The organism is Metabacillus halosaccharovorans (genome assembly GCF_002019635.1).
GTDB lineage: Bacteria > Bacillota > Bacilli > Bacillales > Bacillaceae > Metabacillus > Metabacillus halosaccharovorans.
Genome location: NZ_KV917372.1, coordinates 1,672,476 through 1,903,161 on the forward strand (window position 1 = coordinate 1,672,476; position 230,686 = coordinate 1,903,161).

Sequence of the window (230,686 nt, forward strand, 5' to 3'; positions counted from 1 at the left end):
AAAACTCGAAAAAACTTACCGTTCATAAAGTTCATTCTTTCACCCCATTTAGTTGGAACAGCCTTAGGTTTGAGACACTAAGGACAGTTCCACTTAATTTCTTCCAATTTAACTATTCATTTGTCATACTGACATCTTTCTTTCCCTAGTTTACCTATGATTTTTGCAACTTCAGAAGGTTTTTTTGCAGAGCTGACACATTTTTTTGCAACTTTTCTCACTTTCTTGCAAACTACCATAGCTTTTTTGCAAATTCCCATTCTATTTTTGCAGACCGCAAAAATTAGCTGCTTTTCGGATTTACCAGGACGATTCGGCCATCCTCGAGCTCAACACGTAGCTTATTCGAGTCACCTAGTTCAATCGATTCTAAGTAATCCCTCGGGATCTGAATTCTGCCTGCACGATCAATTACAGCCAATTCTTCATGAGTTTCCTCGTCTTGAACAGCTTCCTGAAATTGTTCTTCAACATACGTTTTCCGCAAGATTTCACTAGACGTTTTTCCATCTCTTATCGCAACAACACGATCAAGCTTTTTGGTTAGTTCTGTATCATGGGATACAATGACAATCGTCTTTTTAAGAGATCGATTCAATTCTCGAAAAACACCTAGGACAACATCGGCTGTTTTGCTATCTACACTACCTGTTGGTTCATCAGCCAGCAACAACTTTGGATCATTAGCAAGCGCAATGGCAATCGCAACACGCTGCTGCTCTCCACCTGAAAGCATTGTAAGTTTGTTGTTATAACGGTGCCCCATCCCAACCAATTCCAGCAATTCCTTTGCACGTTCGCGTTTATGTCGGCCTTTTAATAACATGGGCAGTTCTACATTTTCAATAGCGGTTAAGTATGGAATGATATTACGTGCATTGTTTTGCCAAACAAAACCGACTGTTTCAAGCTTATAGCTGACAAGTTCTTTCGTTTGTAAGCGCAATAGATCTTTTCCATCAACCAAGCATTTGCCAGCAGTTGGCCTGTCTAATCCACCTAGCATATTTAATAGCGTTGATTTTCCGCTGCCACTGCTTCCGATGATGCCCATTAGCTCGCCTTCTTCAACCTCTAAATCCAGGCCTTGAAGCGCCATTACTTCATTTTCTTCATCAACTTTATATATTTTGATTAAATCTTTGCACACTATCATGTTAATCCTCACCTAACTTAATCGCTTGATAGATTTTGATTTTCTTTACAAGAAGAACTAATATCGTCAAACCTGCTGATAGCATTAAAGCGACAAAAAGATAAATTTTCCTCTCATCACTTGGATCAAAAATCACTTGAAAGGGCAGCTGTTGTTCCATTGAAAGGTGAAACAAAGGAACAAACAAAACACTTGTTATACCGCCAATAATGATTCCTATGAAAGAAGCAAATCCGGATGTTAAAACCTGTTCAAACAAAAGAATGCCTATTAATTTCTTTAAAGGTATTCCCATTGCTCGGAATACACCATATTGGAGAACACGTGATTTAATGGTTAAAATCCAGAATAATAAAAACCCGATAAAGGCGATAATGATTGACACGATAAATCCTAATGATAAAGTTCCGTTTAACCCTAGTAGAAAAGCTCCATTTTTTAGCTCTACAAGGTCTGGATGAACATCACTCATCATGATAATAGGGTCCTTCGTTTCATCAAGAGATTGATATAAATCTTTTCTAGACGCATCCTTTTTTACCTTTAACCAAACTTCATAAGGCTCTAATCCCATCGCATTTTGCACATAAGGTAAATTCGCTACAATTAATGCCGGTGCTTCCTCGTCTTCTTCTTTTTTCTCAGGTAGAAAACTCGGCCAGTAATCAATGATTCCATACACAACAACCTCCATGGTGTTCGTGTAATCTCCTTCAACCTTAATGTAATCTCCTTCTTTTACTCCTAATGCTTTTGAAACTGATCTTGAGATAAGGACTGAGCTTTGTTCCTGTGATAGCAGATTCAAATATTCATACCAATGATGTGGAAGAAGATTCGGACTAAACCAAGCTGTTTGCGCAAACTCCTTTGGTTCAATTCCCATTACTTGAAAGGAGAAAAGTGCTTTCCCTTTTGCTTCTGCTCTGATTCCATCAAATTTTAATACCTTTGCGGCATGCTCGACTTCCTTCATCTTTAAAAATGGTTCAAAGGAAGGCTCGGAGTAAACAAGTTGAGTTTCTGTGACGAGCGTTTCGTTCTCCTCTGACGGTTCCCCTTCTTGTTCTGTCACCTGTTCTCCTGAAGTCACAGAAGGAGAGACTGAACTCGCTGCCACTTCATTGCTCGGCCATTTTACATCAATCGTTACATCAGCTCCGTTTTCATAACGAATTTGCTGTTCAAAATTTTCATTTAGTGTACGGGCAGCACTTGCACTGAAAATGCCAATCCCAATTGTCATCATTAAAAACAGCATGAGAAATTGATATTGATTAAACGAACGACCTACTTGGATAAAGGTACTATAAAGTGATAAATTCCAATATCTTTTCCCAAGCTTATACACCCCAGCCAGTAGAAGTGGATATAGATGTAGAATCAGCAGTCCCAAACCAATCACAAAAAGCGCCGGGATAAAAAATAAAATAGGATCAACAGAATAATCTTGGCTAACGGCTGGCTGCCTAGTATTAAATACAAACAATCCGTATATTGAGATACCTATTAAGGCAAGACCGAGTACTAATATTGACCATCTTGTTTTCGTTACAGCTTTTGTCATATTTTGCTTTTGGTGAACAATGCTTTGATTAGATCCTTGAAAAACTGGGATCATGACCATAAATACCGAAGATATAACAGCTACTGCAGCATATAGATAAGATTCATAGCCTAAACTGACAGGCAAGGCTTCTCTTTGAACAAATTGCAGAAAACCATTTGTCCCCCCCAATATTTTACAAAGTAACATTCCAAAATAAGGACCGATTAAAAATGCTAGACCTGCTAAAATGCCAAGCTCAATTAAGTAGATTTTCATAATTTGAAACCTTGTAGCACCACGGCTTGATAAGACGGCGATTTCTGTTAATTGTCTGTTCACAATTAATCTCGATACCATAAACAGGTACAAAGCAAGCATCACAAGGACAGGAACATGCAATGACCATAGCATGGTTTTTAATTGTTCCTCTTTCTTTTCATAAGAAGACAAAATATCTGAAATTGGGAATTGAACCATCACAGGTGTATCCACAACATCACTTACGTCTGCCTTCACTTTATCTTTTAATTGAAGCAAGGAAGGGATGTGCTCATTCATAATCGCATAATAATCAAACGCTGAAAAAAAACGTGCAGATGAAAGAAGCTCTTTTTTAAAAAACACCTCTCGATATGTGTCTTCTAAAACGATAAAGTCGTCTGTATAGCGTTCAGGTGGAATCGACCAATACGGATCATTCTTATTTTCTGCCTGAAACGTCCCTACTGGCTTAACTGTTAATTCAAGATCTCCCTCCACCGCAATTAAGGGGGTATTTAAAACAATTCCCCTCTTTTGTAAAGTTGTTTCCGGAACGATAACTTCAATAATTCCATCTTCACTTTTTTCAGCAGGCATGCGACCATCTGTGATCGTAATATGCTTTTCAACATCAGTTAAACCAACAAATCTCCCATGTTTATCGGTTTCCGTTTTATTTTCATTAAAAATATCAAATGGAACTGAACTTAATATGGTTTTATTCGCTAAAAGCGGAAGATCGGTGTTGCTAATAATTTGCTTATTAATGTCAGCAATCTTTTTCGTTGCTTCTACAGAATTCTGATCTTTTTCAAAAGTAGTGATATATGAAAATTCCCCGGGAAAGTGATTTTTATCAATTTGATGTTGCTCTAGTTCCTTTACTAATAGCTTGTGAAGAACACTTGAGGTATAGGTGGGTATACTTGAAACAAGCGAGACTGTGATAAATAAACCAAGAAATAAACTACAAGTCAGCCATTTATTATTCCACATTTTTTGAAAGATAATTTTTAAGAGTGCCACTTAGTCTCCCCCCTTTACTTCAAAATAACAGTGTCCCCTTCAGCCAATCCGCTGACCACCTCAACCTCAGTTGCTGAAACAAGACCACTATCAATGTCTACTTCACGCTTGGCATCACCTTCTAAAACTTGGACATACGTTCGACCGGCTAAACTTCTCAATGCACCTTTAGGAATGATCAAAACATCATTCGCTTTAGCCGTAATGACATCAAAATCGACCGAGTCACCCACATTTACTTCTTTCGGTAATTTATCAACAGTCATAAAGATACTCCGTTGATATAAATCAGGATTTTCTTCTAATTTTTCACGTGGAACTTCCGAAGGTGTTTGAACAACTTTTCCGTTGACTGTTTTACCATTTGTTTCCACCTTTACATCCATACCAATCTTCGTTTCATTTAATTCATTGGCACTTGTTGCTGTGTAAATAAGTTGAAGCTTTGATGTGTCAGCCACCTGAACCACAGGCTGAAAGGCATCAATCATATCACCAGCTTTTTTCTCTTCAATAAATGTGACAATCCCATTTAGCGGAGAAAGAATTTTCGTTTTATCAATTTCGCTTTTTAATTTTTCAATTTGAATGGTAAGACTATCAACATCTAATTCTGCTAAATCAATCGTATAAGAATCAGCACCTTGTTTTGCTTGCTTAAGTCGAATTTCTGCCTTTTTTAATTCTATTTCTGCAAGCTCCAATTCAAATGTAAGACTTCCAGAATCAAGCTCAGCGATTAGTTGATTTTCCTTTACAGCATCCCCTTTTTTCACATGTATCTTTTTTAAACGACCGCTCGATTGTGTAAACGAAAGTGGTTCATTCTCAAGTGGGGTTACCGTGGCAAGCCCTTTTACATGCTTAACTAACTCTCCTTTTTTAACCTCAACTGTATCATATTCAATTTCTGCAGGCTCAACTAATGGAGGAGCAAGAACTTGTTCTTCTTTTGGAAGAAGAGAGCATGCTGATAGCGGAACTATAAGTGCAAATGCTAGTAAAGGATGTGTCATATATCGGTTGCTTTTAAATGGTTTCAATTCTTCCATCCTCCAATGTATAGACTTTATCAAGCATTTCCATCACAGCTGGGTCATGTGTTGTCATAATCATTGTCATGTTTTTTGTTTTTACTAATCCTTTAAATGCTTGAATAATATGAAAAGCCATTGAGCTATTTAATTCTGCTGTTGGTTCATCAGCAAGAATGAGTGGTGCTTCAACAGAAATAGCACGGGCAATGGCAACACGTTGCTGCTCTCCACCAGAAAGCTCGAATGGTCGATGTTTCGCTCGATTTGTTAATCCTACTAATTCAATCGCATCTTTTACTCTTATTTTCCATTCTCCTCTTGGAACACCTGCAACTCTAAGCCCAAATTCAATATTTTCTTCAACTGTCATCAGTGGAACAAGTCCATGCGACTGAAAAATAAACCCAAGCTTTGTTCTCCGATATTCTGATTGCTGCTTTTCACTTAAGTGACTTAATGGCTGACCCTGAAAGTAGATTTCTCCGTTTGTTGGTCGATCAAGGGCACCAATTAAATTTAAAATCGTTGTTTTACCGGACCCGGATCTTCCTTTTAGGGCAATTACTTGGTTTTCGTTTATTGATAGATTAATCCCCTTTAACACTTGTACCTGACGATTTCCACTTCCATAGTATTTTTCCACTTCTTTCATATGTATAACTGCTTCGATAGCTTCCACCCCCCCTGATTAAATAGAAAAAAAGAAAGAGGAAAAGAGCTGAAGACTCTTTTCCTATTATTTGACTGATCCCTCGGTTAAACCGGCGATAAATTGCTTACTGAACATTAAGAACACGATCAAAATTGGAAGCGTCGCCATAAATGTTCCGGCTAAAATCATCGCATAGTCTTGATAATAAGCACCGTTTAATGTCCGTAAGGCAATTTGAATCGTATGAACACTTCGATCTTTTAACACAACTAACGGCCATAAGAAATCGTTCCATACATTCATGAATGTGATTAAACCTAATGTAGCGACTGCTGGTCGTACAGATGGAAGGACAACAGCGTAATATAGCTTAAAATTTGAACAACCATCAATTCTACCAGCATCTAAAAGCTCATTTGGAATCGTCGCTCCTATATACTGCCTCATCCAAAATACACCAAACGCATTAACCACTGCAGGAACAATTACAGCATTTAGACTATCAATCCAGCCTAACTTTGCCATAATCATATAGGACGGAATAATTCCTAATTGTGCAGGTACCATCATCGTGGCAATGATAAATACAAATAGCCAATTTTTCCCTTTAAACTCTAACTTTGCAAATGCAAATCCTGCTAATGAACAGAAGAATAAAACTGCCACTGTAATAACAGTAGATGTGATAACAGAGTTCATGATAGCCTTAAAGAAATCAATATTTATAAACACATTCTGAGCGTTCTGAAAGAAATTAGCACCCGGTAAAAATGCGGGTGGGAATTTATTAATTGCCGACGTATGATTTGATCCTATGACAAACATCCAATAAAAAGGAAAAATTGATAAAAATGATATGGCGATTAACATAAGATAAGTTAAGATTTTACCAGGACTATACCATTTAACTCCGACTTCATTCATTCGTTTCACATCCTTATTCTGCAGATTTAATACGGTTTGTAACAAATAGATTTACTAAAGAGAACAGAACAATAATTAAAAACAGAACCCATGCAATTGCTGATGAGTAACCAAATGAACTACGTACAAATGCTTCTTCATACAAATAAAGGGTCATGGTTAATCCTTGGTCTAATGCTCCTCCACCTGCTCCTGCAAACATTAATGGTTCTGCAAAGATTTGCATACCGCCAATTGTTGATAAAATAACCGTAAAAATCACCATCGGACGGATCATCGGAATGGTTATATAGAAGAACTGTTGCATTTTGTTTGCTCCATCAATTGTTGCCGCCTCGTATAATTCTTTAGGAATACTTTGAAGAGCTGATAGATAGATAATGGTGTTGTACCCCGTCCATCTCCACATTACCATTGCCGCAATGGCGACATGTGTCCCAAAGTATGAACCAGTCCAGTTGATAGGCTCAATCCCCAGAAAAGAGAGCATGTAATTTAACACACCATATGTTTCACCAAAAATAGCTCCAAATATGATAGCAACAGCCACAACAGAAGTTATATTTGGTAAGAAAACAGCTAATCGAAAGAATTCTTTTCCTTTAAGGAACGCAGAGTTTAAAACAAATGCAAGAATTAAAGCTATAAACAATTGAGGTAAAGTTGAGATAATCCATATACTGAATGTGTTTCCTAACGCCTTCCAAAAAAGAGGATCTGTAAAAAGGAGTTGATAATTTTTAAATCCAATAAACTCCTTCGCACCTAATATGTTCCACTTGTGAAACGATATATAGGCTGTGAAGATTATTGGAAATAAGCCAAAGATACCAAAGATGATAAAAAATGGAGAAATATATAAATAGCCGGAAATATGATCTTTAGTTGATTGTTTCAGTGTTCTCCTTGTTTTTGGTAATGCATTTATTGCTCCTTTTTTGTTTACTTCTAAATTTGAATCCACACAGCTTCCCCCTTTATGAACATAGTAAAGGTGAGAGACTGATTGTTTATCAGTCTCTCAATTTAGGTTAATCATTATTTGAAGCGCTTACAAAATTGAATTATCGTGCTAACTCGCGCTCAAGCTGTTCCATTGCTTTATCCCAACTTGCATCAGGTTTTTCCTGTCCATCCTTCACACGAGTGATGGCATCACCAATAATGGTCTCGATTTGAATCGACTCAGGGCCCTCAACAATTGGTTTAACTTGTTGTGCAGCCTCTGCGTAAATTTTACCTACTGGTGCGTTGTTGAAGTATTCACTTGTAAAGGTTTGAATTTCTTCAGAATCATAGATTCCTGGTGTAGAAGGGAAGTTCCCAGCTTCTTTAAATGTCACTAATTGCTGTTCTGGTGATAGTAACCATTTAATTAATTTATAAGCTTCTTCTGCATTTTTGGATTGCTTCGGAATTGTTAAGAAAGAGCCACCCCAGTTACCTGAACCTTCAGGAAGTAATGTCATATCCCATTTCCCAGAGGCCTCTGGAGCTGTTGCTTTCATCGATGTCATCATCCATGCTGGAGCAAGAATTGTTGCGTAATCTCCGTTGTTCATTCCAGTACCCCATTCAGTAGAAAACTGATCAAATTTAGTTGCTAATTCTTTATCAATAATCAGTGAAGCAAAGTCATATGCCTTTTTAATATCTGGGTTATCTTGAACAATAACATTCCCATCTTTATCATAGTATTTCTCATCTCCTTGACCTTCCATTACAGTGTAAGCACCATTTGGAGAATCAATAAACGCCTTTCCTGTTTTAGCTTTTATTTGCTCACCTACTTTAATAAAGTCATCCCATGTTTTCACAAGATTTGCTACTTCTTCACGATCTGTTGGTAAGCCAGCCTCTTCAAAAAGATCAATACGATAAGCCATTGCTTGTGGACCAATATCAGTTGGTAATCCTAATAACGAACTTCCATCAGGTGTTAAAGCCTGCTGCCATTTCCAATCTAGGTAGTCATCTTTCACTTCATCTGCACCTAAATCCAGAAGATTATGGAAATGCTCTGGAGTCGCTTTCATTTTATCAATACCTTTTACCTCAATAGCTGAAATATCTGGTGCACCACTCCCTGCTGCCAATGCAGTTGTTAAGTTACTATGTACATCCGCAAATTCAGCTGTTTGTATTTCAACCTCAATATTATTTTCTTCTGCGTATTGCTTAATCTGATTTTCAATCCCCATGTTTGGCCATAACCAAATTGTCAGTTTTGTTTTTCCGCCACCGCTTCCACCCTGCTCTTCATTGGAAGCCCCGTTACTACTACACGCTGTAACACCTAGTAAAAGAATTAAACTAAAAAATACCAAAACGAACTTTTGTATTCCCTGCTTTTTAAACATGTTATATCCCCCTACCCCCATTTGTTTAACCAATAAACTTACTGGTTGGTATCATTATATTCTGGTAAATTGACGTTGTAAATAACTGATGAAAGGGCTTTCATTAACACACTTCGACAATTATCCACATTTTCACTATTCGATTCTTTTCAATTCTTGCATAAAATAAGGGTTTGTATCCATATTCTTTTAAGTGAAAATTACGTAGATTTATATAACTTTTTGACGAAATTTTACGATGAATACTTTGAGCGGGACATGCAATTTTGGTATAAAAATAAACTTTTCCCATTGAAGAGTTTTGGGAAGTATTCAGACTTGAAAGCTAAATGATTCTATTCCTCCGGCGGACATAATAACTCATTTATTGTTCACAATTTCTCATTGTGGTTATTTGCTATAACAAATAGTTCGAGATGATACTCCTCAAATCTATAAAACAAAAAGGGCCACCACTACACATGTGATGACACCAATAACTGCTCTTATATATCCACTATCTTTCTTATCTAACACCTTCAATCCCTTTTACCTTTTTTACTTGAAACTTTTTCTCCTTTTTATAAAAAAAGATGAAACCAATCATACCGAGTAGAGATGAGCAGGCTAATAGGAAATAAAGTGTTGAGCCACCGTAATTTTCAAAAACGATTCCACCAAGAGATGAACCGATAATCCCAGTGATTCCAAACGAAATACCAACAAATACCATATGGCCAGTTGCTTGAAGTTCTTCTGGAACCATTTTATATAAATACTCAATCGCTCCAAGAAAAACGATCGCAAAACAAATTCCGTGCAGGACTTGAACGATTAATAGCATGGATGGATCATTGACTAGTGCTGTCAGGATCCATCTTACACAAAATAGAGCCGCTGCAATAATAATGTAAATGATTGGATTGGAGGCACGAAACCATCTTCCACTTAAGAAGAAAAGAAGCGCTTCACTTGATACGCCAATAAACCAAATCCATCCGACTAACATCTCGTTACCGCCTATTTCAAACAAATATAAGCTAATAAACGAATCATTTGTTCTATGTGTCAGCATGACAAGAGCAATCAAAAGAAAGAAAGCAACTAACGTTGGATCCTTAAAAATCAAGCCGATATCCTTGTAATTCACTTTTCTTGTTCCTGCTTTTACATCAGATAAAATCAATGACAACAAGCAGGTTGTAATTGCTAAAATTGTTATCGGGATCACTAAAAATCCAATCCCGAATATTGAAAGCAGATATCCGCTAAGTAACGCAACGAGCGCAAATCCAATTGAACCCCACATTCTGATTGAACCAAATGTTACAGAATGCAGCTGTGATTGCCTTTTTGCCAGATTATCTGCTAACGGGTTCACTGGTGAGAAAAAGAAGAAAAAGAACGCACCAGCTATAATAATCCACAAGAATGAGTTAATTTGGAATAACCAGATCACACTTACAAAAAAGCCAAGTAAACAAGCAAATAATATCTTTTTAACTGTCTTGTATTTATCACTTGCATATCCCCATAGTGGCTGAGCAATCAATCCAACTAAAGGACCTATCGCTAAAAACCAGCCAATTTGCGAACTTGAAAATCCTTTATGCTGAAAATAAATCGGTAGAAAACTAACAACCATGGAGCCGATCGCACTGACAAAAAACATAAATGTACGTAATGGAAGAAGGGGTTTTTGTGTCATCGTCATTAAGATCCTTTTATATTATTTGATTATATGTATAAGAAACCGTTTTCTTAATTGAGTAATAAATATTCCATTCACAGCATGAAGCGTTAAGAAATGTAGTTTATTTATGTTTAGAAAATTAATAAGAATTGTATTAAAATTTAAATTAATAGGATTTAACCTTTGAACAAGAATACCATAAAATCATTGTTTAAGGAATACATTTCAAATATTGATAATTATGTAAAAAAAACTAGTAACTACCTTTGAAAAACTCTTTATTCATGCACAATTAATCCAAATTTCAAGTCACAGAGATATTTCTTTTAACCTTAAAGCCATTATAAATTCTTACAGAATGAACTTTGACTGGAAGGTATAAGTGCTACAAAATTAAGTGGAATTCATAGACATAAAAAAGCCGCCAGATAATCATCTCTGACGGTTCATTTATAGTAATCTTAATAAAGCCATTTATAACGTAGCACTGAACTCTGGAAAATTTTTTACATAAAAAATTGCATCTTAATAAATTTACGTTTACCGACTTGAACGATTAATCCTTCTTTAACCGTTACAGATAATGTTGAATCCTCCACTTTATTCCCATCCAGCTTAACTCCCCTATTATCGATCATTCTTCGTGCTTCACTTTTAGAATTCAACAGCTTTAATTCAACAAGTAAATCTATTATTGATACTTCCTGATTACCTTCCCAAATGACAACCGGTATATCCTCTGGCATTGCTCCTTTTTGAAATACAGAAACAAATTGGCTTTCTGCATTTTCTGCCGAGTCATTTCCGTGGTACATTCGGACAATTGTTTTAGCAAGCAGCATTTTTGCGTCTCTTGGATGTAGAATGCCATTTTGCAGCTCTGCTTTCATTGTTGAAATTTGATTCGGTGTAAAATCGGTTACTAGTTCAAAGTATTTCATCATTAATTCATCTGGAATTGACATCGCTTTTCCGTACATTTCTTGTGGACTTTCATCAATCCCGATGTAATTTTTCTTAGATTTGGACATCTTCTCAACACCATCAAGCCCCTCTAACAAAGGCATAAGAATGGCCACTTGCTTTTCTTTCCCAAACTTTTCTTGGAAATGTCTTCCCATTAAAATATTAAAATGCTGATCTGTTCCACCTAATTCAATGTCATTTTCTAAAACAACCGAATCATATCCTTGCATTAAAGGGTAGAAGAACTCGTGCAGTGATATCGGCTTGTTAAAAGCCATTCGCTCTTCAAAATCATCTCTTTCTAAAAGTCTTGCTACCGTTATTTTACCAGCTAATTGAATGACATCTTCGAAATTCAAATTAGACAACCACTTGGAATTGTAGTGCAATTCCACCTTTTCCATATCGATAACCTTTGCAAATTGCTCAAAATATGTTTTAGCATTATGCTTTACTTCTTCATCTGTTAACTGCTTTCTAGCGATAAATTTACCTGTTGGGTCACCAATTTTCCCAGTAAAATCGCCGATAATGAGCTGAATAATATGTCCATTTTCTTGGAATTGTCTCATTTTATTTAAAACCACCGTATGACCAAGGTGAACATCAGGGGCTGATGGATCTAAGCCTAATTTAATTTTTAATGGTCGATTTTCAACAATCGACTTAGCTATTTTGACTTCTAATTCTTCAGTGGGGATAATTTCCTGTACACCCTGACTGTATAGTTCAAGCTGCCTTTTTACTTCCAATGATTGTTCTTTCGTTAACTTCAATTCATTCATTATTATGACTCCTCCTATTTTTGAATACTAAAAAACCACATCCCTAAAAAGGGACGTGGTTTTACTATTTCACGCGGTACCACCCTTGTTGAAGAATCATATTCTTCCACTCAATCGTTAACGGTTCAACCGTTCTTTGCTGCTACTTGCACCAACAAAGAAAGCTCAAGGAATGTAATTCGTGTTATCTATGCATCGATTCACACCAACCATCGACTCTCTGAAAACATTGAGATAACGACTACTTCTTTTCCTATCTTCGCCTTTACATTATTAAAATTCATTTTCCCTAACGACTCTTCTTAGTAAATTTGCCATTGATACTTGTTCTGACACACTTAAACTGGAAACAATATCAACTTCACCTGTATGGAAACGTGGATACAGCTCCTCTATCACTTTCTTCCCTTTATCAGTTAACAAGACAAACGTATTTCTACGGTCTTTGTCATCACCCTTGCGATAACACAGTTCTTTTCTCTCTAGAGTGTTTGTGATGTTACTTATTGTTGCTTTTGAAACACCTGCTGATGCAGCAAGCTTCTTCGTTTCGAGAGAGTCCCATATCCATAGATCGTAAAGTATAGAAAATGAAGTCCATGAAAGACCATATTCGGACAGTATTTCCTGCTCCATTTTATTTTTCAAACCTTGTGCTACTCTATAGATATTCGTTACAACCGCAATAGCTTCCAAATTAAGAGAATCTATTGGTAACTTTGTTAAAGAGCTGATTGTATCGACCTCATCTTGTAATAACTCTCCATCTTTATTATAGATATGAATAAAACTCACCTGCTTCCCTAACATATTCGTTAGCTATGAAACGATTTTAACGAAAAATAATTATTTATGCAAGCATAAATATTAAAAAAAGATCCCCCATACTCGTTGTATGGGGGATCTACCGCTTACGCTTATTTAACTTGAGCTTGATGTTCCGACACAACAATGGCTTGCTCTTGTGCAAGCAGGCACAATTCAGCAGCTTTAAAAGCATGAGCCTGTGTCATCGCTGATTCTGTTCTGTTCAAACAATCCAGAATTAATTGCCCGAAGAACGGATATCCAACTTTACCTGATACATTGAAATGTTGTTCTCCGTCTTTATTAACTAAATAAACATGATTACCGTTTTGTTCTCTTGCAAGATCAACATATTTGCGAATCTCAATTGTTCCTTCAGTTCCAATAATAAAAGTTCTTCCGTCTCCCCATGTACTTAATCCATCAGGTGTAAACCAATCTACACGGAAATAATTCGTAGCACCATTATCTCCAACCAGTGTCGCATCTCCATAATCATCCAGCTCAGGATATTGACTATTATGATAGTTGGCTATTTTACTATGCAAAATCTTTGCATCCTGACAGCCGGCATAAAATAAAAATTGCTCAATCTGGTGACTGCCTATATCGCATAAGATGCCGCCATATTGCTCTTTCTTAAAAAACCAATCTGGCCGGCTTGCTGCATTTAATCGGTGTGGACCAAATCCGGTAACTTGTATAACACGACCGATAGCTCCACTCTCAATTAGTTCTCCGGCAAAAACCGCTCCTTCGACATGAAGACGCTCACTGTAATACACCATATACCTCTGTCCGGTTTGCTCGACTACTTCCTTTGCTTCTTCCAATTGTTTCATTGAAGTGAACGGTGTTTTATCTGTAAAGTAATCTTTCTCGGCTTTCATCACTTGAATACCAAGATCACTGCGTTTTGAAGGAATCGCCGCTCCTGCGACAAGCTTAATATCTGGATCAGATAAAATTTCCTCTAGCGACTCAGCTGGCATTACTTCTGGAAATGCCTTAACAAACTGAGCTACTTTTTCCGAATCAGAGTCATAAACCCACTTTAATGTGGCACCTGCTTCTACTAATCCATTGCACATTCCATAAATATGACCATGATCAAGACAGGCTGCAGCAAATTGAAATTCTCCTTTTTCCACGACAGGATTTGGTTTCCCCTTTGGTGCATAGTTCATACCATCCTTTGACATCTATGATTCTCCTCTCTTAATGTGTTCCCGACACATCTAAAGTCATTTTTGTTACATTCTTTTTTTGGAAAGTAGATTGGTTTATTTTTTCCTGCAGCTTCTCATAAAAGAGATCAGCATCAATTGGCAATTCAACAGGCTCGTTTAACCATGAAGATAAATAGATCGCATTTGAAATCTCAAGACCTTTGATTCCCTCTTCACCAGGTGCCAATAACGGGGTGCCTTTCAAAATTGAATCAATCCAGTTTTGAATAATCCCTTGATGATCAGTGCTATTCCCATTTATTGGGACATCTATGGTCCAGCATTCAGGACTTCCAAATCCACCTTTATATGTCGCATTAAATTCACGTTCTGATTGAGTTAGACGATAAAAGGATAGTTTATTATTTTCGACCACCATTTTTCCGCGATCACCGACAATTTCAAAACGATTTGTGCCAGGAGCTTCACCTGTTGATGTAATGAATACACCTGTTGCACCATTTTCATATTCTACGTATGCTGTAATATCATCTTCGACTTCAATATCATGGTATTTTCCATTATGGCAAAAGGCGTGCACTCGCTTTGGCATAAGCCCTGTTGTCCACTGCCACAAATCCAGCTGATGTGGAGCTTGATTTAATAATACGCCGCCTCCCTCACCTTGCCAGGTTGCCCGCCATTCACTTGAATCATAATAACTTTGAGAGCGGTACCAATCTGTGATAATCCAATTCGTACGTTTTATCTCACCCAGTTCACCGGACAGTATAAGGCTTCGTAATTTTTGATAAATGGGATTTGTCCGTTGATTATACATGATACTATAGACTTTTCCGCTCTCTTTTGCTGCTTTGTTCATCTCTGCTACATCTTTTGTATAAACACCTGCTGGTTTTTCAATAAGCACATGCATTCCTTTGGAGAATGCCTTGATTGCTAGGTTTGGATGATCATAATGCGGTGTTGAGATAAGAATAGCATCTATACCTGATTCATTTAAAAATGCCTCCTCATCAAGATATGTTTGTACATTACCTGATGAATAGCGAGAAATCACATTGAGCTGCTCTTGGTTCGGATCACATATTGCTTTCAGGGTTGCTCCTTCAATTTTCCCATCTATTAAAAGCTTTGCGTGTGAACTCCCCATATTTCCAATACCAATAATCCCTACTTTAATTAATGTCATCTCTTACACCTCAGATTCTCTTAATTTATTTTTCTAGCAAATTCCTGTAAGTTTCTTAAGCTGATTTCCAAGCTTTCTAATGGAGAACGTTTACATATGTCCTGCTCAACTGCATACCATTCTATACCATTTGCTTTACCCCATTGCAGAATAGGGATAAAGTCAATTACACCTGTTCCTACTTCTGCAAAGGTTTGACGTGCATCATTTGTCATATCTTTCAAATGGATAATTGGCATACGATTTGCATAAGGAGTAAGATATTCCAATGGATCCTTACCAGCCTTTTTTATCCAATACACATCAATTTCTGCAAGGATATGGTTATCATTTGCGGGATTAAGCAGGTAGTGAAGTCCATCCTGCCCCTCAATTTCGATATCAAATTCAAATGCATGATTATGATAGGAAATACGTTGTTCAGGTGCATCTTTTGCGATGTGATTTAATCGTCTCTTTACTTCCTTAAATCCTTCTGCATGATGTAACTCTTTTGGAATAGATGGAAGGATAATATCTTTTGTTTCATAAAGTTTCGCTTCTTTTATTACACCATCAAGGTCATTTGTTAAACGATCTAATGATATATGCATTCCTGCTGCTTGCAAGTTATTTTCCTTTAAAGCAAAGGCTACTTCTTGTTGATCATAATTCTCTGGCAAAGCAGAAATTTGCACACCTTCCCAGCCCATCTCCTTAAGGACTTTAAATAACGGAATGATGCCTTCTTTTAACTCTTCACGTAATGTATATAATTGTGCTGCAAATTTATAAGCCATACCTTACCACTTCCTTACTGATGATTTAATCGCAATTTCCGGTATTCCTTTGCAGTTACACCCACTTTTTCGCGAAAATATCGACTAAAATGGGTGGGACTCTCAAAACCGGATTCATACCCAACATCCTTCAACGGTTTAAGCGGTTTCATTTCAAGTAAATATTTTGCCTGTGTGAGCCTGCATTCCATCACAAATTCCATCACCGTATAGCCTGTCATCATTTTAAATACTTTAGAGACATAGGATCTGCTTAAATTTAAATTATCTGCAACACTCTGTAAGGTCACCCTTCCCATATAGTGCTGTTGAAGATAGAGTGCAATGTTTTCGGCATGCAGGGTTTTATCTTCTTTTTGATCAGGAATTTCAATCGAATTCATTTGTCCAAGCCTATGTACAATGTTTAACGCATGAAGTAATAGTATTTTCATCTCAGTCTCATCTTGTAAGGTAGGTTTTTTAGCTGTTTTCTTTAATGTAGCCAAACGGCCAAAAACCCTCTCTAATTCCTTTGATTCCCCATTTTCATTCGTCCGGATTAAACAATTATGCAGTGTTTGAAAGGTATCCAGTAAATACATACTGCCCATTTCCGTAAGAAGACCTTTAATCCAAACAGGAGAAAACTGAATCACACTCCGAACATATTCGCTTGTTGGATTAACATGTGGTTTATGTAATGTTAATCCATCCATGACAATAATGTCACCAGGCTCCAAATCATAAATTTGGTTATGAATTAAATATCTGCATTCTCCACCATGGAAAAAATAAATTTCATAATCCTGATGAGAATGATAAGAAAAGCTGTACTCCCCATTCCATTTTTGTCGATAGCTTGCTGACAGCATCTCATTCAATACCTCCAATGGAACTAACCTTATTATAGTGAAATCATTCGGTTCATTCATCGTCTCATATTATCTTGTTTTCTCTTAAAATTATCTGAGAGTCTTTTGGTACTATTTATTAGTTAAACGTTTTCAAAAGAAACCCTTCAAATAAAAAAAACTTTGCCTCTTCTCACTTCAATTTTTTAACACGATTACACTATTTACTTTCCAGTAATGAATAAATATCCATATTTTTCTACTTGTTAGGAAACGTTTTCCAATGTTATTAATGTCAATTATAGGATAATCTTTTGCAGAGAAAGAGGGCTTGACAATGAAGGTTGGTGATGTGGTTTTTTATGAATCAAAACTTTACAGAATCGTCCACATTTACGATAGTGGATATTGCGAAATTAAGAAAGAGGATAGTATTTATGAGGTTATGTTGGTTAAGATGTCAGAGCTGTGTGTTCCTAATATTTGAATCAACTATTTAAAGAGAGACGGTCAAAAAACATCAGTCCCTTATTAGAAACTGATGCTTAGTTTGGATTTACAACCCGATTTGACGATTTTCTTCTTCCAAAAATTGCTGAAATGTATTTAATATTCGAGTAGGATGAGTACTGAGTAGTTCAATATAATGACGTTGGCGATGACGATCTAGTACTCTGCTTTTTTCTACTCTTTCCTTCATATATGCAATGCTAACTTTATGAATTTCCTTTGCGGAATATCTGACTTCTTTTTGAAAAGCAAATCCTAAAGCCCCTACGACAGCAAATATAAGTGTAGATATGAACATTTCTCGGCTCCAAGGAGTGAAGAAAATTAAGCTAAGTAAATTCACAATTGAGATTGGGATAATGAGAATAGCTAAAAACGAATATTTTCTCGTTTTCTTCATAATAGGTAGTGTTAATTTTTGAATTTCTTCTATTTCTCTTTCCACATATCGGGGTATATTTGTAAACATCTTCAACTGTATTCCTCCCTTTGAAAATGAAAATGGCCTATACACTTGGTATAGGCCATTTTCATGTATACAAATAGACCTATACCAAGTTGGTTGGTAAGGTCTCGCTAACAACATTTTTGTTGCCAACAAAGCCGAGAGTTTAATACTCCGTAATGACGACTTTGCTGTAAAAGCTACTCCCCTTAAAAAGGATGTATTAATTAGTTAAACTATTGAACTATATATTTATTTTATATTATTATTAGATATTGGTCAACTTTCATTTCTCTAATTTTGCTCAATTAAGATTCTTTCGATGACTCTCGAATGATGAGCTGAGTATTGATAATTTTTCCCTTTCCATTCCCTTTTCCATTAATGATACTATCGATCGTTCTCATCACTTCATTTACCAGTACCTCATAATTATGATTAACTGTTGTTAAGCTGGGATGTACGATGTCAGATGGGTAAATATCGTCAAACCCAACAAAAGAGAATGTTTCAATCGGAATTTTTTGATCTCTGCACTCCTTGAAAGCTCCGTAGATAATGAGATCATTAATACCTATAATTGCACTAGGCAATATCTCTTTTTCTAATAGCTTTTTCATCGCTTTTCTTCCAGCATCAACGGAAAAATCTGAATAAATTTGCCATTCTTCATTAAATTCTAAGCTATATTCTTTTAATACACGCTTAAAACTCGAAAGTTTATTATCAGAAGAGGATATCCCTTTCACTCCTCCTAGGAGAGCAATTTTAGTATGCCCGAGTGAAACTAAATGTTCAACAATCGAGCGAATTCCTTCTTCTTCATTTGTTCTAATATTGGCAGATTTAACACCCTTCATTTTGCCATTTATCATGATGATCGGAACTTTACTCAACACATCCTGCATTTCATGAATCTCGTCATCAGAAGGCTTCGTCTTATTAATACGCCCTCCCATGAAGACAATACAAGCTGCTCTTCTTTCCGTAAATTCACGTAGATAAGTAGATTCAACTTCACTGTTACTCATTGAGTTCCTTAGTAAAACTGTATACCCTTTTTGAAACGCTCTTTTCTCAACTTCCATATAAATTTGCGAAAAGAAAGGATTTGTTATATCTGGCAGTATAAATCCAATTAAATTTGCTTGTGGTTTTGTTAGTCTTCTGGCTGCCTCATTAGGTGAAAAATCAAGTTCTTTCATTTTTGCAAGGACCTTCTGTCTGGTACTTTCCTTTACAAGCGGATTATTCGTTAATACCCTTGAAACGGTTGTTGGTGAAACATTCGCTTCTTTTGCAATATCATAAATCGTAATATTTTTTTTATTCATTATTTTACCCCACTTTTGAAACCGATTGCATTTCAAATATAAGCCCTTTATTTTCCCTTGTCAATCAATTTCAAATTGAAGATAATGTAATGACTATATGCTAATAATTACTTATCGTTTTATTAACATCTACAACAGGCTTATCACCTTCAAAGATTATTTTACTTATACAAGTTTCCCTCAGGAGTGTTTGATCTGGGTCAATTAATCTATGATAGACCATATACCACTCATTTTCATATTGTGTCATTGAAGCATGACCGGTTCCAAAAAACTGATCTGAAGGCTGGGTCACTCGGTTATCTTCCGGATACTTATAGGGACCATAAATATGCTGACTAGTTGCAAAACAAATTTGATACCTTGGATCTCGTGTATCATAATTACTCCAAGTTAGCAGATACTTTCCGTTCACTTTCTGAAGATGAGGTCCTTCATTATATACACCACTATCAAACACTTTTGGGTCTTTCCCACAATTTTCATAAAGCTGATCCGAGAGCAAGATTGGATCTGTTTTGAACGTCACCATATCCTTCTCTAAAGGCACAATCCAGCATTTTCCTTGACCCCATAGCAGGTATGGGTGGTTATCATCATCAATAAATAAATCTGCATCAATACTTTGACAATCATATTCGTCCTTTGTAATTAACGGTCGTCCAAGAATATCAACAAACGGGCCCATCGGAGAATCAGAAACAGCGACACCAATTTGTGCTTCTGCAGAAAAGTACATATAGTATTTACCATTGTATTTCGTAATTCCCGGTGCCCACGCTTTTGTATTAGCCCATGAAACATCATTCAAATCAAGGGCTAAATATGGACCATCCCAATCAATCAAATTCTTACTATGAAAGACGTGAAACTTTTCATAAATCCAACCATCACTATCCTTGGTGGGATATAAATAATAATTCTCTCCATCCTTTAAAATAAATGGATCTGCCCACTCTCCCTTGATAATAGGAGCTTGTGTCATTATATCCATATTTCCCCTCCACTCTTTTAGCAATAGTAGAAAAATAGAAAGAGCCTAGGCTCTTTCTATATTCTACTTATCATAAACTCGAACTCCATATCCTTATTTGCTTGTATAAGATGTTCTCCATGTACGGGTGCACCCCAGCTGTCATCACCGCCAACACCCATTTGCTTACCGGCAACTGTTACCACTGTATAGTGAACATTTGGAAGCTCATAATGATGTGCAGCATTTTCAAGTTCAAATGCAGTATATGGTGAGAAAGTACATTCTAACGGCTCTGTTGACGCTGCAATTTTTATTCCTTTTCCATTGTTGTTTGTTAATTTAGCCCAGCGTACTCCTGTCCTGTTACCAGACTCCTGTGGAACAACATATCCCGTGTTGTTTATGACTTGAGATTGATATATTCCAAGTTTTGCTCCTTCAGCCCGGTCTGAATAATTCTCTCCCGGGCCCATTGCATACATTTCAACTTGGTCGAAATCTGCAGATACTTTAAAGGAAATAGCATAAATCGGCATTTGTGGAAGGTTTTCAGCTCCAGTATAAGCAGATTTTACTCTTACACTTCCATCAGAAAATACGATATAAGCGATTTTCACCTCAATATCAGCAGAGATAGAGAAGTTATAGGTAAATTCAACTTTGACCCTGTCATACTGTTGTTCAAGCTCAACCCCAATACATCTTCTTGCCATACTGGCTGTTAACCAGCATCCAGATTGAAAGCTTTGTTGATATCCTTTATCATTATCTGTTTGCGCTCTCCAGAATAAAGGTGAAGGTGGTTGTTCAATCATTTCTTTCCCAGAATATTTAATAGACGTTAAGCTTCCAACCTGTTTTGAAAACATGATTGTAAAGTCCTTGCCATGAACACCAATATTCACATCTCCATTTACTACTCGTAAGCTGTCTTTTGGTAAAGCAACCTTTTCGTTTATCGAATTTCTCTCCTGGAAAACAAATTGTCCAAAAGCAATTTCATATCCTGCTTCAGCCCAAAGGGTATTCTCTTTTAACTTCATTGAAGTTTGTATACAATACTCACCTGCAGCCTTTACAATGTCTTCTGGTAAATCAAATTCTATTTGCTGCTTACTCTGAGGTGCAACCTCTACATCAATTGTCCCTCTGAAAGTTTCCTCTCCTTCCAGTAGCAGCGTGTACTCTAATTTATAGTCTTCTGTACCAATAAATAGATTATTATTATGAATCGTAACACCATTCCTATTTGGAACTAGTTTGATATTTTGGTATAAAAATTTCACTTCCTGCATTTTGGGAGACAGCTCTCGATTTGCATATACAATTCCATTTGTGCAGAAACCATAGTCTGTCGGACGATCACCAAAATCTCCACCATATGCTAAAAACTCTTGCCCGTAACGATCTTTCTTAACTAAAGATTGATCAATAAAGTCCCAGATAAAGCCTCCTTGATACATCGGATATTTCTCTTCAAGATCGGTATACTTATACATACCTCCAAGAGAATTCCCCATAGCATGCATGTACTCACAGCTTATATATGGCTTTTCAGGGTCATCATTCAAATATTTCTCAATATCCGCAGGTTTTGCATACATACGGCTTTCCATATCACTTGTCTCATTATATGCTCGATTATGAAAAACTCCTTCATAATGGACAAGACGACTTGGATCAACAGACTTAAAGTATTTTGAAACATTTAAAATAACTTCTCCTGCATATGATTCATTTCCACATGACCAAATGAGAATGGAGGGATGATTTTTATCTCTTTCATACATAGAGATGGCTCTGTCCATCACAATGTCCTGCCACTCTGGGTTATTTCCCGGGATATTCCATGAAGGCTCAATAGCACCCATTTTCTGCCATGAACCATGTGTTTCAAGATTCATTTCATCGATTACATAGACACCATATTCATCACACAGTTCATACCAATAGCTTTGATTTGGATAATGAGATGTACGAACTGCGTTAATATTATGTTGTTTTAGTGTCATAATATCCCATAACATATCTTCCTTTGTGATGGTTCGGCCACTTCGGCAGTTAAACTCATGCCGATTCACACCTTTGAACACAATACGCTCACCATTGATACACATGATATTATCTACTAACTCAAATCTTCTGAAGCCTACCTGTTGAGGAATAACCTCTACCAGGGCGCCAGACTCATTATAGATTTCTATGAATAATCTATATAAATATGGATTCTCAGCATTCCATAAATGTGGTTTATCGAGCTCCATCCGAAATGATGGATTCATACCACTTGTTTGACAGTTTGTTGAAGCCACAACATTCTTTTCTTTATCACATAATTTCGCTATAATTGTTGCCCCTTCAGGTACTGAAGATAAAAACGTAATATCAGCTTGAACTGTTCCTTTCGTAAAAAAAGAATCCAGTTCTGCACGAACATGTATATCATAAACATGGATCTCAGGAACAGTATAAAGATATACATCCCGGAAAATTCCAGAAAATCTCCAGAAATCCTGATCCTCAAGCCAGCTTCCAGTACTTCGTTGATACACCTCAACAGCTAGTTTATTCTCCCCCTCTACCAAATAAGGTGTGAGATCAAACTCAGCAGGAGTAAATGAGTCTTCACTGTAGCCTACGAATTCACCATTTAGCCAAACATAAAAAGCTGATTCAACACCTTGAAAAGAAATATAAACCGGTCTTTTTTGCATATTTTCCGGAACATGAAAGTACTTTACATAACTTCCCACCGGATTATGATCCTGCGGAATTTCAGGTGGACGGATATCATTGTGTCCGTCCCATGGGTACATCGTATTCACGTATTGGGGCTGTCCATATCCTTGTAGTTGAATATGTCCTGGTACTTGAATATCATCCCATCCTATACAATCGAAATCCTGTTGATAAAAATGTTCAGGTCTCATTTTTGGATTTATAGAATAATGGAATTTCCAGCTTCCGTTTAAGTCATGTCTTAATTTCATTGCAGAAGAAGCTTGAGCCTCCTGTTTTGTTTCATAATAAAAATGATCTGAATGTGCTGGTAATCTATTTACTGCAAACACATTAAGGTCTGTAAGCCAGCTAATACTAGGATTCATTATTTTGTTCATACTTGTTGTTGCCATGGATATCTCCACACTCCTTTTTAAGTTACTATTTGCGATTAAAATTTGTTTTTACTAATTCACACGTAACATGAGAATATTAGGCTTATATATTTCCAAACATCAATTAGATGAAACCGGTGCCATTCTCTTTTAAATTTTTTTTATTAATTACCTATAACTATTACTTATTAAATCAAACGCTGAAGTAATCTCAGGAAAAACAAAATGAAACTGGTTTCATTTTTAAGAATAACAAACAAATCAATCATCAAAAGAAGTTTGCTTAACCCTCTGCATGAAAGCACTTTCATATTATATTCACATTTTACCTTTATTTAAAGATATGTGTCAATTATTTTATTCCGGCCTTCTAATTTTCTACTAAGTTCTTAAAATTAATTTGTGAAGTTTTAAGTTTTCCCTATATAAAATTGAAACTAATGAAGATGCTCATTAGTTTCAATTTTAAATCAATTATATTTTTCTTTCATTTATAACAATGATTCTGCACCATCAATAAATATTTTCGTGCCTGTTATATGGTTTGAAGCATCAGAGAATAAAAAATGAACCAAATCTGCGACTTGTTCAGGTTCACCGGCCTTATGCTCTAATGGTTGACCTCCTTCTGGATATTCAATCGGGATTTTTATCTTTTCCAAGTTTTCTTTTTCAGGAAATGTATTTTGCCCGATATTGGTTTCGATTGCTCCAGGGCAAATGATATTTACCCGAATATGGTATCTAGCAAGTTCTAATGCGGCCATTTTACCAAATGCCACCTGAGCTGCTTTTGAGGAGCTATATGCTGACATGCCAAACCCTTTAAAGGTACGATTTCCGTTAATAGAACTTGTAATAACCACACTTCCCCCATTTACCTTTAAATGAGGAATTGAATATTTTACGGTTAAAAAAGTACTTTTTAAATTAGTTGATAACGTCTGATCCCATTCCTCCGGGGATAGATCTTCAATTGGTGCAACTGTCCCATTAATACCTGCGTTTGCAAAAACAAAATCTAACCGATTCCATTTTTCATAAATCTCTTTTACACTTTGTTCAACTCTTTTAGGATCTGATACATCCGTATCAGTTATCATTGCTTCGCCGCCTTGTGATTCAATATCCTGTTTTACTTGTTTAAGCTTTTCCTCTTTTAAATCAACAAGACCAATTTTTACTCCTTCTTTTGCAAGACGTAAAGCAGCAGCACGGCCAATACCCGATCCTGCGCCAGTAATAAGAGCAACCTTGTTTTGAAGTGACATATTATATCTCCTTCCATTCTTACATTTTTAAAATTAATTTACCCATTTTTCGTATTAAGTATGTAAGAAAAGGAAAAAATATAAATTTTAAAGATAGACCTTCCTTAACAAGGCATAAATGAAATACCGTGATATAAGAATTCAACGGTATTTCATTCAATTTCCTTTGCTGGTTCTTCTTATTTAGCAACTAACGTTACAATTGATCGTGGAGGAATGGTAACTGCTTTTTTAGCTGGGATAAGGTTTTTTTCCTCTAAATCGGCATTTTCAGATGTAACATATGGTTTGAATTGGATCGCTTTCTTTTTCCCAGGAAGGTGATCAACATTCACTTTTACTGACTTTTCTTCATTACTGTAATTAACAAACACAGCAGATAGTTGGTCGTCTTCTTCATGATAATACGCGGAACCCATTAGTTCCTCTTGGTCGTTTGCTCCTTGAAGATCAACTCGATAGGCACCTGGTCTAACAAAGCGGCTGTAGTTCCCCATTGCCCAAAGTAATTTTGATTCAATGATCGACTCCTCATCACCAGGCTGAGAATAATCAGTATAAATCAACCCATCCTTATAATCGTAATTTGACAGAGCCAGCCACCATTGCCATGCTGAGGCTTGCGTTTCAACCATGTCAAAATGAATTAGTCTTGCAACATCAAGTGCTGTCTTCATTGTTAAATCTCTTCCAGGTCCATTACTTCCCAAAATACAATATTCCGACATCCAGAATTTTAAATCTTGACCGTATTGATTTAGATTTTCCCGGACAGATTTTCTTAATGGGACGAGACGGTCTTCACCGGAATAATGATCTGACCAATATGCATGTGCACTAATTTTATTTCCAATGATATCTTTAATTTCGGGATCCCCTAACATTTCTTTAATGTATTCACGGTATTTTCCAGGATAACTACCGTTGGCATTCCCGCTGTTGTATACACGATCACTACCAGTAAATTCCCCATACATCTCATCATCAAGCAGAGATGTATACTCTACAGCTTCAGTGGCGTCAATTTCTGTATCAAGTCCTCTTTTTTCTAGTTCCGAGTGTAACGCCAATATGACTTCCTTAATATCTTCTATGTTATATCGATTACCTTCCTGTCCAGCGTAATCCCAGTTCCAGGTAGGTTCATTAATAGGACTAATATAGTTAAATGGAACATTTTCTTCTTCAAAATGTTCCAATACATCTGCGAGGAATACCGCGAAATCATCAACTGATTCTTCTTTTAAATTCGTGCTTCCTACAGAAGGATCAGGTTGTGCGTGACCATTTTTCGTCATCCATACAGGTGGACTGTTTACAAACGCAATAAATTCCTCAACACCTCTATCCTTTGCTGCATGAAGAAACCATTGCTGTCCAGCCTGTTTGGACCAATCATATGGCTCATTTTCACCTGTTTTAAAACTCTCGGCTCTTCTCCACGGGTCTGTAATGATTTCCTTATCCGTTTCTTCACTTCCAGCGCCAATATTAAAACGCCACATAGATAAACCAATTCCTTTTTCCGTTGAAAACAGCAAGTCGGCAACCTTCTTCTTACTTTCTTCTGACCATTCAGAGCCAATTTTATCGAAGGACCAAGCACCGGATGCTCCGAAACCATCAATTTCTTGGTATTTATTTTCTACATTGATTGTGATTTCTTGGGTATTTTCCTTTTTTTTCGTAGACATATTGTTTTCCTTTGCTTTAAGATTTGTTGGAATTAATGTGAACATTAAAAGAAATATGGATAATATACAAAACCTTGAAACTACCTTTTTATTAAATAACATATTTTACCTCCATTACTAGATAAAGTGATAGAATACGATTGGTCTCCTAACTCTTTCATTGTTTGGGACGAGGGACCTGTCCCCATGGTCCAATTATGTTAAAACGATCTTCGGTTTCTTTTGCTTCATAGATTATTGCTCGGGATTCTGGGGTGCTGAAGGGATGGTGAAGGATGAGCATCCAGTTGTCTTCGAAGGTTTTGAACAGCATGCCGTGTCCGCTGTCGCCTTTAACTAATGGGTCCAGCTGTTCCCAAGGTCCTTCCAGTTTACCTGACTGAGATCTTGCAATTGTCTGGACATATCCTTCATCGTTATAACTTGACCAGAGCATGATGAGATGACCGCCTTTTGTCCGGTATAGTTGACACCCGTCAGATACATATACTTGAGGCTTGTCATCCGGTTTTCGTTCAGCATTTATCCAGGGAGCATCTGAAGCTTTAAAAAGATGTATTGGTTCACCTACGGCATCAGATAAATCCCGTTTTAATGGAATGGCTTCAAACGTACCATCTATGACCTGAATCCATTCATGACAATATACCATCCACGGTTTTCCATTCTCGTCCTCATACAGCGTTCCGTCTAATGTCATAAAATTTGCTGGTGGAACAGGACCTTCCTTTTTTATTAATTGGAACGGACCTTCCGGCGAATCTGATACTGCAATAGCAGTACCTCGAAGATGATTCGTTTTCCAAACCTCTGGTGGATCTGCTAATATACTGTCTCTATTATGGAGGGTAACAAATAAATAATATCTACCATTGTATTGGTGAACTTCCGGTGCCCATGTGCCATGTTGAGGATGTGCCCATGTCCCGTCAGGAACCTCAAATATAACAAAAGGTCCCTCCCACTCTACTAAATCTTTACTTTTGTAAACTAACACTCCATTTCTTTCTAAATCTGTTAATTCCGGAATTCCTGTTGTATATAAATAGTAGGTATTTGTTTCTTTATGTGATAAAACAAATGGGTCATGTGCAGGAATATCTGCAAGACGGTGACCTTTCCTTGGATTGCAAGTATCAGAAGCAATGTTATAGGGCATTTAAGCATCTCCTGTTAATTTTCTGAAATCTGTATTTTTAAGTAAGTTGTTTTAGCAAACTATGTTGTTATTAATGAAGTTAGAGGTGACAATTAGACCGTTTCATTGCGCTCCAGACACTCCATGCGCCGGGGAGGAAGCCGAGCATCCTCAGCTTCGCCTGCGGGGTCTCGCCCTTTCCTCTTCTCCTGCAGGAGTCGAGTGTCTTCCGCTCCATTCCACTATAGAGTTAAAATATTCCAATATCATTAATCTTAGGGAAAACAGCCTTTTAAAAACTCCGGGTACATTCATTTACTATTTATCCAGGATTTTATTATTTTACCTCTATAACAACATAGGAACTTTCCAAACCATCTGAGGATACCTTTAATGTAATTGTCCCCGGTTGGTCAGTGACTCTAACATAAATTAATAATTTCCCATGATAGGCCTTTCTGTTAGTTTCTTTATAATTTTGATGACTTGTTGGGTTACTGCATTCCAATCCAATAATTTCACCCGGACCTTCAATCTCACAGTCTATTTGATTATTAGCCTCATAGACAAGCTGATTATCTACATCAAGGATATTTACTTCTACATGTGCTATATCCTGTTTGTCAGCTTTAAGAGTAGTTGAATCAGATTGCAGGTGCAGCTTTGTAGGCATACCAGCAGTAGTTAATTCATAGGTACAACAGATGTTACCGTTACTTTTTCCTACTGCTTTTAACGTCCCCTCCTCATATGGAATATCCCAATAGATCGATCCACCTTTGAAGTCTTTTTGTTTTTTGATACCAAGTGATGTACCATTTAAAAGTAAATCTACTTCCGGGCAATTTGTACAACAAGCCACCCTTACAAGTTCGCCTTCCATTCCTTTCCAAGCACCAACTACTTCATGGTCCCAATGAATTTGATCAGGGTGTTCTTCTTTAATAGACGTTACCCCTACATAAACCATATCTTTCTCAGACCATTGACTTTGTTTAAAAAAGAATAGCGGCTTCTTGAATCCTGCTAGATCAAGCATACCTGGTGTTGCATGACGAACAGGCCATCCGCGAGCTTCTCCTAAATAATCAATTCCTGTCCAAATAAATTGCCCTGAAACGAAGTCATTATTTTTTACAGCCTTCCACTCATTATGATGTCTCCCGTTTTCACTTCCATAAATGACTCGATTAGGATATCTTTCATGATCTTTATGATAACGAAATTCCTGATAGTTATAGCCAACCACATCAAGTGCATTTGGGAAATCTGTTTCATTGGACATAATGACACTTGCCAGTGCTGCTGTTACTGGCCGTGTTGGATCATATTGCTTTACTACATTTGCCAATCTTTTCGCAATATCACCCATGCCCTTTGCTTCAGGCTTTTCCGCTTTATAGCGATCTTCAAGTACTGGATGCGAATAGGGATCATTAGGATAATCAATTTCATTTCCAATACTCCAAAAAACTATTGATGGATGGTTTCGATCCCTTAATACCATATCTCTTAAATCGGCCTCCGCCCATTCTGTAAAGTCTGATGCATACCCGTCAAGTGAAGGTTCGCCTTTATTCCAACCCTCTACCCATTTATTTTTGGGATATTCCCATTCATCGAACGCCTCATCTTGAACCAAAAAACCATACCTATCACACATATCCAATAACTCTGGTGCAGGCGGATTATGGCTCATTCTTATCGCATTTACTCCAGCTTCTTTTAATCGTTGCAAACGCCTTTGCCAAACCTTATCAGGTACAGCTGCTCCAAGACACCCTGCATCATGATGGATACATACACCTTTCATCTTGATATTTTCTCCATTTAGATAAAACCCAGAGTCCACATCAAAGTGAAAATATCGAACTCCAAGAGGAGTGGTCTCAGTATCAATCACTTGACTATTCTTTATCACCTTCGTTTCAACACTGTATACATACGGATTTTCAGGTGACCAAAGATTTGGCTTTTCCAACATAATAGAATGATGATAGTCTTGTTCACTATTTGCTTGAATGGTTTCCATAGAAGAACAAGCTATTAGTTTTTTTCCAGTAGCATCTTTTATTTGATGTTCAATTTGGATTTTACCTTTGTGATTTGTTTCATTTTTCACACTTGTTTGAATGGTAATTTCTGCTTCTGAAGTTGAAATATTCGGAGTTGTAATATATATACCATACGGCTTGATGTACACATGATCAGTCAAGTTGATAAATACGTTTCGGTAAATACCAGATCCCGGATACCAGCGAGAATCCGCAAAATCTGAGTGGTCCACCTTTACAGCAATGACATTTTTGTGTGTGTCGAAGTTTATAAAAGGAGTTAAATCATATTGAAATGAGCTGTATCCATAAGGTCTTTTACCAAGAAAGTGTTCATTAATCCAAACTTCACTATTTTTATAAATACCATCGAACTGGATAATAATCCTTTTCCCTTTCAAGCTATCAGGAACGCTGAATTCCTTTCGATACCAACCAATACCTCCGGGTAAATACCCGGTTGAACTTGCATATTCCTTCTTAAACGGACCTTCTATGCTCCAATCATGTGGTAAATCTACTGAACGCCAATCTGAATCATCAAACTGAATTTTATGTACATCAGTGTCTTCACCTTTTAAAAATTTCCAATCAAAGTTAAATTTTCTACTTTTAACAGAGGGATTCCATTGTTCAGTTATGACATTAACCATGATCAGCCCCACTCCTTTTTAAAATTGTCTTAGAGTAATAAATCGATAGATAAAGGGCTATCATGAATACTTGATAGCCCTTTTTTCACTTTTTCTACTTAACCTTCAACAAGCTTTTTATATTCATCCATTTGTTTTTGAATTTCCTTTTGTACCTTCTCATAACCGGCTGCTTCTAATCTCTTACGGAAATCTTCAACAGCTTTTTCCGGATCACCCGCTTTACCGAATGCAATTGCCGGTACCATTTGTGCAGTTACTTGTGAAAGTGCAGCTATTTCAGCTTCTACAGGTGTACTATCGAAAACAAATTGTCCATAAGGGAACGGCTTCTTAATTTTATCGTACTCTTCGTAAATCTCAGGCATTCCTTCCCATCTGTCAGAACTAGGAACTTCGAACTTATCTACACGGCCCCCCCAGAAATTAGATGCAAATGAATCTTTTGTCTCATCATATCCTTCAGGGCGTACACGCTTACCATCTACGATTTCGTATTGAACTCCTTCAATACCATAGTTAAATAATTTGTAAATTTCTTCATCATTGCGAATTAAGTCATATACCATAAGGGCACGCTCCGGATTTTTGCTATGTGCACCAACAGCCGTAGCTCCATGAGTAATAGACATTGAGATTAAGTTATTACGTGTATCAGACCAAGCAAACATATCGATTTCAGATCCTGGTTGTTTCACATCCATTTGCGGACGCAAAGTGGAGAATGTTTCAGTATGATGCTGATCAGCTCCAGTTTTTCCAGCTTGGAATAATGCGCGAGTATCACCTTTATAATTTAATACATCAGAACGCCAATATCCTTTATCTGCCCAATCCTTCATCATTTTTGCATAATCTACAAAAAGATCTTCAAACACCGGACTAACAACGGTATACGGATCATCAGCTGATTTACCCCAGTAGATTGGAAATACTCCTGTAGCAATTGGTAATTCAATTTGATCAGAATAGGAAGTTGTATATCCCCATGCTGTTGTAACGTTTGTTCCCGGTGTATCCCAAGGAATCACACCCGGCTTATTATCTACTATACCTTGGAAGTACTTACCTAATGTTTCAAAATCTTTGATAGGTTCATTAATTCCAAACTCCTTAGCCCAATCTGTGCGGTAGAAAAATCCGTGGTTAACCCATTGAGTAAAAGAGTCTTCCGGCATCATAACAATTTTCCCATTGTATTTTGTTTGCTCCCAGCTTTCATCAGAAACTTCTTCCCATGTTTTCGGTGCATAAGTTGGCAGAAGTTCAGTAATGTCCATGAATGCGCCTTTTTGAGCATTACCCCATGCATCTAACCAGTCAGTAGCGGTGATAATTAAATCCACAGGCTCACCTGAAGCTAGAGTGAGATTATATTTCGTCATATAATCAGCCCATTCGATCCATTTTATTTCAAGATGAGCATTTACTTTTTCCTCTAATTTTGCATTTACTTGCTCCATTACTTTTTCTAATTGACCGTTTGTCGGTTTATCCCCTAACGCCATCATTGTAATATTGACAAATTCTGAAGTATCAATTTCCCCATTTTCATTAACCTTTGTAGTTGGTTTCGTGTTTTCTGAGTTTGTTTGACTGGATCCATTACATGCCACAAGGCTAAAGGTTAACAGCATGACCATGACTAGTACGAAGAATTTTTTCATCTTCAACATTTCATTTCCTCCCCTTTATCTTTTTCATTCTTAATCTATGAAACAAGGAAAAATCCTTACTCATATTCATTAGCCCTTAACTGCACCAATTGTAATACCTTGAATAAAAAACCTTTGTACAAACGGATAAAACAGAATAACAGGACCGGTGGCCACGACGGCTGTTGCCATTTTCATAGATTCCAAAGGAATTTCTTGTGGTGCAACATTAGAAGCTGCCGCAGAGTTTCTTATAAAATCAGCACTAGTAATGACGTTATAAAGAAACAACTGAAGAGGCCGATATTCCATATTAGGTGAAAGGAAAAGCATGGCATTATACCATTCATTCCAATATCCCAAGGCAATGAAAAGTCCGATTGTCGCTAAGGCTGGCGTAGACATAGGTAAAATTAATTTTAAGAAGATCGTGAAATCACCTGCACCATCCATCTTTGCAGATTCTGTAATCTCATGGGGAATAGATTTTGTAAACGCCTTCATCATAATGATAAGAAAAGGACTCAGCAATCCTGGAAGCAATACGGCAAGATAATTATCTTTCAGATCCAAATACTGAGTGATCAATAGATAAAATGGAACAAGTCCACCTGAAAACAGAGTTGTAAAGTAAATATAGAATGAAATTTTATTACGATACAGGAAATCCGCACGTTGCAAGGCATAACCAGTCATGGCGACAATAAACAAACCAATAGCAGTTCCAACAATCGTAATACCCATTGTTACAACATAAGATCCAATAATAAGCCTTGGATTTCGGAAAACAATTTCATATGCAAACGTAGAAAATTCTTTCGGCCATAATGCAAATCCACTTTCCATAATCGCCTTCTCAGAAGTGAAAGATGACGATAAAATTAAGACAAAGGGCAAAAGACAACATAGAGCAAATAACCCAATACAACCATAGCCAATCACACGAACCATGATCGTAGAAAAATCCACGTTTCGTCTATATGTATTTTCCACAAGTACATCCCTCCTTTAGAATAATGAGTTTTCCGGTGAAACCTTTTTAACAATCCAGTTAGCTGTAATAACGATAAAGAATCCAAAAATTGATTGATATAAACTTACTGCACTTCCTAAAGAAAAGTTAAAATTCGTCATTAATGTCCGGAATACATAGGTTTCGATTATATCTGTGGTAGGATAAAGCATTGTATTATTAGCACCAACTAAGTTATAAAACAATCCGAAGTTCCCTTTTAATACTCCCCCTAAAGAAAACAGTAACAAGATGATAAAAGTAGGCTTTAGCCAAGGAATAATAATATAGCGAATACGTTGAAAAGCATTTGCCCCATCAATTTCTGCAGCTTCTAAAATGGATTTATCAAGTCCCATAATGGCAGCGAAATAGACGATTGATCCATAGCCTGTAGATTGCCAGAGGAAAGTAATAACAATGATATATGGCCATATTGCTGGATTCGAATAAGTTTGTACCGGATCCAAGCCAACCAATTCTAAAAATGAATTAAGTAAACCATAATCATAACTGAGTATGTTATAGGCTAAAAGACCAACTAAAACGGCGGAAATGAAATGTGGTAAAAACATAATGGTTTGTGATATTTTTTTAAACCATTTATTTCTTAATTCATTAAGCATGATCGCAACAGCTATTTGCAGGAAATTACCTAAGATGATGAAGGCGAGATTATAAGCAATCGTATTAAAGGTTAACTTCCATAAATCACCTGTCATAACCAAGAAACGAAAATTTTCCAAGCCTACAAAAGCACTTTTAAAAATACCAAGTGAATAATCATAATTAACGAAGGCGAGGTAAAGTCCCGGCATTGGAAGATAAGCAAATATAGCAAAGAAGATAATGGCAGGCATACACATAAGAAGAAGGGTTCGGTTCTTCCATATTCTTTTAAATCGAGACTCTTTCGTTTTTGTTTTAACAATAGGTGTCTGTGTTTGCACAGTAACGGTTTTCATCTAAATCCCCCCTATACTCATGATCTTAACTTCAAGGCAGCAACCATCTAACAAAAGAATGACCAGTACTACTGATAAGCACAAACAAATAGCAATCTGTGTAATTAATACTGAAAGGCATTTTAGACAACGAAGAAAAATAAAGAATCCATTAGAAATGAAACGGGTTTCATAAAAGTGCATAAAACCTTAATTGGCAGAGAAGTCACTCTAAGTATATATCTTTTGCAAAATTTAAAATGAAACGGGTTTCATAAAAATGCATACTAACTCAATGTTATTGTTATTACATGTTCTTAGTTTGTACACCAATAATGAAACGGGTTTCATTTTTAACAATAATCTTTTTATGCTTATGCCACATTAATTATTTATCACTCTATTTTTGAAAGCGGTTACTTAAGATTCATTATAGTTCCGTTCCTATTAAAAGTAAATACCATTTTTTCAAAATTAAAAATTTATTTTATTGCCTTTTCTTGGATAGTCTCAACTTCTGTTTCCTATTCTGGCCGTTCTATGTAACTTTATAGAAATGACAAAGAAAGCTTCAAATTCTATATGTAAATATAAGAATTGAAGCTTTACCATCTTTAAGGCCAGGAAAATCCCCCCCCTTTCCTGTATAATTTCTAATATGAACTATTCACAACTTGATCGGATATGATCAACTTAGGCTCTGTAGACTCAATCACATCCTGAACACTATAACCATTTGCTACTTCAATCAATTTCAATCCATTCTTCGTAACATCAATAACTGCTCGATCTGTTATTATTCGATCAACCACATTTTGGCCTGTTAATGGTAACGAGCATTTCTTAAGAATCTTTGGCTGCCCTGCCTTGTTCACATGCTCCATAATCACAATAATTTTTTTAGCACCGTGAACTAAATCCATTGCCCCACCCATCCCTTTTATCATTTTGCCCGGGATCATCCAGTTAGCAAGATCACCATTTTCTGAAACCTCCATGCCACCCAGGATAGCCAAATCAATGTGGCCGCCGCGTATCATGGCAAAGGATTCTGCATTACTAAAGAAACTCGCTCCTTCTATTGCGGTTACTGTTTCTTTTCCCGCGTTAATTAAATCCGGATCTACTTCTTCTCTCAACGGATAAGGTCCAATACCTAATAGACCATTTTCTGATTGCAAGACCACATTTTTATTTTCAGAAATATAGTTCGCAACCATTGTAGGCATTCCAATGCCTAAATTCACATAGAATCCATCTTGAATTTCCTTTTCAGCCCTTTGTGCGATTTGTACTCTGACATTTTTCGTCATCCTTTGTCCTCCTCTATTTTATGCTTGAACTGTAAGTCGTTCGATTCGCTTTTCATGTTTCCCAACGATTAACCCTTGAACATAAATACTCGGGGTATGAATGTGATCAGGATCTAATTCGCCAACTTCCACAATTTCCTCTACCTCTGCAATTGTGATTTTCCCTGCTGCCGCCATAATAGGATTGAAATTTTGCGCTGTTTTTCGATAAATGACATTTCCCATCTTGTCTGCTTTCCACGCTTTAATAAGACTAAAATCGGCAGTAAGGGATTCTTCGAGTAAATATTCCTTTCCATTAAATTGTCTTGTTTCTCGTCCTTCTGCAATAGGAGTCCCGACCCCAGCCGGAGTATAAAAGGCAGGTATTCCAGCTCCACCGGCACGTATTTTCTCAGCTAAAGAACCTTGTGGTGTCAGTTGTACCTCCAACTCCCCGCTTAATACTTGTCTTTCAAACTCCTTATTTTCACCAACATAAGATGAGATCATCTTTTTAATTTGTTTATTTTGAAGTAAAAGTCCAAGTCCCCAATCATCAACTCCACAGTTGTTTGAAATCACGGTTAAATCTTTAACATTTTTTACACATAGAGCTTTAATAAGGTTCTCTGGTATTCCAACTAATCCAAATCCCCCAACCATTAACGTCATACCGTCTTTAATGTCTTGTACGACTTCCTCAAAACTAGTAAATATCTTTTTCATCCTCATACACCTCTTGTTTCATAGTTTTCTATTATGGTTGAAACTCCTTGACCACCGCCGATACATAACGTCGCTAAACCATATTTACCATTTCTTCTTTTTAATTCATGAATTAATGTTGTCAGGATTCTTGCACCACTTGCTCCAATCGGATGACCCAGGGCAATGGCACCACCATTGACATTTACTTTATCCTTCCTGAATTGAAGCTCCTTGCCAACAGCTAAAGCTTGGGCTGCAAAAGCTTCATTTGCTTCAATTAAATCTATGTCATTGATTGTAAATCCAAGCTTATTTAACGCTTTTTTCGTAGCTGGCACTGGCCCTATTCCCATTAAACTTGGGTCAACGGCTGCGCTTGCGTTCCTACGAATTTTTGCTAACGGTTCGATCCCAAGTTCTTTTGCTTTACGTAAACTCATCATGAGTACAGCAGCTGCTCCATCATTAATTCCTGAAGCATTACCTGCGGTTACGCGTCCATCTTTTTTAAAAGCTGGCCTTAGCTTACCTAATTTCTCTACTGTTGTTCCCGCCTTTACATATTCATCCTTATCAAAATAAATAGACTCTCCTTTTCGTTGTGGTATTTCAATAGCTACAATTTCATCCTTAAATTTCCCTTCATTTATTGCTATTGCTGCTTTTTCTTGGCTCCATGCAGCGAATTCATCTTGTTCCTGTCGTGTGACTTCATATTGGTCACAAATATTTTCAGCCGTGATTCCCATATGATAATCATTAAAAGCACACCACAATCCATCATGAATCATACTATCAATGAGCTTCTGATCTCCCATTCGAAACCCTTCTCTAGCTCCCATAGATAAATAAGGTGCTTGACTCATATTTTCCATTCCACCGGCAACAACGATTTCAGCATCTCCTGTTAAAATGGCTTGAGTCGCTAAATGAACGGCTTTCAATCCTGATCCACACACTTTATTTAATGTAAAAGCAGAAACATGTTCAGGAAGCCCTGCGTGTATAGCAGATTGCCTAGCCGGGTTCTGCCCAAGACCTGCTTGAAGAACATTTCCCATGATGACTTCATCAATTTGATCTCCACTAATTCCAACTTTTTCGATCACCGCTTTAATTACATGTGAACCTAATTGGACGGCACTAATATTTTTTAAGCTTCCTCCAAATTGACCTATCGGCGTTCTTAAAGCGCTTACAATTACAACCTCATTATTTTCCATCAACCAGTTCCTCCCCATCAACAGTTTATTCGGAGTTTCCACCATATATTTACTTATTAATTTACAGCATTCCTACTTATGAGTAAAATGAATAATAGTTATATTTTTCATTCCAAAATAGAATAAGTAGGTGATAAATTTGGAATTAAAAGATCTAAAATTTTTTACCGAAGTAGCACAATACGGCAGCTTCACTAAAGCAGCTGAAAGTGCCTATATCTCACAACCAACCTTAAGTAAATCAATAAAAAAATTAGAAACAGAGCTCAGAGTGGAACTATTTGAACGGTCAACACGTTCATTAAAATTGACTGATGCAGGAGAAATTGTCTTCAAACAAGCTACTAAAATATTAGGAGCTACAGATGAGCTATCTGTCCTTTTAGATGATTTAATCAATTTGCCAACAGGGAAAATTAAGATTGGCATACCTCCATTAATTGGGACGCTTTTTTTCCCCGCAATAGCGAAAAAATTCAATAAGCACTATCCAGAGGTAGAATTAGAATTAGTTGAACTCGGTGCTAAACGAATTGAACACTTAGTAGATGAGGGTCATGTTGATGTGGGAATCATTGTGTTTCCAACAGATCATAGTAAGTTCAAAATTACTCCGTTTATAAAAGAAGAATTCATGCTTTATACAAGTACAAAGCATCGACTAGCAGAATCGAAAGAGGTTACCATCAGGCAATTAGCAGAAGAACATTTTATTCTTTTCAATCGGGAATTTGCCTTACATAAATTGATTATTAACGAGTGTCAAAAATCAGGCTTTCAACCAAATATCGCATATGAAAGCTCACAGTGGGATTTAATAACAGAATTGGTTGGAGCGGAGCTTGGTATTACGCTATTACCGAGGTCTATCTATAGAAAGATGGATCATCACAATATCAAGATGATTACATTATTGTCTCCACCTATGTGGGAGCTTGGATTTATTACGAAAAAAGACAGATATCAATCTTTTGCTGTCAGGGCTCTTTTGGAGTTTGTTTCAGAGGATTTTTAACATAAATCTTTTCCATTTCATTCATTATTTCTTCTGCTAAATAAATAAGCTCGGATTCCTTGAATACAAAGAATTCGAGCTTACTGTACATTCTATTAGTAAAAAACTAATTAACCGTCTATTAGTTGTAATAGATTTCGTTTTTGTATTTCTTCCTTTAAAACTCTAATTATTTTAGTATCCTGGCTTAAGATAACTGCTTTTTTATATAAACTAATTAATAACTCGTTACTTAATTCTTTTAACATATTAGTACTTCCCCCATTATTTATGCTTATTCCTTCTAGTTGAAAGCGTTTACTATAAGTATAATAAGATATTTACATCAGTGTTTCTATATCCTTGTTCGTTTATTTATTATCCTTATTTGCTGTTAGGAAAATTTCTTTCTAAATAAAACAAAATGTGATACACCTCGATTCACCGTTCTATCCCATATTAGGTAAGGGACACTCATTCTATTAATCTTAATTAATGGCTCTTTTCGCATACTCTGATGTTTATTAATGCAGTGTTGTAGGTGAAAATATGTTCGTTTCATTACGCTCCACTATAGAATAAATACAATATTAAGAAGCAACACTCTTTGCGAAAACAGCTAATTAATTCACCTTTTTATAAACAAAAAGGTTGACTCTCCCCTTAAGGGAGAGATTAAAATAACGTCTTGTAGTTGCAAAAAATCTTTCATGGAGATGATAAGCATGTCAAGACAGAACATTACTTTAGCAATATTATTGCTGAATCTATTTATAGCCTTTTTAGGCATAGGACTTGTTATTCCTGTTACTCCTACAATAATGAATGAGTTACATTTATCTGGCTCAATTGTAGGGTATATGGTTGCGGCATTTGCTGTTGCACAGTTAGTTGTATCCCCAATAGCAGGTCGTTGGGTAGACCAATTTGGCAGAAAAAGAATGATTGTAATAGGTTTATTTATATTTGGAATCTCAGAACTGTTATTCGGTATCGGAAATACACTGAGCGTCCTGTTTCTCTCACGTATACTTGGAGGTATTAGTGCAGCATTTATTATGCCAGCCGTAACTGCCTTTATTGCAGATACAACATCTTTAGAAACACGACCGAAAGCACTTGGCTACATGTCAGCAGCCATTTCAACAGGATTCATTATCGGTCCTGGAATTGGAGGATTTTTAGCAGAAATCGGAACTCGTATCCCCTTTTTCTTTGCTGGAATGTTAGGTGTTTTTGCTGCAGTTTTATCTTTGATTACATTAAAAGAACCCGAACGAAATATGGAATATGGAGAAAATTCAGATCAAAAAGCGGGATTAAATCGAATCTTTTCCCCTGTTTATTTCATCTCATTTATGATTATCTTAATTTCAGCATTTGGCTTATCCTCTTTTGAATCTTTGTTTGCTCTATTTGTTGATCATAAGTTTGGATTTACTCCGAAGGATATTGCAATTATGATTACTGGGGGAGCTATTGTTGGGGCCATTGCTCAAATTGCTTTATTTGATAAACTGACAAAATGGCTTGGAGAAATTCGTTTAATTCGGTACAGCCTCTTATTTTCAGCGATTCTTGTCTTATTTGTCACCATTGTCAATCAATACTTTTTGATTTTATTTACAACAATTATCGTTTTTATAGGATTTGATTTAATGAGACCTGCTGTAACCACCTATCTTTCTAAGATTGCCGGAAACGAACAAGGTTTTGTAGGTGGTATGAATTCAATGTTTACGAGTATTGGAAATGTGTTTGGTCCAATTATTGGAGGTATACTATTTGATATAAATTTAAATTATCCATTTTATTTTGCGACGGTTTTTTTAGCTATTGGCACAGGATTAACTCTCGTTTGGAAACAACAGTCTTATGCTAAAGCTTCACCAGCCAAATTAACGAGTTCAAAACAGTAATGAGGTGGATTTACTAATGGAGGATAAACTTTATTCTATAGGTGAGGTTTCAAAATTAATGAATATTTCTATCAAAGCTCTCCGCTACTATGATCATATCGATTTATTTAAACCAGCCTATGTAGATCCAAAATCAAACTATCGTTATTATAGTGATTTACAATTATATCGTTTAGACCTAATAAAATCTCTAAGCTATATCGGGACACCATTAAATCAGATCAAAAAGGTGGAAGATTTAAATAATGAGGATTATGTTTCCTTTTTAATGGAACAAGAAAAAATTGTGGAAGAAAAAATTGACTATTTATTTGAAATACAAGAAATTATCGCCAATGTAAGAGAAGAATTACAGAGACAAGAAACACCATTTGATGAGGTCGTTCTTTTAGAAAAGGAAGAAATGAAGATTATTCAAACTAAAGTAACCGGTTTAGGCCCAATTAACACCTTCAATTCGTCATTTAGCAGTCTAAGAAAATATGGACCATCTACAGAGGGTTTTAGAAAAAAAGGGTATGGCTCCATTATTCCATTTAGACACTACCATACAGTTGAAGAAATCAATTATGAATATTTGTTTACACCTGTACTATCGAATAAACATATTTCAGCTCTTCAAAGTGATACTGAATTTGCAACCTTACCAAAAGGTAAATACTTAAGCATTGTTTCAAATTCCAATTCATTTGAACATTACTTTAATACATTCCAAAAACTAATTCATTATATACAAACAAATGAAGTCAAACCGTTAAGTGATATCTATGAATTCTTTTCCGTCTCTTATCAAAATAATAAACACCAATATATAAGTGAGTTCAGGGTGAAAATTGCAGAAGATTAATATAATAGCGTTTTTCTACGAAATATTATAAACACCCCTTTTTAGAGGGGTGTTTATGATATTTCCCATTACTTATTCCCCTGAAGGTTTCTTGATAGGAGTATAGGCAGGTAAAGGTTTCCCAAAATTTGGCGTCCCATCTTGATTCCAATGAAATTTTTGGATTCTTGGATTACGAAGTTTGCCATTCCTATGGTCTCCTTCAGCCTCGGAAAAGGAAAATGCGTGATACACAATCCAATCCTCAGTTCCATCCGGAGATTGAGTAAAGCTATTATGTCCCGGTGAAAACACTCGATTTTTTATATTTTTTGAAAAAACAGGATCCGGATGCTTAACCCAAGAAGTTGGATCCATTACATCATCTGATTCATCAGCAGTTAACATTCCTAAACAATAATCATCCGACCATGTAGCGCTTGCTGAAAAGATTAAAAATAGCCTTTCATTCCTTTTTAAAAAGGTTGGCCCTTCATTAATTGCCATTCCACCTTGTTTCTCCCACTCAGCTGTTGGTGCAGAAAGTAGAATATTTTCACCTTCTAATGTCCAGGGATTTTTCATTTTTGCAATATATAAGGCTGATCCATAATCAGGAAAATATCCATAACCTGCATAAAGGAAATAAAGTTGATTATGATGCTGAAGGACTGTTCCATCCAATCCTGGAAGCTCCGTATTCACAGCACCTTTAAAGTTCCATTCTCCCTCTAGCGGATTTTCAGAAGAATTTTCTAATACATAAATTCGTCGTGTGTCATCACCACCACCGTCATTAGCAGTAAAATAAATAAACCATTTATTATGTATATAGTGGATTTCCGGTGCCCAAATATTTTTACTGTATGGCCCTTCTACAGGAGGCACCCAAATGATCTTCTTTTCAGCAGTTGATATCCCTGTAATGGTTGCACTCTTCCAAAGGGCTATATGAGTACGAGTCGTAGCTGTAAAATAGTAGTTTCCATCAAAATGTTTACATATATATGGATCAGGACCACTCTCAAGTAGAGGGTTCAAAAACATTTCTCCTAATTCTACTTCACTTTGATTTTGATTATTTTTTTCCATCGCGGATCCTCCATTCATCGTTCATGACATACCCAAAATGAACGGGTAGGTACCCTTGTTTTCTTGTACCTACCCATTTTCACTTATTTTTCTTCTATTTTTCTTATAAGTCTTAGAGAATCTCCCTCAAGTTCTTGTTTGATAGCTTCAGATATTTTCTTTTCTTTTTCTAGAGAATCTCTAAAATCATTTAGATGCTTGATTGATTCAGCGATTTTCCCTTTGTCTAAATGATGCCTAGATTGATCTAATTTATTTGTAAATTTTTTATAGGCACTTTGAACAATCTCACCAGATTCTTTCATTCTATCAAGATCATTTTTAATGGATGAATGGGTCGTTTCTAGTGGTTTTACCACAAAATTATCAAACGTTGTCTGATTATAATTTGATCGCAGCCCTACTTTTCCTTGCGTAAATACTGTACTGCTGTTGTCTGTATAATCTATTTTGGGAACATTCATATCTCCAACATAAATCTTTATATTTGTGCCTTTAGCGACAACTTTCACATGATGCCATGTATTCAATGGCTCATTTAGTTCAGCACCTTTTAAGTATTCCCAGTTATAATTAAACTTGCCTAAATGAATTCCATCTTTATTTATATAAGCTATATAACCTTGCATAAAATCAGGATTATTTTGACCAAGTTCAATACCGTTTGCCGGATTATTTACTCTGAAAAGTAAACCGCCGTCTCCTGTTCCAGCTCGGATATTAAGATCTGCTTCGACTGTATAATCCTTCCACCCACTGTCTCCTATGACAGATTTCGCAAAGGTACCTGGCGATGTGCTATACTCACCTTCAATAGCTGGTGGTTCTTGACCGTCAGCAACTGAGAATTGGATGCTTCTAAAATCAAATTCTCCTTTTACCATTTCCACCTTGATCGTATGCTTTCCAGCTGGTAATGAAACATTTTCTTTGATAACACTTTCCCAGTTATCCCATCCTCCAGTTTTTGGAACATCTATAACACCTGTTAAATCGACAGTATCATCTAGCCAAAGTCTTATTTGACTTCCTTCTATATCAGTTGCCACTCTAATGTCCAGTTCATAATCATCCGCTTCGCTTATGTCGACATTATATTTTAGCCATTCTCCAGCCTGGTTCCAGCCTACATTATATCCACCTTCCGGATTAATACGGATATCGACTGCATCTCTCCTATATTTGCCACCAATATTATCAGGAGAATTGTCGTGATACCCAATACCTTCACCACCGGTCATATAATCTGCTGCCATTATTTTTCCCGGAAGCTCCTTATGATGGTCAAAACTATGAAATAGTAGTCTGGAAATATCAAATTCTCCATTTAGGACTTCAAGCTTTAACGTATGCTTTCCAGCTGGTAAAGAAATATCCTGTAAAGAAATGTTTTCCCAGTTATTTAAATCACCTGTATTTGGTATATCAATTTCTCCTGTTAGATCAATGTTATCATCTAAAAGAAGCCTTACTTTCCCTCCAGATTTAGTAGAGGCGGCAAGAATATCTATTCCATAGCTTCCTTCTTCTTCAATATCGATATTATATGCTAGCCATTCTCCTGTTTGGTTGGAGGTAACAGCGTAACCACCTTCCGGATTTGATCGTATATCGACAGATTCCTCCCGATATTGTTCCCCACTATTCTCCAAGGTGTTATCATGATATCCAACACCTTCGCCGCCAAGATTGTAATCTTCCGCCTCTATAATTCCAGGGATTGGCTTATGGATATCAAATGATGAAAAGTCAATACTCGTGAAATCAAATTCACCTTCCACGATCTCAACCTTTAACGTGTGCTCTCCTTCAGGTAATGTAACGCCTTCTTTTATGACAGGCTGCCAATTATTCCAATCTCCTGTGTTAGGAACATCCAACACACCAGTTAAATCTATTTCATCGTCAAGCCAAATTTTCACTTTTGCTGATTGAAATGTTGTTGCCGCATTTAATTGAAGATTATATAAACCCGATTCTTTAATGGATACATTATATTTAAACCATTCACCTGTTTGGTTCCAGCCTACTGCAGTACCGCCTTTTGGGTTATCACGAATATCTACAGAATCTCCTCTTAATGCCCCGCCAATATTTTCCGCTGTTGTTTCATGATAAGCGATTCCTTCACCGCCAGTGATATAATAAGCAGCACCTATTGATCCTGGTATTGGTTTATACGTATCAAATGTACTAGGTTTATTTGTATTTACTGTCCAAAACCCTTCTATTTCCTCCCAGCCCTCACTTGTTCCATCATTGAAGTTTGACGATACTTTCGTAACTTTCTTATTTTCATGAAAATCAAGTGACGATAGATCAAAGCTTCCATTTTCTGCAATGACTTTTAATGTATGCTTTCCTTTTGGTAATTTTATCCCCTCAATCGAAAGAGTTTTCCACTCATCTGTTTGAGGTATATTGATACTTTGAGTCAATACCGTCGAATTGTCTAATACTATCTTAATTTGTGCATCTTTACTTGAGTCAGTGATTCTTAAATCCAAGTTATAAGAACCCTCTTCTGCAATAGTTAAGTTATAATTCAACCATTCTCCTTTTTTATTCAAACTTACATAATATCCACTTTCGGAATTCCCTTTAAAATCAACCGCATCTTTTCTATATTTATCACTAGTATTCTCCGTTGTTGTGTCATGGTAGCCTTTTCCTTCTCCTCCTGAATTGTAGTGGACCGCTTCAATGCTTCCTGGTACAGGTTTATTCGCATCGAATACAGAGCTTCCGTTTACTTTATTACTAAAAGCGGTAAACCCGAAAGCAGCATGAACATCATTTGTCATATATCCAATCTTTCCACCATCTAGTTTTTCTATATTGCGTGTTTGCTTTTGCATACCGTCTACAAAAATCTTAAAGGTTGAAGCAGCTTTTTCGATTCGTATTTGATGAAGTTTAGTATAATCATAGCCATTAGGTAAATCTGTTGCTTCCCATTTTTGTTCAACCCCGTTTACGATGAAGAACGTTTCTAATTGATTTTTATTAGGATTTAACACAGCTAATCCATAGTTTTTTTCATCCTTATAGGAGAAAACAGCACCAAAACGTGGATCACTGCTGGATCCTTGTTCAATTGTTTTCATATTAAATTCTGCGGTGTAGTCTGAGGATGTCCCAGCCTTTGTCAGTTGTTTAAACACTTTCGAACTACCCGTTTTTGTTTGCTGAAGCCATCCGGACAAACTTGAGTTAACGGTCCAGCTTCCTCCATTTATATTTTCCCAGTTCTTACTAAGTGAGGATTGAGAGAACCGCTCACTAAAATCAGGTAAATCCGGGTTAGGCTGTTCGGTTGTAGTTGGACCAAGAACGAGCATTTTATCTCCATTCCAAGCAATTCGATCAAGGTTCATATAGCGGCCTGGATTTGCATGACTATGATAAACCATATAATCAGAATCAAGGTCCGGTCCGCGAACAACAGAATTATGTCCTACACCTGCATTTACTCCTTCTGCATTTAGTAAGATCGGGTTTTGTTCCAACTTAGGTGCGTAATCAGCTATCGGGGAATCGCTCGATGCATAATCAACACGGTAAGCTTTATTCCAAACGTGATTTCCTGTGTACGTCATATAATATTTGTTATTTCTTTTTATAATCGTTGGCCCCTCTGTCCAACCATTCATTTCTGCACCAGTGTGTGAAACTTGTCCAAATGTATATGGATCAGACATTGGCCGTGCATCAATTCTTTGGTCACCGGTACTGTAGAAATACCATTTTCCATCATCGTCTATAAACACATGTCCATCAATTCCCATACCGAGGTTTTCTGTTTGCTTTTTGAAAGGCCCTAAAGGATTTGAACTTTTATATACATAATGTCCATTACCTCCAGGTGATGTGTACATATAAAAACTACCATTCCAATAGACAACTTCAGGTGCATAGGCAGCCTTTGTTGCGGGTTCCTCCGTCACTAGTCCACCGTACTCCCAATTCACCAGATCTTCTGACTTCCAGGCTTTTACTCCACTCTTATCATCAACTGTACTGACATAAAGATAATAAATACCGTTATGTTTTAAAATATAAGGATCTCCTTCTCCATAAAACACACCTGTATCCCATTCCCAAGAATTCGGTAACTTTATAGGGTTACTGAAAGCAAAGGTTGCTAGCGGGAGAGACAGTATAAAGCTAACCAAAATGGCCATTGTCATCATCTTTTTCAGGAAAATCTCCTCCTATTTTTAGATTTCCAAAAGTACATAGACTACTTGCTAATACTCTATTACTCAATAAATTTCAAAGGAAAAACCAAAGGAAAAAAAAGTTGGTCTTTCCTTTGGTTTTATATTATTGATTTTGCAAATGATAATTTTCTATCTTTACTATTGATTTATTTTTAGCAAAAGCTAAAATTCCTCCTGATAAAAACATGAGTGATGCTAAAATGTCCATTACAAAATAAGAGGCTAAGCCTATGACAATAAACCAGACCGGCTTTTTCGTTTCTGCTTTATCATCCTTTAATCCCCTAGCTAAAATGAAGTTTATCACTCCTAATAAGACAAATAACATCCCAAACGAGACTGAAAATATATACAAACTTCCAAATATCGACTGTGCTGCTTCCAGCTTAGCAAAGGTATCAAAGGAAGAGTTCAATCCTTCATTTTTGATAAATGAAGCATAAACAAAAATGGTTAAGAGCCCTGTAGTCATTTGCCAAATGGACCCGATTATGATTAATCTTCGCTCGAGTTTTCTATTCACTGTGAAACCTCCTTTTCGTGTCTATCCTTTAACACCTGACGATAAAGAAAGCGATTCCATAAAATATTTTTGTGTAAATAAATAGAGAATAAATGTTGGAACAATCGCAATTAGCGCCCCTGTTAAAGCATGAGCTATATCAAGTGCATACATGCCCTGAAGCAATTGCAGCCCTGGTGTAATTGGCATTTTTTCAATATCATTAAACACGATCGACGGCCATAAGAAGTCATTCCAGGAACCTGTAAAAGTAAACAACGCAACAACCGTTAAAACTGGTCTTATTAACGGTAATATTAACTTAGTGAAAATTTGAAATTCAGACGCGCCGTCCACTCTGGCAGATTCATCAAAGTCCTTAGGAATTCCCTGCATAAATTGTCTAACTAGAAAGATATTAAATACTCCGGCAGCCCCCGGAACGATTGCTGCAAAATAGCTATTAACCCATCCTAATGTATCAATAATTTTATATAGTGGGATAAGGTTTACAACAGCAGGGAACATCATCGTTGCCATTAAAAAAATAAAGATGGCATCTCTCCCTTTAAATTTCATTCTTGAATAACCGTAACCGGCTAATGAGACAATCACTAGTACTAATACTGTTTGTGATACCGAAATAATGAGCGAGTTCATAAACCACTTTGCAACAGGTGCACTAGTGTTTTCGAACAGAACATCCTGATAGTTACCAATCACCCAATTTATCGGCAGTATGGTAAATGGATTTGATTGAATATCCGATTCACTTTTGAATGTAGTTAAAAATGTGTAAAGTAATGGAACAAGCCATATAAACGCCATGAATAATAAAAAGATGAATGAAATCATTTTCGATACTGTTATTTTCTTCAAGGAAAGCACCTCCTAATCACGTTGTCTTAAAAAGAAGAATTGGATTGCAGAAACAACCATAATACATAATCCTAAAATGACAGCCATTGCTGCCCCAATACCTGCAATAGAAATTCCTGAACCGAATGCATTCTCTTGAATGTACATTAATAGAACTGTCGTCGAGCTAGTTGGTCCACCTTTTGTTAACATGAGCGGTTGCCCGTAAACATTAAATTGTGCAATTGTCGTGATAACGACTGTATAGAGTATTTGAGCTCTTATGCTTGGTAGTGTAATTTTAAAGAATTTTTGAACATTATTAGCGCCATCTATTGATGCAGCTTCATATAAATCTTTTGAAATCCCATTAAGAGCAGCTTGATAGATAATCATATTTGCTCCAATTGTCCACCAAACAGTTACGATAACCAACGTAACCCATGCGTACGGCTGTGTAGATAACCAGTTCGTATCAACATTCAAATAATGGTTGATTGGTCCAAATGAAACACTAAATAGCATAGCAAATATGATCATGACAGCAGATACAGAAAATAAAGATGGCATATAAAACAGTGCTTGGAAAAACTTCATTCCTTTTGGTTTCGTATTTAGTCCAGCAGCTAAGAACAATGGAACAATAATACAAAATGGGACTGTAAATATTACAAATTTAAATGTATTTCCCAAACCAACACGGAGTTGTTCGTAGAAAGTAGAATCCTGATTAAGTAAAATTTCTGTATAGTTTGCCAGTCCTACGAATTCAGGATCACCAATTAGATCCCAATTGGTAAAAGAAATATAAACACCATATAAAGTAGGAAATAGAAAAAATACGGCAAATAGAATGAGATGTGGTCCAATGTATAGATAAGGAGATAGATTCAACCTTTTTTTATTTGATTTTCCTACCAGTACTGAGGACATATTTACTTCCTTATTCTCTCCAGTATTTATCATCATTTTAAGCTCCTATTCTTTCGTTATCGAATAGAGAGAGGACAACTCAACCAAAGGGTTTGACCCTTTGGTTGAATCATTCTCAATAATTTTAGCAACGATTATTTTTTATTTGTTGCTATTTTATCTTCAATGGCTTTTTGTGCTTTTTCCAGTCCTTCATCAATATCTAATTTTCCAAACGCCGCATCTCCAACTAATTTATCAATCTCTTCAACTACAAAGCCATTATATTTATAATCAAAGATTTTTAATGTTTTTTGTAATTCAGGATCTTCTATTAAGAATGATTGTGGCATTTCTTTGTATTCAGAATCGTCTAATGTTTCTAATGCAGCAGGGTTTTGTCCCGCCTTTGCCCACGGAAGTGAATGTTGTCTTACGTAGTCAAGGAAATCCATCATTCCTTTTGTTTTCTCTTCAGACCGATTTTCATCTTTAAACATGACGAATTGATGAGAAGACGTCCAGTTTACAATATTATCTGGTGAAATTTGCGGGAAATTCGTTAAGCCCCAATTTAAATTTTTCGCTTCATTTAAGCCGTTTTGCATCCAAATACCTTCAGGATAGAAGATTGCTTTACCAGATTGAAACAATTGACCTGGATCTTCTCCATCTTTGTTGGCAATTTTGTCATCAACTAACCCCTTAATTAATTCCAACGCTTCTTTCGCTTCCGGCGTATTAAGAGTTGGTGTTTCTCCATCACTAGTAATATCTCCACCTAGTTGATTGTAAATAGATAAAAAGATCGGTCGAGTCCAAGTTAAGCCGAAACCAGTAATACCGTCTTTTTTAGATAGTTCTCCAGCCTCTCGGATTTCATCAAAAGTAATAACGTTATCATCAAGTGCATTTGGTGCATATTTTTCAAGTAATTCTTTATTGTAATACATAACAAAGCTGTGAACATCTAATGGAACACTATATCTACTGCCATTAATATCTCCAATATTCCATCCTGCGGGAACATAGTTTTCTGCTTTAATCTCAGGATAATCACCCAATAAATCATCGTATGGTGTTAACATATCATTATCAACAAATTGTTTAATTCTCTCTGCATGTACAATGGTTAAATCAGGAATCCCTTTTCCGGAATTTACTACCGTCGGGATTTTTGTATACATATCTCCCTCAGTAATAGATAAATTTTTAACCTTGAATTCCGGATTTGTCTTATTATACTCATCAACGATTTGTTTCATATTTTCCCCATCCGGACCTGTAAATGGATTCCAAAATAGAATCTCATTTTTAGATGACCCTGAACTACTGGATGAACCGCTACAACCTGATAAAGCCATGGCAAACACAAAAAGTATCGTGAACATTAATACCGCTTTTTTCTTCATATATTTCCCCCCTGATTTTTGTTAAGAAAAGCGCAAACGCCTTGATCAGCCTAAGGCAGGCATAAGACGCTCAGGAATAGAAGACGCTGTTTGTCTTCAATTCCTGAGTGGCTTATGATCCCGAGGCAGTCAAAAAAACTCGACGTCCTGTCGCTTGACTGCACTTGCACGTCCTATGCTGGGCTAGGCGCTGGAGCTGGACACCAACACTAAGTATAAAACTTTATACTTTATTACCTTTTATTTAAATCTCTTGACTGAAATTAGACCGATTTCAGTCAAGGGATCTTTCACATCATTCATTTTGGATTCGAATAGGTTAGTTACCTTACAATCGGTACATGCCACATATCATTTATTTTTTTGAGCAGTTGTAAATCACACTTCGGTTTTCGATCATATGTTAATAAGCCATTAATCTCCTGTTCAACATCTGTTAACTGTGTATAACAATATCCATGCAAAGCACTGGATTCATACACCGCTTTCATGACTCGTTCATAATCCGCCAGAAAATCTTCCTCATTTGTAACAGACGTATAACCCCAGCCACTATCATCGCCAACTTTATATCCAATTCCACCGAATTCAGTTAAAAGAATTGGCTCACCACTGTGATGATAACCTTTCGTATAGATCTCTCGTCCGGCCGGTCTTGAAAGAAGCAGGTTTTCAGTAGTTCGTAATGAATTCCTAAACTCATTGTACTTTTCCACTTCATCCTTTTGTCCATGGTTGTAATTATGAATGGCACAAATATCTGTTTTTGTTAATTCCCACCCATCATTTGAAATGACCAATCTTGTTGTATCAAGTGAATGGATTAAATGATACATCGCTGCCGAATGGTGTATTTGCTGATCATTATTACAAATAGAAGGAACTCCCCAACTTTCATTAATAGGAACCCATGTGACAATACAAGGATGGTTGTAATCTCGTTCGATGATTTCAATCCATTCGTTAGTTAGACGCGCAACAGCATCTTCACTATAAGAAGGTGAAGCAGCACATTCTCCCCAAACCAGGAAGCCTAATTTATCTGCCCAATAAAGAAAGCGGGGATCCTCTACCTTTTGGTGCTTTCTGCAGCCATTAAATCCCATTTCTTTTGTTAGTTCTATATCGTTCTTTAAATCCTCATCAGTTGGTGCAGTTAATAAACCTTCCGGCCAATACCCCTGATCAAGTACTAATTTTTGATAATATGGTCTATTGTTTAGATATACCATGCCATTTTCAGTATGAATTTTCCTCATTCCAAAGTAAGAAGAGATAGTATCCAGCACTTGCTCTTGTTCTTTCACACGAATTTTGACATCGAATAAATTCGGATTTTCTGGTGACCAGTTCCACCCAACATGATGAAAACCAGTTCGAAATATTTTTCGATTGTAGAGATTAATCGACCTTTTGACAAAATTTTCATAAATTTGGATGGTTTCATTGGCAATCACTTCATCTTTAAAGGTGATATCGATTTCCACCTTTTTATTTATATAATCACCTGCCAACTCAAAATCGATTGTAATATCACCATTGTCGATATCCGGAGTGAATCTCAATTTTTTTATATGAGTTTTATTCACTGCTTCTATCCATACTGTCTGCCATATTCCGGTAGTCCGTGTGTACCAAATAGCAGCAGATTTTTCAATCCAATATTGCTTTCCTCTCGGAATGGTTTCATCTATAGAAGGATCTTCAACTCTTACAACAAGTGTTTGGTTTCCATCCTGTAAATAGTTGGTTATATCAAATGAAAAGGAGGTGTGGCCACCCTCATGGGAACCTACCAAATTTCCATTAATAAAAACCATTGCACGATAGTCAACAGCACCAAAATGCAGGATAATTTGCTTTCCATTCATTGAATCAGGAATGGTAAATTCACGACGATACCATACCCAATCATGGAAAGTAGAATCATTTATTCCACTCAGCTTTGTTTGATAAGCAAAGGGTACATTTATTTTTTGCTCGTATTCCGTACCTTCTTTAAACCATTTTTCTTCCAGTCCAATATTTTGATCATCAAATTCAAAATCCCATTCACCGTTTAGATTAAGCCAGTCTCCTCTCACTAATTGTGGGCGGGGATATTCTTGTCGAAATGTCATAAGCTTCTCCTTTATCTGTGTTAAAATTATTTACTGTTAATCTCTTTAATTTTGGTTAAGTCGACTTTTGGTGTTCGATCTTCATTTAGAAGTCCATTAATCTCTTGCTGAACATCTGTAATTTGTGTATAACAAAACCCGCTAATATATGGAGTATCTTTAATTCCTTGTGTAATAGATTCATAGCGTTTTAGAAAATCTTCTTCATTCTTCACTTGATTTCCATATCCCCAACCTTTTTCCGAGTTGAAGGCAATACCACCGTACTCACTGATGATGATTGGTTGCCCTTTATACTCATAACCTTGTGCCATGGCATGCTTATGTTTATTGAAAGCTATTTCATTATTAACTACCTTTTCTTTATCTTTATATCGGTTTAAAAATTCATCTCCATATTCCACATAATCGTGCAATGTAATGATGTCTGATACTGTGTGCTCCCATCCATCGTTTACAATCACCGGCCTCATACTGTCGATTGCTTTTGTGAGATGATAAATTCCCTCTGTGAACTTTTGTTGCTTACGGTCTGTAAAAACATTTTTCACACCCCATGACTCATTAAACGGTGTCCATACAATAATACTTGGGTGATTATAGTGTTGCTTGACAACCTCCATCCATTCCTCAGTAAAGTTTTGAACAGCCTCATCTGAAAACTCATATGTTGCAGCCATTTCAGACCAAACAAGGAGACCCTTTTTATCCGCCCAATAAAGATATCGTTGATCTTCCACCTTCATATGTTTTCTTACTCCGTTAAAGCCCATCGCGAAAGTTTTATCAATATCCTCAAGTATGGCTTCTTCGGAAGGTGGTGTTAAATGGGATTCCTCCCAATAACCCTGATCTAAAATGAGCTTTTGATAGATTGGAATATTATTAAGCATTACATTTCCGTTCTCTATTGATATCTTTCTCATACCAAAATACGATTTTACAAGATCTATGACTTCACCATTTTTAAGTAATGTAAATGTAACATCGTATAAGTTAGGAGAATGTGGACTCCAATGAACAACTCTCCAATGATGGAACTCACTTGCAATATTTGTATTTATTGTTTGGTTTGGACGGCTAACTACTTGATCAAATGTCTTTATGGGTAAACCCTTAAAGGAAATAGACGTTTTCAACACATAGGAAGAATCAATGTTCCCCCCTACTTCATAGACAAATTCAACTGATTCAGAATCTACATCAGGGGTTATTTTTACAGCATGAATATGTGTATCATTTAAAAACTCAAGCCATACCGTTTGCCAAATGCCTGTTGTTTGAACATACCAGCATTCATAACTCTGATCCAACCATCTTTGTTTTCCACGTGGTTGAAAGCAGCTTTGGCTATCCTCGTTTTTTACAACAATGTCCAGTTCATTTGTTTCTTCTAAGTAGTCTGTTATATTGAAAGAAAAAGCGATTTGCCCGCCTTTTCGTTCACCAACAAACCTCCCATTCACCCATAGCTTTGTCTTATAATCTGCTGCCTGGAAATGAAGGACGATTTCCTTGCCCTCGTATTCAGAAGGAATCGTTATTTTCTTCTGATACCAAATATGTGGACAAAATTCTTCCTCCTCGATTCCACTGGCTTTTGTTTCATATGTAAATGGAACAATGATTTTTTTTTCGGCGTCGAATTTCTTGTACCACTTCTCTTTTTCACCATTGTTTTCTTTATCAAATTTAAAGTTCCATTCACCATTTAAGTTCAACCATTCTGCTCTTTCAAATTGAGGCCTAGGATATTCCTCTCTAGGAATGCTATTATTTATCATTCTATAAATCTCCTTTAACCAAAAACTTGTTTATACACTCAGAACTTTGGAAGTGCTTACACAAATATTATTACATAATGAATATAACTTATATACTAAATTTAATATAAAATATACCTTTATATACTAAATTAATTCTTTTCTCCTAATAATTAAGTTCATTTAAACCAATATTTTTTATAAGAAATAATAATTTAAGCGCTTTCAAAAAAGATGTTAATATAATAAATCTGGATATTACATACTAAATTTAGTATAAAATATACTTAGTTTATAAACTAACCATAGTTTGCTCATATTGTGAACACTCCCGTCCTGTTCACAAAAACTTGGAAATGGAGCATCCAGGATGGTTATTGAGTACGGGATAGCAAGATAAAGGAACCAATAAGGAGTCACAAAAAACCGTACATTATAATTACCTAAACTATGCACGGTTTAATCTTGAATGTTTAATCACCGAAAGTATTTGTTAACCTTCAAATACTTTCTTCATCTTTTACAATTTTCAGATCAACAGGAACGTATATTCTTTTTGGATTGTAATGACCTTCAAGTTGCTCTAAAAGCAAGTTCACTGTTTTTTTACTACATTCGGCAATATTCTGTTTTATAAAGGAAACCCCAGATATTCCCGCTGGGTCAAATGATAGCAATTCAATGTCTCTCGATGCTTCTTTTTTAATTGATTTAATAGCTTCATGAGTATATAAAGCCAGTTCAGCATTCATCGTAAATACAGCTGTTATTTCAGACTTACTTAATAAAAATTCTTTGATAAGTGTAGGGGTTTTTCCAGCTGAAATATCATTAAAGTTTAAAGTAAGCCATTGATTTTTATTGATAGTCGTTCCCTTATTTAAAAAAGCCTTTTCAAAGCCTTTAGCTCTTTCAGCTGTAACAGTATTCGTAATAATTGGTGAAACAAGACCAATGTTTGTATGACCTTCTTCCAAAAAATAAGAGATCGCCTCATAGGTTCCAGATTCATTTTCAGAGGTTACACTATAAGTCAATATATTCTCCATGTATCGATCAATTAAGACCAGAGGGAATTTATCCAGTGATAGCCTGAGTACTGCTTCATTGTATGTTTCCTTTTCTGTAGGAAAAATGATCATTCCCTTTACATCAAGCTTTCTGAACATTGCAATTGCATCAGCTTCTTCAAACTGAGATTCCCGCGTGATCTTTATAATTAGATGATAGCCATTTTTCGAAACATATTTTTCAATATAATTAACAAACTCTTGCTCAATCTTCGTTTTCATACTAGGAAGAATAAATCCTATTAATCCTTTTGATTTTTTCGATATACTAGTTGAGCTTGTGAGACTGCTTTCACAAACAAACGTCCCTTTCCCTTTTATTCTTTCTACAATTCCCTCTTCCGCGAGTCCTGCTAATGCATTCTTTGTTGTAATTTGGCTCACATGATATTCTTCCGTTAATTCTTTTTCAGATGGTACTCTGTCACCTACTCGCAGCTTACCGGATTGGATTTGCTCTTTGATTCTATTTTTTATTTGTTGGTATAGTGGTTCATTTTTTATTTTAACTCACCCTTAGTATATTATTAATACTAATTATACTAAGACTTAATATAAAATACTACACCTTATTTCTAATCCAAACAGTTGCATTATTCTGAAATACAAAAGCCAATTTAGAACAGAAGGCGTTAATCCCCTTCCTCTAAATTGGCTTATACTTGAAACTTGATTATTAAGATGATTTTTACAAATAATAACTAATAAACAGACCAATAAAAAGAAGAAATCCAAAGATCGTATTCGTTTGCGCAGTTGCTTTCATGGCTATACCCGTATTCATCGGAATCTCATTATCCAAGAACCCTTTAACTGCTTGAATCGGCTTTGGTACACTTAATAAGACAAGGAAAAGCCAAGGACTTGTATTACCTACTATAACTAATCCAGCAATCCATATATAGGAAATAATAAATAACAATGCCAGAAAATAGACGGCTTTTCTATGCCCCATTAAAATAGCTAAAGTCTTCCTTCCACCTTTCGTATCTTCTTCAATATCACGTATATTATTAGATAGATTAATAGCTCCAACAAGAATAGCAATAGGAATAGATAGTAAGATGATTTGAAGATTAATTGTGTTTGTTTGAATAAAAAATGAAATTAATACAAATAAAGAGCCCATACATAGACCGGCAAATAGTTCACCAAAGGGTGTATACGCGATAGGAAGAGGTCCTCCCGTATAAAGGTATCCAATTGCCATACCAATAATTCCAATCAGCGCCAACCACCAACTGCTACTTGCACAAATATAGATCCCTAACAATAGCGCCAAACTATATAATCCCAAAGCAAGCTGTAATACAGTTCTTGGTTTCATACCATGACGTACAATCGCGCCGCCAATCCCTACCGAATCTTCCGTATCCAATCCTCGTTTAAAATCATAATATTCATTGAATAAATTTGTAGCAATTTGAAGAAAAAGACATGCACATAACATAGCGATAAACAGTATAATATCAACCTTCATATAAAACATCGCTGATACAGTTCCTATTAAAACAGGTATAAAGGATGCTGTTAACGTATGAGGCCGGGTTAGTTGCCATAACAGTTTTCCCATATTTTTATTTTCTTTACCCAGTGTTTGTTGATCCATCATTTCAATCCTTTCAAACCAGATAGTGACATTATATTAGGTTAGGAAACTACCTACTTTCTAGTTATATCATAATAGTTATTGTCCATCTATACAAAGCCTCCTATGAAACAACTTCCAGGACAAAAAAATTCTCTCCACATGAAATGTATTTTAAGGAGAGAACGTTTAGATGTTAATAGATTCTGATTACAACATCACTTAACCTGAGAGACGTTATTAACCAAATATTTCTTTTGCTAATCTTTTTCCTGTAGGAGTTGCAGCTAGACCACCTTCTGCTGTTTCTTTATGTGCTAGGGGCATTCTTTGGCCAATCAGATACATCGCATTAATGACTTCATCACATGGGATTTTACTTTTAATTCCTGCCAATGCCATATCTGCTGCTGTCAGCGCGTTGGAAGCACCCATTGCGTTACGTTTCACACAAGGCACCTCAACTAAACCTGCAACAGGGTCGCAAACTAAACCAAGCATATTTTTTAATGTAATGGCCATCGCTTCAGCTGCTTGGGCTGGTGTACCGCCTGCTAATTCAACGATTGCAGCAGCTGCCATTCCGCTAGCAGAACCAACTTCTGCCTGACACCCGCCAGCAGCTCCGGAAATTGAGGCATTATTTGCAACAACAAAGCCAAATGCTGCAGCTGTAAATAAGAATTCAATCATTTCCATACGTGTCGGGTTTAATTTTTCTTTTACTGCAAATAGTGTCCCTGGAACAACTCCAGCTGAACCGGCTGTTGGAGTTGCACAAATTGTTCCCATTGCGGCATTTACTTCGTTTGTCGCAACTGCCTTACTCACTGCATCTAACAATAGATTGCCTGTTAGCGTTTTTCCGCTTTTCATATAATTCTGCAACAATACCGCATCTCCGCCAGTCAGTCCGGAAAAAGACTGTACTCCTTTAAGCCCCCGTTCAATCGCTTGTTCCATAACCGTTAAGTTTTTGTCCATTTTTTCGATAATTTCTTCTCTTGTAAGACCCGAAACCTTAATTTCCTGCTGGATCATGATCTCTGCTGTTTTCACTTGTTTGCTTTCTGCCAGCTCTACAAGTTCGGCTACGTTCCTAATCATTAATAAACCTCCTTAGCCCAATCTATTCTACCATTCGTATCGTTTGAATAATGTTTGGCAATTTTTCTATTTCTTTTAATACCTCATTCTCGATTTTTTGGTCAACTTCAATCACCATCATCGCCATATTACCTTTTTCTTTCCGTGATACTTCCATATGTCCAATATTTAATTCATATTTCGCCAGAATGTTTGCAACACTGGAAATGGCACCAAACTTATCTTGGTGCACAACTAAAACGGCAGGACATTCTCCTGACAATTTAAGTTGAAATGAATTTAATTCCGTAATTTCTATGGACCCTCCACCAATTGAAACACCAACGATTTCCATTTTATGATTTTTATCGTCATACAGGTTAATTCTGACTGTGTTTGGATGATCAGTCACGAGACTTTCAACAATAAATTCTATTTCAATCCCTGCTTTTTGAGCTATTTGTAAAGCTTGTGGAATTCGTTCATCAAAAGTATCAAAATCAAGTAGACCACCAACAATGGCAACATCTGTTCCATGACCTTTATATGTTTTGGCAAATGAGCCATATAAAGATATAATTGCCTTTTTCGGCTCTCTTCCAAACAATGTCCTTGCCACTCTGCCGATTCTAGCTGCACCAGCAGTATGAGAACTCGAGGGGCCGATCATAATGGGACCAATAATATCAAATGCAGATCTATACTTCATTTATATTCCACCTTTTATATTAGCTACTTCTTTTACTTATTGTTTATTTAAACTTAACCATTATGGCACAACGCTTTAATACACATTTTATTCATTTCGTTGTCGATGGTTTCTTGTAATCTGAAATATTCAAACTATTTTGTAAACGCTTACACATAAAGATAAACTAAATAATTCCTTAATATTTTAATATCAAAGTCTTTCAAACTCAAAAAGTATCATAACATAATAAACTTTAGTTGGAAATTAGGAATTAAGTATTTGTAAAATTCAATCAAACTTGAACCCCTTTGTGCATTTAGACCGGAAAGGTTCGAAACTTACTATATAAAAAAACTTCAATCTCCTTTATTAATAAGGAATTGAAGTTTTTTCACCATATATAATAACTATTTCGCTACGTTTTTCACGTATTAAATATTTAATCCCTCTTTAATATTTAATCCTTCTCTTATAGACTTCAATGTTACTTCATTGGACCATTCCGGTTTATCCGGATAAGCAAATACTGAATTTGTTACAATTCCATCAAACTTCATTTCTCTTAATTTTCGATAAAGTGCTTCAAAGTTTATTTCTCCTTCACCAGGGTTCAAGTGTTGATGAATCGTTACGTTCGCATTTGGAGGATTTACAATATAACGCAGTCCGAATGCTGCTTTATGATTCAGAGTGTCGGCAATTAGGACGTGAGCAAGCAAACTACCCGCTTCTTCCAAATGTTTCTCTACATCGCCGATACCATCATCATAAAAGAAAGCATGTGCAACAGAATAGACTAACTTGATCCACTCTTTATCAAATGCACGAATCATTCGAATAGCTTCTGTATTTAACTCAATAAAATCATTAGGATGGGATTGTAAATTAAGGTTAATTCCTTCTTTTTCAAAAAGCGGCATGAGCTCTTCCATTGATTTAACAAAAGCTCCTTCACTTTCCACCGGCCGGCTTTTGTCTCCGGCAAATTCACTGTTCATTAAATCTACTCCTAAATCAGAAGTGATCTCAATACAACGCTTCCAATTCCTCACTGCAGCTTGACGTTCTTCCTCATTCGGTGAAGACCATTGTTGTACAGGAAGGACTGAAGAGATTTTTACACCCGCATCTAAACAATATCTTTTTAAATCTTTAATCAGCTGTCTATCAACCTTAGGATATTCATAAAACCAAATAAAATCTTTGCGCGGTGATAACTCTACATATTCATATCCTAATCTGGCAACGGCATCAATTGTATCTTTTAAATTTGTATTATCACGATAATGTGATGGATCATAAGCCAATCGCAATGGAAACATCTCCTTTTTATGTTGTTTTTATTTAACATTTATCTTCTCTTATTTAGTGGGAGTTTTGGATTTAGAGGAACAATCAAAGAAATCGAATAGTTAATTCATAGGATTGTTCCATCTAACCTTTTACATTACCAGCGAGCTGTTACCATCTTTTTACGAGTATAGAATTCTACACCGTCTGTTCCATTTGCATGCAGATCTCCGTAGAATGATTTCTTCCAACCAGAGAATGGAAAGAACGCCATCGGTGCAGGAACACCTAAGTTAACACCTAGCATACCTGCATCTATTGTTTCACGAAATTGTCGTACATGACTGCCGTTCGTTGTATAAATACATGCGCCATTTGCAAAATCAGATTCATTCGTTAAAGCAATTGCTTCATCTAATGTGTTTACACGAACGACTGATAATACAGGAGCAAAGATTTCTTCCTTCCAAATGGTCATTTCAGTATTAACATGGTCAAAAATGGTAGGTCCTACAAAGTAACCCTCTCCAGAAGCTTGAGCATCTTTGCGTCCATCACGTACTAAAGTAGCTCCTTCTTTTTCTCCAAGTTCAATGTATCTCTCTGTTCTTTCTTTATGTGAATCACGGATAACCGGTCCAAGGAAAACTCCTTCATCTAATCCATTTCCGATTGTAATATTATTTACTGCTTCCAGTAATTTTTCCATAAATGGATCTGCAACTTCTCCAACTGCAACCACAACTGCAGCAGCCATACATCTTTCTCCAGCTGATCCATATGCAGCGTTCATGATTTGGTTAACAGCACCATCTAAATCTGCATCTGGCATAACGATTGAGTGATTTTTTGCACCAGCAAGAGCTTGAACACGTTTGCCATGATTTGAAGCAGTTTTATAAACATATTCTGCAACTGGTTGAGAACCAACAAATGAAATCCCCCTCACTTGAGGGTGTTCCAACAAACCATTTACAACATCATGTGCACCGTGAACAATGTTTAAAACTCCATCTGGTAAACCGGCTTCTGTAAATAACTCAGCGAGGCGATTTGCAAGTAATGGTGTACGCTCGGAAGGCTTTAATATGAAAGTATTTCCACAAGCAATCGCTAATGGGAACATCCAACAAGGTACCATCATTGGAAAGTTAAATGGTGAAATTCCCCCGATCACACCGATTGGATAGCGGTACATTCCTGATTCAACATTTGTTGCAATATCAGGAAGCTGTTTTCCCATCATTAAAGTAGGAGCACCTGCAGCAAACTCAACACATTCAATCCCACGTTGCACTTCACCGTATGCTTCGTTATAGCTTTTACCATTTTCCAAGGTTACTAAGCGGGCTAATTCATCCCAATTCTCTACAAGTAATTGTTGATATTTAAAAAGCACTCTTGCTCTGCGAGGTACTGCCGTTGTGCTCCAAGTTTTAAACGCTTCTGCCGCTACTTCAACCGCATGGTCCAAGTCCTCACGACTAGAAAGGGGTACATTTGCTAATGTTTCACCAGTTGCCGGATTTGGAACAACTTCTGTTTTTCCGGAATTAGATTCTATCCATTTACCACCAATATAGTTTCTTAAATTTTGAACTGTTACTGTGTTTGACATAATCAATACTCCTCCCTTTTTTAACAATCTCTATTACACTACGTTAATCGTTTTCAATTTCTTTAACTAGCAGACTAGTAAAGATCGTGAAAAGTAGTAGCAGGTTCACATAATCAACCAATGAAATCGATTTCAGCCAAATCTTCAAAATAACCTTCCTACAAGACTCATTCTAAATGAAGAGCACAACTTTGTAAACGCTTTTTTAAGTATTATCTAAGGTTTTCAAAGGTTTATACTATAAGAAACAAATTATAAATCTCGCTATCATATATATTCATTTTGTGTTTTGTTTGAAATCGATTACATTAATCGTATATTATAAAACAACTATTTTAGTACGTATATCCTAACTTTTCCGCCAAGGAATGAAGAAACTAGCATCATCCATTCCATGGCTTTCCTAATTTTTCACTGATGATTCTCTGACAATCAGTTCATCCTTCATAACAAATTTTTTCTTTTGAAGTGATTCACCATTGATTAATTTCAATAATAACTCCATTGCCTTTTTCCCTATTTCGTACTTCGGCTGATTAATTGTCGTTAAATTTGGCTCAATCACAGATGACATTTTTATATTATCAAACCCAACAACAGCCACATTTTCCGGTATTGACAAATGACTATCTTTCACAGCTTTTATTACACCCATTGCCATTTCATCATTAAAAACGAAAACAGCTGAAGGCGGTGTTTCTAAGGCTAGTAACTTTAACATTTGATGATAGCCTGATTCAAAGGTAAAGTCACCTTCCTGAATATATGCTGAATCGATCTCCAAATCATGACTCATCATTGCTTGTTGAAAGCCTCTTAATCGATCCCTGCTTAGGATTACATTTATAGGTCCTGTAATATGAGCAATTTTTGTATGTCCCTGCTGAATTAAATGTTCTGTCGCTTTTCTCGCACTACTAATGTTATCGATTGAAACAGTGGGAACATTTAACCCATCCATATATTCGCACGCCAAAACCATTGGAAAATGCTCAGCTATCTCTTCCAGTTGGGTTTTATCTTGTCTGGCCGTTAATAGGACCATTCCATCCGCTTGTTTTTGCAGTAATAAATTGATATATTCTTGTTCTCTTTCAGTATCGTTTTCAGTATCTCCTAAAATAACCTGATAGCCATTTTGAACAGCGACATGTTCGATCCCCCGTAAAACCTTTGAGAAGAAAGCGCTTGTAATATCAGGCACGACGACAAGTATAATTTTCGTTTCCTTTGTTCTAAACTGCCTTGCAACAATATGGGGCTTATAATTTACTTTATTGATAACCTCCATCACTTTTTCCCTTGTTTCTTTGCTGACTAAATCAGGATTGCTTAACACTCTGGAAACTGTTGCAGGCGATACATTGGCTAATTTTGCAACATCACTCATTTTCATTTATTTCACTCACCTTCAGTTGACACAATGAAGCAGAAATAGTATCTAAACTCCCACTCGTTTTCATACGTTTATTCTATATATCGTTTATAAAGAACTTTTAGAAATAGGTCAATTCCAAACTATTTTACCACGTGAAAGAAATAAATACGATTTTTTCATATGTTAAGTAAGAAATGAAAAAAAGTGAAAGTATGGACACACAAACTACTTTATCAATGAGTAAAAAGCACCGTTCTATCGGGCAATCTATGGCATTTTTGAATTTAAGTGAACTCATTCTTGCAAGTTATGTGATTTTTTTGCAACTTTTTCTGTTATTTTGCATAAATGAAATTATTCTTGCAACTCTTTTTATTTTTTTTGCAATTTCCACTTGTTTTTTGCAACTCCATAATTCACTGTCTCTTTTGATAGAAGGCCCCTTAAGCACAGCCTTAGTCTCTTGTTAGAAACTTTCAGCAAACGCTATTGCTTTTCTGCTTGATTGAAATTCTCTCATTTTCCCCTTAACAGTATCAACTATAGCTTCTTTACCTGGTGTTGTAATAGCGCGTTGATCATATACTTCCAAGTCACTATTTAACTTCTCACGCACCGCTTTTGTCCATGCTTGTAGACACTCTGTATTTACATTAATTTTTGCATGGCCTAATTCGATTGCTTTTCTAATCTGGTAGTCTGGTATTCCCGAACCACCATGCAGGACAAGTGGTATACCCGTTAGTTCTGAAATTTGTTTCATTTCATCAAAGCCAAGTTTCGGCTCACCTTGGTAAGGACCATGAACAGATCCCAGTGCAGCAGCGAGCGCGTCTACCCCTGCTTGTTCAACAAGTCGAACACACTCGCTTGGATCAGCATATTTCACACCGCCAATAAGGCCATCTTCCATTCCACCAACCGTTCCAACTTCTGCTTCAACAGAAACATTTTTAGAATGTGCATAGTCGACAACTTGCTTTGTCATTTGAATATTTTGATCAATAGAGAAGTGTGATCCGTCTATCATAACGGATGTAAAGCCGGCATCAATCGCTTGTTTACATCTCTTGACAGACATTCCGTGATCAAGGTGTAACGCTACAGGAACTGTAATGTTCATTTCTTCCATTAGAGCTTTTACCATCGCAGATATGGTTTTAAATCCTCCTAAGTCATCCACCAGCCGGTCCGAGGCTGCTACAATGACCGGCGATTGTTCCTCTTCAGCAGCCTGAAGGATTGCTTGAGCCCATTGTAAACTATTTATATTAAATTGACCGACAGCATACTTCCCTTCTTTTGCCTTTAGAAGCATTTCTTTCATCGGGACTAAAGTCACTAGCATACACCTCCTTAGCTATGTTTAAAATTCCTTACTTAGAGGCAATTTCAACATTATAGTAGTTAGAAATAACTTCTAATGTTGTTTCTTTCGCTGTTTTGATTGCTTCTTCTGCATCTAATTGATAGTACTCCGGTCTAAAGATTTCTACTGATGCCGGACCTGAGTAACCTTTATCTTTTAAAATGTTCAACATACTTTCTAAATCAATTGTACCTAATCCCGGCCACACACGATCTTCATCTGTTAAGAAACCGATTGGAAAATCCTCTGTATCATCAATATGGAAGATAAATATTTTAGAACCATCAGCATTTTTAAGGTCTTCCAGATCTGATCCCATCGCATGGAAGTGGAACGCATCTAAGACTAAGCCAACATTTTCACGATCAACCGCTTCCACAATATCATAGGCTTGACCGAATGTATTCACTGTACATTGAGGATGACCGACAAATTCCAGTGCAATGTTAACACCATACGGTTCTGCTAGTTCTGATAATTCTTTTAGCACTTCTACACAACTATCTTTAATATCTGTTTTCAAGATTTTCTCTTGTGTTACAAGTGGAACAGCTACGATATATTGAGCACCAATTTCTCCTGCTACTTCCAGCATGTTTTTAAATTCAGCAATTGTTTCCTTAAGCCCAGCTTCATCGCGATTGTTAAAGAAAACAAGTGCATTTAGCGCCAGTGGCTTGATGTGGTTTGATTTAAAGAAATGAGCTAAATCATTAATCGAATGGTTTTGAAGATATTCTGGTAATTTATCCATTGTGCGAATCTCAATAAAATCATAACCATGTTTTTCACAATACTCTAAGTCTTTTACAAGGTTTGAATTTTCTAATGTTGTTGCCTGATTAAAACATAGTTTCATAGCTCATCTCTCCTTAAAAATTAAGCATTTACTGCTTCGGTTGGTTTACTATAAAAAACTGGTTTCTCTTGTAAAGTAATCGTCTCTTTTTCCCCTGAATCTTGTGCTTTAATGGCAGCATCAGCTGTTACCTGTGCAATATAACCATCCCATGAAGTCGGACCGTTCGGTTCCCCTGTTTTCTTAATTGAATCCATAAAATCTTGAAGCTCTTTGTCATACGCATCAATAAACCGATCTTTCCAATCCATTAATACATGTGTACCGAACATCGCATTTTTGCGGAATGAAATGCTCTGGAATTCAGGTAAGCTAACAATCCCTTCCTCACCGATAACTTCACATTGAATATCATAACCGTATTTACAGTTCACATTAATTTCCGCAGTGATCACGATTCCACCTTTTGTTTCAAGTGTCACAATTTGCGGATCTTTAAGATTTTCATGTGCATGCTTTGATTTTTTCGGATAAGCCACTTGAACCGTTTGATAATCATCATTAACTAACCAATGCAGAACATCAATTTCATGAATTAATGTGTCATGAATGGCCATATCTGTCGTATAATTCTTTCCAACTTCCGGATTTCTGTGTGCAGCACGTATCATTAGCGGCTCACCAATAAAGTTGTTTTCGATCGCTTCTTTTAATTGAACATACCCGCTATCATAACGACGCATAAATCCTACCTGTACAAGACGCTTACCGTGTTTCATTTCTGCTTCAACAATTCTCATGCAACCTTCAGCTGTTGTAGCCAATGGTTTCTCAACGAATACATATTTTCCAGCTTCAATTGCCGCTAATACGCTCGCCTCATGAGCAGGACCCCAGCTTGTTACAAGAACAGCATCAACATTGTCAGCAGCAAGAAGTGCTAAGTCATTTGGATAAACAACTGCATCAAGCGCAAAACTCTTTACCGCATCTTCTGCAGACGCTTGATTCACATCTGTTACAGCAACGATTTTTCCACCTGCTAACTTATTGCTAATACGTTTAATATGTTCTCTACCTATTGCACCTGTACCGATTACTCCGAATCTTAATGTCATGCTCTATTCCTCCCAAACATTTTATTTAACCTACTAGGTTAATGCTTTCATACCAATATAGGCAGTAGAGTCATGTAACCTCTAAGTCCCTAAAAATTACCTTTTCATAAAGTTAGTTTTTAACGATTTCATCCTTTGTTTTTAGGAGCTTTTTATCAATATATTTTCTTGTAAGTAAAGCATATTCTAAAGGGTGAGCTATGGCTGGATCTTGTTCTGCTTCAATGACGATCCATCCTTTATAATTGTGATCAAGTAAGAATTGATAGACCTCTGTGAAATCAATACATCCATCTCCAGGAACAGTAAACATTCCATTTAAAAATGACTGTAAAAATGATCTCCCGATTTCTTTACATTGATTTAGTACTTCTTGTCGTGAATCCTTAAAATGAACGTGTTTGATACGATCAATATGCTTAAGCAAAAGCGACATATAATCCCCATCTGAAACGTATATATGACCGGTATCATAAAGTAAATGAACATGATTAGGGTCTGTGTTCTCCATAAGACGATTAATTTCTTCTAAAGTTTGCACACCTGTACCCATATGGTGATGGAAAACGAGTTTAAGATTATACTGTTCTGCTATTTTTCCAAGCTCATTTAACCCTACGCATAAAACATCCCACTCTTCATCAGTAAAGTATGGCTTTTCTCCAAACACATTCTTTTCAGTTCCTTGAATACTGTATGTCTGTTCTGACACTACAGCCACACTGGCATTCACTTCTTGAAGATATGCACAATGCTGATGAAATTCTTTTGCAGCTTCTTCAAGACCGTCTCGAATAATAAAGCTACTAAACCATTTACCGGCAATTTTTAAATTTCGTAGATTAAGCTCTTTATTTAAAATTTTTGGCTCCGGGAAAAATCCGCCAACCTCTGTTCCTTGAAAACCTGCAACAACAATATCACTTAACAAATGTGATAACGTATTTTCCTTCCCAATTTCCGGTATATCATCATTTCTCCAACCAATGGGAGCAATTCCCCAAAGAATATCTTGATTATTCATGAGCTCACCTCTATTAATATTGCTTTGCATTTTGTAGTTTTTGTTGTTTTGTCTCGTATGACTTTTGAACACCTTCTTGAGGCGAAACTTCTGGTACACCCAAATTCCACCAGCTGCCATCATACCCATCTGTCATCGTTTTTGGCAGCACTTTCATTTCAATTAAAGTTGATCTGTCTTGATTTTTAGCATCCTCAAGAGCTGATTTTAATTCCTCAACTGTATTTGCGCGGTATGCCTTTGCTCCATATCCTTCAGCAACTTTTGCATAATCAATGTTCATAATTTGGTTGTCATCTGTTCTGAATTCACAGAAATAGCTACCATTTCCGAAATCCATTTGTAAGTTGTTAATACATCCGTAACCTGAGTTATCAAACAGGAGAATATTAATTTTCTTATTGTATTGAAGAGCAGTAATAAATTCAGAATGTAGCATAAGGAAACTTCCATCTCCAACAATTGCGTATACTTCCTTATCCGGCTCAGCCAGTTTCAAACCTAATGTACCGGAAACCTCATATCCCATACAAGAATAACCATACTCGAGGTGATACGTATTTGGTACCTCAGCATGCCATAGTCGTTGAAGATCACCAGGTAATGACCCTGCAGCACAGATAATAATACTGTCCGGATCAATTGTTTCATTGATTGTAAGCAATGCAGTTGTCTGCGGTAATTCAGTATTTAATGCATCTGCATATTCATTGAATAATTCTTGAGAGAAATGGTTTTTTATTTCCGGATCAAAATTTTCTCTAGTAAATGTCACCTTACTTAATCTATCACGTTCAACTAACCATTCTTCTTGCAACTCATCAATAAGAGTACCGAATTCACTCTTATATCCTTCCAACATAGGAACTAAGGCTTCAGTTGTAGACTTAGCATCTGCCACCACTGGAAAGGCATCTAATTTGTATGCTTGCATACGACTAACATTTATGTTTAAGAATTTAGTTTTTTCAAAGTTAAAGATTGTCTTAGAGGATGTGGCGAAATCTGTAAATCTTGTACCGACACCAATAATGAGATCAGCTTGTTGTGCCGCTTTATTCGCTGCAGAAGTTCCGGTAATACCTAGTCCTCCAAGGTTGTTTTTAAATGAAGATTCAACAGCTGATTTACCAGCCTGTGTTTCAACTAATGGAATATCATATCTTTCCGAAATTTCGATGAGAGCTTCTCTTGCTTCTGAATACTTTGCTCCTCCACCAACAACAATCACAGGTTTTTTACTTGCTTTAATTAGCTCGGCAGCTCCATCTAATTCACGCTGGTTAGGGAGACGGCGGTCGATATAATGCACTCGTTTTTCAAAGAACTTCACATCATAATCAAATGCTTCCCCTTCTATATCCTGGGAAATACAGATGGTAGCCGGACCTGCCTTTGCTGGATCTGTCATCACTTCAAATGCACGAATTAAGCTTGACATTAACTGTTCAGGACGTGTGATTCGATCCCAATATCGGGATAATGGCTGAAGAGCATCATTTGTTGTTATCGCAATACTATGTTCCTGCTCTACCTGTTGTAAAACCGGATCAGGCTGGCGCGTTGCATAAGTGTCTGCAGGAAGTAAAAGAATCGGAATATTATTCGCAAGTGCTGTACCTGCAGCCGTAACTAAGTTTGCAGAACCTGGACCACTTGAAGTTGTAACCGCATAAATTTTCTTTCTTAGCATTTGTTTACTGTAAGCAATAGCCGCATGTGCCATCCCCTGCTCGTTTTTACCTTGTATTATTTTTAAGTTTCCGGGATTTTGTTCAAGTGCCTCTCCAAAACCTAATACATTGCCATGTCCAAAGATGTTAAAGATTCCTTCAACAAAAGGCTGTTCTTCACCATCAATTGAAACATATTGCTGCTGTATAAATTTAACCAAAGCTTGCGCTGTTGTTAATCGAATTGTTTCCATCCTTTTTCACCTCTATCAAACAGATATTGTTTCATTTTTATCAATTAATGCCTCAATTTCTTCTACTGTCGGCATTGCTTCTGATGAGCTATGTTTACTTACAACGATGGATGCTGATGCACTTCCATACTTTAATGCTGTTTCAATATCTTTCCCTGAAATTAGTGCGAAAAGAAAAGCTGAAGCATAGGAATCTCCGGCACCAAATGTTTTTAAAACCTTTGTTTTGTATGCTTTTCCTCTAAAAGTTTCACCTGACTTGGTATACGCATAAGACCCTTCAACACCATGCTTAATAACGACTAATTCAGGAGAATGCATAAATAAGTAGTTAACAGTATCCTCGTTTTTACCTTCTGTTGTTCGGTTTTCAAGGGCATCATATTCATCACGAGTTCCAATAACAACATCTGATTGCTCGGCAACCAAGGAGTAATATACAGCTGTTTCCTCTTGGTTTTCCCATGAATATGGACGGTAGTCTAATTCAAAAATGACTTTAACATCATTCTTTTTAGCCAAACTAACTGCCTTAATGACAGCTTCACGGGACGGACTCTTAGAGAGTGCAGTACCTGATACAAGTAAAACTTTTGACCTTTTAATGTAGTCCTCATTCACTTCTGCCGGAGTTAAATAAAGATCTGCAACATCCTGACGGTACATAAGGATGCTGCATTCTTCAGGGCTTTTAATTTCTGTAAACGCCAATCCGGTTTTATGGCCTTCTTGATCGACAACAAAATTCGTTGTATCAATCCCCGCTTCTCTCATATATTTTTCAATAAAACGACCGTGCTGGTCATCAGCAAGCTTTCCAATAAAACCTGCTTTCAAGCCCAGTTTTGCACTACCAATTGCTATGTTTGCAGGAGATCCACCAACATACTTTGAGAATGTCATTGTCTCTTCCATTGGGCGGTTATACTCAACAGCATTTAAATCAATACACGCACGGCCAATTGCGATAATATCAAACTCTTTATCTGTATTAAAATTCACTTTCATGTCCATCACATCTCCTTTTGTTATCGTTTTAAAATCCATTCATGGTCAGGATCATTATGAAACTTCCAAACTCGTGTAGGACCTGCCATTACATTTAAATAGTAAGACGTATATCCTTCAGGAACTCCAACTGGATGATAACCAACAGGTACAATGACCATGTCACTATTTTCGACTGTCATTGTTTCATCTATTGAGCGATCATCTGTGTAAACTCGCTGGAACACAAAGCCCTGCGGTGGATCCATTTCATGGTAATATGTTTCTTCCAAAAATGATTCCTCAGGCAAATTATCCTGATCATGCTTATGAGGAGGATAACTGGACCAGTTACCACTTTCTGTAAAGACCTCTACAACTAGTAAACTATTAGCTGAAGGATCAGAATCAGGCAGAATATTTTGAACCATACGTTTATTATTACCTGTGCCTCTATACTCCACACCATTATCTGCAGCACTGATGAGTTTTGTTGGTAATTGTTTATTTGAAGGTGAATAACATAAAGCAACTCTCGCCTGACTAACTGCCTCAATTTCAAAGGTTTTATCATTTGAAACATAAACACTGTCAGTTGGTTTCTTTTCAAAAACTGATTCACGCGTTCCGATTCGATCAAATAATACTTCCTGATCACTTACATTGATTTGTCCTATTACAGCAACGATACAACATTCTTGTTTTTCTAACGTTTCTGTATATCGTGCTCCAGGTACAAGATCGATCATTTTAAAGCCAACATACTCCAAAGTTGAATTTTCAGATGTTACATCATGTACAAGAGTAACACCCTTTGCCAATTCCTTTTGCACTGGTTTGCGTAGTAATCTACTCATTCATGATCCTCCTTATTTAATGATGTTTTTATGAATATTTTTTATTTATATCCCACTCTCACTGAAATCGATTTCATTTATTACTATAAAACAATGGAAAAATCACCTAGGGTACCTAGTTTATTTCACTTATTGTTCCAAAAAGGTCATATTCAAGCGTTTTTGTGATTGAATTTTTACCTTTCTTGAACTTTTTAGTCCTTCAATATTTTCATAAGACAAGCTTATCACTGCAATCGATTTCATTTATATGTTTTATCAGGTTTCAATATTCTTGTTGTGTTAGAAATACTAAATTTATAATTTAATAGTACCACTTACATAAAGCGCTTTCAAGTTTTGTTTGAAATTTAATAAGTTTCGATACTATCCCGGAACAGGTCTATCTCAAAGGTCCGGGATTACTCCCGCTGAATCCGATGGATACTTAAAGCTTACCTGTTAAAAATTGTGCTTCCCCTAGTCCAAAGCTCCAATCCGCATCACTATTTTCTGTAATAGATACCATAAGATCTTCAGGTGAAACACCACACTCTGTTTTCAGTCTATCAGCTAATAACGCATATAACTTTTCTTTCTGACTTGTTGTACGTTTTTTACTTACAACACTTATAAGAACCAAGTCCTTTGTTCTTGTAAACCCTAACCCTGTATCTTGAATGATCAATTCATTTGGAGCATGCTGATGAACAATTTGATAACGATCACGTTGAGGCACTTGAAAGGCATCCACCATCGCTTGATGAGCTGTATCAAGCAACGTTCTTAATGTTTCTTCATCTCGACCTTCTACTAAATCAAAACGTAATAATGGCATAAATCTAAATCCCCCTTAAATAATTTCTTTTATCGTGAAATGATTAATTCAATACCATGTTTCTTTGTAAAAAGCTGATACTCTTCTCCCGGAGATTTGTTTGTAATAATACAATCAACATCTTCGAGATCACAATACGTCATTAAAGCATATCGACCAAATTTAATATGATCAACAAGTAAGTAAATTTCAGCACTTTTTTGAACAACAGCTTGCTTAATTTCACTTTCATGTGGAGATGAATGTGTGACCCCATTCTCTAGTGTAATTCCAGTGGACGCCATAAAAGCTTTATTAATGTTGTAGGATCTTAAAAGATCCATATTTTTCAAGCTAACAAATGACTTAGTCTTACGATCAAAGACACCACCGGTTGAGATGACATTTAAATTCTCATATGGAAAAGAATTGAAAATAAAATCTAAATTATTTGTAATAATTGTCACTTGTTTATCTTTTATAAACTCCACCATTTCAAGTGTTGTTGTTCCTGAATCAACATAAATAATGTCTCCATCCTGAATTAAATCAGCTGCAGCTTTAGCAATAGATATCTTTTCTAACTGATTCTTTGTCTGTCTTTCATTAAATGATTTAAGAGTTGCATGATTAACCGCTACTCCCCCATAAACCTTTTTAATCTTGCCTCTTTCCACTAATTGCTGGATATCTCTTCTTATTGTGTTCTTTGAAACTTCAAATACCTCGACAAGTTCATCTAAAGAAACTGTTTGTTGCTGAAAAATATAATCTTGAATTTGTTCAATTCTTTCCGTTTTTATCATGACAATCCCTCTTGTTCTCATTTGGCAGTGCTGTCGTAATGATTATGCCATTAACACTAAATGATTCATGTAAACCATTTCATCTCTCTTAAATCAACTATAAATGTTTCTAACTATTTTTTCAACACTTAACCAAAAAATAATCATAATAAATCAAAAACTTACCCATCCACACTACATCTTTTTAAAAATTCACAAGGTGAAAGAGTAATAAAAATGCAAGTTTCTATAATTTTCTATTTTTAAAATGTACTGAACCCTTAGTTTATAAAGGTTCGTTTTAATAAAAAGATACAAACTTATGAAGTTTCTCAAAAATTCTCATTGACTGAAAGCGCTTTTAATATTATGATCAAACCAGAATAAATTACCAAAATATAATCAACATATTACCAACATGTTGCAAAGGAGAGAATTTATATGGAACAATCCCAAAAGTCTTTTCTATTTAAAGTCATCTTTGTATCAACATTTGGTGGGCTACTATTCGGTTACGACACTGGTGTAATCAATGGCGCCTTACCATTTATGTCTGAAGCACTTGGCCTTACGTCATTTACTGAAGGGCTTGTTGCAAGCTCATTGCTTTTTGGTGCAGCTCTTGGTGCAGTTTTCGGTGGTAGATTATCAGATTACAGTGGACGCCGGAACAATATCCTTTTATTAGCTGTTATTTTCTTTGTCGCTACAGTTGGATGTACGTTGGCACCAAATGTAACGGCTATGGTGTTCTTTCGCTTCCTACTTGGATTAGCAGTTGGAGGAGCATCAGTAACAGTACCTAGTTATCTAGCAGAAATGTCTCCAGCGGAGAGTAGAGGAAGAATGGTTACCCAAAACGAACTAATGATTGTATCCGGTCAACTCTTAGCTTTTGTTATTAATGCTATTCTAGGTAACACAATGGGCCACCATGATCATGTATGGCGTTATATGTTAATTATTGCCGCACTTCCTGCGATCTTTTTATTCTTTGGAATGCTTAAGCTTCCAGAAAGTCCCCGTTGGCTCGTTTCTAGGCAAAAAAATACTGAAGCTCTACAAGTTTTAAATAAAATCAGAGCAGAAAAGCAAGCAAAATCAGAACTAAATGAAATTAAATCAATCTTCGAAAAAGAGGCTCAAACTAATAAAGCAACGATGAAAGACATGGCTGTTCCTTGGGTACGACGTATTCTTTTCATCGGAATTGGTATTGCAGTTGTTCAACAAGTTACAGGTGTTAACTCTATTATGTATTATGGGACTGAGATTCTGAAAGACGCCGGCTTTGATACAGGTGCAGCACTAATTGGTAACATTGCAAATGGTCTTATTTCTGTACTCGCTACTTTCGTCGGAATTTGGCTGCTCGGAAAAGTAGGTCGCAGACCAATGCTTTTAACAGGTTTATTAGGCACAACATCAGCCCTTCTTCTTATTGGTATACTCTCAATTACACTTGAAGGAACCGCTGCTCTTCCGTATGTTGTTCTTTCGTTAACAGTTTTATTTCTTGCTTTCCAGCAAGGTGCTATCTCACCAGTTACCTGGTTAATGTTGTCAGAAATATTCCCCACTCGTTTAAGAGGCCTTGGTATGGGTGTTAGTGTATTCTGTTTATGGATTGTTAATTTCTTAATAGGTTTATTATTCCCAATGCTTTTAGCATCAGTAGGTCTATCAACTACATTCTTTGTTTTCGTTGGACTCGGAATTATTGCTATGACATTTGTCGTTAAATTCTTACCGGAAACTAAAGGTCTGTCTCTTGAGCAATTGGAGGAGTACTTCCGTAATTATGGTAAGAATTATCCTACAGATGAGCCGTTAGACAAAATAGCTAAATGAATAAAATGAAGGCGCTTTATTCAAAGCGCCTTTTTATTTAAAAGATTATGATTAGTATTCTCCATTTACGGACTAAATCAGAATGCAAATAGATATACTAATTGTTCAATAATTTTCTAAACTGTTTTTTATACTCAGCAGGAGTATATCCGGTAAATTTTTTAAAACAAATACCAAAATATTGAGGGTTGTTATAGCCAGCTTTTTCACATACTTCATACGTTTTGATATCAGGGTTTCGCAATTCTTCCATTGCTTTTTTCATCCGGATTTCCACCAAATAATCCCCAAAATTAAACCCTTTTTCCAGTTTAAACAAATTGCTCAAATACGGTGTACTAACATGAATAAATTCCGCTACCTTTTTAAGTGTTAAGGTACTATCGTGATAATGCTCATTCATATACTTTATTGCTTGATCAACATGGCTGAAGTGATTTTTATCATGCTTTTTATACATTTCTTCACACCATTGCAAAATAAGTCCATTTAAAATCTCCATCATTTCTGAAAGGGTTTCCATTTTTATGATCTCTTTATAAAAATCAGATGAATTAAAACTCTCCCCTACTTCTTTTCTCCATTTTTCAACTTCGAAAAATAGCATGGTACTAAACTTAAGTGTGAGGATTTTTAACTCAGTTAATGGAACCGACTTTTGATCAACAATTGTTTTATTTAATTGTTTAAGAGTACTACTCACCTTTTCAGGTATCCCTAACTTAATATTACTTTCTAATTCTATTTCTAGTTCTTTTAAGCGATTTTCTGTTTGTTCTCTACTTGAAACAGTATCTTCAAATGAAAAAAACCTGCATGTTCCCATTATATGTTTCATATCCATCGCTAAACGAGATTCAATCAATGATTTTCCAAGTTCAAATAAATTGGGATATGTTCTGCCAAACGTGATTGTAGGAGAATGATCAGTAAAGGAATCAAATAATTGTTGTGCCAGTTGGCATTTTCGGTTGTCGTCTTCATCATCAAGCGATAAAATAATTGCATTTTCATGTGGATCAATATTGATGACAATAAAGTTTCCTTGTAAAAAAAGAGATGAGGTGATCTCAACTATCTTTATGTTAGATTCTTCACTAAAACCTGCTGGAGAATGAACTAGAAGCGCGGCATAACTTGGTCCTTCCAATTCTACTCCTAGTTCAGCTAATTCTTTCTCCACATCCATTCGCTGATCGCCTTCTCTTATCAACTGCTGAAAGAATTTTTGTTGAAGATAGTGCAGGGATTCTTTCATTCTCATTTCCTTTTTTGTTTCATCTTCCCAATCTGCTGCTGCTTCTTGTACTTTGGAAAGCATTAGCTCTGAATCAACAGGCTTTAATAAGTAATCAAAGGCTTTAAGTTTTAACGCTTGGTGAGCATATTTAAAATCTTCATACCCTGTTAAAAAAATAATTCTCGTTCCCGGACTAATCTCTTTAATCTTTTTCCCCATTTCCAATCCATTCATAAAAGGCATATTAATATCTGATATGACGACCTGCGGCTTGACTTTCTCAATTAGCTCTAGTGCCACCTCACCGTCTCCTGCTTGACCCGCGATGGTAAAACCGTGCTCCTCCCACTGGATTGACTGACAAATCCCTCGACGAATAATCCGATCATCTTCAACAACAATCACCTTATACATCTCCGTTAATCTCCCCCTTTGTTTTAGGAATCATAATGCTCACCACTGTTCCCTGACCAGGTTTACTGGATATAACTAATCCATATTCTTTTCCAAAGTGGATGTTAATTCGTTCGTTTACACTTTTTAATCCAATCCCAATAAATCCTCTTTTCTCCTGAAAGGATTCTCCCAGTTCTCTCTTTATTTCTATTAATTTATCTTGTTCGATCCCATTCCCATTATCAGCCACCTCTAAGTGAATGGACCCTTCCTTCTCAAATCCTCTTATTGAAATTTTTCCAAGACCTCTTTTCTGTTTTACACCATGGTATATCGCATTTTCTATAAGCGGTTGTAGAGAAAGTTTGATTATGTTATAGGAAAGAATCTCTTGTTCAATGTTAATTTCGTAAGTAAAGTCATCTCCATACCGCATTTCCTGAATAAATAAGTAATGCTCAATATGCTCGATCTCATCCTTTATGGAGATAATCTCTTTTCCTTTACTAATTCCGATTCGAAAAAAGCTTGAGAGAGCGCTTACCATTTGACTTGCATCCTTATTAAGACCCATGTCACAGAGCCCTTTTATTGAATAAAGCGTATTATAAAGAAAGTGTGGATTTATTTGTGCATGCATAATAGCAAATTCTAATTGCCGCTTTTCCTCCTGGTCCAACCGAATCTGGTCCATCAATGTTTGAATTCGGAAGAATAATTCTTTAAAACCGTTATGAAGGATTTTCATTTCTTCAGGACCGGATGTTTCATCATAAAAATCAAGGCTTTGGTTATTCATTGTGCGCATTTGTTCAGCCATTTTTTCAAATGGTTTTGAAATATATTTTCCTACAATATTGGTGATAAATATTGCACTGACAATCATCATGATAATGAAAAAAACAGTCACATGTTTTATGTAATTTACTTTGTTTAATATCTCATTTTCAGGGACTATGGCTGCCAGTTTCCATTTATTTGCCTGGATTGTATCATAAATCACAATCATCTCTTCACCCGCAGCGCTTTCATAGGAGAACTGTCCACTCTCTTTTTTCATACTTTGAAGGGAATGAAGCGTTTTATGATCAAGTTTATATTCCTCTTTCACATCTTTGGATTCATATTTTCCGTCAGGACTGATCAGGGTAAGGTAACCATTTTTACCGATTAATGATTTGTTCAATACCTGTTCAAAAAAATCATCACGAAGATTAAAAAGTACAATTCCTTTATCTGAATTCTCGATCACTCTAAACACTGACATAACCTGATCGTTTGTCTTAAAAATTTGATCTTGATGGATATTCCTCCAATAAAACCCCTCTTTATTTCCTTTATATTGGTTAAAATAATGATCATATGGAACAGAGGGATTAGATGTATAATCACTATGGTAAAGCAAAAACTCACCCTGATTAAGATCAATTAAAACGGATTCAATGATGACATTATACCGGGAATAAACAAGCTGTAAACTTTTATCAATCTCCACATAATATTCAGGTTTAATGTCAGATTCTTTCGTTCCGACTAAGTTTAAAACCCTCGGATCATTCGATACCGCTACAAGTTGCTGAAAAACATCCGAAAGCATATAGTCTAAATAATTTATTGACTGGAAGATCGTATCATTTACATTTTTATATGCATTTTCTTCAATTTGTGCAGTCGCAAGCATAGAGGATACCCATCCAGAAACGGATATAAAAATAATAATGATAGACAAATAGAGTGTATTTATTGTAGATTTAATCGAGTACAGAAAATACTTTCGAATGAATTTCTTTATCTTCGTCACCATCTTTTAAATTCTCCTGTAGTAACAAAATAGAAGACAAACTCTCCTACTAAAAACAATAACTGATTAAATGAAAGCGGTAAACAAAATTCTCCCGCAAATTCCAGAACTTTTTGATACATCTTTAAAGAATACATAGAAACCTTTCCTTACACTCAAAAAAAGTATAAGAAAAGGTTCATGTCTTTGTATTACGTACAATATTGTTAAACTAATCTAAGTTGTTACCTGATTCCTTAATAAGATCATAATAAGCCATGCTTCCTAAAATAAATGCACCCATACCATGCAAATCATTTTCTGATGTAGGGCGTTCCACATAATAGTCATACACTCCAGCTGAAGTTCCAATACAAATCCCGCTTAAGTTGAGTGCTGCTTCCTTTTCTTCCACCATGTGTTTTAACAACCCTTTATATCCCTTATCAACTACTTTACGGTAAGAGGTATCCACATAGCCAAGTTGGATTCCTTTCGCGATAAAGTAAATAAATAGTGCAGAACAAGATGATTCTAACCAGTTGTCTTCAAGGTCACCTTTATCTACTATTTGATACCATAATCCCGTTTTTTCATCTTGAAACTTTACAATAGCGGGGATAAAGCTTTGAAGCGATGAAATCAATTCCTCCTGTCCACGCTGTCTGTCTCCTAATAGCTCCAATAAATCAATTAATGCTGTGCCATACCAGCCGACAGAACGACCCCAGAATTCTTGTGAACAACCTGTTTCAGGATTTGCCCATGGCTGAACCTTTTTCTCATCCCAGGCGTGATAAAGTAGTCCCGTTTTCTCATCTGTCATATGTTTTCTCATCAGCTTTTCTTGTAAAAGAACAGTTTGAATTAATTCTTCTTCATGGAAGTGCCGGCTATAAAGAAGCATGAACGGTCCACCCATAAAGAGGCCATCTAACCACATTTGATAAGGGTATTTTTCTTTATGCCAAAAACCATTTTCGCTTGTTCTGTTAATTGTTTCTAAAGCACTTCTTAGTCTCTTTGCCGCAATCATATATCTTGGGTCTTTTGTCTCTTCGTATAATGGAAACAATAAAATTCCCGCCATCGTGGAATCAAGCTCATCTCTTGCAAAACAGACATTACCAAACTCATCAATTAAATGATCAAAATAAGCTTTTATATACTCAAAATATTCTTTTTTCCCGGTAGCTTGATAAACTCTGTACATACCATACAGGAACACTCCTTGATGGTAATGAAAATGATTAACAGGGGGCAATTCCTCTGCTCGGAATGTTTGCATCAAAGCCTGACATGCCTTTTCCGCCATCACCAAAGGAGTTCCGATTGCCATTTTTTCTGTTGTATTTTCCATTATCTATTCTCCTTTTCTCGAAAGTATCAAAGAATGTATTCAGTGGTGGAAACAATCCATTCCATTTCCCACTGAATGTAATGTAACATCTTATTATTTATTAAACGTTTCATCATATTTTGCTTTTGAATCTTCAATTGCTTTTGCCCATTCGTCAAGGAATTCCTGAGCTGTTTTTTCACCGCTCATTACTTGCTGAATTCCAGGGTCTACAATGTTATCAAGGATTGAACGGTAATCCGGTAAGTAGAACGGTGGTTCATAAAGTTTCGTTTCAGGGTTTTCATATACATCAAATGCTACTTTAATATGCTGGGCATTCTGTACCCACTCATCATCCAACACTTCGGAATTTGTTGGGATTTGACCAGTTGCTTCATTCCACAAGCTTTGTGCCTCTACAGAGTTAACAAACTCAACAAATTTCCATGCAGCATCAGGATTTTCTGAATTTTTAAAGATCGCTACATTGACAGCGTTTCCACCCTCAGCAACGTATTTTCCATCCTCAGTTTTAGGAAGTGGAATAGTCTTAAATGTTCCTTCTTCTAATGACTTCTTATGCTCACCATAAGAACCAACATTGTGGTGCACCATGGCAACGACACCAGTATCAAAGCCTGCAATCATTTCCTTATACCCGTTCGTGATATCACTCTTCGGTGTGAATTTTTCATAATATGACAGATATTTTTCAACGAACTCCACATGTTTAGGATCATTGATATTTACTTTTCCATCTTCACTAAAGTAATCTAAACCACTATAAGCAAACATTAAACGCTGTAGCTGGAAGGATCCGCCAGCACCTCCTCGAATTGTATATCCATAGCGTCCATTCTCTTTATCTGTCATTTTTTCAATGGCTGTAAAGAACTCATCAAATGTTTCTGGTTCTTTTACCCCTGCTTCTTCAAACCAGTCTGTACGAATCCAGATTGTGTCAAGGTTTTGAGCATATGGAATCCCGTAAAGTTTTCCATCTTGTGTAATTTTCTTATTAAAGTCGATAGCACCTGAGTTCATTTTATCCTTTAATTCAGAACCCTCGAAATACTCATCGATAGGAAGTAATGCCTCACGAATGGCAAACTCAGGAAGCCATGTTGTTTGAACAGATCCAACGTCTGGAGTATCATTTGCTGCAATTGCTGCATCATATTTAGATTTAGCCGATTTATTTGGAATACCGACATACTCAACATCAATGCTCGGATTTGCTTCCTCAAACTGTTTAATGACTTCTTCCCATAAAGGTGTCCGTTCAGGACTTGCATTCTCATCCCAGAATGTAATCTTTACAGGTTCATCTGAACTGCCTCCGGATTTTGGAGTCGAAGACGTTTCATCACCGCCACTGCATCCAGCAAGCAGCAATCCAGAAACAATTGAAAGGGTTAATAAAGATTTCGTCCATTTTTTCTTATTTACTAACATGATAGTACCCCCTTAGATTTTTATAAATAATTAGCCTTTGACAGCCCCACCCATACCATTGACAAGATGTTTCTGTGCATAGGCAAATAATATAACTGCAGGAATTAAAGCAATGACACTACCAGCTGCTAATGCTCCATAGTTAACATTAAATTCTCCCATCATTGAACTTAATCCGACTGGAAGTGTGAACTTTGATTGCTGATTGGTCAGCATTAAAGCTAGTAAAAATTCGTTCCAGGTATAGATGAATGTAAATACCCCTGTTGCTACAATCCCCGGCAGCAGTAATGGAAAAACAACATGACGCAAGGATTGCATCTTTGAACAACCATCAATCATAGCTGCTTCTTCCAATTCTTTTGGTACATTTGAAATAAACCCTGCCATGAGAATCGTCGTAAATGGAATTTCAACTGCTGTATACGTAATAATCAGTGAAAGCGGATGACTAATTAATCCTAAATTCTTAAAGATGATAAACAATGGAATGATCATCATTGCTCGCGGGATAAACTGAGTACATAGCAGCATCAGCATAAAACTTCTCTTCCCTTTAAATTGATATCTGGACAGAGCATAACCAGATAATGTAGAACAGATAAGAACGATAATAACAGTAAAAAATCCAACGATTAAACTGTTCTTAAAGAATGTTGCAAAGCCAATATTCGTCCAGGCATAGACAAAATTTTCAACTGTAGGATTTGCCGGTAAGTATTGCAAAGGACGCTTGATGATATCTCCTTCCGGTTTTATGGCAGTATTAATTGTCCAGTAGATTGGAAACATCGTAAAACTAAGCATTAACGCCAAAGGTAGATAAAGAGTTAATAGTTTGTCTATTTTTTTATTTTTGGATAACATCCTTCAAATCACTCCTTCTCATATCTGGATAGTTTTAAATAAAGGATGGCAAAGATTAATAGAATCCCAAATGAAACAACTGTTAATGCTGAGCCATAGCCGAAATTACTTCCATGTACAGCTAAATCAGCGATATACATCGTAAGCGTTGTTGTGGAGTGTGCAGGCCCGCCACCTGTTAAATTGAATATGAGATCCACGTTATTAAACTCCCAAACGACCCTTAGTAAGGTTGTTAAGATAATTGTGTTTTTTAGTTGTGGTAGCGTGACATAGAAAAATGTTTTCCTTCTACTCGCCCCATCCACTTTTGCTGCCTCATATAATTCGCTTGGAATACTTTGTAAGGAAGCTAATAGAGTAATGGCAAAGAAAGGAATCCCCCTCCATAATTCAGCAATGACCACTGCCCAAAAAGCTGTTGAAGTGCTTGCTAGAAAGGCCATCGGTTCATTAATTATGCCTATTTTCATTAGCATGTCATTGATAACACCCATGTGCTCATTGAACATCATCGACCACATTACTGACGCAAGCACACCAGATATTGCCCATGGAATAAAGGCCACTGCTCGAGCCAGCCCTCTAAATTTAAAGGTTTGGTTTAGTAATAAAGCTAAAATCATCCCAAACGTTAATTGAAGGCCCACTTCTGATACAACCCATTTCAAACTATTAAGTAAACTTGGAACAAACATTTCATCCTGAGTAAAAATTTTGACAAAATTATCCAGTCCTGCAAATCCATTGTAGTAAGGTGCAGATACGTCATAGTTTTGAAGACTATAGTAAAATACAGTTGCTATCGGATAAAACAGAAAACCTACAATTATGAGGAATGATGGCAAAATAAAAAGATACGGAATCCACTTTTCTTTGTTTATTTTCTTTTTATGAACCACCTTGTTACTGTTAATAGTTGTTTTCGGTAATCCTTGAGAATAACTCATATCGTTTCCTCCTTTCTGGGTTTAATTGTAAATGTAAACGGTTTCTTTTGTAATTAAAGATTTTAAGATGATTGATTAAAATTTTAAGATATTTTAGAAAATTCATTTTTCCCTTTTTCCCCTACTCGTCTTTCAATCTACTTATCTTAAAATTTTACTAATTGGTCTTAAAATCTTTTATTATCTACGAAAGCGCATTCATTTAAAATAAAGACAAGTCATATCTATAAATCTGTTTAAGGAGGGTGTACGATATTGAATAATAACGTATTAAATGTAGATGGATCGAAGCCTGTTAAATTATCGCCTGCCCGCTCATGGCGGACCTATTTAGGAGGAAAACTAATAGAAGAATTTTACGGAAGCAAGGATCCAAAGGATAGTCACTTTCCTGAAGAATGGATCATATCCATTGTTTCTAGTCGAACGGTTGGCCGCGAAACTGACGGATTAAATAAACTGGCTTTATCTAATATGGATGTTACCTTAAAAGAAATTGTTGATGAAAAACCCGGAGTATTTTTAGGTGAAAAGCATGTAGAAAAATTTGGAGAACAGACTGGTGTACTCGTTAAGTTGATTGATTCAGCAGAACGTTTAATTATACAAACCCACCCTGACAAGGAGAAAGCGAAAGAATTATTTGATTCCGCATACGGAAAAACAGAATGCTGGTATTTTATCGGGGGAAGAGAGATTAATGGCGAACCTCCATATGTATATCTTGGCTTTAAACCCGAAGTGACAAAAGAACATTGGAAAAAATTATTTAAAGAACAAAATATACAAGGTATGTTAGATTGTATGCACAAATATGATGTCCATCCCGGAGACACGTTTCTAATCGAAGCAGGCACTCCCCATGCCATAGGATCAGGTTGTTTATTAGTTGAAATTCAGGAACCTACCGACTTTACAATTCGTTTAGAAAAAACATCTCCATCTGGTTTACAATTGGAAGATTACTTACTTCATCAGGGATTAGGTTTCGAGAAAATGTTTGATGTTTTTAATTACCAGACTTACACAAGGAAAGAAACCTTAAGAAAATGGAAAGTAGCTCCTACAGTACTTGATACAACTTCGAGTCATAAAGAAACTGAACTTATTGGATATCAGCAAACACCTTGCTTTAGAATGACGCTTATCGAAGTAACAGCTGAGTTCGACATTCGAGGTGATGGAGTATTTTCCGGATTATACATTCTTTCCGGAACTGCAATTGTTACAACCGGGGATGATCGTCAAGCTGTTAAAAAAGGTGACCAACTTTTTATCCCTGCACAAGTTTCAAGCTTTTCAATTATAAATGACTCGGATCAACCTGTTAAAGCCTTAAGGTTATTTGGTCCTTCCTTAAATGATTAGGTATTTTCTGAACAAGGGAATGAGAAAATTATATAAATTGGATAAAAAGGTACATACCTATCTTGACTTGGTATGTACCTTTTTATCTTTTTATGAAAAAGCAACTAGTTTTCAAAGCCATCCTCGTAATGCTTTTGAGCTGTTTCCATCGCATTTGCCCACATATCGAGAAAATCCTCTACCGTCATTTGCCCACTTAAAACCTCTTGGATACCCGGATCTACAATAGTGTTGAGAATCGTTCGGTATTCAGGAAGATAAAAAGGAGGTTCATACAGAATTGTCTCTTTATCATCATAAACTTGTCTGGATATCTTAATTTGAGAAAATTCATTTACCCAATCTTCTTTTAAAACATCTTCATGAGTCGGAATTTGACCTGCGGTTTTATTCCATAGCTGTTGCGCTTCTTTTGAACTTAAGAACTGAACAAATTTCCAAGCCTCATCAGGATGTTTCGTTCCTTTAAAGATGCTTATCCCGATTGTATTTCCATCTTCAACTACGTATTGACCATTAATTGACTTCGGCAACGGAAAAGCCTGAAATTGATTAGGATTTAATGCTTTGCTATGCTCAGCATAGGAACCTATATTATGCTGAATCATTGCAGCGACCCCTGTATCAAAATTTGCTAACATGGCTTTATAATCATTCGTAATATCACTTTTAGGGGTATACTTTTGGTACAAACCAAAATATTTTTCCAAAAAATCAACATGTTTTGAATCATTAATGGTGCTTTCACCATCTTGGAAATAATTCTGAATTCCTGAATAGGCATACATCATCCTTTGTAATTGAAATGCCCCACCAGCACCTCCACGTAATGAGTAACCATATCTCTCATTTGATTTATCAGTAAGTGTTTCAACCGCACTGAAGAATTCATCCCAAGTTTCAGGAGCTTCTACTTTTGCCTCTTTAAACAAATCTGTACGGACCCAAAGGATATCGAAGTTTTGAGTATATGGAATTCCATATAACTTTTGATCTTCTACAATTCTCCTGCTAAATTCAATCGCTTTTTTGTTTATTTTGTCTTTTTCAGACCAATTTTCAAAATAGGAATCAAGAGGTAATAGTGCTTCACGATGTGAAAATTCAGGCAGCCAGCTTGTATAAACACTGGCAACATCAGGCATATCATCAGAGGCAATCGCAGCATCAAACTTTGACTTTGCATAATCTTTAGGCAGCCCAATATACTCTACATCAATTGTAGGATTTCCTCGTTCAAACGTTTGAATTAACTCATCCCATATGGGTGTCCGCTGCGGCCCAGCGTTATCATCCCAAAAGGTAATTTTCACTTTCATATTTTGTTCAGCTAAATTATCGGATTGTGATTCCACACCCATACAACCTGTTAAAAGTAACATCATGAATGTTAGAACAGGAATTATTAATAAGCGCCACCTATACATCCCTTTGTCTCCTTCATATTTACGTATAGTAATCTAATAGTAAGTAAATGATCTCACTAGTTCAATAAAAAACAATATTTATCATAGATGGTACTATTATTAGAAACAAGATATCTTTGACTTCTTATAAAAAAATTGAGATAGTAATCAATGGATTTTCATTGTTAAATAGGATAATCTAATAAACATAACCTTATAGGAAATGGATGGAAATAAAAAATGATTGCAAAAACTGAAGAAGATTTTAACGGATTAAAAGAAATTGGAAAAATCGTTGCCTCAATTCGAGAGGAATTAGTTCAAAAAACAAAAGTGGGTATCACAACTAAAGAACTTGATGACATGGCAGGAAATTTATTTGAAGAATATGGGGCAATTTCTGCACCAAAGGGAGAATATAATTTCCCTGGATACACTTGTATAAGTGTTAATGAAGAAGTGGCACATGGTATACCTGGTAGTCGAGTAATAGAAGATGGTGATCTTGTAAATATTGATGTGTCAGGTTCTAAAAATGGTTATTTTGCTGACACTGGCATTTCATTCGTGGTTGGTAACGGAGCACCTGAATTAACAAAATTATGTGATACTGCTGTTGAGGCATTCGAAGCCGGATTAAAAAGGGTTAAACCAGGTTCTAAGAAAAGCAGACTTGGCAAGGCTGTAGTAGCGACTGCAAAGGAGAATGGGTTTACAGTTATTATGAACCTTACAGGACATGGAATTGGTCGCACCATTCATGAGGCCCCCCACCATATTTATAACTATTATGAGCCTTCCGATGACGAGCTTCTTAAAGAAGGAATGGTTATAGCATTTGAACCGTTCATCTCAACACGTGAAGAGGAAGTGTTTCAATATGAAGATGATGAATGGACATTTGTAACAGAGAACAGCTTTGTGGCACAGTGTGAACATACGATTATTATTACAAAAGAAGGACCTATTGTCATTACTTTATAATTACTGTTTAGGATTAAGCACGAAAACCACCCTTATCAATATAAAGGTGGTTTTTTCATCCCCTTAACTTATTATCGGACTTTTTGGTTGTTGTTTTTTCTTCATTTCTTTTACTTTTTTCTTTTTTTCAATTTCGTTATTGACTGCTTTATAAAACGAGGCACCCATTAGTATCATGACGAAGGAAAATGGAAGGGCAGCAATGATCAGCATATTCTGCAGCCCCTGTGTACCACCAAAATAAACAATAATAGCGGCCATCGCAGACATGGCAAGACCCCATGTAATTTTAACGGGATTTGCAGGATTTATAGATCCCCATGTACTCAACATCCCTAGAACGAATGTGGCTGAATCGGCCGAAGTGATAAAAAAGATTGCGATAACAACAATCGTTAACAATGCCATAAAATCTCCAAGCGGATAATGTTGGAGAACTCCAAATGTAGTGGTTTCAAGTGAATAGTTGGAAATAGCATCAATTCCATTTTGCTCAATATTCAAGGCGGAAACACCAAATACTGCAAAAAAGATAAAGCAAACGATAGCAGGGACAATTAGTACACCAAGTAAGAATTCCTTGACAGTCCGTCCCTTTGATACTCGAGCGATAAAGATACCAACAAATGGTGCCCAAGAAACCCACCATGCCCAATAAAAAATGGTCCAGTTATCTATCCAAGTACGACCTTCTTCATTTAATGGAGACAGGCGGAAACTCATATCAAAGAAATTCGTAATATAACCACCGAGTGTTGTTGTAAACATATTCAAAATATAGAGTGTGGGTCCAACAATGAAAAGGATTAATAGAAGGGCAAATCCAAGACCCATATTAATATTACTTAAATACTTTATCCCTTTTCCAATTCCGGACCATGCTGATAAGGTAAATAGTATGGTTGAAATGGCGAGAATTAATAACTGCATCCCATAATTGTTTGGCGTATTAAAAAGGTAAGACAATCCACCATTAATTTGCGCTGAACCAAATCCAAGAGTGGAAGCGACACCTACAACTGTAGCAAAGATCGCCAGAGTATCAATTAACTTACCCGGCATGGCTCGCATACTTTTTTCGCCAAATATAGGTATTAGTGTTGCACTTATTAATCCAGGATATCCTTTGCGGAACTTGAAATAAGCTAAAACCAGAGCGACAATGCCATATACTGCCCATGCGTGAACTCCCCAATGAAAAAAGGAATATTGGAGCGATTGTTTTATCGCCTCGTCGGATCCCGGTTCAAATCCCGGCGTACTTTTATACGCATGGGAGATAGGTTCTGCGGTTGTCCAAAATACCAATCCCATTCCCATTCCTGCACTAAATAACATCGCAAACCAGGTAGGTGTACTAAAATCAGGTTTATCATCTTCTTTACCCAATTTGATTTTTCCAAACCTAGAAAACATTAAATAGATACAGAATGCGAGCAATAGCATGATAAGTAATAAATAGTACCATCCAAATGCTTCTGATATGTACGACGTTAGATTTGCCGTCAACGTCTGTAAATGTTCTGGAGCAACTGCTCCCCAAACAACCAGTACTACACAAATAGCAAGTGAGTACCAAAAAACTGAACTAACTTTGTTCACAAATTTTCACCCCAAATGAAAGATTCATTTATTTATTATGTCGTAGCTTCTTTTATATCGCAAATATTTGATGTTAAGAATTTTTATTAATTTCCATCTCATTGTATATTCAATCATTTTCAGGGGTGGAATTTTGACTTTTATTGGTTCGCAAGCCTACTATCACGCATAATTTTTGCATATTAATAAAATTGCAATAAAATTCTAATCATCATTCACAAGAACACACTGTGTGCTCCCCTGAATTTTTCCTTCCTTCTTTTCTAATTTTAATATGTAACATAATAAAGGAATAACAGACCTTACATGCAGTCTGTCATTCCTTTATTTTTTAGAATATTACATATCTTGTTTCGGATTGTTATTATTGTTCATATTTCTGTTTTGAAACAAATTTGTATGACTTGTAGGTATGTTCGTTTGCTCTGGTTGTCTCTTCCATTCTTTCGGATCTGGACTTTGAATTGTAGTTTGCTCCATTTTATTACCTACTTTATTTAGAGTACGACTGGCCGCTTCTCTCCCACCTAATCCGAAAGCCAATCCAAATGCAAGAGTGAATCCGCCCAGGATTAAGATGAATGCAGCATTTACAATCGTACTTGCAACTCCTAGTTGATTAAGTGCCATAAAGAAAGCTAGTGTAATAATAGTATATTTGGCAATATTACCAAGCATCTTACCTTCTGTTTCTTGTCTCACCATGCTTTTCACAATACGTTTAACAAGATCTCCCGCATAAAATCCAATTCCAAGAATGAGAACAGCCGTTAACACCATCGGAATATATGCCAATACAACCGTTAAGATAGAAACCAAGCTTTCAAGATTAACAATCTGCAATGCTTCTATTGTAAATAGCAGAACAACGACAATCTGTGCTGCCAATCCTACTAGCTCAGAGAGGGTTAAAGTTTGTGTGCTCTTTCTCAGTGACCCTAGTCCCATTTTAGAAAGAATGCTGTTAAATCCAACTCGCTCCAACAAAGAAGTGATAGCTGTCTTAACCCATTTACCGACCCATAAACCTGCTGCCACAAGGAGAATGGCAATAATAATATTTGGAATCATGTCCATGATTTGACCAAGCATTCCAACAGCCGGTTCGGAAATACCATCAATATCCAATGTTTCAAGTGCCGAAATGACAACCGGGATTAAAATAAATACATATACAATTGTTCCTATTAACTGAGAAATCGAATGGTTATCAAGTGCCTTTTCAGCACCCAATTTAGCTGCAAGACGATCTGTTCCAATACTGCTTAGAAACTTCACAAGAATTTCCTTTACAACCTTTGCTACTAACCATCCAATAAACAGAATGACCGCAGCACCAATAAGTTTAGGAATAAAAGCAAAGAATCCATTTAACATGCCTTCAAGAGGTTCTGAAATGGCTTCAATTCCGAGAGCTGCTAGAACCGCAGGTAAGAATAGCAGCAGTGTTAAATAAAAGACTGCTTTAGAAGCAGAGAGTACTGCATTATTTGCTTGATTTCTGTCACCTGTTAGCTTCCATCTTGATAAAAATCCTTGAACATGTTGACTATTTCCTGCCTTTTTAACTAAAATTGACAATCCTGATGCGATCAACCAGGCAACAACGGCAATAAGAGCTGCTTTTAATAGACTTGGTATTGCCGCTGCGATAACACCCAATGCTTGTGAAATTGGCTGTGCAACATATGGCAGACTCAGCATATTTAAAAATACAACAAATGCTATAGCCATAATAATCCAAAATACAACCTTACTAATAATACTTTCAGAAGAATAGTTGAAAGGCTTTGATGCATCTCGGTTTCTATTAGAATCCGGTCTCATCCATCGTGCCATTTTGTTATCAAAGTCTGTACGATGTAAGGCAGCCTTTACCGCCTTTGCAATAATAGTTGCAACAATCCATCCTATCAAAAGGACAAGTAGGGCAAGTACTAAATCTGGTAATCTCCCTAAATAAGCCATCCAAGAATCTGTTACTCCGTTGTAATCTATCATGTTCTGCCTCCTTTAAAAATACAATTATGTGATGTGATTGGTTCATAGGTTAAATTCCCAATGAATCATGTGGTTAAACAGAAAAAAACTTATAAAATTATCTAAAATTTAAGTTTCAAAAAAATATATTAGGGTTCAGCCAGTTAATCAATCTATTTAGTAGATAAGAGATGTTCTCAGCTTTTACTAGACATAAACATTGTGTTTACAAAAGATTAGGAAGGGTATGCAAATAAACGAAGGACCATAAATCATGAAGGAGGAATAGACATGAATATTACCGAAGTCATGACAACCGATGTTGAAAGTTGTACAGTGAAAAGTTCTTGCAGTGAAATTGCTTTAAAAATGAAAGAGCTTGAAGTAGGCTCTATTCCAATTTGTGAAGATGAAAGATTAGTAGGAATCGTAACCGATCGCGATATTGTCATAAAAGGGATAGCAAACAATCTATCAGGTGAAACATCCATTTCAAAGCTAATGACGGAAGACGTTATAAAAGGAACACCGGATATGTCAGTTGAGCAAGCGGCAGAGATCATGTCACAGCATCAAATTCGCCGTCTTCCTATTGTCGAGGGTGAGAAATTGGTTGGAATGGTTTCGCTTGGAGACATAGCAGTCCACAATGAATCAAAGAAAAAAGCTGGAAAAGCCCTTGAGGACATTTCCGTACCCGCTGAACCTAATCACTAATAATTAACTCAAAAACAATTAAAGGAGTGATAAAAGTGCCATTGTTGGAAATAAGTATTATTCCCATTGGAACAAATTCTACCAGCTTTAGCTCAGAGGTCACCAACGTTGTCAAAAAAATTGAAGAAAAAGGATTAACCTATAAGCTGACTCCCACCTCAACTGTCATTGAAGGAGAAATTGATCAGCTATGGGACATCGCCAGAGACATGCATCAGAAGGCATTTTCAGTAGGTCCCGACCGAATTGTAACCAACATAAGTATTGACCATCGTACTGATAAACAAATGGATATGAACCATCAGGTAGATACAGTTGAGAAGGATTTAGAATAAGAAATTAAGTCAAAAAGAGAACACCCCCATACTTTGTGATGTATGGGGGTATTTTTACATATCATAAATTTTCAAAATCTCAATTATCCATTTTCTCTTTCAAAAACTTCCTTTAAATCATCCTGAATACTTTCATCCGCAAGTTTTAAATTTGATCGATATGCTGCTCTACACATAAGATGTGCTGCAACAGGGGTTGTAAGAAACACAAAGAAAATCCCCAAAATTAATCGAATACTGAAATAACCCTCAGATATCCAAAAATAACACAGTGTCCCCAATAATGTACAAAGAACACCGAGTGTTGAACTTTTTGAAGCTGCATGTGAACGTGTATATAAATCAGGAAATCGTACTAAACCTACAGCACTAAGAAAAGTGAAGATCGTTCCTACCAAAATTAGTAATGCCGGGATCAGTTCACTTATTTCGTTTGCGAACAATAACAACACCTCTTTCAATAAATCTGGCAAAGGCAATGGTACCTACAAATGATAAAATGCCAATTAACAGGATGATCTCCAATATGGCATGACTGTCTAATAAAACAGAGTAAATGGCTACACCGGCAATAATCGTTATACTGATTGTATCTAAAGCTTGCACTCTGTCAGCAGTTGATGGACCTTTTATGACACGATATAGTGCCGCCAAAATTGAAAGAACCAATAAGAATAACGCTATGTTTAAAATAATTTCGGTCATTTCCTTGTCACATCCTTAATTGCCTTCTCAAAGATTTTACTCGCTTTTCTCACAGATTCTCCTGCTTTTGGTAGATCTAAGGCATGAATATAAAAGACTTTAGAGTCTGATGAGACTTCAATAACCACTGAACCTGGAGTAAGATTTAGCAACAACGAAAATATGGTTACTTCTAAATCTCCTTCTAAATCTGTTTCTACTGTGATAATTCCAGGTGTTAAGTTAACTTTAGGTCTTATTACATGTCCTACAACAAAAATGCTCGATGTGATCAATTCCCTTATAAAAACCAAAAACAGCTTTAAAATGGATCCCAATTTACTCAAATAAAATTCTTGTTTATAGAACCGTCTTAGGATGAAAAGGACTACGATTCCTACCAAATAGCCGCTAAAAAAGGCTAGAAAGCTCCATTCATCTTGGAGAAACATCCACAAGAATGCAATAAATAGGTTGATTAATACCTGTAAAGGCAATCAAACCACCTCTTTTCATAATTTCAAGAACTAGAGACTTTAAGGAATCTGTTTCCCTTGAAATACCGCCTCAATATATGCAGTTGGATTCATCAGATTTTCAGCAGCAAGGTTAATATAGTTATATATTCCTTCAGCCCCGACACCTAATAGTATGGTCAGGATTGTTAGTATACCTATTGGCAACATAATCCCCTTAGTTGTTCCTTTTTCCATTTCCTTACTTAGATATCCTTCTCCCCAAAAGCCATTCATAAAAATCTTCATGACCGAATACAGAACCATTAGACTAGTAAATAGTCCTATACCGCCAATCCAATAATAACCTGCCTCAAAGGTACCTCGTGTTATAAATACTTTCCCTATAAACCCGCTTAATGGAGGAATACCGGCTATCGATAAGGAAGTGATAAAGAACATCCAACCTAAGTAAGGATGTGTCCGAATCAGACCACTTATCTCTTTTAGCTTACTAGTACCGGTCAAATAGATAATTGTCCCCCCGATCAGAAACAAAAGGGCTTTAATAATAATGTCATGAATAAGGTAATAAATGGAACCTCTAAACCCCTCTACTGTGTAGGAAGCAAGTCCAGTGATAATAAAACCGACACCGACGATAACATTATAGGTTAAGATTTTCTTGATATCCCAATATGCTATTGCTCCAATCGCTCCCAAAATCATTGTTAAAACCCCTAATATCCCTATAAATAAATGAGTAATTTGAGGCTCATGATAAAAGACGAGTGTAAACATACGAAATAATGAGTAGATACCGACCTTTGTAAGTAATGCAGCGAAAATCGCGGCAATTGCAGTTGGTGGAGCACTATATGAACCTGGTAACCAAAAGAAAAGAAATAACGCTGCTTTCATACTAAATACAATAATGAAAAGAATGGCAACAGTAGTAATCAGCCCTCCTTGTCCTACTTCTGCAATACGTGTTGAAAGGTGTGCTAAGTTTAATGTTCCTGTGATTGCGTATAAATAAGCAATAGCAAGAAGAAACAAGAAGGAAGATACAATATTAACTAATATATATTTTAGAGACTCCCGTAATTGAAGCTTTGTACCACCCAATGAGATTAAGACGTAAGAGGCAATCAACATCACTTCAAAACAAACATATAGATTAAATAAATCTCCTGTTAAAAAGGAGCCATTTACTCCTGTTAAAAGAAATAATGTTAATGGATAAAAGTAAAATTCTTCTCTATCTTTACCGATTGTTTTAAAGGCAAATAACATACAACATAATGCTACAATGCTTGAAGTTAATAGTAGTAATACAGAAAACATATCAGCCACAATGCTAACACCAAAAGGCGCTTCCCAGCCACCTAATTGAAGTGTTTGAATTCCTTTAGCTTCAATTTGTCTGATCATCAAAAATGTAACAATACTAATCAATAAAATTGAAAGAACACTTACTATTCTTTGAAATAAGATATTTTTCCGAAAAACAATCATAATCATTCCTGCAATAAGAGGTATGATTATCGGCAGTATAATAAGATTATTCATGTTCATTACCCCTTATTTGATCTATATCAACAGTTCCTAACACTTTATTCGCCCGATAGCTTAACACTAAAAAAAGCGCTGTAACTGCAAAGTTTATAACAATTGCAGTCAGAATCAGTGCCTGGGGCAGGGCATCTGTATACGTAACATTTTTTTCACCTATGAGTGGCAGTCCCCCTGTTTTTAAACCACCCATCGTAAGAATCAGCAGATTAATCCCATGACTAATGATGGATGACCCAAGGATGATTCTTAATAAATTCCTAGACAAGATCAAATAGGTACCGATCATAAAAAACAGGCCAACAAGGATAGATAGTAATGTCTCCATTTTATCGATCCTCACTTATTGTCATAATAATTGTTACAGCTGTACCAATAACAGCCAAGGCTACTCCAATATCAAAAAGCACTGCAGTTGCAAGTTCGGTTTTTCCGAAAATAGGAAGATTAAAATAGTCAAATGCTTGAAATAAGAATGGTTGGTTAAACAACATTCCCCCTATTCCAACAAATACTGCAATTAATACGCCTACGGCAGCAAGCTTTGTAAAATCAACAGGTAAATTCGCTTGAACACTTTCTATATCAAAGGAAATAAATAAAAGAGTCAGTGCTGCTGCCATACTAAGGCCTCCGATAAATCCTCCTCCGGGATTATGATGACCAGCAAAGAACAGATCAATGGAAAAAGTGAGAATAATAACGACAGCAATCTTTGTAACAGAATGAAGAATAACGTCATTTGGACTAGTAGAATGTTTCATTATTTTTCACTCCCTTTTAATCGTAGTTTAATTAACGTGAATACTCCCAAGCCTGCAATACATACGACTGAAATTTCCAGTAACGTATCAATGCCCCTAAAATCAACCAGAATGGCATTAACGATATTTTTGGCCCCTGCAAGTTCGTAGGAATCCTCGAAATAAATTGAAATAGGTTCAAACAGACGTGTTCCATTTGCCGACAGAGCCATAATCGTAACAGTTAAACCAACACCAAACGATACAATGAAATTTGTTAATTTAAATCTTACTCTCCCGATATTTTTCCCAAGCTCCGGTAAATGGTAGAAACAAAGTAAAAATAATGCTGTTGTGATCGTTTCTACAACCAACTGAGTAAGAGCTAAATCCGGTGCACGGAAGATGACAAATAACATCGACACAAGAAAACCAAGTACACCAATTAATACTAATGATGTCATTCTCGACTTCACAAAAAGTACCGCACCTGCAGTTAGTAACATGGCCACTAATAGTCCCATCTCGAACAGTGTGACAGGTGCATCTTTTGAAGAGTCAAATGAAATTCCATTGAAAAAGAAAAGAGAACCACCCAGCATCAAGATCATAAATAGGAAAATATAAATCAAATACTGACGGATAGACCCAGTCATATATTTTTCAGTAAGAAGACGTGATGCTTGTTCAGATTTCTCAATTCCAAGATTATACAAGTTATTTAGTTTCAGACTCTCAGGATATATTGCATACACTTTTTGCCACTTCTTTAGGAGAAGATATAAAACTCCTCCAACTAATACAACACCTATCGTCATAAATAATTCTGTGTTCCACCCATGCCAAGCACTTATTTTCACCTCAAATACACCGCTCTGCGCTACATTTGGTAAAACAGCATGTAAAGCAGGTTTCAACAGGTATTTTGCAAGGACATTTGGGAAAAAGAAAATGACAATCACAAGCGAAGCTAAAATAATTGGTGATAGTAACATGCCAAGTGGTGCTTCATGTGCTTTTTTCCCTAATTTTTCCGGCTTATATTCACCGGTAAATGTCTTAAATAAAAGAATCATGCAGTAGATAAATGTAAAAACACTCGCAATCCATGCAATAACAGGAATCATCCATCCGAGGGTTTCCATATTAAAACCGCTCATCTCTGATGCTTGTAACACACTTGTGAAAAACATTTCTTTACTTAAAAATCCATTAAACGGAGGTAATCCGGCCATCGCAAAGCTTCCAATAAGTGTTAATGAAAATGAAATAGGCATGATATGAATTAATCCGCCTAATTTCCGAATGTCACGTGTCCCTGTTTCGTGGTCAATGATTCCCACAACCATAAACAGACTACCTTTAAATGTGGAATGATTAATTAAGTGGAAAATGGCTGTAAGGATAGCCCCTGTATACAAAGCCCGCTCATCCCCAAACCCATAATATAATGAAATAGATCCAAGGCCGAAAAGACTCATAATCAACCCTAATTGACTGATAGTGGAATAGGCTAGCAACGCTTTAAGATCCGTCTGTTTTACAGCATTTAACGAACCATATAATAATGTAATTAGTCCAATACTCGAAACGATCCAAAACCATTCAGCACTTCCGCCAAATATAGGAGTGAAACGTGCAACAAGATAAATTCCCGCTTTAACCATCGTTGCTGAATGCAAATAAGCACTAATTGGTGTAGGTGCTTCCATTGCATCAGGTAGCCATATACTGAACGGAAATTGAGCCGATTTTGTAAATGCTCCCAAAAGAATGAGGATCATCGCTGGAATAAACAAGGCATGTTCCTTTACAGCAGAAAGCTGGGTCATCATTTCACGAATGCTGTACGTATCAGACATTATCGATAAAAGGATAAAACCTGCAAGCATAGCAAGCCCGCCGAATATGGTAATGAGCATTGACTTAAGAGCTCCATAGCGTGATCCTTTACGCTGATACCAGTAAGCAATTAATAAAAATGAAGAGATACTTGTTAATTCCCAGAAAACGTATAAAACTAGTATGTTATCAGAGAAAACAACACCAAACATTGCTCCCATGAATAACATGAGATAAACATAGAAATTATGAAGTGATTCACGTTCAGCTGATAAATAATAGATGGAGTAAAGAATAACCAGGGTACCTACTCCTGCTATGAGAAGTCCAAAAATAAGACTTAATCCATCTATATATGTTGTATAATTAATATTTGCAGAAGGCAGCCAAGGTACTGTTTTTAATATGACTTCTCCCTTGGCGACAACAGGGATATACCTTAACAAATAAATAAAAATGATAAGAGGTACAAACAATACAAACCAACCAGTGTGAATTTTCGGGGAAAATCGTTTATATAAAAAGGGAACAAAAAAAGCAAATATAAATGGAATCAAAATCATGATATATAACACCGACATATTGATCCCCTCCTTTTGTAAGTTTATTTACAAAGATTAATAGGTTTTATCATAGTTATCCTCAATGTAATTTTTATAAATGTAGGCAAGATATATTTTCTAGAAAAATTAGTTTGACTCATGATTGTACAAGATGCTATATTCATACATAGTCTGACTTAAATAGTGGTAAATTATCCTATTAAATACACATACGAGGTGGACTTTAAAATGAAAAAAATAAAAGGTCGCATGGATGAAAGTATTCTCGTGTGCGTTTATTATGGACCAAATGGAGAACGTCTCATCCAACGTGGTTGCAAAATTGCAAATATGCTTGATTGCCCACTTTATATTTTAACGATTGATCCAAAACCGTTTGATGATTTGGATGCTGAGAAATCTCTTTATATAGAAAGATGGAAACACTTAGCTAAACTTCATAATGCTGATGAATTCATTATAAAAGACAATGAAAAACGTCCAGTTTCAAAAGTCATCGCTGATGTGGCAAGGGAGAAAAGCATTACTCAAATTATTCTTGGACAAACTGCCCAAAGCAGGTGGGAACAAATCGCCAAAGGTTCTGTCATCAATTCCTTATTACGAGATATACCATTTACAGATCTTCACATCATTTCTGTTTCACGTGCACTTAAGGATGAAGAGGGGCAATTTGAAAAAGGGGTTAGAGCCTATCTAGTGAAGGAAAACGAAAAGTATCGTTTATCCTTTACCCACACAAAAGATATTGAATATGAAGGAATCTTCTTTAAAGAACATGGAACCGATTTTAATAATGGAATCTTTAAGTTTATGAAAAGCAAAGAAACCTTACAAGTTCGAGTTACTGACGATGTAATTGAAGATTTCACAAATGTTTCCCGGACACTTGAAACCTATAGTGAAAATCCAGACGAAAACAGTTAACTCTATATCTATATTTTTAGCCTCTGCTTTGTAATGAAGCGGAGGTTTTTTATATGACTTATTATGAGGTAACACATGATCTTACAACAAAACCAGCCTCATAAATTCACATCCACTTTAATTACTTGTTTTTCATCTTTGTCAATTCCTAGATATCGTAGTGTTTCTGCAGAAGAATGATGATGATAAATCGACATTAAAATGGAAATAGCTATTCCCTTCCGGTAAGCATGGTAGCCAAAAGTCTTTCTAAGTGTATGTGTTCCCACTTTGCCGATAACTCCTACCTCCTTAGCGGCATTGTTAATAATACGATATGCCTGCTGACGAGTAATTGGTTTAAGATCCTTTTTTGACTTAAATAAATAATCTTCCATTTTAAAATCATGTTGGGCAAAGTAATTTTCTATTTCATATTTCACTGCATTATTTATAAAGTAGCCCATTACATCATCTTCTTCGATATAAAGGAATTCTTTAACCTTTTCACCATCAAAAACATCCCTTACCTTCAAAGCAAGTAAATCACTAATTCTTACCCCTGTATTAATACCAAATACAAAAAGCAAAAGGTCTCTTTGTGATTGTTTCTTTAATTTCTCTTTTATTGCATTTATTTGTTCAATGTCTTTTATCGGATCGACATATTCCACAGGAAAGCTCCCCCTTATGTTACATAACTACATCCTAACAAAAATTATGTAACATTACAATTATCTTGATCACTTCATAATCAATTTTCATTATCATTTTACTGCTTTTTAAAGTCTGCCGGCATGTTTACTTATTATGCCCGCCCTTATAAAATCAATGTTTACATGTTAATTTTCACTAACGTTACTTATCCTTCACTATTACAAGATTATGTAACATCAAATTTATATAGAACATGAAAGAGGAGTTCATAGTTACTGTGAATTTTTGTCCAAGGAGAAAGAATAATGAAAAATAAAATTTTATGGTAGACTTAAATAGGAAAAAAATTTGAAAAGAGGAATTTTATGAATGTAAGTGAAAAACATAAACCATTTAAATTAAGAAAGATTTTACAAGGATTAATGGTCATTATCGGTGGAATTGTCGCTGCATATGGACTGGAAACAGTATTAATTCCAAACAATGTCTCTGATGGAGGGGTAACAGGACTAAGTATCGTCGGCTCAAAACTATTTGACATACCATTAGGAGTTTTGATTGCCGGCATAAACATCCCATTTATTTGGCTTGGATATAAACAAATTGGCAAAACCTTCACGATATTATCGATTCTTGGAATAGCTTCACTTGCTTTAGGGACAGTGTTCATGCACCATATTCCTGCTATTATTGAAGGAGATACACTGTTAGTTACTGTTGTAGGTGGGATTATCCTCGGTTTTGGAATGGGATTAGCTTTACGTAATGGTGGTGCATTGGATGGGATTGATATGCTTGCCGTTTTATTATCCCGGAAATTACCATTTGGGACAAGTGATCTCATCCTATTCTTAAACATCTTTGTGTTTATTTTCGTATCAACCGTATTTGGACTTCAAGGAGCTATCCTTTCGGCGATCGCTTATTTTATTGCTTCTAAAGTCATTCATATTGTTGAAGTAGGGTTAAGCGGCTCTAAAACATTCCAAATTATTACAACAAAACCTGAAATAATGATCGAGACAATTCGCGATCGTTTAGGCAGAAGTGCGACATATAAAGAAGCTTACGGCGGCTTTTCGAATGAAAAGTTCAAAGAGATCACATGTGTCATCAACCGCTTGGAAGAAACCAAACTTAAAGAAATCATAAATGAAATCGATGGAAGTGCCTTTGTTACCGTTTATGATGTTGCTGAGGTTAAGGGTGGTAATTTTAGAAAGCATAATATTCATTAACAATGCCTTTATGGTGAAATAAAATATGTAAACTCGAAAAGGCGCAATTTAATAAGTTGCGCCTTTTTGGTCTAAAAAATTAAGAAAACTGTTCCAATTGTAATAATTATCCCGCCAATAACCTTGCTTTTTGTTACTTTCTCCTTTAAAATCACAAAACTTAGAATCATCGTGATAACAACACTAGCTTTATCAATAGGAGCTACCACGGAAACCTTTCCAATAGCTAAAGCAGCAAAATAGCAAAGCCATGATAAACCTGTCGCCACACCTGATAGAATTAAAAAGAGATATCCTTTTGAGGAGATTGCTTTTATTTCTTTATGATTTCCTTTAAAAAACACGATTGCCCATGAAAAAAGTAAAATCACGATCGTTCTTAAAAAGGTAGCAACATTTGAATCCACATCTTCAATTCCGATTTTTGCTAATATTGCCGTTAACGCTGCGAATACAGCCCCTAATATGGCATACACAATATAAATTTGAGAACCGGTAAAGCGTTTCTTTTCTTCATTTTTTCCAATCAACACAAAAGTACCAACAGCAATTAATGCTCCTCCAACCATAATATGCGGGACAGCTTGCTCTCCCAAAACCACAATTGATAATATAATTGTCAATACAACACTTGATTTATCGATTGGTATTACCTTGGAAGCATCACCCATCGCTAGTGCTCTGAAGAAAAACAACCAGGAAATCCCAGTTGCTACCCCTGATAATAGGATAAATAGTAATGCTTTTGTTGAAATCATGGTGATGGAATGAAGCTGATCTGTGATTAAAACAATGATAAAAGCCATGATTAATACAATAATCGTGCGGATAGCTGTTGCTAAATTAGAATTCACATTCTCCATTCCGATTTTAGCCAAAATTCCTGTTATTGAAGCAAAAAAAGCTGCAAGTAATGCCAGTGTGACACTCATCTTATACCCTTCTTTACTCTTAAATTTCTCCTATAAGAGTATTAAATCTGTTAAAACATTTAATTCTGTTATCTTTAGAAAAATAAGATTTCATACAATATGGGAGTTTCTAAAAACTAATTATTACGATAAATTTTAATCGATATATCCAAATAGTACAATGAAGTTTCCAAATTTTTTCATTGGAGCTCTACATATTTTGTTCAGTTTGTCCCCCACTTAGTCTTAACAGTTTCGTATTCTTCATTTGTTAAAGATAAAACAGAACCATGTCTTTTTATAGAAGATCCTAAAAAGTAAATCGTTTTTACCTTTTCAAACTCACAACTTGAAAGATCTCTCGTGAGTAATGGTAGATATCCCTTCCCTGTCGCATATTGATCAACCAATAAACACCATTCTTTTTTGTCATGAAATTTAAAAATCAATGGACCTTCAATATCTTTTCCAGTTAATCCGGTTGAAGCTTCTAATGTTCCAATCTTTCTCCACAGACCTAGTATTTGCTCACTTTTTTCTATTGTGATTTGTCCATCTCCCGAATATCGATAATACATTTTATTATCTTTAATAATCGTTGTATCAATAATATGGGTATCATCTTGACGTTCGATAAACAGCTTTGGATTTGTAAAACTATAGAAATCCCTAGTCTTTGCATAGTAAATATTATGGGTTCCAAATTCACCTTCATCCAAGACTCTTGAAGCCCAAAATACAATATATTCCCCTGTCTTTTCATCATATATTGCCTCAGGAGCCCACGCGTCCCCTGCATTTTGCGGGGCCACTTTAATCATCCTAGGAACTGACCAGTTTACTAAATCATTTGATTCCCAAACAATAATAGATTTACTTCCTGCAGTTTGTGCTGCATCCCAACCTCTTCCATTTGCTATCCGTAAATCTGTAGCGATTATGAAAAATCTATCTCCCTCTGCTGATCGTAAGACAAAAGGATCTCTTACTCCCTTTTCACCTATATCAGAGAGTAAAATTGGTTTTCCACTATTCAAATCACTCCAGTTCAAGCCATCTGTGCTGCATGCAAAATAAATCTGTTCTCCTTTTTCATGCTCACCTGTAAAATGAACCATTAAATAAGCTTGAAAACTCATTTCTCCTGGTTTTGCCTTCACCGTAAGCAAAATTTGCTTCGTTTCACTTAGCTCACCAACAGTTATTGATGCAGTTAATTGTACTGGTGTATCTGTTTCAGGTCTGGATACAATACCTGCTGGAATTTCATCATACCCCTCAATCTTTTCGTTATTCACATTTACTATATCCGGTCTACTCGTTTCCCAAGATATTGTTGCTCCTTTAATAGATAACGGTAAAAAAATATTCCCCCTAATGTCATCCGCATGTGGAATTTCCAACTCTTTTTTTATTGATTCAATCAAATCCTTATCCGATAATCTTGTATCTCCCATTGAACATTCCTCCCCATTAAGTAACTTACACTTTTACAACTGTATGAAAAGCTACATATAAAATGTCACATAACTAGCTGTAAATCAATATAGATTTTAGACTATACCTGATAAATATCAGTAGAGTTTCCGTGACCGTATGGCATGTAACTGGTTGTTTACCTACACAATTGTCAGGGTATTAAATATAGTAACCTTTTAACATTTCATATCATTAGGAGGGTATTAAATGGACCGGGAAAAAGTGCAGCAAAAGAAAAAGAATAACCCTGATAGATTTAAAAAAGATAGGGAAAGTCAGCAGGAAGTTGACCAACTTGTTATGCCAATTGATGATCTACCACTAGAAGATATAAAAGAGGAAAAAAGAGAAGAACGAGACAAGCATGATACAAAAGATCAATCTTCCAGCGAAAAAAAATATAAGCCCTAAATAGAAAATAGCAGTGCTAATCCCACTGCTATTCTCTATTTTGTTTCATTTAAATAAGGACGCCTCTTAATGTAGAGTGACCCAAGTAAATGAGACAAGGAAAGAGCACCTCCTGAATCGTATTTATAAACTAAACGATTGCGGAGGTGTTTTTCTCATGGGGAAAATCGTTCATTACCCAGAAGAAATAAAGTGGGAAGCAGTTAATTTAAGGAAAAATGGTATGACCTATAAAATGATTCAAGAAAAGCTAGGAATAAAACATAAAAGACAAATACAAAACTGGGTGAAATGGTATGAAAACGGGGAGACTTATAGATTTTCTCAAGGAATAGGGAAACAATATTCGTATGGTAAAGGGTTAGAAGAGTTAAATGAAGTTGAACAGTTAAAAGCAAGAAATAAACAACTAAGTATTCAAGTAGAAATTCTAAAAAAGTACCAGGATATCGAAAGGGGTTGGTCCCAGAAATCGTTTTAGAGCTCGTAAAAGAATTGAAAGAAAAATATCCTGTCACATTAATATGTGAATGTTTAGGAATCCCTAGATCTAGCTATTATCGGTGGGTAAAGAAAGGTAATAAAAATATGACGGAATTGGAACTTAAGATTAAAGAGGTATGTACGAAACACAAGTATCGAATTGGCCACAGAACTGTGAAGGCTTGGCTCCTTAGAGAATATAAAATAAAAGTAAATAGAAAGACAGTCCAACGGATAATGCAGAAATACAATTGGCAGTGTAGAGTCAAACCAAAACGGAAGATAAAGATATTAGGGGAAAGTAAGATTATTGTGCCCAATCACTTAAAACAAGACTTCAAAGCATCGAAACCTAATGAAAAGTGGGTTACGGATATAACGTATCTTCCATTTGGACAATCGATGATGTACTTGTCTTGTATCATGGACCTTTACAATAATGAAATTATCGCTTTTCGAATAGGTTTAAGCCAAGAGGTATCGCTAGTTTTAGATACATTGAAAGATGAATTAGATAATCAGCCTGAAACTAAAGGGGTTATTCTTCATAGTGATCAAGGTTCACAATATACCTCTTACGCTTTTCAAAACTTAGCAAAGGAAAACGGCATTATCACAAGCATGTCTCGGAAAGGCAACTGCTTTGATAACGCCGTCATTGAATCCTTCCACTCTACCCTAAAGTCGGAAGAATTCTACTCTCAACCACAAGAACATCTTACAAACCCAATTGTAGTGGAAAAAGTAAGAAATTTCATCTATTATTACAATCAAATACGTCTTCAGGCAAAATTAAACTACCTATCCCCAAGAGAATTTAGGGAACAGGCAGCATAGGTGTTCTTTTTGTGTCTCAAACCAGTGGGTCAGTTCAATGAAAAAGGCGTCCTTTCGTTAATTTTTAGCAACTTCATGGAATGGACATTTTCCTGTCATTGGTTTTGCATCATCACCTATAAAGTACTGTTTCCATTCCCGGTGATCAGGATCACCATAATGACTTATGTTTGGATGCTTCGGAAGCTGATCCCATTTTTCCACACGTTCTCTCACTTTTTCTCTGGACATCGCTCCTCCTTTTGATGTTCCTTCTAACCCTTCAAAAATACGGCGTGGCTGAAAACCTAAAATCAGGCTATTTCCTAAGTTTCTTGTTTTTCTTTGTTTGTAAGCAGGTGCATTTCCAAATACAAAAAAAGGTTCATTCGCAAACGAAAATGCCCATAAATGATGGTCTGGATCGTACGGAATATCCTTCGGCCACTCGTTTTCATCATGTTTATGTAAAAATTGCAAGATTCTCCAAAAATAATTTCGGTAATAGGAAATTGATTTTTCCGTCTCCTCAGGCTCTACGAAAAGAAATAATCCATGACGAACAAGCTTAGGTGCTTGAAATAAATCTATGAAGCTACTAATTGTATCAGGTAATTGTGACCAATTATCATGTGTAATGTATGAGTATCGAAGTTCCCCTTTATTCTCTGCACTCATCCCAAAATAGCACGGAAAAGTAGGATCTGTAACTGTTGAGTGAAACGTCTGATATTCTTTTAGTACCCAATCAGGAACGATTTGATCGTTTACCATGTCTTCCTTTGTTAACAATAAACTCTTCTTTTTTGTTTGCATTTCATCACCTTCTATAATTATTTTATCTATAAACAACTTTCTATTTTTAAACAAAGAGACTGCGTTTAAGCAGCCTCTTTCATAGGTTTTTCAGTTTAAGCATGTTTTCGCATACTCTTCATAACCAAACTAACAACAAATACCAGAACAATAGCTCCTATTAAAGCTGGAATAATATAGAAGCCTCCTGCTTCCGGACCCCACTGCCCCAATAAAAGAGACCCTAACCATGCTCCAATAAATCCTGCAATGATATTACCAATAATCCCGCCTGGAATATCTCTTCCTGCGATTAGACCTGCTAACCAACCAATAATTCCACCTATAATTAATGCCCAAAGAAATCCCATTTTTCATCTCTCCTTTAAATTTTTTAAAATGTGTTTACTAGTAGATACCCATTGTCCAAATTGATAAACTTTCATTTGCATATTTTTTTAAAAACGTTGTTACTCTTTTATACTTCTATCAAAAGATTAATCGTTTTAGGAACAAATTTTTTAGGGTATATGATCATTAAGAAAAAAATAAGTAAAAGAAATTGAAAGGATGGATTTAATAATGGGAAGTAAACCAAACCCCACGAAGGATTTTATCATGGAAGAAAAACCAAAGACGACAAATGAAGAATCTCTGGAAGGAACTAGGAATGATCCTGTTGCAGAAATCAGATCGGAAATGCCATCCAAAGAACAACAAAACGGTGTCGATATTACCAATCCATATGAAATCGCAAAACGTTTAATCGAACGTGCAACAGAATCACTACACCTGCCAAAAGGAGTTTATGAGATTTTAAAAAAACCGACCAGAGTGATGAAAGTTTCGATTCCAATTCGTAAAGATAATGGTGAATATGTAAGCTATACCGGTATTCGTTCCCAACATATCGATATACTTGGCCCAACAAAAGGCGGAGTTCGATTCCATCAAAACGTTACCGAGGATGAAGTAATCGCCTTATCAATGTGGATGTCTTTAAAATCCGCCTTGATCGGTTTACCATTTGGAGGTGGTAAAGGCGGAATTATTGTCGATCCACATGAACTATCAAATCGGGAGCTTGAGGAATTGAGTCGAGGATATATTAGGGAATTAGAGCCTATTATTGGACCTGCAAAAGATGTCCCTGCTCCTGATGTCAATACAAATCAACAAATCATGGGATGGATGCTGGACGAATTTGATCGATTATCAGGGCGTAGTGTTCCCGGCTTTATAACAGGCAAACCAATTGTGATAGGGGGGTCAGCCGGACGTATTGAGGCAACCGGGCGCGGGGTCGTCATCTCTATTATTGAGGCAGCCAAACGTTTGAATCTCAAACTCGACAATCTAACCGCAGTCATTCAAGGTTTTGGAAATGTTGGTTCCATTACTGCAAAACTATTACATCAACATGGAGTAAAAGTGATCGCTATTACGGATGCAAAAGGTGGAGCTTATTCACCAAATGGTTTAGATGTTATGAATTTAATAGATTATGTTAATGAAAATGGAACAGTAAAGGGTTTTGAAGATAGTATAAATATTACAAATAAGGAACTTTTTTCGCTGGATTGTGATATTCTCGTACCGGCAGCATTAGAGAACCAAATTACAAGTAAAACCGCCCCTACTATTAAAGCAAAGATCGTAGCAGAAGCTGCTAATGGCCCAACTACACCGGAAGGAAATCATGTAATGGAGGAAAAAGGGATATTTGTCATTCCTGATATATTATGTAACGCCGGTGGTGTAACCGTATCCTATTTTGAATGGGTTCAAAATTCTATGAATTATTTTTGGAAAGAAGATGAAATTAATGAAAAACTTCAAGAGAAATTAGTTCATGCATTTGAAAGTGTATATATGATGAAAGAAGAGAAAAGGGTTAGTATGCGAGAATCAGCCTATCTGGTAGGAGTTGGAAGACTAGCAGAAGCCATGAAGGCCCGCGGTTGGATTAAAAATTGGAAAATGCCGATTGATTGTTAAGAGATATAAATTATCTTTTAACACCCCTTTTTTAAAAAACTGCATAAGACAACCAGCTTCATATTAATGAAGCTGGTTTAATATTTTTAAGGATCGAATATCCTGTTTTGTTTCAGCTGTTCCCAGCTGGTAAATTTTTTCATAGAGCTTTGTAAGTAAACGATGCTGCTCTTCTCGTGCTTCTATACCATTTTCTTCATTTAACGATGTGAGAATTGGTTTCGGATCATATTCCGTCATTTTGATCTCTTGTAAGATGCTCTCAATTTCCTCCATTTGCTGCTTCGAAGCCTCTATTTCATAATAATGAAAGTGATCATCAAACGGTGAATCTTGAATATCCCCGACTTCGACGGATACATAGTATCTTTCTGCCATTTTAATCCCTCCTTGACAACTTTTTTATTAGGCGCATGATTAGTAACAATTTGATGTAAAACTTGGGCATCTGGAAACGCTCTGTTTTTGATCTCTTTAATGACAGACATAACCAACTGAGTACCCCTGCAATACGTCTTTATCACACTAGAAGGACAAAACCAGCTTTACAGAACTGCATGATTTGCAACGTACTATAATTCCCTGATTTTATCCTTCTAATGGAATTTCATAATTATTCTGTTTCTGGATTCTTATTTTCGTTATCTACATCATCCTTTTGTTCTCCATCGCTAGGACCATTATCTTGATCAACTCCATCAGCACACCCAGCTAAGCCTCCAAAAGTTAATAACGCAGCCGTACCTCCAACAATTAATTTTTTCTTCCAACTATTATCCATTATTAATTCCTCCTTTTTACTTTGTTAGGAAGGTTTTACCCTTCTAGAAAAACACTCAAACTTAAAATAGAGATTTAAATCTCTTATTATAAGTAACTATTCATTCAAACTTTTGTAACCATAAACTGGATTTCATCTTTGAGTGGGTTTGCATATATGTTTTATAAAAAGGTGGACGGGTATGAAACAGATTAAGAAAAAGTTAATAATATTGGGGGACTATTCATGTTTGGATTTGAAGACATGGGAAAATTCTTTCTTTCCCTTTTCTTAGTACTTCCTGTCGTTACCATTATTCATCAAAGCGGCCATTTATTTTTCGCAAAGCTTTTAGGATGTCATGTAGATATTCATATAGGTACAGGAAAAACGCTTTGCAAGGTAGGACCCTTTTGTATCCGTAAGGTCTATTTTGTCGATGGTTGGTGTGAATATAAGGAATTGCATCACAAGAAAAATGGGAAAGTAAAAAAGGTGTTAATATTTCTAGGTGGTTCTATCTTTAACATTTCAACCATTTTTCTTATTAACGGTTTAATTCTTCAAGGGACCCTGAACCCTAGTATTATACTCTATCAATTTGTTTACTTTTCTGTTTATTATGTGTTTTTTTCTCTATTTCCGGCCCAATTCGTAGATGGTTGTCCAAGTGATGGCAAAGCAGTCTTAAACATCATTTTTAATAAACCATTAGAAAAAGATCCTATCAATTAGCATTAAAATATAAAGGTTCATTTGTATTCAAACATGTTTAGCGTTTCTTATTTAGGGAAACTGTTTAGAAAAAAACATTGGTGGTTGCTATGAAAAATAAAAAACAAAACAAACCTAAAGATAGTCAATATCCTAACAGACAATATTATTTTCCTGAACAAATTATCGAGTCCTTTATTTTAAAAGGAAAAGATTCACTACAAATGACAAGGCGTGCACAATTTATTCTTTCAATTATGGCGGGAGCATTTATTTCATTCGGTGCCCTCGCTTCCGTATTATTGTCCAGCAAGATTGAGATAGAGGGTTATTTTCATCTTTTATCAGGTATTGGTTTTGCTATTGGCTATGCCATGATTTTCTTATCAGGGTCCATTCTTTTTACAGAAGTTAATGTTTTACTGCCGAGTTACATATTGTATAGTCATTACTCACTAAGCAAAAAGGTTTTACAATTCTGGCTGGTTTGTTATATTGGGAATTTTCTTGGGGCTCTTTTTGTCGGCTTTTTACTTAATCTTTCAGGTTCATTGGATAAGGAATTTTATGAAGGTCTCCTCGTTTTTATGGAGAAAAAAATGCAGTTTACTGAGCGCGGAACATGGGGATGGTTTCAAGTTTTATTTTCAGGCATTCTAGCAAACTGGTTAATTGGAATTGCTGCGGTTTTAGGTACGGCTGCTAGAGATGTTTCAGGGAAAATATTGGGTATTTTTCTTCCTGTCATTATTTTTGAAGCTGGCAATTTCCAACACGCTGTAGCCAATATGGGGTATTTTAGCATTACTGTGCTAGAAGGCTTTGAGTATAATTGGTTTCAATTAATATTTTATAATATTATCCCCGCCTCTATAGGAAATTTAATTGGCGGAGGAATATTAGTTTCACTTTTATTATCGTTTGCTTTTAAAGAAGATATTGATGAAGAAGTACTTGAAGAGGAATCAAAAGCTTAAATAAACATTATTTACCTAGATAAACCTTTCCCTTTTCGGAAAGGTTCTTTTTTATTTAAGATTTCAGTTTCTAGGTTCTAGATCGATAACTGCATAAGGTTGTATCATAAATTTAAAGCTCGCGAATAGGTATTTGCTCCCTTATCACTCCATTCTAAAAATGATGATTTTTTCTTATAATCTCCACTCTGTTTCGTTATAAAAGTTCTATACGTGCTATAATAAGAACATATATTAATAGATATATACTCTTATTTGGAAAGTATGTGGAGGTGAAAATATGAAATTTGGTGCAGTCAAGATCTTAGTGATCATTTTTTTGCTTGTTAGTTCTTTAGTTATTCCAACCTCAGCACTTGCAACTTATGGAAATACATACAATGATCAAAACTTTTTTGAATCCATTTTTAGTTTTATCTTTAACGGGACAGGAGAAAAGAACTCCTGGGATAAAGATAAAGATGATTGGGATGATGACTGGAAAGACTGGGATAAGGGTAAGCATAACTGGGGTCATTGGGATGGGTGTAAAAAAGGTAAGGACAACCGGTGTATAGAATCCTATGATATATGGAAAGATTGGTACGGTGGCAAGAATAAAGACAAAAACGACGATCATGACTATGGCTGGGACGATAAACACGGATGGTATGATAAGAAAGATTATAGTTGGGTTGATGATAACAAAATTAACTGGTTTAGCTGGATATGGTAAAACATTATAGATAAACCATTTAGACTTAAATTGAAGGGTATTAATTAACTTCTTTAGAAGTAAGTCTTTAGCTTATAGACAATGTCTGATATTCAGGCAGGTCTATAAGCTATTTTTTTACTCAATTTTTGAACTAAGAAAATGATAAAACTCAAAGTATCGTTTATATAATTATTTCTGTTTTTTTCCCACTAACGTATATATAATGAATTCTATAAGTTATTATTAAACATTCCTAAATTACTTGAATGACACTCTTGTCATAATCCTTTTGGAAAAAATCATAACCAATATATAGGTTACATATACTTACTAAAAGAACTAAATGAGGGAAAATAAAGTGACAGAACAAAATAAAATTATGATCATTGTTGATGATCTATTAAAATTATCCGACCGTTTCGTAACAGTTAAAATAGAAGAAAGATGTCCTTTGAATCGAAATATAGGCGGGAAGTACAGCCTTCAAGAGCATGCCATTACATTATATGTAGATGAAATAAAAAAACAGTGCGAGTTATTGTTCCCCGGCAAAAATGTATTCCTCGATTACACAGCTGTCATTCTTGCCCATGAACTTGGACACGCAACTGATCAATCTCTCTTAGCATTGATTGAATTGCATGAGAAAACAGAGGAGCCGCTTCAAAGAAGACAAATAGACTTCCTTATTGAGTTTCAAGCTTGGAAAAAAGCCAAAAGATTAGTACCGAATATACCACTCTCTTTTTTTAATTATATAAAACACCATTCTTTAGAGTACTATTATAGCGAGATTAACAAGCATTACGCAGTCTAAATCATGATTGACCAATTAAAACTCCTCACAATAGAAGCCTGTACAAATTAAGTACAGGCTTCTATTAGTTTGTCTCTTTTGGTTTATTTGGACTCTTAAAGTAATTTAATCATTATCTCGTTGTTTACTACGTGCTTCTCCACCTTTTTCACCAATCTCTTGGTAAAACTCTTTATCGTGGTTTTCAGAAGTAGCTTCTCCGCCTTTTCGACCAATTTCTTGATAGAATTCTTTATCATGGTTCTCTGAGGTAGCTTCTCCGCCTTTTCGACCGATCTCTTGATAAAATTCCTTATCGTGATTCTTTGAAGTGGCTTCTCCACCTTTTCTACCAGCTTCTTCTACCGTCATTTTTTTATCATCGTTTTTAGCCATTTTCAATTCCTCCTCGAATAAGTAAAATATGTTGTCCTTTCGGACTTAATGAACTATAACCGCTTTGATAGGAAAGTAAACCTCTATTATTAAATAAAGTTTAGAAATCTACTTCACATCTTTATAACTAGTTTCGTTCATTCTATAATGGGGAATTTAATAGATAATAACTCTAAGTAAGGTGATATAATGCTAACAACCATTGGTCCTAATAACTGGAAATGGCATCAATTTGAGAAAAACGAGATTGACAAAATAAAACATGTTATCCATAAAGAATACTGTCCCTTTAATAAGGAATGGCTTGATCACGTTCAGGAAAATAAAACAAATTGCTTAAGAACATTCATATTAGAAAATGGAAAAAAAGTTGTAAAAGGCTCACTGATTTACGAACAAAACTTCGAGGATGAATTAGACCATAAAATCTGTCATTTTTTTATGACAGATGATCTGTTGATTACAGTTAATCTTGATCTTACCTCTCTTAAACATATAAGCCAGGAATTATTATTTGGACAAATCGAAAAGACTGAAAACGCTGTTGATGGGTTTTTAATGATTCTTGGAGAATTAATGAATGAAATGTTATACGGTATTGATCTATTCGAAGAGAAGTTAAACGAACTGATTTGGAATGTGAGTAAGAAAAATAAAACAAGCATTCTCGATAAAATATATATGAGGAGACATGAACTTCTACTTTGGAAAAATTTATTCATTCCATTGAAGGAGCTGAAAATGGGAATAGAGGAAATCTATCTTGATGATGAAATAAATGACAAAATTATCTTCAATCGAACGGGCAAACGGATTGATAGAGCAATGGTTCTAATTAACGAATATGAAACTGAAATTGATTCAATTATTAATTTAGAAGAAGTCATTTCTTCCCATCGCGGGAATGAAATTATGAAAACATTAACCGTTATCACAACAATCTTTACTCCGGTAATGGCTTTAGGTGCATTATGGGGGATGAATTTCAAGCATATGCCTGAGCTCGAATGGAAATATGGCTATTTACTTTCATGTGTACTAATCATTGTTTCAACTCTAGCACTTTACGGATATTTAAAAATGAAAGGCTGGACTGGTGATCTTTTGAAAGCCAGAAAAAAAGGATCGTTTTTCAAGTGATATGAATTCATTACATGTTGGTATTTCGGTATTCCAAATGTATACTTTTAACATCCTTGCCATTTACTTGTAATCCGTGTGTAATATCATTATGCTAAAATCTTATTTAAGCCGATAAAAAAAAGGAGTTTCATCTATGTCAAAATATTTCATAGATCATTCCAAATTAATTGTACATCGGACAGCTTTCATTACCGATGGCTGTAACCATCATAAGATTTTACATAAACACTTAGAGGAATCTAATAGTGATGAACAAGTCTTACAGTTGATAAGTCATGATGATTATCAACAATGTCCCCAGTGCTTTGAGTATTTCTCTTTAGAAAAGGATAAACATGACTTTGTTCGTTACTAGTAATAAGTTGCAAAGTAATAAATTCATTAACGTGAATAATAGCCATATAAAGTGATATGAGTTGGGAGCTGGTCAGAAGGTACCTATATTCTGACCAGCTCCCTATTAATTATGGCGAGACAGTTTATCTTTTGGAGATTAAGAGAAAAAATATATAGTAAGTAAAGTTAGAGTAAGTATCTAAAAAAAATTTCAGTACTATTAAACGCTTTCCTAATTTATTAAAATAAATATAGGGAATCAAGTTTCAATAATGGGCAACGATGAAATTTATTAAGACTCCCTTATCACAATATGTAGCTGACGCTCAATCAGATGACCAATTATAAAATAAGGAGAATCCATTAATGAAAACGATTAAACTCGGAAACAGCCTATTAGAAGTACCCGCCATCGCTGTCGGATGTATGCGGATTAATTCACTTGAAAAAAACGAAGCTGAACACTTTGTTCAAACTGCACTGGAATTAGGTGCTAATTTCTTCGACCATGCTGATATTTACGGTGGCGGAGAGTGTGAAGAAATCTTTGCAGATGCGATTCATATGAATGATGATATTCGTGAAAAAATCATTCTACAATCAAAGTGTGGTATACGAAAAGGAATGTTCGATTTTTCAAAAGAACATATTTTAGAATCTGTTGACGGAATTCTAAAACGCTTAAATACTGATTACCTAGATGTTCTTCTTCTTCACCGTCCAGATACATTAGTTGAGCCAGAAGAAGTGGCAGAGGCTTTTGATACACTTGAAAATTCAGGTAAAGTGCGTTATTTCGGTGTATCCAACCAAAATCCAATGCAAATTGAACTCCTAAAAAAATCAGTCAAACAATCGATTGTGGCAAATCAACTTCAATTAAGTATTACAAACGCAAACATGATCTCAAATGGTTTTAATGTGAACATGGAAAATGATTCTGCAATTAATAGAGATGGCAGCATTCTTGATTACTGCAGACTAAACGATATCACAATTCAGCCTTGGTCTCCTTTTCAATATGGATTCTTTGAAGGCGTATTCCTTGGAAACGACAAATTCCCGGAATTAAATCAAAAGATTAATGAAATCGCTGACAGATATGAAGTTAGCAATACGACGATTGCAATTGCTTGGTTATTACGCCATCCAGCAAATATGCAACCAGTCATCGGTACGATGAACATAAACAGATTAACAGATTGCTGTAAGGCAAGCGAAGTTCATCTTTCGCGCGAAGAATGGTATGAAATTTTTAGGGCAGCAGGCAATGTTTTGCCATAAATCTAAAAACAAACAAAGCACCTCTTAATTCTTCATTAAGAGGTGCTTTGTTTTGATTATTCTATGTCGAGTATGTATATGCTTCTAAACTACGTAACAACATGAAAAAATACGATATATCATCACTCTTCAGGCATCCATATTTTAAAATTTCCGCTCAAGGCTAATAAACTAAAAAAGTATAAACAATTGTCATAATAACGACGATTCCCAGTACGCACTGGTGTATTCCAAAATAATTCTACACATTTCCTAGCATTAGGACCTGTTGTAGATAGTGATGCCATTGCATTAGACGCTAGAAGCCCCACAGGATGAAGTGATTTTTCCTCAAAGGATTCCCCGGAAATTTTGTATCGTCGATAATCTGCAGGCTCTTTATCGGCAAAAAACTGCTGAATTCTTTCATTTATTTCTATCGGAGTTTGTTCATCTTTAAACCATTCATAATCCAATCCAATGTTGCAAGCTACTCGGTAAGAATCACTGAAAAAATGTCCATAACCATTTTCATTATTTGGTGTTCCATCATAATATGCATACTCAGGAGCTAAGCCTGTAACAGGATGACATGCAATTTTTAGATACTGTCTACTTGCAATAGCAGCATCTTTCCAGAACTGTCGATCTTCTGGATATGCCCATAATGAAAACAACTCATAAAAATGCGGTAAATGATAGGAAGGATCAGAAAATTCAACATTCGGAACAAACTTTATCAATTTATTCTCAGGGTTCCACATCGGAAAACCTTCTCCATCTTCTCCCTTATGAAGACAGGTTCTTAGTAAATCCCTTGCTTGTTGTCCGTAGTTAAAGATTCCGTCGCTGTCACCCCAACGATGTGAAGCAAAAAATAAGGCCAAGGCAAAATATTCCTCTCCATCTGGTGCCGGTCCATGAGAGCGCTTTGAACCATCAGTATGACAAGACCAAGCAAAATATCCTGCATTCTCTCCTTCTGACATATACATATTTCGATATGTCCACTTCCAAAGTCGGTCAAATGTATCTTTTTGATCCATTTGGACGGCCATCATCATTCCGTATGACATTCCTTCTGTACGGACATCCAAATTTCCCGTGTCAAGCATGTATCCTTCATCATTTCCAACTTGATAATAAATTTGAGTTTCAGAATGCTGCTCTGAAAAAAGTTTATTCCATGTATCCTGTACTCTTTCATTAATCAATTCGTCAGAATATCCATATTCTCGAAAAACATTTCTATATGTTCTGTTATATAGAATTGCCGTGTTCATCTATCATTTCCTCCCACCCATTGTTTGGTTATTACACAAACAAAGTTTTTAGAAATTTTATCCCTTTATTTCAAGTTTACGATCTATTAAACTAGTTACTTCATTTTCCCCTTTATAGTGAACCCAATTAAAGAATGCAGGTGTTCTACTTTCTTTTCCATTGCCTGTTGCATACACTCCAAGACAGACTCCGGTAAATACGCCTCCAAATCCCCCATTTTCCTCTTTGGATAAGTAGGCCAGTGGAGATTTTCCAAGGTTCTTCCACTCTTCCCCTTCTTCTGCGTATTGAAAATGATAATCTTGATTATCTGATTTTATCTTTAATTGAACTGTTGAGTTTCGAATCATACAACGTGCAATTTCTTCTGTATGTCCTTGAATTGTTTTGAATGCGACAACTACTTTTTCTCCATTTAATTGTTTAACAGCTATCTCATAATGTGCTTTTTCATTTAATCGAACTGACAAGCCGGCTTCTTCACCATTATTTTTTGGATCAAACTCTAGCAATGTACTAAATTCCATTTTACTATGTTTTTGTGGTTTACAAATAAATGTAGGAACTCCTTTTTCATCACTCAAATGATCAGGTCGACCAATCAGTGACAACCAACTTTTTCGTTCAGATAAGGAATAGTTTTCCTCACTTTTAGCTCTAAGATAAAACCATGTCAAATCTAATACATCTTGTTCAAAATCATCATGATCTAAAAAATTCTCCTTTAGAGTAGATTCTCCGGAAAGCTTCGTTGTTTCCATAACACCTGATACACTACCTTCATTATTATCAATCATTGGCCAGCCATCTTCGGTCCAAGTTATAGGTGCTAAAAACGTTTCTCTCCCCAAAATTGTATATTTTTGATTCACAGGTCGTGTTCCTAAAAACACAGCCCACCAGTTCCCATTTTGATCTTCGACAAAGTCAGCATGCCCAATGTTTTGTATTGGATGATCATTCATTTGATTATGTGTTAAGATAGGTTTATTTAACATTTCAAAAGGTCCGTAAGGTTGGGTACTTTTTGAAATGATGGCTCTGTGATCTTCTCCTGTACCACCACATGCACATAGTAAATAATAGATTCCTCTTATTTTATATAGGTGCGGGGCTTCAGTCCATTGTCCTCCATCACCATGAGATATTACAACCGGTGAGGATAAGGCCTTGCCTGTATGAATATCGATTTCATATTGAATAATATGAGACTCGTATCCAGCTCCATTTTGAACGGTTACATAGACTTTTCCATCATCATCAAACATTAAGGAAGGATCAATATTTCCATATGGAATTTTAATTGGATCTGACCAAGGACCTTTTGGATCAGTTGCTGTGACATAAAAATTACCAGTACCTGATACATCAGTCGAAATCATATAAAATGTTCCATCATGATATCGTAACGTAGGTGCATATAAACCACCGGAGCTTCTACTATTTCTTAAGTTAACCTGACTGTCTCTCGTTAACACACTACCGATTTGTTTCCAATTAAGAAGATCATTACTATGAAAAATTGGTATTGCAGGAAAATATTCAAAGGAGCTTGTTACTAAGTAAAAATCATCAACTCCTACTTTTACGATACTTGGATCTGGATAAAATCCAGATATAACCGGATTTAGATACTTCATTTCTTCACATCTCCTTCTCTTCGAATTAAGAGTTAAGTAGGCCTATTCATCTAACCTAAAATAATCAAAGTCTACAAAACCACCAGGTATTTTTGTTGCATAGTTAAATAAAGCAAATCGATAGCCTACAAAATGATCTAATTTATATTTCATTTGAAGGATGTTACCTATAGAATTCCACTTCTCCCCATCAAGACTATAGTAAAAATAAGCTTTATCTACTTGATCCCGGTAATCTACATAAATTTTAAAATACACTCTATCCTGGTTGACGGGAATACTTTCTATTTCTTTCCCATCTCCTAAACTATTATTGATCATAACAATAAAGTAAGTCTCTCCTGATTTTCTCACACCAACAAACCCATAGTCTTTTTGAAAGGCAGCAAAACCGGCAAGATCTCCATCCTTCATATTGGTTATTTCCAACGCTACCTTCGCTGAACATTCCGGACCCATTGTTCGTTGTGTAAGTGTATTCCTTGCTTCTTCTATATTTTTGCATGTGTTTCCTGTGGTAAGTCGCAAAAAACCAGGGCGGTCTGTGAGTGACCAAAAGCGATGATCGGGATTGTGATTCCACTGCCATACTACTTTTAGAAGCTTATGGCAGTCTCCATCAGAAAAACCTTTTGATGAAGATGTTGTCAGGTCGAATTCATCTGAATCCACCACATATTGTTTACCGCTCACGCGTCCATCTCGACTCATCACTTTTTTCAAACTGCTATCTTGTTCTCCGAAAATTGGCCATTCATTTTCCCATGTAACAGGGATAAGATATGGTATCCGTCCAAGTGCACCGCTATCTTGAAACAATAAGCCATACCATTCTCCATTTATCGTGTCGATGATCCCGCCCTGGGCAATCCCTTTATGGTTAAAAGCAACTCTGCCTTCATATTCTCCATCTATCTTTTCTGAACGGTGTACTAGTTGAGTTCGATTTCTATTTTTTGGCCATGTAATAGTAAAGACATAGTACATTCCATTTATTTTTTGTATATGTGCTCCTTCTGCGGGTAAACCAACTTCCTCCTTTGGACACGCAACAAGACTCGCCTGAGGAATGATTACTTTATTAAGTCCTCCTTCTTTGATAGCTGTAGCATCAGCGGTAAGTTCAATCACTTTGATATCATGATTACCATAAACCATATACACATGCCCATCATCATCAAATAATAAAGACATATCATGATAGTATTCATCTAGTACGGAAGATGTCCAATGACCTTTTTCAATATCATTTGTTTGATAGATATATGTTTTACCTGTTGCCAAGGAACCAAATGTTACATAAAAGGTGTTATGATGATAACGGATGCTACTTGCCCAGGAACCTTTGCCATATTCGTTTTTCCCACTACTAAGTATTTGTTCTTCATTATCTGCCAGGATATCGTATACATAATTCACAATTTCCCAGTTTAATAGGTCATAGGATTTCATAATCGGAACACCGGGGTTATAATACATAGTCGTGCTTGTCATATAGTAAACATCATTTACCCTGATAACATCTGGGTCAGGTATATCTGTCCAGATAATCGGATTCTTAAAAATCCGCTCTTCTTGTTGAGTTGGTATTGTTCCATTAGAATGATTTTCTTTACACACAATAACACATCCCCTCGACCTATACTTTTTACCTCTTATCTATTAATCACCTTCCAAAAAGATTCCTTTGGTTGATGATGTTCATTAAATAATAATGGCCAATTCTTTCTTCCACGCACTGGAAAATTGTCGAGCCATGTATAATCATCCGCTGCTCCCCAAAAGGTAACGGATGTGATCACGTCAGAATACTCTCGTAATAGTTCAAAAAAACTGTTGTAGCGATCGGTCTGTTTAGCTACCATTTCTTCTGTAGGGACTTTTACATCAGTTCGTTTATCATCAGAACCAAATACAGAAACATCCATTTCTGTAATATGAATCTGTAATCCTAAAGAAGCATATCGCTCTATAGCAGTTCTAATATGATCCAAAGTAGGACTATATAAATTCCAATGTGCCTGTAAACCAATTCCGTGAATTGGCACTCCTCTTTCCACTAATCCCTTTGTCAACGAATATATTTTTTCTCTTTTTTCCGGATTTGACTCATTATAATCGTTATAAAACAGCGATGCATTTGGGTCTGCCAGGTGGGCATATTCAAAGGCTTTATCGATAAAATCCTCCCCAACAATGTCTTTCCATTTAGAATCTCTTAACAAGTTAGCTCCAGAATCAGAAACAGCTTCATTTACAACATCCCAACTATAGATTTGTCCTTTGTATCTTTCCATTACAGTAGAAATATGTGTTTTCATTCGTTCTAAAAGGGTGTATCGATCAACAGAATTTCCATTTTTATTTGTAAAGACCCAATCAGGTGTTTGATTATGCCAAACAAGAGTATGTCCCCTTACTTTTTTTCCATAATCATTGGCAAACGATAGAAGCTGATCTGCTTGATCAAACGTAAAAGTTCCCTCTTCCGGTTGCAAGCTTTCAAACTTCAATTCGTTTTCTGCCGTAAGACTATTAAAATGTTTGATAATCAATTCTTTTTGGGATTTGATTGTTAAGGGATTTACGGCTGCTCCCATAAGAAAGTAATCTTCATATTCTTTATAAAGAGATGGGACTTCATTTTGAACTTTAGATGTTGTCACCCGAATCGCTCCTTCAAATATAGTAGAAAACCAATTTATTATTCCAGAAACATGCCATGATTTACTTAACAGCCCCTAATGTCATACCCTTAACAAAATATTTTTGTAAAAACGGGTACACACAAATAATAGGGAGACTTGCTACAATGGTCATAGTAGCCTGAATTGACTTAGGGGTGACAGCTTGGACAGCACGCTCACCACTTGCTTGAGCAGTATTCCAATCTCCATTTGAAGTTGCTGTGTTTTGAAGGATCTTCATTAACTCATATTGCAAGGTCGTTAAATTCTCGTTACTTGAGTTATATAAAAATACGTCAAACCATTGGTTCCACTGGCCTACAGCAACAAATAATGCTACCGTAGCTAAAACCGGTAAGGACAGAGGCAGCACAATTTGAAAGAACACTCTAAAGTCCCCTGCACCGTCAATTCGCGCTTGTTCAAAAAGACTTTTAGGAAGACCTTCTATAAATGAGCGCATAATAATAAGATTGAATGCACTTATTAATCCCGGTAAAATATACACCCAGAAAGTTCCAATTAAATGCAAATCTCTCATTAAAAGGTAACCTGGAATTAATCCCCCATTAAAATACATCGTCATAATAAATATGATGGTTACAGACTTTTTAAAAACAAATTTTTCTTGAGCGATCGCATAGGCCACCATAGCTGTACATAATAATCCAACCCCTGTACCCACAACTGTTCTAGCAACAGAAACAAAAATGGCCTGAATAATCGATGCTTGACTGAAAACATATTCATAGTTTCGCCAAGTAAATTCTCTTGGCCATAAGTAGATTCCACCTTTCACAGAATCTGTTGCGGCATTTAAAGAAAGGGCAATTTGGTTTATAAAAGGATACAGCATAATAACACTAAGTAAAATCATGAACAGTATATTAAACGTATCAAAAACTACATCTTCTCTCGTCCTCATCAAACTATTTCTTTTTCTAACTTTTAACATTTTTATCACCCTCCTTAATATAAACCGCCTTGGCCCATTTTTTTCGAGAATGAGTTAGCTGCCATCAAGAATATCAAGCTAATTACTGTTTTAAACACTCCCGCTGCTGTTGCCAATGAAAAATTGAACATAGAAATACCATAGTTAATAACAAATACATCAATATTCTCTGAGAACTCTATATTTTGACCATTACCTAATAAATATTGAGCTTCAAATCCCGCCTCAATGATATATCCAATATTCATAATCAAAAGGATGACAATGACTTGCTTCATTCCTGGAAGGGTAATATATCTAATCCTTTGTAAACGGGAAGCCCCATCAATTTTTGCTGCTTCATATTGTTCTTGATCAATCATTGATATGGCTGCTAAATAAATGATCGTATTCCATCCTACATTTTTCCAAACCTCTGAGGCACCTAAAATCCCCCAGAAATATTCACCTTTCCCTAGCCAAAGAATTTCCTTGTCAATGATATTCAGTCCCATCAGTATTTCGTTAACGATTCCATCAATAGACAAGACAGAGGAAACAAGTGCTGCTGCTACAACCCAAGAGAGGAAGTGAGGTAAATAACTAATAGTCTGAACAACTTTTTTAAATTTTAGATTCGTTAATTCATTGATTAATAGAGCTAACCCAATAGCTGTAACAAACCCTAAAACTAAATTAATAACACTTTGTGCCAATGTGTTTCTAAGAACACCTAAGAATCGATCATCAGTAAATAGAAAAATGAAATGCTTAAAACCTACCCATTCTTGTTCTGAAAAAGGTCGAGCTGGTTTAAAATCCTGAAATGCCATTGACCATCCCCAAACAGGGAAATATTTAAAAATAAATACCCAAATGACAAAAGGCAATGTCATTAATAATAATGCCTTTTGACTCCGACATTTTTTAATAAATGCTTTCATACCCTTTTCTTGATTTAGTTGCACAATTGGAGACGTATGTGATTTTACTTTTGTTTGTGCCTGCATGATAAGACCGCCCCTTCCTAATTGATCATGAACAATGAAGAAGGCTGAACTTCTCTCTATAGATCATTCAGCCTTTTCATTAAGATTCTTATCTACTTGCCCATTAGTTCAGCTTCTTTTTTAACGGATGCTTCTATTACATCTTCATAAGCTTTATACGGCAATTTATCAAATTCTCCCTTAAATTTATCCCACTCTGCATCAAATTTAGACGGATCTGCAAGTATGATATCAGGGTATGACCGTTTGATAAGATCACGGGACTGTTGGTCATATAACTGTGCTTCAGAGCCAGTTTCGATCACTGCATCCCAGAACGGGAACCATGGTGCCGGATCCGGCTCAGTGAATAAATCCGTAAATGTTTCAATTTTATAGGCTTCTAAGAACTCTTTGTCCACTTCATCATAAGCAAGTTGGGCAACTTCAGGTTGAACAGCTGGATCAACAGAGTTACCATCATCAAATGTACCTCCCATAATTGGCCAGTACCAACCTAATGCTTTAAAGCCAAATTCATCTCTAAATTCTTCTTTGTTCACTAAATCAATTTGTTCCTGAGTTCGGTAATAACGACCTTCTTCATTTACTTCATACGTTTCTCCTTCAATTCCCCATGTAATTAACTTTTGAGAATCAAGCTTTGCCATATGATCTAAAAACTTAATAATTCTAATCTGATCTTCTTCAGAAGTACCTGACGTAAGTCCCATCCCCGGAGAAGTAACGTAAGATTCTGGATTTAAATACTGATCTTTGATTCCTTCCTCAAAAACAATCGGGAAGCCCATATAATCATTATAAGGATCATCATCCAGCTCAAGTGTGTCTAATGCTGTACCTGATTCCCAACGCGGTCCAAACCATCCAACAACTCGTCCTGAAGAAATCTTAGCCAGATATTCATCAAAGTTTTGTGTAAAGGCTTCTCTATCAAATAGTCCTTTAGCATTTACTTCATTTAATATTTTGAGCCATCTCTTTGTAATATCCTGATTATGATGAACAGATACTTCCAATGTTTCATCATCAACCATTATTCCTTCCTGTTCACCTGATAAGAATGCCGGCGGGTCAAAAAGCTGTCCAACATGCCAATCGTATTGTAATAATGTATAAGGAATGGTATCTGCTCCATCTGTTTTAGGATGGGCTTTTGCATATGTTTCAACAATCTCAAAAAACTCATCTATTGTTTTTGGATGTGGATAACCTTGTTCTTTTAATGCTTCACGTTTAATCCAAAATGCACTTTGTCCAACATTTGGAGGCTTAATATAACCATTTGATACACCAGATGGAAGTATATAAATATTTCCATCCTCTTGTTTCATTTTCTCCCAAATTGGATCATACAATTTTCTAAGGTTTGGAGCATGCTCCTCAATAAGATCATTAAGTGGTACAAATCCTCCTGCATCAATAACATCATTTGTCGCGTTTTGAGCATTCAGTAATTCCGGGTATTCTCCACTAGCAATCATTGTCCCTATCTTTTGGTTACTATCTCCAACGATATGTTCAATGTCAAAGTTAACTCCGGTTGCTTCTTCAAACATTTTTCCAATTTTGGTATCAGCTGTGTTAACGTCTTTACCAGTTGAAGATGCATTAAAGAATTTGTAAGTAAAGACTTCTCCTTCTTCTTGTCCAGCACTTTCTTTGTTTGTACATGCCGTTACGACGGACAGCACTAGCATAAGACATAAAAACAAAACTAGAGACTTTCTTTTTACCACTTTAACTCCCCCTTTTTAATGATTACTTATTGCTTCACACCAAGTTGTAAGCACTTTCATTATAACTTAGACACTATTTATTAGTGACCTGACAAAGTATAGTTTTTACTTTGTAAACTTTAGTGATGTTTGAAATGGTTGTTTTCTCACTTCGTTATTTTGGATTAAAATTAGTTCGTTCCATTGCGCTCCAGACACTATACAGTTAAATAGTAGGTTTCAAAAGCAACAACCTTGCAAAAAAGCCATTTAAATAAGAAAACCAATGTACACCGAAAAAGAATTCGACACACATTGGTTTTGGTTTTTCTATTAATCTCTTGAAAGTAAGTAAAAAATTAATTTTTGTATTCAAAAAACGGAAGAATAATTTTTACTGTTGTTCCTACACCTTTTGTGCTTATTATATTAAATTCAAACTGATTAGAGTAATGTAATTTTAAACGATAGTAAACATTTTTTATTCCAACATGTTCACCAATGTTTGCAACCTCATCTAATGATTGCATGACCTGTTCATATTCCTCTGCTTCCATTCCCTGCCCATTATCATTTATCTCACATACTAGCTTTTCATCACTACGTTTGATTGAAATGGTGATCATCCCTTTTCCTTTTATCGGTTCAATACCATGAATACTGGCATTTTCAACAAATGGGATGAGTGACATGTTTGGGATTAGGCACTTAGCAGCTTTCGGATCTATATCAATATGGTATTGCATTTTATCATCGAATCTATAATGCTGTATTTCTAGAAAGCATTTAATTAAATAAATTTCTTCATCTACTGTAACCCAATCTTTTCCCCAAATAAATGATTTCCTAAGCATTTTAGCAATGTTTTCTATGATTTTTGCTGTTTCATCTTCTTTTTTTAATATGCTTCTCATACGAATAGTTTCTAAAACATTAAATAAAAAGTGTGGATTGATTTGACTTTGCAAGGCACTTAACTGAGCCTGCTTTCGTTGTAATTCTAAATCCTTCTTTTGAATATCTGCGACATACACTTCATTTATCAGTCTCTTAATTTTAGAAGCCATCCTGTTAAACGCATGTGTTAGTTCACCAATTTCGTCCTGATCATCTACTCCTTCTATCAGCTCAAAGTTTTGATCTTCTACCTTTCTCATATGTCTTAAAATACGTATTATTCGTAAATGAAGGGAGCTTGTTATATAAATAATAAAAAGGGATGGGAAAATTAAATTAATAAGTGCTAAATAAAGGATAAAATTCCGTGACCCTTTAATATCCTCAAGTAAAACATGTTCTTGAGTAACAGCAACCACTTTCCAATTATTCAAATAAGGAAGATTATATGACTCTTCAAAAATAACTTTATCGTCAGGTAATGAAACGGATTTATACGGATATTTGCTTTCAGACCAATCGATCTTTGAATTTGTCGTATATTCAATAGTACCCTCATCATTCAATAAATATAATTCTCCCGGAAACGTAACATCATGAAAAATACTATGCATTAATCCTGCTTCAAGATTTATCTCTAGTATTTTCTGCGTAGAATTCTTAGAAACAAAATAATCCATTTCTCTTATTAAACTAAACATATCATGTTTTCCTGAATCTCCAACACTTCTTATTAAAACTGGGTAGGAGCTTCTAATTAATTCTGATTCTTTATACCACGTGGAACCTTTAACAAGTGTGTCAATTTTACTGATCCCACCTGCATATATGACAGTATCATTATCTGTGTATAGCTTAATAGAATGAACAGATGGATAAAGTGACACTTCTTTACTTATATCCCCGAAGTAATCGTGATAAGCATGGATAAAATCTATCGATGAGTTATACTTCGTTTCTAAAAGATTGTATAGTTCATAGTCCGTGTAAATCATAGAGGAAATTCCGACAGCATCATCTATAGATGTTTGGAAATCGTTTGCTATCTGTTTCACAGAAAGAGACATATCATTCATTTTCTGTGTTCTAACATTATTGGTCGTAACATGATAATACGCGATATGGGTTAATGTGATTGGAATAAATACAGTACAAATATATATGATGAGCAGTTTGTTTCTTAAATTTAGATTATTAAACTTATATATCCTCATGGTAACTCCATCTCGGTCATTTTCCCCTATAGTTTTTTTCGATATTGAGTCGGTGTCATACCAGTGGTTTTTTCAAATTGAGTGACAAAATAATCTGAATTGGAAAACCCCACATTTTCAGCTACCTGATAAATTCGCATATCCGTTTGTCTTAGCTTTTTCTTTGCTTCACTGATACGGACTTGTAAAAGATAATCTTTAAAGTATAATCCATACGTTTTTTTAAACAACTGTCCCATATAGACTGGGTTCATAAAAAATTGATTAGCTATACTCTTTAATGTAAGGTCTTCTCTGTAATGTGTATCAACATATTTTTTTATTCTACGTATATTTAGTTTTCCAGAATCTTTATTCAATTGATTTAAAAGTATGGCGGCTTCTAATATAAATTCCAAAAATATTTCTTTTATCTTTTGTAAAGTACGAGGCAGGTTATCCCAATTTAACATGGTTTGAAGGGAGGGGACATTTTTTTCATCCCCATCCATCGACTGGATGGTTTTAACTACTTCATGAACTACCCGATTAATGGACGTTCTTACCGCATCTTTTGCAAACGCTTTTTCCTGAAATTGCTCAAACATTTTATCGATTGAATTTTTTATTTTAGAAATTTGATTTTCTTCTATATGCTCCATCAGTGTTTGGTATAAACCATGATCAAGCTCTATATAGTTCACAGCAGACACTTTTGTTTTGCCATAATTAATGGGGTTTTCTACGGGTTCTAAGTACTTGAATTGTAAAGTCTTTACTGCCGTTTCATAGGTCTCCTTGATTTCATCGGGATCATTTACAATTTTCCCAACAAATATAGAAACATCCGTATTCAAACTGCCGATTAACTTAGTCTTTATTATTTTTGAGAATTGCACTATATTCCCATTGAATTGTTGAATCTCCTCACTTTTGACTAGTATGCCAATACGATTATTGCCATGTTCACGAAATAAAGTAGTAGAATGAAGGTCTTCACCATGAATCGTTTTACTTATGACTTCACGTATCTTTGTCGCATTAACCATAACATTGTTTATCTCAATAATCATATACGCCATTCCTGTTGTTTGGTTAATATTCAACTTTTTCATACAATCATGACGATGCTCTTCTTCTAATTCTCCAGTTATTAATTCATTAAATGCAGTAGTAGCAAGAATATTGTTTCTATTTCGGTCCACCTGTAATTTCTTCGTATGCTTCTCCGCAACCTTTTTAAGTGTCTCTTCTATCTCATCTTTATCAACTGGTTTTAAAATAAAATCATGGACACTATACTTAACAGCTCTTTGAGCATATTTAAAATCACTATATCCAGTAATAATAATAAAGTTTGGAGGAGATTTCTTTGACTCTACTGTCTGCTTTATCAACTCGAGGCCGTCTAACACCGGCATCTTGATATCAGTAATGACCAGATCGGGATCATTCAACTGGATGTACTCTAAGGCATCTTCTCCATTATCAGCTTCTGCACAAACTTTAAAGCCACAGCTTTCCCAATCAATGAGATTAATCAATCCTTTGCGAACAAATCGATCATCATCTACTAAGAATACTTTGTAAGCCATAGCCATTCCCTCCAATCATATGGGCCCTTCGGCATATACCGCATACACATATATAACGCTTTCATTTTATCATACTAAAAGTCAGATAGACTCACAATGTTGACTTAACTGATTGCTGCTTATCTTCTAATCTACGAAATCCGATTAATGCACAACCCATTATAATGAAAGCGAATGTGCTGGTCGTTATTAAAGGAATTAATCCCGGTATTAAAACTAGCAGAAAATAAAGGAGGGTTAATCCTATTACAATAAGCATGGTCGTGATAGGACTAAGAATACCGATTAAAAGAGCATGTCTAAAATATTGATTAAATTTCAAATCATAATGTACATATACAGGTACAATATATAATAAAGAGATAAAATAGATGATACTAATAAAAATCAACCCTATTTGAAACAAATAATATGTTGCTCCAGTCATATTTTGAATATATAAGAAATCAAGATATAGTAAATAACCAACTAATGAGAAAATTAATCCGATCAAATTAGACTTAAAAAATTCTTTCTTATAAGTTAAAGCAAAGGTCTTTAAAATTTGTTTTCCAGTAGTATCCTTTAGTAGCAAGTGACGAATAACCGTAAACATTGCAACTGTTGCCGGAAAAATACCAAATACAATAAACCCAATCAGCACACTGCCGATCCACAACAAATTAATGTATGCCAACCACATGACCCATTCTAACAACAGATAAAACTTTGTTATATTGAGAACTTTCCCCATTTTCTTTCTCCCTTCATCTTTATGATAAGCCCATAAATAACTGATTATATGGAAAATAAGAAGGCAGATAGCTCAAAATCAACCTTCTTACTTTATAGAATGCATATAGATCCTTTTTGACAAATACGAATTACTATTTTTCCATAGTTAGGAAATTCGAACACACTCAGAAATCTGTAAGCACTTACAATTATATCCTTTTCATCATTCTTCAATTACCCTATAAACTATAGATTTTACTTTAAAAAACTTAGACCGGTCCAACTTATTCTGCAATTATTTCCAAACTGTTTTTATTGTTCGATTCTCTCAAATCAACTTACACAAGCCCAAAAAACTCCTATACGTAAGATTTTGCTGTAAGAAATAAACAAGCAATACATCTTTAATAGGAGTTTTTTCTTTTAATTGAATAACAGTTTAAATTAAACAATCAGTTTTGTGAAACTGCAAAATAATCTTTTCCATTGTTCTCGGAAAGGCTTAAATTCGTATAATCAAAATATTTAAAGTACCCTGCTTTTCGTTGTCCACTTAAATCTTGTACACACATACCAATAAATGTTCCTGTAAAACGAATATAATCTGCATCGTCATCTGAAAGATGACTTATATCTACTTTTGGCCCGATTTCTTGCCACTCGCCATGAACTTCCTTATAGTAAAACTGCAACCACTGTTTATCGATTTTTGCTTTTAATTTAGTACCTTCCGATGAGTTTAGTGGAACATCCTTCTCTAACAACTCATCGTAACTACCATGTTTTGATTCAATAATCCCTAGACATTTTCCTAACTCCTCGTGATGCGTTATACGGAGATATACATAATCTTCAGTATCATAATAAATGATAAGACCTGCCATTTGTTGAAAATGTTCAGGATTAAATTCTATTTCCGTTTCAACCTCCACCTGAAAACTTTCCAATCTTCGAGCTAAAAGACTTTGGTGGTGAGTGGATTGCATGGATTCTCCACCTTTAATTGTTAAATATCCTTTTCGTTCCTCTAAAGAAATCCAATCTTTATTGAATTCTCTTCTGAGAGAATTCCAATACTTTTTCAAAGAATTCTCCTGAAAATCATCATAGTTATTTTCTATTTCAAATGGATGATGTTCTAAATCAGGTGCTTCTACTTCAATCTTTGGATGTGGACCACCTTCCACACGAATCCAATTATCCTCTGTCCAATAACATTTTTGTATCGCTGTTTCACGACCTAAGATACACTTTTTATCAACAACAGGACGTCCACACAAATGAGCCATATACCATTCTCCATTCTGTGTTTCTACAAAACTAGCATGTCCTGATTTTTGTAATTGGCTCATATCATTTTGATTTGAAGTAAGAATAGGATTCATAGGGTCTACTTCATATGGACCTTGTAAAGACTTCGATCTAGCAACTGTTACTGAATGGGTGTACCAAGTACCACCTTCTGCGGTTACTAAATAATAGTAACCATTTCTTTTATAGATATGTGGAGCCTCTGTTAATCCAATACTAGTACCTTTAAAAATATTTTTAACAGGACCTACTAATCTTTTTTCTTCAACAGAATATTCCTGCATAACGATTCCTGCAAAAGAATTCTTTCCTTTACGGTGATCCCAAATCATATTCACCAACCATTTTGTTCCATCTTCTTCATGGAATAAGGAAGGGTCAAATCCGCTACTGTTTAAATATATTGGCTCAGACCATGGTCCTTCAATATTTTCAGCTGTTATCATATAGTTATGGGTGTCTTTAAAAGCTCCCATTCTACTCTTTACATCCGTATATATTAAATAAAATAGTCCATCAGAATAACTTAATGCAGGAGCCCAGACTCCACCTGAATTAACGTTTCCAATCATATTCAATTGACTAGTACGCGTTAATGGATAAGTAAGAAGTCTCCAGTTCACCATATCCTTTGAATGGTAAATTTGAACTCCGGGAAACCATTCAAATGTAGAAACTGCAATATAATAATCATCTTCAACTCTTATTATGCAGGGATCCGGATGATATCCTCGCAATACGGGGTTTACTATTTTATTCATAAAGTCCCTTCCTTTCCTATTTTAACGCCTTACAAACCGCATAGAGTTACACTTTCCTTTAACAAAAATCATATTAGGCTAAAAGGGAATATCCTATATATATCAAAATATTATTCTCATTAAACTACACTTATAGTTAAACTTGTTCTTTTTCCTTTTCCATTGCTTTCATACCAGCTTCTAATACCTCAATAATTCGATCTGTATCATATACACTTCCACGCCATGTACCTCCACTTACTGCCTGTAATGCAGCCCACAGTCTTGTGTCATCAGGAAGATCCTGGTGTGGTTTAAGGTCAGGATGCGGCTCACGTATAGTTAATATTTTTGTTGCTTCTTCTATTGAAACCCTTGCATCTTTCGTTCCAACAAAGTTAACAGAACCAGTCAATTCATAACAGTCAACTATGATTTCAATCACATCTCCATCTCGTAGTTTCCCAATAGGACCGCCGCCCAATGCCTCTGGACCAACATGACCTATACATGCACCTGTTGAAACTCCCGAAAAACGAGCATCTGTAATGAGTGACACATATTTACCAAAAGGTAGATACTTCAATGCTGATGTTAGCTGATACGTTTCTTCCATTCCTGTTCCTGAAGGACCTCCCCCCATAACCACCATGATATCTCCTGCTACAATTCCACCTGTTTTAATGGCTTTTATAGCTGATTTTTCTGACGTAAAAATCTTCGCTACTCCAGTATGACGATATACCCCGTCTTCCCCTACTCTACTAGGATCGATAGATGTTGACTTGATGACAGAACCTTCTGGCGCAATATTTCCTGTAGGGAATGTAACTGTAGAAGTTAAACCTCTTTCTCTCGCTTTTATCGGATTCATAATCACTTCATCAGGGTGAATTCCATCTGCATCAATTAAACGCTTTCTTATCTGAGCGCGTCGCTCTGAGTGCTCCCACCAATCCAGATTCTCCCCAAGCGTATTTCCTGTAACAGTTAATACATCTTCGTGTAATAGTCCTAATTTTCGTAAATGAAGCATAACTTCCGGAACTCCACCTGCTAAAAACACTCTTACAGTTGGATGATTATCCGGTCCATTTGGAAGTACACTTACCAAACGTGGAGTTTTCTTGTTAATTCTAACCCAATCTTCTACAGTCGGAATCTTACATTTTGCAGCATGGGCAATAGCCGGTATATGAAGTAATAGATTTGTTGATCCTCCAAATGCCGCATGGACGACCATAGCATTTTCAATCGCTTTATCAGTAATAATATCCTTTGTCGTTGTTTTACTTTTCTCCATTTCTAATACTGCACGTGCAGACTGTCTTGCCATTTCTGCCCAAATTGGCTGACCAGATGGAGCAAGAGCTGAATGAGTAATGGCTAAACCTAATGCCTCTGCAACGACCTGTGCAGTAGCAGCTGTACCTAGAAACTGACACCCGCCACCTGGTGTTGCACATGCGACACAACCAAGTTCGGCAGCTTCCTTCAAACTGATTTCTTTGTTTGCAAATCTCGCACCAATTGTTTGTATTTTCCCCGCATCTTCACCAACTGTTGGTGGAAGCGTTACACCACCTGGGACAATAACCGTTGGTAAATCTTGCATTCCAGCAAGGGCAATCATCATCGCTGGTAATCCTTTATCACAGGTAGCCACTCCAATCACTGCACGCCGTGTTGGAAGTGACCTTATTAGACGGCGGTAAACAATCGCTGCATCATTTCTAAAAGGAAAGGAATCAAACATCCCTAACGTACCTTGTGAACGTCCATCACAAGGATCGCTAACAAATCCTGCAAAAGGGACACCATTTCGTTCACGAATTTCTTTTGCAGCTTCTATCATTAATAAATCTACTTCCCAATGTCCTGTGTGATATCCTAAAGCGATTGGACTTCCATCATAATCCCGGATGCCGCCTTTCGTACCTAGAATCAAAACTTGTTTTCCAAGAAGATCCTTAGGTTCCCAACCCATACCAACATTTTGAGTAAGTCCGAATAGATCTCCACTAGGGGAATCTTCAAGCATCTGCGTGGTAAGAGGAAGTGCACCGATTGGTCCTTTAGCATGTGTTTTCACTTTATAAAGAGACTGTTCTTCTTCACCAAAAATTGAATGTAATGACATATTAATCACTCCAGATTAAGTTGATTATTTTCATCAAAAATTGTGGATACCGAAGGAATAAACCCCTGTTAACTTTTTGAAATTTTCATTATCATCTCTCTTTTAGACAAATTAGTTTTATATTATAAAACACAATGCTATTATATAAATTTCTTGTGTTGATTATAGCATAAACCCCTAAAAAGTAAACACTTACATTGGGATTAATTGGCTAAATCATCTACTTCATTTCTTCTCATTCTTATTAAAAGAATTCAGTTCTTGATTGCAATTTCATCATGATTATATTACTGTAAAATTACAATAAGAAGTGTTTGTATTTTTCGAATACTACTTAAACTTTTAAATAAGAGGTAAAAATAAAAATATGCCTATTATCCAATCTGTCCAACGTTCTCTTAAAATTTTAGATCTTTTTGATGAACATACAAATGAGCTTAAAATTACTGATATAAGTGAAAAAATGGGTCTCCATAAAAGTACTGTCCACTCGTTATTAAAAACACTTCAAGAGTCCGGATATATCGATCAAAATCCTGAAAACGGCAAGTATAGGCTCGGATTAAAACTTGTCGAGAGAGGGAATTTAGTTATAAGTACAATTGATATCAGAAAGATTGCGAAAAGTTACCTTTTGGATCTATCGAAACGTACAGGTCAAACTACTCATCTCGGAATATTGGATGGAAACGCAGGGGTTTACATTGATAAAGAAGAAGGAGAAAAATCAGTGATCCGTTATTCCCGATTAGGTCGGAGAATCCCTCTTCACTCTACAGCGATTGGAAAAGTACTCTTGTCACTTCAAAAGCCAGAAGTGATTACTCAATTGTTACAAGACTATGAATACACTTCGTCTACAAAAAAAACAATTACAAATGAAATGAATCTTTTGGAAGAGCTTGAAAAGGTACGTCAACTTGGATACGCAGTAGATAACCAAGAAAACGAAATAGGAGTCCGTTGTATAGCAGTCCCTATCAAAAATCATAATAATCAGGTTCTTGCTGCGGTTAGTATTTCAACCTTAGTATCTAGTGTGAATGATCAGAAGCTTGAAGAGTTTATTGTTCTACTTAAAAAAGTAGGGCATGAGTTATCTGACCATGTAAGATATGGATTACCGGATTAAGTACGTCTTTAGATATCATGCCATTAAGGGGTTTAGCAACAAATAAGCCAATTTGGAATAGAAGTTGTTCTTCTATTCCAAATTGGCTCTTAACTTCGAGCTAGTTACTTAACTATCACTTCTTGACTACCTTTGTTTATAAGCTGTTATTACGTAAATAGCTTACTTTGTACCGGATAAGGCCTTTGAACTACCCTTTCCCAAGCTCCTTCCAAGATACGCTTAAACACAATCGCCTGTTCCCAACGATCTGATATTTCTTTCGAATCAGAAGATGTTTGTTTTGTTATTGAGTAATCTGGAGGTCCAAGCTCACAGACAAGCGGTAGAACATCTCCTTGTTTTGCTTCCTGCAACCAGTATGACATTCCTTTCTCCCACCATTTAACAAAACGCTCTGTTATTGGATGGCTGCCATCTGATCCAATGTCGATTTGTATTTGATGACCATTTGATACACGTGCATGGATGGAGGACGTTCTTTTCAATAAAATATCAAAACATTCTTCTGCTTTAGCAGAATGACATCCTTCTCCAGCCACTACATAATGTGATAAATCGATTGTTAAACGTAGATCCGGAATTTCTTTTACATAGTTCACTGTTCGAATTAAATCCTGGGTAATCCTCCCCCGATGAGTTTCCACAAAATATGGGATATTCGCCTTTTTTGCCTCGTCTACAAGATTTTTTAATAACTGAACTGCTTCTTCACCAATAATAAAATCATCCATTACCTGGGAACTCACGTATTGGACTCCAAATTCTTTTGCTTCTACTAGTAACTGCTGAAGATCTTCGCTTCTGGATGGAAAGGAATGGATTCCGAAGCTAAATTGATATTCATCTAGTAAGCGTCTCCATATCACCTTTTCATTTTCTTTTGGAAGCTCACCCATGATACCCGTAAAGCCTGCTTCAGCTATTTTTTCAAACTTTTCCTCCATCGTCCATTCTCTGTGACCATTCCCTAGTCCATTCATAGCCCACCAAGACTGTTGAATATCGATTTTCACCTTTTCATCTCCATTCTCTTCATTTCTATTGTTCTATCAACACCACTTAATGAGGGTATTCAGCATCAAATACTTCTCCACATGGACCTGAATCCTGATTTGTATCTGGTTCTACCTTACTTCCATTCTCTCTAAATAATGGGCTATAAAAGCTTCCAATCTTTGTCGTTGACTCTCCGGCATAATGACAAATAAATGATTTTCTAAATCGATCCTTCGTTTTATTACGATAGGAACCGTGAATCAAATTTCCATTAAAGAACAATACATCCCCTGCATCTAATATAGCTGGTTCAGCTTTTAAGCCTTTTGGAACCTTTACATAGTGAGTTGTAAAAGATTCCTTCGCATCTGCTTTTTCGGGACAATAAATATCATCGTTATTCGTTTTCGGCACGACGAGTAATGTACCATTTTCTTGATCAGCACGATCAACCGCAGTCCATGCTGCAATACAAGTCCCTGGTTCTACTTTCAAATAAAAGTTATCTTGATGGAGAGCCTGCCCGCGCGCTCGAGGGGGTTTAAAGTAAAACATACTTTGAGCTGCCAACGCCTCTTCGCCAAATAAATCATTTAGTATTTTCATTACTTTTGGATGTAACATATATCTCATTGCAACATCATTAACACGGTGTGGATGCATCATTCTGGGATATCGTTTTAACGGGTCATGTTCACCATCTACTAATGACGAGTCTAAATCAGGCTCAAAACAACCAGGAATGACGTCATTACTCATTTTCATAAAATTTTCATCAAGTTCTTTCATTTCTTCTTTCGTAAATACTTCTTTCACAATTAAATACCCTGCTTGTTCAAACTGTTCTCTTTGTTCAGGTGTAATCGCCTTTAACTTTGTTGCCACTACTCCCATCTCCTTTATCGTCATAAATGTGATTCTATATCAACAAGTGTAAATACTTTTTTCTTATTGTTGAAGTAATGAAACAACTAAAAACTATAACAATCCTGCTATTCTTTAAAATAACCAGTATGATATATTGAAAGGATAAAAGGGTTTACATAAATCCCAAGGAGGAATAAACATGGCGGATATAGATTTACCATCTGATTATGTAGCTTACCCTGAATCCCATGTATTAATTGCCGGTCATTTTCTTGTAAAGGATACATATCAAACAAAAAGGCAAGCCGGAATGAACGATTGGTTGATTACATTCACCCTAGATGGCGAAGGTTATTTTAAGACAGGTGATGAACATATAAAATGCACTCAAGGGGATGTGACAATATTAAGGCCAACTGTTCCCCACCAATACGGAACAAGCAGGGGGAAAACATGGCACTTTTACTGGGCCCACTTTTCTCCTGAACTCTTTGAAACCAACTATCTATCAGATAAACGCCTTGTAAATCTTACAATAGAAAACGAATATATTCGCAATAGGATCAACCAATCCTTTGAAAAGCTTATTCAAGATTATCGAGAGAGACAGAGATATTGGTATGAGTTATGTGAACTTTCTCTAAAAGAAATTCTATTATTAATTGCCCAAAGACAAGAGCAAGCGTTGGATTCACGTATTGAAGAGGTTCTTCATATCCTTTCCAAACAAATGAAGGATTCTATTAGCATTAATAAATTAGCAAAAAGTGTAAACTTATCTCCTTCAAGACTTTCTCATTTATTTAAAGAAAATGTCGGACATTCAATTCTTGATACATTGAAACAAATGAGACTAAATCAAGCTGCTCTTTTGCTCGAACATACGGATCGATCTGCCTCCGAGATTGCCTATGAGGTTGGATATCAAAACTATAACTATTTTGCTATACATTTCCGTAAGCGTTACGGTGTCTCACCAAGAGAGTATAAAAAAATCCTCCGACTAATAGAACCTAATTATTGGTCCTATTAGTTGAAGGATGATGGAAAAAGAGGAATATTATTTATAATATCCACGAGATTAACTCATGCCAGCACTTGGTTCAATCACCAGACCATCTTCTACCTCTTCTACTTTTACAAATAGTGGTCTTTCACTTCCGTGAGGTGTATCAGGATAATGCGTGCAGATATACAATTGCCCCTGGAAGTCACGGAAGAGACTGGAGTGACCAGCATTCCGATCCATTAATAAGCCCTTGTCATGTGTCCATGGTCCTTCTATCTTACCTGAAGTTGATCTTGCCACAGCTACAGTATAACCACCATAACCGGCATCTCCAAAGTTTGGAATGGAATAGCTTGACCATAACATCATTAAATCTCCGTTTTTCGCATGATACATATACGGTGCATCAGTTAAAAATCCATTCTTTTCAATCCGGGGATCCCCAAATTTGCGGATCCATTCCATATCTGCTGCATTTACTATTTGTACAGCCTCTCCCTTAGCTTGTGTTAAATCTTGGGTTAATTGAATGGCTTTTATTTTCCCTTCATATTCTTGTGTCCATTCATGACAGAAAACGATCCACCTCTGTCCTTGTTTGTCTTCATAAAATGTTCCATCTAAGCATTCCCAATCCTTAGGTGTTACAGGACCATTACTATGAGGCTTGTATGGACCGGCAGGATGGTTAGAAACCAAAATACCTGTACCGCGATGCTCTCCTATTCCTCCTTTAAAGGTAGCAAACATATAAAAACGCCCATCAATTTCGAATACCTCAGGAGCCCAATAATGCCGTACTCCCCAAAAACCTTTCGAAGGCTGAAATGCAACATAAGGTCCTTCCCAATTGTTTAAATCTTCTCCGACGTAGACTTCAAAAATTGGTTCCTTATCTCCGCATCCATCAGCAAAGGTTGTTCCAAATAAGTAATATTTCTTTTCCTTTTCAAAAGGAAAGACAAATGGATCTCTCATATGGATCTCATCTGTTTTTACTTTCTTTATTGTTCGAAATCCTTTTTCCATACATTCCACCACCTAATTCTTTACGATTTCCTGATGCCACATGTCATTTATTTTTTTTATCTCTGATAACTCACATTTTGGTTCACGACTATAGGTTAAAAGCCCGTTAATTTCTTGTTCAACATCAGTCAATTGTGTATAGCAATAACCGTGAAGAGCTTTTGAAGTATAAACTGCTTCCATCACTCGTTTGTAGTCACTTATAAATTCTTCTTTATTACTTACAGATGTATACCCCCACCCTGAGTCCTCACCCAGTTTAAAACCAATTCCTCCAAACTCAGTCAAAATGATCGGCTCTCCTCGGTATTCAAAACCATTAGCATAAATTTTACGTTTTGCAGGCTGTGATGTAAGGATATTCTCTTTCGTTACTATAGACTCTTTAAATGCTTCATATTTTGCCGCTTCATCCTTATTGCCATGATTATAATTGTGAACGGCACAAATATCAGATTTTGTCATTTCCCAGCCATCATTTGAGATGACTAGACGGGTCGTATCTATTGAATGAATCATATGATACATGGCAAGAGAATGATGCTGTTCCTGTTTATCGGCACGAACTCCCGGAATTCCCCAACTTTCATTTAAAGGAACCCACGCAACAATTGAAGGATGATTATAGTCTCTTTCAATGATTTCAAACCATTCTCTTGTTAATCTAGCAACAGCATCTTCACTATAAGAAGCAGAAGCTGCACACTCCCCCCAGACCAAGAAACCTAATTGGTCTGCCCAATATAAAAATCTAGGATCCTCAACCTTTTGATGCTTTCTGCAACCATTGAAACCCATTTCCTTTGCAAGCTCAATATCTTTTTTCAGATCCTCATCTGAAGGTGCCGTTAATAACCCTTCCGGCCAATAGCCTTGATCTAGAACCAACTTCTGGTAATAAGGCTTATTATTTAAATAGATCATTCCATTTTCAGTATGAATTTTCCGCATCCCAAAATAAGAATCTATTTGATCCAATACCTGTTGATCATCTCTCAAGATTAATTTCACATCGAAAAGATTTGGATTTTCCGGTGTCCAATTCCAACCATCGTGGTGAAAACCCGTTCTAAAGATTTTCCGATTATATAAATGTATTGTTCGTTTATTAAATCGTTCATGAATATCGATACAATCTTTGGCAATAAGTTCATCTTTGAATCGAATTTCTACTTCTGCTTTTTTCCCTTGGTAATCACCATTCACTTCAAAATCAAGTTTAATCTCTCCATTATCTACATCTGGTGTAAACCTTACTTTTGAAAGGTGTGAGGAACTTACAGGTTCCAGCCATACCGTTTGCCAGATTCCAGTTGTCCGCGTATACCAAATGGAATCAGATTGTTCGACCCAATATTGTTTCCCTCTGGGAATTGTTTCATCTGTTGAAGGATCTTCCACTCGAACAACGAGGGTTTCTTTTCCTCCGGTCAAATAATGTGTAATATCAAATGAAAATGACACATGGCCACCTTCATGAAATCCAACAAGCTGTTCATTGATATACACCCATGCACGATAGTCTACCGCTCCAAAATGTAAAATGATCCGTTTCTCTTCCCAGCTTTTAGGGACCTCAAATTCACGACGATACCAAACAATATCATGAAATGCCGAATCTCCTATAGTACTAAGCTTTGTTTGATAAGCAAAAGGAACGTTGATGTTTTGATTATATACCTGTGATTTATTAAACCACTTTTCTTCTAACCCCTTATTTTGATCATCAAAAGCGAAGTCCCAAATGCCATTTAAATTGATCCATTCTTTCCTTACTAATTGAGGACGCGGATATTCTTTACGATCGATCATTTTTTTCTCTCCTTACGAATCTATTATTTTATTCCAGAGTTAGTGACACTTTTCACAAAGTATTTGTTTGCATATAAAAATACGATAATGGCCGGAATTGTTGCAATAACGGTCGAAGCCATCATTTTGGCAGGGTTCACAAAGTTTGAACCTTGTATTAAGCTTGCTATCCCTGTGGTAATTGTTCTCATTTCATTTGAATTCACAACTAATGACGGCCATAAGTAATCATTATATATATTCATAAAGGTGATAACCCCTAGAGTCATGACTACCGGTTTAATTGTTGGGAAGATTACCTTCAGCAATATATCCCATTGATTTGCACCATCTAGATAAGCCGCTTCCTCCAATTCTTTCGGAAAAGAAAGTAGAAAGTTATAAATAAGAAATACACCAAGTGTGCTGGCCGTGTATGGAAAGATAAGTGGTACAAATGTGTCTAACAAATTCACACTTTTAAACAGGTAAAAGGCCGGAAATAGCGTGACAATCCCCGGAATTGTTAGAGCACCTACTACTAGAAGAAGAATGACCTTTTTCCCTGGAACATTAAGCCTCGCCAATGCATAAGCAGCTAGTATATCAACGATAACGACCAAAACTGTTCCAATTAAGGTAACAATCCCTGTGTTGAACAACCATAATATAATTGGTGCTTGAGAAGCATCTGTAAACATCTCCGTATAATTTACCAGCGTCCATTCCTTCGGCAGAATGGACGTACTTGACATGGACTCTCCCAAAGTTTTAAAAGAAGTAAAGATCATCCATACAAGCGGAAGTAAAAATAGTATTGAGAGAAACACCGCAATGATAACGATCGGAATCGATTTTTTATTGCTTTTTTTCATTTTGAGGTCACTTCCTTAAATTCCTTCTTTTTGTAAGACATCCAAAACTGAGCACCCGTTACCAGCATCATAACAATTCCCATTAGCATGGCCATTGCTGAGCCCACACCCAGTTGATTTAAATTAAATACCGTTTGCTGAGTATTCATAATTAGTGTAGTTGTTGATTGCTCAGGACCGCCGGCCGTAATAAGCTGTGTTTGTCCATACAAATTAAATGAGGCGATAACAGTTGTAATTAGAATAAAAATGCTCACATTTTTAATTTCAGGAAGAGTGATATATCTAAATGTTGCAAATGGCCCGGCACCATCTAATCCAGCCGCTTCATATAAGCTTCCATCTACCTCGTCCAACGCATTCACAAATAATAGCATGTTAAATCCAATGGTCCACCAAACAGTTGCAATGAGAATCGTTAACCATGCATATGGCTGTTCTCCCAGCCAATTTACTTGACTACCTAAAAGATTGTTAATATAACCGCCATTTCCATTAAATAGCCATAAAAAGATTGCTGAAACAGCTGTTACAGATACAGAATATGAAAGAAAATAAATCGTTCTAAACACCGGCTTTAACTTATCAGGTAAATTATCTATTACCAGCGCAAGACCAAGACTAATAATGATTAACGGTGGTACGCTAATCACGACAAAGACTAATGTATTCATTAAACCTTTCATAAAAAGCTCATTATAAATCGTTCCTGAAGTGAGAATATTGACGTAATTTTTCAATCCTACAAACCCGTTATTTCCATTAGAAATGTTCCAATCATGCAAGCTGATCCATACTCCAAAAAGGAGAGGCACTAGCCAGAACATAACAAAAAACAAAATGAATGGAGATATCATCAACACAGCCCAATTTCTTGAAGATTTTTTGTTAAACATTTGGTTACCTCCATGCTTATGATTTTTTGCCCTTCTTGTCTTCTTATTTTTTAGGTTCTGCATCACCTATTTGTTTTGCTAAATCTGTCGCTTTATCTAGTTCCACCATTAATTGCTCTTTAGTAAAGTTTTTATTGGAGACTATTTTTGTAAAAACAGTTGTGTTCATATAACGAATTTGTTCTCCAAATAAATACACTTGTGGAGCAGGAACAAATGCATCAAATTGTTGAGTATTCGCATAGGCCACTTCATATTTCTCCTTGTTTTCTTCCATTAATTTTATTGTCGGTAGATGTAACGGGGCTTGTCCTCCCTCAGCCCAATTGATCAAATTCTCTGGAGTATACAGATAGTGTAAAAATGCCGAAATACCCTCTAGAACTTCAGGGTCTTCCACTTTGGAAGATAAAGCGATTGTATGAGAATTCCCGTATACTGCCTGTTTTTCTCCTAACTTAGGGACAGAAGATACACCTAGCTTATTACCATACTGTTCCTTTGCAGCACCGTAAAACCAAGGGCCTGTTAAAGCAACAGCTGTTTGGTCAGTACCTCCTCCTGCATTTTGCTTCATAAACGATTGAAACTCTCCGTCAAGACCAAGTCCTGAAGGTGATATCTTATCTTTCCAAACCATATCGTGAAATTGCATTAATGCATCAGCAAATTCAGGTTTGCTAAAATTCAAATAATTATCTTTTTTCAAGTCAATTCCGTTTTGAGCTGCGATCGTTAACATATAAAATTCAACTAGACCACTTGACGGAACTCCTAAAGCGTATACATTTTTGTTTTTAGCCTGCAATGTAGCATTTAACTGGATTATATCTCCGTAGTTTGTGATTTTTTCAGAAACAAGATCTTTGTTATATAACATGGTTAAAGGATGAATATCTAGAGGCGCAGCAAATAATTTTCCGTCTAGTTTCATTATCTTCTTTCCTGCTGGATGAAAATCAGTTTCCTTAACTCCGGCTTTTTCCATAACCGTTGATATATCCTGAATTAAGCCGTCTTTTTTATACGTTTCCAGGTTATTCCCATGAATAACTACCAAATCATAGTTTCCCGATTTAAACTTTGTATAATGATCCTTTTCCTGAAGTTCAACGATATGATATTTATCTTGTGCGTGATTAAATCCATCCGTAATCTTCTTCATATAGGCTCCATCGCCGCCTGTAAAGCCATTAATAAAAGCGATTTCAATTTTTCCCTCTTCTATATTTGAAACGTTTCTTTCATAATATGATCGATAGAGAAAATACCCACTAAAGAATAAAATGAGTGATGTAATTACTAAAATCCATTTTCTTTTCGTCACATGAATCCCTCCTCTTGCCATTATTATTACATGATTTATTATAATAAATCAATGTTTTTTATTATAATAATTTATATAATAAAAAAGCGTTCCGTGTAGGAACGCTTTATTCATTTACCAACGGTAAGGAATATTTTATTTTCATAATGAGGTCTTGTTCATAGTTACCGAATTGACTGCCAAATAAATTGATTCCTCCCATATTTACGGAATCTTTTTTCACCCCAAGTCTTAAGGAAATATAAGGTTTTTCCAAGAGCTCCAAATCTTCGATAGTGGTGTTGGATATTTTTACTCCATCAATAAAGCTGCCTTCATGGTTTACTTTCCATTTTTTCAATAGACCGTACTGGGTATTATGTGTTTCCCACCAACTTGGAGTTAAGAACCCCCTCTCTCCTCCGAAGTCACCTGGAGACGTCCAATAACCCAGCTCTTTATCATTAACCCAGCACGTAATATCTGATGGCCAATCCGCTTTGTGATAAGGAGCTTCAGAACATATCTCTACTGAAAAATATAATTCTTCAATATTGACTCCATACGGGATTCTGTTCGGAAAATGGTATTCAACAAAACCTGAGCGAAACCAAATTAATTGCGCCTTTTTCCTTTCCGGTTCATAAAAAGAGCGAGGGTCGTCAAGAATATGGATAATTTCTTGATCACCTAAAAGTCCGCAAGATGGATCAACTTCACAATTAACATATTCACCAATAGGCATTTCAAACGTTACTGAATCCTCATTTACCTGTTTAGGCTCCTCTAAGTTTATAATAATTCTGTCATATAGTTTAGTGTTAATTTTTTGGCTTCCACGCCCAGGAATCATTTCTGTACTTATTAGTCCTGCTTCCTCCAATTTTTTCACGTTCACAGCAGCCGTACTAAATGGAATCCCTAGACGATCAGATAGTTCATTTACATTTTTCGGACCATCAGCCAATATCTTAATGATCTGCATTCGTTGTTCATGACCAAGTGTTTTACATATTTCTATAGCTTCATGTAAAGTTAATTGTAATGTTCTCACGATACCCTCCATTTTATTACATGTTTTATTGTTATAAAAATTATCTTAAATGGTAGAGTATATGTCAAGGGTTGTAATAAAAATATTATTCATACTTCCGAGAGCAATCGTCTGTATTCAGATTTCACTTTCATTATAAACTACTATCACTATATTAATTCCCATTCTTCTTCTCAATCGCTTCATTTATTTTTTCATTTCCTTCGTCCACATATTCACGGTATTCCTCATTACCACTATCAACACTTTCTCTATAAAGCAGATTCCCCGTATCGACTGAATAACGCCATTTTTTATTTTCGTAATCTATTATTGCAGAGAACATTTTTGATGCTGGGTGATCATAATCATCAAATCTCTCCTTCAAGTATGCTTGTGCTTCCTTCATGCGCTCTTTCTCACGATTGCTTTTTTCTTTCATGCTTTCTTTTGTATTTTGAGCAAGCTCCTTTTTTTCTTCCTTTAAATTGAATGCTTGTTCTTTTCCAGCTTCTTTCCACTCAGTCCATTGTTGTTGAATTTCTTCATATTGAGCTCGCATATAATCATTTAATTCCTTCTCTGAATTTACATATGTAAACTCACCATTACCCGCGTTTGCTACTTCCTTTAAAAGAGTTTGGCCTTCATTGTCGACATCAAACCCAATAATATTCACAACTGTTTGAATATCTGCTGAAACTAAATTCTCAGCTTCTTTGACAGGTTCACCATCACAAGTTTCAATTCCATCACTTACAACGTATACAACAACATTATCTGTATTTTCAGGGATATCGTCCTTTACAGCTTGCAAACCAAGAGCAATAGGTGTCCACCCTACAGGCTTTACCTGACCCAATGCTTGTTGGAATGTTTTTTCATCAAAACTTTCATTATATAAGTTTTCAGTACTACTACAAGATATTTTTTTATCAGCATCACTATTTGATCCTTTATGACCGTATACACGTAACGAAATAGTTGCATTCTCTGGTACTTGTTTCGCAAATTCCATAACCGCATCCTTTGCAGCATCCATTCTCGTTTTACTTCCTGCTTTTGCTGCCATACTTCCACTTGCATCTATTAAAATAGCATAGTGAGCTGTTTTTAAAGTAGGAGTATCCACTGTTTCATCCGGACGATTAATCGATACCTCCACACTCGAATCAAATTGAAGCAGTGTCTGCATTTCTTCATGATAATCCTCAGTAAATAAATATAAGAGCTCCTCCATATACTGCTCTTCTGTGAGATCATCAGGTAATTGGTCAAGTGCTTCTTTCACTTTTTCTTCATCATATTGTTCACCACTAAAAATCCCGGGGTGGCGCAGCATTTCCTTTTCTATGTCGGTTAACTCCCGATCAATTTCTTTAATCTCATAGTAGCTTGCTTCCTTAGGTGTATATGAGTTTTCTTTTTCAGTTTCCTTTGGTTCAGCATCTGTTTGTGCCGGTTGAACTTCATCTGAAGAACAAGCTGACAGCATGATCATGAGCATTGCTATCCCCATTAAAAGCCTCTTCATTTTCTCTCTCCTCCTTCTTGTTACAAAAATAACAATGATTTCATATTACTTTATTTTCAAGTGAATTTTTCCCATATTAATGAAAAAGGGAGAAAAGTATTATGTTGTAATTTTTAGATCATTAGCTCTAGGTCTAAGTGTGAAAAAAGAGTTAAAAAAATCTCCGTAAATGTTGATGAAACAACAACTTTTACGAAGAATACATTTTCCTTCAAAAAATAGGTCTAATTCCCCAGTACATCATACTTCCACTTAATACAAGGCTAAAACTAATCAATCAATAACTTGAATACAACAGGCTTATCACTACTAACGTGATCTATAGTAATTTCCAAATCATTTTCAGACTAATTTACTCTTTCTTCCCTTCTCAATATATGACAAAGATTACGATTTTTGAATTGGGAAATAAAGTGTATACCTCTCATCTGTCACATCTGCTAACGGAATAAATTTAAAGTTTACCGACTGATTTTTAGTTTTATATGTTCCATCATTCCAAAAACTATGGTGTCTTTCGTTATGAGAAGTTAAGAAAGTATCTGGTTTTTTATAATCTCCTACAATTTCCCTCTCCTCTTCAACTAGACCTGCTAAAACAAGTGGTCCATCCATTAACGCTACCATATTTTGTGAACCTGGCAGTAAAGAGGCAGAAAGTTGTTTTGGAAATTCCAGTGTGACCTGATCATGTTTCCATATTTCTTTCAAAAGAATAAATGAAGATTCGATCATATACTCTACTTTTTCCCCATTAATTTTCACAGTGGGTTCCCCTTTCACCCACCAAGGAATACGAATTTTCATCTCAAATTCAACTTGTGTATCGCACTCTATATGAATTACATGCAAATACCTATCAGGTCGATCACTTGGAATTTGCGGTACATGTACAAATTGAATTTGCTCAAGCCCACTTTTATGAAATGTTCGAATAGGACCAGCTCCATCTTGAGTACTATTACGTAATTCTAGTTTTACATTTGTTTCCCCATACTTAAAACTAGTTCGTGAAGGAATAAATTGGCTGATCGTTATTCCATTTACTTGCCTTTGAAAAATACATTGATCATATGATGCTTGGGCTTGAACAAGTGTTCCATGACAGCACCAAAAATGCTTCGTGGAACTTCCCCAGTTCTTTTTGCTTCCAGGTCCCATATCTAAAAAATATGAAACCATCCCCGTCTTCTTGTTCTGTTGCGACATGATCCCGTTATATAAGTTTTTTTCCCAGAAGTCAGCATACTTTACATCTCCGGTCCAACGGTATAAAAATTGGGAAAGACGCATCATATTGTAAATAACACAATGTTCCTGTGCTAAGCCTAATCTTGCAGTTAGATTTTGAGGGGGTGTCCATACTTCACCACAAGAAACTCCACCTGTACAATATGTTCCCCTCTTCACCACTGCCTCCTCCCAAAAAGCCTCAACAATGTTACGCCAGCGTATTTCTCCAGTTACCTCCCAAGCACGAGCAGCTCCTAATATTTCCGCTACTTGCGTGTTTGCATGTTTATTTGTAAGAACATCCTTATCTTCAAGAAGTGCATCAAAAAATCTTGGGCGATCATACCGTTTGATTAATTCAAGATGTTCAGGCTTTCCAGTAAAATCATATAAATCCACCCACGCTTCAAGCATTCCTCCTGTCTCATAATCTAAAATCATATCCAGTTTTTCTCTTGTGAAAAATGTAGTCCAATTATAAAACCACTTTGAGAAACGGTCTGATATGTGTAAGGCTTCATCTATTTTCATCATTCTGTACACATCATGTAATCCCATAAATATTTTATGGATGGTATAATGTGGCGCCCATACTTGTCTCCCTTCCAATATCCTCTCCATATAACTCTCTGGAATTGCCGCTACCCATTCTCCGCCGTTTGCTTGCTGACATCTCGCAAGCTCCTGAACGATAAATAACGTTTTAGCTCTAAGCTCTTGATCACCCGTTTGTCCATAAACATATGCTGAAGCTGAAAGCCAATGTCCTAAAAAGTGACCGCGCAGCTCACAAGTTGGAGACTCCCAACCCCAATGCCATGTTTCCGGTCCTTTTTCTTCATCGTCACTATCAAAAGAAGTACTAGCGCTTCCACTGTAACTCCATAAACCCGCTTGAAGATAAAAATTTCGTAGTAAGTTTTCCGTTGTTAAACTTTTAAGATATGAAGCATTCAAATTAAAACGGTCCAAAAAAGGGCTATCAATTAACTTTATTGAACCCTGTTGAAACTCTTTAAAATTCACTAACATCATCTATCACTCCAACACCTTTAGCATCTACTACATTTATTGAACCGAAGAATCCTACTTTAATCTTCTATTTTTAACAACTCATATATGCAATAAAGAACGTACAAGTTCAACTATAAAAACTAAGATCATTTAACTAAAATGAATGAACATTGGCTCCCCATTGTAAACAACCTTTTGTTGAGTGTAAGTAGGACCTGAGCTATTAACTAATGTAAACAACAATTCTCTAGAGCTCTTCATCCCTTGAAAAGAACCACAACGTTTTTCTATTACTAGGCGATTTTCATCTTCTTCCCAGCGTATAGGTATGGTGGAAAACTCCCCCTGCTCATAGCTGTAATTGTCCCCTTCATCTTCGTATAGCACAAAACTTCCATCTTGCCCTTTATAAACCTTTAATTCTAAAGGTTCTGTTAACTCTTCGGAGCTGTATTGAATATTGGGACCCATAGGTACAATAGATCCGGCACGTACATACAAAGGCATTGTTTCAAGCTCAGCAGATGCCTCAATTTGTTGACCGCCAGACATTCGTTGATCTGTCCAGAAGTCATACCAATCTGTTCCGGAAGGTAAATATATATGGCGTTTCATCGTTGCATTTTCAATTTTAATTGATCCGCTTTCGTAATACATTGGATCTGTAACAGGATTTACTAAGAAAGCAGGCCCAAACATATATTGGTCTTTAATGTCATAGGTTTTCTGGTCATGGATAAAGTCAAATGCTAACGTTCGCATCATTGTATAATCCTGATGAGTGACCCAGCCAGCTATTGAATAAATATATGGTAACAAGCGATAACGCAGCTTAATAAATTTCACAATCGTGTCATAGAACACCGTACCAGGCTCACCAAATCTCCACACCTCTCTTGGTGTATCTGTCCCATGGCTTCGGAACATTGGTAAAAATGTGCCATATTGCAACCATCTCACATAAAGCTCACGATACCCTAAATCTTCACAGCCTTCTTGAAAATCTCCATTCCAAAACCATTGATCTTTCTTCGCAACAAAAAAAGCACCGATATCCACTGTCCAGTAGGGATTCCCGGTTACACAGAAATTTAATCCATCGGCAATCTGATTTCGCATTGTTTCCCAATTGGCAGCAATATCTCCAGACCAAGTAATCGTTCCATACTTATGCTGGCCAGCAAAAGCGGACCTAGTTAAGTTAACAACTCGCTTCGTTTCTGTTGTACTCCGTTGTCCTTCATAGATACCCTTCGAATGAAGAAGCGAATAGGCATTAATAAAACCAGGATCCAAATATTTTTTTGATTCTTCCGTGTTAATCCGAAGCCTTTCTTCTGGTTCAGGTTTTACTTGCCCTCCCCAATCTGCTTCGAATGGTTCTGTACAATCGCACCACCATGCATCAATGCCATGTGAGAACAATCCATCATTTGCCTGTTTCCAATATAGATCACGCGCTTCTTGACGAAATGCATCATATGTTGCTTGATTCCCAAGAAGATACCCTTTTTGCTTCATTTCCACATGATTTGGCCCATCATTATTCATAATTGGCCAAATAGAAACCATCAGTTTTGCATTCAACTCATGAATATCATCCATCATTTTTGTTGGGTTTGGAAAACGTTCAGGGTCAAAGGATTTTTGCCCCCAAAGCTCTCCAGTCCATGACATCCAATCAAGTACAATTGTATCAAGAGGAATTTCGCGTTTTCTGAACTCTTTTATCGTCGAAATTAACTCTTCTTGTGATTTGTACCTCTCTTTGGACTGCACATAACCAAAAGCCCATTTCGGTAATAGTGGTGCTTTTCCTGTGAGATGACGATAACCTTTTACAATTTCATCAAACTGAGGTCCATAAATAAAGTAAAAATCCATTTCACTATCTATATCTGTCCATATATATGATCCGTGAATATCATCATGGAATGTCATCAATGAATAGCTGTCTACAAGGATTCCGTACCCTTTAGTAGAGACCAAAACAGGTACCACCGCTTTCATGTTTTGCTGATATAGATATTGATAAGTGCCTCTTAAATTTAAAATACCTTCCTCGTGGGAACCAAGACCATAGATAGCTTCATCATCTGCCCATTCAAATTCGAGTTTAGTATGATAAGCGGTTCGATCAATGATATGTTTTTCTGGAAGGGCTTTAGCACGAGCACCATCAACATTTTGTGAATTCTGAATCTCTGTATTTTCATCAAAAACAGATTTAACCACTTCAATAGGGACAAGTGTTTTTCCACCACGTTCCGGTTCCTTTGTTAAAACCTGACCTGAAGAATCGGTATAAGTAAAAGCACACGTTTGTTTATTGATTTCAATTTGTACATCGCTTGTTGAAAACTTGACAACATTGTCTGTTTCCTGCACTGAAAATAGAACAGGTTCCTGTGCATTTTTTTCTACGATGAGGCTTTCTTTTATAGCAATCTCTTTCTCTACTGTATAACGGATACGAATAATTGAATTCGTATATGGAGTGATTTTTATCCTTCCATTTGTACTTTCAATTAATAAATGATCTACATTGCACTTATAATTCACTACTTGCATGATACATACCTTCCTTTATCAATTTATCTTGTACAGAATAACAGAGAAAAAAATTTGAAACCTGGGAATAGAACCCAGGCTCACTTTTATTGTCTTTTTCATAAAGGAAGTAACTCCCCACTCGTACCTTCAAAACTCTCAAACAAATATTGTTTCCGCTTTCATTTCTTCCTTAACACAAGCTATTGTTTAACGTACAGAGTATATGAACCATCTCTTTCCGTAGAAAAACAAATTAACCCATCATCTTCATGTAACACATTAACATTCTCACCATTTGTATCAGTTAACGTATATGTCCCTTTCAAGTTTAGTTTGCATTCATTTCCACTTAAGGAATGAATGACAGCCTTTTCTATTGAACCATTCTCCCAAAATAAATCTACTTCAAATCCGCCTCGCGCTTTTATTCCCTTAACAAAGCCTTTGTTCCACTTTTCAGGGAGGGCAGGTAGGAACTGTAGTATTCCAGTATGGCTTTGTAAGAGCATTTCAGCAATTCCAGCAGTACCTCCAAAATTCCCGTCGATTTGAAAAGGTGGATGGTTGTCTAAAAGGTTCGGAAGAGTCGAGTGCTTCAGCATTTCTATGATATTTGTATAGGCAAGTTCACCGTCCCAAAGTCTTGCCCACATGTTTATAATCCAAGCACGACTCCATCCCGTATGCCCCCCACCATTTGCAAGCCTTCTTTCTAAAGTTGTTCTGGCTGCATGTGCCAGCTCTGGGGTTTCAGAAACGGTAATTTGTTTCCCTGGATGGAGGGCAAATAAATGTGAAATATGTCGATGACCTGGTTCTGCTTCCTCATAATCCTCCATCCATTCCTGGATTTGTCCATATTTACCTATTTTCGTTTCTGGTAAATGCGTTAAAACCTCAGCTAATTGTTCTCTAAACTCTTCGTCCTTTTCTAGAATTTCACTTGCCTCAATACATGCAAGAAATAATTCATTCAGGATCTGGCTGTCCATTGATGGTCCAATACACAATGTTCCTTTTTGACCATTAGGAAGAATATAGGTATTTTCCGGTGAAACAGATGGGCTTGTAACCAGATATCCTTCTTCCGTTTCTACTAAAAAGTCTAAAAAGAATTCTGCTGACTCTTTCATAGTCTCATAGCTTTTAGCAAGAAAATCTTTGTCAAATGTAAATTGATAATGTTCCCATAGATGTAGGCAAAGCCATGCTGCACCCGTTTGCCAATAGGTTGAAGGAGGGTAAATATCCTGTGGAGCCGTATCTCCCCAAATATCTGTATTATGGTGTGCTACAAATCCTCTGCATCCATACATGACCTTTGCTGTATGTCTACCATTAACACGCATTCGTTCAATTAAATCAAATAATGGTTCATGACATTCTGATAGATTACATACCTCTGCAGGCCAATAGTTCATTTGCACATTAATATTTGTCGTATATTTACTATCCCAAGGTGGCCTCATTTGGTCATTCCAAATACCCTGTAAATTTGCCGGGAGTGTACCAGGCCTACTACTGGAAATAAGTAAATAACGACCAAACTGAAAATATAACTCGATCAACTTATGATCTTCTAAACCGTTTTTGACCCTGTTGAGCCTTTCATCTATTGGCAATTGGAGGATTTCTTCATTTAATTCCTCATTCAAACTAATATCCATTCGTTTAAAATAAGCTGAATAATCCTCAATATGACGTTGCTTCATTTGTTCATAAGATTTCATCGCTGCTTGATCAATCTTTTTAAAGCATTCTTCTTCTGGATCAGCATGCCGAAAGGTCGATTCAGCTGCTAATAATAATAAGACTGTATCAGCCTCACTTACAATTAGATGCTCTCCAATCGTTTCCACCGTTCCTCCCTCTGCAAAGGCAGATAACACAACAGAAAAATCAGATCCACCGTTCCCCCCACAATTCCCTTTCATGACTATACTATTATTTCTTTTTGAAGATAAACTCTCAACATATCGATTCTGTTCTCTGGAAAGCCTAGCAGTAAATGAAATCGATCCTTTTTCACTTGATGTAACACGAATTACTGTTACTTGATCGGGGTAGCTGGAGAAAATTTCTCTTTTATAGCTGGTTTGATTCACAGAGTAATCAACCGATACCATCGCTTTTTCTAAATCTAGCTTCCTTGTATATTCTTCGATTCCTTCATGACCAAAATGAAGAAACAAATCACCTAGGGTCATATAATGTCTTTGGGTTTCAGGTGTTCCTGATAAAGCATACTTTGCTAATTTTTCAGCTTCACTTAATCTTCCTTCCTTAAGTAATGCTCTAATTTTTGGTAGGTTTTCCAATGCATCAGGATTGTTTCTATCTCTAAATCCTCCATACCAGATTGACTCTTCATTTAACTGAATTTGTTCTACTGAAGTTTTGCCAAAAATCATGGCACCTAATCGACCATTCCCAATAGGCAATGCCTCATTCCATGTTTTTGCTGACTTATTAAATAAAATCATATTGTTGTTCAAAAATGGTTTCCCCCTTACTATTTTAATGAATAAAATCGAGAACAGTTTTCACCTAATATTTGACTCTCGTAACTAGAAGCGTATTGTTTCACATAATCTAATACAATTCCCATAACCGATTCATAGGATTCACTTACTGTGCATACCGGCCAATCAGATCCTATCATGACTCTTTCCGGACCAAATGCGTTAAATACAATATCAAGATAGGCTTTAAAATCCTCTTTTCTCCAATTCTTCCAATCTGCCTCTGTCACCATTCCAGATACTTTCACATAAACATTTTTGTATTCTGCAAGTTTCGTAAGATTTTCTTTCCAAAATGAAATCTCTTTATTTTTTATATCTGGTTTTCCAATATGATCTAAAACAAATAACTGTTCCGGAAATTTTTCTACAAGTTGGAGTGCATAAGGAATATGCTTTGGAAAAAGTAAAAGATCATACGTTAAGCTAAAATCCTTAAGCACACTGATGCCTCGTTGAAATTCTTCGCTTAGCATAAATTGATCATTAGCTTCATCATGGATCACATGACGAACTCCTTTTAAATAGGGATTGTTCGCAAATTGATTTAGTTGTATTTTTACATCAGGTGAACAAAGGTCAACCCATCCTACAATTCCCTTGATAAAATCATATTTTTGAGCTAATTCTAAAAGCCATCTTGTCTCTTCTAAGCTTTGTCTAGCTTGAACAACGATCGAACCATCAAAATGAATAGATTTTAAAAGCCCCTTCAAGTTCTTTGGTAAAAAATCTCTCTTTAGTTCAGACATATCATCATTTATCCAACCGAATTCCTTTTCGTTATAAAGCCAAAAATGGTGATGTGCATCAATTTTCATCACTTAAAAGATACCTCACTTTTACTTATTATTCATATTCAATAACTGCCTTTATAACTTTTGCCTCAGGAGCTAGCAAATGATCGAATTCTTTTGCTATTTCATTAAATGAACAACGATGTGTAATTAAGTCCTTTAAGATAATGCTTGATGATTTTACAGCTTCAATTACTTCTTGGAAATCTTCCTTCGTTGCATTCCGACTTCCCATTAATATTAGCTCTTTCTTATGAAAATCAGGGTCATGAAACATGATGTCACCCTTTGCCAATCCAACAAACACGATTGTTCCTCCATGTGCTGCGTATTGAAATGACTGATTCATAGATTGGATGTTACCTGTTGCATCGAATACAATATTTGGTAGGTTACCATTTGTCATGTCTTTGATTTTTTGGAGTGGTTGATTTCTTACGCATACTGTTTCATCCACTTTCGCCCAGTTTTGACAAAAAGAAAGCCGTTCTTCATTTATATCCATAGCGATGACACGAGCTCCTCTATATTTTGCAAAGGCCATAACTCCAAGACCTATTGGTCCCGCACCGATGACTAAGACATTGTCACCTTCTTTTAGAAATGATCGCCTAACAGCATGAGCGCCGATCGACATTGGCTCTAACATTGCAGCTTCATCAAGTGAAATTCCATTTATCCTTATCAAGTGAGACACCGGTACAGATAAGGTTTCACACATTCCTCCATCTATATGAACACCGATAACATTTAAATCTGTACAGCAGTTCGTTTTCCCTGCTGCACATGCAACACATTTTCCGCAATGCATATATGGGATAACCGCAACATGATCACCTTTTTTCAGACCACTATCATTTTTTTCAACTTCTTCAATGATCCCTGACAATTCATGGCCTAAAATTCGGGGATACGTAAAAAATGGCTGATTTCCTTTATATGCATGGATATCAGTTCCACATACCCCAACCCGCTTAATAGCTACCAACGCCTCTCCTCTTTTTAAAGGAGGCTTTGCCATTTCGATCATCTTTAGGTCATTTGGATTTTCACAAACAATAGCTTTCATTTTATTTCCTCCCAGAATGGACTATAAAAAGGATTACCAATCCTCACTTCTTCCACTAGACCATGTCTTATTGTGGATCGGTACAAGAATAGCAAGAACCTCTTTTAGAAACTCTAAATCAATCGGATGATTTGCCCATTCGATATTCTTTTTAACATTCTCAACACTCGCTGTACTCACTAAAGTTGTTGGAACTTTTTCATTCGCTACCGAGTATTGAATAGCAAGCTTTGAAATGTCTTCGCCATGTTGTTTACAAAATTGAGCTGCTTTGCTGCATACATCTTTTATTTCTTGTGATGCCGGATGCCATTCCGGTACCGATCGATTGCTAAGTAGTCCCATCGATAGTGGGGATGCGTTCATTAAACCGACCTGATTTTTTTCTAAAAGAGGGACTATATCTAATAGAGAATTGTCATTCAATGAGTAATGACAATAGGAAAGAATAACATCTAGATCGGTTTCGTTAAGTACTTTTTCAAATATGGATAGCGGTAAACCCGAAACACCAAAAAATCGAATTTTCCCCTCTTTTTTTAGTTGTTTAAGAGCAGGGATTGACTCCTCTACGATCTGTTCATAAGAAGCAAATTCGATGTCATGCAAAAGCAAAATATCTACATAATCTGTCTGTAACCTATTTAGACTTTCTTCTACACTTGTCACTACTTTATTCTTTGAAAAATCAAATTCATGCTCTCCATATCTTCCTGTTTTTGTGGAAAGAATGAACTTCTCTCTCGGAATATCCTTCAGTGCTTTTCCAAGTACAGTTTCTGCCTTCGTTAACCCATAATAAGGTGAAACATCAATTAAATTCATTCCATATTCGACCGCTGTATGAACTGTTTTTATTCCCTCTTCCTCATCAATATTTCTAAACACAGAACCTAATGATGAAGCTCCATAACTAAGAACAGGAACGTCCAGCCCTGTCTTTCCAAGTTTTCTATATTTCATATGCCCCTCCCAAAAAAGTTGATTTTCACATTGCTTTGACACAAGGGACCCTCACCTATGTATCACATATCATTGAATACCTTCTATGTTGTATATCTCATAAATAATCATAAAAAAATTAGAACCGATGAAGAGACCTTCATCGGCTTTTTATTCAGTTGTTCAGTTAAATAAATTGGAATTTTCTATAAACTGGAAGTGTCATAAGCTTCTTGCATAATCTCTAGATAACGTTTTAGATTTAATTGTTCAAATCCTTTCACGTATGAATCCCACTCTTTATCTAAATCTTTTGTACCTGTAATAAATTGAAGTGAATTCTGCTCAATATAATCAACAATATTGGTCTGAATCATCGCAGCTTCATCTGCTACAGCCGGGTCAATCCAAATGGCCCAGTGTGGGAAAACCTCAGAAGGCTCTTTTCCTTCATATAAATGTGTTGCTTCCTGCAATCTGCGCTCATACCCTTCTGCTGTATAAATATCAGTCGCTTGGACTAATCCATCTCTAAATTCTCCGGAATGATAATATTGTGATTGTGCCCCCCAATTATCGTTACGTGGTTTTTCATCTTCTTTTAAAGGTATTAGTGCTAAATTAGGTTCTACCCCTTCTTCAATTGCGATTTCTCCTTCTTTAGGTTCCCTCCAGCTTACATCTTTTTCACCATGATGACTGAGAATTCGTCCTTCGTCTGTAAACATATAGTCTACTAACTTAATAGCAGCAATCTGAGCTTCTTCACTTGCTTTATTTGTTAAAACAAATGCTCCTCCAGGAGTACTCGGGAAGTTATATGTTGCATATTCAGTATTTGGTCCTTTAAGTGGAGCCAATGCATCGTAATCTATATCATATTCGAAATTTGTTACAAACATTCCAGGGTGCATCGCTGTTGATGCTCCAACAATTTGAATATCTGCATTATTACCTAATTTCTGGTGTGCTTCAATATTCTGTGAAAAGGCACCTTTATCAATTAACCCTTCTTCATATAAGGACTTTATATAGGCTAAGCCTTCCTTCCATTCATCTTTATTTGCTGCTAAATCAACTTTTCCATTTTCCAAAAGCAACCTTGATCTAGAATCATCATAAATAAAGCCATTCATTAAATATGGAATAATAGACGATTCTATAAGTGCTGGAGAACCACTCATTGGAACTTCATCCTGTTTTCCATTTCCGTTAGGATCTTGAGTTTTAAATGCTGTTAAGACATCTTTTAATTCTTCAGTTGTTGTTGGCATATCTAGTTTTAACTTTTCAAGCCAGTCCGTATTGATCCAAAATTTGTTTCCATACGAACAATGAAAACACTCATTTAAATGTGGCAATCCATATATATTTCCGTCAGGTGCCGTGACCATTGATGCATAATAAGGATGGTTATCTAACACTTCTTTAATGTTTGGAGCATACTCATCAATTAAATCATTTAATGGAAGGGCTACACCTTGTTTTCCATAACGTAATAAGTCTGTTTGAGAAAACTGATCCACCCATGGAACTAAGAAAAAGACTTCAGGGTAATCTCCACTCGCTAGTGCTATATTTCTTACTTCACTTGCAGAAGTTGCATCATAAGTGGTTACTTGCCACTCTAAATCAATATTAAATTTCTCTTCAACAAATGTAGTGAAGGAGTTTGTTTCTAAATCTGTTTCAGCATTTTGTGGTCCAAAAACCTTAATCTTAAGAGGACCATCTTGTTGAGACACTTCTGTTTTTTCTTTTGAACTACAACCAACTAAAGCAAGACTTACAATAAGTAAAAATGATAAAAAGTATAGCATCGTCTTTTTCATTGTGACCTTCCCCTTTTCATTAAATTGATTGACAATATCAAAAACTGAATACATATGTTTACTCCACACCACCCCCTTCAACATGAACAATTAACATGCATTATCCTTTAACTGAACCAATCATCATACCTTTAACAAAATGACGCTGAACAAATGGATAAATGAGCATAACAGGTAAACTCGCAGCAACAATTAAGGAGTATTTCATTAAATCAGCCAGCTGCTGTCTTTCCATCATTTCAGATGCTTCTATTCCACCTGTGCCAGTATTCAAGATAATAATATTTCTAAGTACCAACTGAAGAGGATGCAGATCCGGATTCTTTAAATAAATCAAGGCATCAAAGTATGCGTTCCACTGACCAACTGCATACATTAAAACTAGAACGGCTATAATGGGCTTGGCCAATGGTAGGACAACAGACCAAAGGAAACGTAAATCACTACATCCATCCATTTCACTTGCTTCTACTAATTCATCCGGTATGGAAGTTTGAAAGAATGTACGTGCAATAATAACCTGCCAAACAGCTATAGCGTTAGGAATCAAAAGCGCCCATCTTGTATCAACCATCCCTAACGATTGCACGACAAGATAAGTTGGAATCAACCCGCCATAAAATAGCATTGTGAATACAATGAAAAACATGAGAAAATTTCGACCAAAGAATGTCCTTCTCGAAAGAGGATAGGCAATCAACACCGTCAATGTCACACTAATTAAAGTACCAAACACAGTATAAAACAGTGAGTTCATATAGCCAGTTAAGATTTGGGCATTACTAAATAAAACTTCATACCCTTTAAACGACAGGTCAACCGGCCATAACCACACTTTTCCAGATGAAACGGCTTGAGGACTGCTTATTGATGCACTAACAATATAAATAAGTGGATAAAGAACCACCACTAATAAAATGGATAGAAAAAGGTAAACTCCTGTTAGAAAAATTCGATCAGAAATAGATTCTTTTATTTTATTTTTACGACCAAACATTATCTTGTCCCCCCTTATTACCACAAACCATTTTTAGAAATTTTCTTCGAAGTTGCATTAACAACAACAAGTAAGATTAAATTAATCACTGAATTGAACAGACCCACAGCTGTTGCAAAGCTAAAGTTGGCATTTAACAAACCAATTTTATAAACATATGTTGAAATAACTTCAGATGTAGATAAATTAAGAGGGTTTTGTAATAAAAAGACTTTTTCAAACCCTAGTGCCATAATGTTCCCCACACTAAGAATGAGAATAATAGTTGCAACAGGCATAATGCTCGGTATATCAATATAGATGATTTTTTGAAGTCTAGTCGCCCCATCAACCCTCGCAGCTTCATATTGGGATGGATCAACACCTGAGAGCGCTGCCAAATAAATAATGGCTGAATAACCTGCATGCTGCCATACATCCGACCAAACATAGATGTCTCTAAACATGCCAGGCATACCAAGAAAGTCAATTGATTCAAGATTTAATACTGTAAATAATTGATTTATTATTCCAAGCCTAGGAGAAAACATTAATGTTAACATGGAAACAATGATAACAGTTGAAATGAAATATGGTGCATATGTGACCATTTGAACCGTCTTTTTAAATACTCCATTTTTTATTTCATTTAAACATAGGGCCAATATAATCGGGATCGGAAACCCTACTGCTAACGCATATAAACTAAGATAAAACGTATTTTTTATTAACACCCAAAATTGTGGATTGTTAAAAAACATCTCAAAGTGCTTAAATCCAACCCATTCACTTCCCCATATTCCTTTCACTACACTATAATCTTTAAAAGCAATGACTGAATTTAGCATTGGGATATACTTAAAAATAAGAAAATATAAAACTGGTGGAATAACAAGTAGATAAAGTTGCCAATGCCTCTTTATTGACTTTTTGGCATTAGCCAAAATTGTTGACTTAACCTGTACTACATTCGAGTTAGGTAAAGTCTTATTTGCTATCTCGACTTTCAATTCAACCACTCCAATCCTATTTTGTAAACGCTACCAATAGTTGAGAACTATTAAGTTGATACGAATGTAACATGAGCGAGATCTACTTCATAGGTACAATTGAATAGCACTAGGACAATCAAGGATAAATTGATATTAATGCACACCTAAAAAACATTTTCAAAAAGCTCTCGAAACTATATGGCACTTCACAATAAAAGGCTTTTCTTACCTTCTTTTAACGTATTTTCTCGAGATTCAAAATTCTTATTTTCTAAATCAAATTACATCAAACAATCTACTTGAAAAATTGCTTGAATAATACATAAAACCGTCAAGGTACAAATGATTTTTATCAGTACATCTTGTGTGTACTACATATTTCACAAGGTTAAATCAAGATTTAAAGCACATTTACCTCACTGTTTATTATCTTTCATTTTGTCTAGTGATCTCGAATAGTTTACGTTTAATGCAAGGCAACGCCAACCTTGGAGAACAAAAAAACAAATAGACGTGATCTATTTGTTCAAAGAAGAAATTAAACTTATTTGAATGTAGAGTTGAGCCTTTTCATTGTGCTCCAAGAGCTGCTTGTCTATAAGCTTTCGGTGTGACATGTAAGACCCTCTTGAAAGCTCTTCGAAATGAATGGGCAGAATTATAGCCAACCTCACTTGATATCTCTTCGATTGTCATATCAGTCCCAAGGAGTAACTCAGAGGCCTTATTAATGCGTATTTTTTCAATATAATCTGATACATATTCACCAAGTTTTTCTTTAAAAAGCTGGGAAACAAATTTCTCAGGAAAACCTACCTTTTCCGATATTCGATATAATGATAAGTCTGGATCATGATAATGGTCTTCTAAAAACTCAATAATTAACTTAATAGCCTGATCATTTGATTCATTTTTTCTTTTATTCACCAAGCTACAATATTCATCAGCTATCAATTCAAATTCATTCCAAACATGATTTAGTCCAAGGTTTAGATGAACTTGTAAAACTCTGTTCACCAATTTGATCGTATCCCCGGATCCTTGAGAAGTAGCCGAGTAACAACCCTTTATCAGCGTGGATTTTATTTCTTCCACTAATTGCTCCACAATCTTTGGTGATAGCTCTCTATTACTAAAATTCTCTTGAAATATTTGTGCCATGATTTGTTTGATATCGTATGCTTCCCCTGTTTTCATCGCATTTATCAGTCGAAGTTCAAGATCCATCGGGTAATAATACATACTTGTTTCTCTTGCTATATCTTGATACCAAAGTATCTCACTCTTACTTATTTCGGAGAAGGTGGAATCTAATGCCTGCTTTGCCTCATAATAAGAACGATTTATTTCCTTAAAATTTTGAAATGTTTTCCCTACATAGGCTGATATTGAGATACGATAAGAATTAGCTACCGATGAACTGAGTTCATTTAAGAGATTTAATAATTCATCAGAGACATTCACTTTATTTGCACTATTACAAGTTATGATTATAACAATCTTATCTATATTTAAATCCGTCATAACAATGGATGGCTCAAGCTCCTTAATAGTTCGTTTAATAAGGAAACGGGATGCACTTAACTCATTATGAATTTCTTTATTCTCCATATCACCATAACCATTTATTCTTAAAATACATACATATCCATACTCTCCTCTAAAGAGTACATTTAACTGTTCCGCCCTTTCAATCATTCCTTCCTGATCGTAAAATTCTCCGCTTAATAAACTCTTTATAAAGGAATCCTTCAATATATCTTTATGGTTCGTTATTTCTCTTTTTAATAATTTATTATTAGAGATTAAATTCGAGATATTGCCGTGTAAAAAGTCAAACTCATTATTATGTTTGGTAGCATCCGGACCAATTTGCTCTCTAACCACATCTATTAAGTTATGAATTGGTGAACTATCACGATAAGCAAGAAATAAACAGAGCAACATCCCAATAATAAGCGTGCTTAATGTAACAACCATGGTTATATGTTTGATAGCCTCCGCTTTTTCCATTAATCCTTCTTTAGGTATCCCTGCAACATAATTCCATCCATTAAGATCAGACTGTATAGATAATAACATTGTTTCATTTTCTATTACTTTGTTAATTGAGTCTGTATCTTTTGTATACTTTTTAACAATTTCTTTAGCCTGTTTTTCCTTAATTCCCATTATTGTAATTGGATTTCCTTCTTTATCAGTGATAAAGGCCCATCCACCATACTGCTTAGATATTCCTTCTAATAGTATATTTATTTTCCTCTGGTCAATTGTCAAAACTGCTGTACCTAATGGTTGATTTAAACTATTAAAAGGAAGAGATTGAAGATATGTAATGACAGAAAGCTCCTTATTGTTACTCGTATATGAGCGAAGTGGCAGAATTTCTCCTTGATAATTCCCATGCAAAATTGTCTTTTTCCATTGGTCGAAGGAGAGATCATTATAATGATAAGTTTCATAGAAGTGGTCAACTCTAAAAAAAACGGCACCTTCTTTTAATACAGCATCATAATTTTTTAAATAGATATAAAAATCCTCTAAAAAATCGTTCGAATGAGTATATTTTGAAACAAAACGTGAGGTTTCTCTTAAGCTGTAAATATCAATTGCATTAGGCTCTGTTCTTGCCGTTAAATGTTGATTGAAATCCTCTAGAGCAATCTGTCTTGTAAACCTTTCAATCTCCATGATCCTGCTCTCTAAAATATCCTTACTTTTGTTTAAAATTAATTTGCTCGTATCAATAGAACTGGTCTTTGCCACATCAATTGATACTTGGTACGATATGAATCCGGTAATAAGTGGAAATAAAAGAATAATAACATAAGAAAGTAAGAATCTTCTAAAAATTTTAGGCATTTTCGTTTTCAAGTACAAAGCCTCCCTCCCTTTAAGATAACGCTTTCATTTATGCGTAGACAAGAGTCATTAACCTCCCACTCCACGGTGAAAAGCTAGAACACTCTCATCTTATCACGTTTTTCTATTTATAAAAATAATATTTAAAGACTATTTCTTTCCATTATCAAGACGGATAAATAGAAAAATTGTTTTGACCCTCTTACCCTTAATCATTATTCCTCGTTGTCAGATTACAGGGAGCAGCATTATCTATAATTAAATGATCAATTCCGATAATATCCTTATTCTCCCGAAAAGCTCCAGCTGAAACACCGATTGTTTTTCTAAATACTTTGTTGAAGTAATTGGCATTTGAAAAACCCACCTTACATGCAATATCAGAAACACTAGAGTTTGTTGATCTTAATAACTCCACTGCTTTTTGTATTCGAATCTTCATTAGATACTGCATAGGTGGCATTTTGAGTTTACGTTTAAATTGTTTAATAAAGTAAAATCTTGAATATCCTGCGGCATCTGCTATGTCATCAAGAGTAATTGGCTCATGATAATTAGATTGGATAAATGAAAGTGCCTTGGTAATTTGAATGGAAAAATTCTCAACTTCTTCAATATTTCTTGCAAAACGGTACATTTCCATAATAAATTGATAGGCTTTTGAAGAGGCATAATAAGCATCTGTTATTTTTTGTTCTTTCGTATTTTGATAGATTTCGAATAAAAGTTCAATTAATTTGGAATCAGGAGGAACTTTTAAGATGGAACCATTTTCCACTTCGATATATTTCCAGCATTTAGAAGCTTCATTTCCCTCTAGTGTTAAAAAAATAAATTCCCATTTGTCACTTTCTTGAGGAAAATAGTAACGATGATTACTGGGCACCTCAACAATAAACGCTTCTCCTGGCTTTACCGAATAACGACCTCCATTTATTTCAATCATGCCGAATCCAGAAAGTGTGTATTGAAACACATATGTGTCAATATCTTTTCGATTTAACCCATGCCAATTATAGGTATCACCTAGCTTTATTTCTTCCTTACCAACTACTCTTAGATTTGCTACATCATTTGGAAGTGTGTCGTAAAAACGAAATCCGTAAACTCCATAATTGGTTTTATTTTCTTCAAATGAAATAGACAATATTTTACCCTCCAATCGCACTAACTTACCATTGAGGTAAGTATGTAACCGTTTTATCATTATTATAGCTACAAATAATAAATAGTTGAAGTAAAGACCATTCATTAATTTAAGACAATTTTTATCCTGGTCTTACTAGTGAACTTTTCTTTCTTCATCTTTCGGGAGGATTACTAGATGTCTAAAATAACATTTTTAGGAGCAGGAAGTACAATTTTCGCAAAGAATGTTCTTGGTGATTGTATGTTTGTTCCAGCATTATCGGGCTTTGAATTTGCACTATTTGATATTGACGAACAAAGACTAAAAGACTCAGAAAATATGTTGAATAATTTAAAACATAGTTTAAAAGCTAATATCACAGTAAAAGCGTATTCTGATCGAAAAGAAGCATTGCGAGGAGCAAAATATATCATTAATGCTATCCAAGTAGGGGGATACAAACCAAGCACTGTAATTGATTTTGAAATTCCCAAAAAATATGGTCTCCGTCAAACGATTGCTGATACAGTTGGAATAGGTGGGATTTTCCGATCACTGCGTACTATTCCAGTCATGATGGATTTCGCTAGGGATATTGAAGAAGTTTGTCCCGATGCCTTATTTTTAAATTATACAAATCCGATGGCAGCTTTAACTGGAGCAATGCTCCGTTTCACAAATGTAAAGACAGTTGGCCTATGCCATAGCGTACAAATTTGTAGTGAACATCTGCTTAAATCATTAGAAATGGATCATGAAGGAATTGAAGAAAAAATTGCAGGTATAAACCATATGGCTTGGTTACTGGAAATCAAGCGTAATGGTCAGGATTTATACCCTGAAATTAAAAGACGTGCAAGAGAAAAACAAAAAACCAAACATCATGATATGGTACGATTTGAATTAATGGATAAATTCGGCTTTTATGTTACAGAATCTTCTGAGCATAATGCAGAATATCATCCGTATTTCATTAAACAAAATGAGCCTGAATTAATTGATAAATTCAACATCCCTCTTGATGAATATCCAAGACGTTGCATAGCCCAAATTGAAGGTTGGAATAAAATGCGTGATGAAGTAGTCAACAACGCTCAACTCACTCATACTCGCTCACATGAATATGGTTCACGCATCATTGAAGCTATCGAAACAAACATTCCTTTTAAATTTGGTGGTAATGTCTTAAATAAGGGACGTTTAATTAGTAATTTACCTGAAAACGCTGTTGTCGAAGTCCCTTGCGTTGCTGACCGCAGTGGTATTAATCCATGCTATGTAGGAGATCTTCCGGAACAATTAGCAGCACTAAACCGAACAAATATTAATACACAACTTTTAACAATCGAAGCAGCAGTTACAAAGAAAAGAGAACATATTTATCAAGCTGCAATGCTAGATCCACATACAGCGGCTGAGTTATCCATCGATAAGATTGTTGCAATGTGTGATGAACTAATTGAAGCACATGGTGACTGGATTCCAAATTTTGAAAGCAGTAAACAATATAGTAATTCATACTAATAATGTTGAGATCATAGTTTTCACACGACTAGCTAAAACAGATTAAAAACAAGAAAAACTTCAATCCCTTTCTTTCTCTATCAAGGGATTGAAGCTTTCTATTTTATTTGCTGTTGATTTGAAGACAAATAGCGTTGAACTTGATCTCTATCTGAACTCAGCGTTATTCAGTAAGATGTCTACTATAAACAAAAGCGTCATCTGTTCATTCTCCATCTCAACTATCTTGTCTGATCTAAACTGCGTCTCATAATTTCCTACTCTTATTTAACAAGCATCGCAGCCCCTATTACTCCTGCATGTCCACCAAGAGTTGTCGGAACAATTTTAATAGAGGATGCTAGTTGCGGATACACATATTCTTTTACTTTTTCTTGTAGTGGTGCCAAGATGAACGGCTTTGATTCCATTACTCCTCCACCAACAATAAAAATTTGAGGATTCACTACATGCGCAATATTTGCGATACCCATTGCTAAATAATTCACCGTATCGTCTATCACTATTTGTGCGTGTTGATCACCCTGCTCTGCCAAAAAGAAAACGTTCTTTGCTCCACCCTTTATACCAAACTGTTCATATGCTCTTCTGCCAATAGAAGTACCGCTTGCAAGTCCTTCAAAAGAACCTTGATTTAAATTGTTATGTTTATAGCCATTAGGTTCAATAATCATATTTCCAATTTCCCCTGTGTATCCATTTGCACCATTAAAGAGTTGTTTATCTATAATGAAAGCACCTCCTATACCGGTACTTACTGTCATATAATAAACACTTTCACTGCCGACACCACTTCCCGCTACAGCTTCTGCCAATCCGGCAACATTTGCATCATTGTTTAAATGAACCGGTACACTATAATGATCTTCGAAAATTTTAACAAGAGGAATTTCATCCCATCCCGGAAGATTCGGCGGACTTAAAATTATTCCTTTTTTAAAATCCAGTGGACCCGGAGCACCGATTCCAATCCCTTTTATACTTTTTCCGTCCTTAATCTGCTCAATCATTGCTTTCATTTTCTCGATTGTATAGTTATGACCTTTTTCAGCTTCTGTTGGTTCTTGAATGAGATTAAGGATATTCCATTGCTCATCAACAAGACCAACTCTTACATTGGTACCACCTAAATCTATGCCTATTCTTACATTCATTTTATTGGACCTCCCATAATCAATGCATTTGAACAAGTAAGCCAATATCAACAAATTTCTTTGAAGACTTCGAAAAAGGGGGCAGATTACCCCATTAACTTTAACTTAATACTTAAGTTATCGTTAAGCTTACAAAATACATTGTATTATGGCAACGTTTTCCTGTCAATAAATAAACTATATCACCTAAGAATAAAGGTTAAAAAATTCCAAAAAGAAAAACAAGGTAAAAGTTACACCTTGTTTTAAAGTTTCTTAACTGAATTTCTATATATTATTTTTCCTTTCACTAGTACCCGACCAAATGTTTTATTTTTGTCTTTTAATTTCTCAAGAACAAAGTTCACAGAATTAGTAGCCATTTGTTCAATATCAACTTCAACTGTTGTTAAGGCAGGGTCAGTAATTGTCGCATATATATCATTGTCAAAACCAACAACAGAACAGTCTTCAGGTACTTTATAGCCTTCTTTATTGAGTTTCTGAACCAAGTTATGAGCAACTTGGTCACAATTACATACAAACGCAGTTGGCAGGGTCTCTGGTAATTTAATATCTATATATGTACCTTCTTCATCCCTGTCATTAATAATAAATTCCTGTTTTAGCACCATGCCGTGTTCAAGAAGGGATTTATAATATCCTAAAAAGCGATCTTGGATACTGCTTGTTGAATACAGATTCCCAACATAAGCAATCTCTTCATGACCGTTACGGAAAAGATAATTTGTTAACTCATATGCTGCATAAAAGTTATCAGTTGTAACTGAATCAATATCTGCATGCTCAGCATAGAAATCAAGAAATACTTTTGGAATATCGATCTCCTGTATTTTTTGAATATAAGCTTTACTAATCTGCCCTAATATAATGAAACCATCAACCTTATTTTCGTTATAGATTCTGGGAAGATTAAGTTGTTTTTCATCAGTATGACTCAAAATGTTTAAAATACCATAATACCCCTGGTTTTCTAAAATCTTCGTGATACTTTTATATACATTTAAATAAAATGAAGATTGTTCAGTTCCTGCAAATCTTTCTGGGATAATGACTCCGATGTTGTAGGACAAACCTTCCTTCATCGATTTTGCCATAGCGTTATATCTATAACCCATTTGTTCAGCAAGAGCCTTTATTTTTAGTTTTAACTCTTCACCAACACCTTCTTTATCATTAAGCGCTTTCGATACCGTTACACTACTTACGCCCAGCTTGTCGGCGATATCTCTCATCGTCACATTATTTTTCATTTTTCTTCCCCCCTTTCTACTAAATATACCTTAATTTTTATTATCCTTACATATTACATATTTGTATATACGCAACCTATTAAATAACATGTAAGTAAATAATATTATGATTTGCTAGCAACTTCAATTAATTTCAGATTTTTCATGATTAAATCTTTCCGTTGAGAAGCACAATCTAAAGATCTGAAAGGATCTCCCGGAGTATTAAACGTATAATCCATTAATTTATCAACTGTTGTTGTCGCAACATGAATTCTAGTATCACTTGAAGCATAATAAATAAACACTTCACCCTCTTCGTTTACAACTGCTCCATTACAGAATACGACATTTGAAACATCCCCTACACGTTCTTCGTCATAAGGAGCAATAAAATGCCCTCCCGGAGTTGCAATCACTTTTGAAGGGTCTTCTAAACTAGTTGCAATTGTATATAGAACATAACGAAGACCTGCTGCAGTATTTCGTACGCCATGTGCGATATGAATCCAGCCCTTTTCTGTCTTAATAGGTGCAGGTCCTTGGCCATTTTTCACTTCATAAATCGTATGATATTTCTTCTCGTGCATAACATATTCTTTTTGTATGATCGGATTTAGTATATCATCACAAAGAGCAAATGCAATTCCTCCGCCAGAACCTGTTGAAATAAATCCATCTTGCGGTCGAGTATAAAATGCGTAATTACCATCTACAAATTCAGGATGTAAGACTACGTTTCGCTGCTGTGGTGATGGAGTTTGAATATTAGGAAGTCGATCCCATTCTATTAAATCCTTAGTACGGACCAACCCTGCTTGTGCAATTGCACTAGATGTATCAAATTCAGACGCCTCCGGATCCTTACTTTCAGAACAATAGATTCCATAAATCCAACCATCTTCATGTTGAACAAGACGCATATCGTATATATTTGTTTCATTTTCATCAATATCTTCCCAAGTAAGAGGCGTATAAATAAATTGGAAGTTATCAATCCCATTTTCACTTTCTGCTAAAGCAAATATTGATTTACGATCCAACCCTTCCATCCGAACGACTAAATAATACTTATTATTGACATAAATTGCTCCAGGGTTAAATGCAGCATTTACTCCTAATCTTTCCATAAAATGAGGATTCGTTTCTTTATTTAAATCAAAACGCCAATGCAAAGGAACATGGTGACGAGTTATAACAGGATGTTGATATCTATCGTAAACTCCATTATAAAAGTCTGATTTTTTTTTATTTTTCCTTCCCACTAATTCATTTTGCTTTTTTAATAGTTCAAAGTACTTTTCATGAATCATTTTTCTCCCAACCTTTCAATCATTTCCAAGCAAAACCTTGAATTATGATATGGTGTTTTCCATGGCTCTCCAACTGCTCGTTCTGTTGGACGGCCATCCGCTTCCACAGACCAAAACCACTCACCGCCTTCACGATGATCTACAATGTGGTTTTTAATATACGTCCATAATCCTTCTACTAATTTTAGAAATCTCTCATCATTCGTTCTCTCATAAGCATTTTGGAAGCCAACGATTGCTTCCGCCTGTACCCACCAGATACGTGTATAATCGATATCATTCTCATGCTGTTCATTCGCAAGAGAACCATCCTCTAAAATGGCGGTATCCGCAATATTATAAGCAATGTCAATGACCATTTGGACATAGCGTTCATCTGAAAGGTTTATCGCCTTCAAAGCATCGTCAATTAACCAGCTCGCCTCAATGTCATGCCCAAAAGACTTTAAGTTAAGTAAAGGGTTCCACTTTCTATCAAAGAAGACAGCTAGATAACGAGTTTTGTCATTGTAAATCTTTTCATAGAATAACTCGATCAGATTTGTTAGTCTTTCCTTCACTTCATTTGATTTTGTTGCCTTATATAAGTTCGTATACGCTTCTAGTACATGTAAATGTGTGTTCGTCGTAATGTCGGCAATGACTCCATTTTCACTTAATTTATCGTTAGGAACTTCTTGCCATTGTCGATTAAATTCTTCCTTGTAGGCATTGTTTACTCTATCAAATCCATACGTTTCTATGAGACGGAAGATTTTTTGCGCGTACTCTAAAGCCTCTTCATTTTGTGTCACACGGTAATATTCACTTAACGCATAAATCCCGAATGATTGTGTGTATATATGTTTCTGATCTTCTACTGGTTTACCTGTGTAATCAACTTGCCAAAATAGCCCTTCATGTTCATGATCATAGACCTTTTCAATGAGAAAATTGTATGCATGGTGTGCACATTCTAAATACTCAGCTTTTCTTGTTATTCGATAGGCAGCTGAAAACGACCATAAAAATCTCGATGCAGCAATTCCGCCTTTTTCAGCTTTTTTATCTACTGTTAAGTCAAAGTTAACTTTTCCAAAGAAACCACCTTGTTCTGTATCTTTTAACTTGATCCAAAAAGGCAATATATGTGTATATAATTGATTCTCAATCTCTTGATTTAATAACGACAAGTTTATAACCTCTTTTTTAGTTTATCGATAACCTAAAATAAATAGTATCCGTTAACTTAAATCTTGTCAATCACTTTAAAGCAGTTTCATTCCGTACTTCTGTTAACATGCACCTTTTTAAACTCCGACCACTAAAAAGAATGTTATCACTCTATTTTTTATGGATGAGATACTATCAACTCTAAATCTCCTAAAATTTCAAAATATCCAAACTCGTTAGGAAGAATGAAATGATCTCCCTTGTTTAATGGATAGAGAATATCATCTTTACGAATTTCTCCCGCTCCCTTTATGACACTGCATATAAGAAAAGACTGATCTTGATTAATAGTCGCAGCCGTTTCAATCTCCCATTTGTATACAGAAAAATATTCTTCTTTTATAAACGGAATAATTCTTCCTCCGATGATATCTTTTGGAATCGGGTTAACCTCAATACTTCTATGAGGAACAGTTGTCACGTCTAATGATTTGTTAATATGCAACTCCCGTTTTTCACCATTTTGATCCATTCGATCATAGTCATACACACGATATGTTGTATCAGAGCTCTGCTGTGTTTCGAGGATTAACACTCCCGTACACAATGCGTGAATTGTTCCACTTGGTACATAAAAGAAATCACCGGGTTTAACTTTTGCTTTTTTCAGCAAATGCTCCCATTGTCCCTGCTCAATCATTTCCTTCAGTTCTTCTTTTGTTTGCGCAGTATGACCAAATATAATTTCCGCATTTTCCTCACAATCAATGACATACCAGCATTCTGTTTTCCCTAATTCTCCATTTTCGTATTTGTTCGCATATGTATCATCAGGATGAACCTGGATGGAAAGGTTTTTATTTGCGTCTAAAATCTTGGTTAATAACGGAAATACTTCACCTTCCAAATTTCCGAATACCTCTTTATTTACATCCCAAAGTTGACCTAACGTTTTTCCTTTATATAAACCGTTACTCACAGTACTTTGCCCATTCGGATGTGCTGATACTGCCCAGCATTCACCCGTTAAATCAGATTCAATATCATAGCCAAATTCCGTACGTAGCTTACTTCCTCCCCAAATTCTCTCTTTGAAAACAGGAGTTAAAAAAATAGGTTCTCTCACATCAACACGTCCATTTCATTTAGGTTTTTATTACTTAATAATTAACTTAATTTTAGTTAATAAAATTACTATAAACCTAACCTAGCAAATAAGTCTATCGTTTTCTTTCTGTACCTTTATACCATTAAAAGAGAATTTATTGGTCACATAGAAGAATTGTAAAAAAGCACGTGTCGAAAAACACGTACTCTCCACCTTTATATGTTCACTGTTCATTTTGATTATCCTTTAATAGACCCGATCATAGCCCCTTTAGCAAAATGCTTCTGCAAGAATGGATATACAATAAGAATTGGCACTGTAGAAACAATGATCGCTGCCATCCGAACTGTAGATTCTGAAATATTTTTCTGGAATCCGATCGTTGTCCCGGAGCTTTGAAGTACTTGTGATGTGTTACTGATTAAATCCCTCAGAACTGCTTGCAGCTGCCATTTTTCTTTATCCGTTATATAGAGTACGGTTGAAAAGAATTCGTTCCAATAGAATACAGCAATGAACAAACCGATAGTAGCTAAAACCGGTTTAGATAGAGGTAACACAATTCGGAAAAAGATCGTTAAATCATTGGCACCATCTATTTTAGCAGCTTCTTCTAAAGTATCTGGAATACCTCTAAAAAAGCTCGTCATTACAAAGATATTGAATGCACTAATCGCATTAGGTAAAATTAAGGCCCATAGCGTATTCATCATCCCTAATTCTTTTATTAGTAAGTAATTAGGAATTAATCCTCCGTTGAATAACATGGTAAATAAAATCAAAAACGAAAAGAGTTTGGCTCCTCGTAATCTCTTTTTTGAAATGGCATACGCTGTTGTCGCGGTGAAAAAGGTTCCTAAAAATGTACCTGCTAATGTTGTGATAACCGTTGTCTTAAATCCACTCAAAAATGAACTATTTTGCAAGATTGCTGTATATGAATCAAGTGAGAATCCTTCAGGTAATAAAAATAACCCTCCTCCTGCAGCTAACTTCGCATCACTTAATGATCCCATAATTAAATACCAAAAAGGAAAAATCATGATGATAACGAGCAATGACATAAAAAGATAATTAAAAATCAGGAAGATCCTCTCTCCTTTTGTTATTCCTACCATTCTTATCCCTCCTACCACAGTCCTTCTTGACCAGATTTTTTGACAATTTTATTCGCTGTCACAATCAGCACTAATGCAATAAGTGATTTAAACAAACCTGCAGCAGTAGCTAAACTGTAATTCGCTTCCTGAATACCTCTTCGGTAAACATATGTGTCGATTACATCTGCCACATCATATACGAGAGGACTATATAGAAGATAAATTTGCAGGAAACCTGCTTCAAGAATATTACCAAGACTTAGAATAAGCATAATTAAAATGACAGGACGAATCGACGGAAGGGTAACATGCCACATCTGCTTAAATTTATTTGCACCATCCATGCGGGATGCTTCATACAGATCGGGATTAACACCTGTCATGGCCGCTAAATAAATAATGGTCCCCCATCCCATTTCTTTATACACATCTGAAATAACCAGAATTGAACGAAAATGCTCTTTACTTGTTAGGAAACTAATCGGCTCTCCGCCAAACGCTTTAATAATATGATTAAATAATCCATCAACAGGATTAAGAAAAGTCATAATAATACCGGCAAAAATAACCCAGGAAACAAAATGCGGTAAATAAATAATAGATTGTGTAAACCGTTTAAAGGCCATATGTCTTAATTCGTTTAATAATAGCGCTAAAATAATCGGGGCAGGAAACCCTACCAAAAGCTTTAATCCACTTATTATTAACGTATTAAAGAAGATTTGCGAAAAATCAGGTGTTCGAAACAGTCTTTCAAATTGTTCAAATCCAACCCACGGGCTATTCATAATTCCTGTAATAATGTTATAATCCTTAAACGCAATAACAATCCCATACATTGGTAAATACTTAAATACAAATAAATAAATTAATCCCGGAAGAAGCAAAAGATATAAATACCGATCTCGACTAAAGTCTTTCCAAATACTTCTTTTGGTTTTTATTTTAACCCCAGTACTCAATCGTTGTTCTTTTTGAAGTTCCACGTTTTTCACTCCGATCCTGTCCCTTAAAACCATCTACTCTCTTTAACTAGTAAGATGGATAGCTGACTCAAATCAATCTTTGAGCCAGCCTTCAGAGAACTTTACTAGATTCAGTTAACTCCTTAAAACGAAGAGATTTAACAAAAGCTTTTATTTATACGGCTCTATGTTTTCGTCATACCATTTGCTGAACTCTTCAAATTCCTTCTCCTGCTCTTTATAAAGTGTGTTCGCCTCCTCATCTACCTCATTACCACCAAGCTCAGGATACTTTTTAACAAATTCATCAAACGCACTAATTTCTAGATTGCCGGATATAATGCCCCAGAATGTTTCATCTCTTAACGTATTAATATCTGTTCCATACTCAGTCCAGGCAGGACGGGAGATTGCTTTAAAGAAGACCGTTTTTTCTCTAATCGGCATAGATGTTTCGGCTCTCTTATTGAATAATTCAATCACTTCAGGTGTATTTTGAATATTTGCTTCATCTTTTCTTTGAACATACCAATTGTAGTTTCCTAAACCGAGCTTATTCATCTCATCCGGGTTCACCAAACTCTTATATTGTCCATCCTTCATCTCATAGTGCTCACCTTCCTTACCATACGTTACAAGCTTATAGGTTTCCGGTGATGCAATACGATCAACAACTTTTACCACTTCACCAGGCTCTTCAGCTGCAGCTGTGACGGATAGGAAAGACCAACCAATTTCATCTGCAGGTAAATCTGAAGCAAAACCATCTGGTCCTTTAATCGGCTCAATTGGCATATACTCACCATCGGGATTGATCGCTTTAAATGACATATGATGATTAAAGTCAGGATTGAAAAATGCTACCCAACGATAAATTGAACCGATCTTACCGTTAGCCATAATTTCATCTACTTTTGCTTGCTCAATTGGTGATAACATACGCGGGTCAATAACACCCTCTTTATATAAATCTTGTAAAATCTGTAATACTTCTCTTACTTCCGGGAGTGTTGAACCATATTTCACCGTACCATCTTCTGTAATCATAAACTGATCAGGATCTACACCATAAGCAAGGAAGAATGGTGCAAATGCGCGGTAAAGATTCTCCCCGGAAATACCATATGTATCATCCTTACCATTTCCATCTGGATCATCATGAGTAAACGCCTTTAACACTTCGATATATTCATCAACCGTTGTCGGAACTTCAAGACCTAATTTTTCTAACCAATCTTTTCGAATAATTGTTGTCATTGTACCTGGCTCAGATACATCCCCTGGAATTCTAAAGATCTTTCCACTTGGATCCCAATGGTAAAACATCGTTTCTTTCGAATAATAATTGATAATGTTTTTTCCATTTTCCTGTAAATATGGAGTTAGATCTTGTACAGCTCCAGCTTTTGCCCAACTTTGGAATTCTTTATTCATATCCCAGTGCCACATGACATCAGGCATTTGACTCGTATCACTCATAAGCAGGTTGATTTTTGTCTTTGCTTCCTCCCAACCTGGTAAAAAGATATTTTCTATATTTACTTCTCTTCCCAGGTGATCCGTAAGATCTTCCTCAAGAGCTGTTTCAGTCCAGGCATTCGGTGTTTTAGGACCACCCATTAAAGCTAAACTTACATCTAATGTTCCTGTTCCGTCGCTTTTTTTCGTATCTTTACTAGCTTCTTCATTCGAACATGCCATTAATAGTGACGAGAGAGTTAAAGAAATCGCTATACCTGATAACAAACCTTTTTTCAATTGATTGTCCCCCTTTAATGTTTAAAGTGTAAAATTCCCATTCCCTAAGTTTCCATTTTCAGTTTCAATCCTTAACAAGTAAACGATCACCTTTGTATACGCTTACAAATACTTAATTAATTAATTTGAAATTTAGTGAGTCTTTTTGATTTAGACCTCTATTAAATTAGTAATTAACTAGCATATACATTAATTCCACTCCAAAATACGTACGTTTACTTTATTAAGTCAATGAATAAACTCTACTTTTCTTGAAATACACTATACAAAAATAGTTAAAATCCTTGTCTCCCATCTCCTTCGATTTTAGGATTTAGCATATGTGTTCATTCATTACTCCTTCATTTTAAATTCGTTGATATATATCGTCAATACAATTTTTATTAATATTTTGAATATTCAAAAATTAATATTACATTTTATTATATTTATAAAACAATTAAAGAAAACACACTTTAATAAGATCTATTACCTTACATAAAGTTTATTCATGATAATCGATAACTTAATATGTTAGCAAAATATTACATCTGATTATTTTTTTTGAACTTTTTTTAACACTTTTTCCAACCTCATATAAAAAAGACTCATATAAGTCAGCTTTTTTCCCGCCGTCTCATTGAGTCTCTTTTATATTTTGTTTTAACTTGTCTTATCTTTTTCTCCCTAAGAAAATTGACTTAGCCACCAGCAATCGTAAATAAACCTAGTAGTGATCAGGAAGACTTTTTATAGCATATTTTATATCCTTTATAATAATTAAATATAGGTAACTTACTTTTTTCAACTACTAGGTTGAAGAGTCTCCTTAATATCAAACGTCATGATCGCATTACCGCTTCCGGATGATTGAGCATAAGTATGGAATGAGGGATTGTAGCCATCCGCCAACACACCAAGCATCATAGCAAGATGACGCCCTCCTCCTTCAACTCCTGCAACTTTAGCATATTGAGGCAGCATTTCTTTAGCAAGATTCCAGTTCTTCCCCATAATATAATTGATAAACTGTTTATCTAAGGCTTGCTCAGAAACAGTAGGCATATGGTGACGCCCTCTTACTAAATTATGAGCAAGTGCACCACTGAAGATAAACACATAGTTTTTATCGTCACTATTTAGTACATTCCCAATTTCCTGCCCCCATTTATAGGTTTCTTCTAATCCAGCTGCAAGTGTGATCGATAAATTGACTACTGGAAAATCTTCGTTAGGTACAAGGTAACGAAGAGGAACAACTGTACCATAATCCCACACGTATGTTGGATCATTAACAGAAATAACCGGAATTTTTGCTCGTTTACCAGCCATCACTAATCTTTCGCCTAAACTTTGGTCTCCAGGATACTCATATTTTACATCAGAAATAATGTCGGGACATTCGAATGCGGTTAAAGTTCCTTTATGCTTTGGTGACACATCTACATAATGATGAAATGTTGATTGCCAATGACATGAAACAATAATAACCCCATCCGGTTTTATTTTCTCTATATTCTCTGAAATAGCATCCATCTTCACAACAATTTCTTGCTGATATTCAGGTACATTTTCTCGATGACAAATACTTGGAACATGTGCAGCCAAAACACCCAATTCAATTGTCATTTTAACCCTCCACACCCTTTGTTTTTAACAAAACTTAATTTGAAGCATTTCGCTTTTCAACAGACTCTCCAGCAATTCCCCAATGACTTTTTGGAATTTCAGTCACTATCACTCTAACAGTCTCTTTTGGGACCTCCAATGTCGTGGTGATTGTTTCAGTAATATTAGCAATAACACTTTCAATCTTCTCTTTTGGACGCCCTTCCATAATGTTAACGTTTACAATCGGCATAATAGATTCTCCTTTCTCCCCCTGTTCTCTACTTATTCCCCTACAGAAAAACCAACTTCCCCAAGTCCATCAAGCTTAGCTGTCACATGATCACCATACGATAATTGGACAGCTCCAGTAATTCCTCCTGTCAAAATAACTTGGCCAGCCTTCAAATTTTCGCCTTTTCGATGTAGCATGTTCGCAAGCATGGCAACAGAATTCGCCGGGTGTCCTAAAACAGCTGCTCCTGCACCAAGGTCCTTAATCACTCCATTAATCTTTAAAACAGTACCAACTAAATCTAATTCTAATTCTTCTGGTTTCCGAACCTTATTGCCAAAAACAACCCTTGAGGAGGATGCATTATCTGCAATAACATCCGGCAACGTAAAGTTAAAGTTTTCATAACGGCTATCAATGATCTCAAGTGCTCCACAGACATAATCTGTTGCTGCTAAAACTTGTGCACCAGTAATACCCGGACCTTCAAGATCCTTACCTAAAATAAAGGCAATTTCCGCTTCCACTTTCGGATGAATATAGTCAGATAAAGAAATTTCTGCTCCATCTTGGATCACCATATTGCTAAAAATGTATCCATAGATCGGTTCTTCTACATTCATTTGGACCATTTTTGCCCGACTTGTAAGTCCCATCTTTGGTCCAATAATTGAGTGCCCTTGTTCTAATTTTAGCTTTACTAGTTCTTCTTGAATCAAATAAGCCTCTTCTACAGTTAAACCCGGAACTTTGTCTAAGGTGATTTTTTCGATATCTCTTCTATTCAATTCAGCATCTAATAAATACTTAGCAATTTCATTATTTGACATACTCATTGTAATTCCTCCTATTAAACTCGAAGACTACTTTTTTCTTTATTAGCTATTTCAGTAGCTACATCAATAATCATATCCTCTTGGCCACCGACAACCTTACGTTTCCCCAACTCTATTAAAATATCACGAGGATCAATGTTAAATTGTTTAGCTGCGCGCTGTGCGTGTAACAAAAAGCTAGAGTACACACCCGCATATCCCATTACAAGACTATCTCTTGTAATCTCTTGAGGTTGTTTTAATATAGGAGCTACAATATTTTCAGCTAAATCCATCATCTTATATAAATCGACTCCACTGTTTAACCCTAGTCTTTCTAATACAGCCACTAAAACTTCTGTCTGAGTATTCCCAGCGCCAGCTCCTAAGCAACGAACACTACCATCTATTCTTGTTGCACCTTCGTCAATGGCAACAAGTGTATTAGCCATCGCAAGCGATAAATTATTATGAGCATGAAAACCAATATTAGTGGTTAGGCTTTGACGAAGGGATCGAATTTTTTCACGAACTTCATTTGGAATCATGGCTCCTGCTGAATCAACGACATAAACAGTATCTGCTCCATAACTTTCCATTAGTTTAGCTTGCTCTACTAACTTATCAACTGGTGCCATATGAGACATCATTAAGAAACCTACCGTCTCCATACCAAGTTCTTTTGCTAAAGTAATGTGTTGAGGAGCAACATCTGCTTCTGTTACATGAGTAGCAATTCGAGCCATTTTTGCTCCAATACTAGCTGCTTGCTTCAATTCATTCATCGTCCCGATTCCCGGTATTAATAATACAGCCACTTTTGCGTTGTCACAAACCGATACAGCTGCTTCAATTAGTTTCATTTCGTCTGTTAAAGAAAGACCATATTGTTGGGAAGACCCCCCTAACCCATCTCCATGAGCTACTTCCATATAAGACACTCCGGCATCATTTAATGCACGTGCTACATCACGAACTTGGTCAACTGTATATTGATGACCGATCGCATGACTACCGTCTCGTAAAGCTACTTCTGTAATGAGAACATCTCGGTTATCGTTCATTCCAAACCATTCCTTTCCTTTAGAACTTCATGTTTAAGAAACAACAGAATTCAGTTTATTTTTAGCCAGCTCTTCCGCTACTTTTACTGCTGAGGCTGTCATGATATCTAAATTTCCAGAGTATTTCGGTAAGTAGTCCCCTGCTCCTTCTACCTCGATAAATATCGTTACACGGTTTCCATCAAAGATCGGTTCTGTTCGGAGTCGATAACCTGGTACATAAGCTTGAACTTGTTTGACCATTTCTTTAATAGATGAAGTAATTTCTTCCTCATCAATTTGTCTTGGTTCGACAACAGCATAAACAGTATCTCTCATTAATATAGGGGGTTCTGCTGGATTAAGAATAATGATAGCTTTCCCCTTCTTAGCTCCACCAACCTCCTCTATCCCACGTTTTGTCGTTTGGGTAAATTCATCTATATTTGCTCTTGTTCCTGGACCTGCACTTTTACTTGAAATCGTTGCAACAATTTCGGCATAGTCAACAGGACAAATCCGATTTACGGCATGAACAATCGGAATCGTCGCCTGACCTCCACAAGTAATTAAATTGATGTTAGGAACATTTAGGTTTTCCCCCAGATTAACTGGAGGGACAACAAAAGGCCCTCTTGCCGCTGGAGTTAAGTCAAGGACTTGTTTTCCGGCTTCTTTTAAAAGTTTCGCATGTCGAACATGAGCTTTTGCCGATGTTGCATCAAAGAAAATATCTGCATCATCACTGTTACTTTCTAAAAATTCCTCTAATCCATTCGTATATGTTTGATAACCTCGCTCTCTTGCCCTAAAAACACCATCAGAATGAGGGTCAATTCCGATTAATGAGGTTAACTCAAGTGACTCAGATCTTTCTAGTTTCAACATTAAATCTGTCCCGATGTTCCCAGTACCTATGATTGCTACTTTTATTTTTCCCATATGAATCTCCTTTCCCCTAAGTGATTATGAAGAAAACCGGACTGAAACTTCTCCTAAATGAGCAATTCTTGCTGAAAAGAAATCTCCTGGTTTTGCTTCTACAGCTGCAGAAAGTGCACCTGAGAGAATCACTTCTCCAGCTTTTAAAGCTATATCAAATTCACTTAATTTATTGGCAAGCCATGCTACACAATTTGCCGGATGCCCCATTACGGCTGCTCCAACTCCCGTATTAACGATCTCTCCATTTTTTGATAAAACCATGCCAATTTGTTCAAGGTCTACAGAATCCACTCGAACAGGTTTTCCACCTAAAACATAATGACTGCTTGAAGCATTATCTGCTATCGTATCTTGAAGTTTGATTTTCCAATCCTTCACACGGCTATCGACGATCTCAATTGCGGGTAGAAGATAATCTGTTGCTTGAAGCACATCCAGTGCGGTTACATTTGGTCCTTTTAGATCCTTTTTAAGAACAAACGCAATCTCTGCCTCCACTTTAGGTTGCATAACACGTTCAAAAGATAGCTCAGATCCATTTTCAACGACCATTCCATCTAGTAAGTGGCCATAATCTGGTTCATCCACACCAAGTAATTGTTGCATCGCAAGAGAGGTTAATCCAATTTTTTTCCCAACAATTATTTGACCTTGGGCTAGTTTGTGTTTAATAATTTCTAATTGAACAGCGTAAGCATCTTGAGTTGTAAAAGTTGTACTTTGTTCAGTTAAAGCCGCAATTCCGACTCTTTCTTTTTCTGCTTGTAATAATTGATTTGCAAATAATACGGTTGATTCCATCATGATTGACCTCCATTTTTTAAAGTTTGATACAAATGTTTTTCAACTCGCTATAAAACTCAAAGCTGTGCATACCGCCTTCACGACCGATTCCACTTTGCTTCATCCCACCAAACGGTGTACGTAAATCTCTTAAAAACCAAGTATTTACCCAAATAATCCCAGCTTCTACTTCATTTGCCACTCTATGAGCTCTACGAAGATCATTCGTCCAAATGGAAGCACTTAGTCCATAATGAGAATCATTTACTTGAGCAATCACCTCATCCTCTAAATCAAATGGAATGACAGTGACAACAGGTCCAAAGATTTCTTCACGAACACATCTCGCATTTCGATCTAAGCCTGTAATAATCGTAGGCTCAATAAAATACCCTTTTTCTACCCCTGAAGGACGACCTCCTCCAATACGGATTGTTGCTCCTTCTTCCTTCGCAAGCTCTATATATCCTAAAACGCGCTCATAATGTTCTTTTCCAATCATTGCCCCAATTTTCGTTTTTTCATCAAATGGATCCCCAACAACAAGCTCTTTTGTTTTAGCCACAAACTTTTCAATAAATTCTTCATAAACCGGACGTTCAACATAAATTCTTGATCCACATAAACAAACTTCACCTTGATTGATAAAGCTGGACTTAATAGTCGTTTCTAGTACTTCATTAAGATCAGAATCAGCAAAGATGATATTTGGGTTTTTCCCGCCTAGTTCGTATGAAAGTTTTTTTAGTGAATTGGCTGCTGCCTTCATGATGGCTGTACCGGTGGATGTTTCACCTGTAAATGTAATTGCATCTACATCGGGATGTTCGGTTAAAGCTGATCCAGCAGAGTTAGGTCCAAATCCATGTACAACGTTCACAACACCATCTGGTACACCAGCTTCTTTACAAATTTCAGCTAAAACGGTTGCTGTCATTGGTGTCCACTCAGCTGGCTTCAATACAGCCGTATTTCCTGCCGCTAAACATGGAGCAAGTTTCCACGTTAATAGAAGTAATGGAAGGTTCCAAGGATTGATTAACCCTACAACTCCAACTGGCTTACGTACTGAATAGTTGATCGCCACATCATCATGTTGGTAAGCCTCCGTTCCCATTGTTGTCATGTAGTCAGCAAAGAAATGGAAGTTATAGGCTGCTCTTGGGATATCGATCGTACTTGATAACCAAATTGGCTTTCCTGTATCAAGAGATTCTAAACGCGCTAACTCTTCTTTTCTTTCTAAAATTAAATCACCAATTTTACGTAATACTTTAGAACGTTCCGTTAAAGGAATTGTTTTCCATCTACCGTTTAGTGCTCTTCTAGCTGCAGATACAGCTAAGTTAACTTCCTCTTTCCCACCTTCAGCTACAGATCCTAATATCTCTTCATTTGCTGGGTTCGTATTCATAAATGTTTTGTTATTCATCGAATCCATGTATTGCCCATTAATAAAATGTCTACAATCAATTCCTGTCGTTGTAGTAATCGCTTCCATAACCATTCCTCCATAACATAAATTGTTTTAAATTCTTAGTATGGTTAGAATAGTACAAATTCGTCCCTCATAAAACATCATTGTTCTTATATGTGGAACAAGTTGAAATTTTTTAAAAAAATATTTTGATTATTCTTTTTTTTCACTCTATGTGATATAGTGAAAAAAACCCTCATAAAAGAATAGCGTTCCTCTATAAACAACAGATTGGAGAGTAACCATGACGCAAACGACAAAAAAAGATTACACACTTTCATCTGTAAAAAATGCACTTCGCATTTTACGGAAATTTACAATGGACCAACCTGAATTAAAAATTACTGAGCTTGCTCGGGAGTTAGACCTTGGTAAAAGTACAGTGAGCAGGCTGATGTCAACATTAGCAAGTGAAGGCTTTGTTGAAAAAGATCCGGAAACACAGCGTTATCGATTAGGATTATCCATCCTTTCTCTCGCAACTGTTTGTACATCAACTTTTGAAATACACAAGGAAGCTATGCCTGTCTTACATGAACTTGTTGAAAAAACAGGTGAAACATCCCATCTAGCAATCCTTGATGGGCTAGATGTTATTTATTTACACAAGGTAGAAAGTAAGCACCATGTACGAGCTTTCACCCATATCGGTAAAAGAAATCCCGCCTATGCAACAAGCTCTGGAAAGGTGCTTTTAGCTTTTAACAATGAAAAAAGAATAGAAAAAACAATTGAAAACGGATTAGAACCATTTACACAACATACCATTACAGATCAGAATATATTAATGGAAACCCTTACATATATTCGCGAACAAGGTTATGCCGTAAGTACGGAAGAAATATCTGAAGGTGTTGTCTCAATTGCCGCTCCAGTAAAGGACTACACAGGACAAGTCATTGCAGCTGTTAATATCGTTGGACCTATTCAACGAGTAAACGATCAAACAATCCCAGCACATATTAAAAGAGTTGTAGAAGCAGGTAAAGAAATTTCTAGGCGTTTAGGTTATCGATTTAATCATTATTAAATACTTAAAAGGAGCTGAGGAATCATGCATGATTTTCACACTCATTTTATTCCTGAAGAAGTCGTTGATTGGATAAAAGACCAAAGAAACATCATTAATGCAAGCTGGGAGAAAAAAAGTCAAGATAAAGAGGAATTTTTATCTATTAACAACAAATGGGCATTTGAACTAAAACAAGAATTCACCAATAAATCTCTATATCTAACAGAACAACAAAAGATCGGTGTAGACCATTCAGTTGTTTCACCAATTCCTCAGCTATTTTTATATGATTTCCCTTCAGAGATTACGAGAGAATTAGTAGCTGTTTACAACACATCTCTTGCAAAATGGTCACAAGTTCAATCACAAAAAATATCAGCACTTGCCACCGTTTCTCTTAATCACCCTGAAACTGCTGCACAAGACTTAAGAGATGCTATGTATATGGGATTAAAAGGTGCCATTATTGGACCAGGATTAAACGGTAAATTATTATCAGACCACTCTTTCACTCCTTTTTGGGAAGAAGCGAATATGCAAAAAGCAATCATTTTCATCCATCCTTTATTATGTGAAGATCAACGATTAAACCAGCGCATGATGCCCAACTTAATTGGTGTCCCTTGGGAAACGACGATTACTGCTACAGATCTTTTATTAAGTGGCCTATTAGATACATATAACGATATAAAAGTTCTCTTAGCACATGGTGGTGGATTTCTTCCTTATCAAATCGGTCGTTTGAACAAAGGGTATGAGATGTGGCCACTTGTTTCTAAGAATTTACAAAAGAAACCGATCGAGTACCTAAAAGATTTTTGGTATGATACGGTCTTATGGAATCCAACTACACTTGACTACTTAGCTAAAACTGTTGGAGAAGAAAGAATTGTTCCAGGGTCCGACTTTCCATTTGACCTTTGTGAATGGCCCCCAGCAAAACAACTGGCCAAAGGCTCGGAATCTTTACTTCAATCTATCTAATAATCTGGTACGAAAAGAGGCTGACTTGAGAGACACCCCCATCACTGGGGACCGTCCCTATATTGTCAGCCTCTTTTTTTATTAGGAGAATACCGTTCTTTCAGCTTCCCATTCTAATGGCAAGCCTATATAATTTTCAGATAAACTAGTTAAAGCTGCACGAGATGACGTAACATAATCTAACTCACTAAGTTGAATGCTTCTTTCAAAAGGACTGTGATTAAAATTACGATGCAGCATAGTTGTCATAAAATTTGAAAAGCGCTGTGCTTTCCATACTCTTCGTAGAGCAATTTCCGAATAGCGGTCCAACAGATCTTTACTACCTGTCTGATAGAACCTCTCAATTCCACGCTGTAACACCTGAACATCTGTCATCGCTAAATTCAATCCTTTTGCCCCAGTTGGAGGAACAATATGGGCTGCATCACCTGCTAAAAACAGACGTCCGTATTGCATTGGCTCACAAACAAAACTTCTCATCGACACAATGTTTTTTTGAAGGATTGGACCATCAGGAAGTGTCCATCCATCACTTGTTTCGACTCTTGCTTTTAGATCTGTCCAAATTCGATCGTCTGACCAATTGTTGATATCATCATTTGGATTCACTTGGATGTAATGGCGTTGAATTTCAGGTGTTCGTGTACTAATTAACGCAAATCCTCTATCATGGTTTGAATAAATAAGTTCTGGATTAGCAATAGGTGTTTCCGCTAATATCCCTAACCAGCCAAAAGGATAAATTTGTTGTTTTTCCTTTCGAATGGAATCAGGTATTTCTTTTCGACTTGGACCGTGAAAGCCATCACAGCCCATAATAAAATCACAGCTAAGTTCATGATCACTATCATCGTACTGAAATCTAATTTTCGGTGATTGTTTGTCTACATCATGCAAACTAACATTATCTACATTAAAGAGTATCTCTCCACCTGCCTTTAATCGAGCAGCTACAAGGTCTTTTATGACCTCATGTTGAGGATAGACCATAATGCTTTTCCCTTCCGTAAGCTCATGCATGTTTACTCTATGTCGTACACCATTAAATTGAAGCTCGATCCCATGATGGGTAAGTCCTTCACGCATCATTCTTTCGCCTACGCCAGATGCGTTTAGTAGATCTACTGTCCCTTGCTCTAAAACACCTGCACGGATCGTTCCCTCAATATCCTCTCTAGAGCGTTTTTCTAGGATCACTGTTTCAATACCTGCAAGGTGCAAGAGATGTGATAACATTAAACCGGCTGGACCGGCTCCGATAATCCCTACTTTCGTTTGCATATCAAAAGCTCCTTTGTTCCTTCAAAATTATTTTTTAAATAGAAACTCTTTGTTCTAAACGAGTCTCCAATTCTACAAAAATAATACTTTAGAACGTTCTGTTAATGTCTTTGTTTTCCAACCACCCACTTAAGTAGCCGCTTCCATTTTTTCATCATGTTTTATTCATTCTCTGTTATATATAGCAAGCATAGTATAAAATTGATCCTTATAAAACATTACTTTTCCTATATATGGAACAACATAATGATTTTTTAAAAATATTGATTAATCTTTTTTGCTCTGTGAAATATCGAGAAAATAAACCTCAAAAAAAGATTACATCGTCAAATCTATATCTTTAGACTGCTCTACTTTAATAGGTGCTGTTTCCTTAATTCCAAAAGTACATATAAATGCAATAAAGGCAGCAATTGCTGTAATCCATAATGGTGCAGTTAGGCTATATTTATCAGCTAATACACCAGCCATCATCGGACCAGCAAATCCTCCAATAATTTCCCCTGTTAAAATAACGAAACTTATCGCAGTAGCAGTAAATCTGCGAGATACAGATTCAGCCGGCACAATATTCATCACAAGTGGTTGATATCCATTACCAATCGAGAGGATAATCATTGAGATAATTAAAACAACAAAGTTTTGATAATATAATGCGATCATGATTGGAAGGAAAATGGCAATAAATGAAAAGATTTTAAGAATAGGTAATCTTCCTATACGGTCAGATAGTGCAGGTGCTCCCATTTGCCCAACAAACATCATGAGCCCCATAGCTCCAAGCAACATGCCAATCTGAGCTTCTTTATAGTTTGTTGAGTTCGCTAACATCGTTGGAAGAAAAGCGGTAAGAGTCAGGATGAAGACCATATTACAAGTCCCGATAATTGTGCAAAGCCATACGTTTCTAGTTTTAAATACTTTAAGATAATCTGCTTTCGTTGGTTTTACCATTTGTTGCTCCTCGTCTTGTTCAACAACAAGTTTGGGTTCTCTTAAATACCTCCATAATATAAGACCAACGATGATCCCAGGAATGGCGATGATATAAAATGCTGATCTCCAGCCTAAGGCTACTGCTAGGGAAACGGTCAAAACTGGTGCCATTGCACCTCCAATTAAAGAGGAAGCGCTTTGGATGACACCCATATTAAATCCCCTTCTTTTCTCAGAGGACTCCGCCATGACAATCGATTGAACTAACGGCATGACGGGCCCTTCAGCTAATCCCATGATGATTCTTGTCAAAATTAAAGCAATAAACGAACCAACAAGCCCGGTTAGTAAGGTAGCAATTGAAAAAACAAAAACAAAGATAACGAGCATGTCCTTCTTTTTCCCTATAAAATCCGAAAGACTAGCGAAGATTAACGTAGAGATTCCAAAGAATAAACTTGTAATTCCAACTGTTAAACCAAGCTGTGTATTTGATAGATTCAAATCCGGACCCATAATTGGAAAAACAAACCCTAAACTTAAGCGATCTAAAAACACAAGCCCGACGACGAAGAACATAATAATCACAAGGAAATTCTCATAGCGTTTGCTTTTGCTTAATCCTTTCATTTAAATGCCCCCTTACCCCTTTTATAATCTCCTCCACTGAAAGCGCATACAAAATCTATTACTCTGTTAGACGTTTAACTCAGTTAAGAAAGGTTCATTCATTTTTTCCAGAGTCATTTTTACAAACTCTCCTACATTCACTTTTTCTGTCATTTTTCCAGCAGCTGTTAACAATTCCCATTCAACTAATTGGTCGGAATTCTCTACGATCATTTTGCAGCGCTCAAAACGTTTTTCCATAAATACTTTCATAGTTTCTTTAACAGTAAGGTTATGTTTTAATATATCCGCTAATACAATCACATCTTCAATGGCAATCGAAGCTCCTTGCCCAAGATGTGGCGCCGTACCATGTGCTGCATCTCCAACTAGTAAAACATTTCCTTTATACCACGGACTTGGCATAAGATGAGTAAAAATCGGGCGATAGACAACTTGGGAAGGGTCAACAATCTGCTTGGCCGCATCAGCGATGATTCCTCCAAATTCAGTCATTCTCTCTTTTAATAAAACATGTAATTGATCATTAGGGAACCGAGGATTTCCTGGTTCGTTTGTTGTGACAAGCAGGTACATTTCGTCTTCTGACATAGGGACCAATCCTGCTTTTGCTTCTTTACCATAATAGAACAGACCTTTGTCAATTTCTTTTGGACGTGGTAGATTATATCTCCAAACTCCCTGTCCGCTATAACTTTGTTCTATTTCTCCAAATAGCAATGTTCTAACCTTAGAATTCGCTCCATCTGAACCGATAACTAAATCGTAGGTTGCAGAAATCCCATTATTCAATTCGACACTTACACCATTCTCTTTATTTTCAATTTTATTAACAGTCGTACCCATATAGATTTTGGTTCCAATAGCACTAACGGCATCAAACAAAAAATTGTGTAGCTTTCTTCTCGAGATACCATTAACACCTGGGTACCCTTCTATTGTAGGAGATGCTGTATGAAACAAGAAATGGCCTTGACCAGTATAATAATCAAAACCTGGATATGACGTGCCCTGCTCCATACAAGCATCAGCTAAGCCAATTTCATTAAGTGCTCTCAGTGCGTTAGGTGGCTGAATAATCCCCACTCCATACACGTTCCACTCTAATTCTTTTTCAGCTATTTCTACTTCAATCCCCATTTTATTTAAAGCAATAGCTGCAGATAAGCCGCTTATTCCTCCACCTACAACCAGTACCTTTTTTACATATTTATTTGTCATGCCAGTACCTCCTCACATTTTATTGAAGTGCTTGCAAAACTCTATATTTTTAAAAACCTAGTTTTTATCATCAATCATTGCAACTGCCCTCGTCCAGCCTGCGCTCGCTCCCTTTATTTTCACCGGGAGCACAGAGACTTTAAATCCATAAGGTGGTAATTGATCTAAGTTTGCTAGTTTTTCAATTTGACAATATTCCTTCTCTTTTCCCGCGTAATGAGCTGCCCAAAGGACACCATCACGTGGGTTTTGTTTATAGTCTGCCGCTTGGACGGCGAGTGGTGTATCCCATCCCCATCCGTCAGTTCCCATCACTCTTATTCCCTGATCAATTAACCAAAGTGTTGCTTCAGCTGATACACCTACATGTATTTCACTATAGGTGGATTCATATCTCATTTTGTCCGCATTACAGTGAATCATGACGATATCAAAAGGCTTTAATTCATAATTAATACTCGCTAATTTTTCTTGAAGATCCACCACGGTGATTGCATATCCTGCAGGTTTGTCAGTAAAATCAAGGACAACACCGTCATTAAAAAACCACTCAAGCGGCATTTCATCAATGGTACGAGCAGGCTTCCCTTCAGCTGTTGGCCAGTAATGCCAAGGTGCATCTACATGAGTTCCTGCATGACTAGTTAAAGTTAGGAATTCGCCAGCCAGCCCTTTTCTCTCCGGAAAATCATCAGGACTAACTCCGACAAGCTTTGCTCCAAATTCCGCTCCTTCTTCATGTGTTTCATAGCGGATAGAAAAAGGAAGAGGATCCTGTAAATCCTCTTCAATTGATACACTAAGGTCGACAATTTTCATCTCTAGTCTCTGTCCCTTCTTAGATAATCTTATTTTTTAGAGAACCTAGTCCAGTAATCTTTAATTCCACTTCATCTCCCGGCTCTAACCATGGATGAACATCTGTACCAAGCTCCATTAGGCAACCAAACCCGACCGTTCCTGATCCAATGATATCGCCTGGATACAAGGTGACTTCCTCTGATGCCCTTTCAATCATGTCTCCAAAACTATAGAATACATCTTTAAAATTCCCCTTCGAGAGAACCTCACCATTTACTGATGCCGTCATTTCCAAGTCAAAGACATGACCAACTTTATACGAATCTAGTTCATCTTTTGTTAAGATATAAGGTCCAATAGACGTTGCGAAATCCTTTCCTTTTGCTGGTCCTAAAAGCACCTTCATTTCTTTCATTTGAAGATCACGTGCAGACCAATCATTCAGGATGGTATAGCCAAAAATATAATCTTCAGCCTCACTAGCTTTAATGTTACTTCCTTCTTTTCCAATCACACATGCAAGCTCAAGTTCATAATCAAGTCTTACGCATTTAGCAGGACGTTTTACTTCTTCACCGTGTCCTTTCATAGAGTGCGGATTTGAAAAATAGAAAATCGGCATTTCATACCATTCGGGTGCCACCGTATCTCCATTTCGCTTTGTTGCATTTTTTACATGTGTTTCAAAAGCAACAAAGTCCCGGAAACTAGTTGGATTTGGTAAAGGTGGAGCAAGACGTACCTCTTCCAATGAATAGGATGGAACATTTTTATTGTTAACAAGCGATTGAACAGTAGGTAGTAATTGATCTTGATTTCTTATAAGTTCCACAATTGAATCAGGTAAATTCCCATCAGATGCGAGATTCAAATCTATTAATTTATCATTTTCAAGACACCCTGCACGCATGTTTCCTTCCAAATTGTAAAATGTCACAAATTTCATTTCCTCAAGCCCCCTGTGTTAGCTCGTTAACTGATCTTTGAGCCAATCATACATTTCATACGTTTCTGTGATATTATCCACTTGGCAATGAGAAGAACCCGGACTGCTTTTCGGAACAATTTTTAACCATCTTGGGCAAGTTAAATCATTGTATACGTTATAGGCATTATCCACTGTATTTTGGCGATCATCTTCACCATGAATAATATAAGTAGGCATTTGAATCTTTTCAGCCATTCCGCGAAGATTATAATGCTCCAGTTTCGCTCTTGCAGCTGGCATGTCTTCCACACCAAAAATATGTTGTAAAATCTTTGCTAAAGGGTGATTGTCAGGTCGTTTTCTCCAAACATCGTTATAATCATAAACAGCTCCCCAAATTGCACACGCTTTAAATCTTGGTTCAAATGCTGCACATCTTGCTGCCATATAGCCACCCATTGATACGGCCATGATCCCAATTCGTTCCGGATCGACATCTAAATTGTCAACGGCCCATTCATATGCAGCTGTTCCCGCAGTATTATAATCATGTCTTGAATGAATATTGTGAAGTCGCAATGCCCCTCCTTGACCAGGTCCATCAAGTGCTAAAAGAGAAATACCTCTTTGATTTAAAAATTGTGCAGGTCCATAGTATAATTCTTCCGCTGTTGAATCTAAGCCACCAAACATGACCATTAATGGTCCTCTTTTTTGTCCAGGTGCTTCAAAGAAATATCCTGGAAGAGATGCTTGTTCAAATGGAACGTTAACAGCCTTTGGTGGAATGTCTAGCAATTCTCCGCCCTTTCTAAAGGAGTCAACCGATTTTAAATAGGTTGGTAGTTTTCGATCATCGTCTGGTTGTAGGAAAAATTCAGCTGTACGGAAATAGTTTGCTGCACGCAAATAGCCTGCACGAGCAGTCTCCTTATGACCTTTATCCATTGCATCATTTGCTGTCGATAATGACTTGTTACCAGCGTTCATCCATTCATTATGAAAACTATCAAAGTCACCGAGCTTCATCCGACCGGCGGCATCTAAAATCTCATTTACTTCACCGCCTCCAAAATAGGATTGGCTAATCATTCTTACTATTTGATAAGACCACATGTAGTTTTCAGGGAAAAAGTGCCACATCTATAAAACATCCTTTCTTTCAATCTGAATCTGTTCAAACTGCTTATCTTTAGGAAATCCATTTGCCACAAAAACAAAAAACAATCTTTAAATCTCGAATATTACTTAATAATTTTCCCGGATTTATCCCATGGCATTTCTCTGCCCCAAGCATCGTTTGGATTTTCTGGAAGGCTCCATCTGTAAGGACCAAAATCAGGTGCAAACACTAAATGTGCTCCTGCATACAACTCAAAACGATTTCCGCCCGGCTCATCAACATAGAAGAAAAAACCTTCGGCTAGAGCATGACGAGTTGGTCCACCCATTGCTAGCTCGTAACCGCTTTCGATAATGTGATCGGCTGCTAATAAAACCTCTTCTCTACTCTCAACTGCGTAACAAACGTGATTGAATCCGCCTGGCTTTCCATTGTGAGATTTTAAGAAAGCAATATCATGAGAAAGATTTGTTACAGAAAGCCAAGCACCGATTTCAGGACTTCCTGGTTCATTTGCATCTAAAAAGATTCCTTCATTATAACGGAATCCGATATTTTGATAGAATTCACGATCTTTTGTCACATCATTACTATGTAGGGTAATGTGATCAATACGACGTGGAGAAATTCCGCGTCCTGGATTTTTTTGCGGACGGTTTTTCCATTTACTTTGAAGTGCTGCAGGTGCTTCATAAACTTCTACATCCCAGAAGATTTCCTCTAAATGACCATCAGGTGACGTAAATTGGTACGCACGACCATGTCCTAAGTCACCTTCAATCCAGCCAATTCCTTGACCCAGCTTTTCAATCTGAGCTGCTGCTTCTTCAAGAGCCGCCGGACTATCAGCACGCCAGCCAATATGACCAAGACCAGGTTCTGCCCCCTCTGTAATCTTTAAACTGTGGTGATAATGTTCACCCCATGCACGGAAATAAACGGAATTCCCCTTTCTCCCTGACTCCTCTAAACCGATAATATTTTTAAAGAAATCTGCTGATTCTTCTAATTTTGGGCTGATTAATTCAACATGAGCTAAATGTGAAAAATAATGTGGATTTTTATACATAACGTAACCCTCCAATAATAAGTTTTTTAAAAGCAGCCTTGTAAAAGCTGTGTATTTAACTTAATTATAAGGAAGGTTATTTTTGAAAACGTTTACTTTTTTATGAAAAATCATACCGATTTTTATCTTTTTCTAAATATTTATATAAATAACGAATGTCATTTTCTTCCACGAATTCATATCCTTCTACCCCCTCTTTTTTCCTTCGAGGAGTTGTAAAAGATGTTGATTGCTTCTTTCGATATTGATGTGGTGTTGTATGAAACGTATCTTTAAATAACTTATGGAATGTGTTTAAGTTAGTAAACCCACACTCCATTGCGATCTGTATGATGGGTAAATCTGTTTCTAATAAATAATAAAGAGCATGTTCGAGCCGAATTCCATTTAAATATTTAAGAAATGTTTGCCCCATATGCTGTTGAAAATATCTAGATAAGTATGGAGGAGTTAACTGCTCGGTTTCTGCTAGTTCTTCTAATGTAAGAGGATGCATGTAATGTTTCTCTATGTAGTCAGTAATTCTGTTCATACGTTCAATATTTTTTTTACTGGTTTGTTTTAATTCATGTTGATTTTTCATCTTGAAGTCCGTAACAAGATGATAGATTGTGTCCAATAGAAGTGAATGAACCTTTAAATCATAGTTTTCCTTTTTTTGTTTTACTGTTAGACATAACTGAGCGAGCAATGTTCGAATTTTATTAAATTGCTGCTGATTTTCATGGAGAAAAGATTGGCATTGAAATCGTTCTTGTTCTATCGTCATATAGCATTTTTTTATAAATGAAATGGGAATTTGAACAATCAATATCGTATTCTCTTCATCTGATTCAACTCCGTGAACTTCATTACTATTAATAAGCAGGAGGTCATTTTCATGTAAGATACAATCTTCTCTTCCAACGTAAACGCGCACCTTCCCCTTTAACACTAATAAAAACTCAATTCGGTCATGCCAATGCATGGCTACGTATTTCACCGTTGTCATTAGTAAGAATACGGGTACTTCTTCGTTTACGACGACGCTTTCGTATGGGTAGTTCATATGACTCCCTCCAATTTCACTTTATCTTTTTAGTGTGATTTTGCGAGATTGAAATATTATTATTTTTTGATAAACATCCATTAACTTTAACACGTTTATAATAGAAGAAGAAGGTACTAAAACTTATTGAAATTTCAAATTCGCAGAAAACTACTCTAAAGTAATGGAGTTAATAGGGCTTTAAATATCTAGCCCTTTTAAAAATACTTTATATTACAAACGAAATGCAGTTATCATTTGTTTTAGGTCGTTAGCTAAACTATTCAATTTTTTTGCTGTAGATGCAACATCTACCATAGAATTACTTGATTCTTCTACTGAAGCCGTAGTTTCTTCTATTCTAGCTGCAGACCCTTCTGAAATAGTCAATACTTCAACTATTGATATATTTATTTTCTCACTACTATTCGCAAGATTTCCAAGGGTAAGAGAGATATTTTTAACATCACTTTCCATAAACTAAAAGAGAATGCTCTATTTACTGAAAGTCCGCCCTGTTGAAGTGATATGATTTTTCCACTATTCACTTCTTTAAATATACAAAATAGTGAGTTGGCCACTAATTCTGTTTCATTTGGTATATTGCTCACAATCATTTCCACCTTTTGTTATTCTGATATTTCTATTACAAACCCAGTTACAAGCATGAGAAGATTGATTTTAGATATTTACAAAAAAATCCCTACCTATAGGTAAGGATTTCTTTTAAACTCCTATAAAAGATTATACAGGTCTGGGCTGTTAGCTTTTCTCACTTAATTCTCGCACAATTTGTGGATGAATCTTATCTATTTTATAAAATGATGTCGCTATAATTTGTAATACTGAAACTAAAATTGGTATAAAGAAATAAAGAAAATTAATTGAATTTACAGCTGACTCTGTAACGTTCTGCGCATCATAGCCTACGAAAGCCAATACATAGCCTACTACTGCCCCCCCGATTGCCATACCTACTTTTGTTGCAAAACTATACCCAGCATATAGAGTACCTTCAGTACGCTTTCCAAATTTCCATTCATTGTAGTCTACTGAGTTAGCAGTCATACTGAACACGGAACCAGCAGATAAAGCATTAAAAAGATTTGCTATAAAATATATGGTAATAAAAAGTACTTGGTTATCAGCAAATAACGGTAAAACTGCAAAGCCCAAAATAAAGGTAATCTGAGAAATTATATTTCCTTTACGAAGTTGAAATTTTTTCAAGTATACCGGCGTTAGAAATGATGATACGAAAACTGCGACGTAAAATAAAGACAATAAAATAGAAATCATCGCTGGATTTTTTAGCACTTGCATACAGTAAAAGATAGTTATTGATACAATTGCTCCAATTTTTATAAACATTAACAGTGAGAAGATAACTGTTGAAACCCAAGGACCATTCTTGAATGCAGTTTTATATGTTTCAAGAATGCTACCTTTCTCCCTAGTTACAGGCTTTTGTTCAACAAAACGTTCTTTACAATTTTTCACTATAACTAAAAAGGAGACACTGCAGATTGTCGCAAAGATAATAGTGGTCCATAAAAAACCTTGTTGCTGATTGCCACCGCCTAAATAACTAACTAAAGGCAGCGTTCCAACTGACACTAATATATTTCCCAGTGCCATCCCACCCATACGAATACTTGATAGTTGATTTTTTTCATTTGAATCTCTAGTCATAAGAGGCATTAAAGCTCCATATGGAATATTTACAACTGAGTATAATAATCCACAAATAATAAATGTTACATAAGCATAGATAATTTTAGTTGTATCCGAACCATTAACTGTCGTAAAAGATAATACATAAAAAACACTCAATGGAATGATCCCGAAAATAATATAAGGTTTTGTGCGTCCCCATTTAGAGTATGTTCGGTCAATAAACCCACCAATAACAGGATCTATAAATGCATCAAGTACTCGTGAAACAAGGAATATAGTCCCCGTAGCAGCAACTGGAATAAAAGCTACGTCTGTATAAAAATAAAGTAAGAAGCTTCCAATAACTCCCCACATTAAATTAGAAGCAAAGTCACCAAAACCATAACTAAATTTTTCCTTAATGCTTAATTTTTCTGTTTCAACTGATATCGCTTGTGTATTCGTAACTTTTTCAATTTCCATTACTATTCCCCCTTTATTTTAAAGGTCAAAGTTAGTTTATTTTTTCAAAAGATTAATAGTATATTATACTTTTAGCTCATACACTCTTTAAAAATATAAGTAGCAACCCCATTTTATATAGATTTTACGTGCCCCTTTTTAGCAATCGCTTACAATAATGTATTAAATATTTCTTGTTTACCTGCTTTAAAACTTTATACTCCTTCCTTAATTACTTTTTACGTATACGCTTACATTCATTTTAAATCCTTTCCCAATCTAGTCCCTCTTTATAATTAACTTAATATATATATAATTCTATCCAAATCTTTAATTAATTTTGGTCAAGTAAGAACTGGTTAATTTTTTTGCTATCATTTTTAACCACTTATCATTATTAGGTTTAATTAGTTATTATTTTAAAAGTTATATCATTACAGGCTATGTTTTTGGGACTTATACATAAAGTTTGATTACCCATGGTTAATATATAGGTGTTTAGAATATTATTCCCTTCTTAAATTAAGAAAAGAAGCATATTTCACTAAAAATGGCCCCAATATTATATCGGGGCCATATAAAACATATAAAATTTGAAAGGGGATTTTCACTAAGTGATTTTTTAATCAAGATTTCAACTGTTTTACTTATACTAATGATTAATAGTTTTTCCATTTTTGTATGCAGCAACCCCAGTCATAGCTTGAGGCGGGTTCTTTCCTTCTAAATCAAGAACTGTCTTAAGAAGAGTTTCAGCCTCTAGCACACTATTTTTTACGATTTGCCTCTCTGGGAATTTAGTATAATCTAATAGAAAATCTCTGAGGATACGAAGGGATTTAGGAGAATTATGAAAAAGCTTTCCTAAAGTCTTAGCAAATCCTACTACGTTATTTGTATAGTTAACTCTCTGATTATCAAATTTTAATAACCCATCATGAAGATCATTTAAATTAGAAAGATCGACACCTGCTAAATATTTTCCCAAGAAATATCCATCCTCAAGTGCCATTCCCGCACCATAGGCTGCATATGGTGAAGTAGGATGGGCTGCATCTCCAAGAATTGTTACACGTCCTTTTGACCAAGCAGATAAAGGATCTCTGTACTTTATAAGCCAGCGGAATAAGTTTTGTGAATTAGTTGCCATAAGAATTTCTGGTACTGGATAAGCAAAGTTTCTTAATTTTTCACTAATATATTTAAGCGGATCACTCGGTTCAGGCTGTTCTTCCGTGCATGGTTCCACGAACCACCATTCAAAACAGTTTTTTTCATTATATACAAGTGGTGAATAACCAAATTGATGTAAATCACTGTGGTTTAAAACAATTTCATTTCTATCTGGTCCTTCTAACTCGGACCAGCCAAGCCATACTGCAATTCCTAAATGTTGTAATTCTGATTCTCCCCAAAGTTGCTTTCGTACTAGAGAATTTACTCCGTCAGCTCCGACTAATAAATCTGCTGTATAAGACTTTCCATCCTCAAAAAGAATGTTCACTCCATCAGCATCCTCTTTATAGGAGATGAATTGATGATCAGTTACAATCATTTCTTCTTGAATCTTGTCTAACAGTCGCTTATAAAGGTCAGAGCGCATGAGACCCGCCATCCACCCTGAGACATTTGCTTTGTTTAATAAATCCTTATCAAATTGTTGTAGAACTCTTTGATGACCATCATACCGTCTAAATCTTTGAGTATCAGTAGTTGCCAAGTCATCTGCATAAATTCCATAACTGCGTAAAATATTAATGCCAATTGCATTAAGAATAATTGCTCCTCCTAGAGGTTTAATCTCTTTATGTCTTTCAAATATTTTAACGTCAAAACCTGCCTGAGTTAGAGCAATACCTGCTGATAATCCACCTGGTCCTGCTCCGATAATAGCTACTTTTTTTCTTGGTTTATTGTTACTTTTACTCACCTATTTCACATCCTTTAAAGTAGTATAAATCATAAATAAAACACCAAATAATCTTAATAAAAAAAGGAATGAATAACCCTCACTTTTTTGTAAGCGTTTTAATTATAATTTTAAACAACTATGATATATTAAACATTCATATTTTTATTATAAAAATTATATTTTTTTAATATTCAGAAATATAAAAAGGGAATGTAGTGAGAAAATTTGCTATTTATTAATCCTATATGCAAATAAGCGAGAGCTAAAATTGCTCCCGCTTTTACTAAAGGAATTTACACTAAAAGAAGTCTTCTCTTATGTGGTTTTGTACCAAAAACTGTATCTATTGATGGAGGTAAATAAGAAGCACTATATAAATAACTTACTTCAATATCATGGTAACCGGGTTCAAGGCCACCTTCCTTAGATACGGTTAAAGTAGCAGGCTCTAACAGTCCCCAATGGACATCTCCAAGCGTTGCCATTTCACTTTGAGTGTAAGTTATACCACTGATAGTCCATTTAATTTGTTCTCCAGAAAATGTTTCTCCATCTACTTTTACCGTTGCTGGGCGTAACTGTGAAAGCCAAAGACCTCTATAATATAAAGACCTAATATTCACTTGGAAACCAATTACTTTTCCATCACTTTCTACGTTTCTAAATCCTCTAGATTGGATACTTTCTTTTTCTAACATGATATATTCCTCCTTACTCTCCTAATATCTTTTTCATCATGATATGATGCTTACGTACTTGCTCAGGAGCTGTTCCTAAAACACCTTTATTAGGCCCTTCATATTCACTTACCATATAACCATCCCATTTATGCTCAACTAACGTATTAAGTATCTTTTCATAAGGAATTGTTACTTCCTCAAACTCATCAGATACCTTAATAAATTTTGCATGGCAACAATAAATATAAGGTAAAAGTGGGATAATATCTTCAACTGGGCTGTGTTCAGATTCTGGCATGATGAAATCATCAGGACCCCATTCATCCTTCGGTAATCGTTCTGTTTGAAACACACCAAAGTCCATACATAAACCAAAATGTTTTGTTCCTGTCTTTTTGATGAATTCAACATAATCATCAACCATTTTTGATTTTAGTAGTGTCGGTGGATGTATTTCTGGACACATAACAACATCATACTTTTCAGCCATAGGCAGTGCCTTTGCAATAAATTCTGACCAATTTTCTACGGGTGTTAGAGTTTCATCAATTACCCCTAATTTTGTTCGAAGAACCTTAAACCCTAGCCGATTAGCAAGTTTAAAATCTTGTATTAGCATATTGTAAGATTCTTCAGTTGTAAGCTGTCTTCCCTCAAACAAACGAGAATCTACCCAATGACCATATTCAGCAGGCACGATATCATATTTCTCAATTAATTTATCCCATTTTTCAAGCCATTCATTACTTGGATTTGGATATCCTTCGATATGTGCGTTTGCAAGAATTTCTAATCCTCTAGCACCCATATCATTCATTTCTTTAAACATATCTTCTAAATCCATCGTTACACCAAATTCCGCGGCATAACTATAAAGAGAAACCCCTCTTTTTGGTTTTCCAACCTTATTTAATTCAGTACTCATATTTCTTCTCCCTTCTGACTCTCTTTTTACTATTACTATCTGAAGTTTAAAAGTTTAAAACTATGGCTTTCGCTTTAGTACTTAACGATATGCTACTATTTTCTACCTTTTAACGTCTGATTACTTGATTTTAAAACTCATATCCTATTTATTCTCTTTATTAAAACTTTATAACTTCACCAGTTTCAGCTGATTTATAAATGGCTTCCAAGATTTGTGTAACGACAAGTGCTTGCTCTGGCTTAACTACTGGTTCAGTATCATTTAAAATACAATCAATCCATTGCGTTGCTTCAGCATCACGTTGTTCTAAGGTAGCACCTGCAAACCCAAATACTCCACCAGCATCTGAAGGCTGTGATTCCACTAGTTGGTTATACTCAGCCTTGTTGAACACTGTATATCCCTGATCCATAAAAGCTTTACCAAACATTTCAGCTCCGCCTTCTGTTCCACAAAGTGTCACTTGAGCTTCTTTCGGATTAATCATATTTAATGCCCATGCCGCTTCTAAATAGATTGTTGCACCATTTTCCATCTTAATAAAACCAAAAGCAGAGTCTTCTGTTTCAAAGGTATCTGGATCCCAAGGTCCAAACATATTCCCCTCAGGTTTATCTTTTAATTTCTGATAAGTTGATCCAAACACACTCTTTGGTTTGTAGTTATCCATGAACCATAATGTTAAGTCTAATGCATGAGTACCGATATCGATTAATGGACCCCCACCTTGTTTTTCTTTATCTGGGAAAACTCCCCAAGTTGGTACACCACGACGTCTAACAGCATGTGCCTTTGCCATATAAATGTCACCAAGTCTATTTTCCTGACAAGCTTGATAAGTAGCTAATGAATCTGCTCGAAAACGATTTTGATAACCGACCGTTAACTTTTTACCAGTCCTTTTTGCAGCATCTAACATTTTCTTTCCTTCTTCATAGTTAATAGCCATTGGTTTTTCACACATAACATGCTTTCCCGCTTCTAAGGAGTCAACAGTAATATAAGAATGTGAAATATTTGGAGTTAGTACATGAATAACATCGATACTGTTATCTTTTAATAATTCTTTGTAATCTTCACATACAAATGCATCATCTGTTCCATATTCTTTAGCAGCTTGTTCAGCTCTTTCCAACTCAATGTCACAAAAAGCTACTAATTCCACTTTATCCTTTAGTTTTGCTAGAGCTGGAAGGTGTTTTTGATTAGCTATCCCGCCACATCCAATAATACCTATTTTTAATTTTTTCATTTTAGTTCCTCCTCTATTACAAGATCAGTTGATCTTAATAGGTTTTTAATGTTTTCGCTTACATTATTATCATACAGCTTATTGATTTCCTTTCCCTCTCATTATTTATCTTTGAAGTTGTAGATTTTCGTCATAACTATAGAAGATTTTTAATAGATAGTAATAAGGATAAATATTTATATGTTATTTTTAACCTCCGGATAAAATGCATAAAAAGTTTCTTAAAAAGTATTCAAACAAGTATGTACACTATTCACAAAAAAAAAGAGGTCAAAAATCCTCTAGTGATTTTTAACCTCTTTTACTTTTACTCAAATAATAAATTTAATTCAAATAATCTTATCTCGTGTGGATTAAGTTTTCCTTTTAATTCGATTCTATTATCTTCTACTAGATTATGCTTTACATTCATACTAGGTATACAAATTTCTTTTAAGTATTTTATTTCATCAGGCTTCATGTCTTCCACTCCACCAAACTTCAACCATTCATCAAGTACACTACCATGTTTCCTGTTTAATTTTATTTCTTTTATACGGTATTTTCCATTTTTAATGCCTTGTATTTCTACTGAAAGATCTAAAAGATCAGTATCCTCAAAGATATCATTTTGCTGTTTTATTCCCATACTGCCTTCTGGATGTAGATAATAGGAAAAATCGAAATGTTTATAGTTAAAACATAATAATTGATATCGATCACCGGACTTTTTAGTAACAACATAGTTTTCACCCTTAGAAACAAGAATCTCACCCAATTGTTTTAAAAGGACAAAGGCATGATAACTAGGTTTTTTTATCCCATTCTTTGTTAATAGTCCTGCTCCCCCATAAAGAAAATTCTTTGAATCTCTGTAATCACTAAATAAATCAGATGTTAACCAGTAACCAATCATGTTAATTTTATGTTGAGCTAAGTTATCAATAATATTCTTAACTAAATAGGTTGCTTTATAACAACTATCATTTAAAAAATTGCGGTTGGAAATCGATAGATTCCACTCGGTAACATTTAATTCTAATTCTTCCATTTCAGCCATTATTAACGATTTCTTTACTTGATTTAGCTTTTGGTTAATATAGTTAGGATTAGAGGATTGAAGGTTTCTTATAGGGATATGATTTTTATCCGTTTCAAGCTCAATTGGATATAAATAAATTGAGAGAAAGTCTGGCTGTATCTTTTCTTTTTTCCATTGCATTAGAAGCAAATCAAGTTTATCTCCTTCTAAATTCATACTCAGACCACACCCACCAACCTTTGCAGAAGGAACAAGTTCGTTAGCAATTTTTTTAAACATGCTAAATACTTTATAATACTCTTCAAACTGGTTAGGTTCTTTTAATATATTATTATTTATATTCTCCAAAAATTCCCTTCTACCTTGTTCACCCGGAACTACAAAATTCATGTTCGGCCTCCAAATTTCGAAGTACCATGTTTCAACTTCCTCAATTCCAAAACGATCAACACATTGTAATAAAAAAGCACGAGCTATATTTCCCCACTCTTCTAATGTTTTGTTGCTGATTGTTTGAATAATAAAAGAATCTTCTATTGTCTTTGATAATATCTTTGGTTTAGGACCTAGTTCAATAAAGGGTTTTAAATTATTTTTAACTAAGAAATCTAAAAGCTTATTAGTGTTTGTAAAATTATAACTTACTTTATCCTCTGACCGATCTTCAACAAGCATATCATCCCCAAATATCCCCCAAAACCTCGCATATTTAAATCCTAGTTCATTTTGAAGAAAGATAATTTGTTCTTGCATATCAGAATTTAATAAATCTTTTGCATACCCAACATTAATCAATTTATTCCAATACTTCATAAAAGCATTCATCTTACCCATTTTTATAATCTGCTTTTGTTCCTTTGCTGGAGTTTCTACTTTTGCTTGGATAGGTGCTTTGGGAATATTTTCAAGATATTGCTCGAGTTCTACTAAAGCAGCTCTAGTGTCTTGGTTATCTTCCTGAGAATCAACTTCTACTTTATCAAGAGTGTTTTTCTTTCTATAATCTAATGGTTTTTGTTTATAGTATTCTTTAAATACACGGTTAAATGCCGATAAATTAGGAAAACCATTATCTAGAGCTACCCTGGTAAGCGGTTTCACAGAATTTGTTAATTCATTAACAGCATGAGCCAGACGAACTTCGTTTAAATATTGTGAGAAAGTTTTTCCTGTTCGTTTTTTGAAAAATTTAGACAAATATGGACTAGAGATGAAATGCGTACTTGCAACTTCATCTAAAGTAAGTGGTTCCGAGAAATTAACCTGAATATATTCCAAAATATCGGTTAATCTATCATTTTGTCCTTTGGTACTCATTTGATTTTCGAATTCTAAATGCTCTTTATTCTTCAAAAGTCTTGAAGTGAGGATTGAACTTAATTTATATGCTTTTTCTAATATTTCTAGTTCTGCATTATTTTGTTTTCTTTTTATATAAATCTGTAATAACTCTTCTATCGTAGACTTTATTTCCTGACTTAAGTAACCATGATTATTGATTTCTCTGTGGAATACTAGGCTTCTCTGTGTTAAATGGGAACTTAATTCTGTATAGTTTAGATGTATAATAACAAACAAGTTATCCTTATCTGATTGGAATGAATGAAATTCGTTAGAGTTAATTAATAGAATATCAGATTGACTCATTTGATATTGTTCATTACTAATTTTCACTTGTAATTGACCCTTTATAACATAAACTAATTCTATGTCTCTATGTGCATGTTCCAAACTAGTTTGATTGCTTATTACTGATAAAGTAATGAGATTAGAATCATTTGAAGATTGGAAAGCTTGTTTATTAGTCACTTCATTCCCTCCTCCAAAAGCAAAACTTAATTATCAACTAATATATCATATTATTTTTCCTTTCAATAGTAACTCTCTCAATATAACCATATGTACTAGGTTAATATCAGTTAACTAATTAAGTTTTGTATTATCAGCAAATTATTGTCTCTTGTACTTAAATACATTCTTTACTGTTTCTGAATTCTTACTAGTGATGCAGCACCTATTATACCTGCATCATTTCCAAGTTGGGCAAGCTTTATTTTTGTACTAGTTCTAACATGCGGAAATGCAAACTTTTGAAAATAGCTCTCTACTCCTTTCAGCAGCATTTCTCCAGCAGACGATACTCCACCCCCAATAACTATTCCTTCTGGGTTTAATATGTTGGCAATACTCCCGCACGCTAGTCCTAACTTTGCATCCATTACATAAAAGTAATACAGGTGATCAAAACCACCTGTATATTTGGTATATTTCTATTTATCAAACAAATAATATAAGAAATTTCGATTATTATTTAAAAATTATACTAAATATTGCCCTAAATAATTTTTACTTATTATTATCGAATCTTTTTTGGACTTTAGCGAATCCTCGAAAGCCTTGTCTTCTACTTCAATCACTGCATATCCGAAGTATCTTATATCTGTTAAAGCGGATACATATTTACCCCAATTCACATCACCAAGACCAGGTAATTTAGGTGAGATATATTCAAGTGGTGTGGCCATAACTCCAACATCATTTAACTTATCTTTATACACTTTTATATCTTTAAAGTGTATATGGAAGATACGATCTTTGAATTCATATATAGGCTTTAGATAATCCATTTGTTGCCAAACAAAATGAGAGGGATCATAGTTTAAACCAAAGTTTTTATTTGGTATGATTTCAAATACTCGACGGAATATAGCCGGTGTCGTCATTAGGTTTTGTCCTCCCGGCCACTCGTCGTTTGTAAATAACATAGGGCAATTTTCAATAGCAATTTTGACACCAAGCTCTTCAGCAAAATCAATAATGGGCTTCCATACTTCTTCCATGATTACTAGATTTTCCTCGACTGTTTTCTTTTGATTTCTCCCAATGAATGTATTGACCAGGTTCACATCAAGCTTTTTTGCTGCCTCAATACACTTCTTGATATGAGCAACATAGTATTCGCTTCTTTCTTTATCCTCATCAAGAGCATTTGGATAATAAGCAATTGCGGAAATTTTTATGCCCTTAGCTTCTGTATAGTTTGTGATGTAATCAACATCTAAGTTATCAACATCAATATGTGTTACTCCTGCATATTTGCGAACAGCTTTACCTCTCGGCCATGCACATAATTCAACACAAGTAAAACCATTTTCTGCTGCAAAATCAATGACTTCTTCAAACGTACAACCATCTAGAATTGCACTGTTAAATCCTAGTTTCATAAATTCATTCTCCTTTTTTTGCTAAAAACTTATTTTAAATTTACATTTTCTGAAACCCTACCCTATTTTCATGATAATCTTTCTACCTTTTCTTAAATAAGAAAAGGTTAATTAGTCTATCTAATTCAACGCTAATAGAAATTGTTTTGGAATGATTCATACCATATTCGCAACCTGTTTTAATCATCTCGTTCCTTTTGAATTCAATTTTTTCTTTTAAACTAGTAATAGTTAGCATGATAATAATTTAAGGTTCCCTCTGTTTTTTTCAAAAAATACTGGTTCATGCTTACTTGCAGATAAGTAAAAGTGGTCGATGATATTCATCATATAAACACCATGTTCAGCAGGTGCTAGTAACTCATCCTCGGAAAGAATACAGTTTGTAAAATGCTCAAACTCATTCATCAACTTTATATTTGGATTAAGATTTGGAGAAAGATCAATACACGTATCAAGTAACTCCGAATGTATTTTTAGTTCTCCATTTATGATACTTGCGCCACCTTTTGTACCTAATAACTCAACGAATGTTTGATCTTTTTCAATATTTGAAGCCCAGCTGAATTCAAAATTCACCGTTGCTCCATCCTTAAGTCCAATGAATCCTGTTGCACTATCTTCTACGTTAAAAATACCGTTTGGATTTCCTATATAGCCATTACGATTTCGAGTTGTTGTATGTGCAAAATTTTGATAGGTAGCTCCAGTGACATAAGATGGCTCAGGCATTCCCATTAAAAACAGTGCTAAATCAAGATAATGCACGCCAAGGTCGATCATAACTCCCCCGCCAGCAATATCCTTATTTGTAAACCAAGTTCCTCTTCCAGGAATACCACTTCGTCTGACCCACCCTGCTTTGGCCTTATAAATATCCCCTAAGTAGCCTGCATCAATTATTTTCTTTAAATAAACCGCTTCGTTTGTAAATCGGTTATTTAACCCGACCATTAATTTTTTACCTGATTTGTTCTTCGCATCACCAATTCTTTGAGCTTCCACAGCATTAATGGCTAATGGCTTTTCACAATGGACATTTACGCCATTTATTAAGGCAAAAATCGCAATGTCAGCGTGTAAAGAATTAGGTGTACACACACTGACCAGGTCTAAATCTTCCGAGTTAATCATATCTTTATAGCTTTTATACACTTTATCAATCTTATACTTTTCTGCTATTTTCTCAGCATTTTCAATATTCACATCACATATAGCAACTAGTTCAACATTAGGAAGACTTAAGTAATTACTTAGATGTTTTTTTTCAGCGTTACTACCAGCACCAATTAATCCGTATCTTAGTTTTTTGTTCATACTACTTACTCCTCCTCCATTTTAGAATATTAATTTCTTCATATAATCAATTGTATAGTCAATTCCTTTTTGCCCAAGTTCCCCCGACCACACGGGTGAATGAGGTTCAATACTTAATCCACCTGTATAGCCCTTCACTCTTAATAACGATATAAATGTTTTCCAATCCGTTTGGTCTAAGCCTGCTGGTGGATCATCTATTCTTTGACCGTTAATCATTAATGAACCTTTTAAATGAACATGGTTAAATCTGTCTCCCCAATCTAATGTTTCCTGTAAATAATCTCCACCAAAATAACGACTGTGTGATGGATCAAATTTGATACCTAAATCCTTTAAATGACCGTGAATGATTTTCCAAGCTTCTGGATTATGAACAAAATTTACTTTTCTACAATTGTAGGATGAGATGTTTACTCCCTTTGGCTTAGCGTAATCAATTAAAAGTGAGAAAAAGTGGATAGCTGCAGAACAATTTTCATAGTAAGATAGATTCTCTACATAATTACAGCCGCTTACAAAATTTGAACAACCTAATTCACTTGCAACATCAATTAACTTAAAACATTTTTCTAACTCTTTTTCTATGACATGACCTTGTTGATCAATACGAATGGACTTCCATCTACCAATAGAACCAATCTTGGTTTCATATTTGTTTTTCCATTGATTTAAGTTATGGCGGTTACAATAGAACTCTTCTACATCATTTCCTTCATTTATACATAACTCTATAAAGTCTAATTCTTTTTGCTTTGCTTGCTGAAAACTTTCTTCCGTTGGTTTTGCGATGATTCCAAGTTGCATCATTTTAAAACCCCTTCCTGAATAATGTCCTATAATTTGTTATTTACTTTACTAATAAAATTTTAATATTTTATTAGAGTTTTTTCTTTGCGCCTCTTAATCAATTACTTGTTAATTCTTTATTTATATTTCCTTCACTTTGTTCGAACAAAAAAAGAGGTTAAAAATCAACATATGATCTTTAACCTCCAACACTCACGCTCACCATACCATTCAAACTACCTGACCTCATGGGGTTCGTCAAAAACACTTCCATAATTATGGTTTAATCTAAGTTCTTTTCCTCTGTACTTACCATTTGGTATACCCTGAAATTCCAAGATAGGTTTATAACAGCATTATTTCAGACATATCTTGTTGCTTATTAATCCCTATATTCGCCTCTGGGTGCAGATAGTAAGAGTAGTAAAAATGCTTATAATTATAACACAGCACCTGGTAACGGTTCCCAGGACAACACCCTTTTAGTAAAAAGCCCAAAAATAAAAACTAGCCTCTTGTCCTGAGACTAAGAAGCTAGTTTTTATTCGTTTATTAACCTTTCAATTTCTTTAATAGAACAATCAATATCTTTGAGTTTTCTTCAGAAATTGATTTTCCAGTTTGAGCTTTTAATTGATTTTCATAAGCGTTTAGTTGGCCATTCATTGCCTGTTGATTGCCTTTTGCTTCTAAAGATTTCGCAGCTTGAAGCTTTTTCACTAGGGCGTTAGCTATTCCTACTTTCGTTACCATCGTCTCTGTTAAGCGACCTAAACTATCAAAATCAACTGTGACTGTAAATTCGATTACTGCTATTGCCGTATTACCTGCTTTGTCTGTCGCTGTAGCCGTAAATTTATTGATTCCTAGCTCAAATTCATAAGCTGGTCCCTCAATATTTTCACATTCTTTTGAAGCGATACCAGACAAATCATCGGTGATGTTACAAGTAATCTTAATATTTGAATCAACGGTATATGTTTCTTGATAGCCATTAAATTCGATTACTGGTGGTGTTGTATCCTTTGGCTTCTCGACAGTTACTTCACTCACAGCCATTAAACCACCATCGACTGTTGTTACAGTGATTTTTGCTTTCCCTTCTTTTAGGGCCGTAACTTTTCCATTTTCGTCAACGGTTGCAACTTCTTCATTATTACTAGACCATATAACCGCTTTATTGACTGCATCATTAGGTGTAACCGTTGCAAGCAGTGTTCCTGTTTTACCTTCTGACAACGTGAATGTTTCCTGTTCAAGTGTTACACTTGTTGGATGTTGTTCAGCGCTTGGAACTTTAACTGTCGGAACTGTTTTTAGTAAGGCTTCATGTTCGGCTTTGGTTACTGGAAGTACTGTTCCATGACGTGGTCGTGCCGGTAAATCATAGTTTTCAGACACTTTCCATTCACCTGACTGCAGGTCCGTTGTTTCAAATGGAACATATCCTCTACCACCGAACTCGTCAATGAACATATACCATTTTTCTTCTGTATTTGATTTAAAGATCGTTGGACCTTCACCTTGACCAATTGAGCCTTTACCAATTCCCTCTTTAATAAGCTTGAAGTTAGGATCAAGGACTGAGTTTCCTACCTCTTGGAAGATAAACTTACCGTTTGGTGAAGATGATGTATTGCCTCTTTCATCTTTTGATAATCGATAAATTTTATCATCATGTTCAATCATTGTTGTATCAATAACTGAGTAACCTAGATCAATATAAACTTCAGGTTCTGTAAATGTATAGAAATCTCTTGTTTTACTGTACATCATTTTATTATAAGTTGAGCCACTATGATCGGCATTGTCATAGAGTTTCGATGCCCAGAAAACAATGTACTCACCTGTTGTATCATCGTAGAAGATTTCAGGTGCCCATGTATTTCCTGCCTCTGGTGGAGCTACTTCTACCATTCTTTGCTCAGACCAATTAATCAAATCTGTGGATTCCCACACCATAATCGATCGACTGCCTAATCTTTGGGCTCTGTCCCAATTCCAATCTCCATTAACTTTTAGATCTGTTGCAATTAAATAGAATTTATCACCTTCAGGAGAACGAATGATAAACGGATCTCTAAGTCCCTTTTCTCCTAATTTAGATGTGATGGCTGGTGCTCCATTGTTTAACTCATTCCATTTAAGTGGATTATTGCCTTCACTTAAAGCGAAATAAATTTGTTCACCATTTGTGTAGCCTTCGCCTGTAAAGTAACTAAAGACATAACCTTCATAGTCTTGTTTTTGCGGCATTTCTTTCACATTTGCTAAAAATGCTTTTGTAATGGTTTCTTTATTTAATGTGATTGTTGCCGTTAATTTCACATTTTTATTTCCTTCTCCATGTGCCGGGCGTTTTACTTCACCAGTTGCTGTAATCATCTTTGAATCACTAGATTTCCAAGTAATCTTTGATCCATTCTCACCAGATGTCGGTAATGTAAGATTACCGCGAACATCATGAATGTTATGAACCTTTAATGCTTCTGCGTCTGTTCGTACTGCGACTGAATCGTGTGGTTTCTTTACTACAGTAACAGTAAACTCTTTTGTTGCCTCATTTTTACCATCTGTAATCGTCGCTACAATCTTAACTATTTTGTCTCCATCTTCATATGAAGGTCTGGAAACTTTTCCTTCATTCGTAATGATCTCTTGATTTTTTGATTCCCAAGTGATTGAAGTCCCATTTGCTCCTGTCTTAGGAAATACTAAATCTGACGTGATTTTATCTTTGTTTTCATTCTTATTAATAATTGTTGAGTAATCTAATTGTTTGATCGCATTTTGAAGAAGTAAACCTTCCATTTTAGCAACTTTTTCATCTGCTTTTTCTCTTAGTTCACTAACTTCTGTAGCTGTTAAGGCTCCATTATAGATTTCAAAGTCTGCAATCATTCCTCCAAAATATGGATCAGACGAATAGAATGATCGGCCAATGAAACCACTTCTTCCGTTCGCATTATTAATCTGTGCTAATGTGTATCCATTTGTTGAACCCGATGCTACTTCAACACCATTAACATACAATTTTAACGTCTTATCTTTGCCTGACATAACAGCTGTAACCAGTTTCCATTCATGTGACTTTAATGAACCAGTTGTCGCATTTGCTGCGGCTTCATTACTCCAGCTTGCTGTTGCAATTCCGACTCGAGCCGAACGATCACCCGAATTTCGTTTTGGTGTTGCAAATAGATATTTATTGCTATCCTGACCTAAAGCAAATAACCATTCAGCCTCGTTTTTACCATCCCAATTCACTAAAGATGAAACGGTTACACTTTCTAACCCATTTAACACACCTTGAGGCATTTCAATATAAGAGCTTGTAGAGCCGCCTTTAAAATTGATAACCCCAGCTTCTTCCCCTTTAATAACTTCAGCGTTTTGAGGGTTGACAAGCTTACCATCAAAAGCACCTGTTTGATCTAATACTTTCGTGTCTTCCACTTTACTCATATCGTAGTCAAGAATTAACTTCGTTTCTTCCGGTTCCTCTTCAGGTGGCGTTGAAACCTCTTCATCTGCTAAACTAGTAATTTCTTTAGCATTCAGGGCTCGGTTGTAAATTTTAAAGTCATCAAACTTACCCTTAAAAAGACCGTGATTGTTATTGCTTGATTTACCTAGGTAGTTCATTGTTGTTTCTAATAGCATTCTAGGCTCTACATTATATGTTGTGCTTTTTGAAACTTCTTTTCCATCCACATATAAAACAGCATCAAATCCTTCAATTGTCATCGCTACATGATGCCATGAACTAGCAGAAAGCATTGGCGCTCTCACAGCATATTTATACGAGCTTCCTAAAAGAGAATGTTGATTGGCAAACTTTTCGGTGAAAGGAGTCACAATAGCAAATTCCAAGTTACCTGTATCACCTTGTGTACTTAAATACATCGTATTGCGGTTTGCAACTCTTCCTGTATTAGAAGAAAAGTCAAAAATTCGTTGATTCGCTTGATCACCTTCAACTTTTACCCAAGTAGACATTGTCATACTTTCTAGATTAAGATCTTTAATGACATTTTGCGGAAGTTCAACATATCCTGTACTTCCATCTAAGTCTACTGCTCCAGAAGATTTCCCAACTGTGTCAGTTTTATCAATCTTAGATCCACCAACTAATTTTGCATCAAACCCATTATTGGAAACATCTTTAACTGTTGTTCCATTAATGTCTTCTTCATCAAATGTATAATGTACAACTGGCTCAACAGATTTCTCAGGTCCAGGCATACTATATTTTTTTTGAAGGGCATTATATTCCTCATTCGTGATTGGAATAACGGTTCCATGTCGCGGACCCGGTGGTAGTGCATATTCAGACTCGGGAAGTAAATTGTTCACAAATTGTGTACCATCTTCCAAGTCTGTCGACCAACGCACATGATATGGCCAAGAATCTAAGAACATATACCATTTATCTTCATGGATGTCTTTAAAAATGGTTTGTCCTTCGTTGTTCCCTTGGTGACCGATTAGGCCTCTGTTTCCATCTTTTGTTCCAGGGATCACATCGTATTGGAATCCATTTTCCTTAATACCATCTTTGTCATTGAAAAGATCTGTTGCTTTTTCATAATACACTCTGTAATTGACTTCAGATTTTGTAAATCGATAAAATGTCCCATCATTTTCGATAAAGCTGGTGTCAATCGTAGGGAAACCTTCATCAATAAATACTTTAGGTTCTGAGAACGTATGGAAGTCTCTTGTTGTCGCGTAATACATGACATTGTACTGTCCTGTTGGTCTTCCATTTGGATAATTCCCATAAGTTTCTTCGTTTTTCATTGAAGAAGCCCAGAATACAACGTATTCACCAGATTTCTCATCATAAATAGCCTCAGGTGCCCAAGTGTTTCCACCCGTTTTAGGAGCCACCTCTACCATTCGCTGTTCGCTCCAGTTAACAAGATCATCCGATTCCCAAATCATTAGGGAGTGACTTCCTGTGATTTGTGCTTGGTCAAAGTTTGTACTTTCACCCATCTTCAAGTCAGTTGCTAGCATATAAAATTTATCTCCCTCAGGAGAACGAATGACAAATGGATCTCTTAGTCCTTTTTCACCCATAGTTGATTGAATAATCGATTGACCGTTATTTAATGAACGCCATTTTAATGGATCTTCTGCTGTTGCGAAAGAAATTTCCTCTCCACCTTCGTATTCCCCAGTGAAATATGAGAAGAAGTAGGCATCATATGTTAATTTGCCAGGATCTTTTATTACGTTATGCTTAAACGTTTTTGTTGTTTTAGCATTCCCTTTTGAGATGGTTGCCGTTAATGTCACTTCTGTATCAGCTTCTGGTCTTGTTACCCAGCCAAGCATTTTATTATGATCAGCTGCCTCAGCTGACCCTTTTACAATTTGCGGGTTTGATGATTCCCAGGTAATTGTGCTTCCTTCTATGCCTGATACCGGTAAAGTTATATTCCCTTTCACGTTATCTGTGTTAGTAAGTACTAAGTTTGATGCGTCTAAGTCTACTACTTGATCATCAGAATACTCTTTTAAAACGGTTACAACAAACTTTTTCACTTTTTCAGCTCCTTCATAGGAGATGGTAGCAGTTAACTCCACTTCTACATCTGTTTCTGTTTTAGCAGGACGAGTAACTTTCCCGTCATTCGCAATGACTTCAGTGTTACTTGAACTCCAAGTAAGTTCTACACCATGTTTACCTTTTGACGGAAGTGCGATATTACTTGTTATTTTATCTACTTGATCATCACTATCTAAATATTCAGTGATATCTAGAGATTCTGCTGCATCATTGATAACTAGTTGATTGATTTTATCAATTTTACTAGATGTTTCTGTATATAAATCCGCTACCTGTGTTTCTGAAAGTGAACCATTATATACACGGAAATCACCTATCATTCCTTTAAAAAATGGATCATTTTTAAAGATGGATTTTCCAATAAAGCCTGAGAAGCTAGCTGAAGGATCGATAATCTCTGCCAGTTTCTTTCCACCCGCTGAGCCTGAAGCTACCTTTTTTCCATTTACGAATAATGTAATTGTATCAGATTTTTCAGAGAAAACGACGGTAGCTACTTCCCATTCAGCCGCTCTCATAGTCGATGTTGCCTTTACAAGTGATTCATTTCTCCATCCGGCCTTAGAAATCCCTGTTGCAGCTACATCTCCTGAACCATGTCTTGGCGTAACAAAGAAATATTTATTGCCGTTTTCAGCATCATCTGTTTCAGCCCCTAATCCAAAAACCCAACGATTTGCACCGTCATTCGTCCAATTCACAAGAGTGGAAATCGTAACTTCTTGTAAACCAGTTAATAAATCTGAGCCATCTTCACCTTTTGGGATCTCAATATATCCACTTTTTGATGTTGAACTTCCCCCATTAAAGGAAACATATCCAACTTCATCATTTTTAACCAATTGTCCATTTTCTGGGTTTTTAAATATTCCATCAAACGCTTTTTCATTCCCTGATACATCATTCAGTGTCATTTGATCACCATTTTTACTACTCGATTTCATATCATAATGAAGAATCAGTTCAGGAGTTGCTGAGCTCTGCTCTTCTGCAAATAATGATTGCGGTATTAATCCTGAAAAAAGATTAAACATCATAATTGTTAATAAACAAATCGAGAGCTTTTTCCTTTTTGACATTTTTTCACTCCTCGATATTTATTTCTCCATCGCATCACAATGTTCCTTTAATGGGAGGATATTGTTGTTTGACCCGCTTTGCTTCTGGCAACGATTACCCGTTGTAATACGATAAATAATAATAACAATGCTCCAATTGCAATTTTTGTCCACCAAGAACTTAACGTTCCTTCAAAGACAATAACTGTTTGAATAATACCTAAAATAAGGACACCTACGACACTTCCAGCTACATACCCGGCACCTCCTGTAAGTAAGGTACCACCAATTACAACAGCGGCAATTGTATCAAGCTCTAAACCATTTGCATGCAGTCCATAACCTGATAACATGTAGAAAGTGAAAATTAACCCAGCAAGTGATGAGCAAAATCCACTAACTGTATAAATTAAAATTTTTGTTTCCCCAACAGGTAATCCCATTAATAAGGCAGATTGTTCACTTCCACCTAAGGCATATACATTACGTCCAAATTTCGAGTAATGAGCAACAAAAATAGCAGCAATCACCACTAACATCGCAATGATGACACTAATGGAAATAAAATTCCCGCCACCGACTGAGATTCGGGTACTAGCCATAAAATTAAAAAATTCATGGTTGATTGTGATCGATTCAACACTAATGAGATAGCATAAGCCTCTTGCCAAGAACATCCCTGCAAGTGTCACGATAAACGGTTGTAAGTTAAAGAAATGAATCAGGCAGCCCATACAGAAGCCAAGGATTGTTCCAACAAGTAAACTAATCGGTATCACAAGAACTGGAGAAAGTTGAGCATTCATTGTCAGGCTTGCTGCCACCATGCTTGTTAACGCAATGATCGAACCGACTGAAAGATCGATTCCTCCTGATAAAATCACGAATGTCATCCCTACTGCAACAACAATCAAGAATGCGTTATCAATAAACAAATTCAGAAATACTTGTGTAGAAAAAAATCCAGTATATCTGAACGAGCCAAATATGAACATCATAATAAATAACAGAATTGTTGCTGTTAAGGGGAGATGTTTCGAATCTATCTGTAACCTTTTCGTCATGATACCGACACTCCCTCACTTTTTTCTTTTGCCTTTTTCACTGAAAAAACACTGAATACTTTTTTTCTAAATTCAGGAGATTGTAATAAGCAAACAATTAAGACAACAACTGCTTTTACGACAAGGTTTATTTCTGGTGCAATTCCAATTGAGTAAATGGTTGTCGTTAAACTTTGAATGATAAGGGCACCTATCACTGTTCCCATTAAGTAAAATCTTCCGCCATTCAGTGATGTACCACCAATTACGACCGCTAATATGGCATCAAGCTCATACCATAACCCAGCATTATTACCATCTGCACTCGCTACATTGGAGCTTAGAATTAGACCACCAATCCCTGCACAAAGTCCAGAAAACACATAAACCATTAATAAAATATTTTTAGAGTTAATACCTGATAGCCTACTAGCTTCAGGATTCGTTCCAACCGATTCAATAAATAATCCTAAAGCGGTTTTTCTTGTTAATAGCGACGCAATGATCAACACGACTGCTACGATAAAAATGGAAAAAGGAAGCATAAGCCAATATCCTCCACCGATAAAGGTGTATGGATCATAATAGACTGTCATGATTTGACCATCAGTAATTAATTGGGCAATACCTCGTCCAGCCACCATCAATATCAATGTGGCAACAATTGGTTGAACACCAATTCTCGAAACAAGCACACCATTCCATATTCCCGTTAAAATAGAGATTCCAATAACCAATCCAATTGCAGTAAATAAAGGGAGTAAGCTATCGCCTTTTGCCCCACTTACGGTCATGGCACCAACTGCACCAGCCATCGCAATAACTGAACCAACCCCTAAATCAACTCCTTTTGTTGCAATAACTAGAGTCATGCCAATTGAAACTAATAACAGTGGAGCTCCTCTATTAAGAATATCTATTAAACTACCAGTTAAATATCCGTTCCTCACTTCAATCGAAAAGAAGCTTTTATCAAAGAACAGATTGATGAATAAGATGATGAGTAAAACGACGATTGGCCAAAATAATTTTGATTTCATCATGTCACACCTCCAGCCATTGCTTTCATAATATCTTTTTGGGTAATTTGTTGATTATTTTCTATCTCTGAAACCTTTTTGTGATCTCGTAGAACAGCAATTTTTCGACAAGTTCGCAATACCTCTTCTATTTCAGATGAGACAAATAAAATGGACATCCCTTCTTTACTAAGTGAAACCATAAGCTTTTGAATTTCTGCTTTTGCACCTACATCAATACCTCTTGTTGGCTCATCTAAAATGAGTAAATTAGGATTCGTAATCAGCCATCTGGCAAGCAAGACTTTTTGTTGGTTCCCACCGCTCAAATTTTTGATTAACTGCTCGGGATTTGGCGGATTGATGTTTAGTAGTTTGATATATTCATCTGCCATTTCAATTTGTCTTTTCTTTGGGATATACCTAAACCACCCTTGTATTCCTTGCATCGCTAGAATCATATTTTCTCTTATTGTGAGGTCTGCAATAATCCCTTCTGTTTTACGGTTTTCGGAACAAAAAGCGATTTTCTTTGAAATAGCTTGTTTCGGGGATGTAAGATTGGCTTTGCTTCCGTTTATCTTAAATTCACCTGTATCTGCTTTATCTGCTCCAAACAATAACCTTGCCAACTCTGTTCTCCCTGAACCAAGAAGTCCGGCAAGGCCTACAATTTCTCCTTCATGGATTTCGAGATCAAAAGGAGCAATTTTCCCTTTCTTCGATACTTCTTTTCCTTCTAAAAAGAGCTTTTTCTTTTCATTTGAATGATTGGCTGTTGTGTGTTCATTGCTCTTAAGCTCGTTTAGGTCTTTTCCAATCATTTTAGAAACTAATTCAAGTCTCTCAATTTCATTTGTCATATATTCACCGATCCATTGGCCATTCCTTAAAACGGTTAATCGATCTGTTATTTCATAAATTTGGTCAAGGAAGTGACTGACAAACACAATAGCTAAACCATCTTGTTTCAATTTCCGAATAACATTAAATAATTGATTAACTTCATTTTGATCAAGGCTTGATGTTGGTTCATCCAAAATCAGGACCTTTGCAGAGACTAATAGTGATCGTGCAATTGCTATCATTTGTTGAATCGCAACCGAATAGGAAGAAAGCAGCTTTGTTACATCAATATCTAAGTTTAATCTTGTTTGCAACAACTCTTTTGCTTGCCTATTCATTTCCTTCCAGTCAAGCCGACCTCTTTTCATTATTTCCCGGCCTATAAAGATATTTTCTACGACAGATAGATTCGTACATAAATTCACCTCTTGGTAAACTGTACTAATCCCAAGGTTTTGTGCTTCAAGTGGATTTGATACTCTTATTGGATTTTCCTCCAGAGTGATCGTCCCTTTATCAAACGTATATACACCTGTTAACACTTTAATTAATGTCGATTTTCCTGCACCATTCTCACCCATAAGTGCATGAACCTCACCTGGATAAAGTGTTAACTGCACATTAGATAAAGCTTTTACTCCCGGAAACTCCTTTGTAATTCCTTCCATGATGAGGACCGGAGTCTTTTTCACGCATTTCCCTCCCAAACTATTTATTTTAAAAGCCACTAGTCAGTAATACGAAGATATACTACTAATCTAGTGGCTATATGTTTGTTAATTCTCTTTATTAATATTCACGTGTTGGTAATAACTCTTCTGCTTGATCCATTGTATACATGCTTTCCTCGACAGCTACACGCTTTTCAATTTCTTCTCCGGCAAGATGTGCTTCAATCAAATCGACCATTTGCGGTCCAAACAATGGATTACATTCAATTGTGACATTCATTTTGCCTGCTGCCATCGCCTCAAATGCTCCTCTTACTGCATCCACGCCGATGATTTTAATGTCTTCGCCTGGCGTTAAGCCATACTCTTCAATTGCTTGAATCGCACCGATGGCCATATCATCATTGTGAGCGTATAAAACATCGATGTTTTCTCCATCAGATTTTAAGAATGCTTCCATAACTTCTTTTCCTTTAGCACGTGTGAAGTCACCTGTTTGAGATTTGATGATTTTTAGATTTGGATGATCTTTAATCACCTCTTCAAAACCTTCTTTACGGTCGATCGCTGGAGCTGAACCTACTGTACCTTGAAGCTCAACAATATTCACATCACCGTCCATATCCTTAGTTTCTTCGACTAACCAGTTTGCAGCTTTTCTTCCTTCTTCAACAAAGTCAGATCCTAAGAATGTTACCCATAGTGAATCATCTTCAATATCTACAGCACGGTCTGCAAGGAATACGGGAATCCCTGCGTCTTTTGCTTCCTGTAATACCGTTTCAAATCCCGTTTCAACAACCGGTGAAAAGACAATTGCATCAACCTTTTGAGCGATAAAAGAACGAATGGCTTTAATTTGATTTTCTTGTTTTTGCTGAGCATCTGAAAACTTTAACTCATGACCTGCAGCTTTTATGGCATCCTGCATAGACTTTGTATTTGCCGTTCTCCACTCACTCTCAGCCCCTACTTGCGAAAAACCGATGACTAACTTTTCACTTGATTTAGAATCTCCTGAACTAGCACCACCAGATTCTGTATCTCCCCCTGTTCCTGCTGAACTACATGCAGCTAGTAAAAGCATGAGCGACATCATTAGGAATAATACTGTTTTTCTTTTTAAAAGCTTTTTCATCATTTGCTTCTCCCCCTCTTCTTTCTCATTCAGATTGTTTTATAACCAAACAACATTCCTTTATTGGAATAACCTTATTATAAAGCGTTTACACAATACCAGTGAATGGAATAACTTTCGAAAAAGTTGCAAATCATTTAGTTTATAAATTGTTTTTGTTTATAAAATTGTAAATTCTTTTAAAAATGTGTAAAATCTTTTCATCTACTTTTAACTCTTTCTATAGTAGAATATTTCTAGAAGGGGGAGGAAGTTAATTGAAAGCGCATCCAAAATTATCTGATCTTTCATTACGAAAAAGAATAATCTTTGTTTTTTTGGTCATTCTGTTATTGCTTGCAGCAATTAACTGTGTACAAATCTATCTTTTCCTTGGGTATGTTCGGCAGTATAACGCGATGATGGAAACCATTAAATTAACGAATTCAATAAATGGTTCACTCAAGCAGAAGCTGGATGAGGAGATTAGGGATATTGCATACGGAAAAGTACTGTTCGAAAATGGTACTCAATATGATCACCTTAACAATATGTACCATAACTTAGATAAAATTGAACAGGATGATATTAATAGCCAATTTACTAAGGAAATTTCAGAGGTTCGCCAGACATTAACGACTACGACTGAATATATTGATAAACTTGGAGAACAAATACAAGATAATGCGCCTGCTGATACACGAAATATCACCTATGAATATATTACAATTCTAACAGACCTCATTGATGAAAAAGTTCAGTCACTCTTACAAAAGACCCTTTTGGTAAAAGGGGAATCACAAAACATCATATCTATTAACCTAAAACGAGATATTACTATTTATATTTGTGCATTTATTTCGGTCATTATGATCTCAATATTTTTTGCAATATATATATCCGGAAGCTTTGTAAAACCTATACGTCATTTAGGACAAAAAACAAATGAAATTGCTGAAGGAAATTTAACAATAGGAGCAATAACATATCCTTATAAAAATGAAGTCGGAGAATTATGCCGCTCTTATAATCGAATGTTTCATAATTTAAAGGATATTATCTTAAGTGTGAGAAGAACAAATGATTTAGTCGTGTTAACCTCAAAGGATATTCACCAAAGTATTCTGGAGAACCGACTGGCAGGAGAAGAAGTTGCCGAAGCCACACAAAAAATTTCAACCAATCTTCATACACAAGATCAACTCATCCAAAACTCAGTCTCAACATTTGAGCATCTGCTTTATAAATATAACGAAATACTAGGAAAATCAAATAAAATCAACCTCCAGTCAAAGGAAACCTTACATATTACAAATAAAATTACAAGTGAACTTATAACGTTTCATCAACAACTCGGACATATGAGTAAGATGATTTATTACATGAATACAGAATCAGAAGAACTACAGAGATTATCAGGAGAAGTGAATGAAAATATTCGATTCATTAAACTTGTTTCAAAAGAATTTAATTTACTGTACCTTTCTCTTCTAAACGAGATGCCCAATCTTTCAGAAAATCAAATTGTATCGAACATATTTACTCAAATAAAGAAAATTTCTGATGAGACAGATAGAGTCTCACAACAATCTGATGACAAAACAAACGATATTTCAAGACGATCATCTTCAATCAGAAAACAAAACTCTGAAACACTACAGAATATTCAAGCCAGTAAAATCATAACTGAGGAAATACAGAGTAGCTTTAAAACGATTCTTTCGATTAGAAGTAAACAGCAAGTTGAAATTGAAAGTATAAAGCAAGACATGCATGAGGCGTTTAATCAAATGCTTTCTGTTCGTCAAATGATTTCAGACATTGAGCAAAGCTCTCAAATAACAAATGCAGAATTAGCCGGTATTGCTTCTATGGGAGAAGAACAGCTAACGACTCTCGAGGAAGTTTCTGATTCATCCTATAAACTTGTTGAACGAATTCAAGAAATGAAAGATAACATAAGGCAATTCAAAATATAAGGCCCGCAAGCTTATAACATTTGTCGAAATTATACAAAACTACTAATCATACTACTGGCAGGTTGGAGAGATATGAAATTTATCAAATGGATCGTATCAAGTTTACGCGCGAAACTTCTAATGATGTTCCTTTTTTTAACGGTCATCCCTCTTATTCTTGTTGGGATGATTTCATATATGAAATCGTACGATATTTTTGCACAAAAATCATATTCATTAGCTCAAATCCAACTAGCACAATTACGAAGCGAATATGATGAGGTGATTCAAGACATTAAAAGATTTACTGAAATTGGGAAAAAGGATAGCACAGTCCAATTTTTAATAGATAAACAAAATACAGCTGAGGAATCGAAAAGCATTTTAGGAATGATAAAGCTTTACAGAGAAAGTTATCAATATAGTGATAGTATCATGAATATTAAAATTATTGGACTTGATGGGAAAGCTGTAAGTGAAGATCGAGGAGTTCACCAATTAGATCGTCAAGCACTCACTAAACCTCCATTTGTGACACTACTTGATGAACCTACGAAAACGTTGATTGAGCCAATCTATAAAAATAGTAATCCAGCACTTTCTATGACAAGTACGATCGTATCCGATTCGTCTGAAGAAGTTATTGGTTTTATAGATATTGTCATTAAAGCTTCCGTTTTTAAGGAGATTCTTCACGATGCTTCCTTAAGTAATTCAAGCACGGTTCAAATTCAATCTGAGTCTGGAACTATTTTATTCTCATATCCACAATTTGCAAAGACTTCACCACTCCTAGATCAAAAATCAATAGAAGAAAACAGCTCTGGTTATTTTACGAAAGGGTCCACATTTTTTGTTTATGATACATCTGAATTAACCGGATGGAAATTTATAAGATATACACCATTAACAGAAATTACGAAAGAAGCAAATGAAATAAGGAGTCTCATTGTCTTAACAGTTGGCTCAATATTAATTTTCACAATTGGATTATATATCTTTATTACTTCAAGATTGATTCTTCCGCTTCGCTTATTAAAGAGGAAGATGAAACAAGCTTCCCAGTGGGATTTGGAAGTGAAATTTGAAAATAAAGGGACAGATGAAATTTCAGAACTAGGTGAAAATTTTAATAGTATGCTCATAAAAATAAAGGACCTATTAACAAAAAGTATAAATGAACAGAAACAGTTAAAAAAAGCAGAATTACGTACGATGCAGGCCCAAATAAACCCTCACTTTCTATATAATTCACTTGAAACAATTATATGGATGGCAGAAGCAAGAAAAACTGGTCAAGTCATTGAAATTACAAAGGCCTTATCCCATTTTTTTAGAATTTCTTTAAGTAAAGGAAAGGATGTCATTCCTCTAGAAGATGAGATTAATCACATCCGGAATTATCTTACGATTCAAAAAATGAGATACCAAGATATCTTAGATGTAACGTTTCACTTAAATGAAGACATTTTAGAATATGAAATAATTAAATTAACACTTCAGCCTATTGTTGAAAATGCAATCTATCATGGAATAAAAAATAAACGTGGCAAGGGGTTTGTACGTATTAAAGGTGATTTTACACCTGAAGGATATATTTCAATTGATGTAATAGATAACGGTATTGGAATGAAAGAAGACAAATTAGAAGAAATTCGATCTCAATTATCTCAAGGTGTCCCATTTGAAAAAGAGCAAGGTGGCTTTGGTATGGTAAATGTTCATCAGCGAATACATTTACACTATGGAGAACCTTTTGGTCTTACAATCAATAGCTGGTATGGGTCAGGTACACGTGTTAGTTTGATCATACCTGCAGAAGGGAGAAATAGATGAAAAAAGTATTTTTAGTAGATGATGAAATGGCTATCCGTGAGGGGATCGGAAAAAGCGTTGATTGGAACTTAGAAGGGTTTATCTATTGTGGCGATGCTTCTGATGGCGAAATGGCCCTTCCATTGATCGAAAAACACCAACCTGATATTGTCATTACTGACATTAAAATGCCTTTTATGGATGGGCTGGAACTCAGTCGTATTCTTCGTGAAAATATGCCCTCAATAAAAATTATAATTCTAAGTGGTCATGATGAATTTGAATATGCTAGGGAAGCAATGCGCATTCAAGTTGCGGAGTATTGCTTAAAACCTGTAAGTTCTCTAGATTTACTTACTATTTTAAAAAAAGTCTCTTCAAAAATTGATGAGGAGGAACTGAAAAATAAAAGAATAAATGACCTGGAAAATCAAATTTCTCAAAATAAATCTGCTACTAGAAATAAGTTTTTATATGAAATTTGTGAAGGTTCTTATACTTCTTCAAGAGCAATAAAAGAGGCGACACAATTAAACATTAATCTAATCTCAAGCTATTATTATGTTGTTATTATTGAATGTACAATTGAATCAGACTTTATTAACTGGATTGAAGAGGAATATGATTGTTTACGATTCAGCAGAAAATTGAAGGAAACTATTTATATTATGAAAGGCGAATCAAAACAGACACTTGAATATGAAGCAGAGGTAATTAGAAAGCGTCTCCTCCTTACGCATGAGGATTTACATCCAAAGAAACCATTAATATTTGGTATAGGAAGAGTAGAAAGTCGTATCAAAGGAATTTCTGTTTCGTTTTCGGAAGCTGATGAAGAAAAAAGCTATTCAAGTATTATTCAGAAATACAGTTCTAAGGGAACTGAAATAGATATTGAATCAAAGAAAGAACTCCAACATTTTAACCGCAGAGACTTAATTGACTTTTTAAAATATGGACTTCTAAACGATATTTCTAGTTTTGCTCGTACCTATTCATCTTATCTATCAAAGGGAAATATTTGTTCACCTTTTACAACGTATTATTTTTTAATGGATTTCACCATAACGATCTCACATTATTTAAAGGAAGGAGAAATGGACCGTCTTGAAGTTATGCAGGAGATTAATCAATTAGAAATGAAAGCAAGCTGGATTAGGAACTATAATGAGGTTCTAGCCTTTATTGAGGAAATGCTGCACCTCGTTTTATCAACTAGAGATTGTTTAACAAGCAAATACTCATCATCTGTTCAAATGGCTATGGATTATATTAATAAAAATTTTCCCGACTCACAATTATCGTTGCAAACAGTTGCTGATGCCGTAAATGTAAGTGCCTCCTATTTGAGTCATTTGTTTAGTCAGGAAACAGGTAAAACATTAATTGAATATTTAACAAATACCCGTATTGATATGGCAAAAAATCTATTAAAGTCAACAAACAATAAAACCTATGAAATTGCCGACCAAGTTGGATATAGTGATTCACATTATTTTTGCAAAACTTTCAAAAAAATAACCGGATTAACAACAAAGCAATTTAAACATCAAAAACAAGATTTTTTAGTTTAAGGCCTTGGAATTAAACGATTCCTATCCTCTTTAGGATAGGAAGTATCATTTCTAATTTCCTCACAAAAATTTGGGAGGTTTTAATCGTCTATTTACGCTTAAATTTAGTAAACTTTTTTATATAAAAAGACCAGAGGTTTAATCTTCTTAAACCTCTGGTCTTCGTTCATCTTATCTTCTCCAAATTGCTTCATTCCATTTTAATTCATTGCGGAACTGTCTCACATTTGTATCTTTGTCGATGACAACCACTTCGATTTTTGCCATATCAGCAAAGTCGTATAATTGTTCAGTTGTTACTTCAAAAGAGAATACAGTATGGTGTGCACCACCAGCATAGATCCAAGCTTCTGTCGCTTCACTTAAAGATGGCTGCGGCTTCCACAATACTTTTGCTACCGGTAAATTTGGTGTCTCAATAGTAGGTTGTTCAGCTTTCACTTCATTGATGACAAGACGATATCTTCCACCTAATTCGATAAGAGAGGCATTTAGAGCATCTCCACCTTTGCCATCAAATACTAGACGTGCTGGATCTTCTTTACCGCCGATACCAAGAGGATTTACCACAATCTTAGGTTTTGTCGCAGATACCGTTGGACAGATTTCAAGCATATGTGAACCAAGAACCATTTCGTTACCAGGCTCTAAGTGGTACGTATAATCTTCCATGAAAGAAGTTCCTTTGTTACCGGAAATAATTTTCATTAGGCGTAATAATGCAGCTGTTCTCCAGTCACCTTCACCTGCAAATCCATAGCCTTCTGCCATTAAACGTTGTGAAGCTAGTCCCGGAAGTTGTTTCATGCCATGTAAATCTTCAAAATTTGTCGTGAATGCGCTGTAATTTCCTTTAGACAAGAATGCTTTTAATCCTAACTCAGTACGTCCTTGCTCAAGAATTGCGTCCCTAACCGCTCCCGGCTCACTCGCTTCTGCTGGAAGCTCGTATAATTCACTATACTCTTTATAAAGTGCATCTAACTGGTCATCTGTTACTTTGTTCATTTCTTCAACAAGATCACCAATGCCATAATAATCTACTGTCCATCCAAACTTAATTTGTGCTTCAACTTTATCTCCGTCTGTTACGGCAACGTTTCTCATATTATCACCGAAGCGAGCAACACGAATATTTGGACCTTCTGTAACTCCAACAGCGGTTTTCATCCAGCTGCCTAATTTTGATGTAACATCTTTGCTTTGCCAATGTCCAACAATTACTTTTCTTGACACATCCATACGAGTTCCAATAAAACCGTACTCTCTATCACCATGAGCTGCTTGGTTTAAGTTCATAAAGTCCATGTCGATATCGCTCCATGGGATATCACGGTTATGTTGGGTATGAAGGTGAAGCAATGGTTTTTGCAGAGCCGTTAGTCCTGCGATCCACATTTTACCTGGTGAGAATGTGTGCATCCATGTAATAATCCCTGCACAATTTTCATTTGTATTTGCTTCAAATGCCAGATTTCTAATTTCCTCTGCCGTCTTTACAACAGACTTGAATACGATATTAAAAGGAAGATCTCCTTCTTTATTTAACCCGTCTACAACTTCCTGTGAGTTGTTGGCCACTTGGCGTAATGGTTCTTCTCCGTATAAGTTTTGACTACCTGTAACAAACCAAAATTCATAAGGTCTTGTTTTTAACATGTGAATTCCTCCTAATTTATATAGATTGTTAGATTTATTGTTTAGTAGCATAGCTTACTTTTTCTGTCCGTAATATGCATTTGCACCATGTTTTCTTAAGTAGTGTTTATCTAATAATGTCTGATCCATAGGCGGAATTTCCGGGTTAATTTGGTATGTGTGGAAATTCATTTTTGCCACTTCTTCCAAGACAACAGCGTTATGGACTGCTTCACTTGGGTCTTTTCCCCAATTGAATGGAGCATGACTATGAACTAGTACACTAGGAATCTGTGATGGATCTATGTCTTTAAATGTTTCAACAATCACATTCCCTGTTTCCAATTCGTACTCACCTTGAATCTCTTCTTCTGTCATTCTTCTCGTGCAAGGTACAGTACCGTAAAAATAATCCGCTTGCGTTGTCCCTAATGCATGAATAGGTTTACCCGCTTGAGCCCAGCTTGTTGCCCATGGGGAATGGGTATGAACAATTCCCCCAATTCCGGGAAAGTTTCGGTAAAGAACCAGATGTGTTGGGGTATCAGATGATGGGTTTAAATTACCTTCTACAATATTCCCCTGTAAATCAAGTACAACTAAGTCTTCGACTGTCAACTTGTCATATGCAACGCCACTAGGCTTGATTACGACTAGTCCTTCCTCTCGGTCATAACCGCTTACATTACCCCAAGTAAACGTTACCAAACCATACTTTGGTAAAGCTAAATTTGCCTCCAACACTTGCTTCTTCAGGCTTTCTAACATGAGCTGTTTGGCACTCCTTTCAATTATACATTATCTTGTACGCATAAACTTTATCTTATGAGTAAATCATATCGTAATTTGTACGTACAATCAACAGGAATTTTACTAACAAACTATCAATCTTCATATCCCCTGCAAAAGGTACTTGGCTTAGGTAAATTTTTCAACAATCTGCAGGAATAAGTTATCCCTGCAGATTTGTAAATTCATTTCAATTTATTGAAGATTATCAACTGCAGCTCTTTCAATGACTAGTCCGTTTTTATAACGTTCCATAAATTGCTCAAAGCCTTCTACATCTTTCGGATCTGGAGACACTGTCTTCACTGATTGATCAACAAATACTTTGTCAGTTAAAAACTCTTCCAAAGACTCCTGTTCCTTTTTGTTTATCATATAAGATCCAAGTAGAGCCATTCCCCAAGCACCACCCTCTCCTGCCGTTTCCATAACAGACACAGGGACATTAAAAGCAGCTGCCAAGATACTTTGACCAACACCTTCTGTCTTAAACAATCCGCCATGACCTAATACTTCATCCAATTTTACGTTTTCTTCATTTAATAGAATATCCATACCTATTTTCATCGCGCCGAATGCTGTAAATAATTGCACGCGCATGAAATTAGCAAGATTGAAACGACTTCCTGAAGAACGAACAAACAATGGACGGCCTTCTTCAAAATGGGTCATATGCTCACCTGAAAGATAGCCATATGATAATAGGCCACCTCCATCCTGATCTCCTTGAAGGGCTTGTTTAAATAACGTTTCATATATTTTATTCTTGTCACCTTCAATACCCATTGCACCTAAAAATTCTTCAAATATTCCGATCCATGCATTTAAGTCTGAAGAACAGTTGTTGGAGTGAGCCATCGCTACCAAATTACCTGTAGGTGTTGTGACAAGATCAATTTCAGGATGTACTTTGGACAAATCTTTTTCGAGTACAACCATGGCAAATGCAGATGTCCCGGCAGAAACATTTCCAGTACGTTTTGCTACACTGTTTGTGGCAACCATACCAGTTCCCGCATCACCTTCAGGAGGACAAAGCGGAATACCTGCTTGCAGTTTTCCAGTAACATCGAGAAGCTTGGCTCCTTCTTCTGTTAATACGCCAGCATTTTCCCCAGCTAATAAAACATGAGGCAAAATGTCTTCCAGTTTCCAAGATAAATGCTTGTGAGCAACCAATTCATTAAACTGATTGATCATTGTTTGATTATAATTCTTTGTTTGTAAGTCAATCGGAAAGACACCGGAAGCTTCACCAACACCCAAAACCTTCTGTCCAGTCAATTTCCAGTGAACATAACCTGCTAATGTTGTTAAAAAAGATACGTCATTAATATGTTCTTCCTGATTTAAGATCGCTTGATATAAATGAGCAATACTCCATCTTTGAGGAATTTGATAGTTAAACAGTTCTGTTAATTCCCTCGAAGCATCTCCGGTCATATTGTTACGCCATGTACGGAATGGGACTAAAAGCCTTTCATTTTTGTCAAAAGCCATATACCCATGCATCATCGCACTAAATCCAATAGCACCAACTGTTTGTAAAGTGATGCCATACTGTTGCTTTACATCATTAGCCATCTTTTGAAAGCTGTCTTGAACACCCTTCCAAACTTCCTCTATACTATATGTCCACAGATTATTTACATAACTATTTTCCCATTCATGGCTTCCGGATGCGATTGGTGTATTATCTTCGCCGATTAGAACTGCTTTAATTCGAGTTGATCCAAGTTCAATACCAAGTACTGTCTTACCGCTTTGAATCGCGCTTTTTACATTAAGACTCATTCAAAATTCCTCCAATACATTATCTTTTTAATGAATCGACTATAGTAACCGCTTACACAAACCCGAATAAATATTAATAAACAGAATTGTCATTTCCACATCATTACTACATCAGTTTTCAAGTTTACTAAGCTCCACTTACAATAATCCAAAACCTTGTGCGTATATATATGAAATTATAAGTTTATAATACTATAATTGGTACGTACAATCAACAATGATTTGAATGTATCTTTTTCATGAACCTATAGCAGCACCGATTAAAGGTAGGTTCCAACTATTTTTATTCCAGCTCATACAGTTTATTTTTCTAAACAGCAAAAAAGCCACCTAGAATTAGGCAGCTTCCACAATATATAACTTAAACTTCTACTGTTTCAAAAAACTGTGGTAAATGCTCCTTATGTGCTTCCATCATTTCATCCAAAATCTGTTTCCCCACTTTATCAGATGGTACTAATGGATTTATTGTCATCGCTAATAACGCTGTATCATAGTTTCCTGTTACTGCTGCCTCAGCCGCTACACGTTCAAATGATTTAATTTGCTGGACGAGTCCTGTAACCGCAACAGGTAAATCTCCATTAATGATTGGTTTTGGACCTTCCTTCGTGATAACACAGCTTACTTCCACTGCAGATCCATAAGGAATACTGGCGATTGCTCCATTATTAATAGTGTTAACAGGCTGAATATCACGTTTATCGTTATAAATAGAAGAAATTAACCGAACAGCTGCATCACTGTAATACGCTCCGCCGCGTTCTTCCAACTGAGGTGGCTTTATGGATAAATTAGGATCTTTGTAAAGCTCAAACAATTCATCTTCTAATTTTTTCACGACTTCCGCTCTAGTTGTGCCTTCTTTAAAGTTTTTCATCTCTTTTTCCAGCATTTCATCACTCTTATAATAGTAGAGGTGATATGGACAAGTGAGGGCATTTAATGCGCGGATAAATTCGGGCTCCCATCCTTGACCTTCTATGTTTTTAACAAAACTGCTGTTCTCTGGATTTGATAACAGTTCGATTACTTTCTCCTTCACACTTACACCGTCCAAATATACATCCAATCCATATACCATATGATTTAAACCGGCAAAATCAATCCGGATACGAGAATGGTCAACATCTAATAGCTTTGCTACTCCCATCTCAATACCGATTGGAACATTACATAAACCTACGATTTTTTTATGATCCGAATAGCGAAGAACAGCTTCCGTCACCATACCGGCAGGGTTTGTAAAGTTGATCAACCAAGCTTCAGGACATAGTTCCTTCATATCTTTGACAATATTCAAAATAATCGGAATTGTACGCAATCCCTTAAAAAGTCCACCAGGCCCATTTGTCTCTTGACCTAATACCCCATGACTTAAAGGAATTCTTTCATCTTTGGCACGCGCTTTCAGTAACCCTACACGAAATTGAGTTGTTACAAAGTCGGCGTCTTTTAATGCCTCTTTTCTATCTAATGTTAAATAAACTTCGATCGGGAGTCCTGCCTTTTTGATCATCCTTTTTGCAAGGTCCCCTACAATCTCTAACTTTTCCTTCCCTGCTTCTATATCAACCAACCATAATTCCCTTACAGGCAGTTCATCATATCTTTTAATAAAGCCTTCTACTAATTCAGGAGTATAACTTGAACCTCCGCCAATCGTTGCGATTTTAATTCCCTTACTCATGAACATTCCTCCTAAAATAATGAATTTACAAGACCTATTATAGAGAGGATAAAAGGAATACGATATAGTTTTGAAAGCGCTAGATTTGTTTTTCTCCTAAAGGAATTCGTTTCATAAAAGTAACACTGTGTTTCTCTTATGAAGTATAATGACAAAAGAAAGTTTACATAAAGGAGAGATGCATTTGTTTACAAATGAAGAAATTGCAACTTTCAATGAACTTGAGATGTTGATTTACAAATACGTTATGCAAAATAAAGAAAAAGTGATATATATGCGTATACGAGATCTTGCTGATGAAGCTCATGTTTCCACTTCTACAATCATGCGTTTTTGCCGGAAAATAAATTGTGAAGGCTTTTCTGAATTTAAAGTAAAACTGAAGTTGGCAATGGATGAAAAAAGTGATATCTCGATCAAAAGCGGTCAGTATGTATTAGCGGAGTTTTTTGAGCGCACTCAAAATGAGAAGTTCATCTCTAAGCTGGAGGATGCTGCAGACACCATCTCTAAAGCTAATCATGTATATTTTATTGGGATCGGCAGTTCAGGTACACTTGCTGAATATGGTGCCAGATACTTCTCGAGCTTAGGTACGTTTTCTACATATTTAAAAGATTGGTATACACCTATTCATGCCAATTTGAATAACAGCATTACGATTGCTTTGTCCGTCTCCGGAGAAAATGAGTTTACCCTATCTCATATTCATAAATTAAAAGAAAAGAACAGCAAAATTCTTAGTATTACAAACAATGCACAGTCTACAATCGCTAAAATTTCTGATAAAAATGTGTCTTATTATGTGACCGAGGAATTTTTTGAATCTGCAAATATTACGACTCAGATTCCTGTTATCTTCATCTTAGAGGAACTTGCTAGAAGGGTGTATGAGAAGAGTAGGAAGTTGGATTGAGTTTGAATAATAATATGAATATTACACTGGTATAAAATACCTTTTACTACGAAACAATAATTAGCAAAAAAGATGAAAATATGGAAGGGTATTCTCATAAAATTCTAAATATGAACGATCAATTAGCAAAATTGTGCCAAAGAGGAGCTTTCAAATGGAGAAATTTCTACATAATTTAGACTTAGGAGCAGAAGGTCTTTGGTTTCCCGTAACAATAAGTATCCTATTAGTATTATTAGTTTTATTACTTCCTAAGAAAAATATTTCTTGGAAAGAAATATATATTACTTTTGGTATCGTAGGACTTGCCACTTGGATCAGCGATGCCATTATTGCCAGAGCATTGGATCTTATCGATTTAGGTGATCCTAATAAAGGTGGAATTGGAGATATTCTCTCGTATACATTTATACCAACTTCTCTTGCCATATTGTTTTTAAATTACTATACAAAAGAAAACAAATGGAAGTTATCTATCCTTTTCTCAGTTATTTCATTTTTGATAGAAGTTGGAATGGCCTACTTTGGATACATGAAGTACACTGGATGGAGTATGGTTATTTCTCTCGTAGTTTTTATTACTGCCTTTGCTTTCTTTTTACCACTTCACTTAAAAATAATAAAAAAATGAAGAATGACCAATGTCAGTGTTTGAAGTTTAATGATTAAAAGTAATATGAACGGTTTTTGATAGATTGACCTTAATTACCCATTAACAATTTTCCAATATTTTATGTAGGCAATTACCTTACTAGCTTTAGTAATTGAATATTATGTTCATCTTTCGATAATAAATCTCTTTTTGATAATTCCTGCTCGATTAAAAAAATAAAATATTGATCAAGGTCTAATAAATTAGCTTTTACATAAGAAGATATTAGAATGTCATCACTTAATTTGTTAAGCATTTTCTTCCACCTCATGTACTAATTTTAAATAAGAATTAATTCATTATTTATTTTAAACAATGAAAAAAACATCTCCTTTATCTATTTAACTAATATCCGCTTTCAAAAAGCGCATTGAAAGCGGATATTAGGATATACACACATATTTTTTTCGAAAGACTATCGGTCAACATGAAAGATTGCGTTCGCAAAGATCATTTAGTTAATTCTATTTATACAATGTCATATACACTACGCAGTTGTAGTTGATCTTTAAATGATTCCAGACTCAAACTTTCACTTAAACTCTCTTTTTTAACCTTTACGGTCCTAACCTCTCCTCTAGATAAATCAAAATAATTATCACTAAACTTACAATCCGCAGCCTTTAAGTCTATCTCGATATATTTAGCAAAAGCTTGAGAAGAAATGGTAATTTCAAACGTATCTATCTTGTCAATAACATTGAATGTTAGCTCAGGATCTATGAAGTTGAAGTGCTTTGGTTTTGTGAACATTAAAGTTGAAACCGATGTTTGTTCCCCATTTACATATAATGTGCACTCAAGATATAAATTTCTCTTATTTTCTTCTGTTATATATTTATCTAATGATAACCTCTCACATTGCTTTGCAGTTAGATTGTTAACTTCAGTTTGTACGTTACCTTGAGCAAGAATTTCAGAATTGTTTTTTCGTAATTTCCATTCAATATGTGCCTCTATCGTAGATAACGAATCATTTGTTACGTGGATCTCAACGTCTGAGCCTTCTTCTCTTAATGACATTAATACTGGAGCATAAAATTTCTTTGCAAAATAATGAAGTGCCTTCCATCTTCCGAAATAATCTAAACTAGACCAAGATGCAACCGGCCAACAATCATTTAATTGCCAATAAAGAGACCCCATACAGCGTCCGCGATTTCTTCTCCAATGCTCTACACCATATTTTATTGCTTCTGCTTGAAGCAGTTGTGACGCATATACTAAAGAATCAAAATCCTTTGGGTAAAGGAAATTCTCAGAAAGATAGAATAATATTTTCCCGTTTGCTGCTCCATTTTTTTGGTGTTTCTCCATTACATATGAAAAAATATTACGATCTTCTGGCTCTGTAAAGGTGTTAATTGTCTTCATAGAAGGAAATGATTGAAAACCGAATTCAGAACAAAAACGGAAATGATATTTTTCGTACTCAGAAAACGGCTTTAAACCATGCCACACTTCCCAATAATGCATGTCTCCTTCATTAGGGTTTCTCGGTTCATTAAATCCCCCACCTGATGATGGAGATGAAGACCAATAAAACGTATGTGGATCCAGTTCTTTGATAAGTTCTGGAATAATAAATTCAAATAATTTAATATAATCAGCTTTATACTTATATCCCTCACCAGGAATTCCCCAATATACCCATGCTTCTTCAACTTCATTATTTCCACACCAAATCCCTAGACTAGCATGATGTCTAATCCGTTTCACATTATCAATCACTTCTTGTTCAACATTCTTCCTAAAGTCGTCATTTAAACCGTACATACTACAAGCGAACATAAAGTCCTGCCAAACAATGATTCCTTTTTGATCACATAAATCGAAGAAGTAGTCCTCCGGATATATTCCGCCTCCCCAAACACGGACCATATTAAAGTTTGCTTCGACACAATCATTTAAAAGTTGTTCTGTACGTTCTTTTGAATAGCGAGCAATTATACTGTCCTCCGGGATATAATTTGCTCCCATTGCAAAAATGGATAAGCCATTCACTTCAAACTCAAATGATTTTCCCCACTGATCTGGTTCGTGTTTTACTTTTATTGTCCGTAGTCCAATATTTAATACTTTTTCATCCAATACATTGGATTGATCTGACGAAATAACCTCTACCTTATATAAAGGTTGTTCACCATAATTGTTCGGCCACCATAACTGCGGATTAACAACATTAAAGCTTACCGTTTCTTCACTTAAAGCATCATCGATATGAAAAGAATCTTCTATTCCAGAGGGACTCGTTATTTTCACTTTAAGGTTTACCGCATGATTAGGACGTGTTTCTATTTTCATTCGTACATTAACATTAACCCCTACCTCGTTGTCTCGATGGTCTTGGGTTATATACACATCCTCAATCCGACCCGTGGTCCAAGCAAGAAGGGAAACATCCCTCCAAATTCCTAAGTCCGGTATTTGTGGACCCCAGTCCCACCCAAACATACTATGTCCTTTTCTAAGATGAGGATATCCTTCTATCGCATCTCCAACTCCCCATAACTTCTCTTCAGTTTGTTTCTTTGAGATATATTGTATAGGTGAGAAAAGAGTAACCTGTAATTTATTTAGTCCAGGTACCAAAAATGGTTTAACATCAAATTCATATATCCGGTGCATATTATGTGTCTTTGCTACACTATTTTCATTGATTTTTATTTCTGCAAGCGTATCCAATCCTTCAAA

General features: G+C 35.8%; 184 protein-coding genes, 2 pseudogenes and 1 other annotated feature (2 of these 187 only partly in view). Of the genes and pseudogenes, 30 read left to right on the plus strand and 156 right to left on the minus strand.

The window, feature by feature from the left end:
- The 29 genes from BK577_RS22260 to BK577_RS22400 all read right to left on the minus strand — a co-directional run.
- Positions 1-35 carry the 5' end (the start) of a YesL family protein gene (locus tag BK577_RS22260; RefSeq protein ID WP_078434954.1) on the minus strand. It extends 562 nt beyond the left edge of the window, so the window shows 35 of its 597 coding nt (coding positions 1-35); the start codon lies at positions 33-35; the stop codon falls past the left edge of the window.
- 248 nt (positions 36-283) lie between these two features.
- Positions 284-1,156: an ABC transporter ATP-binding protein gene (locus BK577_RS22265; protein ID WP_078434955.1), complete on the minus strand. Its 873-nt coding sequence runs from the start codon at positions 1,154-1,156 to the stop codon at positions 284-286.
- A gap of 1 nt (position 1,157) precedes the next feature.
- Positions 1,158-3,992, minus strand: a complete 2,835-nt coding sequence (locus BK577_RS22270; RefSeq protein WP_078434956.1) for an ABC transporter permease — start codon at positions 3,990-3,992, stop codon at positions 1,158-1,160.
- Positions 3,993-4,006: 14 nt separating this feature from the next.
- The gene (locus BK577_RS22275) at positions 4,007-5,035 is read right to left on the minus strand and encodes an efflux RND transporter periplasmic adaptor subunit (RefSeq protein ID WP_169908445.1); all 1,029 of its coding nucleotides are present in this window, start codon (positions 5,033-5,035) and stop codon (positions 4,007-4,009) included.
- Positions 5,022-5,708: an ABC transporter ATP-binding protein gene (locus BK577_RS22280; protein ID WP_245823557.1), complete on the minus strand. Its 687-nt coding sequence runs from the start codon at positions 5,706-5,708 to the stop codon at positions 5,022-5,024. Before BK577_RS22280 ends, BK577_RS22275 begins: the two co-directional genes overlap by 14 nt.
- 57 nt (positions 5,709-5,765) lie before the next feature.
- Positions 5,766-6,605: a carbohydrate ABC transporter permease gene (locus BK577_RS22285; protein ID WP_078434958.1), complete on the minus strand. Its 840-nt coding sequence runs from the start codon at positions 6,603-6,605 to the stop codon at positions 5,766-5,768.
- A 13-nt stretch (positions 6,606-6,618) separates the two neighbouring features.
- A complete protein-coding gene (locus BK577_RS22290) occupies positions 6,619-7,569 on the minus strand; it encodes a carbohydrate ABC transporter permease (RefSeq protein WP_245823558.1) in 951 nt (316 codons plus the stop codon).
- A gap of 100 nt (positions 7,570-7,669) precedes the next feature.
- Positions 7,670-8,965, minus strand: coding sequence for an ABC transporter substrate-binding protein (locus BK577_RS22295; RefSeq protein WP_169908446.1), 1,296 nt, complete (start codon positions 8,963-8,965; stop codon positions 7,670-7,672).
- 505 nt (positions 8,966-9,470) lie between these two features.
- A complete protein-coding gene (locus BK577_RS22300) occupies positions 9,471-10,658 on the minus strand; it encodes an MFS transporter (RefSeq protein WP_078434960.1) in 1,188 nt (395 codons plus the stop codon).
- A 485-nt stretch (positions 10,659-11,143) separates the two neighbouring features.
- Positions 11,144-12,388 (minus strand): tyrosine--tRNA ligase, encoded by a 1,245-nt coding sequence (tyrS, locus tag BK577_RS22305; protein WP_139367414.1) that lies wholly within the window; start codon positions 12,386-12,388, stop codon positions 11,144-11,146.
- Between the two features lie 46 nt (positions 12,389-12,434).
- Positions 12,435-12,657: a binding site (T-box leader), on the minus strand.
- Between the two features lie 4 nt (positions 12,658-12,661).
- The gene (locus BK577_RS22310; protein ID WP_169908482.1) at positions 12,662-13,174 is read right to left on the minus strand and encodes a MarR family transcriptional regulator; all 513 of its coding nucleotides are present in this window, start codon (positions 13,172-13,174) and stop codon (positions 12,662-12,664) included.
- Positions 13,175-13,305: 131 nt separating this feature from the next.
- A complete protein-coding gene (locus BK577_RS22315; protein ID WP_078434963.1) occupies positions 13,306-14,397 on the minus strand; it encodes a Gfo/Idh/MocA family protein in 1,092 nt (363 codons plus the stop codon).
- 16 nt (positions 14,398-14,413) lie between these two features.
- Entirely contained in the window at positions 14,414-15,577 is a 1,164-nt protein-coding gene (locus tag BK577_RS22320; protein ID WP_078434964.1) for a Gfo/Idh/MocA family protein, read from the minus strand.
- 20 nt (positions 15,578-15,597) lie between these two features.
- Positions 15,598-16,356, minus strand: coding sequence for a sugar phosphate isomerase/epimerase family protein (locus tag BK577_RS22325; protein ID WP_078434965.1), 759 nt, complete (start codon positions 16,354-16,356; stop codon positions 15,598-15,600).
- A 14-nt stretch (positions 16,357-16,370) separates the two neighbouring features.
- A complete protein-coding gene (locus BK577_RS22330) occupies positions 16,371-17,210 on the minus strand; it encodes an AraC family transcriptional regulator (RefSeq protein WP_169908447.1) in 840 nt (279 codons plus the stop codon).
- Between the two features lie 535 nt (positions 17,211-17,745).
- Positions 17,746-18,168 (minus strand): DUF5392 family protein, encoded by a 423-nt coding sequence (locus BK577_RS22335; protein WP_245823599.1) that lies wholly within the window; start codon positions 18,166-18,168, stop codon positions 17,746-17,748.
- Between the two features lie 284 nt (positions 18,169-18,452).
- Positions 18,453-19,478, minus strand: a complete 1,026-nt coding sequence (locus BK577_RS22340; protein ID WP_078434968.1) for a LacI family DNA-binding transcriptional regulator — start codon at positions 19,476-19,478, stop codon at positions 18,453-18,455.
- A gap of 100 nt (positions 19,479-19,578) precedes the next feature.
- The gene (locus BK577_RS22345) at positions 19,579-20,472 is read right to left on the minus strand and encodes a family 43 glycosylhydrolase (RefSeq protein ID WP_078434969.1); all 894 of its coding nucleotides are present in this window, start codon (positions 20,470-20,472) and stop codon (positions 19,579-19,581) included.
- Between the two features lie 56 nt (positions 20,473-20,528).
- Complete coding sequence (gene lacZ, locus BK577_RS22350; protein ID WP_425435966.1) at positions 20,529-23,588, minus strand: beta-galactosidase, LacZ type; 3,060 nt, start codon at positions 23,586-23,588, stop codon at positions 20,529-20,531.
- Between the two features lie 473 nt (positions 23,589-24,061).
- Positions 24,062-24,841, minus strand: coding sequence for an SDR family oxidoreductase (locus tag BK577_RS22355; RefSeq protein ID WP_078434970.1), 780 nt, complete (start codon positions 24,839-24,841; stop codon positions 24,062-24,064).
- A gap of 179 nt (positions 24,842-25,020) precedes the next feature.
- Positions 25,021-26,637 (minus strand): glycoside hydrolase, encoded by a 1,617-nt coding sequence (locus tag BK577_RS22360; RefSeq protein ID WP_245823559.1) that lies wholly within the window; start codon positions 26,635-26,637, stop codon positions 25,021-25,023.
- Positions 26,638-26,692: 55 nt separating this feature from the next.
- Positions 26,693-27,694: a glycoside hydrolase family 43 protein gene (locus tag BK577_RS22365; RefSeq protein ID WP_078434971.1), complete on the minus strand. Its 1,002-nt coding sequence runs from the start codon at positions 27,692-27,694 to the stop codon at positions 26,693-26,695.
- Between the two features lie 316 nt (positions 27,695-28,010).
- A complete protein-coding gene (locus BK577_RS22370) occupies positions 28,011-30,380 on the minus strand; it encodes a glycoside hydrolase family 2 TIM barrel-domain containing protein (protein ID WP_078434972.1) in 2,370 nt (789 codons plus the stop codon).
- 98 nt (positions 30,381-30,478) lie between these two features.
- Positions 30,479-32,056: an ABC transporter substrate-binding protein gene (locus tag BK577_RS22375; protein WP_078434973.1), complete on the minus strand. Its 1,578-nt coding sequence runs from the start codon at positions 32,054-32,056 to the stop codon at positions 30,479-30,481.
- A gap of 69 nt (positions 32,057-32,125) precedes the next feature.
- Positions 32,126-32,986, minus strand: a complete 861-nt coding sequence (locus BK577_RS22380) for a carbohydrate ABC transporter permease (RefSeq protein WP_078435367.1) — start codon at positions 32,984-32,986, stop codon at positions 32,126-32,128.
- A gap of 57 nt (positions 32,987-33,043) precedes the next feature.
- The gene (locus BK577_RS22385) at positions 33,044-33,913 is read right to left on the minus strand and encodes an ABC transporter permease (protein ID WP_372496259.1); all 870 of its coding nucleotides are present in this window, start codon (positions 33,911-33,913) and stop codon (positions 33,044-33,046) included.
- 731 nt (positions 33,914-34,644) lie between these two features.
- Positions 34,645-35,304, minus strand: coding sequence for a CoA transferase subunit B (locus BK577_RS22390; protein ID WP_078434975.1), 660 nt, complete (start codon positions 35,302-35,304; stop codon positions 34,645-34,647).
- A gap of 18 nt (positions 35,305-35,322) precedes the next feature.
- Positions 35,323-36,012 carry a CoA transferase subunit A gene (locus tag BK577_RS22395; protein WP_078434976.1) on the minus strand — a complete coding sequence of 230 codons (690 nt, stop codon included), beginning with the start codon at positions 36,010-36,012 and terminating at the stop codon, positions 35,323-35,325.
- A gap of 2 nt (positions 36,013-36,014) precedes the next feature.
- Positions 36,015-37,217 (minus strand): acetyl-CoA C-acetyltransferase, encoded by a 1,203-nt coding sequence (locus tag BK577_RS22400; RefSeq protein ID WP_078434977.1) that lies wholly within the window; start codon positions 37,215-37,217, stop codon positions 36,015-36,017.
- A 139-nt stretch (positions 37,218-37,356) separates the two neighbouring features.
- Between BK577_RS22400 and BK577_RS22405 the strand changes: the two genes are divergently transcribed.
- A complete protein-coding gene (locus BK577_RS22405) occupies positions 37,357-38,232 on the plus strand; it encodes a LysR family transcriptional regulator (RefSeq protein WP_078434978.1) in 876 nt (291 codons plus the stop codon).
- 110 nt (positions 38,233-38,342) lie between these two features.
- On the opposite strand, the gene sda (BK577_RS22410) is transcribed toward BK577_RS22405, so the two are convergent.
- Positions 38,343-38,480 (minus strand): sporulation histidine kinase inhibitor Sda, encoded by a 138-nt coding sequence (gene sda / locus BK577_RS22410; RefSeq protein ID WP_078434979.1) that lies wholly within the window; start codon positions 38,478-38,480, stop codon positions 38,343-38,345.
- Between the two features lie 456 nt (positions 38,481-38,936).
- Here sda (BK577_RS22410) and norA point away from each other — a divergent pair, with 456 nt between their 5' ends.
- Both norA and BK577_RS22420 read left to right on the plus strand, forming a co-directional pair.
- Complete coding sequence (gene norA, locus BK577_RS22415; RefSeq protein ID WP_078434980.1) at positions 38,937-40,130, plus strand: multidrug efflux MFS transporter NorA; 1,194 nt, start codon at positions 38,937-38,939, stop codon at positions 40,128-40,130.
- A 16-nt stretch (positions 40,131-40,146) separates the two neighbouring features.
- On the plus strand, positions 40,147-40,977 hold the full coding sequence (locus BK577_RS22420) for a MerR family transcriptional regulator (RefSeq protein WP_078434981.1): 831 nt from the start codon (positions 40,147-40,149) through the stop codon (positions 40,975-40,977).
- A 72-nt stretch (positions 40,978-41,049) separates the two neighbouring features.
- Here the strand turns inward: BK577_RS22420 and BK577_RS22425 are convergent, their stop codons facing one another.
- The 24 genes from BK577_RS22425 to BK577_RS22540 all read right to left on the minus strand — a co-directional run bounded on the left by BK577_RS22425 (position 41,050) and on the right by BK577_RS22540 (position 72,242).
- Positions 41,050-42,048: a glycoside hydrolase family 43 protein gene (locus BK577_RS22425; RefSeq protein ID WP_078434982.1), complete on the minus strand. Its 999-nt coding sequence runs from the start codon at positions 42,046-42,048 to the stop codon at positions 41,050-41,052.
- An 83-nt stretch (positions 42,049-42,131) separates the two neighbouring features.
- Positions 42,132-46,232, minus strand: a complete 4,101-nt coding sequence (locus BK577_RS22430; protein WP_245823560.1) for a carbohydrate-binding protein — start codon at positions 46,230-46,232, stop codon at positions 42,132-42,134.
- 142 nt (positions 46,233-46,374) lie between these two features.
- Positions 46,375-46,794: a hypothetical protein gene (locus BK577_RS22435; RefSeq protein WP_078434983.1), complete on the minus strand. Its 420-nt coding sequence runs from the start codon at positions 46,792-46,794 to the stop codon at positions 46,375-46,377.
- Between the two features lie 21 nt (positions 46,795-46,815).
- Positions 46,816-47,661: a carbohydrate ABC transporter permease gene (locus BK577_RS22440; RefSeq protein WP_425435968.1), complete on the minus strand. Its 846-nt coding sequence runs from the start codon at positions 47,659-47,661 to the stop codon at positions 46,816-46,818.
- Between the two features lie 3 nt (positions 47,662-47,664).
- On the minus strand, positions 47,665-48,597 hold the full coding sequence (locus BK577_RS22445; protein WP_078434985.1) for a carbohydrate ABC transporter permease: 933 nt from the start codon (positions 48,595-48,597) through the stop codon (positions 47,665-47,667).
- A 101-nt stretch (positions 48,598-48,698) separates the two neighbouring features.
- Positions 48,699-49,955, minus strand: coding sequence for an ABC transporter substrate-binding protein (locus BK577_RS22450; protein ID WP_078434986.1), 1,257 nt, complete (start codon positions 49,953-49,955; stop codon positions 48,699-48,701).
- Between the two features lie 323 nt (positions 49,956-50,278).
- On the minus strand, positions 50,279-52,075 hold the full coding sequence (locus tag BK577_RS22455) for a glycoside hydrolase family 2 protein (protein WP_078434987.1): 1,797 nt from the start codon (positions 52,073-52,075) through the stop codon (positions 50,279-50,281).
- Positions 52,076-52,101: 26 nt separating this feature from the next.
- Positions 52,102-53,859 carry a glycoside hydrolase family 2 protein gene (locus BK577_RS22460; protein WP_078434988.1) on the minus strand — a complete coding sequence of 586 codons (1,758 nt, stop codon included), beginning with the start codon at positions 53,857-53,859 and terminating at the stop codon, positions 52,102-52,104.
- A 479-nt stretch (positions 53,860-54,338) separates the two neighbouring features.
- On the minus strand, positions 54,339-55,412 hold the full coding sequence (locus BK577_RS22465) for a GntR family transcriptional regulator (RefSeq protein WP_078434989.1): 1,074 nt from the start codon (positions 55,410-55,412) through the stop codon (positions 54,339-54,341).
- Between the two features lie 184 nt (positions 55,413-55,596).
- Positions 55,597-56,517, minus strand: coding sequence for a 1,4-dihydroxy-2-naphthoate polyprenyltransferase (locus BK577_RS22470; RefSeq protein ID WP_078434990.1), 921 nt, complete (start codon positions 56,515-56,517; stop codon positions 55,597-55,599).
- Positions 56,518-56,736: 219 nt separating this feature from the next.
- Entirely contained in the window at positions 56,737-57,603 is an 867-nt protein-coding gene (gene sdaAA / locus BK577_RS22475; protein WP_078434991.1) for an L-serine ammonia-lyase, iron-sulfur-dependent, subunit alpha, read from the minus strand.
- A 22-nt stretch (positions 57,604-57,625) separates the two neighbouring features.
- A complete protein-coding gene (sdaAB, locus tag BK577_RS22480) occupies positions 57,626-58,291 on the minus strand; it encodes an L-serine ammonia-lyase, iron-sulfur-dependent subunit beta (RefSeq protein WP_078434992.1) in 666 nt (221 codons plus the stop codon).
- 413 nt (positions 58,292-58,704) lie between these two features.
- The gene (locus BK577_RS22485) at positions 58,705-59,586 is read right to left on the minus strand and encodes a sugar phosphate isomerase/epimerase family protein (RefSeq protein WP_078434993.1); all 882 of its coding nucleotides are present in this window, start codon (positions 59,584-59,586) and stop codon (positions 58,705-58,707) included.
- A 134-nt stretch (positions 59,587-59,720) separates the two neighbouring features.
- Entirely contained in the window at positions 59,721-61,181 is a 1,461-nt protein-coding gene (locus BK577_RS22490) for a CoA-acylating methylmalonate-semialdehyde dehydrogenase (RefSeq protein WP_078434994.1), read from the minus strand.
- Between the two features lie 403 nt (positions 61,182-61,584).
- On the minus strand, positions 61,585-62,577 hold the full coding sequence (locus tag BK577_RS22495; RefSeq protein ID WP_078434995.1) for a LacI family DNA-binding transcriptional regulator: 993 nt from the start codon (positions 62,575-62,577) through the stop codon (positions 61,585-61,587).
- 448 nt (positions 62,578-63,025) lie between these two features.
- Positions 63,026-63,901, minus strand: a complete 876-nt coding sequence (gene fba / locus BK577_RS22500) for a class II fructose-1,6-bisphosphate aldolase (protein ID WP_139367416.1) — start codon at positions 63,899-63,901, stop codon at positions 63,026-63,028.
- A gap of 34 nt (positions 63,902-63,935) precedes the next feature.
- Positions 63,936-64,787 carry a 2-keto-myo-inositol isomerase gene (gene iolI, locus BK577_RS22505; protein ID WP_078434997.1) on the minus strand — a complete coding sequence of 284 codons (852 nt, stop codon included), beginning with the start codon at positions 64,785-64,787 and terminating at the stop codon, positions 63,936-63,938.
- A 20-nt stretch (positions 64,788-64,807) separates the two neighbouring features.
- Complete coding sequence (gene iolG, locus BK577_RS22510) at positions 64,808-65,845, minus strand: bifunctional inositol 2-dehydrogenase/D-chiro-inositol 1-dehydrogenase (RefSeq protein ID WP_078434998.1); 1,038 nt, start codon at positions 65,843-65,845, stop codon at positions 64,808-64,810.
- 112 nt (positions 65,846-65,957) lie between these two features.
- Positions 65,958-66,869: a myo-inosose-2 dehydratase gene (gene iolE / locus BK577_RS22515; protein WP_078434999.1), complete on the minus strand. Its 912-nt coding sequence runs from the start codon at positions 66,867-66,869 to the stop codon at positions 65,958-65,960.
- 13 nt (positions 66,870-66,882) lie between these two features.
- Positions 66,883-68,796, minus strand: coding sequence for a 3D-(3,5/4)-trihydroxycyclohexane-1,2-dione acylhydrolase (decyclizing) (gene iolD / locus BK577_RS22520; protein WP_078435000.1), 1,914 nt, complete (start codon positions 68,794-68,796; stop codon positions 66,883-66,885).
- A 15-nt stretch (positions 68,797-68,811) separates the two neighbouring features.
- Positions 68,812-69,804, minus strand: a complete 993-nt coding sequence (gene iolC, locus BK577_RS22525; protein ID WP_078435369.1) for a 5-dehydro-2-deoxygluconokinase — start codon at positions 69,802-69,804, stop codon at positions 68,812-68,814.
- 20 nt (positions 69,805-69,824) lie between these two features.
- Complete coding sequence (gene iolB / locus BK577_RS22530; protein ID WP_078435001.1) at positions 69,825-70,640, minus strand: 5-deoxy-glucuronate isomerase; 816 nt, start codon at positions 70,638-70,640, stop codon at positions 69,825-69,827.
- Between the two features lie 427 nt (positions 70,641-71,067).
- Complete coding sequence (locus BK577_RS22535; RefSeq protein WP_078435002.1) at positions 71,068-71,457, minus strand: tautomerase family protein; 390 nt, start codon at positions 71,455-71,457, stop codon at positions 71,068-71,070.
- A gap of 29 nt (positions 71,458-71,486) precedes the next feature.
- The gene (locus BK577_RS22540; RefSeq protein ID WP_078435003.1) at positions 71,487-72,242 is read right to left on the minus strand and encodes a DeoR/GlpR family DNA-binding transcription regulator; all 756 of its coding nucleotides are present in this window, start codon (positions 72,240-72,242) and stop codon (positions 71,487-71,489) included.
- Positions 72,243-72,662: 420 nt separating this feature from the next.
- Between BK577_RS22540 and BK577_RS22545 the strand changes: the two genes are divergently transcribed.
- On the plus strand, positions 72,663-74,072 hold the full coding sequence (locus BK577_RS22545) for a sugar porter family MFS transporter (protein ID WP_078435004.1): 1,410 nt from the start codon (positions 72,663-72,665) through the stop codon (positions 74,070-74,072).
- A gap of 97 nt (positions 74,073-74,169) precedes the next feature.
- On the opposite strand, the gene BK577_RS22550 is transcribed toward BK577_RS22545, so the two are convergent.
- The 6 genes from BK577_RS22550 to BK577_RS22575 form a co-directional block, all read right to left on the minus strand.
- Positions 74,170-75,726: a response regulator gene (locus tag BK577_RS22550; RefSeq protein ID WP_078435005.1), complete on the minus strand. Its 1,557-nt coding sequence runs from the start codon at positions 75,724-75,726 to the stop codon at positions 74,170-74,172.
- On the minus strand, positions 75,719-77,512 hold the full coding sequence (locus tag BK577_RS22555) for a sensor histidine kinase (protein WP_245823561.1): 1,794 nt from the start codon (positions 77,510-77,512) through the stop codon (positions 75,719-75,721). Before BK577_RS22555 ends, BK577_RS22550 begins: the two co-directional genes overlap by 8 nt.
- 208 nt (positions 77,513-77,720) lie before the next feature.
- Complete coding sequence (locus BK577_RS22560; RefSeq protein WP_078435006.1) at positions 77,721-78,848, minus strand: glycoside hydrolase family 88/105 protein; 1,128 nt, start codon at positions 78,846-78,848, stop codon at positions 77,721-77,723.
- Positions 78,849-78,941: 93 nt separating this feature from the next.
- A complete protein-coding gene (locus tag BK577_RS22565) occupies positions 78,942-80,285 on the minus strand; it encodes an ABC transporter substrate-binding protein (RefSeq protein ID WP_078435007.1) in 1,344 nt (447 codons plus the stop codon).
- A gap of 30 nt (positions 80,286-80,315) precedes the next feature.
- Positions 80,316-81,152: a carbohydrate ABC transporter permease gene (locus BK577_RS22570; RefSeq protein ID WP_078435008.1), complete on the minus strand. Its 837-nt coding sequence runs from the start codon at positions 81,150-81,152 to the stop codon at positions 80,316-80,318.
- 8 nt (positions 81,153-81,160) lie between these two features.
- Positions 81,161-82,102 (minus strand): carbohydrate ABC transporter permease, encoded by a 942-nt coding sequence (locus tag BK577_RS22575; protein WP_078435009.1) that lies wholly within the window; start codon positions 82,100-82,102, stop codon positions 81,161-81,163.
- 255 nt (positions 82,103-82,357) lie between these two features.
- Between BK577_RS22575 and BK577_RS22580 the strand changes: the two genes are divergently transcribed.
- A complete protein-coding gene (locus BK577_RS22580) occupies positions 82,358-83,470 on the plus strand; it encodes a type I phosphomannose isomerase catalytic subunit (protein ID WP_078435010.1) in 1,113 nt (370 codons plus the stop codon).
- 104 nt (positions 83,471-83,574) lie between these two features.
- Here the strand turns inward: BK577_RS22580 and BK577_RS22585 are convergent, their stop codons facing one another.
- Complete coding sequence (locus BK577_RS22585) at positions 83,575-84,897, minus strand: ABC transporter substrate-binding protein (RefSeq protein WP_078435011.1); 1,323 nt, start codon at positions 84,895-84,897, stop codon at positions 83,575-83,577.
- Positions 84,898-85,116: 219 nt separating this feature from the next.
- On the opposite strand from BK577_RS22585, the gene map reads away from it, so the two are divergent.
- Positions 85,117-85,860 (plus strand): type I methionyl aminopeptidase, encoded by a 744-nt coding sequence (gene map / locus BK577_RS22590; RefSeq protein WP_078435012.1) that lies wholly within the window; start codon positions 85,117-85,119, stop codon positions 85,858-85,860.
- 63 nt (positions 85,861-85,923) lie between these two features.
- Here map and BK577_RS22595 read toward each other — a convergent pair whose 3' ends face one another.
- Together BK577_RS22595 and BK577_RS22600 are read right to left on the minus strand one after the other, a co-directional pair.
- Positions 85,924-87,462, minus strand: coding sequence for a BCCT family transporter (locus BK577_RS22595; RefSeq protein ID WP_078435013.1), 1,539 nt, complete (start codon positions 87,460-87,462; stop codon positions 85,924-85,926).
- 339 nt (positions 87,463-87,801) lie between these two features.
- The gene (locus tag BK577_RS22600; protein WP_078435014.1) at positions 87,802-89,463 is read right to left on the minus strand and encodes a mechanosensitive ion channel; all 1,662 of its coding nucleotides are present in this window, start codon (positions 89,461-89,463) and stop codon (positions 87,802-87,804) included.
- A gap of 270 nt (positions 89,464-89,733) precedes the next feature.
- Between BK577_RS22600 and BK577_RS22605 the strand changes: the two genes are divergently transcribed.
- Positions 89,734-90,159 (plus strand): CBS domain-containing protein, encoded by a 426-nt coding sequence (locus BK577_RS22605; RefSeq protein ID WP_078435015.1) that lies wholly within the window; start codon positions 89,734-89,736, stop codon positions 90,157-90,159.
- Positions 90,160-90,194: 35 nt separating this feature from the next.
- Positions 90,195-90,494: an MTH1187 family thiamine-binding protein gene (locus BK577_RS22610; protein ID WP_078435016.1), complete on the plus strand. Its 300-nt coding sequence runs from the start codon at positions 90,195-90,197 to the stop codon at positions 90,492-90,494.
- An 83-nt stretch (positions 90,495-90,577) separates the two neighbouring features.
- Here the strand turns inward: BK577_RS22610 and BK577_RS22615 are convergent, their stop codons facing one another.
- Genes BK577_RS22615 through BK577_RS22645 form a run of 7 tightly spaced genes read right to left on the minus strand, consistent with a single transcriptional unit; the run spans position 90,578 to position 96,374 of the window.
- A complete protein-coding gene (locus tag BK577_RS22615; RefSeq protein ID WP_078435017.1) occupies positions 90,578-90,937 on the minus strand; it encodes a Na+/H+ antiporter subunit G in 360 nt (119 codons plus the stop codon).
- Entirely contained in the window at positions 90,915-91,199 is a 285-nt protein-coding gene (locus BK577_RS22620) for a Na(+)/H(+) antiporter subunit F1 (protein ID WP_078435018.1), read from the minus strand. Before BK577_RS22620 ends, BK577_RS22615 begins: the two co-directional genes overlap by 23 nt.
- The gene (locus tag BK577_RS22625; RefSeq protein ID WP_078435019.1) at positions 91,196-91,675 is read right to left on the minus strand and encodes a Na+/H+ antiporter subunit E; all 480 of its coding nucleotides are present in this window, start codon (positions 91,673-91,675) and stop codon (positions 91,196-91,198) included. Before BK577_RS22625 ends, BK577_RS22620 begins: the two co-directional genes overlap by 4 nt.
- Positions 91,676-91,714: 39 nt before the next feature.
- A complete protein-coding gene (locus BK577_RS22630) occupies positions 91,715-93,205 on the minus strand; it encodes a Na+/H+ antiporter subunit D (RefSeq protein ID WP_078435020.1) in 1,491 nt (496 codons plus the stop codon).
- Positions 93,198-93,536 carry a Na(+)/H(+) antiporter subunit C gene (locus BK577_RS22635; protein WP_078435021.1) on the minus strand — a complete coding sequence of 113 codons (339 nt, stop codon included), beginning with the start codon at positions 93,534-93,536 and terminating at the stop codon, positions 93,198-93,200. Before BK577_RS22635 ends, BK577_RS22630 begins: the two co-directional genes overlap by 8 nt.
- A gap of 1 nt (position 93,537) precedes the next feature.
- Positions 93,538-93,972, minus strand: a complete 435-nt coding sequence (locus BK577_RS22640) for a Na(+)/H(+) antiporter subunit B (protein ID WP_078435022.1) — start codon at positions 93,970-93,972, stop codon at positions 93,538-93,540.
- Positions 93,972-96,374 (minus strand): Na+/H+ antiporter subunit A, encoded by a 2,403-nt coding sequence (locus BK577_RS22645; RefSeq protein WP_078435023.1) that lies wholly within the window; start codon positions 96,372-96,374, stop codon positions 93,972-93,974. Before BK577_RS22645 ends, BK577_RS22640 begins: the two co-directional genes overlap by 1 nt.
- 210 nt (positions 96,375-96,584) lie before the next feature.
- Between BK577_RS22645 and BK577_RS22650 the strand changes: the two genes are divergently transcribed.
- On the plus strand, positions 96,585-97,283 hold the full coding sequence (locus BK577_RS22650) for a universal stress protein (RefSeq protein ID WP_078435024.1): 699 nt from the start codon (positions 96,585-96,587) through the stop codon (positions 97,281-97,283).
- A 98-nt stretch (positions 97,284-97,381) separates the two neighbouring features.
- Here BK577_RS22650 and BK577_RS22655 read toward each other — a convergent pair whose 3' ends face one another.
- Positions 97,382-97,936 (minus strand): tyrosine-type recombinase/integrase, encoded by a 555-nt coding sequence (locus BK577_RS22655; protein ID WP_078435025.1) that lies wholly within the window; start codon positions 97,934-97,936, stop codon positions 97,382-97,384.
- Positions 97,937-98,284: 348 nt separating this feature from the next.
- On the opposite strand from BK577_RS22655, the gene BK577_RS22660 reads away from it, so the two are divergent.
- Positions 98,285-99,157 (plus strand): YitT family protein, encoded by an 873-nt coding sequence (locus BK577_RS22660; protein ID WP_078435026.1) that lies wholly within the window; start codon positions 98,285-98,287, stop codon positions 99,155-99,157.
- Positions 99,158-99,228: 71 nt separating this feature from the next.
- Here the strand turns inward: BK577_RS22660 and BK577_RS22665 are convergent, their stop codons facing one another.
- Entirely contained in the window at positions 99,229-100,089 is an 861-nt protein-coding gene (locus BK577_RS22665; protein ID WP_078435027.1) for an EamA family transporter, read from the minus strand.
- Positions 100,090-100,292: 203 nt separating this feature from the next.
- On the minus strand, positions 100,293-101,525 hold the full coding sequence (locus BK577_RS22670; RefSeq protein ID WP_245823562.1) for a glycoside hydrolase family 43 protein: 1,233 nt from the start codon (positions 101,523-101,525) through the stop codon (positions 100,293-100,295).
- A gap of 229 nt (positions 101,526-101,754) precedes the next feature.
- Here BK577_RS22670 and BK577_RS22675 point away from each other — a divergent pair, with 229 nt between their 5' ends.
- Together BK577_RS22675 and BK577_RS22680 are read left to right on the plus strand one after the other, a co-directional pair.
- Positions 101,755-101,958, plus strand: a complete 204-nt coding sequence (locus BK577_RS22675; protein ID WP_026559784.1) for a hypothetical protein — start codon at positions 101,755-101,757, stop codon at positions 101,956-101,958.
- A 157-nt stretch (positions 101,959-102,115) separates the two neighbouring features.
- A protein-coding gene (locus BK577_RS22680; protein ID WP_139367419.1) for an IS3 family transposase occupies positions 102,116-103,278 on the plus strand; the annotation gives its coding sequence in 2 pieces (ribosomal slippage) (positions 102,116-102,392 and positions 102,392-103,278; 1,164 coding nt in all).
- Between the two features lie 57 nt (positions 103,279-103,335).
- On the opposite strand, the gene BK577_RS22685 is transcribed toward BK577_RS22680, so the two are convergent.
- Entirely contained in the window at positions 103,336-104,073 is a 738-nt protein-coding gene (locus BK577_RS22685) for a YqcI/YcgG family protein (protein WP_078435028.1), read from the minus strand.
- A 95-nt stretch (positions 104,074-104,168) separates the two neighbouring features.
- Entirely contained in the window at positions 104,169-104,423 is a 255-nt protein-coding gene (locus BK577_RS22690) for a GlsB/YeaQ/YmgE family stress response membrane protein (RefSeq protein WP_078435029.1), read from the minus strand.
- 328 nt (positions 104,424-104,751) lie between these two features.
- On the opposite strand from BK577_RS22690, the gene BK577_RS22695 reads away from it, so the two are divergent.
- Positions 104,752-106,050 carry a Glu/Leu/Phe/Val family dehydrogenase gene (locus BK577_RS22695; protein ID WP_245823600.1) on the plus strand — a complete coding sequence of 433 codons (1,299 nt, stop codon included), beginning with the start codon at positions 104,752-104,754 and terminating at the stop codon, positions 106,048-106,050.
- A gap of 63 nt (positions 106,051-106,113) precedes the next feature.
- On the opposite strand, the gene BK577_RS22700 is transcribed toward BK577_RS22695, so the two are convergent.
- Together BK577_RS22700 and BK577_RS26210 are read right to left on the minus strand one after the other, a co-directional pair.
- A complete protein-coding gene (locus BK577_RS22700; RefSeq protein WP_078435030.1) occupies positions 106,114-106,428 on the minus strand; it encodes a hypothetical protein in 315 nt (104 codons plus the stop codon).
- Positions 106,429-106,663: 235 nt separating this feature from the next.
- Positions 106,664-106,831 carry a hypothetical protein gene (locus tag BK577_RS26210; protein ID WP_169908449.1) on the minus strand — a complete coding sequence of 56 codons (168 nt, stop codon included), beginning with the start codon at positions 106,829-106,831 and terminating at the stop codon, positions 106,664-106,666.
- Positions 106,832-107,056: 225 nt separating this feature from the next.
- On the opposite strand from BK577_RS26210, the gene BK577_RS22705 reads away from it, so the two are divergent.
- From BK577_RS22705 to BK577_RS22720, 4 genes are all read left to right on the plus strand, one after another.
- A complete protein-coding gene (locus BK577_RS22705) occupies positions 107,057-107,545 on the plus strand; it encodes a hypothetical protein (protein WP_078435031.1) in 489 nt (162 codons plus the stop codon).
- An 89-nt stretch (positions 107,546-107,634) separates the two neighbouring features.
- On the plus strand, positions 107,635-108,501 hold the full coding sequence (locus BK577_RS22710) for a formate/nitrite transporter family protein (RefSeq protein WP_078435032.1): 867 nt from the start codon (positions 107,635-107,637) through the stop codon (positions 108,499-108,501).
- 280 nt (positions 108,502-108,781) lie between these two features.
- On the plus strand, positions 108,782-109,216 hold the full coding sequence (locus tag BK577_RS22715) for a hypothetical protein (protein ID WP_078435033.1): 435 nt from the start codon (positions 108,782-108,784) through the stop codon (positions 109,214-109,216).
- A gap of 340 nt (positions 109,217-109,556) precedes the next feature.
- Complete coding sequence (locus BK577_RS22720; RefSeq protein ID WP_078435034.1) at positions 109,557-110,015, plus strand: hypothetical protein; 459 nt, start codon at positions 109,557-109,559, stop codon at positions 110,013-110,015.
- A 108-nt stretch (positions 110,016-110,123) separates the two neighbouring features.
- Here the strand turns inward: BK577_RS22720 and BK577_RS22725 are convergent.
- Positions 110,124-110,390, minus strand: a pseudogene (locus tag BK577_RS22725) (KGG domain-containing protein); the annotation flags it as partial.
- 189 nt (positions 110,391-110,579) lie between these two features.
- Here BK577_RS22725 and BK577_RS22730 point away from each other — a divergent pair.
- From BK577_RS22730 to BK577_RS22740, 3 genes are all read left to right on the plus strand, one after another.
- Positions 110,580-111,530, plus strand: coding sequence for a magnesium transporter CorA family protein (locus BK577_RS22730; RefSeq protein WP_078435036.1), 951 nt, complete (start codon positions 110,580-110,582; stop codon positions 111,528-111,530).
- 136 nt (positions 111,531-111,666) lie between these two features.
- Positions 111,667-111,888 (plus strand): hypothetical protein, encoded by a 222-nt coding sequence (locus tag BK577_RS22735; protein WP_078435037.1) that lies wholly within the window; start codon positions 111,667-111,669, stop codon positions 111,886-111,888.
- A gap of 347 nt (positions 111,889-112,235) precedes the next feature.
- A complete protein-coding gene (locus BK577_RS22740) occupies positions 112,236-113,153 on the plus strand; it encodes an aldo/keto reductase (RefSeq protein WP_078435038.1) in 918 nt (305 codons plus the stop codon).
- 122 nt (positions 113,154-113,275) lie between these two features.
- On the opposite strand, the gene BK577_RS22745 is transcribed toward BK577_RS22740, so the two are convergent.
- The 12 genes from BK577_RS22745 to BK577_RS22800 all read right to left on the minus strand — a co-directional run bounded on the left by BK577_RS22745 (position 113,276) and on the right by BK577_RS22800 (position 130,995).
- Entirely contained in the window at positions 113,276-114,415 is a 1,140-nt protein-coding gene (locus BK577_RS22745; RefSeq protein WP_078435039.1) for a family 8 glycosyl hydrolase, read from the minus strand.
- Positions 114,416-114,472: 57 nt separating this feature from the next.
- The gene (locus BK577_RS22750; RefSeq protein ID WP_078435040.1) at positions 114,473-116,056 is read right to left on the minus strand and encodes a glycoside hydrolase family 43 protein; all 1,584 of its coding nucleotides are present in this window, start codon (positions 116,054-116,056) and stop codon (positions 114,473-114,475) included.
- Positions 116,057-116,098: 42 nt separating this feature from the next.
- Positions 116,099-117,676 (minus strand): glycoside hydrolase family 43 protein, encoded by a 1,578-nt coding sequence (locus tag BK577_RS22755; protein WP_245823564.1) that lies wholly within the window; start codon positions 117,674-117,676, stop codon positions 116,099-116,101.
- A 35-nt stretch (positions 117,677-117,711) separates the two neighbouring features.
- Complete coding sequence (locus tag BK577_RS22760) at positions 117,712-118,722, minus strand: endo-1,4-beta-xylanase (RefSeq protein WP_281252636.1); 1,011 nt, start codon at positions 118,720-118,722, stop codon at positions 117,712-117,714.
- Positions 118,723-118,783: 61 nt separating this feature from the next.
- On the minus strand, positions 118,784-119,698 hold the full coding sequence (locus BK577_RS22765) for a carbohydrate ABC transporter permease (protein WP_078435042.1): 915 nt from the start codon (positions 119,696-119,698) through the stop codon (positions 118,784-118,786).
- Between the two features lie 14 nt (positions 119,699-119,712).
- Positions 119,713-120,687 carry an ABC transporter permease gene (locus BK577_RS22770; RefSeq protein WP_078435043.1) on the minus strand — a complete coding sequence of 325 codons (975 nt, stop codon included), beginning with the start codon at positions 120,685-120,687 and terminating at the stop codon, positions 119,713-119,715.
- 92 nt (positions 120,688-120,779) lie between these two features.
- Positions 120,780-122,426, minus strand: coding sequence for an extracellular solute-binding protein (locus BK577_RS22775; protein WP_245823565.1), 1,647 nt, complete (start codon positions 122,424-122,426; stop codon positions 120,780-120,782).
- Between the two features lie 338 nt (positions 122,427-122,764).
- Entirely contained in the window at positions 122,765-124,516 is a 1,752-nt protein-coding gene (locus BK577_RS22780; protein WP_078435044.1) for a sensor histidine kinase, read from the minus strand.
- A 26-nt stretch (positions 124,517-124,542) separates the two neighbouring features.
- Positions 124,543-126,090 (minus strand): response regulator transcription factor, encoded by a 1,548-nt coding sequence (locus BK577_RS22785; protein ID WP_169908450.1) that lies wholly within the window; start codon positions 126,088-126,090, stop codon positions 124,543-124,545.
- A gap of 91 nt (positions 126,091-126,181) precedes the next feature.
- Positions 126,182-126,823 carry a YesL family protein gene (locus BK577_RS22790; RefSeq protein WP_078435046.1) on the minus strand — a complete coding sequence of 214 codons (642 nt, stop codon included), beginning with the start codon at positions 126,821-126,823 and terminating at the stop codon, positions 126,182-126,184.
- A gap of 433 nt (positions 126,824-127,256) precedes the next feature.
- A complete protein-coding gene (locus tag BK577_RS22795) occupies positions 127,257-128,876 on the minus strand; it encodes a glycoside hydrolase family 43 protein (protein WP_078435047.1) in 1,620 nt (539 codons plus the stop codon).
- 136 nt (positions 128,877-129,012) lie between these two features.
- On the minus strand, positions 129,013-130,995 hold the full coding sequence (locus tag BK577_RS22800; protein WP_078435048.1) for a YjhG/YagF family D-xylonate dehydratase: 1,983 nt from the start codon (positions 130,993-130,995) through the stop codon (positions 129,013-129,015).
- 367 nt (positions 130,996-131,362) lie between these two features.
- Here BK577_RS22800 and BK577_RS22805 point away from each other — a divergent pair, with 367 nt between their 5' ends.
- Positions 131,363-132,127, plus strand: coding sequence for an IclR family transcriptional regulator (locus BK577_RS22805; RefSeq protein WP_078435049.1), 765 nt, complete (start codon positions 131,363-131,365; stop codon positions 132,125-132,127).
- Between the two features lie 149 nt (positions 132,128-132,276).
- Here BK577_RS22805 and BK577_RS22810 read toward each other — a convergent pair whose 3' ends face one another.
- Together BK577_RS22810 and BK577_RS22815 are read right to left on the minus strand one after the other, a co-directional pair.
- Positions 132,277-133,143, minus strand: coding sequence for a sugar phosphate isomerase/epimerase family protein (locus tag BK577_RS22810; protein ID WP_139367421.1), 867 nt, complete (start codon positions 133,141-133,143; stop codon positions 132,277-132,279).
- A 46-nt stretch (positions 133,144-133,189) separates the two neighbouring features.
- Positions 133,190-134,011 carry a phytanoyl-CoA dioxygenase family protein gene (locus tag BK577_RS22815; protein WP_139367422.1) on the minus strand — a complete coding sequence of 274 codons (822 nt, stop codon included), beginning with the start codon at positions 134,009-134,011 and terminating at the stop codon, positions 133,190-133,192.
- A 181-nt stretch (positions 134,012-134,192) separates the two neighbouring features.
- Here BK577_RS22815 and BK577_RS22820 point away from each other — a divergent pair, with 181 nt between their 5' ends.
- On the plus strand, positions 134,193-135,026 hold the full coding sequence (locus BK577_RS22820; RefSeq protein ID WP_078435051.1) for a helix-turn-helix domain-containing protein: 834 nt from the start codon (positions 134,193-134,195) through the stop codon (positions 135,024-135,026).
- Positions 135,027-135,074: 48 nt separating this feature from the next.
- On the opposite strand, the gene BK577_RS22825 is transcribed toward BK577_RS22820, so the two are convergent.
- From BK577_RS22825 to BK577_RS22910, 18 genes are all read right to left on the minus strand, one after another.
- A complete protein-coding gene (locus BK577_RS22825; RefSeq protein ID WP_078435052.1) occupies positions 135,075-136,031 on the minus strand; it encodes a glycoside hydrolase family 43 protein in 957 nt (318 codons plus the stop codon).
- A 12-nt stretch (positions 136,032-136,043) separates the two neighbouring features.
- Positions 136,044-137,843: a glycoside hydrolase family 2 protein gene (locus tag BK577_RS22830; protein ID WP_218970502.1), complete on the minus strand. Its 1,800-nt coding sequence runs from the start codon at positions 137,841-137,843 to the stop codon at positions 136,044-136,046.
- 23 nt (positions 137,844-137,866) lie between these two features.
- Positions 137,867-138,697: a carbohydrate ABC transporter permease gene (locus BK577_RS22835; protein WP_078435053.1), complete on the minus strand. Its 831-nt coding sequence runs from the start codon at positions 138,695-138,697 to the stop codon at positions 137,867-137,869.
- The gene (locus tag BK577_RS22840; protein ID WP_078435054.1) at positions 138,694-139,593 is read right to left on the minus strand and encodes a carbohydrate ABC transporter permease; all 900 of its coding nucleotides are present in this window, start codon (positions 139,591-139,593) and stop codon (positions 138,694-138,696) included. The genes BK577_RS22835 and BK577_RS22840 overlap by 4 nt, the downstream gene beginning before the upstream one ends.
- A 43-nt stretch (positions 139,594-139,636) precedes the next feature.
- Positions 139,637-140,920, minus strand: a complete 1,284-nt coding sequence (locus tag BK577_RS22845) for an extracellular solute-binding protein (RefSeq protein WP_169908451.1) — start codon at positions 140,918-140,920, stop codon at positions 139,637-139,639.
- A gap of 106 nt (positions 140,921-141,026) precedes the next feature.
- Positions 141,027-141,953 carry an ArsR/SmtB family transcription factor gene (locus tag BK577_RS22850; protein ID WP_139367423.1) on the minus strand — a complete coding sequence of 309 codons (927 nt, stop codon included), beginning with the start codon at positions 141,951-141,953 and terminating at the stop codon, positions 141,027-141,029.
- A gap of 154 nt (positions 141,954-142,107) precedes the next feature.
- Positions 142,108-143,466, minus strand: a complete 1,359-nt coding sequence (locus BK577_RS22855; RefSeq protein WP_078435057.1) for a VWA domain-containing protein — start codon at positions 143,464-143,466, stop codon at positions 142,108-142,110.
- A 387-nt stretch (positions 143,467-143,853) separates the two neighbouring features.
- Positions 143,854-145,731 carry a beta-L-arabinofuranosidase domain-containing protein gene (locus BK577_RS22860; protein ID WP_139367453.1) on the minus strand — a complete coding sequence of 626 codons (1,878 nt, stop codon included), beginning with the start codon at positions 145,729-145,731 and terminating at the stop codon, positions 143,854-143,856.
- Positions 145,732-145,863: 132 nt separating this feature from the next.
- Positions 145,864-148,284 (minus strand): glycoside hydrolase family 31 protein, encoded by a 2,421-nt coding sequence (locus tag BK577_RS22865; RefSeq protein ID WP_078435059.1) that lies wholly within the window; start codon positions 148,282-148,284, stop codon positions 145,864-145,866.
- 182 nt (positions 148,285-148,466) lie between these two features.
- A complete protein-coding gene (locus tag BK577_RS22870) occupies positions 148,467-150,749 on the minus strand; it encodes a glycoside hydrolase family 95 protein (protein ID WP_078435376.1) in 2,283 nt (760 codons plus the stop codon).
- A 29-nt stretch (positions 150,750-150,778) separates the two neighbouring features.
- A complete protein-coding gene (locus tag BK577_RS22875; protein ID WP_078435377.1) occupies positions 150,779-151,609 on the minus strand; it encodes an amidohydrolase family protein in 831 nt (276 codons plus the stop codon).
- Positions 151,610-151,637: 28 nt separating this feature from the next.
- A complete protein-coding gene (locus tag BK577_RS22880; RefSeq protein ID WP_078435060.1) occupies positions 151,638-152,654 on the minus strand; it encodes a zinc-binding alcohol dehydrogenase family protein in 1,017 nt (338 codons plus the stop codon).
- A 33-nt stretch (positions 152,655-152,687) separates the two neighbouring features.
- The gene (locus BK577_RS22885) at positions 152,688-153,617 is read right to left on the minus strand and encodes an aldo/keto reductase (protein WP_078435378.1); all 930 of its coding nucleotides are present in this window, start codon (positions 153,615-153,617) and stop codon (positions 152,688-152,690) included.
- A gap of 185 nt (positions 153,618-153,802) precedes the next feature.
- A complete protein-coding gene (locus BK577_RS22890) occupies positions 153,803-155,428 on the minus strand; it encodes an extracellular solute-binding protein (protein ID WP_078435379.1) in 1,626 nt (541 codons plus the stop codon).
- Positions 155,429-155,528: 100 nt separating this feature from the next.
- Positions 155,529-156,425: a carbohydrate ABC transporter permease gene (locus BK577_RS22895; RefSeq protein WP_078435061.1), complete on the minus strand. Its 897-nt coding sequence runs from the start codon at positions 156,423-156,425 to the stop codon at positions 155,529-155,531.
- Between the two features lie 17 nt (positions 156,426-156,442).
- Complete coding sequence (locus BK577_RS22900; protein ID WP_425435981.1) at positions 156,443-157,351, minus strand: ABC transporter permease; 909 nt, start codon at positions 157,349-157,351, stop codon at positions 156,443-156,445.
- A 615-nt stretch (positions 157,352-157,966) separates the two neighbouring features.
- Positions 157,967-160,270 (minus strand): helix-turn-helix domain-containing protein, encoded by a 2,304-nt coding sequence (locus BK577_RS22905; RefSeq protein ID WP_078435063.1) that lies wholly within the window; start codon positions 160,268-160,270, stop codon positions 157,967-157,969.
- A gap of 196 nt (positions 160,271-160,466) precedes the next feature.
- Complete coding sequence (locus tag BK577_RS22910) at positions 160,467-161,405, minus strand: AraC family transcriptional regulator (protein ID WP_245823566.1); 939 nt, start codon at positions 161,403-161,405, stop codon at positions 160,467-160,469.
- A 177-nt stretch (positions 161,406-161,582) separates the two neighbouring features.
- Here BK577_RS22910 and melA point away from each other — a divergent pair, with 177 nt between their 5' ends.
- Entirely contained in the window at positions 161,583-162,911 is a 1,329-nt protein-coding gene (gene melA, locus BK577_RS22915; protein WP_026560988.1) for an alpha-glucosidase/alpha-galactosidase, read from the plus strand.
- 263 nt (positions 162,912-163,174) lie between these two features.
- On the opposite strand, the gene BK577_RS22920 is transcribed toward melA, so the two are convergent.
- The 15 genes from BK577_RS22920 to BK577_RS22990 all read right to left on the minus strand — a co-directional run bounded on the left by BK577_RS22920 (position 163,175) and on the right by BK577_RS22990 (position 179,602).
- Positions 163,175-164,065, minus strand: a complete 891-nt coding sequence (locus BK577_RS22920; RefSeq protein ID WP_078435064.1) for an ROK family protein — start codon at positions 164,063-164,065, stop codon at positions 163,175-163,177.
- A 245-nt stretch (positions 164,066-164,310) separates the two neighbouring features.
- Complete coding sequence (locus tag BK577_RS22925) at positions 164,311-165,318, minus strand: LacI family DNA-binding transcriptional regulator (protein ID WP_026560990.1); 1,008 nt, start codon at positions 165,316-165,318, stop codon at positions 164,311-164,313.
- Between the two features lie 104 nt (positions 165,319-165,422).
- Positions 165,423-166,610, minus strand: coding sequence for a glycoside hydrolase family 130 protein (locus BK577_RS22930; protein ID WP_078435065.1), 1,188 nt, complete (start codon positions 166,608-166,610; stop codon positions 165,423-165,425).
- Positions 166,607-167,782, minus strand: coding sequence for an AGE family epimerase/isomerase (locus BK577_RS22935; RefSeq protein ID WP_078435066.1), 1,176 nt, complete (start codon positions 167,780-167,782; stop codon positions 166,607-166,609). Before BK577_RS22935 ends, BK577_RS22930 begins: the two co-directional genes overlap by 4 nt.
- 158 nt (positions 167,783-167,940) lie before the next feature.
- On the minus strand, positions 167,941-168,888 hold the full coding sequence (manA, locus tag BK577_RS22940) for a mannose-6-phosphate isomerase, class I (protein WP_078435067.1): 948 nt from the start codon (positions 168,886-168,888) through the stop codon (positions 167,941-167,943).
- Positions 168,889-169,109: 221 nt separating this feature from the next.
- Positions 169,110-169,988, minus strand: coding sequence for a carbohydrate ABC transporter permease (locus tag BK577_RS22945; RefSeq protein WP_026560994.1), 879 nt, complete (start codon positions 169,986-169,988; stop codon positions 169,110-169,112).
- Positions 169,989-169,999: 11 nt separating this feature from the next.
- Positions 170,000-170,956: an ABC transporter permease gene (locus BK577_RS22950; RefSeq protein ID WP_245823567.1), complete on the minus strand. Its 957-nt coding sequence runs from the start codon at positions 170,954-170,956 to the stop codon at positions 170,000-170,002.
- Between the two features lie 150 nt (positions 170,957-171,106).
- Entirely contained in the window at positions 171,107-172,693 is a 1,587-nt protein-coding gene (locus BK577_RS22955) for an extracellular solute-binding protein (RefSeq protein WP_026560996.1), read from the minus strand.
- Between the two features lie 783 nt (positions 172,694-173,476).
- Positions 173,477-174,301, minus strand: coding sequence for a DODA-type extradiol aromatic ring-opening family dioxygenase (locus BK577_RS22960; RefSeq protein WP_026560997.1), 825 nt, complete (start codon positions 174,299-174,301; stop codon positions 173,477-173,479).
- 34 nt (positions 174,302-174,335) lie between these two features.
- Positions 174,336-174,533: a 4-oxalocrotonate tautomerase gene (locus BK577_RS22965; protein WP_078435069.1), complete on the minus strand. Its 198-nt coding sequence runs from the start codon at positions 174,531-174,533 to the stop codon at positions 174,336-174,338.
- A 32-nt stretch (positions 174,534-174,565) separates the two neighbouring features.
- Positions 174,566-175,345, minus strand: coding sequence for a 2-keto-4-pentenoate hydratase (locus tag BK577_RS22970; protein WP_078435381.1), 780 nt, complete (start codon positions 175,343-175,345; stop codon positions 174,566-174,568).
- Positions 175,346-175,365: 20 nt separating this feature from the next.
- A complete protein-coding gene (gene dmpG / locus BK577_RS22975; protein ID WP_078435070.1) occupies positions 175,366-176,394 on the minus strand; it encodes a 4-hydroxy-2-oxovalerate aldolase in 1,029 nt (342 codons plus the stop codon).
- Between the two features lie 33 nt (positions 176,395-176,427).
- Positions 176,428-177,315: an acetaldehyde dehydrogenase (acetylating) gene (locus BK577_RS22980; RefSeq protein ID WP_078435071.1), complete on the minus strand. Its 888-nt coding sequence runs from the start codon at positions 177,313-177,315 to the stop codon at positions 176,428-176,430.
- A gap of 24 nt (positions 177,316-177,339) precedes the next feature.
- Positions 177,340-178,119: a 2-keto-4-pentenoate hydratase gene (locus BK577_RS22985; protein ID WP_078435382.1), complete on the minus strand. Its 780-nt coding sequence runs from the start codon at positions 178,117-178,119 to the stop codon at positions 177,340-177,342.
- Between the two features lie 19 nt (positions 178,120-178,138).
- Complete coding sequence (locus BK577_RS22990; RefSeq protein WP_078435072.1) at positions 178,139-179,602, minus strand: aldehyde dehydrogenase; 1,464 nt, start codon at positions 179,600-179,602, stop codon at positions 178,139-178,141.
- Between the two features lie 220 nt (positions 179,603-179,822).
- On the opposite strand from BK577_RS22990, the gene BK577_RS22995 reads away from it, so the two are divergent.
- Both BK577_RS22995 and BK577_RS23000 read left to right on the plus strand, forming a co-directional pair.
- Entirely contained in the window at positions 179,823-180,608 is a 786-nt protein-coding gene (locus BK577_RS22995) for an IclR family transcriptional regulator (RefSeq protein ID WP_078435073.1), read from the plus strand.
- A 24-nt stretch (positions 180,609-180,632) separates the two neighbouring features.
- Positions 180,633-181,574 (plus strand): amidohydrolase family protein, encoded by a 942-nt coding sequence (locus BK577_RS23000; protein WP_078435074.1) that lies wholly within the window; start codon positions 180,633-180,635, stop codon positions 181,572-181,574.
- An 81-nt stretch (positions 181,575-181,655) separates the two neighbouring features.
- Here BK577_RS23000 and pobA read toward each other — a convergent pair whose 3' ends face one another.
- The 25 genes and pseudogenes from pobA to BK577_RS23125 all read right to left on the minus strand — a co-directional run bounded on the left by pobA (position 181,656) and on the right by BK577_RS23125 (position 215,190).
- Positions 181,656-182,858 (minus strand): 4-hydroxybenzoate 3-monooxygenase, encoded by a 1,203-nt coding sequence (pobA, locus tag BK577_RS23005; protein ID WP_078435075.1) that lies wholly within the window; start codon positions 182,856-182,858, stop codon positions 181,656-181,658.
- 318 nt (positions 182,859-183,176) lie between these two features.
- On the minus strand, positions 183,177-184,424 hold the full coding sequence (locus BK577_RS23010) for an MFS transporter (RefSeq protein ID WP_078435076.1): 1,248 nt from the start codon (positions 184,422-184,424) through the stop codon (positions 183,177-183,179).
- Between the two features lie 66 nt (positions 184,425-184,490).
- Positions 184,491-185,645, minus strand: a complete 1,155-nt coding sequence (locus tag BK577_RS23015; protein WP_078435077.1) for an FAD-dependent oxidoreductase — start codon at positions 185,643-185,645, stop codon at positions 184,491-184,493.
- Positions 185,646-185,702: 57 nt separating this feature from the next.
- The gene (locus tag BK577_RS23020) at positions 185,703-186,464 is read right to left on the minus strand and encodes a cyclase family protein (RefSeq protein WP_078435078.1); all 762 of its coding nucleotides are present in this window, start codon (positions 186,462-186,464) and stop codon (positions 185,703-185,705) included.
- Positions 186,465-186,483: 19 nt separating this feature from the next.
- The gene (locus tag BK577_RS23025; RefSeq protein WP_078435079.1) at positions 186,484-187,392 is read right to left on the minus strand and encodes a fumarylacetoacetate hydrolase family protein; all 909 of its coding nucleotides are present in this window, start codon (positions 187,390-187,392) and stop codon (positions 186,484-186,486) included.
- Between the two features lie 18 nt (positions 187,393-187,410).
- Positions 187,411-188,517 (minus strand): alpha/beta hydrolase family protein, encoded by a 1,107-nt coding sequence (locus BK577_RS23030; RefSeq protein ID WP_078435080.1) that lies wholly within the window; start codon positions 188,515-188,517, stop codon positions 187,411-187,413.
- Positions 188,518-188,618: 101 nt separating this feature from the next.
- The gene (locus tag BK577_RS23035) at positions 188,619-189,566 is read right to left on the minus strand and encodes a VOC family protein (RefSeq protein WP_078435081.1); all 948 of its coding nucleotides are present in this window, start codon (positions 189,564-189,566) and stop codon (positions 188,619-188,621) included.
- A gap of 100 nt (positions 189,567-189,666) precedes the next feature.
- Positions 189,667-190,614, minus strand: coding sequence for a helix-turn-helix domain-containing protein (locus BK577_RS23040; protein WP_078435082.1), 948 nt, complete (start codon positions 190,612-190,614; stop codon positions 189,667-189,669).
- Between the two features lie 213 nt (positions 190,615-190,827).
- Positions 190,828-191,070: a hypothetical protein gene (locus BK577_RS23045; protein WP_078435083.1), complete on the minus strand. Its 243-nt coding sequence runs from the start codon at positions 191,068-191,070 to the stop codon at positions 190,828-190,830.
- A gap of 285 nt (positions 191,071-191,355) precedes the next feature.
- Positions 191,356-192,732 (minus strand): MFS transporter, encoded by a 1,377-nt coding sequence (locus BK577_RS23050; RefSeq protein WP_078435084.1) that lies wholly within the window; start codon positions 192,730-192,732, stop codon positions 191,356-191,358.
- A 631-nt stretch (positions 192,733-193,363) separates the two neighbouring features.
- Positions 193,364-194,641, minus strand: a complete 1,278-nt coding sequence (locus BK577_RS23055; RefSeq protein ID WP_078435085.1) for an FAD-dependent oxidoreductase — start codon at positions 194,639-194,641, stop codon at positions 193,364-193,366.
- 275 nt (positions 194,642-194,916) lie between these two features.
- Positions 194,917-195,321 (minus strand): C-glycoside deglycosidase beta subunit domain-containing protein, encoded by a 405-nt coding sequence (locus BK577_RS23060; RefSeq protein ID WP_078435086.1) that lies wholly within the window; start codon positions 195,319-195,321, stop codon positions 194,917-194,919.
- A 13-nt stretch (positions 195,322-195,334) separates the two neighbouring features.
- Positions 195,335-196,228 (minus strand): sugar phosphate isomerase/epimerase family protein, encoded by an 894-nt coding sequence (locus tag BK577_RS23065; RefSeq protein ID WP_078435087.1) that lies wholly within the window; start codon positions 196,226-196,228, stop codon positions 195,335-195,337.
- 160 nt (positions 196,229-196,388) lie between these two features.
- Complete coding sequence (locus BK577_RS23070) at positions 196,389-197,483, minus strand: Gfo/Idh/MocA family protein (RefSeq protein WP_078435088.1); 1,095 nt, start codon at positions 197,481-197,483, stop codon at positions 196,389-196,391.
- Between the two features lie 307 nt (positions 197,484-197,790).
- Positions 197,791-200,313, minus strand: coding sequence for a GH39 family glycosyl hydrolase (locus BK577_RS23075; RefSeq protein WP_078435089.1), 2,523 nt, complete (start codon positions 200,311-200,313; stop codon positions 197,791-197,793).
- A gap of 170 nt (positions 200,314-200,483) precedes the next feature.
- Positions 200,484-200,711 (minus strand): annotated as a pseudogene (locus BK577_RS23080) (ROK family protein); the annotation flags it as partial.
- Positions 200,712-200,822: 111 nt separating this feature from the next.
- Positions 200,823-201,728, minus strand: coding sequence for a sugar phosphate isomerase/epimerase family protein (locus tag BK577_RS23085; RefSeq protein WP_078435091.1), 906 nt, complete (start codon positions 201,726-201,728; stop codon positions 200,823-200,825).
- A gap of 82 nt (positions 201,729-201,810) precedes the next feature.
- The gene (locus tag BK577_RS26835; RefSeq protein ID WP_078435092.1) at positions 201,811-201,966 is read right to left on the minus strand and encodes an aspartyl-phosphate phosphatase Spo0E family protein; all 156 of its coding nucleotides are present in this window, start codon (positions 201,964-201,966) and stop codon (positions 201,811-201,813) included.
- Positions 201,960-203,045: a Gfo/Idh/MocA family protein gene (locus BK577_RS23095; RefSeq protein ID WP_078435093.1), complete on the minus strand. Its 1,086-nt coding sequence runs from the start codon at positions 203,043-203,045 to the stop codon at positions 201,960-201,962. The genes BK577_RS26835 and BK577_RS23095 overlap by 7 nt, the downstream gene beginning before the upstream one ends.
- Before the next feature lie 21 nt (positions 203,046-203,066).
- On the minus strand, positions 203,067-203,855 hold the full coding sequence (locus BK577_RS23100; protein WP_078435094.1) for a sugar phosphate isomerase/epimerase family protein: 789 nt from the start codon (positions 203,853-203,855) through the stop codon (positions 203,067-203,069).
- 531 nt (positions 203,856-204,386) lie between these two features.
- On the minus strand, positions 204,387-210,491 hold the full coding sequence (locus tag BK577_RS23105) for an immunoglobulin-like domain-containing protein (RefSeq protein WP_078435095.1): 6,105 nt from the start codon (positions 210,489-210,491) through the stop codon (positions 204,387-204,389).
- 47 nt (positions 210,492-210,538) lie between these two features.
- Positions 210,539-211,534 (minus strand): galactofuranose ABC transporter, permease protein YjfF, encoded by a 996-nt coding sequence (gene yjfF, locus BK577_RS23110; protein WP_078435096.1) that lies wholly within the window; start codon positions 211,532-211,534, stop codon positions 210,539-210,541.
- Complete coding sequence (locus BK577_RS23115; RefSeq protein ID WP_078435097.1) at positions 211,531-212,556, minus strand: ABC transporter permease; 1,026 nt, start codon at positions 212,554-212,556, stop codon at positions 211,531-211,533. The genes yjfF and BK577_RS23115 overlap by 4 nt, the downstream gene beginning before the upstream one ends.
- Complete coding sequence (locus BK577_RS23120; RefSeq protein ID WP_078435383.1) at positions 212,553-214,046, minus strand: sugar ABC transporter ATP-binding protein; 1,494 nt, start codon at positions 214,044-214,046, stop codon at positions 212,553-212,555. Before BK577_RS23120 ends, BK577_RS23115 begins: the two co-directional genes overlap by 4 nt.
- A 121-nt stretch (positions 214,047-214,167) precedes the next feature.
- Positions 214,168-215,190 (minus strand): ABC transporter substrate-binding protein, encoded by a 1,023-nt coding sequence (locus tag BK577_RS23125; RefSeq protein ID WP_245823568.1) that lies wholly within the window; start codon positions 215,188-215,190, stop codon positions 214,168-214,170.
- Between the two features lie 254 nt (positions 215,191-215,444).
- Between BK577_RS23125 and BK577_RS23130 the strand changes: the two genes are divergently transcribed.
- From BK577_RS23130 to BK577_RS23140, 3 genes are all read left to right on the plus strand, one after another.
- Entirely contained in the window at positions 215,445-217,145 is a 1,701-nt protein-coding gene (locus BK577_RS23130; protein ID WP_078435098.1) for a methyl-accepting chemotaxis protein, read from the plus strand.
- Between the two features lie 72 nt (positions 217,146-217,217).
- Complete coding sequence (locus BK577_RS23135) at positions 217,218-218,960, plus strand: cache domain-containing sensor histidine kinase (protein ID WP_078435099.1); 1,743 nt, start codon at positions 217,218-217,220, stop codon at positions 218,958-218,960.
- Entirely contained in the window at positions 218,957-220,513 is a 1,557-nt protein-coding gene (locus BK577_RS23140; RefSeq protein ID WP_078435100.1) for a response regulator transcription factor, read from the plus strand. The genes BK577_RS23135 and BK577_RS23140 overlap by 4 nt, the downstream gene beginning before the upstream one ends.
- A gap of 171 nt (positions 220,514-220,684) precedes the next feature.
- Here the strand turns inward: BK577_RS23140 and araA are convergent, their stop codons facing one another.
- The 4 genes from araA to BK577_RS23160 all read right to left on the minus strand — a co-directional run bounded on the left by araA (position 220,685) and on the right by BK577_RS23160 (position 226,424).
- Complete coding sequence (gene araA, locus BK577_RS23145; RefSeq protein WP_078435101.1) at positions 220,685-222,172, minus strand: L-arabinose isomerase; 1,488 nt, start codon at positions 222,170-222,172, stop codon at positions 220,685-220,687.
- A gap of 54 nt (positions 222,173-222,226) precedes the next feature.
- Positions 222,227-222,919 carry an L-ribulose-5-phosphate 4-epimerase gene (gene araD, locus BK577_RS23150; protein WP_078435102.1) on the minus strand — a complete coding sequence of 231 codons (693 nt, stop codon included), beginning with the start codon at positions 222,917-222,919 and terminating at the stop codon, positions 222,227-222,229.
- Between the two features lie 216 nt (positions 222,920-223,135).
- Entirely contained in the window at positions 223,136-224,734 is a 1,599-nt protein-coding gene (locus tag BK577_RS23155) for a xylulokinase (protein WP_078435103.1), read from the minus strand.
- Positions 224,735-225,095: 361 nt separating this feature from the next.
- On the minus strand, positions 225,096-226,424 hold the full coding sequence (locus tag BK577_RS23160; protein ID WP_078435104.1) for a 6-phospho-beta-glucosidase: 1,329 nt from the start codon (positions 226,422-226,424) through the stop codon (positions 225,096-225,098).
- 184 nt (positions 226,425-226,608) lie between these two features.
- Here BK577_RS23160 and BK577_RS23165 point away from each other — a divergent pair, with 184 nt between their 5' ends.
- Positions 226,609-227,340 (plus strand): MurR/RpiR family transcriptional regulator, encoded by a 732-nt coding sequence (locus BK577_RS23165; RefSeq protein WP_078435105.1) that lies wholly within the window; start codon positions 226,609-226,611, stop codon positions 227,338-227,340.
- A gap of 154 nt (positions 227,341-227,494) precedes the next feature.
- A complete protein-coding gene (locus BK577_RS23170; protein WP_078435106.1) occupies positions 227,495-227,971 on the plus strand; it encodes a hypothetical protein in 477 nt (158 codons plus the stop codon).
- A gap of 112 nt (positions 227,972-228,083) precedes the next feature.
- On the opposite strand, the gene sda (BK577_RS23175) is transcribed toward BK577_RS23170, so the two are convergent.
- Positions 228,084-228,248 carry a sporulation histidine kinase inhibitor Sda gene (sda, locus tag BK577_RS23175; protein WP_139367424.1) on the minus strand — a complete coding sequence of 55 codons (165 nt, stop codon included), beginning with the start codon at positions 228,246-228,248 and terminating at the stop codon, positions 228,084-228,086.
- Positions 228,249-228,460: 212 nt separating this feature from the next.
- Positions 228,461-230,686, minus strand: the 3' portion of a protein-coding gene (locus BK577_RS23180; RefSeq protein WP_078435108.1) for a beta-mannosidase. It continues 240 nt past the right edge of the window; only the last 2,226 of its 2,466 coding nucleotides appear in the window; the start codon falls outside the window, past its right edge; the stop codon is at positions 228,461-228,463.

Coding starts and splice junctions, on each gene's coding strand:
- BK577_RS22990 (WP_078435072.1), bottom strand. CDS start 179,602: ATGGAAGCGATTACTACAACGACAGGAATTGATTGTAGACATTTTATT.
- BK577_RS23095 (WP_078435093.1), bottom strand. CDS start 203,045: ATGAACAAAAAACTAAGATACGGATTAATTGGTGCTGGTAGTAACGCT.
- BK577_RS22765 (WP_078435042.1), bottom strand. CDS start 119,698: ATGTTAAAAGTTAGAAAAAGAAATAGTTTGATGAGGACGAGAGAAGAT.
- BK577_RS22795 (WP_078435047.1), bottom strand. CDS start 128,876: ATGAATAAAATAGTAAACCCCGTATTGCGAGGATATCATCCGGATCCC.
- BK577_RS22840 (WP_078435054.1), bottom strand. CDS start 139,593: ATGTTTAACAAAAAATCTTCAAGAAATTGGGCTGTGTTGATGATATCT.
- BK577_RS23065 (WP_078435087.1), bottom strand. CDS start 196,228: ATGAGTACTGAATTAAATAAGGTTGGAAAACCAAAAAGAGGGGTTTCT.
- BK577_RS23105 (WP_078435095.1), bottom strand. CDS start 210,491: ATGTCAAAAAGGAAAAAGCTCTCGATTTGTTTATTAACAATTATGATG.
- BK577_RS22645 (WP_078435023.1), bottom strand. CDS start 96,374: ATGTCGGTGTTATATATCATGATTTTGATTCCATTTATATTTGCTTTT.
- BK577_RS22445 (WP_078434985.1), bottom strand. CDS start 48,597: ATGATAAATACTGGAGAGAATAAGGAAGTAAATATGTCCTCAGTACTG.
- BK577_RS22540 (WP_078435003.1), bottom strand. CDS start 72,242: ATGATAAAAACGGAAAGAATTGAACAAATTCAAGATTATATTTTTCAG.
- BK577_RS22805 (WP_078435049.1), top strand. CDS start 131,363: ATGCCTATTATCCAATCTGTCCAACGTTCTCTTAAAATTTTAGATCTT.
- BK577_RS22380 (WP_078435367.1), bottom strand. CDS start 32,986: ATGGTTCGTGTGATTGGCTATGGTTGTATTGGGTTATTTGCTCTATGT.
- BK577_RS22585 (WP_078435011.1), bottom strand. CDS start 84,897: ATGTATAGGTGGCGCTTATTAATAATTCCTGTTCTAACATTCATGATG.
- BK577_RS22360 (WP_245823559.1), bottom strand. CDS start 26,637: ATGTTATTTAATAAAAAGGTAGTTTCAAGGTTTTGTATATTATCCATA.
- norA (WP_078434980.1), top strand. CDS start 38,937: ATGTCAAGACAGAACATTACTTTAGCAATATTATTGCTGAATCTATTT.
- BK577_RS22345 (WP_078434969.1), bottom strand. CDS start 20,472: ATGGATATAATGACACAAGCTCCTATTATCAAGGGAGAGTGGGCAGAT.
- BK577_RS23040 (WP_078435082.1), bottom strand. CDS start 190,614: ATGAACTACCCATACGAAAGCGTCGTCGTAAACGAAGAAGTACCCGTA.
- BK577_RS23125 (WP_245823568.1), bottom strand. CDS start 215,190: ATGATGAAAAAGCTTTTAAAAAGAAAAACAGTATTATTCCTAATGATG.
- BK577_RS22385 (WP_372496259.1), bottom strand. CDS start 33,913: ATGTGTATGCCTGCCATTATCTTCTTTGCTATATTTGCTTATCTTCCA.
- BK577_RS22545 (WP_078435004.1), top strand. CDS start 72,663: ATGGAACAATCCCAAAAGTCTTTTCTATTTAAAGTCATCTTTGTATCA.
- BK577_RS22995 (WP_078435073.1), top strand. CDS start 179,823: ATGACGCAAACGACAAAAAAAGATTACACACTTTCATCTGTAAAAAAT.
- BK577_RS22630 (WP_078435020.1), bottom strand. CDS start 93,205: ATGAATAATCTTATTATACTGCCGATAATCATACCTCTTATTGCAGGA.
- BK577_RS22650 (WP_078435024.1), top strand. CDS start 96,585: ATGAAAAAAATAAAAGGTCGCATGGATGAAAGTATTCTCGTGTGCGTT.
- BK577_RS22375 (WP_078434973.1), bottom strand. CDS start 32,056: ATGTTGAAGATGAAAAAATTCTTCGTACTAGTCATGGTCATGCTGTTA.
- BK577_RS22930 (WP_078435065.1), bottom strand. CDS start 166,610: ATGATTCATGAAAAGTACTTTGAACTATTAAAAAAGCAAAATGAATTA.
- BK577_RS22455 (WP_078434987.1), bottom strand. CDS start 52,075: ATGACATTTCGACAAGAATATCCCCGCCCACAATTAGTGAGAGGAGAC.
- BK577_RS22965 (WP_078435069.1), bottom strand. CDS start 174,533: ATGCCGATTGTAAACGTTAACATTATGGAAGGGCGTCCAAAAGAGAAG.
- BK577_RS23140 (WP_078435100.1), top strand. CDS start 218,957: ATGAAAAAAGTATTTTTAGTAGATGATGAAATGGCTATCCGTGAGGGG.
- BK577_RS23100 (WP_078435094.1), bottom strand. CDS start 203,855: ATGATGCAACTTGGAATCATCGCAAAACCAACGGAAGAAAGTTTTCAG.
- BK577_RS22855 (WP_078435057.1), bottom strand. CDS start 143,466: ATGAAGAGGCTTTTAATGGGGATAGCAATGCTCATGATCATGCTGTCA.
- BK577_RS22705 (WP_078435031.1), top strand. CDS start 107,057: ATGTTTGGATTTGAAGACATGGGAAAATTCTTTCTTTCCCTTTTCTTA.
- iolD (WP_078435000.1), bottom strand. CDS start 68,796: ATGGAAACAATTCGATTAACAACAGCGCAAGCTTTGGTTAAATTTATA.
- BK577_RS22880 (WP_078435060.1), bottom strand. CDS start 152,654: ATGAAAGCTATTGTTTGTGAAAATCCAAATGACCTAAAGATGATCGAA.
- BK577_RS22620 (WP_078435018.1), bottom strand. CDS start 91,199: ATGACCGAAATTATTTTAAACATAGCGTTATTCTTATTGGTTCTTTCA.
- BK577_RS23050 (WP_078435084.1), bottom strand. CDS start 192,732: ATGGAAATTGAAAAAGTTACGAATACACAAGCGATATCAGTTGAAACA.
- BK577_RS22885 (WP_078435378.1), bottom strand. CDS start 153,617: ATGAAATATAGAAAACTTGGAAAGACAGGGCTGGACGTTCCTGTTCTT.
- BK577_RS22555 (WP_245823561.1), bottom strand. CDS start 77,512: ATGGTGACGAAGATAAAGAAATTCATTCGAAAGTATTTTCTGTACTCG.
- BK577_RS22770 (WP_078435043.1), bottom strand. CDS start 120,687: ATGCAGGCACAAACAAAAGTAAAATCACATACGTCTCCAATTGTGCAA.
- BK577_RS23015 (WP_078435077.1), bottom strand. CDS start 185,645: ATGACAAATAAATATGTAAAAAAGGTACTGGTTGTAGGTGGAGGAATA.
- BK577_RS26835 (WP_078435092.1), bottom strand. CDS start 201,966: ATGCTAACTATTACTAGTTTAAAAGAAAAAATTGAATTCAAAAGGAAC.
- tyrS (WP_139367414.1), bottom strand. CDS start 12,388: ATGAATGAATTGAAGTTAACGAAAGAACAATCATTGGAAGTAAAAAGG.
- BK577_RS22390 (WP_078434975.1), bottom strand. CDS start 35,304: ATGACGAAAAATGTCAGAGTACAAATCGCACAAAGGGCTGAAAAGGAA.
- sdaAB (WP_078434992.1), bottom strand. CDS start 58,291: ATGAAGTATAGATCTGCATTTGATATTATTGGTCCCATTATGATCGGC.
- BK577_RS22470 (WP_078434990.1), bottom strand. CDS start 56,517: ATGGATCAACAAACACTGGGTAAAGAAAATAAAAATATGGGAAAACTG.
- BK577_RS22740 (WP_078435038.1), top strand. CDS start 112,236: ATGAAAACGATTAAACTCGGAAACAGCCTATTAGAAGTACCCGCCATC.
- BK577_RS22300 (WP_078434960.1), bottom strand. CDS start 10,658: ATGACGATGACACAAAAACCCCTTCTTCCATTACGTACATTTATGTTT.
- araA (WP_078435101.1), bottom strand. CDS start 222,172: ATGTTAAAAACAAGACCTTATGAATTTTGGTTTGTTACAGGTAGTCAA.
- BK577_RS22395 (WP_078434976.1), bottom strand. CDS start 36,012: ATGAAAAAGATATTTACTAGTTTTGAGGAAGTCGTACAAGACATTAAA.
- BK577_RS22875 (WP_078435377.1), bottom strand. CDS start 151,609: ATGAAAATTGATGCACATCACCATTTTTGGCTTTATAACGAAAAGGAA.
- BK577_RS22980 (WP_078435071.1), bottom strand. CDS start 177,315: ATGGGAAAAATAAAAGTAGCAATCATAGGTACTGGGAACATCGGGACA.
- BK577_RS23000 (WP_078435074.1), top strand. CDS start 180,633: ATGCATGATTTTCACACTCATTTTATTCCTGAAGAAGTCGTTGATTGG.
- BK577_RS26210 (WP_169908449.1), bottom strand. CDS start 106,831: ATGGATAATAGTTGGAAGAAAAAATTAATTGTTGGAGGTACGGCTGCG.
- iolG (WP_078434998.1), bottom strand. CDS start 65,845: ATGACATTAAGATTCGGAGTAATCGGTACAGGTGCAATAGGTAGAGAA.
- BK577_RS22920 (WP_078435064.1), bottom strand. CDS start 164,065: ATGAATGTAAGAATAGGCATAGATTTAGGTGGTACCAATGTAAGAGTT.
- iolB (WP_078435001.1), bottom strand. CDS start 70,640: ATGAGTAGATTACTACGCAAACCAGTGCAAAAGGAATTGGCAAAGGGT.
- BK577_RS22665 (WP_078435027.1), bottom strand. CDS start 100,089: ATGAGTGTCACACTGGCATTACTTGCAGCTTTTTTTGCTTCAATAACA.
- BK577_RS22605 (WP_078435015.1), top strand. CDS start 89,734: ATGAATATTACCGAAGTCATGACAACCGATGTTGAAAGTTGTACAGTG.
- map (WP_078435012.1), top strand. CDS start 85,117: ATGATTGCAAAAACTGAAGAAGATTTTAACGGATTAAAAGAAATTGGA.
- iolE (WP_078434999.1), bottom strand. CDS start 66,869: ATGAATAATCAAGATATTCTTTGGGGAATTGCTCCCATTGGTTGGAGA.
- BK577_RS22490 (WP_078434994.1), bottom strand. CDS start 61,181: ATGTCAAACACAGTAACAGTTCAAAATTTAAGAAACTATATTGGTGGT.
- BK577_RS22570 (WP_078435008.1), bottom strand. CDS start 81,152: ATGTTATCCAAAAATAAAAAAATAGACAAACTATTAACTCTTTATCTA.
- BK577_RS22825 (WP_078435052.1), bottom strand. CDS start 136,031: ATGGAAAAAGGATTTCGAACAATAAAGAAAGTAAAAACAGATGAGATC.
- BK577_RS23060 (WP_078435086.1), bottom strand. CDS start 195,321: ATGTTAGAAAAAGAAAGTATCCAATCTAGAGGATTTAGAAACGTAGAA.
- BK577_RS22370 (WP_078434972.1), bottom strand. CDS start 30,380: ATGGTTAATGTCATAACTGAACAATGGAATCCCTCTGTTAAAAGTAGA.
- sda (WP_078434979.1), bottom strand. CDS start 38,480: ATGTTAAAAGAATTAAGTAACGAGTTATTAATTAGTTTATATAAAAAA.
- BK577_RS22325 (WP_078434965.1), bottom strand. CDS start 16,356: ATGGCTTATAAATTTGCAGCACAATTATATACATTACGTGAAGAGTTA.
- BK577_RS22985 (WP_078435382.1), bottom strand. CDS start 178,119: ATGGAATCAACCGTATTATTTGCAAATCAATTATTACAAGCAGAAAAA.
- BK577_RS23045 (WP_078435083.1), bottom strand. CDS start 191,070: ATGGAAAGTGATGTTAAAAATATCTCTCTTACCCTTGGAAATCTTGCG.
- BK577_RS22790 (WP_078435046.1), bottom strand. CDS start 126,823: ATGGGGAAAGTTCTCAATATAACAAAGTTTTATCTGTTGTTAGAATGG.
- BK577_RS22690 (WP_078435029.1), bottom strand. CDS start 104,423: ATGGGATTTCTTTGGGCATTAATTATAGGTGGAATTATTGGTTGGTTA.
- BK577_RS22700 (WP_078435030.1), bottom strand. CDS start 106,428: ATGGCAGAAAGATACTATGTATCCGTCGAAGTCGGGGATATTCAAGAT.
- BK577_RS23160 (WP_078435104.1), bottom strand. CDS start 226,424: ATGAGTAAGGGAATTAAAATCGCAACGATTGGCGGAGGTTCAAGTTAT.
- BK577_RS23010 (WP_078435076.1), bottom strand. CDS start 184,424: ATGAAAGGATTAAGCAAAAGCAAACGCTATGAGAATTTCCTTGTGATT.
- BK577_RS23020 (WP_078435078.1), bottom strand. CDS start 186,464: ATGAAAATTGTCGACCTTAGTGTATCAATTGAAGAGGATTTACAGGAT.
- BK577_RS22870 (WP_078435376.1), bottom strand. CDS start 150,749: ATGATTTTATTTAATAAGTCAGCAAAAACATGGAATGAGGCATTGCCT.
- BK577_RS22785 (WP_169908450.1), bottom strand. CDS start 126,090: ATGGCTTACAAAGTATTCTTAGTAGATGATGATCGATTTGTTCGCAAA.
- BK577_RS22600 (WP_078435014.1), bottom strand. CDS start 89,463: ATGATAGATTACAACGGAGTAACAGATTCTTGGATGGCTTATTTAGGG.
- BK577_RS22860 (WP_139367453.1), bottom strand. CDS start 145,731: ATGTTAGTGAATTTTAAAGAGTTTCAACAGGGTTCAATAAAGTTAATT.
- BK577_RS22780 (WP_078435044.1), bottom strand. CDS start 124,516: ATGAGGATATATAAGTTTAATAATCTAAATTTAAGAAACAAACTGCTC.
- BK577_RS22495 (WP_078434995.1), bottom strand. CDS start 62,577: ATGAAAATGAGTGATGTTGCAAAATTAGCCAATGTATCGCCTGCAACA.
- BK577_RS22450 (WP_078434986.1), bottom strand. CDS start 49,955: ATGAAGAAAAAAGCGGTATTAATGTTCACGATACTTTTTGTGTTTGCC.
- BK577_RS22660 (WP_078435026.1), top strand. CDS start 98,285: ATGAATGTAAGTGAAAAACATAAACCATTTAAATTAAGAAAGATTTTA.
- BK577_RS22535 (WP_078435002.1), bottom strand. CDS start 71,457: ATGCCATTATTACGTTTTGATTTAGTAGAAGGTCGAGATGAAGAAACA.
- BK577_RS22365 (WP_078434971.1), bottom strand. CDS start 27,694: ATGCCCTATAACATTGCTTCTGATACTTGCAATCCAAGGAAAGGTCAC.
- BK577_RS22710 (WP_078435032.1), top strand. CDS start 107,635: ATGAAAAATAAAAAACAAAACAAACCTAAAGATAGTCAATATCCTAAC.
- BK577_RS22730 (WP_078435036.1), top strand. CDS start 110,580: ATGCTAACAACCATTGGTCCTAATAACTGGAAATGGCATCAATTTGAG.
- BK577_RS22925 (WP_026560990.1), bottom strand. CDS start 165,318: ATGAAAAATAATGTGACGATGAGAGATATCGCCGACAAGCTGGGCGTA.
- BK577_RS22400 (WP_078434977.1), bottom strand. CDS start 37,217: ATGGAAAATAATGAGGTTGTAATTGTAAGCGCTTTAAGAACGCCGATA.
- BK577_RS22635 (WP_078435021.1), bottom strand. CDS start 93,536: ATGGAGACATTACTATCTATCCTTGTTGGCCTGTTTTTTATGATCGGT.
- BK577_RS22890 (WP_078435379.1), bottom strand. CDS start 155,428: ATGAAAAAGACGATGCTATACTTTTTATCATTTTTACTTATTGTAAGT.
- sda (WP_139367424.1), bottom strand. CDS start 228,248: ATGCTTAACAAATTAAGTGATGACATTCTAATATCTTCTTATGTAAAA.
- BK577_RS22355 (WP_078434970.1), bottom strand. CDS start 24,841: ATGTCACTTCAAAACAAGGTTGCTCTTATTACTGGCGCAGGATCGGGT.
- BK577_RS22575 (WP_078435009.1), bottom strand. CDS start 82,102: ATGAGTTATTCTCAAGGATTACCGAAAACAACTATTAACAGTAACAAG.
- iolI (WP_078434997.1), bottom strand. CDS start 64,787: ATGAAACTATGTTTTAATCAGGCAACAACATTAGAAAATTCAAACCTT.
- BK577_RS22430 (WP_245823560.1), bottom strand. CDS start 46,232: ATGGCCATTTTGGTTAGCTTTATACTGTCTCTCCCGCTAGCAACCTTT.
- BK577_RS22750 (WP_078435040.1), bottom strand. CDS start 116,056: ATGAAGTATCTAAATCCGGTTATATCTGGATTTTATCCAGATCCAAGT.
- iolC (WP_078435369.1), bottom strand. CDS start 69,804: ATGAAAGTGAATTTTAATACAGATAAAGAGTTTGATATTATCGCAATT.
- BK577_RS23155 (WP_078435103.1), bottom strand. CDS start 224,734: ATGAGTCTTAATGTAAAAAGCGCGATTCAAAGCGGTAAGACAGTACTT.
- BK577_RS22420 (WP_078434981.1), top strand. CDS start 40,147: ATGGAGGATAAACTTTATTCTATAGGTGAGGTTTCAAAATTAATGAAT.
- BK577_RS23120 (WP_078435383.1), bottom strand. CDS start 214,046: ATGGAAGGAATTACAAAGGAGTTTCCGGGAGTAAAAGCTTTATCTAAT.
- BK577_RS23035 (WP_078435081.1), bottom strand. CDS start 189,566: ATGTATAAAAATCCACATTATTTTTCACATTTAGCTCATGTTGAATTA.
- araD (WP_078435102.1), bottom strand. CDS start 222,919: ATGTTAGAAAGCCTGAAGAAGCAAGTGTTGGAGGCAAATTTAGCTTTA.
- BK577_RS22425 (WP_078434982.1), bottom strand. CDS start 42,048: ATGGAAAAAAATAATCAAAATCAAAGTGAAGTAGAATTAGGAGAAATG.
- dmpG (WP_078435070.1), bottom strand. CDS start 176,394: ATGAACGATAACCGAGATGTTCTCATTACAGAAGTAGCTTTACGAGAC.
- BK577_RS23085 (WP_078435091.1), bottom strand. CDS start 201,728: ATGAAACTAGGATTTAACAGTGCAATTCTAGATGGTTGTACGTTTGAA.
- BK577_RS23170 (WP_078435106.1), top strand. CDS start 227,495: ATGGAGAAATTTCTACATAATTTAGACTTAGGAGCAGAAGGTCTTTGG.
- BK577_RS22670 (WP_245823562.1), bottom strand. CDS start 101,525: ATGGGAGATACAAGATTATCGGATAAGGATTTGATTGAATCAATAAAA.
- BK577_RS23025 (WP_078435079.1), bottom strand. CDS start 187,392: ATGAAATTTGTGACATTTTACAATTTGGAAGGAAACATGCGTGCAGGG.
- pobA (WP_078435075.1), bottom strand. CDS start 182,858: ATGCAAACGAAAGTAGGGATTATCGGAGCCGGTCCAGCCGGTTTAATG.
- BK577_RS22820 (WP_078435051.1), top strand. CDS start 134,193: ATGGCGGATATAGATTTACCATCTGATTATGTAGCTTACCCTGAATCC.
- BK577_RS22895 (WP_078435061.1), bottom strand. CDS start 156,425: ATGTTTGGTCGTAAAAATAAAATAAAAGAATCTATTTCTGATCGAATT.
- BK577_RS22285 (WP_078434958.1), bottom strand. CDS start 6,605: ATGAATGAAGTCGGAGTTAAATGGTATAGTCCTGGTAAAATCTTAACT.
- BK577_RS22685 (WP_078435028.1), bottom strand. CDS start 104,073: ATGCAAACAAAAAAGAAGAGTTTATTGTTAACAAAGGAAGACATGGTA.
- BK577_RS23115 (WP_078435097.1), bottom strand. CDS start 212,556: ATGATGAAATCAAAATTATTTTGGCCAATCGTCGTTTTACTCATCATC.
- BK577_RS22830 (WP_218970502.1), bottom strand. CDS start 137,843: ATGATCGATCGTAAAGAATATCCGCGTCCTCAATTAGTAAGGAAAGAA.
- BK577_RS22265 (WP_078434955.1), bottom strand. CDS start 1,156: ATGATAGTGTGCAAAGATTTAATCAAAATATATAAAGTTGATGAAGAA.
- BK577_RS22315 (WP_078434963.1), bottom strand. CDS start 14,397: ATGTCAAAGGATGGTATGAACTATGCACCAAAGGGGAAACCAAATCCT.
- BK577_RS22745 (WP_078435039.1), bottom strand. CDS start 114,415: ATGAACACGGCAATTCTATATAACAGAACATATAGAAATGTTTTTCGA.
- BK577_RS22945 (WP_026560994.1), bottom strand. CDS start 169,988: ATGGTAGGAATAACAAAAGGAGAGAGGATCTTCCTGATTTTTAATTAT.
- yjfF (WP_078435096.1), bottom strand. CDS start 211,534: ATGACGAAAAGGTTACAGATAGATTCGAAACATCTCCCCTTAACAGCA.
- BK577_RS23070 (WP_078435088.1), bottom strand. CDS start 197,483: ATGAAAAAATTAAAAATAGGTATTATTGGATGTGGCGGGATAGCTAAT.
- BK577_RS22640 (WP_078435022.1), bottom strand. CDS start 93,972: ATGAAACATTCTACTAGTCCAAATGACGTTATTCTTCATTCTGTTACA.
- lacZ (WP_425435966.1), bottom strand. CDS start 23,588: ATGGCAACAACAAGTATGAACAAAATAATGAATCCTAGTATTAGCTGG.
- BK577_RS23030 (WP_078435080.1), bottom strand. CDS start 188,517: ATGTGGCACTTTTTCCCTGAAAACTACATGTGGTCTTATCAAATAGTA.
- BK577_RS22330 (WP_169908447.1), bottom strand. CDS start 17,210: ATGCTGTCAGCAAGCTATCGACAAAAATGGAATGGGGAGTACAGCTTT.
- BK577_RS22865 (WP_078435059.1), bottom strand. CDS start 148,284: ATGCAAGTAGTGAATTATAAGTGCAATGTAGATCATTTATTAATTGAA.
- BK577_RS23135 (WP_078435099.1), top strand. CDS start 217,218: ATGAAATTTATCAAATGGATCGTATCAAGTTTACGCGCGAAACTTCTA.
- BK577_RS22960 (WP_026560997.1), bottom strand. CDS start 174,301: ATGACAATTGAATTGGGTGTTTTGGCTGCACATGTTCCAAGTATTTGT.
- BK577_RS22715 (WP_078435033.1), top strand. CDS start 108,782: ATGAAATTTGGTGCAGTCAAGATCTTAGTGATCATTTTTTTGCTTGTT.
- sdaAA (WP_078434991.1), bottom strand. CDS start 57,603: ATGATTAGGAACGTAGCCGAACTTGTAGAGCTGGCAGAAAGCAAACAA.
- BK577_RS22560 (WP_078435006.1), bottom strand. CDS start 78,848: ATGGAAAATACAACAGAAAAAATGGCAATCGGAACTCCTTTGGTGATG.
- BK577_RS22565 (WP_078435007.1), bottom strand. CDS start 80,285: ATGTTAGTAAATAAGAAAAAATGGACGAAATCTTTATTAACCCTTTCA.
- melA (WP_026560988.1), top strand. CDS start 161,583: ATGTCTAAAATAACATTTTTAGGAGCAGGAAGTACAATTTTCGCAAAG.
- BK577_RS22460 (WP_078434988.1), bottom strand. CDS start 53,859: ATGATAAATAATAGCATTCCTAGAGAGGAATATCCTAGGCCTCAATTT.
- BK577_RS22695 (WP_245823600.1), top strand. CDS start 104,752: ATGCCATCCAAAGAACAACAAAACGGTGTCGATATTACCAATCCATAT.
- BK577_RS22550 (WP_078435005.1), bottom strand. CDS start 75,726: ATGTATAAGGTGATTGTTGTTGAAGATGATCGGATTATTCGTCGAGGG.
- BK577_RS22675 (WP_026559784.1), top strand. CDS start 101,755: ATGGACCGGGAAAAAGTGCAGCAAAAGAAAAAGAATAACCCTGATAGA.
- BK577_RS22295 (WP_169908446.1), bottom strand. CDS start 8,965: ATGTTTAAAAAGCAGGGAATACAAAAGTTCGTTTTGGTATTTTTTAGT.
- BK577_RS22735 (WP_078435037.1), top strand. CDS start 111,667: ATGTCAAAATATTTCATAGATCATTCCAAATTAATTGTACATCGGACA.
- BK577_RS22970 (WP_078435381.1), bottom strand. CDS start 175,345: ATGTCAAATAATGAAATTGCTAAGTATTTATTAGATGCTGAATTGAAT.
- BK577_RS22340 (WP_078434968.1), bottom strand. CDS start 19,478: ATGAATAAAAAAAATATTACGATTTATGATATTGCAAAAGAAGCGAAT.
- BK577_RS22800 (WP_078435048.1), bottom strand. CDS start 130,995: ATGTCATTACATTCAATTTTTGGTGAAGAAGAACAGTCTCTTTATAAA.
- BK577_RS22835 (WP_078435053.1), bottom strand. CDS start 138,697: ATGAAAAAAAGCAATAAAAAATCGATTCCGATCGTTATCATTGCGGTG.
- BK577_RS22320 (WP_078434964.1), bottom strand. CDS start 15,577: ATGACATTAATTAAAGTAGGGATTATTGGTATTGGAAATATGGGGAGT.
- BK577_RS22335 (WP_245823599.1), bottom strand. CDS start 18,168: ATGTTTACAAATATACCCCGATATGTGGAAAGAGAAATAGAAGAAATT.